Origin of the sequence: Nocardioides deserti (assembly GCF_014266025.1) — a bacterium.
GTDB lineage: Bacteria > Actinomycetota > Actinomycetes > Propionibacteriales > Nocardioidaceae > Nocardioides > Nocardioides deserti.
The window spans coordinates 1-218,993 of the sequence record NZ_JACMYC010000007.1 but is presented as its reverse complement, the minus strand read 5'-3'; the positions used below and the strand labels follow the sequence as shown (position 1 = coordinate 218,993).

The 218,993-nt window shown below is 72.2% G+C and carries 204 protein-coding genes and 7 tRNA genes; 135 read left to right on the top strand and 76 right to left on the bottom strand.

What is annotated here, in order from left to right; all coding sequences use genetic code 11:
- The first annotated feature begins 227 nt into the window (after positions 1–227).
- The 4 genes from H7344_RS14035 (at position 228) to H7344_RS14020 (ending at position 4,099) form a co-directional block, all read left to right on the top strand.
- Positions 228–2,429: an MMPL family transporter gene (locus H7344_RS14035; protein WP_186346614.1), complete on the top strand. Its 2,202-nt coding sequence runs from the start codon at positions 228–230 to the stop codon at positions 2,427–2,429.
- 94 nt (positions 2,430–2,523) lie between these two features.
- On the top strand, positions 2,524–2,688 hold the full coding sequence (locus tag H7344_RS14030) for a hypothetical protein (protein WP_186346613.1): 165 nt from the start codon (positions 2,524–2,526) through the stop codon (positions 2,686–2,688).
- 174 nt (positions 2,689–2,862) lie between these two features.
- Entirely contained in the window at positions 2,863–3,228 is a 366-nt protein-coding gene (locus H7344_RS14025; RefSeq protein ID WP_186346612.1) for a DUF1330 domain-containing protein, read from the top strand.
- Between the two features lie 124 nt (positions 3,229–3,352).
- A complete protein-coding gene (locus tag H7344_RS14020; RefSeq protein WP_186346611.1) occupies positions 3,353–4,099 on the top strand; it encodes a hypothetical protein in 747 nt (248 codons plus the stop codon).
- 46 nt (positions 4,100–4,145) lie between these two features.
- Here the strand turns inward: H7344_RS14020 and H7344_RS14015 are convergent, their stop codons facing one another.
- Genes H7344_RS14015 through H7344_RS14000 form a run of 4 tightly spaced genes read right to left on the bottom strand, consistent with a single transcriptional unit; the run spans position 4,146 to position 7,551 of the window.
- The gene (locus tag H7344_RS14015; RefSeq protein WP_186346610.1) at positions 4,146–5,093 is read right to left on the bottom strand and encodes a metallophosphoesterase; all 948 of its coding nucleotides are present in this window, start codon (positions 5,091–5,093) and stop codon (positions 4,146–4,148) included.
- A 26-nt stretch (positions 5,094–5,119) separates the two neighbouring features.
- Positions 5,120–5,602 (bottom strand): nitroreductase family deazaflavin-dependent oxidoreductase, encoded by a 483-nt coding sequence (locus H7344_RS14010; RefSeq protein ID WP_186346609.1) that lies wholly within the window; start codon positions 5,600–5,602, stop codon positions 5,120–5,122.
- 9 nt (positions 5,603–5,611) lie between these two features.
- Complete coding sequence (locus H7344_RS14005; RefSeq protein ID WP_186346608.1) at positions 5,612–6,727, bottom strand: fumarylacetoacetate hydrolase family protein; 1,116 nt, start codon at positions 6,725–6,727, stop codon at positions 5,612–5,614.
- Entirely contained in the window at positions 6,724–7,551 is an 828-nt protein-coding gene (locus H7344_RS14000; RefSeq protein WP_229706945.1) for a hypothetical protein, read from the bottom strand. The genes H7344_RS14005 and H7344_RS14000 overlap by 4 nt, the downstream gene beginning before the upstream one ends.
- An 82-nt stretch (positions 7,552–7,633) precedes the next feature.
- On the opposite strand from H7344_RS14000, the gene H7344_RS13995 reads away from it, so the two are divergent.
- The 13 genes from H7344_RS13995 (at position 7,634) to H7344_RS13935 (ending at position 16,611) form a co-directional block, all read left to right on the top strand.
- The gene (locus H7344_RS13995) at positions 7,634–8,809 is read left to right on the top strand and encodes a homogentisate 1,2-dioxygenase (protein ID WP_186346606.1); all 1,176 of its coding nucleotides are present in this window, start codon (positions 7,634–7,636) and stop codon (positions 8,807–8,809) included.
- Between the two features lie 40 nt (positions 8,810–8,849).
- Entirely contained in the window at positions 8,850–9,890 is a 1,041-nt protein-coding gene (locus tag H7344_RS13990) for a pirin family protein (RefSeq protein WP_186346605.1), read from the top strand.
- Positions 9,887–10,462, top strand: a complete 576-nt coding sequence (locus H7344_RS13985) for a DNA-3-methyladenine glycosylase I (protein ID WP_186346604.1) — start codon at positions 9,887–9,889, stop codon at positions 10,460–10,462. Before H7344_RS13990 ends, H7344_RS13985 begins: the two co-directional genes overlap by 4 nt.
- A gap of 16 nt (positions 10,463–10,478) precedes the next feature.
- Positions 10,479–10,853 carry a CidA/LrgA family protein gene (locus tag H7344_RS13980; RefSeq protein ID WP_186346603.1) on the top strand — a complete coding sequence of 125 codons (375 nt, stop codon included), beginning with the start codon at positions 10,479–10,481 and terminating at the stop codon, positions 10,851–10,853.
- Positions 10,850–11,545 carry an LrgB family protein gene (locus H7344_RS13975; RefSeq protein ID WP_229706944.1) on the top strand — a complete coding sequence of 232 codons (696 nt, stop codon included), beginning with the start codon at positions 10,850–10,852 and terminating at the stop codon, positions 11,543–11,545. The genes H7344_RS13980 and H7344_RS13975 overlap by 4 nt, the downstream gene beginning before the upstream one ends.
- A gap of 39 nt (positions 11,546–11,584) precedes the next feature.
- Positions 11,585–12,997 (top strand): amidase, encoded by a 1,413-nt coding sequence (locus H7344_RS13970; RefSeq protein ID WP_186346602.1) that lies wholly within the window; start codon positions 11,585–11,587, stop codon positions 12,995–12,997.
- 48 nt (positions 12,998–13,045) lie between these two features.
- Positions 13,046–13,118, top strand: a tRNA-Thr gene (locus H7344_RS13965).
- Between the two features lie 56 nt (positions 13,119–13,174).
- Positions 13,175–13,248: transfer RNA gene (locus H7344_RS13960), tRNA-Met, on the top strand.
- A gap of 71 nt (positions 13,249–13,319) precedes the next feature.
- Positions 13,320–13,490 carry a 50S ribosomal protein L33 gene (gene rpmG / locus H7344_RS13955; RefSeq protein WP_182525673.1) on the top strand — a complete coding sequence of 57 codons (171 nt, stop codon included), beginning with the start codon at positions 13,320–13,322 and terminating at the stop codon, positions 13,488–13,490.
- Positions 13,491–13,605: 115 nt separating this feature from the next.
- A complete protein-coding gene (locus tag H7344_RS13950; RefSeq protein ID WP_186346601.1) occupies positions 13,606–14,745 on the top strand; it encodes a hypothetical protein in 1,140 nt (379 codons plus the stop codon).
- 30 nt (positions 14,746–14,775) lie between these two features.
- On the top strand, positions 14,776–15,174 hold the full coding sequence (locus H7344_RS13945; protein ID WP_186346600.1) for an FAS1-like dehydratase domain-containing protein: 399 nt from the start codon (positions 14,776–14,778) through the stop codon (positions 15,172–15,174).
- A complete protein-coding gene (locus tag H7344_RS13940; protein WP_186346599.1) occupies positions 15,171–15,581 on the top strand; it encodes a MaoC/PaaZ C-terminal domain-containing protein in 411 nt (136 codons plus the stop codon). Before H7344_RS13945 ends, H7344_RS13940 begins: the two co-directional genes overlap by 4 nt.
- Positions 15,574–16,611, top strand: coding sequence for a UDP-N-acetylmuramate dehydrogenase (locus H7344_RS13935; RefSeq protein WP_186346598.1), 1,038 nt, complete (start codon positions 15,574–15,576; stop codon positions 16,609–16,611). The genes H7344_RS13940 and H7344_RS13935 overlap by 8 nt, the downstream gene beginning before the upstream one ends.
- A gap of 10 nt (positions 16,612–16,621) precedes the next feature.
- On the opposite strand, the gene H7344_RS13930 is transcribed toward H7344_RS13935, so the two are convergent.
- Both H7344_RS13930 and H7344_RS13925 read right to left on the bottom strand, forming a co-directional pair.
- Positions 16,622–17,692, bottom strand: a complete 1,071-nt coding sequence (locus H7344_RS13930) for an adenosine deaminase (protein ID WP_186346597.1) — start codon at positions 17,690–17,692, stop codon at positions 16,622–16,624.
- Positions 17,689–18,939, bottom strand: a complete 1,251-nt coding sequence (locus H7344_RS13925; RefSeq protein WP_186346596.1) for a pyridoxal phosphate-dependent aminotransferase — start codon at positions 18,937–18,939, stop codon at positions 17,689–17,691. The genes H7344_RS13930 and H7344_RS13925 overlap by 4 nt, the downstream gene beginning before the upstream one ends.
- 135 nt (positions 18,940–19,074) lie before the next feature.
- Here H7344_RS13925 and H7344_RS13920 point away from each other — a divergent pair.
- The 22 genes from H7344_RS13920 to H7344_RS21235 all read left to right on the top strand — a co-directional run bounded on the left by H7344_RS13920 (position 19,075) and on the right by H7344_RS21235 (position 44,663).
- A tRNA-Trp gene (locus H7344_RS13920) sits at positions 19,075–19,147 on the top strand.
- Between the two features lie 62 nt (positions 19,148–19,209).
- Positions 19,210–19,461 carry a preprotein translocase subunit SecE gene (secE, locus tag H7344_RS13915; RefSeq protein ID WP_166196391.1) on the top strand — a complete coding sequence of 84 codons (252 nt, stop codon included), beginning with the start codon at positions 19,210–19,212 and terminating at the stop codon, positions 19,459–19,461.
- A 46-nt stretch (positions 19,462–19,507) separates the two neighbouring features.
- Positions 19,508–20,413 (top strand): transcription termination/antitermination protein NusG, encoded by a 906-nt coding sequence (nusG, locus tag H7344_RS13910; RefSeq protein WP_186346595.1) that lies wholly within the window; start codon positions 19,508–19,510, stop codon positions 20,411–20,413.
- A 172-nt stretch (positions 20,414–20,585) separates the two neighbouring features.
- Positions 20,586–21,014: a 50S ribosomal protein L11 gene (gene rplK / locus H7344_RS13905; RefSeq protein WP_028637305.1), complete on the top strand. Its 429-nt coding sequence runs from the start codon at positions 20,586–20,588 to the stop codon at positions 21,012–21,014.
- 116 nt (positions 21,015–21,130) lie between these two features.
- Positions 21,131–21,853 carry a 50S ribosomal protein L1 gene (gene rplA / locus H7344_RS13900; protein WP_166196395.1) on the top strand — a complete coding sequence of 241 codons (723 nt, stop codon included), beginning with the start codon at positions 21,131–21,133 and terminating at the stop codon, positions 21,851–21,853.
- 280 nt (positions 21,854–22,133) lie between these two features.
- Positions 22,134–22,775 carry a 50S ribosomal protein L10 gene (rplJ, locus tag H7344_RS13895; RefSeq protein ID WP_186346594.1) on the top strand — a complete coding sequence of 214 codons (642 nt, stop codon included), beginning with the start codon at positions 22,134–22,136 and terminating at the stop codon, positions 22,773–22,775.
- A gap of 84 nt (positions 22,776–22,859) precedes the next feature.
- Positions 22,860–23,252, top strand: coding sequence for a 50S ribosomal protein L7/L12 (rplL, locus tag H7344_RS13890; RefSeq protein ID WP_166196399.1), 393 nt, complete (start codon positions 22,860–22,862; stop codon positions 23,250–23,252).
- A 299-nt stretch (positions 23,253–23,551) separates the two neighbouring features.
- Complete coding sequence (locus H7344_RS13885) at positions 23,552–24,505, top strand: ABC transporter ATP-binding protein (RefSeq protein WP_166196401.1); 954 nt, start codon at positions 23,552–23,554, stop codon at positions 24,503–24,505.
- Between the two features lie 6 nt (positions 24,506–24,511).
- Positions 24,512–25,297: an MlaE family ABC transporter permease gene (locus H7344_RS13880; protein ID WP_186346593.1), complete on the top strand. Its 786-nt coding sequence runs from the start codon at positions 24,512–24,514 to the stop codon at positions 25,295–25,297.
- A 4-nt stretch (positions 25,298–25,301) separates the two neighbouring features.
- A complete protein-coding gene (locus H7344_RS13875; protein ID WP_186346592.1) occupies positions 25,302–26,129 on the top strand; it encodes an MlaE family ABC transporter permease in 828 nt (275 codons plus the stop codon).
- A 4-nt stretch (positions 26,130–26,133) separates the two neighbouring features.
- Positions 26,134–27,414 carry an MCE family protein gene (locus H7344_RS13870; protein ID WP_186346591.1) on the top strand — a complete coding sequence of 427 codons (1,281 nt, stop codon included), beginning with the start codon at positions 26,134–26,136 and terminating at the stop codon, positions 27,412–27,414.
- The gene (locus H7344_RS13865) at positions 27,411–28,445 is read left to right on the top strand and encodes an MCE family protein (RefSeq protein ID WP_186346590.1); all 1,035 of its coding nucleotides are present in this window, start codon (positions 27,411–27,413) and stop codon (positions 28,443–28,445) included. The genes H7344_RS13870 and H7344_RS13865 overlap by 4 nt, the downstream gene beginning before the upstream one ends.
- The gene (locus tag H7344_RS13860) at positions 28,442–29,422 is read left to right on the top strand and encodes an MCE family protein (protein ID WP_186346589.1); all 981 of its coding nucleotides are present in this window, start codon (positions 28,442–28,444) and stop codon (positions 29,420–29,422) included. Before H7344_RS13865 ends, H7344_RS13860 begins: the two co-directional genes overlap by 4 nt.
- Positions 29,419–30,555 carry an MCE family protein gene (locus H7344_RS13855; RefSeq protein ID WP_186346588.1) on the top strand — a complete coding sequence of 379 codons (1,137 nt, stop codon included), beginning with the start codon at positions 29,419–29,421 and terminating at the stop codon, positions 30,553–30,555. Before H7344_RS13860 ends, H7344_RS13855 begins: the two co-directional genes overlap by 4 nt.
- Positions 30,552–32,060, top strand: coding sequence for an MCE family protein (locus tag H7344_RS13850; RefSeq protein ID WP_186346587.1), 1,509 nt, complete (start codon positions 30,552–30,554; stop codon positions 32,058–32,060). Before H7344_RS13855 ends, H7344_RS13850 begins: the two co-directional genes overlap by 4 nt.
- Positions 32,057–33,346: an MCE family protein gene (locus H7344_RS13845; protein ID WP_186346586.1), complete on the top strand. Its 1,290-nt coding sequence runs from the start codon at positions 32,057–32,059 to the stop codon at positions 33,344–33,346. Before H7344_RS13850 ends, H7344_RS13845 begins: the two co-directional genes overlap by 4 nt.
- Positions 33,347–33,387: 41 nt before the next feature.
- Positions 33,388–33,933: a hypothetical protein gene (locus tag H7344_RS13840; RefSeq protein WP_186346585.1), complete on the top strand. Its 546-nt coding sequence runs from the start codon at positions 33,388–33,390 to the stop codon at positions 33,931–33,933.
- Complete coding sequence (locus tag H7344_RS13835) at positions 33,930–34,694, top strand: J domain-containing protein (protein WP_186346584.1); 765 nt, start codon at positions 33,930–33,932, stop codon at positions 34,692–34,694. Before H7344_RS13840 ends, H7344_RS13835 begins: the two co-directional genes overlap by 4 nt.
- Before the next feature lie 234 nt (positions 34,695–34,928).
- The gene (gene rpoB / locus H7344_RS13830; protein WP_186346583.1) at positions 34,929–38,408 is read left to right on the top strand and encodes a DNA-directed RNA polymerase subunit beta; all 3,480 of its coding nucleotides are present in this window, start codon (positions 34,929–34,931) and stop codon (positions 38,406–38,408) included.
- An 84-nt stretch (positions 38,409–38,492) separates the two neighbouring features.
- Positions 38,493–42,320 carry a DNA-directed RNA polymerase subunit beta' gene (locus tag H7344_RS13825; protein ID WP_186346582.1) on the top strand — a complete coding sequence of 1,276 codons (3,828 nt, stop codon included), beginning with the start codon at positions 38,493–38,495 and terminating at the stop codon, positions 42,318–42,320.
- A 180-nt stretch (positions 42,321–42,500) separates the two neighbouring features.
- Complete coding sequence (locus H7344_RS13820; protein ID WP_186346581.1) at positions 42,501–43,739, top strand: geranylgeranyl reductase family protein; 1,239 nt, start codon at positions 42,501–42,503, stop codon at positions 43,737–43,739.
- A gap of 15 nt (positions 43,740–43,754) precedes the next feature.
- The gene (locus H7344_RS21235) at positions 43,755–44,663 is read left to right on the top strand and encodes an NUDIX hydrolase (RefSeq protein ID WP_186346580.1); all 909 of its coding nucleotides are present in this window, start codon (positions 43,755–43,757) and stop codon (positions 44,661–44,663) included.
- 142 nt (positions 44,664–44,805) lie between these two features.
- Here the strand turns inward: H7344_RS21235 and H7344_RS20730 are convergent, their stop codons facing one another.
- The gene (locus H7344_RS20730) at positions 44,806–44,928 is read right to left on the bottom strand and encodes a hypothetical protein (RefSeq protein ID WP_260989538.1); all 123 of its coding nucleotides are present in this window, start codon (positions 44,926–44,928) and stop codon (positions 44,806–44,808) included.
- Positions 44,929–45,522: 594 nt separating this feature from the next.
- On the opposite strand from H7344_RS20730, the gene H7344_RS13810 reads away from it, so the two are divergent.
- The 8 genes from H7344_RS13810 to H7344_RS20270 all read left to right on the top strand — a co-directional run bounded on the left by H7344_RS13810 (position 45,523) and on the right by H7344_RS20270 (position 54,748).
- The gene (locus H7344_RS13810; protein WP_186346579.1) at positions 45,523–46,788 is read left to right on the top strand and encodes a hydroxyacid-oxoacid transhydrogenase; all 1,266 of its coding nucleotides are present in this window, start codon (positions 45,523–45,525) and stop codon (positions 46,786–46,788) included.
- Positions 46,785–47,285, top strand: a complete 501-nt coding sequence (locus H7344_RS13805; RefSeq protein WP_186346578.1) for a DUF1648 domain-containing protein — start codon at positions 46,785–46,787, stop codon at positions 47,283–47,285. Before H7344_RS13810 ends, H7344_RS13805 begins: the two co-directional genes overlap by 4 nt.
- Complete coding sequence (locus tag H7344_RS13800; protein WP_186346577.1) at positions 47,282–50,113, top strand: FAD-binding and (Fe-S)-binding domain-containing protein; 2,832 nt, start codon at positions 47,282–47,284, stop codon at positions 50,111–50,113. Before H7344_RS13805 ends, H7344_RS13800 begins: the two co-directional genes overlap by 4 nt.
- Before the next feature lie 82 nt (positions 50,114–50,195).
- A complete protein-coding gene (locus tag H7344_RS13795; protein WP_229706942.1) occupies positions 50,196–51,401 on the top strand; it encodes a class I SAM-dependent methyltransferase in 1,206 nt (401 codons plus the stop codon).
- A 13-nt stretch (positions 51,402–51,414) separates the two neighbouring features.
- Positions 51,415–52,422 (top strand): hypothetical protein, encoded by a 1,008-nt coding sequence (locus tag H7344_RS13790; protein ID WP_186346576.1) that lies wholly within the window; start codon positions 51,415–51,417, stop codon positions 52,420–52,422.
- 41 nt (positions 52,423–52,463) lie between these two features.
- A complete protein-coding gene (locus tag H7344_RS13785; RefSeq protein ID WP_186346575.1) occupies positions 52,464–53,468 on the top strand; it encodes a DNA topoisomerase IB in 1,005 nt (334 codons plus the stop codon).
- A gap of 16 nt (positions 53,469–53,484) precedes the next feature.
- The gene (locus tag H7344_RS13780) at positions 53,485–54,006 is read left to right on the top strand and encodes a macro domain-containing protein (RefSeq protein WP_186346574.1); all 522 of its coding nucleotides are present in this window, start codon (positions 53,485–53,487) and stop codon (positions 54,004–54,006) included.
- 211 nt (positions 54,007–54,217) lie between these two features.
- Positions 54,218–54,748: a hypothetical protein gene (locus H7344_RS20270; protein WP_222130651.1), complete on the top strand. Its 531-nt coding sequence runs from the start codon at positions 54,218–54,220 to the stop codon at positions 54,746–54,748.
- A gap of 220 nt (positions 54,749–54,968) precedes the next feature.
- Here the strand turns inward: H7344_RS20270 and H7344_RS13770 are convergent, their stop codons facing one another.
- Positions 54,969–56,255, bottom strand: coding sequence for an HNH endonuclease signature motif containing protein (locus H7344_RS13770; protein WP_186346573.1), 1,287 nt, complete (start codon positions 56,253–56,255; stop codon positions 54,969–54,971).
- Positions 56,256–56,428: 173 nt separating this feature from the next.
- Complete coding sequence (gene serC, locus H7344_RS13765; protein ID WP_186346572.1) at positions 56,429–57,574, bottom strand: phosphoserine transaminase; 1,146 nt, start codon at positions 57,572–57,574, stop codon at positions 56,429–56,431.
- Between the two features lie 100 nt (positions 57,575–57,674).
- On the opposite strand from serC, the gene H7344_RS13760 reads away from it, so the two are divergent.
- The 4 genes from H7344_RS13760 (at position 57,675) to H7344_RS13750 (ending at position 59,542) form a co-directional block, all read left to right on the top strand.
- Entirely contained in the window at positions 57,675–58,127 is a 453-nt protein-coding gene (locus H7344_RS13760; protein ID WP_186346571.1) for a zinc ribbon domain-containing protein, read from the top strand.
- On the top strand, positions 58,108–58,641 hold the full coding sequence (locus H7344_RS13755; RefSeq protein ID WP_229706941.1) for a GNAT family N-acetyltransferase: 534 nt from the start codon (positions 58,108–58,110) through the stop codon (positions 58,639–58,641). Before H7344_RS13760 ends, H7344_RS13755 begins: the two co-directional genes overlap by 20 nt.
- Positions 58,642–58,707: 66 nt before the next feature.
- Positions 58,708–58,833, top strand: a complete 126-nt coding sequence (locus H7344_RS20725; RefSeq protein ID WP_260989537.1) for a hypothetical protein — start codon at positions 58,708–58,710, stop codon at positions 58,831–58,833.
- 112 nt (positions 58,834–58,945) lie between these two features.
- Positions 58,946–59,542: a hypothetical protein gene (locus tag H7344_RS13750; protein WP_186346570.1), complete on the top strand. Its 597-nt coding sequence runs from the start codon at positions 58,946–58,948 to the stop codon at positions 59,540–59,542.
- A 15-nt stretch (positions 59,543–59,557) separates the two neighbouring features.
- On the opposite strand, the gene H7344_RS13745 is transcribed toward H7344_RS13750, so the two are convergent.
- Positions 59,558–60,661: a citrate synthase 2 gene (locus tag H7344_RS13745; RefSeq protein WP_186346569.1), complete on the bottom strand. Its 1,104-nt coding sequence runs from the start codon at positions 60,659–60,661 to the stop codon at positions 59,558–59,560.
- Positions 60,662–60,740: 79 nt separating this feature from the next.
- Between H7344_RS13745 and pdxH the strand changes: the two genes are divergently transcribed.
- The 3 genes from pdxH to H7344_RS13730 all read left to right on the top strand — a co-directional run bounded on the left by pdxH (position 60,741) and on the right by H7344_RS13730 (position 63,865).
- Complete coding sequence (gene pdxH / locus H7344_RS13740) at positions 60,741–61,418, top strand: pyridoxamine 5'-phosphate oxidase (RefSeq protein WP_186346568.1); 678 nt, start codon at positions 60,741–60,743, stop codon at positions 61,416–61,418.
- A 387-nt stretch (positions 61,419–61,805) separates the two neighbouring features.
- Positions 61,806–63,401 carry an MDR family MFS transporter gene (locus H7344_RS13735; protein WP_308423327.1) on the top strand — a complete coding sequence of 532 codons (1,596 nt, stop codon included), beginning with the start codon at positions 61,806–61,808 and terminating at the stop codon, positions 63,399–63,401.
- Positions 63,398–63,865: a MarR family winged helix-turn-helix transcriptional regulator gene (locus tag H7344_RS13730; RefSeq protein ID WP_222130650.1), complete on the top strand. Its 468-nt coding sequence runs from the start codon at positions 63,398–63,400 to the stop codon at positions 63,863–63,865. The genes H7344_RS13735 and H7344_RS13730 overlap by 4 nt, the downstream gene beginning before the upstream one ends.
- Positions 63,866–63,940: 75 nt before the next feature.
- Here H7344_RS13730 and H7344_RS13725 read toward each other — a convergent pair whose 3' ends face one another.
- The 3 genes from H7344_RS13725 to H7344_RS13715 are packed head-to-tail and all read right to left on the bottom strand — an operon-like array spanning position 63,941 to position 67,688.
- Complete coding sequence (locus H7344_RS13725; protein ID WP_186346567.1) at positions 63,941–65,566, bottom strand: glycoside hydrolase family 13 protein; 1,626 nt, start codon at positions 65,564–65,566, stop codon at positions 63,941–63,943.
- A 44-nt stretch (positions 65,567–65,610) separates the two neighbouring features.
- Complete coding sequence (locus H7344_RS13720; protein ID WP_222130649.1) at positions 65,611–66,306, bottom strand: hypothetical protein; 696 nt, start codon at positions 66,304–66,306, stop codon at positions 65,611–65,613.
- 11 nt (positions 66,307–66,317) lie between these two features.
- Positions 66,318–67,688: a cryptochrome/photolyase family protein gene (locus H7344_RS13715; protein WP_229706940.1), complete on the bottom strand. Its 1,371-nt coding sequence runs from the start codon at positions 67,686–67,688 to the stop codon at positions 66,318–66,320.
- 57 nt (positions 67,689–67,745) lie between these two features.
- On the opposite strand from H7344_RS13715, the gene H7344_RS13710 reads away from it, so the two are divergent.
- Entirely contained in the window at positions 67,746–68,432 is a 687-nt protein-coding gene (locus H7344_RS13710) for a metal-dependent transcriptional regulator (RefSeq protein ID WP_186346566.1), read from the top strand.
- Positions 68,433–68,660: 228 nt separating this feature from the next.
- Positions 68,661–68,993, top strand: coding sequence for a hypothetical protein (locus tag H7344_RS13705; protein ID WP_186346565.1), 333 nt, complete (start codon positions 68,661–68,663; stop codon positions 68,991–68,993).
- Here the strand turns inward: H7344_RS13705 and H7344_RS13700 are convergent.
- The gene (locus tag H7344_RS13700) at positions 68,944–69,822 is read right to left on the bottom strand and encodes a Sir2 family NAD-dependent protein deacetylase (protein ID WP_186346564.1); all 879 of its coding nucleotides are present in this window, start codon (positions 69,820–69,822) and stop codon (positions 68,944–68,946) included. The two genes, H7344_RS13705 and H7344_RS13700, sit on opposite strands and share 50 nt — an antisense overlap.
- Positions 69,819–70,088: a DUF2277 domain-containing protein gene (locus H7344_RS13695; protein WP_186346563.1), complete on the bottom strand. Its 270-nt coding sequence runs from the start codon at positions 70,086–70,088 to the stop codon at positions 69,819–69,821. The genes H7344_RS13700 and H7344_RS13695 overlap by 4 nt, the downstream gene beginning before the upstream one ends.
- A gap of 23 nt (positions 70,089–70,111) precedes the next feature.
- On the opposite strand from H7344_RS13695, the gene H7344_RS13690 reads away from it, so the two are divergent.
- Positions 70,112–71,317, top strand: coding sequence for a saccharopine dehydrogenase family protein (locus H7344_RS13690; RefSeq protein ID WP_186346562.1), 1,206 nt, complete (start codon positions 70,112–70,114; stop codon positions 71,315–71,317).
- 40 nt (positions 71,318–71,357) lie between these two features.
- On the opposite strand, the gene H7344_RS13685 is transcribed toward H7344_RS13690, so the two are convergent.
- Positions 71,358–71,430: transfer RNA gene (locus H7344_RS13685), tRNA-Arg, on the bottom strand.
- A gap of 117 nt (positions 71,431–71,547) precedes the next feature.
- On the opposite strand from H7344_RS13685, the gene H7344_RS13680 reads away from it, so the two are divergent.
- The 3 genes from H7344_RS13680 to H7344_RS13670 all read left to right on the top strand — a co-directional run bounded on the left by H7344_RS13680 (position 71,548) and on the right by H7344_RS13670 (position 74,669).
- Complete coding sequence (locus H7344_RS13680; protein WP_186346561.1) at positions 71,548–73,113, top strand: sulfatase family protein; 1,566 nt, start codon at positions 71,548–71,550, stop codon at positions 73,111–73,113.
- 92 nt (positions 73,114–73,205) lie between these two features.
- Positions 73,206–74,468, top strand: coding sequence for an LCP family protein (locus tag H7344_RS13675; RefSeq protein WP_186346560.1), 1,263 nt, complete (start codon positions 73,206–73,208; stop codon positions 74,466–74,468).
- Positions 74,469–74,489: 21 nt separating this feature from the next.
- A complete protein-coding gene (locus tag H7344_RS13670) occupies positions 74,490–74,669 on the top strand; it encodes a hypothetical protein (protein WP_186346559.1) in 180 nt (59 codons plus the stop codon).
- Positions 74,670–74,690: 21 nt separating this feature from the next.
- Here the strand turns inward: H7344_RS13670 and H7344_RS13665 are convergent, their stop codons facing one another.
- The 3 genes from H7344_RS13665 to H7344_RS13655 all read right to left on the bottom strand — a co-directional run bounded on the left by H7344_RS13665 (position 74,691) and on the right by H7344_RS13655 (position 76,107).
- The gene (locus H7344_RS13665; RefSeq protein WP_186346558.1) at positions 74,691–75,050 is read right to left on the bottom strand and encodes a large conductance mechanosensitive channel protein MscL; all 360 of its coding nucleotides are present in this window, start codon (positions 75,048–75,050) and stop codon (positions 74,691–74,693) included.
- Between the two features lie 45 nt (positions 75,051–75,095).
- Positions 75,096–75,725 carry an SAF domain-containing protein gene (locus H7344_RS13660; RefSeq protein WP_186346557.1) on the bottom strand — a complete coding sequence of 210 codons (630 nt, stop codon included), beginning with the start codon at positions 75,723–75,725 and terminating at the stop codon, positions 75,096–75,098.
- Between the two features lie 67 nt (positions 75,726–75,792).
- The gene (locus tag H7344_RS13655; RefSeq protein ID WP_186346556.1) at positions 75,793–76,107 is read right to left on the bottom strand and encodes an FmdB family zinc ribbon protein; all 315 of its coding nucleotides are present in this window, start codon (positions 76,105–76,107) and stop codon (positions 75,793–75,795) included.
- Between the two features lie 83 nt (positions 76,108–76,190).
- Between H7344_RS13655 and H7344_RS13650 the strand changes: the two genes are divergently transcribed.
- On the top strand, positions 76,191–78,785 hold the full coding sequence (locus H7344_RS13650) for a penicillin acylase family protein (RefSeq protein WP_186346555.1): 2,595 nt from the start codon (positions 76,191–76,193) through the stop codon (positions 78,783–78,785).
- Here H7344_RS13650 and H7344_RS13645 read toward each other — a convergent pair.
- Positions 78,782–79,372: a 5-formyltetrahydrofolate cyclo-ligase gene (locus H7344_RS13645; RefSeq protein WP_229706939.1), complete on the bottom strand. Its 591-nt coding sequence runs from the start codon at positions 79,370–79,372 to the stop codon at positions 78,782–78,784. The genes H7344_RS13650 and H7344_RS13645 overlap by 4 nt on opposite strands.
- A gap of 23 nt (positions 79,373–79,395) precedes the next feature.
- Here H7344_RS13645 and H7344_RS13640 point away from each other — a divergent pair, with 23 nt between their 5' ends.
- The 9 genes from H7344_RS13640 to H7344_RS13600 all read left to right on the top strand — a co-directional run bounded on the left by H7344_RS13640 (position 79,396) and on the right by H7344_RS13600 (position 86,191).
- Positions 79,396–80,793: a UTP--glucose-1-phosphate uridylyltransferase gene (locus H7344_RS13640; RefSeq protein ID WP_186346554.1), complete on the top strand. Its 1,398-nt coding sequence runs from the start codon at positions 79,396–79,398 to the stop codon at positions 80,791–80,793.
- A complete protein-coding gene (glp, locus tag H7344_RS13635; protein ID WP_186346553.1) occupies positions 80,786–82,021 on the top strand; it encodes a molybdotransferase-like divisome protein Glp in 1,236 nt (411 codons plus the stop codon). The genes H7344_RS13640 and glp overlap by 8 nt, the downstream gene beginning before the upstream one ends.
- Positions 82,021–82,506, top strand: coding sequence for a cyclic pyranopterin monophosphate synthase MoaC (gene moaC, locus H7344_RS13630; RefSeq protein WP_186346552.1), 486 nt, complete (start codon positions 82,021–82,023; stop codon positions 82,504–82,506). The genes glp and moaC overlap by 1 nt, the downstream gene beginning before the upstream one ends.
- Positions 82,503–83,066 carry a MogA/MoaB family molybdenum cofactor biosynthesis protein gene (locus H7344_RS13625; protein WP_229706938.1) on the top strand — a complete coding sequence of 188 codons (564 nt, stop codon included), beginning with the start codon at positions 82,503–82,505 and terminating at the stop codon, positions 83,064–83,066. The genes moaC and H7344_RS13625 overlap by 4 nt, the downstream gene beginning before the upstream one ends.
- Positions 83,063–83,668, top strand: a complete 606-nt coding sequence (locus H7344_RS13620) for a GNAT family N-acetyltransferase (protein WP_186346551.1) — start codon at positions 83,063–83,065, stop codon at positions 83,666–83,668. Before H7344_RS13625 ends, H7344_RS13620 begins: the two co-directional genes overlap by 4 nt.
- A gap of 167 nt (positions 83,669–83,835) precedes the next feature.
- Positions 83,836–84,693: a divisome protein SepX/GlpR gene (gene sepX, locus H7344_RS13615; RefSeq protein WP_186346550.1), complete on the top strand. Its 858-nt coding sequence runs from the start codon at positions 83,836–83,838 to the stop codon at positions 84,691–84,693.
- A gap of 81 nt (positions 84,694–84,774) precedes the next feature.
- Positions 84,775–84,850 (top strand) — tRNA-Ala (locus tag H7344_RS13610).
- Positions 84,851–85,256: 406 nt separating this feature from the next.
- Entirely contained in the window at positions 85,257–85,721 is a 465-nt protein-coding gene (locus tag H7344_RS13605) for a hypothetical protein (protein WP_186346549.1), read from the top strand.
- A 197-nt stretch (positions 85,722–85,918) separates the two neighbouring features.
- Complete coding sequence (locus H7344_RS13600) at positions 85,919–86,191, top strand: hypothetical protein (RefSeq protein ID WP_186346548.1); 273 nt, start codon at positions 85,919–85,921, stop codon at positions 86,189–86,191.
- A 43-nt stretch (positions 86,192–86,234) separates the two neighbouring features.
- Here the strand turns inward: H7344_RS13600 and H7344_RS13595 are convergent.
- A tRNA-Val gene (locus tag H7344_RS13595) sits at positions 86,235–86,308 on the bottom strand.
- A gap of 141 nt (positions 86,309–86,449) precedes the next feature.
- Here H7344_RS13595 and H7344_RS13590 point away from each other — a divergent pair.
- Positions 86,450–87,277, top strand: a complete 828-nt coding sequence (locus H7344_RS13590) for an IS5 family transposase (protein WP_188834869.1) — start codon at positions 86,450–86,452, stop codon at positions 87,275–87,277.
- Positions 87,278–88,226: 949 nt separating this feature from the next.
- On the opposite strand, the gene H7344_RS13585 is transcribed toward H7344_RS13590, so the two are convergent.
- The gene (locus tag H7344_RS13585; RefSeq protein WP_186346546.1) at positions 88,227–88,418 is read right to left on the bottom strand and encodes a hypothetical protein; all 192 of its coding nucleotides are present in this window, start codon (positions 88,416–88,418) and stop codon (positions 88,227–88,229) included.
- A gap of 116 nt (positions 88,419–88,534) precedes the next feature.
- On the opposite strand from H7344_RS13585, the gene H7344_RS13580 reads away from it, so the two are divergent.
- Both H7344_RS13580 and H7344_RS13575 read left to right on the top strand, forming a co-directional pair.
- The gene (locus H7344_RS13580) at positions 88,535–89,086 is read left to right on the top strand and encodes a hypothetical protein (RefSeq protein WP_186346545.1); all 552 of its coding nucleotides are present in this window, start codon (positions 88,535–88,537) and stop codon (positions 89,084–89,086) included.
- A gap of 232 nt (positions 89,087–89,318) precedes the next feature.
- Entirely contained in the window at positions 89,319–89,864 is a 546-nt protein-coding gene (locus tag H7344_RS13575; RefSeq protein WP_186346544.1) for a hypothetical protein, read from the top strand.
- Positions 89,865–90,091: 227 nt separating this feature from the next.
- On the opposite strand, the gene H7344_RS21230 is transcribed toward H7344_RS13575, so the two are convergent.
- The 11 genes from H7344_RS21230 to H7344_RS13520 all read right to left on the bottom strand — a co-directional run bounded on the left by H7344_RS21230 (position 90,092) and on the right by H7344_RS13520 (position 97,813).
- Positions 90,092–91,255, bottom strand: coding sequence for a tyrosine-type recombinase/integrase (locus H7344_RS21230; protein ID WP_186346543.1), 1,164 nt, complete (start codon positions 91,253–91,255; stop codon positions 90,092–90,094).
- Between the two features lie 77 nt (positions 91,256–91,332).
- A complete protein-coding gene (locus tag H7344_RS13565; protein ID WP_186346542.1) occupies positions 91,333–92,004 on the bottom strand; it encodes a recombinase family protein in 672 nt (223 codons plus the stop codon).
- A 503-nt stretch (positions 92,005–92,507) separates the two neighbouring features.
- Positions 92,508–93,020, bottom strand: a complete 513-nt coding sequence (locus tag H7344_RS13560) for a hypothetical protein (RefSeq protein WP_186346541.1) — start codon at positions 93,018–93,020, stop codon at positions 92,508–92,510.
- Positions 93,017–93,268 (bottom strand): hypothetical protein, encoded by a 252-nt coding sequence (locus H7344_RS13555; protein WP_186346540.1) that lies wholly within the window; start codon positions 93,266–93,268, stop codon positions 93,017–93,019. The genes H7344_RS13560 and H7344_RS13555 overlap by 4 nt, the downstream gene beginning before the upstream one ends.
- 214 nt (positions 93,269–93,482) lie before the next feature.
- Positions 93,483–95,495 (bottom strand): bifunctional DNA primase/polymerase, encoded by a 2,013-nt coding sequence (locus H7344_RS13550; protein WP_186346539.1) that lies wholly within the window; start codon positions 95,493–95,495, stop codon positions 93,483–93,485.
- Between the two features lie 346 nt (positions 95,496–95,841).
- The gene (locus H7344_RS13545) at positions 95,842–96,183 is read right to left on the bottom strand and encodes a hypothetical protein (RefSeq protein ID WP_186346538.1); all 342 of its coding nucleotides are present in this window, start codon (positions 96,181–96,183) and stop codon (positions 95,842–95,844) included.
- Positions 96,184–96,299: 116 nt separating this feature from the next.
- On the bottom strand, positions 96,300–96,779 hold the full coding sequence (locus tag H7344_RS13540) for a hypothetical protein (protein WP_186346537.1): 480 nt from the start codon (positions 96,777–96,779) through the stop codon (positions 96,300–96,302).
- A 3-nt stretch (positions 96,780–96,782) separates the two neighbouring features.
- Positions 96,783–96,950 carry a hypothetical protein gene (locus tag H7344_RS13535; protein WP_186346536.1) on the bottom strand — a complete coding sequence of 56 codons (168 nt, stop codon included), beginning with the start codon at positions 96,948–96,950 and terminating at the stop codon, positions 96,783–96,785.
- A complete protein-coding gene (locus tag H7344_RS13530; protein WP_186346535.1) occupies positions 96,943–97,194 on the bottom strand; it encodes a hypothetical protein in 252 nt (83 codons plus the stop codon). Before H7344_RS13530 ends, H7344_RS13535 begins: the two co-directional genes overlap by 8 nt.
- Before the next feature lie 227 nt (positions 97,195–97,421).
- Positions 97,422–97,616: a hypothetical protein gene (locus H7344_RS13525; protein WP_186346534.1), complete on the bottom strand. Its 195-nt coding sequence runs from the start codon at positions 97,614–97,616 to the stop codon at positions 97,422–97,424.
- A complete protein-coding gene (locus H7344_RS13520; RefSeq protein ID WP_186346533.1) occupies positions 97,616–97,813 on the bottom strand; it encodes a helix-turn-helix transcriptional regulator in 198 nt (65 codons plus the stop codon). The genes H7344_RS13525 and H7344_RS13520 overlap by 1 nt, the downstream gene beginning before the upstream one ends.
- A gap of 635 nt (positions 97,814–98,448) precedes the next feature.
- Here H7344_RS13520 and H7344_RS13515 point away from each other — a divergent pair.
- From H7344_RS13515 to H7344_RS13490, 6 genes are all read left to right on the top strand, one after another.
- Positions 98,449–99,450, top strand: a complete 1,002-nt coding sequence (locus tag H7344_RS13515) for a BMP family protein (RefSeq protein WP_260989536.1) — start codon at positions 98,449–98,451, stop codon at positions 99,448–99,450.
- Position 99,451: 1 nt separating this feature from the next.
- Positions 99,452–101,044: an ABC transporter ATP-binding protein gene (locus H7344_RS13510; protein ID WP_186346531.1), complete on the top strand. Its 1,593-nt coding sequence runs from the start codon at positions 99,452–99,454 to the stop codon at positions 101,042–101,044.
- Positions 101,041–102,153 (top strand): ABC transporter permease, encoded by a 1,113-nt coding sequence (locus H7344_RS13505; protein ID WP_186346530.1) that lies wholly within the window; start codon positions 101,041–101,043, stop codon positions 102,151–102,153. The genes H7344_RS13510 and H7344_RS13505 overlap by 4 nt, the downstream gene beginning before the upstream one ends.
- Positions 102,150–103,073 (top strand): ABC transporter permease, encoded by a 924-nt coding sequence (locus tag H7344_RS13500; protein WP_186346529.1) that lies wholly within the window; start codon positions 102,150–102,152, stop codon positions 103,071–103,073. The genes H7344_RS13505 and H7344_RS13500 overlap by 4 nt, the downstream gene beginning before the upstream one ends.
- Before the next feature lie 154 nt (positions 103,074–103,227).
- A complete protein-coding gene (locus tag H7344_RS13495; RefSeq protein WP_186346528.1) occupies positions 103,228–103,929 on the top strand; it encodes a response regulator transcription factor in 702 nt (233 codons plus the stop codon).
- Positions 103,926–106,526 (top strand): DUF4153 domain-containing protein, encoded by a 2,601-nt coding sequence (locus H7344_RS13490; protein ID WP_186346527.1) that lies wholly within the window; start codon positions 103,926–103,928, stop codon positions 106,524–106,526. The genes H7344_RS13495 and H7344_RS13490 overlap by 4 nt, the downstream gene beginning before the upstream one ends.
- Here the strand turns inward: H7344_RS13490 and H7344_RS13485 are convergent.
- Entirely contained in the window at positions 106,483–106,887 is a 405-nt protein-coding gene (locus tag H7344_RS13485; RefSeq protein WP_186346526.1) for a ChaB family protein, read from the bottom strand. The two genes, H7344_RS13490 and H7344_RS13485, sit on opposite strands and share 44 nt — an antisense overlap.
- 294 nt (positions 106,888–107,181) lie before the next feature.
- Between H7344_RS13485 and H7344_RS13480 the strand changes: the two genes are divergently transcribed.
- From H7344_RS13480 to H7344_RS20715, 4 genes are all read left to right on the top strand, one after another.
- The gene (locus H7344_RS13480; protein WP_186346525.1) at positions 107,182–109,329 is read left to right on the top strand and encodes a DEAD/DEAH box helicase; all 2,148 of its coding nucleotides are present in this window, start codon (positions 107,182–107,184) and stop codon (positions 109,327–109,329) included.
- A 271-nt stretch (positions 109,330–109,600) separates the two neighbouring features.
- Positions 109,601–109,804: a hypothetical protein gene (locus H7344_RS13475; protein WP_186346524.1), complete on the top strand. Its 204-nt coding sequence runs from the start codon at positions 109,601–109,603 to the stop codon at positions 109,802–109,804.
- Positions 109,805–109,864: 60 nt separating this feature from the next.
- Entirely contained in the window at positions 109,865–110,980 is a 1,116-nt protein-coding gene (locus H7344_RS13470; RefSeq protein WP_186346523.1) for a carboxylate-amine ligase, read from the top strand.
- Positions 110,981–111,009: 29 nt separating this feature from the next.
- Positions 111,010–111,144, top strand: a complete 135-nt coding sequence (locus tag H7344_RS20715) for a hypothetical protein (protein WP_260989535.1) — start codon at positions 111,010–111,012, stop codon at positions 111,142–111,144.
- Here the strand turns inward: H7344_RS20715 and H7344_RS13465 are convergent.
- The 3 genes from H7344_RS13465 to H7344_RS13455 all read right to left on the bottom strand — a co-directional run bounded on the left by H7344_RS13465 (position 111,141) and on the right by H7344_RS13455 (position 112,476).
- A complete protein-coding gene (locus H7344_RS13465) occupies positions 111,141–111,533 on the bottom strand; it encodes a hypothetical protein (RefSeq protein WP_186346522.1) in 393 nt (130 codons plus the stop codon). The genes H7344_RS20715 and H7344_RS13465 overlap by 4 nt on opposite strands.
- A 140-nt stretch (positions 111,534–111,673) precedes the next feature.
- On the bottom strand, positions 111,674–112,093 hold the full coding sequence (locus H7344_RS13460) for a pyridoxamine 5'-phosphate oxidase family protein (RefSeq protein ID WP_308423324.1): 420 nt from the start codon (positions 112,091–112,093) through the stop codon (positions 111,674–111,676).
- Positions 112,090–112,476 (bottom strand): hypothetical protein, encoded by a 387-nt coding sequence (locus H7344_RS13455; RefSeq protein ID WP_186346521.1) that lies wholly within the window; start codon positions 112,474–112,476, stop codon positions 112,090–112,092. Before H7344_RS13455 ends, H7344_RS13460 begins: the two co-directional genes overlap by 4 nt.
- Before the next feature lie 116 nt (positions 112,477–112,592).
- On the opposite strand from H7344_RS13455, the gene rsmI reads away from it, so the two are divergent.
- The 7 genes from rsmI (at position 112,593) to H7344_RS13420 (ending at position 120,388) form a co-directional block, all read left to right on the top strand.
- Entirely contained in the window at positions 112,593–113,450 is an 858-nt protein-coding gene (gene rsmI, locus H7344_RS13450) for a 16S rRNA (cytidine(1402)-2'-O)-methyltransferase (RefSeq protein ID WP_186346520.1), read from the top strand.
- A complete protein-coding gene (locus H7344_RS13445) occupies positions 113,447–114,289 on the top strand; it encodes an alpha/beta fold hydrolase (RefSeq protein ID WP_186346519.1) in 843 nt (280 codons plus the stop codon). The genes rsmI and H7344_RS13445 overlap by 4 nt, the downstream gene beginning before the upstream one ends.
- On the top strand, positions 114,286–115,134 hold the full coding sequence (locus tag H7344_RS13440) for a TatD family hydrolase (protein WP_186346518.1): 849 nt from the start codon (positions 114,286–114,288) through the stop codon (positions 115,132–115,134). Before H7344_RS13445 ends, H7344_RS13440 begins: the two co-directional genes overlap by 4 nt.
- Before the next feature lie 464 nt (positions 115,135–115,598).
- On the top strand, positions 115,599–116,753 hold the full coding sequence (locus tag H7344_RS13435; RefSeq protein ID WP_308423323.1) for a resuscitation-promoting factor: 1,155 nt from the start codon (positions 115,599–115,601) through the stop codon (positions 116,751–116,753).
- Between the two features lie 10 nt (positions 116,754–116,763).
- A complete protein-coding gene (gene rsmA / locus H7344_RS13430) occupies positions 116,764–117,642 on the top strand; it encodes a 16S rRNA (adenine(1518)-N(6)/adenine(1519)-N(6))-dimethyltransferase RsmA (protein ID WP_186346517.1) in 879 nt (292 codons plus the stop codon).
- A complete protein-coding gene (locus tag H7344_RS13425) occupies positions 117,639–118,565 on the top strand; it encodes a 4-(cytidine 5'-diphospho)-2-C-methyl-D-erythritol kinase (RefSeq protein WP_222130647.1) in 927 nt (308 codons plus the stop codon). Before rsmA ends, H7344_RS13425 begins: the two co-directional genes overlap by 4 nt.
- A 5-nt stretch (positions 118,566–118,570) precedes the next feature.
- Positions 118,571–120,388 carry an ABC-F family ATP-binding cassette domain-containing protein gene (locus H7344_RS13420; protein WP_186346516.1) on the top strand — a complete coding sequence of 606 codons (1,818 nt, stop codon included), beginning with the start codon at positions 118,571–118,573 and terminating at the stop codon, positions 120,386–120,388.
- Between the two features lie 27 nt (positions 120,389–120,415).
- On the opposite strand, the gene H7344_RS13415 is transcribed toward H7344_RS13420, so the two are convergent.
- Positions 120,416–120,901 carry a MarR family winged helix-turn-helix transcriptional regulator gene (locus H7344_RS13415; RefSeq protein ID WP_186346515.1) on the bottom strand — a complete coding sequence of 162 codons (486 nt, stop codon included), beginning with the start codon at positions 120,899–120,901 and terminating at the stop codon, positions 120,416–120,418.
- Positions 120,902–120,968: 67 nt separating this feature from the next.
- Here H7344_RS13415 and H7344_RS13410 point away from each other — a divergent pair, with 67 nt between their 5' ends.
- From H7344_RS13410 to H7344_RS13395, 4 genes are all read left to right on the top strand, one after another.
- The gene (locus tag H7344_RS13410) at positions 120,969–121,760 is read left to right on the top strand and encodes a trans-aconitate 2-methyltransferase (RefSeq protein WP_229706935.1); all 792 of its coding nucleotides are present in this window, start codon (positions 120,969–120,971) and stop codon (positions 121,758–121,760) included.
- Positions 121,760–122,137 carry a VOC family protein gene (locus H7344_RS13405; protein WP_186346513.1) on the top strand — a complete coding sequence of 126 codons (378 nt, stop codon included), beginning with the start codon at positions 121,760–121,762 and terminating at the stop codon, positions 122,135–122,137. The genes H7344_RS13410 and H7344_RS13405 overlap by 1 nt, the downstream gene beginning before the upstream one ends.
- Positions 122,138–122,237: 100 nt before the next feature.
- A complete protein-coding gene (locus H7344_RS13400; protein WP_444544110.1) occupies positions 122,238–122,558 on the top strand; it encodes a metal-sensitive transcriptional regulator in 321 nt (106 codons plus the stop codon).
- Positions 122,559–122,690: 132 nt separating this feature from the next.
- Positions 122,691–123,179, top strand: a complete 489-nt coding sequence (locus H7344_RS13395; RefSeq protein ID WP_186346512.1) for a hotdog fold domain-containing protein — start codon at positions 122,691–122,693, stop codon at positions 123,177–123,179.
- A 13-nt stretch (positions 123,180–123,192) separates the two neighbouring features.
- Here H7344_RS13395 and H7344_RS13390 read toward each other — a convergent pair whose 3' ends face one another.
- The 4 genes from H7344_RS13390 to H7344_RS13375 are packed head-to-tail and all read right to left on the bottom strand — an operon-like array spanning position 123,193 to position 126,444.
- Entirely contained in the window at positions 123,193–124,077 is an 885-nt protein-coding gene (locus H7344_RS13390) for an amino acid ABC transporter permease (protein ID WP_186346511.1), read from the bottom strand.
- Entirely contained in the window at positions 124,074–124,724 is a 651-nt protein-coding gene (locus H7344_RS13385) for an amino acid ABC transporter permease (RefSeq protein WP_186346510.1), read from the bottom strand. Before H7344_RS13385 ends, H7344_RS13390 begins: the two co-directional genes overlap by 4 nt.
- A gap of 53 nt (positions 124,725–124,777) precedes the next feature.
- Positions 124,778–125,659 carry a glutamate ABC transporter substrate-binding protein gene (locus H7344_RS13380; protein WP_186346509.1) on the bottom strand — a complete coding sequence of 294 codons (882 nt, stop codon included), beginning with the start codon at positions 125,657–125,659 and terminating at the stop codon, positions 124,778–124,780.
- An 11-nt stretch (positions 125,660–125,670) separates the two neighbouring features.
- A complete protein-coding gene (locus tag H7344_RS13375) occupies positions 125,671–126,444 on the bottom strand; it encodes an amino acid ABC transporter ATP-binding protein (RefSeq protein ID WP_373286507.1) in 774 nt (257 codons plus the stop codon).
- 141 nt (positions 126,445–126,585) lie between these two features.
- Here H7344_RS13375 and miaB point away from each other — a divergent pair, with 141 nt between their 5' ends.
- On the top strand, positions 126,586–128,064 hold the full coding sequence (gene miaB / locus H7344_RS13370; RefSeq protein WP_186346508.1) for a tRNA (N6-isopentenyl adenosine(37)-C2)-methylthiotransferase MiaB: 1,479 nt from the start codon (positions 126,586–126,588) through the stop codon (positions 128,062–128,064).
- A 19-nt stretch (positions 128,065–128,083) separates the two neighbouring features.
- Here the strand turns inward: miaB and H7344_RS13365 are convergent, their stop codons facing one another.
- The 6 genes from H7344_RS13365 to H7344_RS13340 are packed head-to-tail and all read right to left on the bottom strand — an operon-like array spanning position 128,084 to position 129,823.
- Positions 128,084–128,437 carry a hypothetical protein gene (locus tag H7344_RS13365; RefSeq protein ID WP_186346507.1) on the bottom strand — a complete coding sequence of 118 codons (354 nt, stop codon included), beginning with the start codon at positions 128,435–128,437 and terminating at the stop codon, positions 128,084–128,086.
- Positions 128,434–128,742 carry a hypothetical protein gene (locus tag H7344_RS13360; protein ID WP_186346506.1) on the bottom strand — a complete coding sequence of 103 codons (309 nt, stop codon included), beginning with the start codon at positions 128,740–128,742 and terminating at the stop codon, positions 128,434–128,436. Before H7344_RS13360 ends, H7344_RS13365 begins: the two co-directional genes overlap by 4 nt.
- A complete protein-coding gene (locus H7344_RS13355; protein WP_229706934.1) occupies positions 128,742–129,302 on the bottom strand; it encodes an NUDIX hydrolase in 561 nt (186 codons plus the stop codon). The genes H7344_RS13360 and H7344_RS13355 overlap by 1 nt, the downstream gene beginning before the upstream one ends.
- Positions 129,286–129,462, bottom strand: coding sequence for a hypothetical protein (locus H7344_RS13350; RefSeq protein ID WP_186346505.1), 177 nt, complete (start codon positions 129,460–129,462; stop codon positions 129,286–129,288). The genes H7344_RS13355 and H7344_RS13350 overlap by 17 nt, the downstream gene beginning before the upstream one ends.
- A complete protein-coding gene (locus tag H7344_RS13345) occupies positions 129,459–129,617 on the bottom strand; it encodes a hypothetical protein (RefSeq protein WP_186346504.1) in 159 nt (52 codons plus the stop codon). Before H7344_RS13345 ends, H7344_RS13350 begins: the two co-directional genes overlap by 4 nt.
- A gap of 38 nt (positions 129,618–129,655) precedes the next feature.
- Positions 129,656–129,823: a hypothetical protein gene (locus H7344_RS13340; RefSeq protein ID WP_186346503.1), complete on the bottom strand. Its 168-nt coding sequence runs from the start codon at positions 129,821–129,823 to the stop codon at positions 129,656–129,658.
- 46 nt (positions 129,824–129,869) lie between these two features.
- On the opposite strand from H7344_RS13340, the gene miaA reads away from it, so the two are divergent.
- From miaA to H7344_RS13300, 8 genes are all read left to right on the top strand, one after another.
- Positions 129,870–130,829: a tRNA (adenosine(37)-N6)-dimethylallyltransferase MiaA gene (gene miaA, locus H7344_RS13335; RefSeq protein WP_222130646.1), complete on the top strand. Its 960-nt coding sequence runs from the start codon at positions 129,870–129,872 to the stop codon at positions 130,827–130,829.
- On the top strand, positions 130,826–131,827 hold the full coding sequence (locus tag H7344_RS13330; protein WP_186346501.1) for a serine hydrolase domain-containing protein: 1,002 nt from the start codon (positions 130,826–130,828) through the stop codon (positions 131,825–131,827). The genes miaA and H7344_RS13330 overlap by 4 nt, the downstream gene beginning before the upstream one ends.
- Before the next feature lie 53 nt (positions 131,828–131,880).
- Entirely contained in the window at positions 131,881–132,810 is a 930-nt protein-coding gene (locus H7344_RS13325) for a helix-turn-helix domain-containing protein (RefSeq protein WP_186346500.1), read from the top strand.
- Positions 132,807–133,349 carry a dihydrofolate reductase family protein gene (locus H7344_RS13320; protein WP_186346499.1) on the top strand — a complete coding sequence of 181 codons (543 nt, stop codon included), beginning with the start codon at positions 132,807–132,809 and terminating at the stop codon, positions 133,347–133,349. The genes H7344_RS13325 and H7344_RS13320 overlap by 4 nt, the downstream gene beginning before the upstream one ends.
- 207 nt (positions 133,350–133,556) lie before the next feature.
- Complete coding sequence (ggt, locus tag H7344_RS13315; protein WP_186346498.1) at positions 133,557–135,389, top strand: gamma-glutamyltransferase; 1,833 nt, start codon at positions 133,557–133,559, stop codon at positions 135,387–135,389.
- 44 nt (positions 135,390–135,433) lie between these two features.
- A complete protein-coding gene (locus H7344_RS13310; RefSeq protein ID WP_308423322.1) occupies positions 135,434–136,120 on the top strand; it encodes a pyridoxamine 5'-phosphate oxidase family protein in 687 nt (228 codons plus the stop codon).
- Positions 136,113–136,991, top strand: a complete 879-nt coding sequence (gene dapF / locus H7344_RS13305; RefSeq protein WP_186346497.1) for a diaminopimelate epimerase — start codon at positions 136,113–136,115, stop codon at positions 136,989–136,991. The genes H7344_RS13310 and dapF overlap by 8 nt, the downstream gene beginning before the upstream one ends.
- Before the next feature lie 28 nt (positions 136,992–137,019).
- On the top strand, positions 137,020–137,796 hold the full coding sequence (locus H7344_RS13300; RefSeq protein WP_186346496.1) for an SDR family NAD(P)-dependent oxidoreductase: 777 nt from the start codon (positions 137,020–137,022) through the stop codon (positions 137,794–137,796).
- A 96-nt stretch (positions 137,797–137,892) separates the two neighbouring features.
- Here the strand turns inward: H7344_RS13300 and H7344_RS13295 are convergent, their stop codons facing one another.
- The gene (locus H7344_RS13295; protein WP_186346495.1) at positions 137,893–139,164 is read right to left on the bottom strand and encodes a serine hydrolase; all 1,272 of its coding nucleotides are present in this window, start codon (positions 139,162–139,164) and stop codon (positions 137,893–137,895) included.
- Between the two features lie 185 nt (positions 139,165–139,349).
- On the opposite strand from H7344_RS13295, the gene H7344_RS13290 reads away from it, so the two are divergent.
- The gene (locus tag H7344_RS13290) at positions 139,350–139,559 is read left to right on the top strand and encodes a hypervirulence associated TUDOR domain-containing protein (RefSeq protein WP_166195709.1); all 210 of its coding nucleotides are present in this window, start codon (positions 139,350–139,352) and stop codon (positions 139,557–139,559) included.
- A gap of 76 nt (positions 139,560–139,635) precedes the next feature.
- Here H7344_RS13290 and H7344_RS13285 read toward each other — a convergent pair whose 3' ends face one another.
- Complete coding sequence (locus H7344_RS13285) at positions 139,636–141,264, bottom strand: catalase (RefSeq protein ID WP_186346494.1); 1,629 nt, start codon at positions 141,262–141,264, stop codon at positions 139,636–139,638.
- Positions 141,265–141,346: 82 nt separating this feature from the next.
- Entirely contained in the window at positions 141,347–141,946 is a 600-nt protein-coding gene (locus H7344_RS13280) for a nucleoside/nucleotide kinase family protein (protein ID WP_186346493.1), read from the bottom strand.
- 104 nt (positions 141,947–142,050) lie between these two features.
- Here H7344_RS13280 and hflX point away from each other — a divergent pair, with 104 nt between their 5' ends.
- The 3 genes from hflX (at position 142,051) to H7344_RS13265 (ending at position 144,644) form a co-directional block, all read left to right on the top strand.
- On the top strand, positions 142,051–143,592 hold the full coding sequence (gene hflX, locus H7344_RS13275; RefSeq protein ID WP_186346492.1) for a GTPase HflX: 1,542 nt from the start codon (positions 142,051–142,053) through the stop codon (positions 143,590–143,592).
- 95 nt (positions 143,593–143,687) lie between these two features.
- Complete coding sequence (locus H7344_RS13270; RefSeq protein WP_186346491.1) at positions 143,688–143,834, top strand: hypothetical protein; 147 nt, start codon at positions 143,688–143,690, stop codon at positions 143,832–143,834.
- A 111-nt stretch (positions 143,835–143,945) separates the two neighbouring features.
- Positions 143,946–144,644, top strand: coding sequence for an SGNH/GDSL hydrolase family protein (locus H7344_RS13265; RefSeq protein ID WP_186346490.1), 699 nt, complete (start codon positions 143,946–143,948; stop codon positions 144,642–144,644).
- Between the two features lie 120 nt (positions 144,645–144,764).
- Here the strand turns inward: H7344_RS13265 and H7344_RS13260 are convergent, their stop codons facing one another.
- The 7 genes from H7344_RS13260 to H7344_RS13230 form a co-directional block, all read right to left on the bottom strand.
- The gene (locus tag H7344_RS13260; RefSeq protein ID WP_186346489.1) at positions 144,765–145,763 is read right to left on the bottom strand and encodes a sugar phosphate isomerase/epimerase family protein; all 999 of its coding nucleotides are present in this window, start codon (positions 145,761–145,763) and stop codon (positions 144,765–144,767) included.
- A gap of 1 nt (position 145,764) precedes the next feature.
- Positions 145,765–146,940 (bottom strand): Gfo/Idh/MocA family protein, encoded by a 1,176-nt coding sequence (locus H7344_RS13255; protein ID WP_186346488.1) that lies wholly within the window; start codon positions 146,938–146,940, stop codon positions 145,765–145,767.
- Complete coding sequence (locus tag H7344_RS13250) at positions 146,937–147,833, bottom strand: sugar phosphate isomerase/epimerase family protein (protein WP_222130644.1); 897 nt, start codon at positions 147,831–147,833, stop codon at positions 146,937–146,939. Before H7344_RS13250 ends, H7344_RS13255 begins: the two co-directional genes overlap by 4 nt.
- Positions 147,834–147,958: 125 nt before the next feature.
- A complete protein-coding gene (locus H7344_RS13245; RefSeq protein WP_222130643.1) occupies positions 147,959–149,158 on the bottom strand; it encodes a substrate-binding domain-containing protein in 1,200 nt (399 codons plus the stop codon).
- 38 nt (positions 149,159–149,196) lie between these two features.
- On the bottom strand, positions 149,197–150,303 hold the full coding sequence (locus H7344_RS13240; protein WP_222130642.1) for an ABC transporter permease: 1,107 nt from the start codon (positions 150,301–150,303) through the stop codon (positions 149,197–149,199).
- On the bottom strand, positions 150,300–151,322 hold the full coding sequence (locus H7344_RS13235; RefSeq protein WP_186346486.1) for an ABC transporter permease: 1,023 nt from the start codon (positions 151,320–151,322) through the stop codon (positions 150,300–150,302). The genes H7344_RS13240 and H7344_RS13235 overlap by 4 nt, the downstream gene beginning before the upstream one ends.
- Positions 151,319–152,899 (bottom strand): sugar ABC transporter ATP-binding protein, encoded by a 1,581-nt coding sequence (locus H7344_RS13230; protein ID WP_186346485.1) that lies wholly within the window; start codon positions 152,897–152,899, stop codon positions 151,319–151,321. Before H7344_RS13230 ends, H7344_RS13235 begins: the two co-directional genes overlap by 4 nt.
- A gap of 93 nt (positions 152,900–152,992) precedes the next feature.
- Here H7344_RS13230 and H7344_RS13225 point away from each other — a divergent pair, with 93 nt between their 5' ends.
- Together H7344_RS13225 and H7344_RS13220 are read left to right on the top strand one after the other, a co-directional pair.
- On the top strand, positions 152,993–154,162 hold the full coding sequence (locus tag H7344_RS13225) for an ROK family protein (RefSeq protein WP_229706933.1): 1,170 nt from the start codon (positions 152,993–152,995) through the stop codon (positions 154,160–154,162).
- A gap of 97 nt (positions 154,163–154,259) precedes the next feature.
- Complete coding sequence (locus tag H7344_RS13220) at positions 154,260–156,281, top strand: ATP-dependent DNA helicase (protein ID WP_186346483.1); 2,022 nt, start codon at positions 154,260–154,262, stop codon at positions 156,279–156,281.
- Positions 156,282–156,442: 161 nt separating this feature from the next.
- On the opposite strand, the gene H7344_RS13215 is transcribed toward H7344_RS13220, so the two are convergent.
- The 4 genes from H7344_RS13215 to lexA form a co-directional block, all read right to left on the bottom strand.
- Entirely contained in the window at positions 156,443–157,759 is a 1,317-nt protein-coding gene (locus H7344_RS13215; RefSeq protein WP_186346482.1) for an alkaline phosphatase family protein, read from the bottom strand.
- Positions 157,759–159,486 carry an alkaline phosphatase D family protein gene (locus H7344_RS13210; protein WP_186346481.1) on the bottom strand — a complete coding sequence of 576 codons (1,728 nt, stop codon included), beginning with the start codon at positions 159,484–159,486 and terminating at the stop codon, positions 157,759–157,761. The genes H7344_RS13215 and H7344_RS13210 overlap by 1 nt, the downstream gene beginning before the upstream one ends.
- Positions 159,487–159,568: 82 nt before the next feature.
- Positions 159,569–160,375: a phosphatase PAP2 family protein gene (locus H7344_RS13205; RefSeq protein WP_186346480.1), complete on the bottom strand. Its 807-nt coding sequence runs from the start codon at positions 160,373–160,375 to the stop codon at positions 159,569–159,571.
- A 173-nt stretch (positions 160,376–160,548) separates the two neighbouring features.
- Positions 160,549–161,271, bottom strand: coding sequence for a transcriptional repressor LexA (gene lexA, locus H7344_RS13200; protein ID WP_186346479.1), 723 nt, complete (start codon positions 161,269–161,271; stop codon positions 160,549–160,551).
- A 188-nt stretch (positions 161,272–161,459) separates the two neighbouring features.
- Between lexA and H7344_RS13195 the strand changes: the two genes are divergently transcribed.
- Entirely contained in the window at positions 161,460–162,239 is a 780-nt protein-coding gene (locus H7344_RS13195) for an SDR family NAD(P)-dependent oxidoreductase (RefSeq protein WP_186346478.1), read from the top strand.
- Between the two features lie 239 nt (positions 162,240–162,478).
- Positions 162,479–162,823 carry a LysM peptidoglycan-binding domain-containing protein gene (locus H7344_RS13190; protein WP_186346477.1) on the top strand — a complete coding sequence of 115 codons (345 nt, stop codon included), beginning with the start codon at positions 162,479–162,481 and terminating at the stop codon, positions 162,821–162,823.
- A gap of 266 nt (positions 162,824–163,089) precedes the next feature.
- On the opposite strand, the gene H7344_RS13185 is transcribed toward H7344_RS13190, so the two are convergent.
- Positions 163,090–163,431: a hypothetical protein gene (locus H7344_RS13185; protein WP_186346476.1), complete on the bottom strand. Its 342-nt coding sequence runs from the start codon at positions 163,429–163,431 to the stop codon at positions 163,090–163,092.
- A gap of 146 nt (positions 163,432–163,577) precedes the next feature.
- On the opposite strand from H7344_RS13185, the gene H7344_RS13180 reads away from it, so the two are divergent.
- Positions 163,578–164,606, top strand: a complete 1,029-nt coding sequence (locus tag H7344_RS13180) for an ATP-binding protein (RefSeq protein ID WP_186346475.1) — start codon at positions 163,578–163,580, stop codon at positions 164,604–164,606.
- Here H7344_RS13180 and H7344_RS13175 read toward each other — a convergent pair.
- A complete protein-coding gene (locus H7344_RS13175) occupies positions 164,603–165,871 on the bottom strand; it encodes a NupC/NupG family nucleoside CNT transporter (protein ID WP_186346474.1) in 1,269 nt (422 codons plus the stop codon). The genes H7344_RS13180 and H7344_RS13175 overlap by 4 nt on opposite strands.
- A 37-nt stretch (positions 165,872–165,908) precedes the next feature.
- On the opposite strand from H7344_RS13175, the gene H7344_RS13170 reads away from it, so the two are divergent.
- From H7344_RS13170 to H7344_RS13140, 7 genes are all read left to right on the top strand, one after another.
- Positions 165,909–166,472, top strand: coding sequence for a uracil-DNA glycosylase family protein (locus H7344_RS13170; protein ID WP_186346473.1), 564 nt, complete (start codon positions 165,909–165,911; stop codon positions 166,470–166,472).
- A gap of 301 nt (positions 166,473–166,773) precedes the next feature.
- Entirely contained in the window at positions 166,774–167,253 is a 480-nt protein-coding gene (nrdR, locus tag H7344_RS13165) for a transcriptional regulator NrdR (RefSeq protein ID WP_186346472.1), read from the top strand.
- A 155-nt stretch (positions 167,254–167,408) separates the two neighbouring features.
- Positions 167,409–170,321, top strand: a complete 2,913-nt coding sequence (locus tag H7344_RS13160; protein WP_186346471.1) for a vitamin B12-dependent ribonucleotide reductase — start codon at positions 167,409–167,411, stop codon at positions 170,319–170,321.
- Between the two features lie 106 nt (positions 170,322–170,427).
- Positions 170,428–171,870: a DNA (cytosine-5-)-methyltransferase gene (gene dcm, locus H7344_RS13155; RefSeq protein ID WP_186346470.1), complete on the top strand. Its 1,443-nt coding sequence runs from the start codon at positions 170,428–170,430 to the stop codon at positions 171,868–171,870.
- A gap of 78 nt (positions 171,871–171,948) precedes the next feature.
- Positions 171,949–174,153, top strand: a complete 2,205-nt coding sequence (locus tag H7344_RS13150) for a DUF262 domain-containing protein (protein WP_222130641.1) — start codon at positions 171,949–171,951, stop codon at positions 174,151–174,153.
- A 236-nt stretch (positions 174,154–174,389) separates the two neighbouring features.
- Complete coding sequence (locus H7344_RS13145) at positions 174,390–176,870, top strand: Z1 domain-containing protein (protein WP_186346468.1); 2,481 nt, start codon at positions 174,390–174,392, stop codon at positions 176,868–176,870.
- A gap of 1 nt (position 176,871) precedes the next feature.
- Positions 176,872–177,945, top strand: coding sequence for a PD-(D/E)XK motif protein (locus H7344_RS13140; RefSeq protein WP_186346467.1), 1,074 nt, complete (start codon positions 176,872–176,874; stop codon positions 177,943–177,945).
- 7 nt (positions 177,946–177,952) lie between these two features.
- Here H7344_RS13140 and H7344_RS13135 read toward each other — a convergent pair whose 3' ends face one another.
- From H7344_RS13135 to H7344_RS13125, 3 genes are all read right to left on the bottom strand, one after another.
- Positions 177,953–178,336 carry a very short patch repair endonuclease gene (locus tag H7344_RS13135; protein WP_186346619.1) on the bottom strand — a complete coding sequence of 128 codons (384 nt, stop codon included), beginning with the start codon at positions 178,334–178,336 and terminating at the stop codon, positions 177,953–177,955.
- A 207-nt stretch (positions 178,337–178,543) separates the two neighbouring features.
- Positions 178,544–179,518, bottom strand: coding sequence for a hypothetical protein (locus tag H7344_RS13130; RefSeq protein WP_186346466.1), 975 nt, complete (start codon positions 179,516–179,518; stop codon positions 178,544–178,546).
- Positions 179,515–180,603, bottom strand: a complete 1,089-nt coding sequence (locus H7344_RS13125) for a hypothetical protein (protein ID WP_186346465.1) — start codon at positions 180,601–180,603, stop codon at positions 179,515–179,517. The genes H7344_RS13130 and H7344_RS13125 overlap by 4 nt, the downstream gene beginning before the upstream one ends.
- Positions 180,604–181,087: 484 nt before the next feature.
- On the opposite strand from H7344_RS13125, the gene H7344_RS13120 reads away from it, so the two are divergent.
- The 4 genes from H7344_RS13120 to H7344_RS13105 all read left to right on the top strand — a co-directional run bounded on the left by H7344_RS13120 (position 181,088) and on the right by H7344_RS13105 (position 192,063).
- Complete coding sequence (locus H7344_RS13120; RefSeq protein ID WP_186346464.1) at positions 181,088–182,536, top strand: hypothetical protein; 1,449 nt, start codon at positions 181,088–181,090, stop codon at positions 182,534–182,536.
- Positions 182,537–182,698: 162 nt separating this feature from the next.
- A complete protein-coding gene (locus H7344_RS13115; RefSeq protein ID WP_186346463.1) occupies positions 182,699–185,599 on the top strand; it encodes an amidase family protein in 2,901 nt (966 codons plus the stop codon).
- Between the two features lie 240 nt (positions 185,600–185,839).
- On the top strand, positions 185,840–188,428 hold the full coding sequence (locus H7344_RS13110) for an esterase-like activity of phytase family protein (RefSeq protein ID WP_186346462.1): 2,589 nt from the start codon (positions 185,840–185,842) through the stop codon (positions 188,426–188,428).
- A 203-nt stretch (positions 188,429–188,631) separates the two neighbouring features.
- Positions 188,632–192,063, top strand: coding sequence for a glycosylhydrolase-like jelly roll fold domain-containing protein (locus tag H7344_RS13105; protein WP_186346461.1), 3,432 nt, complete (start codon positions 188,632–188,634; stop codon positions 192,061–192,063).
- Positions 192,064–192,177: 114 nt separating this feature from the next.
- On the opposite strand, the gene H7344_RS13100 is transcribed toward H7344_RS13105, so the two are convergent.
- Positions 192,178–192,810, bottom strand: a complete 633-nt coding sequence (locus H7344_RS13100; protein ID WP_186346460.1) for an HhH-GDP family DNA glycosylase — start codon at positions 192,808–192,810, stop codon at positions 192,178–192,180.
- 37 nt (positions 192,811–192,847) lie between these two features.
- A complete protein-coding gene (locus H7344_RS13095; protein ID WP_186346459.1) occupies positions 192,848–193,648 on the bottom strand; it encodes a hypothetical protein in 801 nt (266 codons plus the stop codon).
- A 345-nt stretch (positions 193,649–193,993) separates the two neighbouring features.
- Between H7344_RS13095 and H7344_RS13090 the strand changes: the two genes are divergently transcribed.
- A complete protein-coding gene (locus H7344_RS13090; RefSeq protein WP_186346458.1) occupies positions 193,994–194,548 on the top strand; it encodes a C40 family peptidase in 555 nt (184 codons plus the stop codon).
- 106 nt (positions 194,549–194,654) lie between these two features.
- Complete coding sequence (locus tag H7344_RS13085; protein ID WP_222130640.1) at positions 194,655–195,431, top strand: SDR family NAD(P)-dependent oxidoreductase; 777 nt, start codon at positions 194,655–194,657, stop codon at positions 195,429–195,431.
- A gap of 31 nt (positions 195,432–195,462) precedes the next feature.
- On the opposite strand, the gene H7344_RS13080 is transcribed toward H7344_RS13085, so the two are convergent.
- Positions 195,463–195,921, bottom strand: a complete 459-nt coding sequence (locus H7344_RS13080; protein WP_186346456.1) for a hypothetical protein — start codon at positions 195,919–195,921, stop codon at positions 195,463–195,465.
- Positions 195,922–196,051: 130 nt separating this feature from the next.
- Between H7344_RS13080 and H7344_RS13075 the strand changes: the two genes are divergently transcribed.
- The 3 genes from H7344_RS13075 to H7344_RS21225 all read left to right on the top strand — a co-directional run bounded on the left by H7344_RS13075 (position 196,052) and on the right by H7344_RS21225 (position 202,829).
- Positions 196,052–196,546: a nuclear transport factor 2 family protein gene (locus tag H7344_RS13075; RefSeq protein ID WP_186346455.1), complete on the top strand. Its 495-nt coding sequence runs from the start codon at positions 196,052–196,054 to the stop codon at positions 196,544–196,546.
- A 224-nt stretch (positions 196,547–196,770) separates the two neighbouring features.
- Complete coding sequence (locus tag H7344_RS13070) at positions 196,771–199,068, top strand: immune inhibitor A domain-containing protein (protein WP_186346454.1); 2,298 nt, start codon at positions 196,771–196,773, stop codon at positions 199,066–199,068.
- Between the two features lie 446 nt (positions 199,069–199,514).
- On the top strand, positions 199,515–202,829 hold the full coding sequence (locus tag H7344_RS21225) for a DEAD/DEAH box helicase (protein ID WP_186346453.1): 3,315 nt from the start codon (positions 199,515–199,517) through the stop codon (positions 202,827–202,829).
- A 20-nt stretch (positions 202,830–202,849) separates the two neighbouring features.
- Here the strand turns inward: H7344_RS21225 and H7344_RS13060 are convergent, their stop codons facing one another.
- Positions 202,850–204,646, bottom strand: coding sequence for a SelB domain-containing protein (locus H7344_RS13060; protein ID WP_222130639.1), 1,797 nt, complete (start codon positions 204,644–204,646; stop codon positions 202,850–202,852).
- Positions 204,643–205,956, bottom strand: coding sequence for an L-seryl-tRNA(Sec) selenium transferase (selA, locus tag H7344_RS13055; protein WP_229706932.1), 1,314 nt, complete (start codon positions 205,954–205,956; stop codon positions 204,643–204,645). The genes H7344_RS13060 and selA overlap by 4 nt, the downstream gene beginning before the upstream one ends.
- Positions 205,957–206,109: 153 nt before the next feature.
- On the opposite strand from selA, the gene H7344_RS13050 reads away from it, so the two are divergent.
- Positions 206,110–208,062: a hypothetical protein gene (locus H7344_RS13050; RefSeq protein ID WP_186346451.1), complete on the top strand. Its 1,953-nt coding sequence runs from the start codon at positions 206,110–206,112 to the stop codon at positions 208,060–208,062.
- Between the two features lie 120 nt (positions 208,063–208,182).
- Here H7344_RS13050 and H7344_RS13045 read toward each other — a convergent pair whose 3' ends face one another.
- Both H7344_RS13045 and H7344_RS13040 read right to left on the bottom strand, forming a co-directional pair.
- Entirely contained in the window at positions 208,183–209,040 is an 858-nt protein-coding gene (locus tag H7344_RS13045) for an Ig-like domain repeat protein (protein WP_186346450.1), read from the bottom strand.
- A 129-nt stretch (positions 209,041–209,169) separates the two neighbouring features.
- Positions 209,170–209,264, bottom strand: a tRNA-Sec gene (locus tag H7344_RS13040).
- Between the two features lie 149 nt (positions 209,265–209,413).
- Between H7344_RS13040 and selD the strand changes: the two genes are divergently transcribed.
- Positions 209,414–210,427 carry a selenide, water dikinase SelD gene (gene selD / locus H7344_RS13035; RefSeq protein WP_186346449.1) on the top strand — a complete coding sequence of 338 codons (1,014 nt, stop codon included), beginning with the start codon at positions 209,414–209,416 and terminating at the stop codon, positions 210,425–210,427.
- Between the two features lie 21 nt (positions 210,428–210,448).
- Here selD and H7344_RS13030 read toward each other — a convergent pair whose 3' ends face one another.
- Entirely contained in the window at positions 210,449–210,742 is a 294-nt protein-coding gene (locus H7344_RS13030; protein WP_229706931.1) for a winged helix-turn-helix domain-containing protein, read from the bottom strand.
- Positions 210,739–211,200, bottom strand: a complete 462-nt coding sequence (locus H7344_RS13025; protein WP_186346448.1) for a hypothetical protein — start codon at positions 211,198–211,200, stop codon at positions 210,739–210,741. Before H7344_RS13025 ends, H7344_RS13030 begins: the two co-directional genes overlap by 4 nt.
- A gap of 110 nt (positions 211,201–211,310) precedes the next feature.
- On the opposite strand from H7344_RS13025, the gene fdh reads away from it, so the two are divergent.
- From fdh to H7344_RS13000, 5 genes are all read left to right on the top strand, one after another.
- Positions 211,311–214,616 (top strand): formate dehydrogenase, encoded by a 3,306-nt coding sequence (gene fdh, locus H7344_RS13020; protein WP_268238529.1) that lies wholly within the window; start codon positions 211,311–211,313, stop codon positions 214,614–214,616.
- Entirely contained in the window at positions 214,613–215,584 is a 972-nt protein-coding gene (locus tag H7344_RS13015; protein ID WP_229706929.1) for a 4Fe-4S dicluster domain-containing protein, read from the top strand. The genes fdh and H7344_RS13015 overlap by 4 nt, the downstream gene beginning before the upstream one ends.
- Positions 215,581–216,825 (top strand): NrfD/PsrC family molybdoenzyme membrane anchor subunit, encoded by a 1,245-nt coding sequence (gene nrfD, locus H7344_RS13010; RefSeq protein ID WP_222130636.1) that lies wholly within the window; start codon positions 215,581–215,583, stop codon positions 216,823–216,825. The genes H7344_RS13015 and nrfD overlap by 4 nt, the downstream gene beginning before the upstream one ends.
- A gap of 104 nt (positions 216,826–216,929) precedes the next feature.
- Positions 216,930–218,189: a fatty acid desaturase family protein gene (locus H7344_RS13005; RefSeq protein ID WP_186346446.1), complete on the top strand. Its 1,260-nt coding sequence runs from the start codon at positions 216,930–216,932 to the stop codon at positions 218,187–218,189.
- A gap of 153 nt (positions 218,190–218,342) precedes the next feature.
- On the top strand, positions 218,343–218,993 hold a 651-nt coding region (locus H7344_RS13000), incomplete at its 3' end, for a hypothetical protein (protein WP_222130635.1).

Sequence of the window (218,993 nt, the reverse complement as noted above, 5' to 3'; positions counted from 1 at the left end):
GGACCGCGGAAGGAAAGACAGGGCCCGAGATCAAGCGATGCCTCAAGCGCTACATCGCCAGAGACCTCTACCGGCTACTCGAACAGAGGCAGCCAGCAACTGCTTGACGAACCATAGGAGCGTCCTCCCCGACCTGACACACCGCAGGACCGGCGCCGGCGACCGCCCGCCCGGCCCGCCCGCACTCACGCAGACAACGAACCCACCCGAACGAGAAACGGATCATCATGAGCAACACGACGGCGCCCTGCCACGCGGGTCCGCCCTCCTCGCCCGGCTCGACCCGGCCGGCCAGCGCCGACCTGGGGCCCCTGGGCCGCCTCGGCGTGTGGGTCACCGACCACGCCAAGCTCGTCACCGTCGTCTGGCTGCTGACCATCGCCGGCCTCGGCGCCTTCGCGCCCCAGGTCGAGCACAACCTGTCCGGCGCCGGCTGGCAGGCAGAAGGCTCGGAGTCCGTGGAGGCCCGCGAGCTCGCCCGCGAGCACTTCGGCGGCAACGCCTCCTCCGCCATCCAGGTCGTCGTCCGCTCCACCGAAGGGCCGGTCACCGAGGGCGAGGGCAAGGACGTCCTGGCCGAGGTCACCGCCGTCCTCGAGGCCGAGCCGCGCATCGCCGAGGTGGTCGCGCCCACGCCGGGAGCGACTCTTTCCCAGGACGGCGACACCGCGATCGTGCTCGCCGGCGCCGGTGCGGACACCAACGAGATGGTCCGCGTCGCCACCGACCTCAAGGCCGAGCTGCAAGAGCTTTCCACCGACGCCGTCGAGGTCAACCCCACCGGATCCTCGCTGCTGTGGAGCGACTTCAACGAGGCCAACCTCGACGCGATGCTGAAGTCCGAGCTCATGTCCTGGCCGGTCACCCTGGCGATCCTGGTGCTCGCCTTCGGCGCGCTCGTCGCCGCCGGCCTCCCGCTGCTCCTCACCCTCGCCGGACTCGTCGCCTCCGCCGGTTCCCTGGTGCTCATCAACGAGCTCGTGCCGGTCTCCATCTGGGCGATGAACTTCGCGATGATGTTCGCCCTCGCCCTGGGCATCGACTACGCCCTGTTCGTGGTGGTCCGCTACCGCGCCGCCCGCGCTGCGCGCGCCGGCAGCGGCCGCACCGACGTCGCCGGCAAGCAGCGGGCGATCGCCCAGACCATGGACACCGCCGGCAAGGCCGTCCTGCTCTCCGGCCTGACCGTGCTGATCTCGCTGTCCGCGGTGATGCTGGTTCCCTCGCCGTCATTCCGCTCGATGGCAGGCGGGATCATGCTCTCGGTCCTCTTCGTCCTCGCCGCCACCCTCACCCTGCTGCCGCTGGTGCTGTTCAAGCTCGACGACCGCATCAACAAGCTCGCGCTGCCGTGGTCGAGGTCCGGCGAGCACCGCTCCCCGCGCTTCGCCGCCTGGGGCGAGCGGCTCTGGAAGCGGCCCCTGGTCTGGGGCCTGGCGTCCCTGGTCGTGCTGCTGGCGCTCGCGGCTCCGATCGCCGGGCTCACGACCGCCATGCCCTCGATCAAGGTGCTCCCCGAGGACGCCTCGGCCCGGGTCGGCTACGACCGGGTCCAGGAGTCCTTCGGCGACGGCGCCCCCGGCACCCTGCAGCTCGTCATGAACGACGCCGACGCCGCTGCGGCCACCGAGGTGCTCAAGAACGACGACGGCATCGCCGCCGCCCTGCCGCCGATGCCCGCAGCCGACGACAGCGGGCTGGTCATGGTCCAGGCGGTCCCGACCGTCGACCCCTCCGACCCGCAGCTCGGAGAGACCGTCGACCGGCTCCGCGCCGACCTCCCGGCCTCCGCCCTCGTCGGCGGCGCCCCGGTGGAGAACCTCGACCTCAAGACCCAGCTCGACGAGTCCACCCCGCTGGTCATCGGCGTCGTCCTCGTCCTCGGCTTCCTGCTCCTCCTCGTCGCCCTCCAGGCGCCGCTGATCTCACTGCTCGGCACCCTGGCCAGCCTGCTGTCCACCGCCGCGGCCTTCGGCGTCGCGCGGCTGGTCTTCCAGGAGGGGTACGGCGCGGACCTGCTCGGCTTCGAGTCCCAGGGCTTCCTCGACGCGTGGGCGCCGGTGTTCTTCTTCGCGATGATCTTCGCCATCGCCATGGACTACACCGTCTTCCTGCTCGCCTCGGCCAAGGAACACTACGAGCGCACCGGCGACCCGAAGGAAGCGATGGTCGGCTCGCTCGCCCACTCCGGCCGGGTGATCTTCGCCGCCGGCGCCGTCATGGTCGCGGTGTTCTTCACCTTCGCCCTGTCCGGCCCCATCCCGCCCAAGGAGATGGGCGTCGTCCTCGGCGTCGCGGTCCTGCTCGACGCGTTCCTCGTCCGCCTGGTCCTGCTGCCGGTCCTGCTCCGCCTCACCGGCAACGCCGCCTGGTACACCCCGGCCTGGCTCAAGCGGATCCTGCCCACCATCACCTTCGCCCACGACTGACGGTCCACGGACCGCCAGCGCCCCACCACCACCACCACCACCACCACCACCGCCACCACCGCCACCACCGCCACCACCAAGGAGAACGACACCCATGTGCCGACCGAAGACCTGCCGCACCTGCCAAAAGACGACCTGGGCCGGCTGCGGCCAGCACGTCGCCCAGGTCAAGGCGTCCGTGCCCGCCGGCCAGTGGTGCCCCGGCCACCCGAAGGCCGAGCGCTCGGGCGGCTTCCTCAGCCGCCTGCTCGGCCGTTGAGCCGGGGTTGCGACGTGATGGACATCGACCGCATCGCCCGCGGCTGCGCGTTCCGCTGACTCCGGTCGGCGCGACGAAGCCCTCCGTGCTCGTGCTGCGTGCCGCGGAAGCCGACACCGACGGATGCCGAGACCCCCGGTCCGTCACCGTGGCGCCGTGCGCCAGGGTGGGGGCGTGGCGATCGATCCCCGTGGCAAGGACCTCAAGGCGTTCCTCCAGGCAGCACCGGACGAGCCGGTGGTGATGCTCAACCTGCTCCGGTTCGTCCCGGGTGGCCGGGGGCAGTACGAGGACTACCTGCGGCACTTCCGTGTGCACGCGGAGTCGCGGGGGGCCCAGGTGCTCTACTACGGCACCGGCGACAGTCCGCTGGTCGCGGAGCCTGGCCAGAGCTGGGACGCGGTGCTGCTCGTGCGCTACCCGACCAGGCGGAGCTTCAGCGAGATGGTGGCGGACCCCGACTACCAGGCCGGGGCGTCGTTGCGCGCCGGCGCGCTCGTGGAGGCAGTGCTGCAACCGACGGTCCCGGCCGACGTCTGAGGCGGCCTCGAGCGCCGATCCCGCCAACGGACCGGGCGCGCCGGCCAATCCGGCGCGCCCGCGGTTCCGAAGGTCAGGTATCCGGCGGGCCGGTGTGGCCTGCCTCACGAGAAGGTGCTCCCTCATGCGTCGACCCACTCCCTCCTTCTACATCTCGGTCGCGGCCCTGGTCGTCGCGACCAGCGGCACGTCGTACGCCGCGATGACCATCACCGGCGCGGACGTCCGCAACGGCTCGCTCACCGGCCAGGACATCGCGCGCGACTCGATCGGCAGCGCGAAGATCACCGACGGCTCGCTGAAGGCGAAGGACTTCAAGGGCGGGCAGCTGCCCGCCGGCGAGCCCGGTCCGGCCGGTCCCGCCGGTCCTGCGGGTGCCGACGGCGCGGGCCGCTGGCTGCTCGTCGACGCCAGCGGTGCGATCGTCGCGCAGTCGGGCGGCTTCGAGGTCGTGACGGCGTACCCCACCCTCGCCAACACGGCGCCGGCCGGGAGCCCCGACAACTCGCTGCGCGCCAACGGCAACGTCTACCTCGACGCGAACGAGGACCTCTCCGACAACGGCATCATCGCCACGGTCGCGCTGCAGAACACCGTCGACCAGAACGGCGACGCCGTCACCAGCGGCCGGGCCCCCGGCGCGGACGCGAACCCGGAGTTCTCCGGCGAGATCAGCGCCAGCCTGTGCAGCTTCACCGGCGCCACCGGCATCCCCACCAACTGCGCGCCGGCCGCGGCCCAGAACAACACCTCGTTCGTCGTCAGCCCCCGCAACAGCGACGGCTCGGTCACCACGACCACCAGCCGCAAGCGGTTCTACGTCGTGATCACCGGCGACTCCACGGACTACGTCGCCCCGACCACGCCCTGACCGGGGACCTGACCACGGCGTGACCAGGGCCCGGCGGCGGGCTCGGCTACCAGCTGCCGAGCTCGTCGGCGAGCTCGCCGCGGTTGAACGCGGAGTCCTTGCGGCTGAGCAGCTCGCGGCGCTCCTCGCCGGTGAGCGCCTCGAGCTGTGCGGTCACGGTTGACTGCACCCCGCTGACCTCCGGGGCATCGGCGAGCGGGACGACGGTCTGGACGACGCGGTCGTCGTACACGTGGACCATCGTCATCGCCTGGTGACCGTCGACGCCGGAGACGAACCGGTCCAGCGGCGCGGGGTCGGAGGTGTAGCAGCTGGCCGAGGCCACCGAGACCGGGATGCCGGCGAAGGTGGAGTAGGTCGAGAAGTGGAAGTGGCCGCCGAGGATCGACCGGACGTCGGTGCCGGCGACGGTCTCGGCGAGCCGGTGCTGGTCGGCCAGCTCGATGGTCTCGGCCGCGCGGAGCATCGGCACCGGGATCGGCGGGTGGTGCAGCGCGAGCAGCGTGCCGTGCGGGGCCGGCTCGGCCAGGACGCCCGCCAGCCAGTGCAGCTGGTCGTCGCTGATCTCGCCGTGGTGGTAGCCGGGGACGCTGGTGTCGAGCGCGACCACGCGCAGCCCGCGCACGTCGTACGTCCGGTCCTGCGGGGCGTCGGACTCCTCGTCGAAGAGCAGGCGGGAGTACGCCGAGCGGTCGTCGTGGTTGCCCATCACCCACACGACCTGCGCGCCCATCGCCTCGGCGGCCGGCTCGACGAGCTCGCGGAGCCGGACGTACGCCGCCGGCTCGGCGACGTCGGCCAGGTCGCCGGTGAAGACGAGCGCGTCGGGGGTGTGCGGCAACCGGGTCAGCCGGTCGAGCGCCGTCCGGAGGCCGGCCTCGGGGTCGACCACGCCGTACTGCCGCGCGCCGTCGGCGAGCAGGTGCGGGTCGCTCAGGTGGGCGATCGTGTGGGTGGGGTCGGGGTGCTGTCCGAGCTGGACGGGGTGGGCCACGGGGACCGAGGTTACGAGGGCCGCGGCTACGCGGCCGGACGCAGGTGGAACACCGGGATGGTCCGGTCGGTGCGCTCCTCGTACGTCGCGTAGTTCGGCCAGGCGCGGAGCATGACCTGCCAGGCCGCCGAGCGGTCCTCGCCCTCCAGCTCGCGCCAGTGGACGGTGTGCGCGCGGCCGCCCATGGCCGCGGTGACCGCGTCGCCCTCCGGATCGGTGGCGCGCAGGTTGCGCACCCACATCGGCATCTTCGGGTCCCCGAAGTAGGAGCCTGCGACGAGCCAGCCGCCGTCGTGCGGGACGCACAGCAGCGGCGTGCTGCGGGGGACGCCGGACTTGCGGCCGGGCACGGTCAGGGCGAGGTTCGGCAGCCCCGCGATGTCGAGGATGCTGACCCGGCCGCGGCTGGCCGACTGCAGCCGCTTGTCGACCCAGACGACCTGGGGGAGCAGCTTGGGCATCCACGAGAGCGCGCCGATCCGCACGGCGAGCGGGGTGAGCAGGCCCATGCCGGCAACCTAGACCAGCGCGGCACGAGCGGGCTCGACCCGTCCACGCACGTCGCCGAGGGTGATCCGGCCGCCGTCGACGCCGGGTGCGGAGTAGCGCAGGACGACCTCCGAGCCGTCCTCGAGGAACCGCTCGGCCTCCCACAGCTCGAGGAACGACCCGCGCTGGTCCGGCTCGGGGCCGCTGATCGTGCCGGACGCGAAGAGGTCGCCGGTCCGCACGGACGCGCCGTTGGAGGTGAGGTGGGCGAGCATCTGCGCGGGGGACCAGTACGTCGTGCGGTACGGCGGCCGGCTGACGACCTCGCCGTCGAGCTCGACCTCGACCTCGATGTCGAGCCCGCGGACCTGGCCGGGGCCGAGGTAGGGCAGCGGCTCGGGGTCCTGCGGCGGCAGGTCGCACCACGCGGCGTCGAGGGCCGCGACCGGGGTGACCCAGTGCGAGATCGACGTCGAGAACGACTTGCCGAGGAACGGCCCGAGCGGGGCGTACTCCCAGGCCTGCACGTCGCGCGCGGACCAGTCGTTGAGGCCGACGACGCCGAAGACGTGCTCCGCGAAGGCTGAGTACGGCACCGGGTCGCCGATCGAGGACGGTGCGCCCACCACGAAGCCGAGCTCGGCCTCGACGTCGAGCCGACGGGTCGGCCCCCAGGTCGGCCCGTCCGGGCCGGGCCGCTGGCCGGTCGGCCGGACGACCGGCGTGCCGCTGGGGACCACCGTGCCGGCCCGGCCGTGGTAGCCGACGGGCAGGTGCTTCCAGTTCGGGAGGAGCGGCGCGGAGTCCGGGCGCAGGATCCGGCCGACGTTCGTGGCATGGTGCTCGGAGGCGTAGAAGTCGACGTAGTCGGCGACCTCGAACGGCAGGTGCAGCTCGACCTCGGCCAGCGGGATCGTCTCCGCGCCGCCCTCGAGCAGCGCGCGAGCCTCCTCGCGGGTCTGGCGCCACACCTCGGGGCCGAGCGCCATGAACGCGTTCAGCGACGGCGTCGCCAGCTCGGGGCGCCCGGTTGCGGCGGCGAGGTCGAGGACCGCGTCGCCGTGCCGCACGCCGACGCGCCGCCGGTCGCCGGCGACGGAGAAGACGCCGTAGGGAAGGTGGTCGAGGTCGAATCCGGTGCTCACGACGGGCCATGTACCCCGAGTGCGCGGATGTCGGCCATCGGCTCGTCGATGCTGCAGGAGCCGAACGACGTGAACCACCGACGGGCGCCGGCGAGCTCGGTGGGGTCGGCCTCGAGGGCGCGGTCCTCGAGTGTCGCGACGACCTCCTCGGCGCTCGCGCCGTCGAAGGCGCGCCTGGTGGCGGCGAGGACGTTGACGAAGCCGTGCCGCTCGGCGCCGTCGTCGGCGGTGTGGCGGCGGGCGCGGTGCAGCCCGGCGGTGCAGCGGAACGGCGTCTCGCGGTCCAGCGCGGCGTCGATCCACGACGCGAGGAGCGGAGCGGCCGGGTGCTGGTGCGGCTCGACGCCGCCGGTGCGGAGCTTGATCCGGAGCTCGGCGGCCGCGACCTCGTCCGCCGCCGCCAGCCATGCGTACGTCGCCTCCGACTGCGGCAGCTCGACGTGGACCGGCGCCTCCTCTCCGAGGACGCCCTCGGCGCGGGCCGCGTCGACGGCCGCCACCACCCGTCGTGCGTTGCCGGCCAGGTCGTCCAGGTCGCGCAGGGCCACGTCGAGCCCGGCGAGCGACAGGCCCCGCTTGGCGCACAGCGCGGCCGGGCCGGCGAGCTGGCCGGCGCCGCCGGTCACCACCACCGACACCGGTCCGGCGAAGCCGGCGGGCAGAGCGGGCAGGTCGGTGTCGCGGACCACGAACGCGCCGACCAGCGCCGCCTCGTCGCCCGACCGCGCGGCGTACGCCTGGACGGCCGAGGCGAGGTCGGCGTCCCCGGGCGGGAAGGTGGCCGCGTCGTCGACGAGCCCGGTCCAGAAGTGTTCCCTGGTCACGAGCGCCACGATAGCCTCGGCCTGCATAGCGGACGACAGCGTCCGGCTATCGGAGACCTGAGACGCACGTACGGAGGCGGCGATGGCGTACTACCGCTCGGTGGGGGACGTCCCCCGCACCCGTCACACCCAGCACCGCGACCCCGAGGGCCGGCTGCGGTTCGAGGAGCTGATGGGCGAGGAGGGGTTCAGCTCGGACTCCTCGCTGCTCTACCACCGCGGCGTACCGTCCGCGATCGTCGCGTCGGAGGTCTGGGAGCCCGCGGACCAGCGGACCGCGCCCAACCACCCCCTCGCACCGCGGCACCTGCGGCTCCACGACCTCCGGACAGGCTCCGACGCGGTCGTCGACCGGCGGCTCGTGCTCGGCAACGCCGACGTCCGGATCTCCTACGTCGTGACCGGCACGGAGCCGTCGGCGTACTACCGCGACGCGGTCGGCGACGAGTGCGTCTTCGTCGAGGCGGGCAGCGGCGTGGTGGAGACCGTCTTCGGCGTGGTGCCCTACCGCGCCGGCGACTACGTCCTGCTGCCGCGCGCGACGACCCACCGGTGGGTTCCGGCCGAGCCGAGCCGCCTCTACTGCGTCGAGGCGAACGGCCACGTCGCGCCGCCCAAGCGCTACCTCTCGCGCTACGGGCAGCTGCTCGAGCACGCGCCGTACTGCGAGCGCGACCTGCACGGACCCACCGAGCCGCTGCTCGTCGACGGCACCGACGTCGAGGTGCTCGTCAAGCACCGCACCTCCGCCGGGGTCGTCGGCACCCGGCTCGTCCACGACATGCACCCCTTCGACGTGGTCGGGTGGGACGGCTGCCTCTACCCCTACACGTTCAACATCGAGGACTTCATGCCGATCACCGGCAAGGTCCACCAGCCGCCGCCGGTCCACCAGGTCTTCGAGGGGCCCCGGTTCGTGGTGTGCAACTTCCTGCCGCGCAAGGTCGACTACCACCCGCTGGCCGTGCCGGTGCCGTACTACCACTCCAACGTCGACAGCGACGAGGTGATGTTCTACGTCGCCGGGGACTACGAGGCGCGCAAGGGCTCGGGCATCGGGCTGGGCTCGATCTCCCTCCACCCGGGCGGGCACGCCCACGGCCCCCAGCCGTCCACGATCGAGGCCTCGCTCGGCGTCGAGCGGTTCGAGGAGTCCGCGGTCATGGTCGACACCTTCGCGCCGCTCGAGCTCGGCGAGGGCGGCCTGGCGTGCGAGGACCCCGACTACGCCTGGTCCTGGGCCGGTCGGCGGCTCTGAGCCGTCGCCCGCTGTCGGCGGCCCGCGCCACAATGGCGGGATGACCGACCTCGAGGTGCTGACCCCGCGCGAGGTGCCGCTCGGCGGACCACGCGCGATGACCGTGCGCCGGACGTTGCCGCAGCGGGCGCGCACCCTGATCGGCGCGTGGTGCTTCCTGGACCACTACGGTCCCGACGACGTGGCGGAGACCGGCGGCATGGTGGTCGCACCGCACCCGCACATCGGGCTGCAGACCGTCAGCTGGTTGTTCACCGGTGAGATCGAGCACCGCGACAGTGCCGGCAACGTCGCGCCGGTCCGACCCGGCGAGCTCAACCTGATGACGGCCGGCCGCGGCATCAGCCACTCCGAGGTCTCGCCGGCCACGACGACGGTGCTGCACGGTGCCCAGCTGTGGGTCGCGCTGCCGTCCGGCTCCCGCGACGTCGACCCCGGCTTCGTGCACCACGCCCCGGACCCGCTGGTCCGCGACGGGCTCGAGGCGCGGGTCTTCCTCGGGTCGCTGCTCGGGGTCACCTCGCCGGTCGCGACGCACACCCCGCTGCTGGGCGCCGAGCTGCTGCTCGAGCCCGGCGCCCGCGTGGAGCTCGAGGTCGACCCGGCCTTCGAGCACGGCGTGCTGGTCGACGCCGGAGCGGTCGCCCTCGAGGAGGCCGACGGCGAGCAACGGCTGGCGAGGGACGAGCTCGGGTACGTCGCGCCGGGCCGCGACCGGCTCGTCCTCGTCGCCGGCGAGGAGCGCGTCCGCCTGCTGCTCATCGGCGGACCGCCGTTCGGCGAGCAGGTCGTCATGTGGTGGAACTTCCTCGGCTCGACCCACGAGGAGGTCGTCGCCGCCCGGGAGGCGTGGCAGGCCCAGGTGGTGGCCGGCGAGGACGACCTCAGCGACCCCGAGCCCCACCCCCGGAGGCATCCCGACGGCGCCGGCGGGCTGCCCGAGCGGCCCGCGGCCCTCGAGCGGGTGGTGCCGACCGGCGCGGACGTCCGGCCCGGTCGGTTCGGCGTCGTGCCCGGCCAGCCGCTCGCGCCGATCCCGGCGCCGCCGCTGCCCAACGCCCGGCTGCGGGCCCGCGGATGACCGGGCCGGTGGTCGGCGAGGACGGCGTCCCGCGCTGCCCGTGGGCGGGCGGGCCCGGGCTGATGCGCGACTACCACGACGTCGAGTGGGGCCGCCGGGTCAGCGGCGAGGCGGCGTGCCTCGAGCGGCTGACCCTCGAGGCGTTCCAGTCCGGCCTGTCGTGGGCGACGATCCTGCGCAAGCGCGAGGCGTTCCGCGCGGCCTTCGCGGGCTTCGACGCCGACACCGTGGCGGCGTACGACGACGCCGACCGCGCCCGGTTGATGGCCGACGCCGGCATCGTGCGCAACCGCTTGAAGATCGACGCAGCGATCGCCAACGCGCGGGCGACCGTCGCCCTCCGCGAGCAGGAGGGCCTGGAGGCGCTGCTGCTGTCCTTCGCGCCCGACGAGCCGCCCGCGCCGGCGACCACCGAGGAGGTCGCCACGACCTCGCCGGGGTCGGTGGCGATGTCGAAGGAGCTCAAGCGGCGCGGGTTCGTCTTCGTCGGCCCCACGACCATGCACGCGCTCATGGAGGCGATCGGGATCTTCGACCCGCACCTGGTCGGATGTCACCGCCGGGGCACCTGACCGGCAGGATGCGCAGGTGCCTGGAGGACTCGTCGTCGGACTCACCTGGCTGGTCGTGTGCCAGCTCGTCGGGGAGGTACTGGTCCACCTGACCGATGCGCCCCTGCCCGGCCCGGTCGTCGGGATGGTGGTGCTGCTCCTCGCCCTGGAGGTACGCCGCCGGCGCGGCCACGACACCGACCGGGACCCCGCCGTGCGGGCCGCCGACGGCTTGCTGCGCCACCTGCAGCTGCTGTTCGTGCCGGCAGGCGTCGGGGTGGTCGCCTACCTCGGCGCGATCCGCGACGACGCGGTGCCGATCGTGGTCGCCGTCGCCGGCTCGTGGGTGCTGGGCATCGTCGTGATCGGCTGGACGACCCGGCTGCTCGAGCGCGGGGAGCGTGCGGCGTGAGGGACGTGGTCGAGTCGCCGGTCTTCCTGATGGCGCTGACGCTGGTGAGCTACCGGGTCGGCCTGTCGGTGCGCGACGCCAGCCGCGGGCACGCCCTGGCCCAGCCGGTGCTGGTCGCGATCGTCCTGACCGGCGGCACGATCCTCGCGCTGGACGTCGACGCGACGACGTACGCCGACGGCGTGCAGGTGCTGTCGTTCTGGCTCGGCGCGGCGACCGTCGCGCTCGCCGTGCCGCTGCACCGGCAGGCGGCGCGGCTGAAGGGCTTCGTGGTCCCGATGCTGGTCGCGGTGCCGCTGGGCGTCGTCGTCTCGGTCTGCTCGGTGGTGCTGCTGGCGCGGTGGACCGGCGCGGGGGAGGAGCTCGTGCGCACGCTCAGCCCGAAGGCCGCCACGACACCGGTCTCGATCCAGCTGTCGGAGACCGCCGGCGGCATCCCGTCGCTGACCGCCGCTCTGGCGATCTGCGTCGGCATCCTGGGAGCGGTCGCGGGGCCGGCCGTGCTGACCCTCGCCCGGGTCACCGACCGCCGGGCGCGCGGCCTCGCCCTGGGGGGCGTCTCCCACGGCATCGGGGCCTCCCGCGCGTTGGCCGAGGACGAGACCGAGGGTGCCTTCGCTGGGCTCTCCATGGGCCTGACGGCGCTCGCGACGAGCCTGCTCCTGCCACTGCTCCTGGCGGTCCTGCTGTAGCCCTGCCCGCAGGTGCGCCGGTGTGGGAGGTTGACGCCCGTGACCCGGCTCCACGCCTTCCGCGACGACGCCCTCGCCGACCACGACGCCGTGGGGCTGGTCGGCGCCCTGCGCTCGGGGGCGGTCGGCACCCGCGAGGTGGTCGACGCCGCGATCGCCCGGGTCGAGGCGGTCGACCCGGCACTCGGGGCCGTCGCGCACCGCGCCTTCGACCGGGCGCGCGCCGAGGGCCGCCACCCCCGCGGCGGCTGGTTCGCCGGTGTCCCCACCCTCGTCAAGGACAACGTCGACGTCGCCGGGATGCCCACCCAGCACGGCGCCGACGCCTTCGTGTCCCGCCCGGCGCGCCGCGACGGGGACCTGGCGCGGATGTACCTCGCCACGGGGCTGGTGCCGCTCGGCAAGACCCGGCTCTCGGAGTTCGGCTTCTCCCCGGCCGCCGAGCACCCCCGCCAGGGGCCGGTGCGCAACCCCTGGTCGACCGACCACACCGCCGGCGCCTCGTCGGCCGGCTCCGCCGCGCTCGTCGCCGCCGGCGCGGTGCCGATCGCCCACGCGAACGACGGCGGCGGCTCGATCCGCATCCCCGCCGCCGCCTGCGGGCTCGTCGGCCTCAAGCCGACCCGCGGCCGGCTCGCGCAGGACGCGATGCACCGCTCGATGCCGCTGCGGATCGTCGCCGACGGCGTCGTCACCCGCTCGGTGCGGGACACCGCCGCCTTCCTGCGCGAGGCCGAGCGCGTCTACCGGGCGCTGCACCTGCCGCCGGTCGGCGACGTCACCCGCCCCGGGCGGCGCCGCCTGCGCGTCGCGGTCGTCACCGAGAACGCCGGCCGCACGGCCGGCCCCGAGGTCGCGGCGCTCACGCGGCGTACCGCCGACCTGCTCGCGGGGCTCGGCCACACCGTCGAGGAGGCGGCGTCGCCTGCGCCCCCGTCGTTCGCGGACGACTTCCTGCTCTACTGGGGCACCCTCGCCACCGCGATCGTCCGCACCGGCCGCCTCACACACGGCCGCAGCTGGGACGTCGAGCGGTGCGACCCGCTCACCCGCGGGCTCGACCGGCTCGCGACCCGCAACCTGCACCGGCTGCCCGGCGCGGTCCGGCGGCTGCGCCGGACGGCGGCGCTCGGTGCCGACTTCCACGAGCGGTACGACGTCGTGCTGAGCCCGACGCTGGCCACGACCACCCCGCTGGTCGGGCACCTCGACCCGACCCCGGGCTACGACCAGGCGATGGCCCGGATCCTCGACTGGGTCGCCTTCACGCCGTGGCAGAACGTCACCGGCGAGCCGGCCGTCTCCCTGCCGCTCGCGACCACCGCGGAGGGGCTGCCGCAGGGGATGATGCTGGGCGCCGGAGCGGGTCGCGAGACGCTCCTCCTGGAGCTCGCGCTGGAGCTGGAGCAGGCCGTTCCGTTCGCCCGGATCGACGCTCCGAACCCCGCCTGACGCCCGATTTTGTGGTGCCCGACGTCGTCTGTATGGTTCTCCGTCGTTGCCCCTTTAGCTCAGTCGGCAGAGCGTCTCCATGGTAAGGAGAAGGTCTACGGTTCGATTCCGTAAAGGGGCTCTGGGAAGCGGGATTGCGTCGGCCGGGTAATCTGGTCGACGCAGCCCTGTCCCGGTGGCGGGGTAGCTCAGGTGGTTAGAGCACACGGCTCATAATCGTGGTGTCGCGGGTTCGAGTCCCGCCCCCGCTACTCAGAACCACCGCTGATCCGCAGTTCAGCACCGCGCAGCACTGCAGCACCCCGACCCAGAAGGACTTCCCGTGGCCTCCAAGAGCTCCGACGTTCGCCCCAAGATCACGCTCGCCTGTGTCGAGTGCAAGGAGCGCAACTACATCACGAAGAAGAACCGCCGCAACGACCCCGACCGGCTCGAGCTGGCGAAGTTCTGCCCCCGCTGCCGCACCCACCAGGCGCACCGCGAGACCCGCTGAGGGCACGCAGCACCCAGCACTCCACGCACGACCCGTCCGGACCTCCGGGCGGGTCGTTCGTCGTTTGCGGGCCGGCCGGCGGTAACCGAGGGCGGGTCCCGCTCGTTGTGTGGCCATGGTCACACGTCGACGCCTCGTCGTTCCGGCCCTGCTGTCCCTGCTCCTCGCCCTGCTGCCCACGAGCGCGCTCGCCCCTCCGGTCTCGGCGGACCCGCAGTCGGTGGGGTCCGGTGACGTCGTCGGCCGCTCGTTCGCGTTCCGCACCCTCGAGGTCGACCGCACGCCCCGACCGGCGGACAGCGCGGCCTGCCGGGAGCACGCCGGCACCCGCGGCGGGTTCGTCCCCATGGAGCTCGACGCCCGCCTGTTCAGCGTCGCCACGAGCGAGCAGGACGGCCGCGTCGTCGACGAGACCCGCCGACGGGTCGGCACCGGCTACCTGTGCGTGCAGCTGCCCGACCCGATGTCGGTGCCAGCCGAGCAGAGCGCCGGCGGCTCGGCGTACGCACGGCTGCGCCTGCCCACCGCCGGGCGGGTGGAGGCCAAGGGCTGGTGCGCCGTCGCGCCGGCGCTGGCCCAGCCGGGCAACGCCCACCTCGCCTGCCGGCTGAGCGTGCTGCGCGACCGCCGCACCGGCGTCGTCCGCGGCGCGCTCGCGACCAACACGATCCTCAACCCGGTCGGCACGCCGCTGCAGCCCGCCGGCTCGCTGTGGACGGCGTACGTCGAGACGCGGGCCGACGTCGAGCCGCGCCCGGCCCCGGCGTCCGCGCCGGTCTCCGGGACGGTCGCCGGCGACGCGCTGGGCGCCCGGGCGGCGTACGTCCTCGCCCGCGGGCGCCGGATCGCCGACCCGCCGTCGTCGCGCTGCTTCGGCTCCCCCCACGAGACCGCGCTGCACCGGGTGACGACGCGCGGGCGCACCGGCGTCGTGCCGTCGGGGAGCGGTCGACGGGTCGGGCTGCTGGTCAGCTGTGTGGCGAGCTTCGAGGTGAACGGGATGCTGACGGCCTTCCTGCGCGTCGTCGGACCGACCGGCGAGCGGGTCGAGCTCGAGACGGAGGGGCGCTGCGTGGACCGCGGTCGGCCGACCGCCGTGCTGCAGCGGGTCTGCGAGCTGCGCGTCCTGCCGGCCCCGCAGGCGGGCGTCCAGGGCGGCCTGGTCACCACGCTCGGGCCCGCCCTCGCCCCGGTCGGCGAGATCGGGCCGGGGGACCGGCCGCTGGTCGCGGTCTCGCTCGTCCCGCTCGGGTAGGCGCTCCCGCGACCGGTTAGGGTCGGCGGCATGCCGGTCGACGCCTCGCTGGTGGGCAGGACGTACCCGCCCACGCGGCCCTACACGGTCTCCGAGGCCAAGGTCCGCGAGCTCGCCGCCACGACCGGCGCCGACTGGGACGGCGGGCCGGTCCCGCCGACGTTCCCCATCGTGCTGGCCTTCGAGGCGATGAACGCGTTCCTCGAGGCCGAGGGCGTGGAGCTCGCGCGGATCGTCCACGGCGACCAGAAGTTCCGCTACGAGCGGCCGTTGCGCGTCGGCGACGTGCTGACCGCGGCGCTGACCGTCGCGAGCGTCCGCTCGATCGGCGGCAACGACGTCATCGGCACGACCAGCGAGGTCCGCGACGCGGACGGCGCGCTGGTGTGCGCCACCAGCGCGACCCTCGTCCACCGGGGCGCGGCATGAGCCCCGTGCCGGACCTCGAGGTCGGCGCCGAGCTCGTCACCCAGCGGTACGTCGTGCGCCGCTCGGACCTGGTGCGGTACGCCGGTGCGTCCGGCGACCTCAACCCGATCCACTGGTCCGACCGGGTCGCCACCGAGGTCGGCCTGCCCGGCGTCATCGCCCACGGGATGTACACCCTGGCGCTGGCCGCCCGCGCCGTCGCCACCTGGACCGGCGACGCCGAGGTGGTCGAGCTCGGCGCTAAGTTCACCGCCCCGGTCGTCGTCCCCGACGACGACACCGGTGTCGAGGTCGAGGTCGCCGGCACCGTCGCCTCGGTGGAGGACGGCCTGGCCACGCTCAAGCTGACCGTGACCTCCGGCGGGCAGAAGGTGCTCGGGATGCCGAAGGCCGTCGTCCGTGCCTGAGGCTGCTCCCGGGGCCTCCGCCCTGCTGCGCGACCACACCACGCTCCGCCTGGGCGGACCGGCCGGCGAGCTCGTCGTCGCGACGACCGAGGAGGAGCTGGTCGCCGCGCTCGACGCCGACGGTCCGGTGCTCGTCCTGGGCGGCGGCAGCAACCTCGTCGTCGCCGACGACGGCTTCGCCGGCCGCGTCGTGAAGATCGCGACCACCGGCATCACCGCCGACACCGAGGACGACGACCCGTCCTGCGGCGGCGTGCTCGTCACGGTCGCGGCGGGGGAGTCGTGGGACCACCTCGTCGAGGTCGCCGTCGAGCGCGGCTGGGTCGGCGTCGAGGCACTCTCCGGCATCCCCGGCTCGGTGGGCGCCACCCCGGTGCAGAACGTCGGCGCCTACGGCCAGGAGGTCTCCCAGACCATCGCGTCGGTCCGCGTCTGGGACCGCGTGCTGCAGGGCGTGCGGACCTTCGCCAACGCCGACTGCCACTTCTCCTACCGGCACTCCCGGTTCAAGGCCGACCCCGGCCGCCACGTCGTCCTGTCGGTCACCTTCCAGCTGCGCCAGGGAACCCTCGGCGCGCCGGTGCAGTACGCCGAGCTGGCCCGCGCGCTCGGCGTCGACCTCGGGCAGCGTGCGCCGCTGCGCGAGGTCCGCGACGCCGTGCTGGCGCTGCGCCGGGGCAAGGGGATGGTCCTCGACGACGCCGACCCCGACACGTGGAGCGCCGGCTCGTTCTTCACCAACCCGATCGTCCCGGCCGAGAAGGTCCCCGAGGGCGCGCCCGTCTGGCCGGCCGGCGACGGGCTGGTCAAGACCTCGGCCGCCTGGCTGATCGACCACGCCGGCTTCGGCAAGGGGTACGCCGCCGGGCGGGTGTCGCTCTCGACCAAGCACGCGCTCGCGCTCACCAACCGCGGCGGCGCCACCACCGAGGAGCTGCTGGCGCTGGCCCGCGAGGTGCGCGACGGTGTCCAGGCGGCGTACGGCATCCGGCTGGTGAACGAGCCGGTCCTCGTCGGCTGCGAGCTCTAGCCGGTCGGTGCTACCGGGCCAGCCCGGTCTGCCCGTCCAGCCAAGCGTCGATCCCGGCCAGGCCGGCCGCGACCACGTCCGAGGGCGCACGCGAGGCCCGGAACGACATCCGCGCGAGCTCGGCGAGCGTCTCGTCGGGCAGGTCGTGGGCGGCGCGCATCGTGGCGTACTGACCCGCGAGCCGGGAGCCGAACAGCAGCGGATCGTCCGCGCCGAGGGCGACGGTCGCGCCTGCGTCGAGGAGCGCGGGCAGGGGGACGGACGTGAGGTCGGAGTAGACGCCGAGCGCGACGTTGGAGACCGGGCACACCTCCAGGGCGACCCCGGCGGCCACGACCCGCTCGAGCACGGCGGGGTCCTCCGCGGAGCGCACGCCGTGGCCGAGCCGGTCGGCGTGGAGCTCGTCCAGGCAGACCCGGACGTGGTCGGGTCCGCGCAGCTCGCCGCCGTGCGGCACCAGGGCGAGGCCGGCCCGCTCGGCGATGGAGAACGCCCGGGCGAAGTCCTCGGTGCGGCCGCGCCGCTCGTCGTTGGAGAGCCCGAAGCCGACGACGCCGCGGCCGGCGTACTGCGCGGCGAGGCGGGCCAGCGTCCGCGCGTCGAGCGGGTGGCGGGTGCGGTTGGCGGCGACGACCAGCGCGATGCCCAGGCCCGTCGCGCGCGCGGCCTCGGCGACGGCGTCGAGCACCAGGTCGGTGAAGGCCGTGACGCCGCCGAACCGTGCGGCGTACCCGCTCGGGTCGACCTGGATCTCCAGCCATCGGCCGCCGTCGGCCACGTCGTCCTCGGCCGCCTCCCGCACCAGCCGGCGTACGTCGCCCTCGGTGCGCAGCACCGACCGGGCCACGTCGTAGAGCCGCTGGAAGCGGAACCAGCCCTTCTCGTCGGCCGCGCTCAGCTGCGGCGGCCACTCCGAGACCAGCTGGTCGGGCAGCCGGATCCCGTCCCGCTCGGCCAGCTCGAGCAGCGTCGCGTGCCGCATCGAGCCGGTGAAGTGCAGGTGCAGGTGCGCCTTGGGCAGCGTGCGGAGGTCGCGCGGGGCGGCCGAGCGGCCGGCGGGCCGCTCGGCGGGAGCGGTCAACCGAAGAGCTTCTGCAGCCGCGAGACGCCCTCGACCAGGTCGTCGTCGCCCAGCGCGTAGGACAGGCGGAGGTAGCCCGGCGACCCGAACGCCTCGCCCGGCACGACCGCGACCTCGGCCTTCTCCAGGATGTACTCCGCGAGGTCGACCGAGGTGTCGATGCGCGTGCCGTCGTAGTCCTTGCCGAGCAGGCCCTTGACCGACGGGTAGGCGTAGAACGCGCCGGTCGGCACCGGGCACAGCACGCCGTCGATCTCGTTGAGCATCGACACGATCGTCTGCCGGCGGCGGTCGAAGGCCCGCTTCATCTCGTCGACCGCCGACAGGTCGCCCTCGATCGCGGCGAGCGCGGCACGCTGGGAGACGTTGGCGACGTTGGAGGTCGCGTGCGACTGGAGGTTGCCGGCCGCCTTGATGATGTCCTTCGGGCCGATGATCCAGCCCACGCGCCAGCCGGTCATCGCGTAGGTCTTCGCGACGCCGTTGACGACGACGGTGTGCTCGGCGAGCTCGGGGCAGAGCACCGGCAGCGAGCCGGTCTCGGTGCGGGTGCCGTCGGCGGCGTCGTACACGAGGTGCTCGTAGATCTCGTCGGTCAGCACCCACAGCCCGTGCTCCTCGACCCAGGCGCCGATCGCGCGGATCTCGTCGGCGGTGTAGACGGCGCCCGTGGGGTTGGAGGGGGAGACGAACAGCAGCACCTTGGTGCGCTCGGTCCGGGCGGCCTCGAGCTGGTCGACGGTGACCTTGTAGTCCTGGGTCTCGTCGGCCAGCACCTCCACCGGTACGCCGCCGGCCAGCTGGATCGACTCGGGGTAGGTGGTCCAGTACGGCGCGGGCACGATGACCTCGTCGCCCGGGTCGAGCATCGCGGCGAACGCCTCGTAGATCGCCTGCTTGCCGCCGTTGGTCACCAGCACCTGCGCCGGGTCGACCTCGTAGCCGCTGTCGCGGCGGGTCTTCTCGGCGATCGCCTTCTTCAGCTCCGGCAGGCCACCGGCCGGGGTGTAGCGGTGGTTGCGCGGGTCGCGGCACGCCTCGACCGCGGCCTCGACGATGTAGTCCGGCGTGGGGAAGTCCGGCTCGCCCGCGCCGAACCCGATGACCGGGCGGCCCTCGGCCTTGAGCGCCTTGGCCTTCGCGTCCACCTTGAGCGTCGCGGACTCGGCGATCGCGCCGATCCGCTGCGAGACACGACGCTCGCGCGGGTTGGAGGAGGGGGCGGGCCGTCCGGGCTGGGAGGTCATGCGCCCATCGTAGGGGCGGGCGGGAGGCCGTCTCGTCGGGGTTTCCGCGACAGTTTGGACTCCGCCTCGGTGGACCCCGTAGACTCCATCCCTGGTGTTCTCGCCCCATGCCTCGGCATGCCCGGAGATCACCGGAGGGCACTAGCTCAACTGGCAGAGCATCGGTCTCCAAAACCGAAGGTTGGGGGTTCAAGTCCCTCGTGCCCTGCAGATCGACTGCAGATCCCAGAGATCGACAGCACCGCACATGATCGAGAAGAGGTGACCGGCGTGTCGGACAGCAACGCCGTCCGCGGGACCCGCGACGACAAGGCCGACAAGCCGCGCACCGGCCCGGCGACGTTCTACCGCCAGGTCGTCGCCGAGCTGCGCAAGGTCGTCTACCCGACCCAGGAGCAGCTGGTCACCTACTTCCTGGTGGTCCTGGTCTTCGTCCTCTTCATGATGGCGCTCGTCTCGCTGCTCGACCTCGGTTTCGGCCAGCTGGCCTTCGAGGTCTTCGCCGGCGGCGGCGACCAGTGACCCGGTCCGGCTCACGCCGGGCCCAGACCAACCTGACGACCAACTGATGGAGCAGCACGTGTCCGAGCAGTACGACGAGACCGAGGCGACCCCGACGGCGGACGAGCCGTCGCTGGAGGACGTCTTCGGCCAGCCCGACGAGGGCTCGGAGGTCGCGCTCGACCCGGCGCTCGACACCGAGGTCACCGACGAGGACACCGACGAGGCCATGGGGGTCGAGACCGACCTGCCCACGGCCGAGGAGGTCGACGCGGACCAGGCGCTCGACGCCGCCGACGGCGAGGAGCCGGCCGACGAGTCCCCCGAGGAGCCCGCTGACGACGACCCGCTCGAGGCGTTCCGCCGCGAGCTGTGGGCCAAGCCGGGCGACTGGTTCGTCGTGCACACCTACTCCGGCATGGAGAACCGGGTGAAGTCGAACCTCGAGAACCGCATCATCTCCTTGAACATGGAGGACTACATCCACGAGATCGTGGTCCCCACCGAGGAGGTCGCGGAGATCAAGAACGGCCAGCGCAAGATGGTCAAGCGGACCGTCCTGCCCGGCTACGTGCTCGTCCGCATGGACCTGACCGACGAGTCGTGGGCCGCCGTGCGGCACACCCCCTCGGTCACCGGCTTCGTCGGCCACAGCCACCAGCCGGTGCCGCTGAGCATGACCGAGGTCGAGAACATGCTGGCCCCCGCCGTCGTCGCCCGCGCCGAGGCCGAGGCCGCTGCCGCCGGCACCGCCGCCCCGGCCGCCGCCGGCGCGACCACCGCGAAGAAGCCCGTCGAGGTCGCCGACTTCGACGTCTCCGACTCGGTCATGGTCGTCGACGGCCCGTTCGCCACGCTGCACGCCACGATCACCGAGATCAACGCCGAGTCCCAGCGCGTCAAGGCGCTGGTCGAGATCTTCGGCCGCGAGACCCCGGTCGAGCTCTCGTTCTCGCAGATCCAGCGCGTCTGAGCCGAGCGAGCGCCGCGGCTGACCAGGCCGGGACACCCGCAGCAGCGCCCAGCACCACGATTTCCACAGACCGAGCAGTCCGCCGCACAATGGTGCGGTTGCTCGCGCAACAGCAGGTGGCAGAGGACGACGTACGTCCTCGTCATGACCACGGAAGAGAAAGAGACAGAGCATGCCTCCCAAGAAGAAGATCGCTGCGCTGGTCAAGGTGCAGCTCCAGGCCGGCGCCGCGACGCCGGCCCCGCCGGTGGGTACCGCCCTCGGTCCGCACGGCGTCAACATCATGGAGTTCTGCAAGGCGTACAACGCCCAGACGGAGTCCATGCGCGGCAACGTGATCCCGGTCGAGATCACGATCTACGAGGACCGCAGCTTCACCTTCATCACGAAGACCCCGCCGGCCGCGGAGCTCATCAAGAAGGCCGCCGGCCTGCAGAAGGGCTCGGGCGTCCCGCACAAGGAGAAGGTCGGCAAGCTGACCAAGGACCAGGTCCGCGAGATCGCGCAGACCAAGCTGCCGGACCTCAACGCCAACGACATCGACGCCGCGATGAAGATCGTCGAGGGCACCGCCCGCTCCATGGGCGTCACCACCGACTGATCCCCTCGGCGTCGTCGCCTCGACGGCACCCCGCCTGCCCGGCAGGCACCCGAACACATCCCGTGGCAGGGCCGCGCTGGCCCACCTGACCACACTGGAAGAGAAGAGACCCAGACATGCAGCGCAGCAAGACCTACCGCGCGGCGGCCGAGTCGTTCGACAAGGACGAGCTCTACGCCCCGCTGAACGCGATCAAGATCGCCAAGTCCGCCTCGAAGAAGAAGTTCGACGAGACCGTCGACGTGGTCATGCGCCTCGGCGTCGACCCGCGCAAGGCCGACCAGATGGTCCGCGGCACCGTCAACCTGCCGCACGGCACCGGCAAGACCGCCAAGGTCCTGGTGTTCGCGAACGGCGACAAGGCCGAGGCCGCCCGTGAGGCCGGCGCCGACGTCGTCGGTGGCGACGAGCTGATCGAGAAGGTCGCCGGCGGCTGGCTCGACTTCGACGCCGTGGTCGCGACCCCGGACATGATGGGCAAGGTCGGCCGCCTCGGCCGCGTGCTCGGCCCCCGCGGCCTCATGCCGAACCCGAAGACCGGCACCGTGACGCCGGACGTGGCCAAGGCCGTGACCGACATCAAGGGCGGCAAGATCGAGTTCCGCGTCGACCGCCACGCCAACCTGCACTTCATCATCGGGAAGGCCTCCTTCTCCGAGGTCCAGCTCGCGGAGAACTACGCCGCGGCGCTGGAGGAGGTCCTCCGCCTCAAGCCGGCCAGCTCCAAGGGCCGGTACGTCAAGAAGGTCACCGTCTCCACGACGATGGGCCCGGGCATCCAGGTGGACCCGAACCGCACCAAGAACGTCGCGCAGGAGGACGAGGGCGCCTCGGCCTGAGCCCCTCCCGCTCCGCATGCCGCCCCGGTCACCAGCAGGTGACCGGGGCGGCGTCGATTTGGTGGCACCCCGGGCCGCCCGTAGAGTTCGGTTCTGAAACCAGAGACCGCCGGTTGCCGTGGTGCATCAGCAGCACGACCGAAGGTTCGCGGACGCGAACGGCCAGCGCAGGTGAGCAGAGCGAGATCCTCCGAGGATCACACCACGCCCTGAGCGCCCGCGCTCAGGGCGTTCGTCGTTCCGGGGCCGGACGCGGTGGTCGACACCCGGAAGGAGACCCATGGCGCGGGCAGACAAGCAGGCAGCCGTCGCGGAGATCGTTGAGTCCTTCAACGACTCCGCCGGTGCTGTGCTGACCGAGTACCGCGGTCTCACCGTGAAGCAGCTGCAGGACCTGCGGCGCTCCCTCGGCGAGAACGCCAACTACGCCGTGGTCAAGAACACGCTGGCCAAGATTGCCGCCACCGAGGTGGGCATCGAAGGCTTCGACGACCTGCTGACCGGCCCGACCGCCATCGCCTTCATCAACGGCGACGTGGTCGAGGCGGCCAAGGGTCTGCGTGACTTTGCCAAGGCCAACCCCACCCTGGTCATCAAGGGTGGCGTCCTGGACGGCAAGCCCCTCGACGCCTCGGAGATCGCCAAGCTGGCGGACCTCGAGTCCCGCGAGGTGCTCCTGGGCAAGCTGGCCGGCGCGATGCTCGCGTCGCTCAGCCAGGCCGTCTACCTCCTCAACGCCCCGCTCGCCCAGGCCGCCCGTCTCGCGGGTGCGCTGCAGGCGAAGGCCGAGGAGGACCCCTCGATCCTCGCAGGTGGTGCCGGCGCGCCGGCCGCCGCCGAGGAGGCCCCGGCTGCCGAGACGGAGGCCGCTCCGGCCGCCGACGAGGCTGCCCCGGCTGACGACTCAGCCACCGAAGCCTGATCCAGGGCTGAGTACCACCACCACCTGAAACCCGGCCCGGCCGCTCACGACGCGGCGGGCCAACCGATCCGAAAGGTTGCCATCATGGCGAAGCTCACCACCGACGAGCTCCTCGACGCGTTCAAGGAGATGACCCTCATCGAGCTCTCCGAGTTCGTGAAGCAGTTCGAGGACACCTTCGGCGTCACCGCGGCCGCCCCGGTCGCCGTGGCCGCTGCCCCGGCTGCCGGCGGTGCCGCCGGCGGCGGCGAGGCCGCTGCCGAGCAGGACGAGTTCGACGTCGTCCTCGAGTCCGCTGGTGACAAGAAGATCAACGTCATCAAGGAGGTCCGCGCCCTGACCTCGCTCGGCCTGAAGGAGGCCAAGGAGCTCGTGGAGTCGGCCCCCAAGGCCATCCTCGAGAAGGTCGCCAAGGACGCCGCGGAGAAGGCCAAGGAGGCCCTCGAGGGCGCCGGCGCCACCGTCACCCTCAAGTGACCTCGTCGGTCCGCGCCGGGTGACCGGCGCGGACCGCAGCACCGGGGCGGCCGCCTCCTTCGGGAGGTGGCCGCCCCGTTGTCATTTGTGCAGGTCAGCACAGTCCGACCGAGGCTACGAGCCGTGACGTCTCGGTTCGGCCTCACGAGACATCCGTCACGTGACGCACGTCGCCTCGTCGCGTAACCTCGCCGCGGACGATCCGTTGTTACCGACGAGTGGGGCTCGGTGACCGCACGGTGCGCCGCACCGTGCCCCGTCGGACGACGGGGCCACTCGGCTTGGGGAGAGGGACTGACATGGGCGTGGAGATCAAGGTCGAGGACCTGAGCAAGTCCTTCGGCAAGCAGCTCATCTGGGGCGACGTCACCCTCACGGTCCCCGCCGGCGAGATCTGCGTGATGCTCGGCCCGTCCGGCACCGGCAAGTCGGTCTTCCTCAAGACGCTCATCGGGCTGCTCAAGCCCGACAAGGGCTCGATCATCATCGAGGGCACCGACATCGCGAGCTGCTCGGAGAAGGAGCTCTACGAGATCCGCAAGCTGTTCGGCGTGCTGTTCCAGGACGGCGCGATGTTCGGCTCGATGAACCTCTACGACAACGTCGCCTTCCCGCTGCGCGAGCACACCAAGAAGTCCGAGTCCGAGATCAGGTCGATCGTCATGGAGAAGATGGACCTCGTCGGCCTCCTCGGCGCCGAGGACAAGCTCCCGGGCGAGATCTCCGGCGGCATGCGCAAGCGCGCCGGCCTGGCGCGCGCGCTCGTGCTCGACCCCGAGATCGTGCTCTTCGACGAGCCCGACTCCGGCCTCGACCCGGTCCGCACGGCGTTCCTCAACCAGCTCATCGTCGACCTGAACGCACAGATCGACGCGACGTTCCTCATCGTCACCCACGACATCAACACCGCCCGGACCGTGCCGGACAACATCGGCCTGCTCTACCACAAGCACCTGGCGATGTTCGGTCCCCGCGAGATGCTGCTGAGCTCCGAGGAGCCGGTGGTCCGCCAGTTCCTCAACGCCCAGCGCGTCGGCCCGATCGGCATGTCCGAGGAGAAGGACGCCGACGAGCTCGCGGCCGAGGCCGACCAGGAGCTGCCGCCGCTGCCGCCGATCCCGATGCAGCTCGAGCCCTCGAACGGCATCCCGCGCCGCAGCCAGCGCGAGCCCGGCTCCTGGTGCCGCGAGCACGGGATCACCCCGCCTCCCGGGTCGTTCGAGGAGAACATGACCATGACGACGGGCGGCTGAGGCACCTTGGCCCCGCTCACCGCGACCCGCGTCCTCCGCCCCGTCGGGACCGCGGGCAAGCTCTTCGCCTTCGGCCTCGACGTCGGCCGTGGGCTGTTCCGGCGCCCGTTCCAGCTGCGTGAGTTCCTCCAGCAGGCCTGGTTCATCGCGTCGGTCACGATCATCCCGACCGCGCTGGTCGCCATCCCCTTCGGCGCGGTCATCGCGCTGCAGGTCGGCGGCCTGATCAAGCAGTTCGGCGCCCAGTCGTTCACCGGCTCGGCCTCGGTGCTCGCGGTCATCCAGCAGGCCGGTCCGATCGCGACCGCGCTGCTCATCGCGGGCGCCGGCGGCTCGGCCATCGCGGCCGACCTCGGCGCACGGCGCATCCGCGAGGAGCTCGACGCGATGATGGTGCTGGGCATCGACCCGATCCAGCGGCTCGTCGTCCCGCGCGTGCTCGCCTGCATGCTCGTCGCGGTCTTCCTCAACGGCATGGTCAGCGTCGTCGGCGTGGCCGGCGGCTACGTCTTCAACGTGGTCCTCCAGGACGGCACCCCGGGTGCCTACCTGGCCAGCTTCACCGCCCTGGCGCAGCTGCCCGACCTGTGGATCGGCATGCTCAAGGCGCTGGTGTTCGGGTTCATCGCGGCCATCGTCGCGTCGTACAAGGGCATGAACGCCGGCGGCGGACCGAAGGGGGTCGGCGACGCGGTCAACGAGTCGGTCGTCATCACCTTCCTGCTCCTCTTCATCGTCAACTTCGTCCTGAGCACGATCTACCTCCAGCTCGTGCCCCCGAAGACAGGCTGATCCCGTGGCCAGCATCAAGTCCGTGGTGCAGCGACCGCTGGGCCAGCTCGACACCCTCGGCGGCCAGCTCGCGTTCTACCTGCGCGTGCTCCAGGCGACGCCCCGCTCGGTCGCGCGCTACCCGCGCGAGATCATGCGGATCCTCGCCGAGGTCACCCTCGGCTCCGGCGCGCTCGCCGTCATCGGCGGCACGGTCGGCGTCATCATCGGCATGACGTTCTTCACCGGCGCCCAGGTCGGCCTGTCGGGGTACGCGGCGCTCAACCAGCTCGGCACGGCGGCGTTCTCCGGCTTCGTCTCCGCGTACTTCAACACCCGCGAGATCGCGCCGCTGGTCGCCGGCATCGCGCTCGCGGCGACCGTCGGGTGCGGGTTCACCGCCCAGCTCGGCGCCATGCGGATCTCCGAGGAGGTCGACGCCCTCGAGGTGATGGCGATCCCCTCGATGCCGTTCCTGGTGGCCACCCGCGTCATCGGCGGACTGATCGCGATCATCCCGCTGTACGTCGTGGGGCTGCTGTCGTCGTACTTCGCCAGCCGGCTCGTGGTCACCCAGTTCTACGGGCAGTCGACCGGCACCTACGACTACTACTTCAACAGGTTCCTGCCACCAGAAGACGTGCTCTGGTCCTTCGGCAAGGTGCTGGTCTTCGCCGTCGTCGTCATCCTCATCCACTGCTACCACGGCTACAACGCCTCCGGCGGCCCGGCCGGGGTGGGCGTGGCCGTGGGCCGCGCGGTCCGCACCAGCATCGTGGCCATCAACGTCATCGACCTGTTCCTGTCGATGGCGATCTGGGGCACCACCACGACCGTGAGATTGGCGGGGTGAGGTCGTGATCCTGCGTCGCACCAAGCTGCTCGGCATCGCCTTCCTGGCGCTGATCGTGCTGTCCGTCTGGCTCGTCTACGGCGTCTTCACCAAGAAGTTCGCCACCTACGACGAGGTGACCCTGCAGACCTCGAGCATCGGCCTGCAGCTCCCGCAGCGCGCGGACGTCAAGATCCGCGGCGTGATCGTCGGCGAGGTCCTCGCCTTCGAGGCCGACTCCGACGGCGCCGAGATCACGCTCGGCCTCCACCAGGGCAAGCGCGACACGATCCCCGCGAACGTGACCGGCTCGATCGTCCCCAAGACCCTCTTCGGCGAGAAGTACGTCTCCCTCGTCGTCCCGGAGGACGCCGACGACGAGCCGATCGAGCCGGGGGCCACGATCGAGCGCACGGAGGTCTCGACCGAGGTCGAGGAGGTCCTCTCGGACCTCTACCCGCTGCTGCGGACGGTGCAGCCGGCCCAGCTCAACCGGACGCTCACCGCGATCGCGACCGCCCTCGAGGGCCGCGGCGAGGCGCTGGGGGAGAACCTCGAGACGCTCGACAGCTACCTCAAGCGGATCAACCCCGAGATCCCGCGCCTGGTCGAGGACCTCCGGCTGACCGCCGAGGTCTCCCAGGTCTACTCCGACGTGCTGCCGGAGGTGGGCTCGATCCTCGAGGACACCGTCCTGACCACCGGCACGCTGGAGGACCGCGAGGACAAGCTGAACGCCCTCTTCGACGACGTCTCGTCGTTCTCCGAGGTCGCCGGGACGTTCCTCGACGACAACGAGCAGAACCTCATCCGCCTCGGGGAGGTGGGCGAGCCGTTCCTGCGCACGCTGTCGAAGTACTCCACGCAGTTCCCGTGCCTGCTGCGCGGCATCGTGAACGCCGGCAAGCTGCAGGCCGAGGCGTTCCGCGGCTTCGAGCTGCACATCGTCATCGAGCTGCTGCCGAACCAGCCGCGCCCGTACACCCCCGCCGACGCCCCGGTCTACGCCGACGACCGCGGACCCAACTGCCTGCACCTGCCCAACCCGCCCTGGAGCCAGGACAACCCCGTGCGCCACCAGCCCGACTTCCGCGACGGCATCGACGAGCCGACCGGCAAGGGGACCTCCCGCGTCGCTCCCGGCTTCCTCGCCGCCGGGCAGGGGTACGCCGGCAGCCCGGCCGAGGCGACCGTGCTGAAGAGCCTGCTGGCACCGGGCCTGGGCACCACGCCCGAGTCGGTCGACGACCTGGGGCCGCTCCTGGTGGCTCCCATGGCCCGCGGGGCGGAGGTGTCGGTGCGATGAGCCTGCTCGACAAGCGCACCGCCGGCGACCTCGTCAAGCTGGTGGTCTTCATGGTGGTCACGGCGCTGGCCACCGGGCTGCTCGTCGTGATCATCGGCAACCTGTCCTTCGGGCCGACCCGGGAGTACAAGGCCGTCTTCGTCGACGCCACCGGCGTGGTGGAGGGCGACGACGTCCGGGTGGCCGGCGTCAAGGTCGGCACCGTCGAGGGCGTGGACATCGTCGACCGGACCCGGGCGCAGGTGACGTTCACCGTCGAGGAGGACGTCGCGCTCAGCGAGGCCACCAACGCCTCGATCCGCTACCGCAACCTCGTCGGCCAGCGCTACATCTCGCTGACCCAGGGCATCGGCGCGACCGACGCGCTGGACGACGGCGCCACGATCCCGGTGGACCGGACCTCGCCGGCGCTGGACCTGACGGTGCTGTTCAACGGCTTCAAGCCGCTGTTCCAGGCGCTGTCGCCCGACGACATCAACAAGCTCTCCTACGAGATCGTCCAGGTCTTCCAGGGCGAGGGCGGCACGCTCGAGGGCCTGCTCGCCAGCACGGCCTCGGTCACCCAGACCCTGGCCGACCGCGACCAGGTCATCGGCGACCTGATCACCAACCTCGACCGCGTCCTGGACCGGCTCGGCGACCGCGACGACCAGCTCTCGGAGCTCATCGTGAACTTCCGCCAGTTCGTCGGCGGCCTCAAGACCGACCGCCAGGCGATCCTCTCCTCGCTCGACCAGATCTCCGAGCTCTCCGACGAGACCGCCGACCTGGTCAAGGGGATCCGCACGCCGTTCATCGAGGACATCAAGCAGCTGCGACGGGTGACCAAGAACATCGACGACAACAAGGCCGAGCTCGACCGGGCGCTGCAGGTGCTGCCCATCAAGCTCGAGAAGATCGGCCGCACCGCGATCTACGGGTCCTTCTTCAACTTCTACCTGTGCCACTTCAAGGGCAACGTGCGCCTGCCGGCGAACATCTCCGTCCCGGTGGCCTACTCCGTCGGCTCGGAGAGGTGTGACCTGGGATGAAACCCTTCCGCGAGCGCAACCCCGTGATCATCGGGCTGGTCAGCATCCTGGTGCTGGTCGCACTGCTGATGGCCGCCTTCCGTGCCCAGGACCTGCCGATCATCGGCGGCGGCGAGACCTACCACGCCCGGTTCGCCGAGGCCGGCGGCCTCAAGGCCGACGACGAGGTCCGCATCGCCGGCGTCCGCGTCGGCAAGGTCGAGAGCGTCACCCTCGAGGACGGCGAGGTCGACGTGGCGTTCAAGATCAAGACCGACTCCGAGTTCGGCGACCTCACCCAGGCCTCGATCCGGGTCAAGACACTGCTCGGCGCGATGTACCTCGCGCTCGAGCCCGCGGGGCAGGGCCAGCTCGAGGCCGGGAGCACGATCCCGCAGGAGCGCACGACCGCGCCGTACGACGTGGTCGAGGCGTTCGAGGGGCTGGCCGAGACCTCCGCCGACATCGACACCGACCAGCTGGCGGCCTCGCTGACCACGCTCGCCGACCTGACCCGCAACACGCCCGAGGAGTTCCGCGAAGCGCTCGACGGCGTCTCGGCGCTCTCGGAGACCATCGCCTCGCGCGACACCGAGCTGAACTCGCTGCTGAAGAACCTGCGCCGGGTCTCCTCGGTGCTCGACGAGCGCGACGGCGACCTCGTCGACCTGATGAACGACGCCGACGTGCTGTTTCGGGCGCTGCTCAAGCGCCGCGACTCGGTGCACCGGCTGCTCGTGGCGACCTCCACGCTGTCGGAGGAGCTGACCGCGCTCGTGAAGGGGACCCGCAAGGACCTCGCTCCCGCGCTGGCGAACCTGGAGAACGTCGTGGGCGTGCTGACCAAGAACGAGGACAACATCGACAACAGCCTGCGGCTGATGGCGCCCTTCTACCGCGTCTTCGCCAACACGCTCGGCAACGGCCCCTGGTTCGACACCTACATCCAGAACCTGCCGCCCGTGCCGGACCTGGCGAACGGAGGTGGGATCGGATGACGCTCCTCAAGCGGGTCCTGGTGCCCCTGCTGCTCGTCGCGCTGGTCGTCGTCTTCGCCCTCACCGTCTTCGGCGGCTCGGGGACCAAGACGCTGGTGGCGCAGTTCCCCCGCGCGGTTTCGCTCTACGAGGGCAGCGACGTGCGGGTGCTCGGCGTGCCGATCGGCCAGGTCGAGAAGGTCGAGCCGGACGGCACGAAGGTCGCGGTCACCATGCGCTACGACGCCGAGGTGAAGCTGCCGACCGACGCCCAGGCCGTCCTGGTCGCCCCGTCGATCGTGGGCGACCGCTACGTCCAGCTGACCCCGGCGTACGAGGGCGGCGACGTCCTCGCCGACGGCACCATCCTCGACGAGGGCCGCACCGAGGTGCCGATCGAGCTCGACGACATCTACTCCAGCATCGACGACCTCACCGTCGCGCTCGGCCCGAACGGGGCGAACAAGGACGGTGCGCTCACCGACCTGCTCGAGGTGACCGCGGAGAACTTCGCCGGCGAGGGCGCGAAGCTGAACCAGACGATCAAGGACTTCGGCCGGTTCTCCGCCACCCTCGACAACAACAAGGAGGAGCTGTTCGGCTCCCTCGCCGAGCTCCAGGGCTTCATCGGGACCCTCGCGGAGAACGACCAGACCGTCCGGGACTTCAACGACTCGCTCGGCTCGGTGTCCTCGCTGCTGGCCGACGAGCGCCAAGAGCTGACCGCCGCGCTGCGCAACCTCTCCGTCGCGCTCGGCCAGGTCGGCGACTTCGTCAAGACCAACCGCGACTCCCTCGGCCGCAACATCACAGGCCTCAACCGGGTCGCCAAGGTGCTGGTCAAGCAGCGCGCGGCGCTCGACGAGACGTTGGCCACCGCGCCGCTGGCACTGAACAACCTGGCCCTGACCTACAACCCGCAGACCGGCACCCTCGACACCAACGCCAACATCGGGAACCTCGAGCAGGAGCTGGTCAGCGATCCGTCCATCGTGCTGTGCAGCATCCTCAACCAGGTCGACGACAGCGAGACGCTGTGCAACCTCGTCGACTCCGTCCTGCCCCGTACCGGTCCGTTCGGGGCCGGCACCGGCTCCTCCTCGGGCAAGCGCTTCGACCTGAGCCTCGGTGGGCTCGTGGAGGTGACCCGATGAGACTGCGTCGTCCAGCCGGCCGCTCCACTGATCGTTCCGCCGGCCTCGGCCGCGTCAGCCGCGCCGCGGCCGCGGTCGCCCTGGGCTCGGTGCTGCTGACCGGCTGCGACTTCGACGTCTACCAGCTGCCGCTCCCGGGCGGGACCAGCACGGGCGACGACCCGATGACGCTGTCGGTGGAGTTCACCGACGTCCTGGACCTGGTGCCGCAGTCGACGGTCAAGGTGAACGACGTCAGCGTCGGCATGGTGACCGACGTGGAGCTGGAGGGGGAGACCGCCGTGGTCACCCTCGAGGTCCGCGGCGACACCGAGCTGCCGGCCGACGCCGTGGCCGAGATCCGCCAGACCAGCCTCCTGGGCGAGAAGTTCGTGTCCCTCGAGGCGCCCGAGGAGAGCCGCACCACCGAGGTGCTCACCGACGGGGACGAGATCCCGTTGGAGCGGACCGGCCGCAACCCGGAGGTCGAGGAGGTGCTCGGCGCGCTGAGCCTGGTGCTCAACGGCGGCGGTGTGGCGCAGCTCAAGACCATCGCGAGCGAGCTCAACCTCGCGCTGGAGGGGCGCGAGGACTCTGCCCGCTCGGTGCTGACCCAAGCCCGTCGGCTGGTGTCTTCCCTCGACGAGAACAAGGCCGACATCGTCGCAGCGATCGAGTCGGTGAACCAGCTCGCGATCGACGTCGACGAGCAGCAGGACACCATCGACCTGGCGCTCGACGAGCTGCCCAGCGCGATCGACTCGCTCGACCAGCAGCGCGGCGACCTCGTCAAGATGCTGCGCGCGCTCGACGACCTCGGCGAGGTCGGTGTGCGGGTCATCAACGCCTCGAAGGACGCAACCATCGAGTCGGTGCGCCAGCTCCAGCCGGTGCTCACCCAGCTCGCGAACTCCGGCGACGCGCTGGTGGACTCCTTCAACGTCTTCCTGACCTACCCGTTCGTCGACGAGGTCGTCGGCCGCGACCCGCAGGTCGCACGCAACCTGCACATGGGCGACTACACCAACCTCTCGGTGCAGCTGGACCTCGACCTGCGGGGAGGCACGACCGGCATCCCGACCTCGCTGCCCACACTGCTGCCGACCGAGCTCGATCCGACCGCCGTGGTCGGCAACGTGCTCAAGTGCCTCCAGTCGCTCAGCCTCACCAGCAAGGCCTGCCAGAAGGTCCTCGGCAACGTCCAGCTGCTGCTCGAGCTGCGCGAGGAGTGCGCCAAGCCCAAGAACAGGAACGTCACGGTCTGCACCGCGCTCAACCAGCTGCCGGGACTGCCGCCCCCTCTCGGCGGCGACACCGACGGCAACGGCGACGGTGGCGGCCTCGGGGTGCTCGGGGACCTCCTCGGGCTGCCCCGCGCAGCCTTCGGACCGACCGCCGGGGGTGGGTCCGCCGGTGCCGCGCAGCCGGGCCGTGGCCCGACGATGGGGCAGCTGATGGACGTCTACGACCCGGCGCTGGTCACCCTGCTCGTGCCGTCGCTCGTCCAGAGGGAGGAGGCGCGGTGATCACGCGTCGTACCAAGATCCAGCTGCTGGTCTTCGTCGTCATCACTCTGGTCGGCGTCAGCTTCGTCGGCGCTCGCTACGCCCGCCTCGACCGGCTCGTCGTCGACGACGCCTACACGGTGGTGGCGCACTTCGAGGAGTCCGGTGGCATCTTTGCCGGCGGCGAGGTGACCTACCGCGGCGTCGGGGTCGGCCGCGTCGACAAGCTGGTGCTCACCGGCTCCGGGGTCGACGTCCACCTCGAGATCGACAACGAGCACGACGACATCCCGGCCGACACCGTCGCCCTGGTCGGCAACCGCTCGGCGGTCGGCGAGCAGTACGTCGAGCTCCAGCCCAAGGTCGACGACGGCCCGGCCCTCGAGGACGGCTCCGAGATCGACCGCGAGGACACCCGCACCCCGATCCGCACCGAGAAGCTGCTGGCCGACATCTCCGACACGGCCTCCTCGGTCGACCAGGAGGCGCTGCGGACGACCATCAACGAGCTCGGCACGGCCTTCGACGGCACCGGCGAGGACCTGCAGAAGATCATCGACACCGGCAACTCCTTCATCGCCGAGGCCGACGCGAACTTCGACCTGACGACCGCGCTCATCCGCGACAGCAACACCGTGCTCAACACCCAGCTCGACACCCAGAGCGCCCTGCGGACCTTCGCCTCGCAGCTCTCGCTGTTCAGCGGCTCGCTCGCCGGGGCGGACAAGGACCTGCGCCGCCTCATCGACGTCGGCTCGGGGACGGCCACCCAGCTGCGCACCTTCCTGGAGCAGAACCAGGTCGAGCTCGGCGACCTGCTCAACAACCTGGTCACCACCGGCGAGATCACCGTCCGCCACCTCGACGGCATCAAGCAGCTGCTCGTGATTTATCCCTACGTGGTCGAGGGCGGCTTCACCGTCGTCTCCAAGACCCCGGAGACGGGCCTCTACGACGCTCACTTCGGCGTCGTCATCACGGACAAGAAGGTCTGCAAGGGCGGCTACGAGACGAGCACCAAGCGGACCCCGCAGGACCGCGACGACATCCCGATGAACGAGGAAGCGCGGTGCACCGAGCCGGCCGCCCTCAGCAACGCCCGCGGCGCGCAGAACCTCCGGAAGTCCGCCGCCGCCAGCTACCGCGCGCCGGTGGTGGCCTCCTACGACCAGGAGACCGGCGAGGTCACCTGGGGTGACCGGGCGGCCTCCGCCCCGCGGACGGCCAGTACCGTGGCGCCGTCGACGCTGGGGAAGGACTCGTGGAAGTGGCTGTACCTCGCACCGCTGATGGCGCCCGGGGAGTGACGGGCGACCGCACGCCTGCCGCCCCGAGCCGCTTCCGGTCCGTGCTGCTGGCCGTCCTGGCCGGCGTGCTCGCCCTCGGCCTGGTGACCTCCCTGGTCCTCGGTGTCGTGCGGTGGTCCGGCGTCCTGGGCGACGCCGACGAGGTCCAGGCCGACCGCGAGGCCGTCATGGCGCAGGCGCGCCAGTTCATGCTGCGGCTCAACACCTACGGCCCCGACCAGCTCGAGGGCGAGCAGATGCCGGAGTACCGCGAGCTGGTCGGCGAGGTGATGACCCCGAAGTTCCGCACCTCCTTCGAGCAGGGCGTCGTCGCCGCCGAGCAGACCGTCGTCGAGGCGCGCGTCGGCCGCACGGCCGAGGTCTTCGCCGCCGGCGTCTCCGACCTGGCCGGGGACAAGGCGACCGCGCTGGTCGCCGGCTCCTTCACCAGCAGCTACCCGCGCCGCGGCGCGAAGCCCGACGGGCCGCGCGTCGAGGACGAGCCGGTGTCCTTCCGGGTCCGGGTCGAGCTGGTGCGCAGCGAGGGCGAGTGGCTGGTCGACGACTTCGACCCGGTCGTCGCCGAGGAGGAGGCGACCACCCCGTGACCCCCAGCTGGTACGACGTCCTCGGTGTCGAGCCGACCGCGTCCGACGCCGAGATCCGCGCCGCGTGGAAGACCGCGATCGCCGACCTCGACCCCACCGACCGTCGCTTCCGCTCGGCCAACCAGGCCGCCGAGGTGCTGCTCGACCCGGCCGGTCGCGCGGCCCACGACGCCGAGCTCGCGGCCGCCGTACCGCCCGAGCAAGCGCCTGAGCCCGAGCCGGCGGAGCCCGGGATCGATGTGGAATCGGCTCCGGCGACCGGTCGCTCCGTCCCGAGCTGGCTGCTCGCGGTGGTCGCCCTCCTGGCCGCCGGCTCGGTGGCGCTCGCGGTGTGGCTCGCCTCCGACCTCGGCACCAGCGAGGACGCCGTCGAGGACGCCGCGCGCACCGCGCAGGCGCGGGCGGAGCAGGCGATCGTGCCGGTGCTGTCGTTCTCCCACGAACGGCTCGAGGAGGACCGCGCCGCCGCGCGCTCCTACCTCACCCCGTCCTACCGCGAGGAGTACGACCGGCTCTTCGACGTCATCAGCGACAACGCGCCGAGCACCGAGACGGCCGTGACCGGCCAGGTGCTGGACTCCGCGCTGGTGCGCACCGACGACGACGGCACCCGCGTCGACGTCCTCGTCTTCCTCGACCGGACCACCGAGCGCAAGGACTACGAGGAGCCGCAGACGAGCTACGACCAGGTCACCGTGACCATGGTCGAGCGCGACGGCGACTGGCTCGTCGACGGCCTGGACACCACCCCGCTCGACTGACCCGCCGGCGGCCGGGCGACGTGCCCGGGAGCGGGGTGCTTGACCCGCGGCCGGGCAGCGCGCATCATCGTCGCGAACGATCGTCCGTGAGGCGCCTGCCGACATTGTCGCGCGCCCCGGATTGGTGTATCGTGGCGCTTTGCGCCTGCCCTCAGATGCATTTCGGCCTGCCCGGTGGCTGATCTAGTGGGGGGCTCGGGCGCCACTCTGGCAGCGATCCTCGAAGGACACCTCTTGGCCGCGCGCACCACCTCTGGCAACCCCCGCCGCATCTCGTTCAACAAGATCCAGGACCCGATCGAGGTCCCGCAGCTCCTCTCCCTCCAGACCGACAGCTTCGACTGGCTGATCGGCAACGACAAGTGGAACGCCACCGTCGAGCGGCGGCGTGCCGAGGGCGAGGACGTCTCGAGCAAGTCCGGTCTGCAGGAGATCTTCGAGGAGATCTCTCCGATCGAGGACTTCTCCGAGACGATGTCGCTCTCGTTCGAGAACCCTGTGTTCTACGACCCGAAGTACACGGTCGACGAGTGCAAGGAGAAGGACTTCACCTACTCCGCCCCGCTCTACGTCTCCGCCGAGTTCACCAACAACGACACCGGTGAGATCAAGGGCCAGACGGTCTTCATGGGCGACTTCCCGCTCATGACCGACAAGGGCACGTTCATCATTAACGGCACCGAGCGTGTCGTCGTCAGCCAGCTCGTCCGCTCGCCGGGCGTCTACTTCGAGCGCTCGGCCGACAAGACGTCCGACAAGGACATCTACACCGCCAAGCTGATCCCGAGCCGCGGCGCGTGGCTGGAGTTCGAGATCGACAAGCGCGACCTGGTCGGAGTCCGCCTCGACCGCAAGCGCAAGCAGAACGTCACCGTGCTGCTCAAGGCGCTCGGCATGACCACCGAGCAGATCCTCGAGGAGTTCCGTCGTCCCGACGGCACCGTCTACGAGTCGATCGAGCTGACCCTGGAGAAGGACAACACCCAGGCGCAGGACGACGCGCTGCTCGACATCTACCGCAAGCTCCGCCCGGGCGAGCCGCCGACGCGCGAGGCCGCGCAGACGCTGCTGAACAACTACTACTTCAACCCCAAGCGCTACGACCTCGCCAAGGTCGGTCGCTACAAGATCAACAAGAAGCTCGGTCTGACCGAGGCCTTCGACCAGCAGACGCTGACCATCGAGGACATCGTCGCGGCGATCAAGTACATCGTCGCCCTGCACGACGGCCAGGAGCAGGTCGAGGCGCCCCAGGGTGCCCTCGACATCAGCGCCGACGACATCGACCACTTCGGCAACCGCCGGATGCGCACGGTCGGCGAGCTCATCCAGAACCAGCTCCGCACGGGCCTGGCCCGCATGGAGCGTGTGGTCCGCGAGCGGATGACGACCCAGGACGTCGAGGCCATCACGCCGCAGTCCCTGATCAACATCCGTCCCGTGGTCGCGGCGCTGAAGGAGTTCTTCGGCACCTCGCAGCTCTCGCAGTTCATGGACCAGACCAACCCGATCGCCGGCCTGACGCACAAGCGTCGCCTCTCGGCGCTCGGCCCCGGTGGTCTGTCCCGTGACCGCGCCGGCATGGAGGTCCGCGACGTCCACCCGTCGCACTACGGCCGCATGTGCCCGATCGAGACGCCGGAAGGCCCGAACATCGGCCTGATCGGCTCGCTCGCGTCGTACGGGCGGATCAACCCGTTCGGCTTCGTCGAGACGCCGTACCGCAAGGTCGAGGACGGTCGGGTCACCGACCACATCGACTACCTGACCGCGGACGACGAGGACCGGTACGTCATCGCCCAGGCCAACGCGGCCATGGACGACGACGGTCGGTTCGTCGAGGAGCGCGTGCTGGTCCGCCAGCGCGACGGTGAGGTCTCCGAGATCCTCGCCGCCGAGGTCGACTACATGGACGTCTCGCCGCGCCAGATGGTGTCGGTCGCGACCGCCCTGATCCCGTTCCTCGAGCACGACGACGCCAACCGCGCGCTCATGGGCGCCAACATGCAGCGCCAGGCCGTCCCGCTCATCACGAGCGACAGCCCGCTGGTCGGCACCGGCATCGAGTACCGCGCCGCCGTCGACGCCGGTGACGTGGTCACGGCCGACAAGGCCGGTGTGGTCAAGCAGGTCTCCGCCGACATCGTCGAGACGATGAACGACGACGGGACCTACTCGACGTACCGCCTGGCGAAGTTCCGCCGCTCCAACCAGGGCACCTGCATCAACCAGCGCCCGCTGGTGAGCGAGGGCGACCGGCTCGAGGCCGGCAGCCCGATCGCGGACGGCCCGTGCACCGACGACGCCGAGATGGCGCTGGGCACCAACCTGCTCGTGGCGTTCATGCCGTGGCAGGGCCACAACTACGAGGACGCGATCATCCTCAGCCAGCGCCTGGTGCAGGAGGACGTCCTCACCTCGATCCACATCGAGGAGCACGAGGTCGACGCCCGCGACACCAAGCTCGGCCCCGAGGAGATCACCCGGGACATCCCGAACGTCTCCGAGGAGATGCTGGCCGACCTCGACGAGCGCGGGATCATCCGCATCGGCGCCGAGGTCACCACCGGTGACATCCTCGTCGGCAAGGTCACGCCCAAGGGCGAGACCGAGCTGACCCCCGAGGAGCGCCTGCTCCGCGCGATCTTCGGCGAGAAGGCGCGCGAGGTGCGCGACACCTCGATGAAGGTTCCCCACGGCGAGTCCGGCACCGTCATCGGCGTCCGGGTCTTCGACCGCGAGGAGGGCGACGAGCTGCCGCCGGGCGTGAACCAGCTGGTCCGCGTCTACGTCGCGCAGAAGCGCAAGATCTCCGTCGGTGACAAGCTCGCCGGCCGCCACGGCAACAAGGGCGTCATCGCGAAGATCCTGCCGATCGAGGACATGCCGTTCATGGAGGACGGCACCCCGGTCGACGTCGTGCTGAACCCGCTGGGTGTCCCGCGACGGATGAACATCGGCCAGATCCTCGAGCTCCACCTCGGCTGGCTCGCCAAGCAGGGTTGGGACCTCAACCTGTCGGGCGACCCGGACAGCTCGGAGTGGAAGCAGCGCCTGATCAAGATCGGCGTGGACAAGGCCGACCCGAACACCAAGGTCGCGACCCCGGTGTTCGACGGTGCCCGCGAGGACGAGATCACCGGCCTGCTCGGCTCGACGATCCCCAACCGCGACGGCGTGCGGATGATCGACGAGTCCGGCAAGGCCAACCTGTTCGACGGCCGCTCCGGCGAGCCGTTCCCGGACCCGGTCTCGGTCGGCTACATGTACATCCTCAAGCTGCACCACCTCGTGGACGACAAGATCCACGCGCGCAGCACCGGCCCCTACTCGATGATCACGCAGCAGCCCCTGGGCGGTAAGGCCCAGTTCGGTGGCCAGCGGTTCGGCGAGATGGAGGTCTGGGCGATGGAGGCGTACGGCGCCGCCTACGCCCTGCAGGAGCTGCTCACGATCAAGTCCGACGACGTGCCCGGTCGCGTCAAGGTCTACGAGGCGATCGTCAAGGGCGAGAACATCCCCGACTCGGGCATCCCGGAGTCGTTCAAGGTGCTCGTCAAGGAGATGCAGTCGCTCTGCCTGAACGTCGAGGTGCTCAGCCAGGACGGCTCGCAGATCGAGCTCCGTGACGCGGAGGAGGACGTCTTCCGCGCCGCCGAGGAGCTCGGCATCGACCTGTCGCGTCGCGAGCCCAGCTCGGTCGAAGAAGTCTGAGGTGCGCGGCCGGCGCGCGCGAGCGCGCCGGCCGCCCTCGGTCCACAGCTTGCTTTCCAGAACTAACGAAGGACAACAGCCATCGTGCTCGATGTGAACTTCTTCGACCAGCTCCAGATCGGCCTGGCCACCGCGGACGACATCCGCACGTGGAGCCACGGCGAGGTCAAGAAGCCGGAGACCATCAACTACCGCACGCTCAAGCCCGAGCGTGACGGCCTCTTCTGCGAGAAGATCTTCGGTCCCACCCGGGACTGGGAGTGCTACTGCGGCAAGTACAAGCGCGTGCGCTTCAAGGGCATCATCTGCGAGCGCTGCGGCGTCGAGGTGACCCGCTCCAAGGTGCGTCGCGAGCGCATGGGCCACATCGAGCTCGCCGCACCCGTGACCCACATCTGGTACTTCAAGGGTGTGCCCAGCCGGCTCGGCTACCTGCTCGACCTGGCGCCGAAGGACCTCGAGAAGGTCATCTACTTCGCGGCGTACATGATCACCTCCGTCGACGAGGACGCGCGTCACCGCGACCTGGCCTCGCTCGAGGGCAAGGTGCAGCTCGAGCGCGAGCGCCTCGAGAAGCGGCGCGACACCTCCATCGAGGACCGCGCCAAGAAGCTCGAGGAGGACCTCGCGGCCCTCGAGGCCGAGGGTGCCAAGGCCGACCAGCGCCGCAAGGTCAAGGACGGCGCCGAGCGCGAGATGAAGCAGCTGCGCGACCGTGCGCAGCGCGAGATCGACCGCCTCGACGAGGTGTGGAGCACCTTCAAGTCGCTCAAGGTCCAGGACCTCATGGGCGACGAGATGCTCTACCGCGAGATGAAGAACTGGTTCGGCAAGTACTTCGAGGGCCACATGGGCGCCACGGCGATCCAGAAGCGCCTCGAGTCCTTCGACATCGCCGCGGAGGTGGAGTCGCTGCGCGACACCATCGCCAACGGCAAGGGCCAGAAGAAGGTCCGTGCGCTCAAGCGGCTCAAGGTCGTCGACGCGTTCCGCAAGACCGGCAACAAGCCGCAGGGCATGGTGCTCGACGCCGTCCCGGTCATCCCGCCGGACCTGCGGCCGATGGTGCAGCTCGACGGTGGCCGCTTCGCGACCTCCGACCTCAACGACCTGTACCGCCGCGTCATCAACCGGAACAACCGCCTCAAGCGGCTGCTCGACCTCGGCGCGCCCGAGATCATCGTCAACAACGAGAAGCGGATGCTCCAGGAGGCCGTCGACTCGCTGTTCGACAACGGCCGTCGTGGTCGCCCCGTCACCGGCCCGGGCAACCGGCCGCTGAAGTCGCTCTCGGACATGCTCAAGGGCAAGCAGGGCCGCTTCCGCCAGAACCTGCTCGGCAAGCGCGTGGACTACTCGGGCCGTTCGGTCATCGTGTCGGGTCCGCAGCTGAAGCTGCACCAGTGCGGTCTGCCCAAGCAGATGGCGCTGGAGCTGTTCAAGCCGTTCGTCATGAAGCGGCTCGTCGACCTCTCGCACGCGCAGAACATCAAGTCCGCCAAGCGGATGGTCGAGCGCGCGCGTCCGGTCGTGTGGGACGTCCTGGAAGAGGTCATCACCGAGCACCCGGTGCTGCTCAACCGTGCGCCCACGCTGCACCGCCTCGGCATCCAGGCCTTCGAGCCGCAGCTGATCGAGGGCAAGGCCATCCAGATCCACCCGCTCGTCTGCTCGGCGTTCAACGCCGACTTCGACGGCGACCAGATGGCCGTCCACCTGCCGCTCTCCGCGGAGGCGCAGGCCGAGGCCCGGATCCTGATGCTGTCGACGAACAACATCCTCAAGCCGTCGGACGGTCGCCCCGTGACCATGCCGACGCAGGACATGATCATCGGCCTGTTCTTCCTCACCACCGACCGTGAGGGCGAGCCGGGCGAGGGCCGTGCCTTCTCGTCCCCGGCCGAGGCGATCATGGCCTTCGACCGCGGCGAGATCTCGGTGCAGTCCAAGATCAAGGTCCGCGTGGACGACGAGGGCACCCTCGACACCACGCTCGGCCGCGTGCTGTTCAACGACACCCTGCCGATCGACTACCCCTTCGTGAACTACGAGGTGGGCAAGAAGCAGCTCGGCGCGATCGTCAACGACCTGGCCGAGCGCTACACCAAGGTCGAGGTCGCCGCGTCGCTGGACGCCCTGAAGGACACCGGCTTCCGCTGGGCCACCTTCTCCGGCGTCACCGTCTCGATCGAGGACGTCGTCACCCCCGCCGACAAGAAGGAGATCCTCTCCTCCTACGAGGCGCAGGCGGCGAAGGTCCAGAAGCAGTTCGAGCGCGGTCTGGTCACCGACGAGGAGCGCCGCCAGGAGCTCATCGAGATCTGGACCGAGGCCTCCAACGAGGTCGGCAAGGCGATGGAGAAGAACTTCGACCGCGCCAACCCGATCTACATGATGGTCGACTCGGGTGCCTCCGGAAACATGAACCAGATCCGGCAGGTGGCCGCCATGCGTGGTCTGGTGGCCAACCCGAAGGGCGAGATCATCCCGCGCCCGATCAAGTCGAACTTCCGCGAGGGCCTGACGGTCCTGGAGTACTTCATCGCGACGCACGGTGCCCGCAAGGGTCTGGCGGACACCGCGCTGCGGACCGCCGACTCGGGCTACCTGACCCGTCGTCTGGTGGACGTCTCCCAGGACGTCATCATCCGCGAGGACGACTGCGGCACCGAGCGCGGTCTGCCCAAGCGGATCGGCGAGCGTCGTGAGGACGGCAGCGTGGTCAAGGCGGAGAACGCCGAGACCGCGGCGTACGCCCGCTCGGCCGCCGTCGAGGTCACCCACCCCGAGACCGGCGACGTGCTGGTCGAGGCCGGTGGCGACCTCGGTGACGTCAAGATCGCCGAGCTGATCGCGGCCGGGATCGAGGAGGTCAAGGTCCGCTCCGTGCTGACCTGCGACGCCCGCACCGGCACCTGTGCCAAGTGCTACGGCCGCTCGCTGGCCACCGGCAAGCTCGTCGACATCGGCGAGGCGGTCGGCATCATCGCCGCCCAGTCGATCGGTGAGCCCGGCACGCAGCTGACCATGCGTACCTTCCACACCGGTGGTGTGGCCTCCGCGGACGACATCACGCAGGGTCTGCCCCGCGTGGTCGAGCTCTTCGAGGCCCGCTCGCCCAAGGGTCGTACGCCGATCGCCGAGGCCGCCGGTCGCGTCGAGATCGAGGAGACCGACAAGGCCCGCAAGGTCCTGGTCACCCCGGACGACGGCTCGGAGGTCCAGGAGTACGCCGTGTCGAAGCGCTCGCGCCTCAACGTGGCGGACGGCGACCACATCGAGGTCGGCCACCACCTCACCTCCGGCACGCCGGACCCGCAGGACGTCCTGCGGATCCTGGGTGTCCGCAAGGCGCAGGAGCACCTGGTGGACGAGGTGCAGAACGTGTACCGCTCGCAGGGCGTGGCGATCCACGACAAGCACATCGAGATCATCGTCCGGCAGATGCTGCGCCGGGTGACGGTCATCGAGTCCGGCGACACGAACCTGCTGCCGTCCGACCTCGTCGACCGCGTGATCTTCGAGGAGGAGAACCGGCGCGTGGTCTCGGAGGGCGGCAAGCCGGCCTCGGGTCGTCCGGTGCTCATGGGCATCACCAAGGCCTCGCTGGCGACCGAGTCGTGGCTCTCGGCGGCCTCCTTCCAGGAGACCACCCGCGTCCTCACCGACGCAGCGATCCACGGCCGCTCGGACTCGCTGCGCGGTCTGAAGGAGAACGTGATCATCGGCAAGCTGATCCCGGCTGGTACCGGCCTCGAGCGGTACCGCAACATCCGGGTGGAGCCCACCGAGGAGGCCCGCGCCGCGGCGTACTCCGTCACCGGTTACGACTCCTACGACTACGAGTTCGGTGCCAACGGCGGCCAGGCCGTCGCCCTGGACGACTTCGACTTCGGGTCGTACCAGAGCTGATGGCCCCTGGCCCGAGCTCGCTCGGGCCAGGACCCAGGCCTGAAGGTTGAGCAAGGCAACGCCCGCCCACGCTTGCGTGGGCGGGCGTTGTCGTGTCGGGACCCGGTCGTTCGCGGGAGCTCCCTTGCGCGCGGCGGGCTGGAATTCCGGGGACGACCGGTCGGCTGAGAGGATCGGGGCGTGAGCACGACACCGACCCGCACCGACGTCCTCGTGGTCGGCGCCGGACCCGCCGGGTCGGCCGCCGCGGCCTGGGCCGCGCGGGGCGGTGCCGACGTGCTGCTGGTCGACGCGGCGACGTTCCCGCGGGACAAGACCTGCGGCGACGGCCTGACGCCGCGGGCGATCGGCGAGCTGTCGCTCCTGGGGCTCGAGGACTGGCTGCGGGCACACACCGTCAACCAGGGGCTGCGCGCGCACGGCTTCGGCCAGACGCTGCTGCTGCCCTGGCCCGGCGGCAGCCTGCCGGACTGGGGCTCCGCGGTCGCGCGGACCGAGCTCGACGACCACCTGCGGACCACGGCGATCAAATCCGGCGCGCTGGCGATCGACGGCGCGCGGGCCGTCGACGTACGCCGTGACGGCGCGCGGGTGGCGGCGGTCGTGCTGGAGCGTGCGGGGGAGCGGTTCGAGGTCGCCTGCGACCGGCTGGTCGTCGCCGACGGCGTGCGCTCGCCGCTCGGCAAGATGCTGGGGCGGGAGTGGCACCGGGAGACCGTCTACGGCGTGGCCGGCCGCTCCTACGTCGCCTCCGACCTGAGCGACGACCCGTGGATCTCCTCCCACCTCGAGCTGCGCGACGCCGAGGGGGAGGTGTTGAGCGGCTACGGCTGGATCTTCCCGCTCGGCAACGGCGAGGTGAACCTCGGCGTCGGCACCCTGGCCACCGCCAAGCGGCCCGCGAACGTCGCGATCAAGCCGCTCATGGACCACTACGCCGCGCAGCGCCGCGACGACTTCGCGCTGACCGGCGAGCTGCGCGCCAAGACCTCCGCGTTGCTGCCTATGGGTGGCGCCGTGTCGGGGGTCGCGGGCGCCAACTGGGCGCTGATCGGCGACGCCGCCGGCTGCGTGAACCCGCTCAACGGCGAGGGCATCGACTACGGCCTCGAGACCGGCCGGATGGTCGCGGAGGTGATGGCCGAGCACCGGGACCTGTCGACGGTGTGGCCGGGGTTGCTGCGCGAGCACTACGGCGAGGCGTTCTCGGTCGCGCGGCGGCTGGCCGGCTTCGTCACCGTGCCGCGGCTGCTGCCGGCCCTCGGGCCGGTCGGGATGCGCTCGGACGCGCTGATGACCCTCGCGCTGCGCTGGATGGGCAACCTGGTCACCGACGAGGACCGCGACCGCGCGGCGCAGGTGTGGCGGTGGGCGGGGCGCCGCTCGATCGCGCTCGACGCGCGCCCGCCGTTCTCCTGACCGGGGCCGGCCGCCGTGCCTGACCGTCGCCGCCTCCAGCGGCTCGCCGCGTACGCCGTCGTCCTGCGCGACGGCGCGGTGCTGCTCACCCGGCTCTCGGCGCGCGTCAGCCGCGAGGAGGTCTGGACGCTGCCCGGCGGCGGCGTGGACCACGGCGAGGAGCCGCGCGACGCGGTCGTGCGCGAGGTCCGTGAGGAGACCGGGCTCGACGTCACGATCGGCAGGACCGCCTGGGTCCACACCGGCCGGCGCCCCAACGCGCGCTGGAACGGGCGCCGCGTCGACGTGCACTCCGTCCGGCTCGTGTACGACGGCCACGTCCCGGTCGACGCGCCGGCGCCGCGGGTGCTCGAGGTGGACGGGACGACCGCCGACGCGCGGTGGTGGCCGGTCGCCGACGTCGCCTCGGGCCGGGTCCCGGTCACGCCGCTGGTCGCCGAGGCCCTCGCCGCGCACCAGCCGGTGCGGGTGCAGCGCACGGCGGCGTACGCGTTGGTGGTGCAGGGCGACGGGCCGGACGCGGCGGTGCTGCTGAGCCGCGTCTCGGCCAGCGGCTTCCACACCGGCCTGTGGACCCTGCCCGGCGGCGGCGTCGAGCACGGTGAGCCGCCCGCTGTCGCCGCGGCGCGGGAGGTGCGCGAGGAGACCGGCCTCGAGGTGGAGGTCGGGCGGGTGCTGCACGTCGCCGACGAGTCGATCCGCGGTACCGCTCCGAGCGGTCGCGACGAGGAGTTCCACGGCATCCAGCTGGTGTACGCCGCGACGCTCGCCGCCGGCTCGGTCGGCGTCGACCCGGTCGCCGAGGCCGACGGCACCTCCGACGCCGTCGCCTGGGTCCTCGTCGCCGACCTGCTCGCCGACGCCGTCCCTGTCCACCCGCTCGTCCGCGCCGCCCTCGCCTCGGCACAGCACCCGGCCGGCTGAGGAGCGCGCGCCGGCTCGCGGGATCCGGGGCGCGGCGACAACCGCGCAATTGCGCCGAATTGTCGATGTGAAAACGCTTCCAGCCCGATGTTCCGGCGCAATTGAACGATCGTTGACGGCGCCGAGGTGAGTCGGGCTGGGCTCAGAACGCCGCGGCGGCGACCTCGCAGAGGTCGAGCTCGGGGCGCTTCTCGTTGTTGACGACGTGGTAGCTGGAGACGATGAAACGGCGTTCGACGCCGCCGGAGGTGAGGAAGAGGCGCATCATCCCGTTGCGAGGGAGGGAGAAGGGGCCGAGGGTGTCGGTCTCGGGGTCGACGCCGACGGTGACCTCGTCGACCTGGTTCTCGACCGGGCCCTCGGCCTGGACGGTCTCGACGTACGCCCAGGCCTCGGGCGGGGCGCTGCGGACGGCGATCGTCTGGTCGCCCCCCCCCCGGCGCCGGTGCCGAGGGCGTCGGGCTCGCAGCGGACCTCGAGGTCGCCGAGGCCGGGGACGGAGGTGACCTGGGTGGAGCCGCGTCCTCGTGCTCGTCGCTGACCGGGGCGCCACGGGTGCCGAGCCAGCAGTCCTGGTTCAGCGGCAGCCGCACGGTGTTGGCGCCCCAGCGGGCGATCGCGGTCGCTTCGGCGGTGTAGGGGTCCTCGCCGAGCATCGAGTCGAGCGCGGAGTAGCCCCAGCCCTGGGCGCAGGCGTACTCGAAGCTGCTCCAGTTCACGCCCTGCGGCACGAAGGTGCGGTCCGAGCGCGTGTCGACGAGGCGGTTGCCGTCCACGCGGACGTGGGCGGCGCCGGACGCGGGGTCCGCGGGGAGGGCACCGGAGCGTCTCGCCGATCAGCGCGGGCTAGATTGGCCCGGTGTCCGAGACCGTGTTCACCTACGCCGCCCCGGCGCTGAAGTTCGGCCCCGGCGCCTCCGACGAGATCGGCCACGACCTCCAGGGGTACGGCGCCCGGCGGGTGCTCGTCGTGACCGACGCTGGCGTCGCGGCCACCGGTCACCCGGCCCGGATCGCCGACCAGCTCGCCGCCCGCGGCCTCGAGGTGACGACGTACGACGGGGCCCGCGTGGAGCCGACCGACGCGTCCCTGGTGGAGGCGATCGACTTCGCGCGCGACGCCGGGCCCTTCGACGCGATCGTGGCGGTCGGCGGCGGCTCGACGATCGACACCGCCAAGGCGGTCAACCTGCTCACCACCAACCCCGGTGAGCTCATGGACTACGTCAACGCCCCGGTCGGGAAGGCGCAGGCGCCGAGCCAGCCGCTGCTGCCGCTGGTGGCCGTGCCCACCACGACCGGCACCGGCTCGGAGAGCACGACGATCTGCGTGCTCGACGTGCTCGCGCTGCACGTCAAGACCGGCATCAGCCACCCCGCGCTGCGGCCGCGACTCGCCGTGGTCGACCCGCGGCTGACCCTGACCCAGCCGGCGATGGTCACCGCCGCGTCCGGCATGGACATCCTCTGCCACGCGCTGGAGAGCTACACCGCGCGGTGGTACGCCGACTTCGACGCCAAGCGGCCCGAGGAGCGGGTGCCCTACTGCGGTGCCAACCCGGTCGCGGACATGTGGTCCGAGCGGTCGCTCACGCTGCTGGCGGGCGCCTTCCGCACGGCCGTCCGCGACGGCTCCGACACCGCCGCCCGCGAGCAGATGGCCCTGGCCGCGACGTTCGCCGGGCTCGGCTTCGGCAACGCCGGCGTCCACGTGCCGCACGCGAACGCCTACCCGATCGCCGGGCGGGTGCGCGACTACCGGCCTGAGGGCTACCCGGCCGACGAGCCGATCGTCCCGCACGGGATGGCGGTCTCGCTGACGGCGCCCGAGGCGTTCCGGTTCACCTTCGAGGCCGACCCCGAGCGGCACCTGCGCGCCGCGCGGCTGCTCGAGCCCGACGCCGACCTGGGCGCCGGCCCGGACGTCCTGCCCGGCGTGCTCACCCGGCTGATGCGCGACATCGGCATCCCCAACGGCCTGGCCGAGGTGGGGTACGGCGATGCCGACGTCGAGCCGCTCGTCGACGGCGCCCTCAAGCAGCAGCGCCTGCTCGCGACCGCGCCCCGCGAGGTGACCGGCGAGGACCTCGCCGCGGTCTTCCGCGGCTCGATGGAGCACTGGTGACCGCGCGCCGCGCCTACCTCGCCACGCTCGTCTGCTTCGCGCTCGTCCTGGTCGGCTCCGCCTTCGCCCTGCCCGCCGACGTCCCGCTGCACTTCGGCGGGTCCGGTGACCCCGACCGGTGGGGGAGCCGGGCCGAGGCGCTGACGACGATGACGGCCGTCGGCGGCCTGCTCGCCGTCATCCTCGGCGGCACGGCCGCGCTCGTCGACCGGATGCCGCTGACGTACCTCAACGTCCCGCACAAGGAGTGGTGGACCGCCACGCCGGAGCGGGAGACCCGGATGCGCTCGATGATGCGCACCGACCTCTACGCGCTGGCCGCGGCCACCATGCTGTTCCTGGCCGTCGTGGTCCTCGCGACCACGCTCGCCGCCCGCTCCGAGGACCCGGCCCTGGGGCCGTTCTTCTTCGCCGGGCTCGCCTGCTACCTCGTCGTCGTGCTCGGTTGGACCGGGTGGGCGCTGAGCACCCGCTACCGCCGGAGGGACGACGCATGACCGTCACCGAGCCCCACGCCAGCCCTGCGCCCGGCGCTGCGAGCAGCGCCGACCTCCTCGCCGAGCTGCGCCGGCGCGGGGTGACCGACGCCGACGACTCGACGCTGACCCGTGCGCTCTACTCCGCCGACGCCTCGCTCTACCGCGTCGTCCCGCAGGCGGTGGTCCGCCCGCGCGACGCCGACGAGCTGACCGCGGTCGTCGACGTCGCCCGCACGGTCGGTGTGCCGCTGACCATGCGCGGCGCCGGCACCTCGATCGCCGGCAACGCGGTCGGCCGCGGGCTGGTCGTCGACACCGTCAAGCACCTGAACCGGGTGCTCGAGATCGACCCGGAGGCCCGCACGGCGCGGGTCCAGCCGGGCGTCGTGCACCAGGTGCTGCAGAAGGCGGCCGCCCCGCACGGGCTGCGGTTCGGCCCGGACCCCTCGACCCACACCCGCTGCACGATCGGCGGGATGATCGGCAACAACGCCTGCGGCTCGAGGGCGCTCGGCTACGGCCGCACCTCCGACAACGTGGTCGCGATCGACCCGGTCTGGGGCACGGCCGCGGGCGACGTACCGGCCCGGCTGGCGGAGCTGGCCGAGGCGAACCTCGGCCACGTGCGCACCACGTTCGGCCGGTTCTCCCGGCAGGTCAGCGGCTACTCGATGGAGCACCTGCTGCCCGAGCGGCGCTCGGTCGACCGGTTCCTCGCCGGCTCCGAGGGCACCCTCGCGGTGGTCCGCGAGGCGACCGTGCGGCTCGTGGCGGAGACGCCGCGGCAGCTGGTCGTCCTGGGCTACCCGTCGATGGTCGACGCGGCCGAGGCGGTGCCGGCGATCCTCGCCGCCGCCGGACGCCCGGTCGACGCCTCGGTCGGGGTCGAGCGTGGCGGGCTGGTCGCCTGCGAGGGCCTCGACGCCCGCATCGTCGACCTGGTCCGCGCCCGTGGTGGCGGGGTGCCCGACCTGCCGCGCGGCGCCGGCTGGCTCTTCGTCGAGGTCAGCGACCCGGCGCTGCTCGCGCCGGTGGTCGCGGTCGCCGGCGCCCTGGAGTCCCGCGTGGTCGACTCCGCGGCCGAGGCGGCCGCGCTGTGGCGGATCCGCGAGGACGGCGCCGGGCTGGCCGCGCGTTCACTCTCGCGTCCGGCCCACGCGGGTTGGGAGGACGCCGCCGTGCCGCCCGAGCACCTCGGCGCGTGGCTGCGCGACTTCGACGACCTGCTGCGCGAGCACGGGCTCGACGGCGTGCCGTACGGCCACTTCGGCGACGGGTGCGTGCACGTGCGCATCGACTTCCCGTTCACCCCGGGCGGGGGCGGGGACTCCCGCTTCCGCGAGTTCCTCGTGGCGAGCGCGACGCGGCTCGCCCACTACGGCGGCTCGCTGTCCGGCGAGCACGGCGACGGGCGGGCCCGCTCGGAGCTGCTGCCGCTGATGTACGACGCGGAGTCGCTGCGGCTCTTCGGCGCGGTCAAGGCGATCTGCGACCCCGACGGGATCCTCAACCCCGGCGTGCTCGTCGACCCCGACCCGCTCGACGCCGACCTGCGCCCCGAGCAGCCCCGCGCGCAGGTGCGCACCGCGCTGCGGTTCCTCCACGACGAGGGCTCGATGGGCAACGCTGTCCACCGCTGCACCGGCGTCGGTAAGTGCGTCGTGCCGTCGCTGCCCGGCCAGGGCGTGATGTGCCCGTCGTACCTCGCGACGCGCGACGAGAAGGACTCCACCCGCGGCCGCTCGCGGGTGCTTCAGGAGGCGCTCGACGGGTCGCTCGTCGGGGGCCTCGCCGACCCGGCGGTCCACGAGGCGCTCGACCTGTGCCTGTCCTGCAAGGGCTGCGCCTCGGACTGCCCGACCGGTGTCGACATGGCGACCTACAAGTCCGAGACGCTGCACCAGACCTACGCCGGCAGGCGCCGCCCGCTGACCCACTACACGCTCGGCCGGCTGCCGCGGTGGGCCGCGCTCGCCGCTCCGGTCGCTCCTGTGGTCAACCGGATGATGCGCTCGAAGACGCTCGCACGGCTGGCGAAGGCGAGCGCCGGCATCGACCGGCGGCGCTCGATCCCGACGTTCCCGGCGCAGACCCTGCGGAAGGCTGCGGGGAAGGCGGCGGGGAAGGTGGGTCCTGAGGCCGCGGCGCCGGACGTGTGGCTGTGGGCGGACTCCTTCACCGACCACTTCCAGCCGGGCAGCGGGCTGGCGGCGATCCGGTTCCTGGGATCGGCCGGGCTGCGGGTGCGCGTGATCCCGGAGTCCGCGTGCTGCGGCCTGACCTGGATCACCACCGGCCAGCTGGACAAGGCGCGGACCATCGCCGCGCGCACGGCGGCCACGCTGGCGCCGTACGTCGAGAGCGGCGTGCCGGTGCTCGGCGTCGAGCCCTCGTGCCTGGCCTCGCTGCGCAGCGACCTCGCCGAGCTCACCGAGGACCCGCGGGCCGCGGTCGTGGCCGGCGGGGTGCTGACCTTCGCCGAGCTGCTCGAGCGGCTCGACGTCAGGTTGCCCGACCTCAGCGGCATCGAGGTCGTCGCGCAGCCGCACTGCCACCAGTCCGCCGTGCTCGGCTGGGCCGCGGACCAGCGGCTGCTGGAGAAGGCGGGCGCGACCGTCACCCGCGTCCCGGGCTGCTGCGGACTGGCCGGCAACTTCGGCGTCGAGAAGGGGCACTACGAGGTCTCGGTCGCCGTCGCCGAGACGCACCTGCTGCCGGCCGTGCGGGCCAACCCCGCCGCGGTCGTGCTGGCCGACGGGATGTCGTGCAAGATCCAGCTCGACGACCTCGCCGGCGTGCCCGCGCTGCACCTGGCCGAGCTGCTCGCCAGTAGGCTCGAGGAGTGAACCCGCGCCACCGCAGACTCGTCATCCCGGTCGCGCTGGCCGCCCTCCTGGTCATCGTCGTCGTCTCGGCGGTGGTGAACCGGTGAGCGAGCCGCTGCTGCGCGTGCTGGCCCGGATGCGCGGCCACCTGCTCGACCCCGACACGCTCGTCAAGGCCGTCGCGTCGGGCAGGCAGAAGGGCCAGCAGCCGCGCTGGCGCCGGGCCGAGCTGCGCTACGTCGACATCAAGGCCGGGCGCCACCTCCAGGTCGTGACGTACGACGCCACCCAGGCCCACACCGCGAACCACTCCGGCGACGCCGCGCGCGACGCCGTCGACGAGCTGCTCGACGAGCCGTTCGGCAACTGGCACGTCGAGACGACCACCGAGTCCCACCAGGTGCGCGTCACCAAGAAGCTCGAGGCCGTCGTGCACACCACCGCGCGGACCGAGGAGGTCGAGCCCGACCGCGGCCACGACCGGGACAAGCAGCGGCTGCTGCCCGAGGACGACCCGGTCTTCAAGGCGCTCGGGCTGGCCGACGCGGAGGGCCGGCTCAAGCCGAGCCGGCACGCGAAGCTGCGCCAGGTAGAGGAGTTCCTCCGCCTGCTCGACTCCTCGGTCACCGACGCGGTGGACAAGGGCCACCTGCGCCGGCCGACCGCCGAGGAGCCGCTGCGGATCGCCGACCTCGGCTGCGGCAACGCCTACCTGACTTTCACCGCCCAGCGCTACCTCGCCGAGGTCCGCGGCCTGCCCGTCGTCGTCACCGGCGTCGACGTCAAGGAGCAGTCGCGCGAGCACAACAGCGCTGTGGCCGCCGAGCTCGGCGTGCACGCGGAGTTCGTCGTCGGCTCGATCGCCGGCGCGCAGCTCGACCCCGTCCCCGAGGTGGTGCTCGCGCTGCACGCCTGCGACACCGCGACCGACGAGGCGCTCGCCCGCGCCGTCGAGTGGGGTGCGCAGCTCGTGCTCGCCGCGCCCTGCTGCCACCACGACATCGCCGCCCAGCTGCGCCGCTCGCCGACCCCGGCGCCCTACGCGCTCCTCACCCGGCACGGCATCCTGCGCGAGCGGCTCGCCGACACGCTCACCGACGGCCTGCGCGCCGCGCTGATGCGGATGCAGGGCTACAAGGTCGACGTCGTCCAGTTCGTGGAGTCCCAGCACACCCCGCGCAACACCATGCTCCGCGCCACCCGCACCGGCTCGCCGGTCAAGGGCGGCGGCGTGCGCAAGGAGTACGACGAGCTGGTCACCACCTGGGGCATCCGCCCGAAGCTCGCCGAGCTGCTCGGGCTGGTCTGATGGGTCCGGCCTGATGCCGGAGCGGGGCCCGCTGCTCGAGCGGGCGCTGCTCGCGGCGACCGCCGTGCCGTTCCTCCTCGCCGCCGCGGCCGCCCCGGCCGGCGCCGACGGGCAGGTGGTCTTCCGGTTCACCGACCGCGAGATCGTCGAGTCCAGCGGGCTGGCCGTCGTCGACGGGCTCTTCGTGACCGTCAACGACTCGGGGGACACCGGCCGCGTGTTCACGGTGGACCCCGCCACCGGGGACACCGTGGGCGTCACCACGTGGGCCGAGGAACCGGTCGACGTCGAGGCGGTGGCGCCGGCCGGCGACGGCTCGGTGTGGGTCGGCGACATCGGCGACAACCCCCGCGCCCGGGACTCGGTCGCGGTCGCCCGCGTGCCGGTGGGGCGTGAGGACCGGGACGTCACCGGCGACGCCGACGTGGCGGCGTACGCGTTGGTGCATCCGGACGGCCCGCAGGACGCCGAGTCGCTCCTGGTCGAGCCGGGGACGGGGCGGCTGGTCGTGGTGAGCAAGACGATCTTCGGCGCCGAGGTGCTGGTGGCCCCCGAGCGGCTGGACCCCGACGCGCCGAACGAGCTCGAGCCGGTGGGCGCGGCGCTGCCGGTCGCGACCGACGGGGCGTTCTTCCCCGACGGGCGGCACCTCGTGCTGCGCGACTACTCGCGGGCGGTCGTCTACACCTGGCCGGACCTGGCCGTCGTCGGCGAGGTGCGCCTGCCCGAGCAGCAGCAGGGGGAGGGGATCGCGGTCGACCGCCGCGGCCGGGTGTTCGTCAGCAGCGAGGGCGTCGAGGCGCCGGTGCTGCGGATCGACCTGCCGGCCGACCTGCGCGCCGCGATGGCCCCGGACGCGCCCACGCCCGACCCGTCCACCAACCCCGACGCCGGCGACGGTCTCGGCGTCGACCTGACCGCCGTCGACGAGGCGGAGCGGCCGGAGTGGCCGTGGTTCCTCGGCGGGTTCCTCGCGCTCGGCGTGCTGCTCGCGCTGCTGCGGTCGCTGCGGCCGCGCTAGACCCGCGTTTGCCGGGGGTTCGCCGGGGACACCGCTGCGGCATGCCCCGCCTGCGTCGTACCTCGCCGGATCAGCCCGGCTGGACGCGCCGCCGAGCGGGCAAGGGCTGGGTCTACCTCGACCAGCACGGCCAGCGGCTGCCCGACGAGGCGGTCGAGCGGATCCGCGACCTGGTGATCCCGCCGGCGTGGAAGGACGTCTGGATCACGCCGTACGACAACGGCCACCTGCAGGCCGTCGGCACCGACGACGCCGGGCGGCGGCAGTACCTCTACCACCAGGCCTGGCGCGAGCGGCGGGACGCGGAGAAGTTCGCACGGATGGAGGAGTTCGGCGCTGCGCTGACCCGCGCCCGCGAGCTCGTGGTCGCCGACCTCGGCCGGGAGGGGATGCCGCTGGAGCGGGCGTGCGCGGCGGCCGTGCGGCTGCTGGACCTGGGCTACTTCCGGATCGGCAACGACGTGTACGCCGACACCAACGGCAGCTTCGGGCTCACCACCCTGGAGCGGCGGCACGTGCGGCGCCAGCAGGACCGGCTGGTGTTCGCGTTCGTCGGCAAGTCCGGCGTGCAGCACCGCATCGAGATCGACGACGCGATCGTCATCGAGACGATCGAGGCGATGCGGCGCCGTCGTGGCGGGCCGGGCCGGCTGCTGTCGTACAAGGAGGGGCGGTCCTGGCGCGACGTGCTGCCCGCGCTGGTCAACGAGTACGTCCGGTCCTCGACCGGCCTCGAGGCGACCGCGAAGGACTTCCGCACCTGGCACGCCACCGTGCTGGCCGCCGCCGCGCTCGCGAAGACCGCCGAGCACGGGGAGAGCAAGGCGTCGCGGAAGCGGGCGGTCTCGGGCGCGATGAAGGAGGTGTCGTCGTTCCTCGGCAACACCCCCACGCTGGCGCGGTCGTCGTACGTCGACCCGCGGGTCGTCGAGGCCTACGAGGGAGGTCGGACCATCCGGGAGACCACCTCGCGGGAGTACGACAGCCCCGACGAGCGGCAGGCCGCGCTCGAGCGCGCCACCCTGGACCTGATCCGGGGAGACTGACGGCAGAGTCGTGCGCATGCGGATCACCGTCGTCGAGGGCGACATCACCAGCCAGGACGTCGACGCGGTCGTCAACGCCGCCAACCGGGGGATGCGCGGCGGCAGCGGTGTCGACGGCGCCATCCACGCAGCCGGCGCGCCGGAAGTCCTCGAGGACTGCCGCCGGCGCTTCCCGCACGGGCTCGCCACCGGGGATGCCGGGTGGACCACCGCCGGCCGGATGGCCGCCCGCTGGGTCATCCACGTCGTCGGCCCGAACCGCCACGCCGGTGAGACCGACCGCTCGCTGCTCACCTCCTGCTACCGCCGGGCCCTGGAGGTCGCCGACGAGCTCGGCGCCCGCTCGGTCGCCTTCCCCCTCGTCTCCGCCGGCGTCTACGGCTGGTCGCGCGAGGAGTCCGTCGACGCCGCTCTCGAGGTCTTCCGCTCCGCCGACACCGCCGACACCGGGGTCGACGAGGCCCGCTTCGTCGCCTTCGGCCGCTCGGCCCACGAGCTGGTCCGGTCGAGGGTGGAGTCCCCGGGCGGCCCTGGCTGAGGTGCACCTCGGCGCGTCCGTCCGCTTGTCGCCTCTTGGCCGCCGGGGCTGCTCCGGCGTTCCGGTGCCGGGCAGCAGAAGAACTGGTGGTCCCGGCACGACACGGGCCGTCCTTCCTCTCGCGCGCCGCGGGCATGGTGCTAGACCATGGCTCGTGGCCCTTGTCCCGTGCAGCGACGTGTCTCCCGCCGCTTGGATCACGGGCAGTGACGTGCCGTGGTACCAGCTCGTGACCCTCGGGCCGCAGGCGTTCCGGGCCTACGCGCGGCTGCGGTTTCTGCCCGACCCGACTGCGCCGGGGCAGAAGGAGCCCGGCGGCGTACTTGGTCCCAATGCCCCCAGCGAGAACGATGTGCTGGCCCTTGCGCTGGCAGCCCTCGGCGAGCACACTCACGCCGCCGGCGACCTGTACTTCTGCATGTGGGACGGCTGGGGCACTCCTCCCGCACTACGCGGCATGCCGATGGTGACGGTGCCGCACCGCTCCTACTTCTTGTACAGCGGCGCGCTGGCGGACTTCGCCGACTGGGACTCGCCACGCATGGCGGGCATCACTCCGGGCAGGGTGCCGCCACCAGCGTTCATCTGGCCGGCGGATCACGCTTGGTGCATCGCACTCGATGTCGATCCGCACTACGCAGGGGTCGGCGCCGCTCCCGAGGCCGTCGCCCAGCTGGTAGCGCATCCGGCCCTCGATGTCGTTCCCGCTGACCCCACCGAGCGACAGCCGGACTACACGTGATCACGCACGATCCCGTCGAAGAGCTCGGGGTCGTGGCCGAGGGCGCAGGCCGCAGCGCCGTGACCCAGCGATCCACCGGAACAGTACGAGGCGGTCCGGCGGCCTGAGCGTGGCAGACCGCCGTGCGGGGCGCAGCGCGACGGGAACGGAAGCACGGTCTCGTCGAGGCGTGCCGGTGGCCCGCCGGCTGGGTGCTTCGGCGGGGTGTGGGGCGGGGTGGCTAGTGCTCGGATGGGTCGGTGTCGTGGTCGACGGTGCCGTGGTGGTCGACGGTGTAGGTGACGCCGGAGGGGCTGGTCCAGTGGTAGCTGCCGGGGCTGGGTGAGGAGTGTCGCCAGCCGCCGTGGGTCTTGGCTCGGTGGTGGCGTCTGCAGAGGGGGCCGATGTTCTCGGTGGCTGTTGGTCCGCCGTTGCGATAGGGCGTGGCGTGGTCGTCGTCGACCTTGGAGTGTTGGAAGGCGGGGCGGGTGCACCAGGGGAAGACGCAGTGGTGGTCGCGGAGCCGGGTCTGCTCGGAGAGGCGGTCGGGGACCTCGTAGGCCTCGACGTGGATGCGTTCGGCCAGGTCGATGACCGGCTTGATCGTCATCTTGGCGGCGCGGGTGCACCACTCGGCGAGCTGGCCGGTGAGGACGAACCCGCGGACGTTCTCGACCCGGACGACCTGGTCCAGCGACCCGTCGGGGTGCTGGTGGACGTGGACGACCATCGGTTTGGGGTCGGTGTCGAACTCCAGGACAAGCTGGCGGCGGGCCATGTCACCGAGCGCGGTGGCCCGTCGCGACCCTTCGACCTCTTTCGAGCCGAGCGCGGCGAGGCGGTCGGCACCCTTCGCGAGGGCGTCCTCGAGGTCGAGGGCATCGGCCAGGTCGAGGGTGGCCCAGACGTCGACGTGGCCGTCGAAGGACACCTGCCGGGTCTGCACGGTGACGTGGCGGGCTTCGGTGCGTTCGAACCGGATCCGCTCAGCCTCGTCGGGGTCGAACCGCACCAGCGCCTCATCGACGAGGCGGCCGAGCGCGGCGGGGCTGATCGACGCGACGAACTGGGCGACGTGGGTGTCGACGAACCGTGCGCCCGCCTTCGGCAGCGGGAGGGTCTTGCGGGCGATCGTCCGGGCCTTCCAGGCGGGGAGGTCGCCGCCGGTGACCTTCGCCCAGACCTTCGGGAGCCGGTAGCGCAGCTCGAGCGCCTCGGACAGGTAGGCGCGGCCGGCGTCGAGGGACTTCCCGAGTGCCGCGGCGAGCTCGACGACCGCGAACTCCGTCACCAGGGGCGCGCCGTCGCCGGCGAGGCCGACGGGCTGGTCGCCGAAGCCCTGCATCGTCGCCCACGACGCCGACTCCGCCAGGGACTCGGCGGGGTGCAGCGCGCACCACTCGACCGCCGCCTGCAGGACGCGGACCTCGGCGGCGTCGGCCTCGCGCTGGCTGGCCCGCGCGGCCGCGAGGACCAGTGCTGGGTCGTCCAGCGGGGTCTCGGGTGTCGCGAGGTGGGCCAGCGTCATGGTCTCATTCTACTCGAATGTGTGTTCGAGTAACAGGTTTGATCGCGGCGTTGTTGATCGGTCCGGCGGGTCTCGAGACGGCCGTGGCCGGCCTCCTTGACCAGCCGTAGGTCGGACGCGGCGAGCGAGCCACGGCGTACCTCGTCCGCATTGCTGCCGGCGGGCCTCGCTGGTCAACCGGCGAGGCGGTCGAGGACCCAGTCGATGGAGGCGGTGAGGGCTTCGACGTCGGCGGGGTCGACGGCGGGGTACATCGCGATGCGGAGCTGGTTGCGGCCGAGCTTGCGGTAGGGCTCGGTGTCGACGATGCCGTTGGCGCGGAGTACCGCGGCGAGGCGGGCGGCGTCGACCTGGGGCTCGAAGTCGATGGTGCCGATGACGAGCGAGCGGTGGGCCGGCTCGGCGACGTACGGGAAGGCGAGCGGGGACGCCTCGGCCCAGGAGTAGAGGGCGGTCGAGGAGGCGGTGGTGCGCTCGACCATGCCGGCGAGGCCGCCGTTGGCGAGCATCCAGTCCAGCTGCTCGGCCATGAGGAAGAGCGTGGCGACCGAGGGGGTGTTGTAGGTCTGGTCCTTGGCAGACTGCTCGATCGCGGTGGGCAGGTCGAAGAACGCCGGCACGTGCCGGTCCGAGGCGCCGATGCGGGCGGCGCGCTCCAGGGCGGCGGGGGAGAGGACGGCGAGCCACAGGCCGCCGTCGGAGGCGAAGCACTTCTGCGGCGCGAAGTAGTAGGCGTCGACCTCCCTCAGGTCGACCGGCAGGCCGCCGGCGCCGGAGGTCGCATCGACGAGCACGAGCGCGTCGTCCGCCGAGGTGCCGGCGGGGCGGACGACGGGAGCCATGACGGCCGTGGAGGTCTCGTTCTGCGCCCAGGCGTAGACGTCGACCCCGTCCTCGGCGACGGCGACGGGCAGCGAGCCCGGCTCCGCGCGGACGATGCTGGGCTCCTCGAGCCACGGGGCGGCGGCCGCCGCGGTGGCGAACTTCTGCGAGAACTCGCCGAAGACCAGGTGCTGGCTGCGCCGCTCGACCAGGCCGTACGTCGCCGCGTCCCAGAACGCCGTGGCGCCTCCGTTGCCGAGCACCACCTGGTGCCCCTCGGGCATCGAGAACAGCTCGGCCAGCCCCTCGCGCACCCGGCGCACGACCGCCCGCACCGGCTCCTGGCGGTGAGAGGTGCCCATCAGCGAGGTGCCGGTGGCCGCCAGCGCGGCGAGGTGCTCAGGCTGGACCTTGGACGGTCCCGCGCCGAAGCGGCCGTCCCGGGGCAGCAGGTCGGCCGGGATCCGGAGCGAGGTCTCGAGGTCCGCGTCGGTCATGAACTGCCTTCCAGGTGGGTAGGAGTGGCTCCCTGACGACGCTGTCAGCGCCCCTCAAGTCTGGCAGCAGCGTCTCGGCAACACGGAATCGGAGGACTCCATGAGCGGACCCACGCCCCAGCCCGGCCTGCGCAACCAGGCGGGCGCCCGCACGTTCTTCCGGGTCGCCGGGGCGGTCCTCGCGCCGGTCGGCATCGCCACCTGCCTCTACGGCTTCGTCTCGTTCGTCCGCTACGACGGCGACGGCGACCCGCTCGGTCAGATGGGCCTGTTCCTGGGCGGCTTCCTGGTCTTCGCGATCGGCGGCATGTTCCTCAACCTGGGCTTCGCCGGGGTGGCCGCGCGCTACGGCGCGGGCGAGACGATGCCGGTCGCGAAGGACTCGGCGTCGTACCTGTCCGACGGGCGCGGGATCATGGGTGCCGGCCGCACCGTCGACGACGGCTCGCACGCCCGCGAGGCCACGGCGGCCGGCCCGTACTGCCGCTCCTGCGGCGTGCGCAACGACGCGGAGGCGAGGTTCTGTGACAACTGTGGAGGTTCGCTCGCCTGAGGCGGGTGGCGGCGGCCTGCAGGTCGTGCGCGTCGACTACGGCCACCCGGACGCCGTCGCGCTGATCGAGCAGGTCCAGGAGGAGTACGTCGCCCGCTACGGCGGCCGCGACGAGTCGCCGGTCGACCCGGCGATGTTCGTGCCGCCGGACGGCAGCTTCTTCGTCGGGTACGTCGGCGGCACCGCCGTCGCGACCGGCGCCTGGCGCCGCTCCGACGTCGAGGCGCTCGGCACCGCGGTGACGGCCGAGGTCAAGCGGATGTACGTCGTGCCCGCCGCGCAGCGCCGGGGTCACGCCCGCCGGATGCTGGCGCACCTGGAGACGACCGCGGCCGCGGCCGGCTACGAGGCGCTCGTGCTCGAGACCGGACTGCGCCAGCCGGAGGCGATGACGCTCTACGCGTCGGCCGGCTACGAGCCCATCCCGGGCTTCGGCTACTACAAGGACGCCCCGCTCTCGCGCTGCTTCGCCAAGCGGCTGGTGCCCGCGGCGGGCCAGACCCCGCCGGGATAGACCACTGCCACCGCGCACCCCGATCCGCGGGCGGCGCGGGCCCGGAGGAGGCACCATCGAGCGGTGATGCTCGACGACCCCCACCAGGTCGTGGTGCGCGTGCTGGTGGCCGACCGCGGGCGGTGGCGCTTCGAGCTGTTCAGCGGCCCCCAGGCCGCGGTGCTGACGCCGCTGCGGCTGGTCGGCGGCTAGGCGCGCGAACGGTCCGGCACCGCATGGCCCGGACCGGTGGTCCCTCCGGACGATCGGCCAGCGTGCGGCCGAACCGGTCCGGCCGGCCCGGCGGCGTACCTAGCCTCGTGCGGTGCTCTCCCTGCTCCGCCGCCTGCTCCTGCCGCTCCTCGCGACCGTCCTGCTCCTCACCGCCCTGCTCACCACCCTGCTCACCACCCTGGCGACGTCACCGGCGTCGGCCGCGATCGAGGACTACGCGTCCTACCAGCCGCAGACGCGGTGCTCGCCGGCCGCGAAGCCGGGCACCGTCGCCCTCGGTCGCTGGCTGGTGAAGAAGTACGGCGGGTCCTACGGCGGCGTCTCGCGCAGCTGCGGCAGCGGGACGTCGGAGCACGCCGAGGGCCGGGCGTTCGACTGGACCCTCGACGCCCGCCGGAAGGCCGACCGCCGCACCGCCCGGGCGTTCCTCCGCGACGTGCGGGCCACCGACGGCAAGGGCCGCGAGGACGCGAAGGCCCGCCGGATGGGGATCATGTACCTCATCTGGGACGACCGGATGTACGCCGCGTGGAACGGCTTCGAGCCTGAGCCCTACCTCAGCTCCTCGTGCCGCAAGCGCGCGAAGTGCTCGGTCACGCTGCGGCACCGCGACCACCTGCACGTCTCGCTGACGCGCAAGGGTGGCCGCGGCGCGACGTCGTGGTACGCGGGGCGCCTCGCCGGCTGAAGGACCGGCAGCGGGCTACTTCGCCCAGTCGGCGTTCCAGCCCTCGATCTCCTCGGGGCCACGCGAGCCGGGGCCTGTGTAGACGGCCGAGGGACGGATCAGCCGGCCGGTGCGCTTCTGCTCGAGGATGTGCGCCGACCAGCCGCCGGTGCGAGCGCAGGTGAACATCGAGGTGAACATGTTCGCCGGCACCTCGGCGAAGTCGAGGACGATCGCGGCCCAGAACTCGACGTTCGTCTCCAGCACGCGGTCCGGGCGGCGCTCGCGCAGCTCGGCCAGCGCGGCCTTCTCGAGCGCCTCGGCGACCTCGTAGCGCGGCGCGTCGAGCTCGCGCGCGGTGCGGCGCAGCACGCGGGCGCGGGGGTCCTCGGCCCGGTAGACGCGGTGGCCGAAGCCCATGAGCCGCTCGCCCTTGTCGAGCAGGCCCTTGACGTACGCTTCTGCGTCGCCGGACTCCTCGACGTCGCTGATCATGCCGAGCACGCGCGAGGGGGCGCCGCCGTGCAGCGGGCCCGACATCGCGCCGATCGCGCCGGAGAACGCCGCCGCCACGTCGGCACCGGTGGAGGTGATGACGCGCGCGGTGAAGGTCGAGGCGTTCATGCCGTGCTCGGCCGCGGAGGACCAGTAGGCGTCGATCGCCTTGACGTGCTTGGGGTCGGCCTCGCCCTTCCAGCGGATGAGGAACTTCTCCGCCAGCGTCGCGCCCTCGTCGACCACCGACTGCGGGACGACCGGCTGGTGCAGCCCACGCGCGGACTGCGCGGCGTACGACAGCACCATGACGGCGACGCGGGAGAGGTCCGCACGCGCCTGCTCGTCGCTGATGTCGTAGGTCTGGCGGAAGCCGAAGGCCGGCGCGAGCATCGCGATCGCGGCCTGGACGTCGACGCGGACGTCGCCGGTGTGCACGGGGATGTTGTAGGCCTCGGCCGGCGGCAGGCCGGGCGTGAAGGCGCCGTCGATGAGCAGGCCCCAGACGTTCTCGAACGGCACGCGGCCGACGATGTCCTCGATGTCGACGCCGCGGTAGCGCAGCGCCGAGCCCTCTTTGTCGGGCTCCGCGATCTCCGTCTCGAAGGCGACGACGCCCTCGAGCCCGTGGTGCACGTCCACCATCGTCCTGACTCCCTCGTCTCACGGCACCCGCCCGGACGGGCGGCCCCGCGCATTCTGTACCCATCCCTAGGCTGGCGGCATGGCCGACCCCGCCCCGGACGGAGCCCGCGACGCGCTGGACCTCCGCAGCCTCCGCCACGAGTACGCCGCCGCCGGGCTCGCCGAGGGCGACCTCGCGCCGGACCCGATCACGATGTTCCGTCGGTGGTTCGCCGAGGTCGAGGACGTCGTGCACGAGCCGAACGCGATGGTCGTCGCGACCGTCTCGGCCGAGGGCCGCCCCTCCTCGCGGATGGTGCTGCTCAAGGGGCTCGACGAGCGCGGCTTCGTGTTCTTCACCAACACCCGCTCGCGCAAGGGCACCGAGCTCGCCGCCAACCCGCACTGCGCGCTGCTCTTCCCGTGGCACCCGCTGGAGCGGCAGGTCCGCGTCGACGGGGTCGCCGAGCCGCTGTCGCGCGAGGCCGTCGCCGACTACTTCGCGGTCCGGCCGCGCGGCTCGCAGCTGGGCGCCTGGGCGTCGCACCAGTCCCGCCCGGTCGCCGGCCGCGACGAGCTCGCCGTGGCGTACGACGAGGTCGAGCGGCGCTTCGCCGACGTGCCCGACGGCGAGCTGCCGGTGCCCGAGGAGTGGGGCGGGTACGTCGTGCGGCCCGACGCCGTGGAGTTCTGGCAGGGTCGCCCGGGGCGGATGCACGACCGGCTGGTCTACGCCCGGTCGGGTGACGCGTGGACGACGCAGCGGCTGGCGCCGTAGCTCGGCCCCTTAATCCCTTGAGCACGCCCCGGCCGCGACCTACCGTGGCAGCACACGGGAAAGGAGGTGGTCCGAAGAATGAGTTCTTCTTGGACGCGTGAGGTGGCTGCCCGCTAGCAGCCCCAGCAGGACGACGGGGCGGCACCGCCCCTGAACGCTGCTGGCGAATCCCAAGCAGCTGCCCGACCCCCAGGTGAACCGGCCCCGTCCGCCGGCTGGGTCCTCGATCCCGAGGGCCGCACCTGGGGGTCGCTGCATTTCTGGGTGCGCCGCTCGGTGGGTACCGCCGGCGAGAAGTTGTCGGGAGCAACCAGCCGGAATAAAGTTGCCTCGGTCAACCTTTCAACCTGCGTGACCACCACCGACGTACCCCCGAAGCGAGAACCCGTGACCCAGGCACCACCCGCGCCGCCCGCCGCCCAGGCCGGCGAGATGACCCACCGCGAGATCCTCGAGGCGCTCTCCGGCCTCCTGCTCGCCATGTTCGTCGCGATGCTCTCCAGCACCGTCGTCAGCAACGCGCTCCCGCGCATCGTCACCGACCTCGAGGGCAGCCAGAGCGGCTACACCTGGGTCGTCGTCGCGACGCTGCTGACCATGACCGCGACGACCCCGATCTGGGGCAAGCTCGCCGACCTGTTCAGCAAGAAGATGCTGGTCCAGGCCGCGCTCGTCATCTTCGCGATCGGGTCGCTGGTCGCCGGCCTCGCGCCGAACATGGAGGTCCTCATCGGCGCCCGCGCCTTCCAGGGCCTCGGCGTCGGTGGCCTCACCGCCCTGGTCCAGGTCGTCATCGCCTCGATGGTCAGCCCCCGCGAGCGTGGGCGGTACGCCGGCTACATCGGCGCCGTCTTCGCGACCGCGACGGTCAGCGGCCCGCTGCTCGGCGGCCTGATCGTGGACTCCCCGCTCGGCTGGCGCGGCTGCTTCTACGTCGGCATCCCGGTCGCCCTGCTCGCCTTCGTCGTGCTCCAGCTCAAGCTGCACCTGCCGGTCGTCAAGCGCGAGGTCAAGATCGACTACGCCGGCGCGACGCTCATCGTCGCGGGTGTCTCGATCCTGCTGGTGTGGGTCTCGCTGGCCGGAGACCAGTTCGCCTGGGCCTCGGGCACCACCGCCGCCATGCTCGCCGCGGCCGCCGCCGTCATCGCGCTGGCGATCTGGGTCGAGGGCCGGGTCGCCACCGAGCCGGTCGTCCCGCTGCGCCTCTTCCGCGACCGCACCACCTCACTGGCCACGCTGGCCTCGGTGATGATCGGCGTCGCGATGTTCGGCTCGACGGTCTACCTCAGCCAGTACTTCCAGATGTCGCGCGGCATGACCCCGACCCACGCCGGCCTGATGTCGATCTGCATGGTCGGCGGGCTGCTCGTCTCGAGCATCGTCTCGGGCCGGGTCATCACCAGGACGGGCGTGTGGAAGCGCTGGCTGGTCGGCGGCTCGGTGCTCGTCGTCCTCGGCTTCGCGCTGCTCTCCACGATCGACGCGGAGACCTCGTTGGTCCGGGTCGGCCTGTTCATGGCCGTCCTCGGCGTCGGCATGGGTGCGACGATGCAGAACCTCGTGCTCGCCGTGCAGAACAACGCCAAGGCCGCCGACCTCGGCGCCGCCAGCTCCGTGGTCGCGTTCTTCCGCTCCATCGGCGGCACCGTCGGCGTCTCGGCGCTCGGCGCGCTGCTGGCCCACCAGGTCTCCGACTCGATGGCCGAGGGCCTGCGTCGCCTGGGTGTCGACCCCTCCGCCGGCGGCGGGAGGGGCAGCATCCCGGACCTCTCGGAGCTGCCGCCCCCGATCCGCGCGCTCTACGAGACGTCGTTCGGGGACGCCACCGGCCACCTGTTCCTGGTCTCGGTACCGTTCGCCCTGGTCGCGCTGCTGTGCGTGCTCTTCATCAAGGAGGTGCCGCTGCGCACCACCACCGCTGACGAGCCCTCGGCGGAGACGGTCGTCCCCGAGGCGGTCGAGGAGCTCGGCCGACGATGATCACGACGGAGGTGTCGGTGGAGCGCGACGAGTCGCTGCGCCTGCTCGAGCAGGAGGTCGGCGTGCTGATCCGCCGCGTGCGCCGCGTCATCGGCGTGCGGGCCCGGTCGGTCCACCCGGACCTGCAGCCGGCGTCGTACCTCATGCTCGGCTACCTCGCCGCGCACGGCCCGGTGCGTGCGTCGGCGATGGCGGAGGTCTTCGGCATCGACAAGGGCGCGATCAGCCGGCAGGTCCAGCACCTGATGGACCTCGGGCTCGTCGACCGGTCCCCGGACCCCGACGACGGCCGCGCGACGCTGCTGTCCGCCAGCGAGGAGGGCGTACGCCGTCTCGAGGAGGTCGCCGACCTCCGCCGCCGCTACCTCGACGAGCGGCTCGGCGACTGGTCCGACGACGAGCTCGCCGACTTCGCGGGGACGCTGGCCCGCTACAACGCCACCCTCGGCGTCGACGAGGAGTAGCCCCGAGCCGGACCTCGCCTCGTGATGCCAGGAGTGCGCCGGGGCGCACGCCCGGCATCACGAGATCAGGTGCGGTCAGGCGGTGGTGATCCAGGCGGTGGCGTCCGCAGGGAGGCCGTCGACGACCGGCGCGCTGGCGAGCAGCAGCTCGCCGTCGGGCAGCGCGACGGTCTCCGTGCCGCAGTTGACGACGACGGTCACCGGGCCGCGGCGGAACACCAAGACGTCGTCCGAGCCGCTGGCGAGCACCTCGACGTCGTCACCGGCGGTCGTGGCGAAGGTGCGCCGGGCGGCCAGCGCGGAGCGGTAGAACGCCAGCGTCGAGTCCGGGTCACCGGCCTGCGCCGCCATGGCCAGCGGCGCCCAGTCCAGCGGCTGCGGCAGCCACGGCTGCTCGCTGCCCGGGCCGAAGCCGTACGGCGGGGCGTCGCCGCTCCACGGCACCGGCACGCGGCAGCCGTCGCGGCCGACCTCGCCGGTGCGGAACCACGACGGGTCCTGGCGGAACTCCGGCTCCACGTCGACCTGCTCGAGGCCGAGCTCCTCGCCCTCGTAGAGGTAGGAGGAGCCGGGCAGGGCGAGCATCGCCAGCGTCGCGGCCTTCGCCCGGGCCAGGCCGACCGGCCCGCCGCCGTACCGCGTGGTGTGGCGGACGACGTCGTGGTTGCTCAGCACCCAGGTCGGCGAGGCGCCCACCGGGGCCATCGCGTCCAGGGTGCCGGTGATGACGTCGGCGAACGCCTTCGCCGACCACGGCGCGAGCAGCCAGGCGAAGTTGAACGACTGCTGCATCTCGTCGGGCCGCACGAACCGGGCCATCGACTCCGGCGTCTGCGTCCAGGCCTCGGCCACCATCATCCGGTCGCCGTCGTACTCCTCGAGCACGGTGTGCCAGCGGCGGTAGACGTCGTGGACCTCCGGCTGGTCCCACATCGGCTCGTCGCGGAGGGTCCGCTCGACCATCGAGTGCTCCTCGTTGATCGGGGCGCCGCTCCCGAGCTCCTCGCCCTCACCGACCTCCTGGTCGCGCAGGCCCTCCTCCTTGACCAGGCCGTGGGCGACGTCGATGCGGAAGCCGTCCACCCCGCGGTCGAGCCAGAAGCGCAGGACGTCGACGAACATGTCGCCGACCTCCGGGTTGCGCCAGTCGAGGTCGGGCTGGGTGGAGTCGAAGAGGTGGAGGTACCACTGGCCGTCCGGCAGCTGGGTCCACGCCGGGCCGCCGAAGACCGAGAGCCAGTTGTTCGGCGGCTCGCCCGGGCGGTCGGCGGGGGAGTCGCGGAAGATGTAGCGCGCCCGCTCGGGGCTGCCCTTCCCCGCGGCCAGCGCGGCCTGGAACCACACGTGCTCGTTCGAGGTGTGGTTGGGCACGAGGTCGACGATCACCTTGAGGCCGAGGTCGTGCGCGGTGGCGACGAGGGTGTCGGCGTCCGCGAGCGTCCCGAACAGCGGGTCGACGTCGCAGTAGTCCGCCACGTCGTAGCCGTGGTCGTGCTGCGGCGAGGTGTAGAAGGGCGTGAGCCACAGGGCGTCGACGCCGAGGTCGCGGAGGTACGGCAGCCTGGAGGTGATGCCGGGCAGGTCGCCCACGCCGTCGCCGTCGCTGTCGGCGAAGCTGCGGACGTAGACCTGGTAGGTGACGGCGTGGCGCCACCACTCCGAACGGCTCTCGGGCGCTGCGGTTTGATCGTTCAAAGCCATGCGGTCCATGGTGGCAGACCGCCGTCGGGTGCTGGCCGGGTGAGTCAGCCGAACGTCGTGGGGTCGATCTCGAACCACACCTGCTCGGCCGCGGCGACCAGGTCGCCGTCCGCCGTGCGGAGCGTGGTCGCGGTGCGGTGGCGGCGGCCCTCGACGGAACGGACCGCGCCCACGACCACGTGCTCGACGCCCGCCGCCGGCAGCCCGAGGACCTGCGCGGTCATCGAGCCGAGCACCATCGCCCGCTCGCCGATCCCGGCCGCCCATGCGCCCGCGCAGTCGATCGCCGCCCACGTCGCCTCGAGGGTCGTGTGGTCGTCGTGCGGCGTCCAGGGCGCGGCCACGGTCCCCGGCTCCACCTGCCCGGGGAAGATCCGCAGCCCGTCGCCCTCGGCCCGCTCCGGGCCGCACGAGAAGCAGTGGCCGAACGGGTGGTCGGCGAAGCCGTCGTACGCCGCCGCGGCGGCGCGCGCCGTCCCGACGGCGACCGGGGCCAGCGGTTCCGGCTCGGCGCCCGGGCGGGCCTGCAGCACCACCTCGCCGGCACGCGTGGCCACGGTCCAGCCGTCCTGCTCGCCGACCTCCATCGCGGTGTCCAGCGGCGGGGGCTTGCGCAGGCGCACCTCGACGGCGCCGGTGGTCCCGACCCGCGCGGCGACCGCCCCGGCGCACCACCCGCCGTTCCCCGACCCCGGCGGGCCGTTGAAGCGAGCAGGCACGGTCAGCGTCGAGGTGGTCACCGGCCCATCCTCTACCGGATGTGCTCCCAGCGGGCGAGGGCCTCGCGGCGCTCCTCGGCGTGGTCGACGACCGGCTCGGGGTAGCCCACCGCCGCGCGGACCTCGCTGGACGGCTCGTGCGGGTCGGGGACCCGGGCGGGGTCGGCGAGCTCGGGGACCCAGCGACGGACGTAGGCGCCGTCGGGGTCGAACCTGCGGCCCTGGCCGGTGGGGTTGAAGACGCGGAAGAACGGCGAGGGGTCGGTGCCCGAGCCGGCGACCCACTGCCAGCCGTGGTTGTTCGAGGCGAGGTCGCCGTCGCACAGCCAGTGCAGGAAGTGCCGGGCGCCGTGCTGCCACTCGACGTGCAGGTCCTTGACGAGGAAGCTCGCGGTGATCATCCGGACCCGGTTGTGCATCCAGCCGACCGACCGCAGCTGGCGCATCCCGGCGTCGACGACGGGGTAGCCGGTGCGGCCCTCCTGCCAAGCCGCGAACAGCTCGCCTGGCTCGTCGTAGGCGAGCGAGGCGTACTGCGTCTTGTAGTACTCCCGGGCCGTCCGCGGCTGGTGCCACAGCACGTCGGCGTAGAACTCCCGCCACCCCAGCTCCTTGCGGTACGTCGCCGCGCCGGCGCTCCGGCGAGCGGCCAGGTCCGCGAGCAGCTGTCGCGGGTGCACCTCGCCGTACTTCAGGTGCACCGACATCCGTGAGGTGCCGTCGGTGCCCGGCTCGTTGCGGGCGGTGTCGTAGTCGTCGACCCCGTGCTCGAGGAACTCCTCCCACCGCTCCCGGGTGGCCCGCTCGCCGGCCTCCGGCAGCTCCAGCCCCGTCGGCAGCCGCGGGTCCGGGACCTCCGTCGTGCCCTCGTCGAGCGCGAGCCAGTCGGCGTGGTCGGGCGCGTCCTGCGGTGCCGGCCGGTCCTGCTGCTCCCAGACCCGGTAGAACGGCGTGAAGACGCGGTAGTGGTCGCTCGAGCCGCTGGTGACGGTCCCCGGCGGCACGACGTAGGGCGAGCCCGTCCGGACCAGCTCCACCCCGGCGGCGGCGAGCGCCTCCTCGACGGCCCGGTCGCGGCGCCGGCCGTAGGGGCCGAAGTCGGCCGCGACGTGGACGCGCTCGGCGCCCACCGCCCGCGCGGCGAGCGGCACGCGGCGTACCGGGTCCCCGCGCACGACCTGCAGGCCGGGCGCCCCCAGCTCGCGCAGCGAGGCGTCCAGCGAGCGCAGCGAGGCCGCGAGGTACGCCCGCCGGCTCGGCCCGGACGGCCCCCACAGGTGGGGGTCCAGCACGAACAGCGGCAGCACCGCTCCCTCCGCGCAGGCCTCCAGCAGCGCCGGGTTGTCACGCAGCCGCAGGTCGCGGCGGAACCACATCACGGTGGGGCGGGTCTCACGGGGCACGGGTGCTCGGTGCCCAGCCGGGTGCCCCCGCAGTGCGCATGGGACACAATGGCGAGCGTGAGCGACCTGATCGACACCACCGAGATGTACCTCCGGACCATCTACGAGCTGGTCGAGGAAGGGATCGTCCCGCTGCGTGCGCGGATCGCCGAGCGCCTGCACCAGAGCGGACCGACGGTCTCGCAGACCGTGGCCCGCATGGAGCGCGACGGCCTCGTCACCGTCGAGGGGGACCGCCACCTGGAGCTGACCGAGGAGGGCCGCCGGCTCGCGGTGCGCGTGATGCGCAAGCACCGGCTCGCCGAGCGGCTGCTCACCGACGTCATCGGCCTGGAGTGGGAGCTGGTCCACGAGGAGGCGTGCCGCTGGGAGCACGTCATGTCCGAGACCGTGGAGCGGCGCCTGCTCGAGCTGCTGGACCACCCGACCGAGTCGCCGTACGGCAACCCGATCCCCGGCCTCGCCGAGCTCGGCCAGGAGTCGCTGCCCGAGGGGTTCATGGAGGGCGTCGAGCCACTGGCGAAGGCGGCCGGGTTCGACGAGGGTCGCGTGCTGGTCCGCCGCATCTCCGAGGAGATGCAGAAGGACGAGGTGCTGATGAGCGCCCTGCGCCGCGTCGGCGCCCTGCCGGACAAGACCGTCACCGTCGTCGCCACCGAGGAGGGCGTGCTCGTGGGCTCCGGCGGCGAGACCGCCGAGATCGTCCCCGAGGCCGCCAACCACATCTTCGTCCGCCGGCTCTGACCCTCCTCCGAGTCGGGCCCGGGCTGCGCTGACCTGGGCTGGGCTGGGCTGCGCTACATCGACCGCCGCCCCGCGCACCTGAGCGGTTCGGCGGTCCCGACCCGCGCAGATGTCCTGGCGGTCTGGACAGGCACCGCCTAGTCTGGCGAACGGCGTCACCGAACCCCCCGCGGTGCCGTTGCACGATCGGTCGACCGCCTGGGTCGGCCGACCGATGGAGGGGAGAGCATGGTGCACCGCTTGTCGACGTCCGAGGCGGTCGGTGGGTCCGACCGCGTGCGGGTCGCGCACTCGACCACCTCGTTGCCGCACGGCCTGGAGCCGCACGAGGGCGTCGTCCTGGTCGACGGCGACGGCGAGCAGCACCTCGCGGTCGTGGCCGACATCGAGTTCGAGCTCGAGGACACCGTCTACGTCCTCGAGGTCGGCGCGCGCGTGCCCGCCGAGACAGCGGACCGGCTGGTCGCGGGCGCCGGTGAGCCCGCCGGCGAGGAAGGCGTCACCGAGGTGATCAGGCTCCTGGGCGAGCTGCGGCGACGCGTCGGCCAGCGAGCTCCCTGAGCAGCTCGCTGCACCCCACCTCGAGCTTGTACGTCGCCAGGTCGTCGCCGCGGGTCGCGCCCCGGTTGACGACGACGACCGGCGTGCCGGCCTTGGCCGCGCGGCGGACGAACCGGAAGCCGCTCATCACGGTGAGGCTGGAGCCCGCGACCAGCAGCGTGCCGCCGGTCGCGGCGAGCCCGTCGACCGCGGCGTAGCAGCGCTCGACCCGGTCGGCCGGGACGTTCTCGCCGAAGAACACCACGTGCGGTTTGAGCACCCCGCCGCACTCCTCGCAGGCGGGCACCACGAACGCCGCGATGACCTCGGGGTCGTCCATCTCCACGTCGCCGTCGGGGTTGACCGCGACCGCGGCGTGCCGCTCGGCGAAGCCGGGGTTGGCCGCCGTCATCCGGTCGTGCAGGGCGGCGCGGCTGGAGACGGCCCGGCAGTCGAGGCAGACCACCTCGGCGATCCGCCCGTGCAGGGCGACCACCGACCGCTGGCCGGCGCGCTCGTGCAGGCCGTCGACGTTCTGGGTGATGAGCAGCTCGGGGTCGAGCGCGACGAGCGCGTGGTGGCCGGCGTTGGGCTCGGCGTGCCGCATCCGGCCCCAGCCGAGGTGGCTGCGCGCCCAGTACCGCTGCTGCGCGGCGAGGCCGGACACGAACTCCCCGTAGAGCATCGGCGTCCGCGGCGGCCGGCCCGGCCCGCGGTAGTCGGGGATGCCCGAGTCGGTCGACAGCCCCGCGCCGGTCAGCACGACGAGCGGCCCGGACGCGAGCAGGTCGAGCGCCGCCTCGAGGGAGTGCGGGTCGAAAGGGGAGGGGTCGAGGGCGGCGTACGTCATCGGGCGTAGCGCAGCGCGGCCCGGGCGCGCGCCTTCTCCGCCTCGACCTCGCGGTCCTTCGGCGGGGCGGTGGTGACCAGGTCCTCGAGCAGGTGCCGGGTGACGTGCGCGATCTCGGCGACGGCGCGGTCGAACGCCTCCTGGTTGGCGCGCGAGGGCTTGGTGGTGCCGCTGACCTTGCGGACGTACTGCAGGGCCGCCGCGGTGACCTCGTCGCCTGTGGCGGGCGGCTCGAAGTTGTGGAGGGGGCGGATGTTGCGGCACATGCCTCCAGCGTACGTTTCCTCGCATGGCCAGCGACCGCTCTTCCGACCGCCCCTACGACGTCGTCCTGCTGGGTGCCACCGGCTTCACCGGCGGCCTCACCGCGGAGTACCTCGCCGAGCACGCACCCGCCGGGCTGCGCTGGGCGATCGCCGGGCGCAACGCCGACAAGCTGGCCCGGGTGCGCGAGCGCCTGGTCCGCATCGACGGCGGCCTGGCCGACCTGCCGCTGGTGACCGCGGACAGCTCGGACCCCGCCTCGCTGGCCGAGCTCGCGCGCAGCGCCCGCGTCGTCGTCACGACCGTCGGGCCCTACCTCACCCACGGCGAACCGCTGGTCGCCGCGTGCGCGGAGGCCGGCACCGACTACCTCGACCTGACCGGTGAGCCGGAGTTCGTCGACCGGATGTTCACCGCCCACCACGAGACCGCGCAGCGCACCGGCGCGCGGATCGTGCACGCGTGCGGCTTCGACTCGATCCCGCACGACCTCGGCGCCTACTTCACCGTCCAGCAGCTCGCCCCGGTCGAGGGCCCGCTCACCCTGCGCGGCGTGGTCCGCGGCGGCGGGACGGTCTCGGGCGGCACGTTCCACTCGGCGATGACGCAGTTCTCCCGCGCCCGGCAGATGCGCTCGGCCTCGGGGGAGCGCCGCGCGCTGGAGAAGCAGCTCGGCCAGCGCCCCGAGGGCCGCTCGTCGCGCGCGGTCGCCGGCAAGCCGGGCAAGGACCCGGTCACCGGCTACTGGCTGCTCCCGCTGCCGACGATCGACCCGTTCATCGTCGCCCGCAGCGGTGACGCGCTCGCGGCGTACGGCCCGAAGTTCCGCTACTCCCACTTCGCCGGCACCAAGACCCTGCGGTACGCCGCGGGCGGTGCCGCCGGCGTCACGGCCCTGACCCTGGCGGCCCAGGTCGGCCCCGTGCGCAACGCCCTGCTCGGCCGGATCAAGCAGGGGGAGGGTCCCGACGCGGCCCGCCGGGCGAAGTCGTGGTTCACCGTCGACTTCGTCGGCGAGAGCGGCGGCCGGACCGTCCACACCCGCGTCTCCGGCGGGGACCCCGGCTACGGCGAGACCGCGAAGATGCTCGCCGAGTCCGCGATGTGCCTGGCCCTCGACGACAACCCGACCACCGCCGGCTCGGTCACGACCGCCGCCGCCATGGGCGACGCCCTGCTCGCCCGCCTGCAGTCGGCGGGCATCCGCTTCGAGGTCCTCGACCGGCCCTGACGGACCCTGGCGGACCTGACGGACCGCTGAGGGAACCGGGTGCCCCAGGCAGGAGTCGAACCTGCGACCTTTCGCTTAGGAGGCGGCTGCTCTATCCGCTGAGCTACTGGGGCGTGGCGACAATCCTGGCAGGCCCGGCACGGGTCCGCGATGCGAGGGTCGCTGGGTCGATTCCTTAACCTTGGGGGCGGCCCGGGGACTCCGGGGCGGACGTGCGGAAAGGGGGACCGGTGCTGCGTCGGGTGCTCGTCCTGCTGGGGATCGTGCTGGTCGTGGCCGTGGTGGTCGCGAGCGCGCTGTCGTCCCCGATGCGCGAGGACGTGCCCCGCACCGAGCGGATCGAGCCGACGGCCGGGCAGCGGTCGGGCATGAACGCCGGCGGCTACGAGTACGAGCGGCCCCGACACCGCCCGGACGCCCGGCGCGAGGGCGACGACCGGCCCAACGTCGTGCTGATCACGACCGACGACCAGGCGCTCAGCGACATGCGCTGGATGCCCAGGACCCGGCGGTGGCTGGGGCGCGGCGGGGTGACGTTCCGCAACATGATCTCGCCGCACCCGCTGTGCTGCCCGGCGCGCGCGGAGATCGTCACGGGTCAGTTCGCGCAGAACAACGGCGTCCACACCAACGGGGGGCCGTACGGCGGCGTCGGCGCGCTCAAGGACCCCGACAACACGCTCGCCGCCTGGCTCCAGGACTCGGGCTACCTGGTCGGGATGAGCGGCAAGTACCTCAACCAGTACGACGCCACCCAGGGCGTCCCGCGGGGCTGGGACTACTGGAACGTCGCCACGACCAACGAGTTCGGCTACCTGCGCTACCCGATGTACGGCAACGGCGACCCGGTCTTCCACGCCAAGGACTACTCCAGCGACGTGGTCCGCGACGACACCGTGCGGCTGGTCGAGGACTGGTCGGCCGCGGACCAGCCGTTCTTCATCTGGGCCTCCTACTACGCCCCGCACGGCATGTGCGTGGACGACGCGGGCTGCGCGCGGCCGCCGATGCCGGCCCCGCGTCACCGCGCGCTCTACCGGAAGGCCGTCCCGCCGTCGGTCCGCAAGCCGTCCTTCGACGAGGCCGACGTGAGCGACAAGAGCCACGAGATCCGCAAGCGCGACAAGATCGGGCGCCGCTCCGCGACGTACCTCCACCGCAACCGGATCCGCGCGCTCGCGGCGGTCGACCAGGGCGTCGACCAGACCTTCAAGGCGCTGCGCCGGGCCGGCGAGCTCGACGACACGGTCGTGCTGTTCACCTCCGACAACGGCTACCTGCTCGGCGAGCACCGCTACCGCGGCAAGATCCTCCCCTACGAGGAGTCCGTGCGGGTGCCGCTGCTGGCCCGCGGCCCCGGGTTCCCGAAGGGCGCGACCCGTCGGCAGACGGTCACGACCGTCGACCTGGCCCCGACGATCCTGGACGTCGCGCAGGTGGAGCCCGGGCGCGTGGTCGACGGCCGCTCGATCATGCCGTTCGTCCGGGACCGCGACCGCCCGCGCCGCGACAGCGACATCCTGGTCCAGGCCGGTGGTCGGGCCGACGACTCGCCGGCACCGTGGTGGTACCGCGGCGTCCGCAACGACCGGTGGACCTTCGTCCGCTGGAGCGAGTCCGGGTTCCTGGAGCTCTACGACAACCGCCGCGACCGCTACCAGCTGGAGAACCTCGCGTACGACGCCCGCCACCGGCCCGTGGTGCGCGAGATGAAGCGGCGGCTGAAGGTCCTGCGCGACTGCGCCGGCGCGGAGTGCCGGGTCGACCTCGGGCCGCCGCCGCGGCCCCGACGCTGAGCACGCCCCGCCTGAGAAGTCGCTGAGGCCGTTTGGGGTTCCTCACCGGTGCCGGTCAGAATGGGACGTTCCTCCTGATGCGAAGGTGATCCATGCCCGACGAGCAGCCCCCGTCACCGGACGCTGCCGGCACGCCGCGCGCCGAGGCCCGCCGCAAGCCCGACACCCGTGGCCGCGCCGGTCGTCGCAAGGCCCGGGCCCGCCGCCGGCACACCGTCGCCCGGGTGCTCGTCGTCACCACCGTCGTGCTCGCGATGGTCACCGGCCTCTCGGTGGTCTTCCTCTACCGCTCGCTCAACGGCGACCTGACCGTCGAGGACCTCAGCGAGCAGCTCGGCGACGACCGGCCGAGCGCGGTCGCGGTCGATGGGCCGCAGGACCCGCTCAACATCCTGGTGATGGGTGACGACACCCGCGAGGGCGTCGGCAACGCGATCGACCAGGAGGCCGGGGGCGGCTCGGACACCACGATCCTGTTCCACCTCTCCGCGGACCGGGAGAACGCGTACGGCGTCAGCATCCCGCGCGACTCCCTGGTCGACCGGCCCGAGTGCTTCACCGAGGACGGCGACGTCATCCCCGCCGAGGACGGCGTCATGTGGAACGCGGCCTACTCCATCGGCGGGCCGGCCTGCACGATGCGCCAGTTCGAGCAGCTCACCGGCGTCAAGCTCGACAACTACGTGGTCGTCGACTTCCAGGGGTTCCAGGACATGGTCGACGCGATCGACGGCGTCGAGGTGTGCATCCCCGAGGACATCTCCGACCCGGCCCACGGCATCAACATCCCGGCCGGCACCCGCGAGATCGAGGGCAAGGAGGCGCTCAACTACGTGCGCGCCCGCTACACCCTGGGCGACGGCTCCGACATCGGCCGGATCAAGCGGCAGCAGGCGTTCATCGCGGCGATGGCCAAGAAGGTCGTCTCCGGCAACGTGCTCGCCCGCCCCGACCGGGTCGTGAACTTCCTCGACGCCGCGGTCGACTCGCTCACCACCGACTTCGACAACCTCTTCGCGCTCGGCAAGGTCGGCTACAGCTTCCAGCACATCGGGCTGGACAACATCAAGTTCATCACCGTGCCGTTCGAGTACAGCGAGGTCGACCCCGGCCGGGTCGAGTGGTTGCCGGAGGCCGAGCAGGTGTGGCGGCGCGTCGCGAACGACGAGCCGCTCAGCCGCCGGCTCCAGGACGGCGTCATCGACGCCGGCAACGTGCCGGGTCTCGGCGGTGACTCCTCCGACGGCCCGAGCGGGTCGCCCTCGGGCAGCCCTTCCACCAGCCCGTCAGGCACCCCGCGCCCCGACGACGAGGAGCGCGCCCGGGAGCTCGAGGCCGCAGGCCTGTGTGCGTGAGCGCGGCATGAGGACCTGCGGATGACCGGCCCCGACGAGCGGCTGCCCAGCGACTGGGAGAAGGCGCGGCGCCGCGCCGAGGTCTTCGGCGAGGTGCTTCCCGAGACGACCCGCGACGAGCGCGAGGACCCGGAAGCCCGGGACCGCCGGGACGGCGACACCTGGCTGAAGGAGCAGGTGCCGCCGCACCACGGCGGCTGATCCGCGGGCTCCGGGTGAGCCTCAGGCCTGCGGGCGCTGCTGGCTCGCGAGCAGGTCGCGGATCTCCTTGAGCAGCGTGATGTCCTCGGGCGTGCCCGGAGGGGCGCTCGGGAAGTAGCGCTCCTTGGCCTTGGTGTACGGCATGACGATGAAGAAGTAGACGACCGCCGCCAGGATCACGAACGAGATGACGGCGTTGAGGAACGCGCCGAACGAGTTCGGTGCGTTGGTGAAGTACTCGTCCGCCGACTCGGGCAGCTGCGCCGTGAGCCAGTTGGTGAACGTCGTGACGACGGCTCCGAACGCCGTGCCGATGATGACCGCGACCGCGAGGTCGATGAGGTTGCCGCGGAGCAGGAAGTTCTTGAAGCCGCCGAGCATGCTGCCTCCAGGGGAATGGGTCCGAGACCGGGGATCCCCGGCACGCTAGCGGCTCCACGCGTAGGTCAGGAAGGAGCGCGTGGCGGCATCGGCGACGGCCGTGACCTCGGTGACGGCGGCGCCGACGACGACCAGGCGCCCGGTCAGCCCGTTGCCGCCGACGGCTGCGTCGTCGTCGACCGGCAGGGCGAGCACGGGCACGCCGCTCGCCACCACGTCCGCGCCGCCCGAGCGCGGGTCGGCCGCGAGCAGGTCGATCTCGTCGCCCACCTCAAGCAGCGCGGCCATCCCGGCGTCGGGCAGGCGCACCGGCACCGCGACCAGGTCGGGTCGCCCCTCGGTCAGCCCCGGCCCGACCAGCCGGACGTCCGTGACCGGCTCACCGGCCCGCACGGGCGCCGCCAGCACGCGCCCGACCGGGTCGGGCAGGTCCACCGGCGCGCTGCCCGGCGCCCAGGCGGCCGTCGCCAGGTCCTCGGGCCCCACGACCGCGCCGACCGGCAGGTCCCGCGCTGCCACGGTCACCGCGACCGTCGCCGGCGCCGGCCGGGCGGTCGCCTGCAGGGCGGCCGCCACCGCGACGGCGGCGAGCACCGCGGCCAGCAGCCGGCGGCGCGCCAGCACCGCACGGCGTACCGCTCGGGCGGGGCGGGTCAGGCGGTCGGGCAGGCGCATGCCCCGACGGTAGGAGGATCCGCGCCCGTGTGCGTCGGCCTCTCCACAGGCCCGCCCGCGGGACGGGTCAGGAGGCGGCGGCGGGGGTGCTGCTCGTGGAGGTCGAGGTCGTCGAGCTCGAGGAGCTGGACGAGGAGGAGCTGTCCGAGGTGGTGGAGCCGGAGCTGCTCGAGGAGCTGGATCCGCCGTCGGTGGAGGAGGAGCCGGAGCGGCTGTCGGTGCGGTAGAAGCCCGAGCCCTTGAAGACGACGCCGACCGCGTTGAACAGCTTGCGCAGGCGGCCCGAGCACTCGGGGCACTCGGTCAGGGCGTCGTCGGAGAAGCTCTGGAACTGCTCGAAGGCGTGACCGCACTCGGTGCAGGCGTACTGGTAGGTCGGCAACGTTCACTCCGGGGGTCTGAGCAGAGGTGTTGGCACTCTCGTCGTGCGACTGCCAATTCTACGACACGGCAGAATGGCGCACCATGCCCGACCAGCAGACGTCCCCCCGACGGCGCCGGCCGCTGGCCGTGCTCCGGTCGTGGCCGCGCTGGGCGAGGGTGTCGTCGTACGTCGCCGCCGGGCTGGTCCTGGTGCTGGTCGCCGGTGTCGTCACCGTCGGCGTGCTGCTGCGCCGGCCGCTGCCGGAGTGGTCGGGCACCGCCGAGCTGCCGGGTCTCGAGGCCGAGGTCGAGGTGGTGCGCGACGAGCACGGCGTGCCGCAGGTCTACGCCGACTCGCTGACCGACCTGGTGAAGGCGCAGGGCTACGTGCACGCGCAGGAGCGGTTCTTCGAGATGGACGTGCGGCGGCACGCGACGGCGGGCCGGCTGGCGGAGATGTTCGGCGAGGCGGCGCTGGAGAGCGACAAGGCGGTCCGCACGATGGGCTGGCGGCGCGTCGCGGAGCGCGAGCTCGCGATCGTGGCGCCGCGGACGCGGCAGGTGCTCGAGGCGTACGCCGACGGGGTCAACGCCTACCTGCGCCAGCGGTCGCCGTCCCAGCTGGCGGTGGAGTACACCGTCCTCAACGGGTCCGGCCTCGGCTACCGGCCCGAGGACTGGTCGCCGGTGGACTCGCTGGCCTGGCTCAAGGCGATGGCGTGGGACCTGCGCGGCAACATGGGCGACGAGGTCGACCGGGCACTGACCGCGGCGGCGGTGGGGGAGCGGCGCGCGGAGCAGCTGTGGCCGGCGTACCCCTTCGACGAGCACGCGCCGATCGTCGACGGCGGCGCCGTCGTGGACGGGGTCTTCGAGCCGGAGGCCACCACCGGCGGGACCCGCCTGCCGCAGCGGCCCGCGTGGCGCGCGGAGCCGGGCTGGAGCGAGGCGCTGCGCAGCGTCCGCGACGCGCTCGACGCGGTGCCGTCGTGGCTGGGTCGCGGCGACGGGATCGGCTCCAACAGCTGGGTCGTCGACGGCGAGCACTCCGCGACCGGCGCGCCGCTGCTGGCCAACGACCCGCACCTGGGCGTGTCGATGCCGGGGGTCTGGATGCAGATGGGCCTGCACTGCCGGACGGTGTCGGAGGCCTGCCCGATGGAGGTCGCCGGGTTCACGTTCTCCGGCGTGCCGGGCGTGGTGATCGGCCACAACGCGCAAATCGCGTGGGGATTCACCAACCTCGGCCCGGACGTGGCCGACCTCTACCTCGAGCGGGTCGTCGGCGACGACGGCTACCGGTACGACGGCGCGGTGCTCCCGCTGCGTACGCGCACCGAGACCATCGAGGTCCGCGGCGGCGACCCGGTGACGATCGAGGTCCGGGCGACCCGGCACGGACCGCTGCTCTCCGACGTCGACGACGGTCTCGCGACGGTCGGCGCCTCCTCGGAGCAGGAGCACGCGGTCGCCCTCGCGTGGACGGCGCTGCAGCCGAGCGCGACCGCCGACGCGATCCTCGCGATGAACACCGCCACCGACTGGGACTCCTTCCGCGAGGCGGCGGCGTCGTTCGCGGTGCCGGCGCAGAACCTCGTGTACGCCGACCGCGCCGGCCACATCGGCTACCAGGCGCCGGGCGTGGTGCCGATCCGCAAGTCCGGCAACGACGGCCGGTGGCCGGCCGAGGGCTGGCGGCCCGAGGACGACTGGAGCGGGGAGACGGTCCCGTTCGCGGGGCTGCCGCACGTGCTCGACCCCGAGGAGGGGTTCGTCGTGACGGCCAACCAGGCGGTCGTCGGCCCCGACTACCCCTACCCGCTCACCCAGGACTGGGACCGCGGCTACCGCTCCCAGCGGATCCGCGACCTGCTCGTCGAGGAGGGCGAGCTGTCGGTCGCGGAGATGGCCGAGCTGCAGCTCGACGACCGCAACCCGATGGCCGCGACCCTCGTGCCGTACCTCCTCGACGTCGACCTCCCGCGCGGCTACGCCTCGGCCGGCCAGCGGCTGCTCGACGGCTGGGACGGCTCGCAGTCGGCCGACAGCGCGGCCGCGGCGTCCTACAACGTTGTCTGGCGCACGCTGCTCGAGCAGACCTTCCACGACGAGCTGCCCGAGGACGTGTGGCCCGACGGCGGCCAGCGCTGGTTCGCCGTGGTCAGCGGCCTGCTGCGCGAGCCGGCCGACCCGTGGTGGGACGACGTGACCACCGAGGACGTCGTGGAGCGCCGCGACGACGTGCTGCGCACCGCGCTGCTCGAGGCGCGCGACGAGCTGACCCGGCTCCAGTCGCTGCACCCCGAGGACTGGTCGTGGGGCGCGCTGCACACCCTCGAGCTGCGCTCGCCGTCGCTCGGTGAGTCGGGGATCCGGCCGGTCGAGGAGCTGGTGAACCGCGGGCCCTGGGAGGTCGGCGGCGGGTCGTCGACGGTGGACGCGACCGCCTGGGACGCGGCGGAGGGGTACGCCGTCACCTCGGCGCCGTCGATGCGGATGGTCGTGTCGCTGGCCGACCTCGACGACTCGCGCTGGATCAACCTGAGCGGCGTCTCCGGCCACCCGGCCAGCGGGCACTACACCGACCAGACCGACCTGTGGGCGCGTGGCGAGACGATCGCCTGGCCGTTCAGCCGCGAGGCCGTCGAGGCCGCGGGCGAGGACGTGCTCAGGCTGGTCCCGGCCGAGGCGGACTAGAAGCGAGTGATGCCGGACGGGGTCGCCGCCGCCAGCACCGCCCGGTCGTGCGGCTCGGAGGGCACGTCCAGCCCGACCTCGTCGTCCCCGAGCAGCACGCACGTCCACGTGCCGACCGGGACCCGCGCGAGCGCCCGGTCGTAGGAGCCGCCGCCGCGGCCCAGCCGCATCCCGGTCGCGGAGACCGCGAGCCCCGGCACCAGCACCACGTCGGCCGTCGCGATCGCGTCCACGCCGAGCGAGTCGACCGGCTCCAGCAGGCCCATCCGGGCCCGGACCAGGGACCCGTCACCGCGCCAGGTGCCCCAGTCGAGGTCGCCGTCGGCCAGCAGCCGTGGCAGCAGGACGCGCCTGCCGGTCGCCGCGAGCGCGTCGAGGAGGAAGGAGGTGCCGGGCTCCCCGCCGATCGAGACGTACGCCGCGACGGTCGCCGCGCGGCGTACCTCCGGGGTCGCGAGGAGGTGCTCGGCGGTGGCGCGCGCGTCCTCCCCGAGGGCGAGCAGCGAGCGCCGTCGGCGACCGGCCAGGACCTGGTCGCGCAGGGCGGTCTTGGCCGCGCTGCTGGCGGGCAGTTGCCGGTCGCTCACCCCCCGAGCCTACGATCGGCAGCATGGGTAGTCCTGGCCTGCAGAAGGCACGCGAGAAGATGCTCGCCGCGGGTGTCGACGAGGTCGCGATCGAGACCTTCGCGCACTACTACCGGCTCCTCGAGCACGGCGAGACGGGGATGATCCCGGAGTCGACGATCGACCCGGTCGACATGGAGTCCCTGGCCGACGTCGAGGTGCCCGACGGGATCGGCGCGGCGGCGCTGCGCACGACGGCGGTCATCAAGCTCAACGGCGGGCTCGGCACGTCGATGGGGATGGACCGGGCGAAGTCGCTGCTGTGCGTGCGGCGCGGGCTGTCCTTCCTCGACATCATCGCCCGCCAGGTGCTGCACCTGCGCAAGGCCCACGGCGCGACGCTGCCGCTGATCTTCATGAACAGCTTCCGCACGTCCGCCGACACCATGGCCGCGCTCGCGCGCTACGCGGACCTGCCGGTCGAGGGCCTGCCGCTGGAGTTCCTGCAGAACAAGGAACCCAAGCTCCTCACCTCCGACCTCAGCCCGGTGTCCTGGCCCAAGGACCCCGACCTGGAGTGGTGCCCGCCGGGCCACGGCGACCTGTACACCGCGCTGCGCGGCACCGGCCTGCTCGCCCGCCTGCTCGAGGCCGGCTACGAGCGGGTCTTCGTCTCCAACTCCGACAACCTCGGGGCCGTGCCCGACCCGGTCGTGGCCGGCTGGTTCGCCCGCTCCGGTGCGCCGTTCGCGATCGAGGCCGTGCGGCGCACCCCCTCGGACCGCAAGGGCGGCCACTTCGCGCGGCGGAAGTCCGACGGCCGGATCGTGCTGCGCGAGACCGCGCAGACCCTCGACGAGGACAAGCAGGCGCTCGCCGACCTCGACCGCCACCGGTACTGCTCGACCAACAACCTGTGGTTCGACCTGCGCGCGATGCAGGAGGCGCTCGACGTGCGCGAGGGCATCCTTGGGCTGCCGATGATCCGCAACGTCAAGAACGTCGACCCCGGCGACAAGTCCTCCCCCGAGGTCGTCCAGGTCGAGACCGCGATGGGCGCGGCGATCGAGGTCTTCGAGGGCTCGCAGCTCATCGAGGTCGGCCGCGACCGGTTCGTGCCGGTCAAGACGACCAACGACCTGCTGGTGCTGCGCTCGGACGTCTACGAGATCGGGCAGGACTTCGTGCTCGACCAGGTCGCCGGCGACATCCCGTTCGTCGACCTCGACCCCGACCACTACAAGCTGGTCGGCGAGTTCGACAAGCGCTTCCCCGAGGGCGCGCCGTCGATGCGCGAGGCGTCCTCGCTGCGGGTCAACGGCGACTGGACCTTCTGCAAGGGCGTCTCCGTCGTCGGCGACGTCGCGCTCGACGGTGCCAGCAACGGCCGGATCGACGCCGGCACCGTGCTCGGTGAGCCGGCCGCGGCCTCGGATGGCTGACCCGGCTCCCCGCTCGGTCGACCAGCACCTCGCGGAGGTGCTGGCGGCGCTCGAGCCGCTGTCGCCGTCCCCGCAGCCGCTGATGGAGGCGCTGGGGCTCGCGGCCGCCGAGGACGTCGTCGCGACCGTGCAGCTGCCGGGCTTCGACAACTCCGCCATGGACGGGTACGCCGTGCGGCTGGCCGACGTGGCCACCGCGACCGACGAGTCCCCGGTCCACCTGCCGGTCGTCGGGGAGATCGGCGCCGGCCAGTCGACCGGCCTGCTGGCGCTCGCGCCCGGGACCGCCGCGAAGATCATGACCGGCGCACCGGTGCCGACCGGCGCGGACTGCGTGGTGCCCTACGAGTGGACCGACCGCGGCGCCAGCCAGGTCCGCGTGGAGCGCGCACCCGCCTCCGGGCAGCACGTCCGCCGGGCGGGCGAGGACGTGGCGATCGGCGACCTGCTCGTCGAGGCCGGCACCGTGCTCGGCCCGCGCCACCTCGGTCTGCTCGCCTCCGTCGGCCGCCCGACGGTGCTCGCCCGTCCGCGTCCCCGCGTCGTGATCCTCTCGACCGGCTCGGAGCTGCGCGAGCCCGGCCAGCCGCTGGGCACCGACTCGATCTACGACGGCAACTCGTTCCTGCTCGCCGCCTCCGCCCGCCGCGCCGGGGCGATCGCCTACCGCGTCGGGATCGTCCCCGACGAGCCGCGGGCCTTCCTCGACGCGCTGGAGGACCAGCTGGTCCGCGCCGACGTCGTGGTGACCTCGGGTGGCGTCTCCCAGGGCGACTTCGACGTCGTCAAGGAGGCGCTGCGTCCGCACGGCGTGTGGTTCGGGCCGGTGGCGATGCAGCCGGGCAAGCCGCAGGGCTTCGGCTTCGTCGGTGAGGACCGCGTCCCGATCTTCACGCTGCCGGGCAACCCGGTCTCCTCCTACATCTCCTTCGAGACCTTCGTGCTGCCGGCGCTGCGCAAGCTGATGGGCCTGCTCCCGCACGCCCGCCCGCAGGTCCGCGCACGGCTGACCCACGCGATCGCCTCGCCGGCCGGCAAGCGGCAGTTCCTGCGCGGCGAGCTCGACGTCAGCGGCGCCGGCGCGCAGGTCGCCCCCGTGGGCGGTCCGGGCTCGCACCTGGTCGGCGACCTCGCCGCGTCCGACTGCCTGATCGTCGTCCCCGAGGACGTCACCGCCCTGGCCGCCGGCGACACCGTCTCGGTGGTCCGGCTCGACGAGGAGTTCTGATGAGCGAGCAGCCCGGCCCCCGGCTCACCCACGTCGACGAGGCGGGCGCCGCCCGGATGGTCGACGTGTCCGCCAAGGACGTCACCGCCCGCACGGCCACCGCCTCGGGCCGCGTGCTCGTCTCGGCCGACGTCGTCGCGCTGCTGCGCGGGGCCGGCGTGCCCAAGGGCGACACGCTCGCGGTCGCCCGGCTCGCCGGGATCATGGGCGCCAAGCAGACCTCGACGCTCATCCCGCTGTGCCACCCGCTCGCGCTGTCCGGGGTGGTGGTCGACCTCGTGGTCGCCGACGACGCGGTCGACATCACCGCAACCGTGCGCACCACCGACCGGACCGGCGTCGAGATGGAGGCGCTCACCGCCGTCGCCGTCGCCGGGCTCACCGTGATCGACATGGTCAAGGCCGTCGACAAGGCCGCGGTGATCACCGACGTCCGGGTGGAGACGAAGACGGGCGGCAAGTCCGGCGACTGGGCCCGGCCGTGACCTCGCCCGAGGCGGGTGCCGGCTCGGTGCCCGGGCTGCCGGCCGCGGTCGTCGTGGCGTCCAACCGCGCGGCCGCCGGGGTGTACGACGACACGACCGGCCCGCTCATCGTCTCCTGGTTGGCCGGGCTCGGCTTCGCGGTCGGCGCACCCGCCGTCGTACCCGACGGCGAGCCGGTGGGCGAGGCGATCCGCGCCGCGGTCGACGCCGGTGCACGCGTCGTGCTCACGACCGGCGGCACCGGCCTGACCCCGACCGACCGCACCCCCGACGTCACCCGGCCGCTGCTCGACCGCGAGGTGCCCGGCATCGCCGAGGCGATCCGCGCGCACGGCGTCGCGAAGGGCGTGCCGACCGCGGCGCTGTCGCGAGGTCTGGCGGGCGTGGTGGGTACCTGCCTGGTCGTGAACCTCCCCGGCTCGCGAGGCGGCGTGAAGGACGGCCTCGCCGTGCTCGAGCCGATGCTCGTCCACGCCGTGGAGCAGGTCGTCGGCAGCGACCATGAGCGCAGTGTGGGCAGCGACCACGACCGGCCGGGGGGCTCGGGGAGCGCGGGGTGACCAAGCCCTGGCCGGTCCGGCTGACCTCGCGCGGCGTGACGCTGCGCCCGCTGTCGTACGCCGACGCCGGGCCGTGGCGCTCGGCCCGCAGCCGGAACGCCGCCTGGCTGGTGCCATGGGACGCGACCGTGCCGCCGGGCGGCGACGCCCGCCCCACGTCGTACCGCGCCCTCGTCCGGCGCCTGCACTCGCAGGCCCGCCAGGGAACGACGTACCCCTTCGCGGTCGAGGTCGACGGCAGCTTCGCCGGCCAGCTCACCGTCAACAACGTCGTGCGCGGGTCGGCGCTGTTCGCGTCGATCGGCTACTGGCTCGACCGTGACTTCGCCGGCCGCGGGGTCATGCCGCGCGCGGTCGCGATGGCCGTCGACCACTGCTTCGGGCCGCTCGGCCTGCACCGGATCGAGATCGCCATCCGCCCGGAGAACTCCAACTCGCTCCGCGTCGTCGAGAAGCTGGGCATCCCCGAGTACGGCTACGCCCCCCGCTACCTCCACATCGACGGCGCCTGGCGCGACCACCGGCTCTACGCGATCACCGCCGAGGAGTGCCCCGGCGGGCTGCTGGCCCGGCTCGACGCGGCGGCCGGCCCGGGGATGTAACGCGACGTTCCCTGCTCTATCTGCACGCTGCAACGGGCGGGTAGAGCGGCGGACGTCGCGTTACAAGCCGACGGCGCGAACCACGAATCACACCAGTCACAGGGGCCATTTGCGACACACCCCTTGACATCCGCCCCATCTGCCGCCTGCGTACCTACGCTCGGCCCGTGGACCTGAGCGCACTCATCTTCGTCGCCCTTGCGGTGGCCTGGGCCGTCTACCTGATCCCGAAGGCGCTCAAGCACCACGACGACGTGCAGCGCAGCCGGTCGGTCGACCGGTTCTCCGACACCATGCGGGTGCTGGCCCGGCGCGAGCCGGTCGACTCGCGCGGCGGTCGGCTCGTCGTGACGCCGGGCCGCCCGGCGGACGCCGCCGTCGTGGTCACCAAGCCGTCGGTGCGGGTGCCCGCGGGGTCGCCGACCGTACGCCGCGCCGCGGCCGCGCAGGCCGCTCGCCGTCGGCGTCGCGTGCTCGGCGGCGTGCTGGTGCTCAACGCCGGCGTCGTCGGTCTCGCCGCGACGTCGGTCGTCTCGTGGTGGTGGGTCACCGCGCCGGTCGCCCTGCTCGTCGCGTGGCTGGTCGCCTGCCGGCTCATGGTCCGCCAGGAGCGGTCGGCCCGCCGGCCCTCTGCCCGCGTCCCCGTCATCCAGGACCCGGTCGAGGAGGCGCCGGTCGAGGAGCCCGCCGCGGAGGCCCCGGCCGAGCCGGTCGCCGAGGAGCGCGTCGACGACACCCAGGGCTTCGAGGCGGTCCGCGTCGAGGACCAGCCGCAGGTCCAGCAGGCCGACGTCGACCCGTCGCTGTGGGAGCCGGTGCCGGTCACCCTGCCGACGTACGTCACCAAGCCGGCCGCCCCGCGGCGCACCGTCCGCACGATCGACCTCGACGCCACCGGCGTCTGGACCTCGGGCCGCACCGACGCCGACGCCGCCCTGGCGCGCGAGGCCGACCAGGCCGCCCGGGCTGCGAAGAAGTCCTCCGCGGCGTCCTCCGCCGACGACGCCCGCGCCGTCGGGTCCTGATCCAGGGCTGATTCGGCGGCCGCGGGAGCGGGTGCTAACGTCTTCCCTCGCGTCCCGGGTGCAACGCCCAGGGGTCGCACTGGGGCTGTGGCGCAGTTGGTAGCGCGTCTCGTTCGCAATGAGAAGGTCAGGGGTTCGAATCCCCTCAGCTCCACCACCAGGAATCGGCCCGCAACCAGCAGAAACGCTGGCTGCGGGCCTTTCTTGTGCCTAGGTCGAACGAACCCGGATGCAGTTGGGGTGCAGTTCACTGGTGTTGGTAGGCGTACGCATGCGCTTGGCCCGCCCCGTCCTGTACCTCTCCCGCGCACTTCCCCACGAGCATCGGCCGCAAGCGCGCAGCATTGCGGAACGAAGTGAGCTGGCACCGGCAGGCAGGCCGCACCTGCTGTTCTGGTCCGCTGACCGACGTCGCCCGAGAGTTTCTAGAAACCGTCTCCGCAGGTGGTCGCCGAAATGGGCGACGAGGTCCCAGATTCGCTCTGAACTTCTCGGCGACGGGTCTGCATTGTGCTCTCACCGGGAGGCCAGAAGCGGTCTCCGCGACCGGCCAGGAGGCCAGCATGTCCACCACGACCACCCGCAAGCCCGCCACCCGCAAGCCCGCCGCGACCAAGCCGCAGCCCGCTGCTCCGAAGGAGCAGAGGCCCGCTGCCGCGAAGGCCACGCCCACGAAGGGTAAGCCCGAGCCGAAGCCGGAGCCCAAGACGCTGGTGGAGGCGTTGACCACTGGGCAGGCCACGCTCCTCAAGGTGCGGGCCAACGGCACCCGCCGCTCGCTGCCCTACCTCGTCATGGGAACGGAGGCACGGGCGCAGGCCGAAGCAGTCGCCAGGATGCGCGAGGCCGGGCAGACCGTGGACGCGATCGCCGAGACGCTGAAGGTGTCCACCGCGACGGCTCGTCGGTTCATCACGAACCTGGCGCTGGCGCAAGCGGTGGAGGCTGGCAGCCACGACGCGGGCTGGAAGCCCGGCACCCGCGAGGTCGTCGTCCACACGGTGACCGCGAAGCAGCCGAAGGCGTGATCGACGTACGGCTCATCGTTCGGCAGCGGGGCCGCGACGCCTACGTCTGACGGCTCACCGTGAACGATGTGCTGATCCAAGTCGTCACTCGGCCCAGGGGCCGACCAAGGGCGCTACCGCGCCGCAACTGAACAGCAGGACTCTGAGAGGGGCTGGCCTACGGGCTGGCCCCTCTAGACCTGCGTACCGTGAGGGCCATGGTTGATTACGTGCGCTGGATGGTGTCCTACTACGACGCCGCTACGAATGAGTACCTCTGGCAGGACGAGGAGGTTCCTCCTCGTCTGGCGGTTGGCGACGGTGTGCTGCTGCCCATAGCGGACTACCGCCGCTTTCGCGTTGAGGACGTCTGGCACTCCTACGACAGCCACGGTGACCTGGACCGTGGTACGCATGTGTTCCTTCGTGACGTGTCCAACTCGGAGGAGGACCGGGCGAAGCAGAAGAACCCCGGCTACTACACGTCCTGACAGGGAAAGAGGCGCGGGGTCTATGACCGCACCGCGCCTCTCCCAATCCTAGGAGGGATTCGAACCCCCGACCAACCCTTCGTTAGGGGGCTGCTCTATCCGCTGAGCTACTAGGCCAAGAACGTCAGGATAGCGGAAGCGGCGCTCTAAGGCGCGAAGATCGGTGGGTAGGCCCGAGGGGCCGGCGGGCGGCCGGTCCGCGTTCTAACTGGGTGTGTCCCTATTGCAGGAACGGTTTCCGTGGGCACTGTGCGAGGCATGCCGTACCCCAGTGACCTGACCGACGAGCAGTGGAACCTGCTGGAGCCGGTGTTCAACGCGCCGGGCAAGCGCGGCCGCAAGCACGCTGGTGACCTGCGAACCGTGGTAGACGCGATGCTCTACATCGCCCAGACAGGCTGCCAGTGGCGCTACCTCCCGGCGTCGTTCGGGCCGTGGACTCGGGTCTGGTCGCAGTTCCGGCGCTGGTCACGCAACGGCACGTGGGCGCAGGCCCTGACGGTGCTGCACGCGGCCGCGCGGCAAGCGGATGGGCGGGCCGATGAGGCGCCCTCGATGGTCGTCATCGACACCCACCTGGCGCGCGGCGCGTCGAATGGCGGGCTCACCTTCCACGACCGGGGCGGCCCCTACGGGCGCACCAAGGGCGCCAAGCGCGTCGTCGCCGTCGACGTGACCGGCCTCCCGGTCGGCGCCCTTGTCGTGCCCGCCTCCACCCACGAGAACCGGGCCAGCGAGCTGATGCTGGAGCACCTGACCCAGCAAGGCGTCACCGGCCGGCTCGAGCTGGTCCTGGTGGACCGCGGGGTCACGACCGCTGCGGCCCGCACCCTCGGCCGCGACCACGACCTAGATGTCCGCCGGGTCGGATGGGACGACAAGCAACCGGTCTTCCGCCCCATCCGGCACGCCTGGCGCGTAGAAGTCGCCCACGGCCGCCTCGGCCGCTCCCGCCGGCTGGCGAAGTCATTCGAGAACACCACCACCTCGGCGACCGGCTGGCTCCAGGTCGCCTGTATCGCCACCACGCTGCGCCATCTGTCCCGTGGGCCTAGCCGCCGACGCCCGGTCGCGCTCGCAGCTTGACCAAAGGAACCGTTCAATCGGACGTAGCGTCCTACTGACGACCAGGAACCACGCAGATGGGATGGCTAGTGATGAGACGCGTCGCCTTGACTGGAGCCTGCTTTGGACTTCTAGCCGTCGTGAGCGCTTGTGCCGGCGAGGAGACAGCCAGCGACACTGGGGCAGCCAGTCAGGAACGCGACGTTCGCGTCCTCGGCGGCTCTAGCCGTGACGGATCGCAGAATCCCACAGCGGATCGTCGCGGACCGCTCCCCGATGGAGGGGCAGCCTCGTGTGTTGAGTCATACGACCCGAAAGCCGTCACGGGACGCGCGTTCGCGTTCGATGGAGTAGTGGTGGCCGTAGGTGATTCGGTCTCCGACCGCGGTGACGAGGCTGACCTGGGACTGCCAGGAGTCACCTTTGAGGTTCGGGAGTGGTTCTCCGGCGGCCAGGGCGACACGGTCACGGTTGACGTGCAACCCCCGACCACAGGTTCCACGGACCCGTCTGACCCGGGGTACGCCTACGGAGTCGGTTCACGGCTACTCGTGAGCGGTGAGGCTAGGTGGGGCGGTTCCCCGCTCAAGTCGCCCATCGCCTGGGGCTGCGGGTTCAGCCGCTATTTCGACCCTGAAACCGCCACGGCTTGGCGTGACGTCCTCGCGCGCTGAACTGCGACCTGGGAACGTCTTCTAGTTGGCAGTTCGCGTGTTGCCGGGCGCCAACAGCGTGCCGCAATAGGGACACACCCAGTAAGGCCCGGTTGCGTCGGCGGCGTCGGGCGACTGCCTGCTGGTCAGCCGTGCCCCCGCACCGACGGGCTACGCGCCGAGCGCTCCGGCGTACGGCCAGGCCTGATGTCACCGGGCGGGATCGGAGCGGGTAGGTCTCGGGTCCTGGCCGCTACGACGACCCCGCCCGTCCTCGCCGTGGGGGAAGGAAGGAGGCCACGGCGAGGAACTCGGGGTCAGTCCAACTCGGTCGCGTGGTTGTGCATGAACTCGTGCAGCGCGAGGTTGGTGATGAGGCCGCGCTCGTCCACGGCGATCTTGTCCTCGCTGATCATGCGCCGGACGAAGTCGTGTGACTTGCCCAGTCGCTTGGCGAGCTGGCCCACGCTGTAGGCGTCACCGTGGGAAACGGTCGGAGTGCTCGGCATGCTGGTGTCCCTTCCTTCGGTCTTGGGCCACCAGTACACAGAGGATCGGCGCGGCTCTGGGGCGCTGTCTGCGGTCCGCTCTACGTTGAGGGCGTGGACCGCAAGCGGGACGAGACATGAAACGCAGCGAGGAGCTTCGAACGCAGGCCCAGCACGTCGTCTCGTTCCGAGACGGCTACATGCAACTCATTGGGCTCTCCCGCATTGTGCATGACGAGGTGTTCTACTCGCATCGACTACGTGTCCCGAAGCAAGGACACGAAGCCGAGTACTTCAAGTTGATGGCAACCGTCGCGCGGGCCGCTGGTCACGCGCAGGTTGGTCCTGGCGGGGTGCTCCACGGGATCGCCAACTGGAAGCAATCACTTGACGACATTGAAGCGCTGAGTGCAGCCGATGTGATCGAGACCTGCGAGTCGGTCATCGGCATGTTGGAGGGACAAGCCACGGTCCTCGAGAGACGAGATCGAACGCTGGCTGGTCGAGTAGCGGCGTTCGTTGGCTTCCCGTCTCGAGTGCGGGCCATCGCCGCGCAGGACTATCCAGGGTTGCAGAAGGCCGCGTTCGGCGTCGGTATCGCGGGCCAAGTCCTGGTCGGCGTGATGGTGGCTGTGCTCGCTGCAGGCGTCATCGCCGTGATTGCTGCACTATGGCGAGTTATCGCTTGAGGAGGTTCGCGCTCACGACCGACCCCGAAACCCACGGTTCGCGTCTGGCGGGCGCAACATGGCTGTGTGTCGCTGATAGAGCGGACTATGGCCGCGCGACAACTCTCCCGCTTTGAGTTACAGCGGTGTGCTTCGATGAGGGAGCGGGGTCGACAGAGCGGCCAGCCAACACGGACGCGATGCCCCCGCAAGTCCCGCATCATGAGGTATCCTCAGATGAGGAGGTACCAACATGCCCATCAATCCGGTTGTCGAGAAGCACCTGAACGAGGCGCTCGACGAGTTGCGCACCCAGCGCGAGGACCTCGACGCGGCGATTGCGGAGGTGGAGGCCACCCTGCGGCGGCTAGGCGGCGAGGTGACGGTCAGCAGCCCTGCGCCACCTCAGATGGTGGAGATCGGGACGGCTGAGGAGAAGTCGACCGCTGGCGTTGTCACCCCGTTGATCGCGCCGCCGATGAAGGACGCCATCGTGGAGTACGTGGGCGGCGTCGACCACGATGTGACCACCGCGCAGGTCGTCAACGCACTCGCGCCGAAGTGGGACTGGCAGCCCAGCAGCATCCGCTCGCTGATGTCGAAGCTCGCGAAGGAGCGCGTCCTGGGGAATCCGAGGCGGGGCGTCTACAACGCCGACCCCTCGACGACCCCATACAAGACGTCCGAAGCCCCCGAGGATGAGTCAGGGGCTTCGGATGACGTTGCAACTACTAGTGAGGAAGGAGGAGGTCACCATCACTCGACGCCTTGGGTTTCGGGTGACCGTCCAGATTTCTGACGACGGAACGGTCACCGTCACGATCGAGCCCTTGTAGGTGCTCCATCTGACAGGCCGGGTGGGCGTCGCGCCAACGACGTCCACCTGGTCGACCACCAGGCTTCTTCACATTCAGTTGTACCAAACCGCAGGTTAGCCGCCGTACGGCGTACGCGCACCGGTTTGTGCGTGTGACGTACGGCGGCGTGTCGTACCGGTGGGCACGAACCGCCCCGATCGCAGACGGCTCAGAACGGCTTCCTGGGCTTCTTCGCCTTCTTGGGCTTTCCGCCGCTAGCGGCATCGCGGAGCGCATCGATACGCGCACCGTCATCGGACTCCCGTAGTCGGAACAGGTGGGCGTATCTCTTCAAGGTGATGGACGAGTCAGCGTGACCGAGCCTGCGGGACACCGCGACGACGTCCATGCCGCTCGCGATGAGAACGCTGGCGTGGAAGTGCCGCAGGTCATGGAAAGTGACCGTCAGCCCGAGAGCATCTGCCGCGGGTCGAAAGACGCGGCCTTGGAACTGGTTGTGCCGCAGCGGCTTGTCGCCCTGGCCAAACACGTAGTCGGTGCGCTTCATCCCCTTCGTGTGCTTCTTGAGCAGGGCCGTGACCTGGCGCCCCAAGTCGACAACCCGACGGCTGCGCAGGCTCTTGGGGGTGTCCTCTCGTAGACCGCCCTTGGTGTCGATGACCGTCCGGCGAACCGCGAGCGTCCCGGCGTCGAGGTCGAGGTCTGCGACCTTGAGGCCCGCCAGCTCGCCGGCCCGCAGCCCTGTCCAGGCAGCGACTTCAACGAGCACGGCCCAGCGACGATCAGCAGGCTGCTCCTTGTACCTGCGGCCCAACGCGTCAATACGTTCCGGCGTTGGCTCAGCCATACGGCGCACGAGCGCCTCGACCTCCTTGAGGGTCGGAGGGACGATCTCGCGACTTCCTCCCTTGACAGCCTTCAAGTCAGCGCAGGGATTCACCGACAGGTGCCGCTTCAATCGTGCGTGTTCGCAGATCGCGTAGAGAACAGTCATCGTGCGGTTCACGCTGGATGCGGCGGGTAGCCCTCCTCGTTCAGACACGGTGTTCATGAGGTCGACCCGGAACGAGTAGACGGTTTCGGTCGTGATCTGCTTCATGCGCTTGTCGTGCAGCGGCGCGAGCTTCTTGTCGACGGTCCACCCGTTGGCCCGCCGAGTCCGCTCCTTCCAATCGGGGTGCGCCGCAACCCAATCGTCGGCGACCTTCTTGAACTTGGCATCCGCTGATCTCGGGTCGATGTGGTCACCGTCCATGACCTGCGTCCTCCGGCGGGCCAGTGCGGACCGAGCCTTGCTCTCGGTCGTGAACTTTGAGTCGCTAACCATCCTGCCGCTGCCGTTGGCGTAGCGGATCTTGAAGCGCACCTCCACGTGCCCGTCGTCGTACGTACGGGTCACCTCATAGAGACCCCGGTCAATTCGTCGCTCCGACACCTCTGGCCTGGCCATCAGAGGGCCTCCGCCGTCTGCGAAGCCAGCGCTTCGAGGTCGAGCCGGTGTCCGGTGAGGATGCGACGCACGGTGGACGGTCGCCACTCGACCGCCCCTCGTGTCGTAGGGACGGAAGCGTCGGTCAGGGTCCGGGCGATGGCGCGCAGGCTGAGCCCGTCGTCGTGAAGCGCAACCACCTGCGCTACGACCTCGTCAGGCGTGCAGCGCGGGCGTCCGAGTCGCTGACCGCGTGCCTTCGCCGCTGCCAGGGCCTCGCGGGTGCGCTGGCCAATGAGTTCGCGCTCCCACTCCGCGATCTGAGCCATGAGGCCGGCGACCAACTTCCCATTCGGAGTCGCGGTGTCCACGCCGAGGTCGAGCAGAACCACAGCCCAGCCCTGCTTCTTCGCGGTGGCGAGCGTGTTGGAGAAGTCGACGACGCTCCGGCTTAAACGGTCCAACTTCGCGACGACGAGTGCGTCGGCCTCGCCAGCGGCTAGGAGGTGAAGCGCCTCCGTCAACGCCGGGCGGTGGAGGTTCTTGGCGCTGTAGCCCTCATCAGGGAGCCAGCGCACCGTCCAGCCGCGATGTGCGGCCTCGGAGGTGATGCGGGCGCGTTGGGCGTCCAGTCCGAGGCCGCTGCTGGCCTGCTCCTCGGTCGACACCCGGAGGTATCCGATGACGTTCATGTGTCCTGCTTCCTCGTGTGTACGAACCCCGATTCGGGGTCGGGCACGAGCAAGGTGCAGAAGCGCGGCGAGGAAGTTCAGGGCTCCGACGAGTCCAGTCAGAAGTGGACGCTTGGTCATGACGAGGGCCTCTCAGCAAGGAGGCGAGAGGCCTGCGTAGTGGCAAGGCGCGTCACTGACAGGTCTCTCACCGAAGGGTGATGGAGACCCGTCCTGCGCCACCTGATCTCGCTGCCATATCCCCCGCGAGAGGCGACTCAGTTCGGCCGCAGTGTGTGGGGGAGGGGACCAGCCGCTCAGCGGCTGCCCTCGTCCTATTGGCCTAACGAGTGGTTCAAGTCTAGATGATCAGCGAGGTGCTGTGGGGTGCCGAACGCGAGAGGGTGGAATCGGGTACGCCGGGTGCTGCCAGCGCCCCGCAGAGCGGCGAAGAACGCCGGTTCGGCCCGTGTGCCCGACGCAGGGCTGGTCCCGCGTTCTAGCCGTGCTGGCGTCGGCCACGGCTAGGGAGACCGGTACTGCACGTCGCCACGCGTGTAGGTCGGCGGCACGTTGTCAGCGGTCCGACCGTCCCAATCTCGCGGAGCCGGGAGGAATCGGGGTTCCTCGTCCGCGACCAGCTCGGCGTCGGCGATCTCCGAATGATCGTCAGGGGCGTCAACCAAGACACCTTCGATATCCTTCTCCCAAGGCTTGAGGAGTACCTCGACGGTCTGCGAGTTGCCGATCCCGTTGCGGTCCAGGATGTCGCGGGCAGCCGCGAGCTGGATGTTGTGCGGTGTGTGCCCGTCCAAGTTGAGCGCCAACTTCACCAGCACCGCAGCAGCCGGGTCAGCGGCCTCAAGGATGCGCATGCGGGACGCTTCCCGCGAGTCAGCGACGGACTTACCGGCGTGCATCCGGCACTTGGTGTCCCCGACGAGCGCCCAGTTGCCGCAAGCCTTTCCTGTCCGTTTCGTCATGGCGGTGCATGGGGTGGAAGCACCCATGGGGTTGCGGACTCGCTTCTCGGTCACGGCGCGCCACCATCCCTGCCGAGCATGGCGATAGAGAGACCGCGCCCTTCCCGGCCTTCCCTCTCGGTCAGCGACACGACGCCGTCCATCTCCAGGTCGGCCAAGATGGAGCGCAGCTCGCTCCTCGCCTCATGCGACCTCGCCCGCTGCTTCTTGTTGTTCGTGATGAGTGCTCGGCTGACGTCGCTGAACAACAGCGGCGTCGAGTCGTGACGGCGCAGCCACGCCAGCACCTTGTCTTCCTTCATGACATTCCTTTCTGTCGGTCGCCCACCCGGCACCAACGGACACCGCGCCCCATTAGGGGGGCGCAGGTTTGTCCGTTGCTTGGCACCGGACACCGTGTCTGTTGCCCTGTCTGTTGCCCTGGCCTGGGGAAACGCTGAATGTGTCCGTTGCTGTCCGGTGCTTGTCTGTTGCCCCGGCCAAAGGACGCGTGTCTGTTGCCCTGTCTGTTGCTATTCACGGCGCGCCCTCGTCCTCGACCGGGAAGAATCGGGTGGGCTCTGTGCCGCCCTCGCCGCCCTTCCGACCCGCGCGCTTGACTGCCTCCTCACTCTTGACCAGCCGAGCCAGCAGCCGGTCAGCCTTCTTCTTCTCAGCACCCGTGACCTCGCTCTTGTCCTTCGCGTACATCGCGGCTGCGACGTCGAGCGCGGTCGCGCCTGCCTCTCCCGCTGCTCGGAGAATCTGCTCAGGGTCCTGACTGGCCTCTACGACCCGAGTGCGGCCACGGCTGCGGTCGTGTTCCAGCAGCAAGGCGGGCACCCGGTCTGACGGCTCCTTGAGCTGCCGCATCTCGACCTGGTCCTTGTCGAACTCGCCGGCCTTGACGAGCATCAGCACGCTCCCTTGGCCCGCCGTGAGCCAACGGCTGCCGTAGACGTCGCTGAGGGAGTCCGGCCTGCGGTTCTCGCCGCTCGCCTTCCGCTGGTGGTGGAGGCCAACCCAGTTAATGCCTCGACTCACGACCTCCTGAATGGCGCTGTTGATGCCGCTACCAACGGCGTCGTCGCTGAGCTTCGACGCGACGTCCTTGAGGCTGTCCGCGTGAACCTCCGCGACCGGGCCGAACTCGGAGTGAATCCAGTCGGCCAGCACCTCCGGCCCAGCCAGCACGTCAACGGGCAAGGGGCCACGCCAGACCGCGAGGTTTGCCGCGAGGTTGCTGCGGAAGTCGATATCAACCGAGTCCGGATAGAGCCGGTTGCCTGCACGACGAGCCTGCTCGGGGCGGTCCATCGCGAGGTAGAGCACGATGCCTTCGGCGGGCGTGACCGAGTAGCCCAGCAGCTCGTCTCGGAAGCCGAGGCGGGCGGCCATTAACTGATGGTCGATCGTGGACTTGCCGGTGCCGTCGTCACCGCAGATCAACAGCGGCTCGCCGTCAATCCAGAGGATGCGCTTGCCGTCGCCCCACAGCGTCGGCGTCTCGGCTGGGAGGTCCAGGAAGAACTCGCTACCGCTCATCTTGCGGGCGTTGCGGGAACGGGCGTGCCTCTCAGCGATCTTCTCAGCCTGGAAGGCACGCGCGGCCGCGTCTCGGATGCGCAATTTGCGGACCGCGTCCTCGATGTCTCGTTCCATAGCGGTGGCGCTCGACTCCTGCAGGAGGATGAGAGCCTCTTGGCTGCCCGCATCCAGCCCGCTGGCGACAGTCGCTCCGGCCTCGCCCGCCGCAAGACCCTTCATCTCGGCAACGCGCACGAGTGCGTCCGTGACCTCATCGACCGTGAGGTAGCCGCCTCCGACGAATCGGCCGAGGTAGTACGCCGCCGAGTTGAGAGCGTCGTTCCGCTCGCCGGGATGCGCCTGACGGACGTTGTCTAGCTCGTCCTCGAGAACCGCGAGGGCGTAGGCGCCGGGCGTAGTGCTGATGCGCCGGGTGACCGACCCTAGCCCCGTGCCAGCGCCGCGCCCCTTGGCCGCTAGGAGCGCAGAAGCCCACGGGTCGGGCAGTGGGGCCAACCCTGCGTTCTTGTCCGCCCAGCGGTACTTGACGCCGGTGTACTGGTTCAAGGAAGGCGGAGCAACGACATAGCCTCCGACGCCCCGGGTGTCGACGCCTTCGCCGAGTGACCCAGCCGAAGTCGGCAGGTCCTCGGACGTCTTGAAGTACAGGTGTCGACCGCGACTCGTGAGCACCGTGCGCGTAGTCGGCAGAGGCCCGAGAGTCTCCTCAAGGCGGGCCAGGGAAGCAGCGCCGTAGTCGCCGTCCACGTCGATGACCAGCAACTCACTCGGCCCGCAGGCGATGCCGACGCCCGCGTGAGGCCAGCGTCTCCACCACCGACGGATGACGGCTGGGTCCGTGGTCGCGCGCTGACTGTCGTCACCTTTCGCCCACTTCGTCAGCGGCATCTTCACAACGTCGCCGGCCTGCTTGTTGAAGTGCATTGGGAAGACATGCCAGCCACGCTCCGCGTATTGCAGGGCTTTCTTCAACCCGACTTCCGGGTTGTTTGTCTTTGCCATGTGTTCGCTTCCTTGCAGCTTTTTTATGCGGTGACCAGCCGCGTTACCTATTGTCCCAGAAATGCGCCTCGATCTGGGCGTCTGGCTTTCTCATTCATTTCGAGCCATTGAGACGAGCTTCTTTTGTGACACAATTGCTATCGGTCACTTATCGCTTCCTTTCGCTGACCAACCTGCGGCCTGACTAGCCGCGAACTCCGGCCCCCGTCGTTGCCTCGAACCAACGGCGGGGGCCGGGAGCTCCGTAGGCTGGTTAGGTCCCCTTGGCGACTGAGTCGCCGTCTTCGGTGAAGACCGAGCGGGCGGGGCTGGCGCGCTAGGGCAGAGCACCCCGCCTGCTCGGAGTTCAGGCCGCCTTGCGGTGGTACGGCCGGAGTTCGATCTCCAAGCCGCTGGCGGGGTCGTTGAGCGCGTTGACGATGAGCGCTCGCAGGCTGCCGGTGTCGAGGACTCGGCCTTCGGCACGCAGGTGCTGACGAACGTGACCGGTCAACAGATGCACCGGCATCAGATTGCCACGACCCGGCGCGACGCCCTCCGCTGCCTCCCACGCGGCGTAGACGGCGTGCAGGACGCGAGCGGGCTTGGCGGGGTCGGTGCCGGTGGGTCGGATGCCGTGGGTGGCTTGGATGTGGACCAGGTCGGCCCAGGTGACGGGTGCCGGACGGCTAGGGTTGGGCATTGCCACACACTCCTTCGGTGTGTTGTGGTGCCCCGCGAGATTCGTTGGCGCGCGCCTCGCGGGGACACCCGGTACGTGGATGGAGGCAGCCGTCCCGCCTAGCCTCGGAACGACGGCATAGTTCACATCAGGGACTCGACGCCCCGCTTGCGCTGGTCCTCGGCGAGGTCGACAGCGAGGTTCGGCCGGCGATCCTTGAGTGCCGGGAACCGCTGGTAGAAGTCGCTCAAGTAGGCAGTGGGGTCGGCCTCCATGCGCGCGATCCCAGCCTCGCTGGACTGCAGAGACTCGAGCACCTTCTCCAGCGTGATGCGCTCCCGGACGAGCCGCCGCTGCGCCTTCGCCAGGTCGGTCCAGGACACCTCGTTCCGCTCCGCCTTACGGCGAAGATCAACGAACGCCTCCTGCAACCCGTCGATGCGCCGCAGGACGTCTGCGGCCTTGGCCCTGTCGCGCTCCCTACGCTCGGCGGCCTGCTTCTTCACGTAGTGCCGATCGTCCGACCTGGCGCGCTCCTCCCAGTGATCCATGAACTGGTTATCGGCGATGCTCAGGTTCGGCACGTTGCGCATCTGGAACACCTGCTGTGCGTAGTAGTCCATGACTCAGCCCCGCAGGTGGTGGGGGAGCGCGTTGTTGCTGGCTCGCTCCTCGTTGTAGACGGCCTCTAGCTCCTTGGTGCGCCGACGTTGTGCGAGCACCGCGTCCTCGGCCTTGAGCTGGTAGTCGTAGGTCCGGTCGAGCTCCTCGCGGAGCTTCTTGAGGTCAGTCATCGCTGCCCCCTTCCGTGCTGGCGCCGACGACCTCTCGGGCGCGGGCCATGGCGGTGTCGTCATCTGCACCGGCCACCCCGAGAGTGGCCTTGGCTTCCGCTGCCAGCGCGGCGTCGAGCAGTGCTCGCAGGTAGTCGCTCGGGGTGACGTCGTGCATGGACGCCACGTCGTTGAGGTAGTCCCGCTGCGCGACGGAAATCCGGAATGTCAGGTTGATCGGGTAATCCGAATGGCTCTTGGGCATATCTCGCACTCCTTCCATATTGTTATTGCAACGCGGCACGAGGTTTGTTGCCGTGCAATAAGCCTAGGGAATGCTCGGGCCGATCTGGGGTTGTCCGACAGGAACGCTCCCTCGAGTATCTGCGAGAGCAAGTTTCGCTACTGGGTTGTCAATATCCAGACGCTCGCTGAAGGTGCTCGCAACCCCGCCTCTCGTGAGTGAGAGGCGGAGAAGCGGACAACCGCAGGTCAGAGGCCGCCAGACAGCAGGCCGTTCATCAGACGCCCCGCTACCCGATCCGCCTTGCGGAGTGCTTTGAGATCGTCGGAGTGCCGAACGATCACGGCGATAAGGTCCAAAACGCTCACGGCACCGTGCTCCCGGGCGAAGTTTGCTAGGGGCGAGACGTCCTCTGCTGGTAGTGAGAGGATGATGCTGTCCATCACTCATCGCCTCCGACCTCGTGACTGCCGAGCCAAGCGTCAAGGTGGCTACGGCGATGTCGGATGAGTCGGTCCTTGACGATGGCTCGGAGCTCGCCGGCCTTCCTGGCGCGATCCACCGTCGCGACGTGAACGCCGCAGTAGGCGGCTGCCTCGTGCCGGGTAAGCACGGGGTCATCGACCGTGTGGGTCTTCATGGTGATTCCTCTCTCGGAGTGATGAGGAAGCCACCGCGCCGAACATGAGGAAGACCAAGAGGGCACCCCGCTGTCGCGGACGGTGGCCTCCTGGCCTGTCAATGATCAACGCTACGCCGATCCGAGCCAGCCGCGTTTCGCCGTCGCGGATCGCTGCCCGGGGTGCAGTTGGGGTGCAGTAGCCCAGCGCTCAGCAGCCAACTCCAGCCAACTCCAGCAAGATGCCAATCTCGTGCTTGACCTGGAGTTTCGCTGAGTACGCGGTCAGCGGCGGGAGCCACGAGGGGCCCGATTTCACATTCGCAATGAGAAGGTCAGGGGTTCGAATCCCCTCAGCTCCACCACCACCCGAAGGGCCCGGCAGCAGCGCTGCCGGGCCCTTCGTCGTTCGGGCGCTCTGTGTCCCTCTGCGGGGCGCCCGAACGGACTGTTACCGGATGGTCATCCACTGGTGATCCGCCTGCTCGCCACCTCCGGACCTCACAACAACCCGGTGGACCCTTTGGCACCTTCGGCCCACTTCAGAGGGGTCCTTTTCTCCTTATGTTGTGGATCACACCGCAGGGCCCGGAGCAGATCCTGAGCTGCTCGTCTGTGGGGACGGCTGCCCTGCCGATGATCTGAAGGAGACGCCGATGCGTCCTGTTCGCCGACTTGCTGCCGTCGCAGCAGCCCTGAGCCTGGGCCTGGCACTGACCGCCTGTGGAGGATCCGACGAGAGTGCGGGCGGAGGCGGCGACAAGGTCGCCGGCATCTTCTCCGGTCCCGTGACCGACGCCGACCTGAACGCGCTGGGCCTCGACGCCCTCAAGGCCGCGGAGAAGGACGGTGCGGAGATCTCCTACGCCGAGAGCGTCGCGGTCCCCGACATCGAGGGCAAGCTCCGGCAGTACGTGTCGGGCGGCTACTCGGTCGTCTGGACGCACGGCTCGCAGTTCTACGACGCCACCGCGAAGGTTGCCGCCGAGAACCCCGACGTGAACTTCATCGCGGAGTTCGACGGGGTGCCGGAGGACCAGCCGGAGAACCTGTGGGTGATCGACCGCAACTTCCACACCGTCTTCTACCCGCTCGGCGTGCTTGCGGCGAACCTGTCGAGCTCCGGCAAGGTCGGCTACCTGGGTGGGCTGTCGCTGCCGTTCTCCTACGCCGAGGTCCACGCGCTCGAGCAGGGCATCGAGGACTCGGGCAAGGACGCTGACCTCAAGCCGGTGTGGACGGGCGACTTCAACGACACCGTCAAGGCCACCCAGTTCACCTCGCAGCTCCTCAGCGGCGGCAACGACGTCATCGTGACGTCGCTCAACCTCGGCGTCGTCGGCGCGTTCGAGGCGATGAAGGGCACCCCGGCCGGCAAGAACTGGATCACGGTGAAGTACACCGACAAGTCCGCCAACGACCCGGAGCACTACGCGGCCACCGTCCTCTACGACTTCGCGAAGCCGCTCCAGGCGATCCTGGACGAGATCGAGGCCGGCACCCGGACCGGCGTCTACGTCATGGGCTTCGGCAAGGGCGCGGACGTCTCCATCGGCGACAACGTGCCGGCCGAGGCCAAGAAGGCCGCGGAGCAGGCCGTCGCGGACGTCGAGAGCGGTGCCACCGAGGTCGAGCTCGACCAGTCCGAGGTGAAGTGACGTGACCACCGCACCTCGCCTCGAGATGACCGAGGTGGTGAAGACGTTCGGTCCGGTGCGGGCGCTCGACGCGGTCTCGCTCCAGGTCGGCGCGCGGGAGGTGCACGGGCTGCTCGGTGGCAACGGCGCCGGCAAGACGACCCTGATGAACGTGCTGTTCGGGCTCTACCGGGCCGACTCCGGGGCCGTGCGCATCGACGGCCGTGAGGTCACGATCACGTCCCCGCGGGACGCCATCGAGCTCGGCGTCGGCATGGTGCACCAGACCTTCCTCCAGGTCGACACCTACACCGTGGTCGAGAACGTCGTGCTCGGCACGACCCTCGAGGGCGGCTCGCACGGCGCGGGCCTCAGCGCAGCGCGGGCGCGCATCGCGGACATCAGCGAGCGCTTCGGTCTCCACGTCGACCCCGACGCCGTGATGGAGGAGCTCCCGGTCGGCATCCGCCAGCGCGTGGAGATCATCAAGGCGCTCTACCGCGGCGCCAGCGTGCTCATCCTCGACGAGCCGACCACCAACCTGACGCCCCAGGAGGTCGACGCGCTCTTCACGTCCCTACGCACGATGGTGGCGGAGGGGATGAGCGTCATCCTGATCACCCACAAGATCCGGGAGACGCTGGCCGTCTGCGACAAGATGACGGTCATGCGGGACGGCGCCCGCGTCCAGACCCTCGACCGGGCCGAGACCGACGCCGACCACCTCGCCGCGATCATGGTCGGCGAGAGCCACGGCACCTACCAGGCCCCGACCGTGACGGAGGCCGTCGCCCTCGGGACCGCACCGCAGGGCACCGTGGTCGGGGACGTGCCGGAGACCACCTTCGAGCCCGGCGTCTCGGTCCGGGGGATGACCGTCCGCAACGACCACGACGTCGAGCTGATCTCCGGCTTCGACCTCGAGGTCGGGAAGGGCGAGATCGTCGGGTTCGCCGGCGTGGCCGGCAACGGCCAGGTCGAGCTGGCCGAGGCGCTCGCGGGCGTGCGCCCGCTGCAGAGCGGCTCCATCACCATCGACGACCTCGTGCTGTCCGACCGGGCGACCGCACAGTGGCTCGACGCGGGCGTCGCCTACGTGCCCGAGGACCGGCACCGCGACGGCATCCTGCCCACCTCCGGGATCACCGAGAACCTCCTGCTCGGCTCCCACCGCAGCGCGCGGGTCCGCAAGAACGGGCTGATCGACTGGCGTGCGGCCCGGCAGCGGGCGCAAGAGGCGATCGAGAAGTTCGCCATCCGGGCAGACTCCCCGGCGACCCGCGCCGGCGACCTGTCCGGCGGCAACATCCAGCGCGTCATCCTCGCGCGCGCCTTCGCGCACCGGCCCCGGCTGCTGGTCCTGCACAACCCCACCCGGGGTCTGGACATCGGGTCGACCCGGTTCGTCTACGAGCAGATCCGCGAGGTCACGGCCGCCGGCTGCTCGGTGGTGGTGATCTCCGAGGACCTCGACGAGGTCATCGCCATCGCCGACCGGGTCATCGCGCTCTACCAGGGCTCGCACGCCGGCGAGTGGCGCAGCGACCGAGTCGACCCCTACGAGATCGGGCGCCGGATGACCGGCCTCGGCACGAGCGTCGGAGGCGCCGCATGAGCACCGTCGAGCAGACTCCTCCGACCCCGGGGAGCGGCGGTCCGCCGTCCGCCCCGGCCCCGCGCGAACACGGGTCGGGAGCGGTCACCGGCGTCGCGTGGACGGTCCTGCCGTACGTCGCGTCGGTCGTGCTGGCGTTCCTCGTCGGCGGCCTGCTGATCCAGGCCATGGGCTACTCCGCCGTGGACGCCCTCGAGGCGGTCCTGACCAGCTCCTTCGACTCCCGCTTCGGCATGGTCGAGACGCTCCACAAGTGGGTGCCGATCGTGCTGTGTGCCTACGCCTTCGCCATCCCGCTGGCCACCGGCAAGTTCAACATCGGAGCGGAGGGGCAGCTGCTCCTCGGGGCGACGGGCGGAGCGGCCATCGGCATCACGTTCTCCGACCTGCCGGCGATCCTGCTCCTCCCGGCGATGCTCGTCGCCGGTGTCCTCGCGGGTGCACTGTGGGCCGGCATCGCGGCGGTGCTGCTGGTGCGCTTCCGGGTCAACGAGGTCCTCAGCACCGTGCTGCTGAACTTCGTCTCCTTCCGGCTCATCGACTGGGTCGCGACGTCGGTCTGGCCCGACGCGGGTGCCGGCCACCCCGCGACCACCCCGGTCGGGGACGGCGCGCGGCTCCCACTCATCGGCGAGGCGCCGGGCCTGCACAGCGGCGTCCTCCTCGTGCTCGCGCTCGCCGTCTTCATCGCCGTCGGGATGCGCTTCACCCCGACCGGCTTCGAGATGCGGGCGGTCGGCGACAACCCGCGCGCCTCGCTCATCAACGGCGTGAAGACGTCCCGGCTGGCGGGTGCCGGTCTCGTGATCGGTGGCGGTGCCGCTGGTCTCGCTGGCGCGATCGACGTCGCCGGGGTCCAGGGCCGGATGCTCGAGGGGATGCAGTCGAACTTCCTGATCCTCGGCATCATCGTCGGCCTCATGGCGCGCGGCTCGATGCTCGCCCTGCCGTTCATCGCCTTCGGCATCGCGGTGCTGGAGTTCGGCGCCGGGACCATGCAGCTGGTCGCGTCGGTCCCGGTGGAGATGGTCCTCGTGATCGAGGCGCTCATCCTGCTCTTCTTGCTGCTCAGTGACATCGTCCGCAACCGCCTGAGGGGTGCAGCATGAGCGAGTTCCTGACCCTCGTGGTCCCGATGTGGGTGGTCTTCACCCTCGCCGCCCAGGGCACGATCCTCAGCGGTCGCACCGGCGTCTTCAACGTGACGCAGGAGGGCGTGATGGCCCTCGGCGCGTCCGTGGGCTTCGTGGTCGCCTACAAGATGGGGTCCAACCTCGGCGGCCTGCTCATCGCCTTCGCCGTCGGTGCGCTCGTCGGCCTGATCCTCACGGTCATGACGACCCAGCTCCGGCTGGACCAGTTCGTGGTCGGCCTGGCCCTCTTCTTCGCCGCCACCGGCGCGGCGGGCCTGCTCTACCGCGAGGTCATCGGCGTCACGATGACGCCGCCGAAGATCGACACGCTCACCAAGCACGAGATCCCACTGCTCTCCGACATCCCAGTGATCGGCGAGCCGCTCTTCCGGCAGGACTACGTGTTCTTCTTCGTGGTGCTGCTCTCGGTCGGGTTGTACTGGTTCATGCAGCGCACCGGGGCCGGGCTGAACTTCCGCTCGGTGGGCGAGAATCCCAAGGCCGCCGACAGCCTCGGCATCAACGTCAACCTGGCGCGCACGTGGTCGACGATCGTCGGCTCCGGCCTGGTGGCCGTGGCCGGTGCCTACTTCCCGCTGCACTTCACCGGGATCTACACCGACGGCATGATCGCCGGCCGCGGGTGGCTGGTCATCGCGCTGGCGTTCCTCGGCGGCTGGCGCCCGCTGTACGTCGTCGCCGGTGCTGCCTTCTTCGCTGGCATGGACGTGCTCGGCCAGAAGGCGCAGGTCATCGGGCTCGGTGTCCCGCACCAGTTCATCGAGATGCTGCCGTACGTCGCGACGCTGCTGGTGATGGTGTTCGCGTTCCGGTGGGCCCGTCAGCCCGCCCACCTGGGCTCCAACTACGACCGCGAGTCGCGACTCGCGGGCTGAACGTCGGCGGTCCTGCGGACCGGCGCCGAGAGCACGAGGCCGTTCGCCCTCTGGGGCGGGCGGTCTCGTGCCGTTGCAGGCCCGGGAGCGACCTGCACAGGATCTCCACACCTCATCCGCGGCTCCTGCTGCCCCGCGCTCCTACGCTCGCGGCATGAGCAGCGCGCGTCGCACGGTCCTCGTCGTCGAGGACGACCCGGTCATCAACCAGGCGGTGTCCGACCGGCTGGTGGCGGAGGGGTACGACGTCGTGCGGGCCGTCGACGGGCCGGCCGCGGTCGCGGCGCACGCCGAGCACCGGCCGGACGTGGTGGTGCTCGACCTGATGCTGCCCGGGTACGACGGGCACGAGGTGTGCCGGCGCATCCAGGCCGACCGGCCGGTGCCCGTGCTGATGCTGACCGCGCGTGCGGACGAGGCCGACGTGCTGGTGGGGCTCGCCGTGGGGGCCGACGACTACCTGACCAAGCCGTTCCGGATGAAGGAGCTCGTGGCTCGGGTCGCCGCGCTGCTGCGCCGGGTCGACCGGGCCGCCGAGATGGCCGGCCGGCGGGCCCTCGAGCTGGGCGACCTCCGGGTCGACCCGCCCGCGCGGCGGGTCTGGCGCGGGGAGGAGGAGGTGCGGCTGACGCCGACCGAGTTCGACCTGCTGCTGTGCCTGGCGTCCTCGCCCGGCGCGGTGGTGACCCGCGAGCGGCTGATGGCCGAGGTGTGGGGGTGGGCCGGCGCGTCCGGCACGCGCACGGTCGACAGCCACGTCAAGGGGCTGCGCGCGAAGATCGGTGCCGAGCTGGTGCGGACCGTGCACGGGGTCGGCTACGCGCTCGAGGTGCCGACGGCCGGGGGCGCCTCGTGACCCCGCAGCCGCTCGCGGCGGTCCGCTCGATCAAGGTCAAGCTCGGGCTGCTGGTCGCCGCGAGCGTCCTGGTCGCGACCGCGGTCGCCACGCTCGGCCGGGCCGGCGGCGTACCTCCCTGGCTCGGGGTGCCCGTCACCGTCGCCCTCGCGCTCGCCGTCACGCAGCTGCTCGCGGCCGGGATGACCTCGCCGCTGCGCCAGATGACCGCGGCCGCGCGACGGATGGCGACCGGCGACCACGGCGTGCGCGTGCCGGAGACGTCCCGCGACGAGGTCGGCGAGCTGGCCCGCGCCTTCAACACGATGGCCGCGGACCTCGCCGCCGTCGACCGCCAGCGGCGCGAGCTCGTCGCGAACGTCAGCCACGAGCTGCGCACCCCCCTCACCGGCATGCGCGCGCTGCTGGAGAACCTCGCCGACGGCGTCGGCCCTGCCGACCCCGCCGCGCTCCAGGTGGCACTCGGCCAGGCGGAGCGGACCAGCCGGCTCGTCGAGGACCTGCTCGACCTGGCCCGCGTCGACGCCGGCCGCGCACCGCTGGTCCCCGAGCCCGTCCGGCTCGCGGCGCTGCTCGCCGACGCGGTCGCCGAGGCCGAGGTGCTCGGCCGCCCGGTGACGTACGACGTGCGCGTCTCGCCGCCGGACCTCGTCGTCGCCGCCGACCCCGCCCGCCTGCACCAGCTCGTCGCGAACCTGCTCGACAACGCCTCGCGGCACAGCCCCGCCGGCAGCACGGTGCGGGTGGAGGCGGGGCAGGAGGGAGAGCGGTACGTCGTCGAGGTCCACGACGCCGGGCCGGGGATCGCCCCGGCCGATCGGGAGAGGGTCTTCGAGCCGTTCGGCACGCTGGCCGCCGGCGACGCCACCGGCGGCGGGACCGGTCTCGGGCTCGCCATCGCCCGCTGGGTCAGCGACCTGCACGGCGGGACGATCGGCTTCGTCGAGCCCGAGGGCGGGCCGGACGGTCCGGGCGGGGCGCGGGTGCGCGTCGTGCTGCCGTTGTCGCCGCCGGAGCGGGTGGCCGATGAGCCGGTCGGGTCGGCGGGTTCGGAGACGGTTGCTGCCCAACCTCCTCGACCAGCCGACGTGCGAGCAGCCGGCGTGGCTGCGCCCGGCGTGCTGGACGACCTCTTCGGCGGGTTCTGGCCGGCGCGGCCGGTGCCGCCGCGGCTGGGCCTGCTGGGCGGGGCGCTCGCGACCGGGGCGCTCGCGGCGACGCTCCTGGTGGAGCGGGACCTGGGGCTCGGGACGCTGCTCGTCCTGCTCGCGGCCGGCGGGGTGCTGCTCGCGGCGACACCGCGCCGCCGGGACCCGTGGACGCTGGGCTGCGCGGGACTCTGCGTGCTGCTGGCCGTGACGACGGTCGTCCGGGACGCGGAGTGGCTCGTCGTGCTGTGCCTGCTGGCCGGGGTCGCGACCGCGCTGTGCGGGGTGACCCGGCCGCGGACGGCAGCGGGGATCGTGCTGACCGGGCTGGCCTGGCCGCTGGCGGGCCTGCGCGGGCTGCCGTGGCTGGGCCGGACCGTCGCGAGGCTGACGGGTCGGGGCCAGGGGGCGGCGGTGCTGCGCACGCTGGTGTGGTCGGTGCTCGGGCTGGTCGTCTTCGGGGCGCTGCTCGTCTCCGCGGACGCGCTGCTCGCCGAGTGGGTCGACGCGGCGGTCCCGGACCTGACGACCGACCTGCTGGTGGCGCGGGTGTTCGTGACCGTCGCGGTCGGCGGGGTGGTGCTGGCGGCGGCGTACCTCGCCCTCGACGCGCCGCGCGTCGACCGCGGGACCGGCGACCCGCGCCCGGTGGGACGCCGGTTCGAGTGGCTGGCGCCGGTGCTGGTCGTGGTCGGGGTGTTCGCGGTGTTCCTGGTCGCGCAGGCCACGGTGGTGCTCGCGGGCCACGACCACCTGCGGCGGACGACGGGGCTGACCTACGCGGAGTACGTCCACCAAGGCTTCGGCCAGCTCACCGTCGCCACCGCGCTCACGCTGCTCGTCGTGTGGGCGGCGGCCCGCAAGGCGCCGCGGGCGACCGCCGCCGACCGGGCCTGGCTGCGCGGCGCGCTCGGGGTGCTGTGCCTCGAGACGCTCGTCGTCGTCGGCTCGGCGCTGCACCGGATGCACCTCTACCAGGAGGCCTACGGGTTCACGACGCTGCGGCTGCTCGTCGACGTGGTGGAGGGCTGGCTCGGGCTGCTGGTGCTGGCCTCCTTCGCAGCCGTGGTCGTGCTGCGGTCGACGTGGTTCCCGCGGTTCGCGCTCGTCAGCGGTGTCGTCGCGCTGCTCGGGCTGGCCGCGGTGAACCCCGAGGCGTGGGTGGCCGACCACAACCTGGAGCGGTACGCCGACACCGGCCGCGTCGACTGGACCTACCTGCAGGGGCTCTCCGACGACGCGGTCCCCACGCTGGTCGACGGCTCCGCGGACCTCACTCCCGACGAGCGGTCGTGTGTGCTCGCCGGCCGCACGGGGACCGGAGCCGGGAGCGATCTCTGGGAGTGGAACCTCGCCCGGTCGCGCGCGGCCGACGCGCTCGCCGGCGTACGCCTCGAGGACGCGGCTACGACCGGCTCTTCCGCGTCTCCTTGCGGTTCTCCTTCTTGATCGCCTCGACCAGCTCGTCCTTCCTCATCGTCGAGCGGCCGGAGATGTCGAGCTTGCGGGCGACCTCCATCAGGTGCTTCTTGCTCGCGTTGGCGTCGACGCCCTCGGCGGTCTTCCCGCCCTTGCGGGCCGCCGCGCCGGTCTTCTCGGCCTGCTGGTCCGAGGGGCCCTTCTCGCCCTTGGCCTCCCAGTGGTCGCCGACCTTCTCGAAGGAGTGCTTGAGGGCGGAGAACGCCGTGCGGTGGGCGCGCTCGCCCTCGCCGTACTCGTCGACGGCGTTGTCGTGCGCCTTGGACCAGGTGCGCTGGGCCTTCTTCGGGGAGCGCTGGATGGTCGAGGGCAGTTCTTCCTTGGCGGGCATGGTCGCCTCCTACGTGCGTCGAGAAGCGGTCAGCCGACCCGGTACCCAACGTGGGGCACGTCGTCCACCGATCCCACGCACGGCGGCGCGGCGCGGTACAGTGGACGGGCCGGACCGCGACGTACGTCTCGTCGTCGCGACCGGCCTCGCGGCCACCGACCGGTGGTCGCCCGATCCACACCGCGTGCGGACGTCTGCCTCGCCAGGCGTCGCCTCGCCCCCGCAGCAGCGGCCGGCAGCGCGTGCGGTGTCGGTGTCCCGCCGTGCGCTGCACGGCACCGGGAGGAGAAGGCTTTGGCTCGAGGAGGCCAGCGCCGGACCGGCGCGCCCCGCAACGCCCCGCGCCGTCGTGCGCGCGAGCTCGACAACGAGGGACTGATCCCGGTCCTCGCCCGCGCGGTGCGCGAGGTCGAGGCGAGCGCCCAGCGCGGCACGGTGAGCCCGTCGGCGCGCACGAAGTTCCAGGTCGTCGCCCTCCTGGCGCGCGAGGAGCGCGCCCGGGTCAAGACCGACACCGAGGCGACCGAGGCGCAGCGCGCCGAGCAGCTCAAGCGGCTCGACGGCATCGGCACGATCCTCGCCAAGACCACCGCCCGCGACACCTCGTTGCTCTCGCTGCTGGCCGAGGACGCCCACGTCTCGGAGTCCGCCCAGGAGCTGAAGCTGCGGATGCTCCGCGCCGCCGGCCTGGAGCCCGAGCCGGAGCCCGAGCCCGAGGAGGACCCCCTGGCGCCCGCCCCGGTCCCCGAGCGCCGGGTCCCGCAGTCGGTCATCGCCCGCCAGCTGGCCAACCCCTTCCTGCCGCCGGACTTCAGCGTCGCCGAGGCCCGGGTCTCCCGCCCGCGCCGCCTGGCGACGTGGGAGCTGCTCGGCCCGCTCTTCCGGTCCTTCGAGTACGCCGGCGGCGGCGCCGTCTCCTGCATGCCGCTGCCCGACGTCGAGGACGCCGCGGCCGACGTGAAGGTCCCCGGCGACCGCGAGCTGATGCCGCACCAGGCGCAGCTCGTCGCGTCCGCCGCCCGCGGCCACCGCACGTTCCTGCTGGCCGACGAGCCGGGCCTGGGCAAGACCGCGCAGGCGCTGCTCGCCGCGCAGGCCGCCGAGGCGTTCCCGCTGCTCGTCGTCGTGCCGAACGTCGTCAAGACCAACTGGGCGCGCGAGGCCGGCCTGTGGGTGCCGAACCGCCCGGTCACGGTCATCCACGGCGACGGCGAGAACGTCGACGGCTTCGCCGACATCGTGGTCGTCAACTACGAGGTGCTCGACCGCCACGTCGGCTGGCTCGGCGACTTCGGCTTCCGCGGGATGGTCGTCGACGAGGCGCACTTCATCAAGAACAAGACCTCCCAGCGCTCCCAGCACGTCCTCCAGCTCTCCGACCGGATCCGCCAGCGCATCGGCCGCCCGCTGATGATGGCGCTGACCGGCACCCCGCTCATCAACGACATCGAGGACTTCCGCGCGATCTGGCAGTTCCTCGGCTGGATCGACGACAAGCGGCCGCTCGGGAAGCTCATGGACGCGCTCGAGGACACCGGCCTCACCCCGGCCGACCCGCCGTTCTACCCCGCCGCCCGCCGCTGCGTCATCGACATGGGCATCGTGCGCCGCCGCAAGGTCGACGTCGCCGCCGACATCCCCGCCCGCCGGGTCGCCGACCTGCCGGTCGAGCTGGACGACGAGGCCGGCCGCTCGATCCGCGCCGCCGAGCGCGAGCTCGCGCGCCGCCTGGTCGAGCGGTACGACACCGCGCTGGCCACCCGCACGTCGGGTCAGACGGTCGAGGGCATCGACCACGAGCTCGTCCGCCGGGTGGCGACGTGGGAGCGCGAGGACACCACCGACAACACCTCGGGCGAGAACGTCTTCGGCATGATGCGCCGCATCGGCCAGGCCAAGGCCGGGCTCGCCGCCGACTACGCCGCCCAGCTGGCGCGCAACGTCGGCAAGGTCGTGTTCTTCGCCAAGCACGTCGACGTCATGGACGTCGCGGAGGAGACCTTCGCGCGGCGCGGCATCCGCTACTCCTCGATCCGTGGGGACCAGACGTCGAAGGCGCGCCAGCGCAACATCGACGAGTTCGTCAACGACCCCGAGGTCGCGGTCGTCGTCTGCTCGCTCACCGCGGCGGGCGTCGGCCTCAACCTGCAGGTCGCCTCGAACCTCGTCCTCGCCGAGCTCTCCTGGACCGACGCCGAGCAGACCCAGGCGATCGACCGCATCCACCGCATCGGCCAGGAGGAGCCGGTCACCGCGTGGCGGATCATCGCCGCGCAGACCCTCGACACCCGGATCGCCGAGCTCATCGACAGCAAGGCCGGCCTCGCCGCCCGGGCGCTCGACGGGTCCGACGAGGAGCTGCCCAACAGCGCCGACGTGCAGCTCGAGGCGCTCGTCTCGATGCTCACCGACGCGCTGGTACGCCGCGGGGACGCCGCCTGATGCGGGCCCGCACGCGACGTGCCCTCCCGGCGCTGTTCGCCGTCGTCGGCGCGCTCGCGCTCAGCGGCTGCTCCTCGGAGGAGCCGGTCGTGCAGGGCGCGGACGGCTCGGGCGTCTTCGACCGCGAGACCAGGGTGACCGCCACGCTGCGGGGGTCGACCCCGCGGACGGTCCCGGCGGTCCGGCCGTCGGCTCCGCTCGCGCGCAGGCGGCCGGGGACGGCGTACGCCTCGAGGTCCGGCTGCTCGACGCCGAGCCGGGCAGCTGGGCGGTGCGCGTCTCGCCGGGCAGCACCTGCGAGGACGGCACCGAGGGTGCCGATGTCTCCGACGTTCCCGACCTGACCGTCGAGGACGACGGCCGCGGGCTGCTCGACACGACCGTCGACGTGCCGCTCGCCGACCTCGCCGACGGTGCCGCGCTGCTGCTGGCCGGCCCGACCGGTCCCGTGTGCGGGGTGCTGGCCGACTACTGAGCCGGGCCCGCACGGGTATCGGTCGGCCACTGACGTCGACCGGACAGCGAGGTGGCCCCCTTGGAGCCGCGGACCGTGGGGGTGGAGGAGGAGCTGCTCCTCGTCGACCCCGAGACCCGTGAGCCCGCGCCGCGCGCCCAGCAGGTGCTGGCGCACGGCTCCGACGAGCTCGACCGCGAGCTCTTCCGCCACCAGGTGGAGGTGCAGACCCCGCCGGTCACCGACCTCGGCGAGCTGCGCGAGCACCTGGTGCGCGCCCGGCGGCTGGCCGGCGAGGCGGCGGAGCGGGCGGGGCTGCGCACGGCTGCGACGGGCACCAGCCCGCTGCGCGGCGGCGAGCCGGAGGTCACCCGCGACGACCGCTACCTCGACATGCGCGAGCGGTACGGCGAGGTGGCGCGGCCCGAGGGCACGTGCGGCATGCACGTCCACGTCGCGATCGACTCGCCCGAGCAGGGCGTCGCGGTCCTCGACCAGCTGGTGCCGTGGCTACCCGCGCTGCTGGCGATCAGCACGAACTCGCCGTACCACTCCGGCCGCGACACCCGCCACGCCTCGTGGCGCTCGCAGCTCTGGTCGCACTGGCCGAGCGCCGGCCCGACGGAGCGCTTCGGCACCGTCGAGCGCTACCGCGAGGTCGGCCGGATGCTCGTCGCGTCCGGCGCCGCCCGCGACGACGCGATGCTGTACTTCGACGCCCGGCTCTCCGCCGACCACCCGACCGTCGAGGTCCGCGTCGCCGATGTGTGCACCGACCCCGACGACGCGGTGCTGCTCGCGGCGCTCGCGCGGGCGCTCGTCACCCACGTGGCCGCCTGGCACGACGCCGGCGCCGAGGGCCGGCTGCCCGGCTGGCCGGCCGACGACCTGTGGCGCGTCGAGCTGGTGCGGGCGGCTCAGTGGCGCGCAGCGCGCTACGGCCTGGCCGACCGGCTGCTCGACCCGTGCAGCGCCGAGCCGGTGCCCGCCGGCGAGGTGCTGGGGACACTGGTGGCGACCGTGCGGGAGCAGCTGGAGGCCGCCGGCGACCTCGGACTCGTGCGCGACGGCGTCGAGCGGGTGCTGGCCGCCGGCGGCGCGCCGCGGCAGCGGGCGGCGTACGAGCGCAACGGCGGGGAGTTCGCCGCCGTCGTCGACGACCTGGTCGACCGCACCAACGCCTGCTGGCGGGAGTGACCCGCCCGTCGGCGGTTACCGGACCTGCCATGACCACCGAGCCGCTGATCCCCGAACCGCTCACCGACCCCGATCCCGACATCGTGCCGAGCACCGATCCCGCGACGAACCCGGTGCCGACCCCGGACGCCCCGCCGACCGAACCGGCCCCCGCGGGCGTCTAGGCCTGCCACCATGCGGGCGTGACCCGCCGCCCGCCCGAGCACCCGCGCCTGGTGCGCGCCCTCCTCTGGTCGCTGGTCGTGGCCGTCTCGCTGGTGGTGCTCGGCGCGCCGGTGTGGTTCTTCATGCACGGGACCGCGTCGGCGTGGACCGACGAGCGGGTCGTGACGGTCCGGGTGCCGGCCGACGCCGAGTGCCGCACCGGACCGCCGCCGGGCCGGCCGCAGACCTGCGACGGGACGTGGGCCGACCCCGACCTCAGCAGCGCCACCGACTCCTCGACGCTGACGGTCGAGATGGAGGGCGAGGTGAGCGACCGGTACGGCGGTCCGGCGCCCGAGCCCGGTGCCGCCGTCGAGGCGCGCGTGGTCGAGGAGGGGCTGGCGTTCACCGGCTACCAGGGCGTGCTGCTGCGGTGGGCGCTCGTGTCGCCGTACGTCTCCGTCGCCGGGCTGCTGCTCGGGGCGCTGGCGGTGGTGGGGCTGGTCCGGTTCGACCCGCGCTGGTCGAGCACGGGCACCGACCTGCCGGTCAGAACAGCCCGCGTGACCCCAGGAACCGGTCGACGGAGATCCGCAGCGCCACGCGCTCGGGGTTCTCGCGCGGCTGGCGGTAGCGGGCGGCATACCGCTCGACGGCGCGCACCACGTCGTCGGGGCGGTCGGTGACCTCGGCGGTCCCCTCCAGCGTCGACCACCGGGCGCCGTCGACCTGGCAGACGGCGACCGGGCCGGGCGCGGCGAGCAGGTTGCGCGCCTTGCGGGAGTCCGGCCCGGTGATGACCCAGGCGCAGTCCTGCTCGAGATCGAGCGCGCAGCCGACCGGCACGACGTGCGGGCGCCCGTCGGGGCGCAGCGTGGTCAGCGAGCACAGGTGGCGCTCGGCCCACATCGCGGCGAGCGCCTCGGGCATCTCCGCCAGGCCGGACGAGACCGGCGACCAGCTGGTCACCGCGTGCCTGCCGCAGACGTGCCGGACAGGGGGCCGGACGACGCGGCAGGGGAGCGACGGTGCAGCGCGACAGCGGCGAGGACGACGACCACGGCCACGACGGTAGCCACGACGGCCACGGTCGTGGAGTCCGGCTCCTCCGCCACGCGGCCGTAGGCCAGCCAGCCCAGGCCCCACGCGATCGCGGCCGCCACGGCCCACCGGCCGCCGAACGCCCAGGACATGCCCACACCGGCGGCCGCCACCAGCACGACGACCAGCGCCGACGGCACCGTGGACAGCGTGATGTCGTCGGAGGCGAGCGCCGCGGCGACGTTCGCGCAGGTCGCGACGGCGACCCAGCCGAGGTAGAGCCCGAAGGTCCCGTCGACGGCCACGGTCACGCGGCGGACCAGGTCGGGTCCGGGTGGGTGCGGTGCGGGTGGGGGCGGAGGTCGAGGTGTCCGAGGTGGTGACGCCTGGCCGGTACCCCGCCGCACCGTCCTGCCATGATCAGCGCATGACCGGCCCCTCGACCGGCGTGCTCGTCCTCGCCGCCACCCCGATCGGACGCGTGGCGGACGCGCCGCCTCGGCTCGCCGACGAGCTGGCCACCGCCGACGTGGTCGCCGCCGAGGACACTCGGCGGCTCAAGCGGCTCACCACCGACCTCGGCGTGACCGTCGGCGGCCGCGTCGTGTCGTACTTCGAGGGCAACGAGACCGCCCGCACCCCGCAGCTGCTCGACGCGCTGCTGGCCGGCGAGCGGGTGCTGCTGGTGACCGACGCCGGCATGCCGAGCGTCTCCGACCCCGGCTACCGCCTGGTCGTCGCCGCGGTCGAGCACGACGTCCACGTCACCGCCGTGCCAGGGCCGTCGGCGGTGCTGACCGCGCTCGCGGTGTCGGGGCTGCCGGTCGACCGGTTCTGCTTCGAGGGCTTCCTGCCGCGCAAGGCCGGCGAGCGCGCGCGCCGGCTGGCGGGGCTCGCGGCCGAGGAGCGGACGATGGTGTTCTTCGAGGCGCCGCACCGCACCGAGGCGGCGCTGGCCGCGATGGCTGAGGCGTTCGGCGACGACCGCCCCGCCGCGGTGTGCCGCGAGCTGACCAAGACCCACGAGGAGGTGCGTCGCGGCCCGCTCGCCGACCTCGTCGCGTGGGCGGCCGAGGGCGTGCGCGGCGAGGTGACCGTCGTGGTCGCAGGGGCGGTGCCGGTGGCGCTCGTCGGCGACGACCCGGCGAGCCTGCGGGCGGCGGTCGCGGATCGGGAGGCGGCGGGCACGAGTCGCAAGGAGGCGATCGTGGAGGTGGCCCGGCTGGCCGGGGTGCCGAAGCGGGAGGTGTACGACCTGGTCCACCGGGGAGAGGGGAAGGCATGAGCACGCGCCTGGAGCGGTTCCACCACGACGGTCTGGTCTTCGACGTCCACGACAGCGGCCCGGAGGACGGCGACCCGGTCGTCCTCCTGCACGGCTTCCCCGAGCGCGCCACGTCGTGGCGGCACGTCGAGCCGCTGCTGCACGCGGCCGGCCTGCGCACCTACGCCCTCGACCAGCGCGGCTACTCGCCGGGCGCGCGGCCGGAGGGCCGCACGCACTACAAGACCGAGCTGCTCGCCGGCGACGTCGCCGCGCTGATCCGGACGATCGGGCGGCCCGTCCACCTCGTCGGGCACGACTGGGGGGCGATCGTCGCGTGGACCGTCGCCGGCGTCCACGCCGACCTGGTCCGCACGCTGACCGCCGTCTCCGTCCCGCACCCGGTCGCGTTCAAGCGCGCGATGACGTCGTCGAAGCAGGCGCTGCGCTCGTGGTACATCGGCCTCTTCCAGCTGCCCCGCCTGCCCGAGCTGCTGCTCGCCTCCACCGGCGGCCGCTTCCTCGACAGGATGATGATTGCCGCCGGCATGACGGCCGAGGACGTCGCGCGCGTCCAACGCGAGGTCGTCGACGACGGCGCGCTGCCGCACGCGATCGGCTACTACCGGGCGCTGCCGCTCTCGGACCGCTCGGTCATGGGGCGCACCGTCCGGGTGCCCACCACGATGGTGTGGAGCACCGGCGACACGGCGCTGGACCGGCGCGGCGCCGAGCTGACCGGCGACCACGTGGACGCGCCGTACGAGCTGGTCGTCCTGGACGGCGTCTCCCACTGGATCCCCACCCACGCGCCCGAGGCGCTCGCCGAGGCGATCCTCGAGCGGGTGGCCGGCACGTGAGCCGCCCGCCCGTCCCCGACCCGCTGCCGGCGCCCGTCGTCGACAACCACTGCCACCTCGACATCACCCGCGACGCCGGCCCCGGGGGCGCCGACCCGGTGGACCCGGCCGGCGCGATCGCGGAGGCGGCCGCGGTGGGCGTGCCGCGGATCGTCCAGATCGGCTGCGACCTGCGCGGCGCGCGGTGGGCGGTCGAGGCGGCGGCGACGTACGACGCGCTCGTCGCCGGCGTCGCGCTGCACCCCAACGAGGCGCCGCGGCTGGCCGAGCAGGGCACCGACCTGGACGCAGCGATGGCCGAGATCGAGGCGCTCGCCGGCGCGCACGACAAGGTCCGCGCGGTCGGGGAGACCGGTCTCGACCACTTCCGCACCGGCGAGGAGGGCCGCGCGGTGCAGGTCGAGTCGTTCCGCCGGCACATCGACCTCGCCAAGCGGCTGGACAAGACGCTGGTCATCCACGACCGCGACGCCCACGACGACGTCCTGCGCGTGCTCGACGAGGAGGGCGCGCCCGAGCGCTGGGTGATGCACTGCTTCTCCGGCGACGCGGACTTCGCGAAGGCGTGTCTCGACCGCGGCGCGTACCTCTCCTTCGCCGGCACGGTGACGTTCAAGAACGCCCAGCCCCTGCGCGACGCGCTGCTCGTCGCGCCCCGCGACCGGCTGCTGGTCGAGACCGACGCGCCGTACCTCACCCCCCACCCGCACCGCGGCCAGGTGAACGCCCCCTACCTCGTCCCGCTCACCGTCCGCGCGATGGCCGAGGTCCGCGACGACGACCTGGAGACCCTCTGCCTCGCCCTCGACGCCACCACCGAGGAGGCCTTCGGCGGCCCCTGGTGACCCTCCTGGTGGCGCGCCGCATGGCGTTCTCGGGCGCCGCCTGCTGGGGCTGGTCGACGATCGTTCAATTGCGCCGAAATGTCGGGGATCGGTCCTCGGAAAGCGCTACAACCGTTCAATTGCGCGGAAGCAGCGCCGGCCCGCCACAGGTACGACCCCGCCCTTCTCGCCCAGCCGACGCTACGGGCCCGCGGCCCCCTGAGAGCCCACCTCAACCCGGTGAGAGCCTGCCCACAGACCGTCCACAACCGCGTCCGAGGGTTTGCGCTCACCTCCCGGGCCTGTTGTCCTGGATGACTGATGGCCGGGATCGGGAACGATCACGCCAGTGCGCGAGGAGCGGACGACCACGGGTGGGGAAGCCCTCGGTACGCCGTCCTCGAGCCCGCCGAGGGGCCGCTCCGTGCGGCCCGGAGGGTGCGCCCTGGTGCCCGAGACCCGGGAAGTACGACGTTCGGAGAATCGTGCGCAGCACGCTCGCTCAATGGCTCACCCGGTCCAGCCGCAGCCGACCCGTCATGGTGGCGCTCGCCGCCGTGGTCGCGCTGGCCGTGGCCGGCAGCACCCTGGGTTACTCGGCCCTCAGCAAGTCCGTGACCCTCAGCCTCGACGGGGAGTCCTCGGACGTCAGTTCGCTGGCCTCGACCGTCGGCGACGTCCTGGAGGACCAGGGTGTCGAGGTCTCGGGCCGCGACCAGGTCGCGCCGGGCGTCGAGGAGGAGGTGAGCGACGGGATGGAGATCTCGGTCCGCTTCGCCCGCCCGGTCGAGCTGACCGTCGACGGGGACACCTCCACGCACTGGGTGACCGCCACCGAGGTGGCCGGCGCGCTCGGCCAGATCGGTGACGACTACCGCGGCGCGGACCTCTCGGTCAGCCGTGGTGGCTCGATCGACCGCGAGGGCATGGCCCTCGAGGTGGTCACGCCGAAGACGCTGCGGGTCAAGCTGGCCGACAAGCCCTGGAAGAAGCGCACGGTCACCGCGCTCACCGTCTCCGACGCGCTCGACGAGCTCGGTGTGGACGTCGAGGAGCGCGACGAGACCGAGCCGGGCCTGGACGCCGAGATCACCGACGGCGACGAGATCGTCTTCACCGACGTGCGCGTCGTGACGAAGAAGGTCCGCGGCGAGGCGATCGGCTTCACCACGACCGAGCGCGAGGACGACTCGATGCTCGAGGGCGAGACCAGCACCGAGCGGGCCGGTCGCGAGGGCGCGCGCAACGTGACGTACCGCCTGACCTACCGCAACGGCGAGCTCGTCCGTCGCGTCGTCAAGAAGGCCGAGGTCACCCGCCGCCCGGTCGACGCGGTCGTCCGCGTCGGCACCAAGGAGGCCGCTCCCGAGCCCGCGGCGCCGAACTACGCGGGTGGTGGCACCGTCTGGGACGCGCTCGCCAAGTGCGAGTCCGGCGGCAACTGGGCGATCAACACCGGCAACGGCTACTACGGCGGCCTGCAGTTCAACCTGGGCACCTGGCGTGCCTACGGCGGCCCCGGCTACCCCCACCAGCAGTCGCGGGAGACCCAGATCGCGATCGCCGAGAAGCTTCGTGCGGCGACGGGCGGGTACGGCTCCTGGCCCCACTGCTCACAGTCGCTCGGGCTGCCTCAGTAACCTGAGGTCCATGTCTGACACCTCCGCCGGTCCGAGGCTCCTCGGGCCGGCGGAGGTGCGTTCGCTCGCGGCAGCGCTCGACCTCCGTCCGACCAAGCAGCGCGGGCAGAACTTCGTCATCGACGCCAACACCGTGCGCCGCATCGTCCGCGAGTCCCGCGTCTCCGCCGACGACGTCGTGGTCGAGGTCGGCCCGGGGCTCGGGTCGCTCACGCTCGCCCTGCTCGAGGTGGCCGGCCGGGTCGTGGCGATCGAGCTCGACGAGCGGCTGGCCGCCGCCCTGCCGGCCACGATCGCCGAGCACGCGCCGGCACAGGCCGCCCGGTTCGAGGTGGTCCTCGGCGACGCGATGCGCGTGACCGAGGTGCCGGGCCCCCCGCCGACCGCGCTGGTGGCGAACCTGCCGTACAACGTCTCCGTGCCCGTCCTCCTCCACCTCCTCCAGCTGCTGCCCTCGCTCGAGCGCGGCCTGGTGATGGTGCAGGCCGAGGTCGCCGACCGGCTCGCTGCGACCCCCGGCTCCAAGGTGTACGGCGTGCCGTCGGTCAAGGCCGCCTGGTACGCCGACGTCCGCCGCGCGGGGTCGATCGGCCGCAACGTCTTCTGGCCCGCGCCGAACGTCGACTCCGGGCTGGTCGCCTGGGACCGCCGCGAGCCGCCGGCCACGACCGCGACCCGCGAGCAGGTCTTCGCGGTCGTCGACGCCGCCTTCGCCCAGCGCCGCAAGGCGCTCCGCGGGGTGCTGCGCGGGCTGGCCGGCTCGGCCGAGGCGGTCGACGCCGCGCTCACCCACGCCGGGGTCGACCCGCTGGCGCGCGGGGAGTCGCTGCGGGTCGAGGACTTCGCGCGGATCGCCGAGGGCCTGGCCGCCACGGGAGCACCCGCATGAGCCCGCTGGCGCCCGTGACCGGCGCGGTGACCGTGCGCGCGCCCGCGAAGATCAACCTCCACCTCGGGGTCGGCGCACCGCGTGCCGACGGCCTCCACCCGTTGACGACCGTCTACCACGCGGTCGGGCTGTGCGACGACGTCACCGCGACGCCGGCCGACGCCTGGGGCGTCACGATGGCGGTGCCCGACTGGATCGACGCCGACGTGCTGCCCGCCGACGGCGACAACCTCGTCGACCGCGCTGCGACGCTCCTGGCCGGGCACCACGGCGTACCGGTCACCGGCCTGGTCTCGGTCGCGAAGGCGATCCCGGTCGCCGGCGGCATGGCCGGTGGGTCGGCGGACGCCGCGGCCGCGCTGGTCGCGCTCGACCGGGTCTGGGACCTCGGCACCACCGACGAGGACCTGCTGGCGATCGCGGCGCAGCTGGGCAGCGACGTGCCGTTCGCGCTGGTCGGCGGCACCGCCGTCGGCACCGGCCACGGCGAGGTCGTCGAGCCGGTGGCCGACCACGGCACCTGGTGGTGGGTGGTCGTCCCGTCCACCGAGGGGCTGTCCACGCCGGCGGTCTACCGCCACTTCGACGAGATGTTCCCCGACGCCGCGCTCGAGCCGTGCGGGGCCGAGTCGCTGCTCGCGGCGCTCGCCACGCGCGACCCGCACCGGCTCGCCGACGTCCTCCACAACGACCTCCAGCTGCCCGCGATCGACCTGCGTCCCGACCTCGGCGAGCTCATCGACCGCGGGCAGGGCGTCGGAGCGCTGCGCGGTCTCGTGTCGGGGTCCGGCCCGACGTGCGTGTTCCTCTGCGAGTCGGCCGACCACGCCCGGTCGGTGGCCGCCGCCCTCGAGCAGGACCACCCCCTGGTCCTGGTCGCCAACGGACCGGTGGCCGGCGCCCACCTGGTGGAGTACGCGTAGCCCTCATGAGCAACCTCCTCAACCTCGAGCGCGTCTCGAAGTCCTACGGCGTGCGCCCGCTGCTCGCCGACGTCTCCCTCGGCATCGGCGCGGGCGACCGGATCGGCATCGTCGGCCGCAACGGCGACGGCAAGACCACCCTGCTCGAGGTGATGACCGGCATCGAGGAGCCCGACACCGGCCGGGTCTCGCGGCAGCGCGGGCTGCTCGTCGGCTACCTCCACCAGGGCGACGAGCTCGACGACACCCACACCGTCCGCGAGGCCGTCCTCGGCGGTCGCTCCGACCACGAGTGGGCGGCCGACAGCCGCACCCGCGAGATCGTGGAGGTGCTGCTCGCCGGCGTCTCGCTCGACCGCGCGGTCGTCGGGCTGTCCGGCGGCGAGCGCCGCCGCTGCTCGCTGGCCGCGCTGCTGCTGGGCGACCACGACCTCGTCGTCCTCGACGAGCCCACCAACCACCTCGACGTCGAGGCGGTCGCCTGGCTGGCCCAGCACCTCGCCGCCCGGCCCTCCGCGCTGGTCGTCGTCACCCACGACCGGTGGTTCCTCGACGCGGTCTGCCAGTGGACGTGGGAGGTCCACAACGGGCAGGTCGACGCCTACGAGGGCGGGTACGCCGCGTTCGTGCTGGCCAAGGCCGAGCGGCAGCGCCAGCTGGCGGCCTCCGAGATCCGCCGGCAGAACCTCGTCCGCAAGGAGCTGGCCTGGCTGCGGCGCGGCCCGCCGGCGCGCACCTCGAAGCCGAAGTTCCGCATCGACGCCGCCAACCAGCTCATCGAGGACGTCCCGCCTCCGCGGGACCGGCTCGAGCTCGAGCGGTTCGCGACCCAGCGGCTCGGCAAGGACGTCATCGACGTCGAGGACGTTGACCTCGTCCGCGGCGACCGCAAGCTGCTGTCCCACGCCACCTGGCGGATCGGCCCGGGCGACCGGATCGGCCTGGTCGGGGTCAACGGCGCGGGCAAGACCTCGGTGCTCGCCCTGCTCTCCGGCGAGCTGCCGCCCGCCGCGGGCAAGGTCAAGCACGGCCGCACCATCGCGCTGCAGCACCTCACCCAGCAGCTCGACGACCTCGACCCCGACGGCCGCGTGCTGCCCACGGTCGAGTCGATCCGTCGCGTCACGAAGACCTTGGAGGGCCAGGAGCTGACCGCGACGTCGCTGCTGGAGCGCTTCGGCTTCACCGGCGACCGGCTGACCGCGCGCATCGGCGACCTCTCCGGTGGCGAGCGGCGCCGCTTCCAGCTGCTCCGCCTGCTGCTCACCGAGCCGAACGTGCTGCTGCTCGACGAGCCCACCAACGACCTCGACATCGAGACCCTCAACGTGCTCGAGGACTTCCTCGACGGCTGGCCCGGCACGCTCGTCGTCGTCAGCCACGACCGGTACTTCCTGGAGCGGGTCACCGACTCCGTCTGGGCCCTCCTCGGCGACGGGCAGGTCTCGATGCTGCCGCGAGGGGTGGACGAGTACCTCGAGCGGCGCGCCGCCGACCTGCACCTGCAGGGCGTCGAGGTGCCGACGGGACCCGACCCGGTGGCGGGCTCGTCGTCGTCGTCCTCGTCGTCGACATCGTCGTCGGAGCCGGCCAAGGCCAAGGTCGGCGGTGCCGAGGAGCGGGCCGCCCGCAAGACGGTCAACCGGATCGACAAGCGGCTGGCACGCATCGCCGAGCGCGAGGCCGAGCTCAACGCGGCCGTGCTCGAGCACGCCCAGGACTACACGGCGCTGGCCCGGCTCAGCGCCGAGCTGCAGGAGCTCGCCGCCGAGAAGGAGCAGCTCGAGATGGAGTGGCTCGAGGCGGCCGAGCTGCTGGAGTGACCGGCCCGGCGGCGTACGTCCGCGGGGTCAGGAGAACGGCACGAGCAGCCGGCGCAGCAGGTCGGCCAGCTCGTGGCGCTCGGTCGGCGGCAGGTCGGCGATGAGCTCCTGCTCGGCGCGCAGCAGCGCGGTGAACGCCCCGTCGACGGCGCTCTTGCCCTCGGCGGTCAGCCGCACGATCACGCCCCGGCGGTCGTCGGGGTCGGGGTAGCGCTCGACGAGGCCGCGCGCCGCCAACCGGTCGACCCGGTTGGTCATCGTCCCGCTCGTCACGAGCGTCTCGCGCAGCAGCCGGCCGGGGGAGAGCTCGTACGGCGCGCCGGCTCGCCGCAGTGCGGCCAGGACGTCGAACTCCCACGTCTCGATGCCGTGCTCGGTGAACGCCTGCCGCCGGGCGAGGTCGAGGTGGCGGGCCAGCCGCGAGATCCGGCTGAAGACCGAGACCGCGTCGAAGTCGAGGTCGGGGCGTTCGCGCGCCCACGCCTCGACCAGCTCGTCGACCTCGTCCCGCATGACGCCGCACTCTAGCGGACCGGTCGAGAATCTTGACATCAAGATAGTTCGGGCGCACCCTGGAGAGGTGACGCGCAGCCAGCACACCTGGGACCCGGACCGGTACCTCGCCTACGCCGACGAGCGCGGCCGGCCGTTCGTGGAGCTCCTCGGCCGGGTGGGCGCCACCGCCCCGCGCACGGTCGTCGACCTCGGCTGCGGCCCGGGAAACCTCACCGCGCTGCTGCGCGAGCGGTGGCCGGACGCACACGTGCACGGACTGGACTCCAGTCCCGAGATGATCGCGGCGGCGCGCGACCGCGGCGACGGGGTGCGGTACGACGTCGCCGACCTGCGCGACTGGCGGCCCGGCGCGCCCGTGGACGTGCTCGTCTCCAACGCCACGCTCCAGTGGGTGCCCGACCACCTCGACCTGCTGCCGCAGCTCCTCGGCCACGTCGCCCCGGGCGGCTGGCTGGCTCTCCAGGTCCCGGGCAACTTCGGGGAGCCGAGCCACACCATCCGGCGCGACCTCGCCGCCGAGGAGCCCTACGCCGCGCACACCCGCCACGTCGCGGTGCCCAGCAGCCACGACCCGGGGCTGTACCTCGACGTGCTGGCGGGTCTCGGGTGCTCGGTCGACGCCTGGGAGACGACCTACCTCCACGTGCTCACCGGACCGGATCCGGTGTTCACGTGGGTGTCGGCCACCGGGGCCCGGCCGACGCTGCAGGCGCTGCCACCGGACCTGGGGACGAGGTTCGAGGAGGAGTTCCGCGCGCGGCTGCGGGCGGCGTACCCCGAAGGGCGGCACGGCGTGGTGCTGCCCTTCCGGCGGATCTTCGTGGTGGCCCGCAAGGCTGAGGGGGAGGGCGAGTGATGCGGCTCCACCACGTGCAGGTCGCCTGCCCGCCCGGCGGCGAGGACGAGGCCCGGCGCTTCTGGCGCGACGGGCTCGGCATGACCGAGGTGCCCAAGCCGGCCGGCCTGGCCGGCCGCGGCGGCTGCTGGTTCCGGACGGCGGGGGAGGGCGGCGCGGAGATCCACGTCGGCGTCGAGGACCCGTTCGTCCCGGCGCGCAAGGCCCACCCCGCGCTGCTGGTCGGCGACGCGGCGGAGCTGGAGCGGCTCGCCGCTTCGCTGGAGGCGGCCGGCTTCACCGCGGACTGGTCCGAGCGGCACACGTTCGCGGCGTACCAGCGTTTCCACACCCGCGACGCCCACGGCAACCGCGTCGAGGTGCTCGCCCCGGCGTAACGCGGAGCGGGGTGCCGCGTTGTCACCTCGTCCGGCCGGGCCCCCGCCTGCCGGCGGGCGGGCTCGGGACCCGCGACAGGCCGCACCAGAAGGGCTCCCCGTGACCGACCTCGACTCCCGTCCCGACGCACCCGCGCCAGCCGCCGCGGTGCACGCGGCCGGGGTGCAGGCGGTGGACATGTCCGCCGTCGTCAACCGCGTCAAGCGTGCCCAGGGCCAGCTCGGCGGCGTGCTGCGGATGATCGAGGAGGGTCGCGACCTCGAGGCGGTCGTCCACCAGCTCAAGGCCGTCTCCCGGGCCCTCGACCGGGCCGGCTTCGCGTTGATCGCCGCCGAGCTGCGCCAGACCGTCGCCGACGGCGCCGACGTCGGCGAGGCGGAGCTGGCCAAGCTGGAGAAGTTCTTCCTCTCGCTCGCCTGACCGGCGCGTCCGGGGCATGTAACGCGACGTCCGCTGCTCTGCCTGCACGCTGCAACGTGCAGATAGAGCAGCGAACCTGTCGTTACAAGCGACCGCGCGCGCGGGGGTTACCGTCGGGTAACGTCAGCTGGCATGAGCCGAGTCCTGCAGATGTGGCGTACGACGACGGGCCTGCCGGTGGTGGGTCCGCGACTGGGAGCGACGGCGTTCTCGCTGCTGTTCAGCCGCCAGGCGCCGTACTTCGCGACGATCAAGCCGCGGTTCACCGAGATCCGGCCGAACCGCGCCGCGCTGGTGATCCCCAAGCGCCGCAAGGTGCACAACCACCTCGGCACCGTGCACGCGATCGCGCTGTGCAACGGGCTCGAGGCAGCGATGGGCGCGCTGGCGGAGGCGACCGTGCCGGCGGACAAGCGGTGGATCCCGAAGGGGATGGACGTCAGCTACACCGCGAAGGCGACCAGCGACATCACCTGCGTCGCCGAGACGGACCCCGAGCAGTGGACCGGGCTGCCCGACGAGGGCGCCGACCTGCACGTGCGCGTCAGCGGCACCCGCGACGACGGCACGGTCGTCGTCGAGGGCGTCATCCGGCTCTGGGTGACGCCGAAGAAGCGCTGAGCGGTCAGGCGCCTCAGGTGGCCGGCACGGCGGCCTCGGCCGCCGCGGCGCTGCCGGTCGACCGGCTGAGCCGCCGCTCGACGTAGGTCGCCAGCCGGGACAGGGCGAAGTTGATGACGATGAACATCGCCCCGACCATGAACAGGCTCTGGATCGGGTTGTCGAGCACCTGCGAGATTTGGTTGCCCCGGCGCAGCAGCTCGAGGTAGCCGAGCCCGATGACCGCGGCCAGCGAGGTGTCCTTGAGGATCACGATCAGCTGGCTGATCAGCGCCGGCAGCATGATGCGGAAGGCCTGGGGCAGCAGGATCGTCGACATCACCTGCCGCTCCCGCATGCCGATCGCGCGGGCGGCCTCGCCCTGGCCGCGGGGGAGCGAGAGGACGCCGGCGCGGAGGATCTCGGCGATGATCACCGAGTTGTAGAGCGTGAGGCCGATGACGAGGTACCACAGCGCGGCCTCGCCGGGGAGGAACCCGAGGTCGACCTTCAGCTCGACCATCGCGCGCCAGACGAAGACGATCGTGATGACGACCGGCAGCCCGCGGAAGAGCTCGATGAACAGCACGACCGGCACGCGCAGGACCCGGCCGAGCATCAACCGGGCGACACCGAGCAGCACGCCGACCACGAGCGAGCACCCGATGGCGAGCCCCGCCGCGATCAGCGTCGCCACCACCCCCTGGCGGACCAGGCCCCAGACGGCGCCGAACTGCTCGTCCGACGGGTCGATCCACGGCGCCCAGAGCTCGGCGTCGAACTGGCCGCGGTCGGCGAGGCGCTGGACGACGACGGCAACGAGGGCCGCGATCAGGACCAGACCGATGACGGTGGCGATGCGGGCGCGGCGGCGCGCCCGGGGACCGGGCAGGTCGTAGAGGACGGAGTCGGCGCTCATCGCGCGATCGCCACCTTCCGCTCGATGACGCCGAGCAGAACGCCGGCGGTGAGGGTGATGACGAGGTAGCCGATCGCGACGCCGGTGAGCACCGGGATGTACTCGAGGCCGCGCGCGCTGGTGAGGGTCTCGCCGACGCTGAAGAGGTCGGCGCCCACGCCGAAGGCGCCGACAACCGCGGAGTTCTTGAACATCGCGATCTGGACGCTGCCCAGGGGCGGGACCGCCGAGCGGAAGGCCTGGGGGAGCACGACCTGCCTCATCGTCTGGGTGAAGGTGAGCCCGATGGCCCGGGCCGCCTCGGCCTGCCCGCGGTCGACCGCGTTGATGCCCGACCGCAGCGCCTCGCAGACGAACGCCGAGGTGTAGATGACCAGCCCGGAGATGCCGAACACGTAGTAGCTGGTGTTGACGCCGACCTCCGGCAGCCCGAAGGCCATGAAGAACAGCACGATGGTCAGCGGGCAGTTGCGCACCAGCGTGACCCAGGCGGCGCCGAACGCCCGCAGCGACGCGACGGGGGAGACGCGAAACGCCGCCAGGACGGTGCCGAGCAGCATGGAGCCGAGCAGGCTCCAGCCGATGATGCTCAGCGACCTCAGGAATCCCGACCAGTACAGGTCGAGGTTGTCCAGGACGGGGTCCACGTCTCCCTCTCGTCAGGGGGTCAGCAGCGGGCGGTCAGGAACGGAGCGTGCGGTCAGGCGCAGGGAGCCGGCTCGGGGAGCTCGGGGGTCTCGGTGCCCTCGACCTCGCCCGCGGTGCGCTCCCAGGCCTCGGTGTAGGCGTCCTCGTTCTCGGCGAGCGTCTCGTTGATGAACTCGCAGAACTCGGTGTCGCCCTTCTCGATGCCGATCCCGTAGGGCTCCTCGGTGAACTGCTCGCCCACCAGCTTGAACTCGCCCTCGCTCTCCGAGACGAAGCCGAGCAGGATCACGTTGTCGGTGGTGACCACGTCGACCTGGCCGTTGCCGAGCGCGTTGGCGCACTTGTCGTAGACGTCGAAGAGGACGAGCTGGTTGTTGTTCGCGAGGTACTCGCGGATGTTCTCCGACGGCGTCGACCCGGTGACCGTGCAGACCTTCATGTCCGGGTTGTCCGCCAGGTCCTCGGGGCCGGAGATCGTGTCGTTGTCCGCGGCGACCATCAGCTGCTGGCCGGCGACGTAGTAGGGACCCGCGAAGCTGATCCGCTGGGCGCGCTCCTCGTTGATCGTGTACGTCGCGGCGACCAGGTCGACGTCGCCGTCCTCGATCACCTGCTCACGGACCTCGGAGGGCGTCTCCTTCCACTCGATGTCCTCCTCGGCGATGCCCATTGCGCCGGCGATGATCTTGGCGACCTCGACGTCGAAGCCCTCGGGCACGTCGTCCAGACCGAGCAGGCCGAAACCGGGCTGGTCGAACTTGGTGCCGATGGTCATCGTGCCCCGCTCGGCGATCTCGGCCATGGTGGTCCCGGCCTCGAACTCGACGTCCTCGGTGACCTCCACCTGCTCTCCGCCGTCGTCACCGCCGCAGGCGGCGAGGGAGAGGGTGAGCCCGGCCGCAGCGATGGCGGCCTTCGTGCGGGTGAATCGCATGGTGATCTCCTTCAGTGCTGGAGGATCTTGCCGAGGAAGTCCTTGGCCCGATCGCTCTGCGGGTTGGTGAAGAACTGCTCAGGGGTGGCTTCCTCGACGATCGCCCCGTCGGCCATGAAGACCACCCGGTCGGCGGCGGTGCGGGCGAAGCCCATCTCGTGGGTGACGACGACCATCGTCATGCCCTGCTCGGCCAGCGAGACCATGACGTCGAGGACCTCCGAGATCATCTCGGGGTCCAGCGCGGACGTCGGCTCGTCGAAGAGCATCACCTTCGGCTCCATCGCCAGCGCCCGCGCGATGGCGACGCGCTGCTGCTGGCCGCCGGAGAGCTGGGCGGGGTACTTCGCGGCCTGGTGCCCGACGCCGACGCGGTCGAGAAGCTCGCCGGCGCGCTTCTCCGCGTCGGCCTTCTTCATGCCCCGGACCTTGACCGGCCCGAGGGTGACGTTCTCGAGGATCGTCTTGTGGGCGAAGAGGTTGAAGGACTGGAAGACCATCCCGACCTCGGCGCGGAGCGCGGCGAGCGCCTTGCCCTCCTCGGGCAGGGGCTCGCCGTCGAGGGTGATCGTGCCCTTGTCGATCGGCTCGAGCCGGTTGATCGCGCGGCACAGCGTCGACTTGCCGGACCCCGACGGGCCGATCACGACGACGACCTCGCCGCGGTGGATCGTCAGGTCGATGTCGCGCAGCACGTGCAGCTCGCCGAACCACTTGTCCACGTGGTCGAGCACGACCAGGGGCTCGTCGGACCCCCCGCCCTCGGCCGTCCGGTGCGTCGTCATGCCGCCGGACACTATCCACATCCGGCCCGCGCGGGCCACGTCCGAGCCTGGGGTCGCGCGGACCGCGGCCGGATCGTGACCAAAGCGCGGCCCCGCACGATTCCGCGGCGTCGCGCGCCGCGCCGTACCCTCGGAGGCGCTATGTCGACGCCCCGCACCTACGAGGTCCGCACCTACGGGTGCCAGATGAACGTCCACGACTCCGAGCGGCTCACGGGCCTGCTGGAGGGTGCGGGGTACGCCGCCGTGCCGAACGGCGAGCAGGCCGACGTCGTCGTGTTCAACACCTGCGCGGTGCGCGAGAACGCCGACAACAAGCTCTACGGCAACCTCGGCCACCTCGCGCCGGTCAAGGCCGCGAAGCCCGGCATGCAGATCGCCGTCGGCGGCTGCCTGGCGCAGAAGGACCGCACCACGATCACCGAGCGCGCGCCGTGGGTCGACGTCGTCTTCGGCACGCACAACATCGGCTCGCTGCCGGTGCTGCTGGAGCGGGCGAGGGTGCAGCAGGAGGCGCAGGTCGAGATCCTCGAGAGCCTCGACGTCTTCCCGAGCACGCTGCCGACCAAGCGGGAGTCGGCGTACGCCGCGTGGGTCTCGGTGTCGGTCGGGTGCAACAACACGTGCACCTTCTGCATCGTCCCCGCGCTGCGCGGCAAGGAGAAGGACCGCCGCCCCGGCGACATCCTGGCCGAGGTCCGCGCGCTCGTCGCGGAGGGCGTCACCGAGGTGACGCTGCTGGGGCAGAACGTCAACGCCTACGGCGTGGAGTTCGGCGACCGGCAGGCGTTCTCCAAGCTGCTGCGCGCCTGCGGCGACATCGAGGGCCTCGAGCGGGTGCGGTTCACCAGCCCGCACCCGGCGGAGTTCACCGACGACGTCATCGAGGCGATGGCCGAGACGCCGAACGTCATGCCGAGCCTGCACATGCCGCTGCAGTCCGGCTCGGACCGGGTGCTGCGGGCGATGCGCCGCTCCTACCGGTCCAGCAAGTTCCTCGGGATCATCGACCGGGTCCGCGCCGCGATCCCGGACGCCGCGATCACCACCGACATCATCGTCGGCTTCCCCGGCGAGACCGAGGAGGACTTCCTCGAGACGCTGCGCGTGGTGCGGGAGTCGCGGTTCGCGAGCGCGTTCACCTTCCAGTACTCCAAGCGCCCCGGCACCCCGGCCGCCGTCCTCGACGAGCAGGTCCCGCCCGAGGTGGTCAAGGACCGGTACGGCCGCCTGGCCGACCTGGTCAACGAGATCGCCTGGGAGGAGAACACGTTGATCGTCGGGCGCACCGTCGAGCTGATGGTCGCCGAGGGCGAGGGGCGCAAGGACGCCGAGACGCTGCGGCTCTCGGGTCGCGCGCCGGACAACCGGCTCGTGCACTTCGCCGCGCCGGACGCCTCGCTGGGCACCCCGCGGCCGGGCGACATGGTCACCGCCGAGGTCACCTACGCCGCCCCGCACCACCTGGTCGCCGACCGCGTGCTGGCGGTGCGGCGCACCCGCTCCGGCGACGCCTGGGAGGCGCGTACGTCGGCGCCGGTCGCGCCGTCGGGCGTCTCGCTCGGCATGCCGGCCGTCGGGGTGCCCGCGCCGCTGCCGGCTGCGCCGGCCTGCGGCTGAACGAGCCGCCGCGCGCGGGTCAGAGGTCGGGCTTGGCGTCGAAGGGGTGCTCCTTCGACCGCGGGTCCTTGCTGGGGTAGCCCGCCCTCGGCGCCACGCCGTCCGGGTTGTCCTCGGGCCCGCCGACCGACTGCTCCGGCACGGCGTCCGCGTCCCCGTGGTCGCCCGCCTCGGCGAGCGAGTTGTCGCGCACGCCGTCGGTGCTCGTCTGGGCCGGGCCGGCGTGGCCGACCCGCTCGGAGCTGACGCCCATGCCGCCGGCGGCGCCGTCGGGTCCGTTGGCGTTGGGGTTCGACGCGCGCAGCGGCTCGGAGAGGTCCTCGTCGACCGGCACCTCCTCGGGGAAGCCGGGCTTCCCGCCCTCGCCGCTCACTCCGCCTTGCCCTGCTCGGCCGCGCCCTCGTCCTGCTCGCCGGCCTCGTCGGGGGAGGCCTCGGTCGCCTCGGTCGAGGTGTCCTCGGAGCCGGACATCTGCTCCTGGAGCGTGTCGGGGGTGCTGTCGTCGATGGCGGGGTTCTCGTCCGGCGTGAGGTCGGGGATGGTCCGCTGCTCGCCGACCGGGACGTCGTCCTCGATCGCGTCGGCCCCGCCGGGGTTCGGTTCCCCGGGGTCGATCTGCGGCTCGGGCATCGCTGCGAGCTCGCCCGTGCCGGTGTCGGTGCGGGTCTCCTCGGACATCAGTCCTCCTCGTCGCGCTGGTCGACCGCGGCGTCGAAGCCGAAGGTCGAGTACGGCGTGCTGGTACCCGACCGGATGCCGGCCAACACGGCCGCCTCGTGCGGGACGACCGGGTCGGGGAGCGCGTCGAGCGGCCACCACCGCAGGTCAGCGGCCTTGTCGGGCTCGACGATGCGGGGCTCGCCGGACCACGCGCGGGCGGTGAAGAAGAAGTCGATCCGCTCGTCGATCGGCTCCCCGCCGCGGGTGCGCTGCATCGCGGTCACGAACGCCAGGTCGAGCCCGTCGACCGCGAGCTCCTCGCGGGCCTCGCGCCGCGCCGCGTCGTACGCCGTCTCGCCGCGCTCGACGTGGCCGGCGGCCGCAGCGGCCCAGTGGTCGTCCATGTAGCCGGTCCCGCTCCGCAGCTGGAGGAGCACCTCGGTGTCACCGGTGCTGCCTGTGTCACCTGGGCTGCCCGGGCGCTGGGCGTCGCGGAGCAGGAAGACGTACGCCGCGGGCACGACCACGAACCGGCCGTGTAGCGGGTCGCCGGTGACGTCCTCACTCAGGGCGGTCACCGTGCCGGTGGTCGGCCTCGGACCCGGCGACCGGCTCCTCGAGGTGGGACTCGTCGACCTCGCCGCGCGGCACGCGGTCGGCGCCCGTCGGGGCGGCCGGCTCGTCCTCGCGCATCGGGGTCCCGGGTGCCTGCGGCTGCTCGGTCGGCTGGTCCGTCATGGCTGCTCCTCCTCGTCGTCAGTGGTGTCGTTCGGGGTGACGGCCGGCTCGCCGGTCGCCCCCTCGTAGACGGTGCCGGTGTCGGGGGACTCCGGCTCGTCGGGGGCGTACTCGTCGGCCTCGTTCTCGACCTGCTCGGGCCTGTGCTCGCTCATGCGGTCTCCTCTCCCGGCTGGGCTCTACTGACTGGGCTCTACTGACTGGGTTCGGGGAACGACGTCTCGGCGTTCTCCTCGCGGACGGCCTCCTCGGCGGCCGACGGGTCGTGGCCGTCGGGCAGCTCGCTGCCGTGCTCGTCGGGGACCTGCTGGTCGACGTCGAGCGGCTGCTCGTCGCGTCCCTCGGGAATCGGCGCGGTCATGGTGCCCTCCGGTCGTTCGGCGTCGGTTCCTTGGAACACTAGCCAGATGCCACCGACATCAATCCCCGGCCAGGGACGGGCAGAGCCACCGGCGGCAGTGCCGGTGGTGGCGGTGGTCGGGGCGACCGCCAGCGGCAAGACCGCGCTGTCGCTGGACCTGGCCGAGCGGCTCGGCGGCGAGGTGGTCAACACCGACGCGATGCAGCTCTACCGCGGCATGGACATCGGCACCGCGAAGCTCCCCGTCGCCGAACGCCGCGGCATCCCGCACCACCTGCTCGACCGGCTGTCGGTGCGCGAGCCGGCCACCGTGGCGGAGTTCCAGGGTTGGGCGCGCGCGACGATCGCCGACCTCCGCGACGCCGGCCGGGTGCCGGTGCTCGTGGGCGGGTCGGCGCTCTACACCCGGGCGGTGCTGGACCGCTTCGAGTTCCCCGGCACCGACGAGGCCGTCCGCGCCCGGCTGGAGGCGGAGCTCGCCGAGGTCGGCCCGGCCGCGATGCACGCGCGGCTGGCCGAGGTCGACCCCGAGGCGGCCGCCCGGATCCTGGTCGAGAACGGCCGGCGCACCGTCCGCGCGCTCGAGGTCGTCGAGATCACCGGCCGCCCGTTCAGCGCGTCGCTGCCGCGGCCGGAGTACGTCGACCCCGCCACGATCCAGGTCGGCGTCGACATCGACCGGCCCACCCTGGACGCGCGGATCGAGCTGCGCGTGGACGCGATGTTCGCCGACGGACTGGTCGAGGAGGTCGCGCGGCTGCTCGACGAGGGGCTGGCGGACGGTCGGACGGCCGGCCGCGCGATCGGGTACGTCGAGGTGATGGCCCACCTCGACGGCGAGCTGTCGCTCGACGAGGCGCGCGAGCGGACCGTGGTGGCCACCCGCCGCTTCGCGCGGCGGCAGGACGCGTGGTTCCGCAAGGACCCGCGCGTGGTGTGGGTCCGCCACGACGACCCGGACCGGGTGGAGCAGGCGCTGGCGGCGGTCGGCAGGGTGGGGACATGAGCCGCAGGCGTCCGACCCCGAGCGTCGAGGAGGTGCTGGACCGCCGGACCGACGACGGCACCGGCCTCGTCGTCGCCGTCCGCACGCCGGCGGGCACGGCGTACCACTCCCGTGGCGAGCTGCCCGACGGTCCCGCGTCGATCCTCGAGATCGGCTCGGTCACCAAGACGATGACCGCGCTGCTGCTCGCCGACCTGGCGCGGGACGGCGTGGTCGGGCTCGACGACCCCGTCGCCGCCCACCTGCCGGTCGCGCCGCCGGTGAAGGGCCGGCCGATCACGCTGCGCGACCTCGCCACCCACCACTCCGGCCTGCCCCGGCTGCCGAAGGGGTCGCTGTGGCCCGGGCTGACGAGCGAGCGGCACGACCCCTACGCGCGCTACGACGAGGCGACGCTGTCCGCGGCGGTGCTCGCGACCCGGCCCCGCGTCGAGCCCGGCCGTCGGTTCGGCTACTCCAACCTCGGCGGCGGCCTGCTGGGCTGGGCGCTCGCCCGCGCGGCCGGCACCGACTACGCCACGCTCCTCGCCGACCGCCTCGCCGGACCGCTCGGCCTCGCCGACACCGGCGTCGCACTGCCGGCCGGGCAGGAGCACCGGCTCGCGCCCGGGCACGGCTGGCGCGGCCGCCCCGCCGGGCGGTGGGACCTCGCGCTGCTCGCCGGCGCCGGCGGCGTCGTCTCGACCGCCGCGGACCTGACGCGCTACGTCGGCGCGTTCGACACGGCGTACGACGGGCCGCTCGCGGCGGCCGCCGCCGACGCGCGCGCCCCGCAGCACCGCGCCGGGCGCGTCGGCCCGGCGACGGTCGGGCTCGGCTGGCTGCTCGCGCCGGACGGGATGCTGTTCCACGACGGCGGCACCGGCGGCTACCGGTCCTTCGTCGGCTCCCGCCCCGACCGCGGCGTCTCCGTGGTCGTGCTGTCCGCCCGGGCCCGCGGGGTGACCGGGTTCGGGATCCTGCTGCTCCGGGCGGCCGTCGACGCCGCCCAGCCGTAGGTGCGCAAGAACGGTCGGGCGGAGGACGGCCGCGCGCGGCCAGACTGGTCGGCATGGTGGAGAACCTGAGCGGACGCGACCGGTTGCGCGAGGTCCTCGACGCGGTGCTCGACGAGGACAACCGGACGCTCGGCGAGATGGCCGAGGACGCCTACGCCTCGCCGTACCACTTCGCCCACCGGCTGCGCCGCGACGCCGGCGAGCCGCCGGTGGCGATGCGCCGACGGGTCGAGCTGGAGCGCGCGGCCTGGCGGCTGCGACGTGGGACGAGCGTGACGGAGGCGGCGTTCGCGGCGGGCTACGAGAGCGTCGAGGGGTTCAGCCGGGCCTTCGCCAAGGCGTACGGCGAGCCGCCGTCGGCCGTGCGCGCGGGCGGGCCGCGCGACCACTGGCTGCCGGCCCCGAACGGCATCCACTTCCACCCGCCGACGTCGTTGTGGGTCGACGCCGGCGAGGCGGGCGGTCCCGCCGGTGACCCGGTCACCGAGCAGCTGGTGCGGCACGACCTCGACGACACCCGCGCGTTGCTCGACGTGGCGAAGGGACGGGCGCGCGAGGAGCGCGAGCGCGTGCTGCTGCCCGGCAACCGGGTGCTCGCGTGGGACGGCGAGGAGGCGTCGCTGGCGGCGGTGCTGGAGAACCACGTCCACGCCAAGGAGGTCTGGCTCGCCGCGATCGAGGGCCTCGACAGCCCCGCCCGCGGCGACGGCGACCTGCCGCGGCTGCTGGAGCGGCACGACGCGGTCGCGCCGCGGTGGCTGGCGATGGTGCGCGACGTGGACCGCCGTGGTGCGTGGGGCGACCGACTGGTCGACGCGCTCTGCGAGCCGCCCGAGAGCTTCCTGCTGGGCGAGGTCGTCGGGCACGTGCTGACGTACGCCGCGCACCGCCGCCAGCTCGCCCGGATGCTGCTGCGGACGCTCGGCGCCGCGGTGGACCACGGCGACCCGATCATGTGGAGCAGGACGAGGAGCGACCGATGACGAGGACCGTCTACTACACCGCCACCACGCTCGACGGTTTCCTGGCCGACGAGCACGACTCGCTCGACTGGCTGCTGAGCCAGCCGCTCGAGGAGGGCGGGATGCTCGACTACGGCGCGTTCATCGGCGGCATCGGTGCCCTGCTCATGGGCGCGACGACGTACCAGTGGTTGCTCGACCACAACGCCGCGACCGGCGAGCGGTGGTCCTACACGCAGCCGACCTGGGTGATGACGCACCGCGACCTCGCCCCGGTCGCCGACACCGTCACCATCGCCTCGGGCGACGTGCGCGAGGTGCACGCCGCGATGGTCGAGGCGGCCGCCGGCAAGGACGTGTGGGTCGTCGGCGGCGGCGACCTCGCCGGCCAGCTGGCCGACGCCGGGCTGCTCGACGAGGTGCTGGTGTCGATCGCGCCCGTGACCCTCGGCGCGGGCCGGCCGCTGCTCCCGCGACGGCTCGACCTGCGGCTCACCTCGCACGGGCGCAACGGTGCGTTCCTCTGCGCGACGTACGACGTCGTGGGTGCTCGCTCGTAGCCGGCCGGGGTAGTAACGGTCAGGAACGTCCGTCCCGACCTCGTGGAGGTCAAGAACGTCCGTTACTACCCCGACGACGGCCTGCCTGAGGACGGCTGCCGGGGATCGCCTGCCTGGGACGAGCTGGAGCGGGCACCTCGACAACTGTCGGCGGCCGGGTCCACAGTGATCGGACCGCCTCGTCCGCGGATCTCTCGGGAGGAACCCATGCGCCGTCTCTCCATCGTCCGAGCCGTCCCCGTCCTCGCCCTGGTCGCGCCGGCCCTCGTCGCGCTGCCGGGCGCCCCGCCCGCCGCAGCCGCGCCGGTGCCCCCGAAGGTGCCGGTGGCGACGGGCACCGGTGGGGCGGTCAGCTCGGTCGACCCGGACGCCACCCGGATCGGGCTCGCGGTGCTCCGCTCCGGCGGCAACGCCGTCGACGCGGCGGTCGCCACGGCGGCCGCGCTCGGCGTCACCGAGCCCTACAGCGCCGGCATCGGCGGGGGCGGCTACTTCGTCCACTACGACGCCTCGACCGGGAAGGTCGCGACCATCGACGGCCGCGAGACCGCCCCGCGCGGCATCCCGGCCGACGCGTTCCTTGACCCGGCGACCGGCGAGCCCTACCCGTTCACCCCTGACCTGGTCACCAGCGGCGTCAGCGTCGGCACGCCGGGCACGCTCGCCACCTGGAAGCGTGCGCTCGACCGGTGGGGTAGCCGATCGCTGAGGCAGGTGCTCGGCCGGCCCGCCGCGCTGGCGCGCAGGGGCTTCGTCGTCGACGAGACGTTCCGCCAGCAGACGAAGGACAACCGGGAACGGTTCCGCACCTTCACCTCGTCCAAGCGGCTGTTCCTGCGCGGCGGGAAGCTGCCCACCGTCGGCACGCGGTTCCGCAACCCCGACCTCGCCCGCACCTACGACCTCGTCCGCAAGGACGGCCTGAAGCCGTTCTACCGCGGCGCGATCGGCGCGGAGATCGTCAAGGCGGTCCGCAAGCCGCCGCTCAGCGGCCGGACCGACCTGCCCGTGCCGACCGGCTACCTGACCAAGAAGGACCTGCGCGGCTACCGCGTCAAGAACCAGGCCGCGACCCGCACGAGCTACCGCGGGCTGGACGTCCACGGCATGGCGCCGTCCTCCAGCGGCGGCTCGACCGTCGGCGAGGCGCTGGAGATCCTCGAGCGCCACGACCTCGCCGCGATGGACGACGCCCAGGCGCTGCACCTCTACCTCGAGGCGAGCGCGCGGGCTTTCGCCGACCGAGGGGTGTACGTCGGGGACCCGGCGTACGTCGACGTCCCGCTCGCCGACCTGCTCTCGCCGACCTTCGCCGCCGAGCGCGACTGCACGATCGACCCGACCCGGGCCGCCACCAAGCCGGTCGAGCCCGGCGACGTGACGTCCTACGACGGGGAGTGTGCCACCGGCGACGAGGCCGAGCCGGTCGAGGCGCCCGACACCGAGAACGTCGAGACCACCCATCTGAGCGTCGTCGACCGCTGGGGCGACGTCGTGTCGTACACGCTGACCATCGAGCAGACCGGTGGCTCGGGGATCGTCGTGCCGGGTCGCGGCTTCCTGCTCAACAACGAGCTGACCGACTTCACCGCCGTGCCCGACCCCGAGGACCCGAACCGGATCCAGCCGGGCAAGCGGCCGCGCAGCTCGATGTCGCCGACGATCGTGCTCCGCGACGGGAAGCCTGTGCTCGCGGTCGGTTCGCCCGGCGGCTCGACGATCATCACGACCGTGCTGCAGATCCTGGTCGAGCGCTTCGACCGGGGCCGGAGCATCGCCGAGGCGGTGGCCGCGCCGCGCGCCTCGCAGCGCAACACCGCCGCGGTGACGGCCGAGCCGGAGTTCATCGACGCCTACGGGCCACTGCTCGAGGCGTACGGCCACGAGCTCGCGCCGGCCGGCGACGCGCTGACCAGTGCCGCGGAGATCGGTGCGGCGGCCGCGATCGAGATCGGCCCCGGCGGGCTGCTGACCGCCGCAGCCGAGCCGGCGCGCCGGGGAGGGGGCTCCGCCGGCGTGGTCCGGCCGCGGACGCCCTGAAAACGCGGGCGCCCGGCCTCGGTCGCGGGCACTACCGTGGGCACGTGACCGAGACCGTCGCCGCACGCGCCCCCGAGACGCCAGTCGAGACCACCGCTGAGATCACCACCGCTGAGATCACCACCGTCGAGCAGCTCGTCGCGCTGCTGGGCGAGCCGAACGATCGGGCGGTCAACAAGGCGCGACCCTCTCTGCTGCCGGTCGACCGGGCCTGGCTGGCGGCGACGCCGTTCTGCGTGATGGCGACCAGCGACGCCGACGGCCGCTGCGACGCCTCGCCCAAGGGCGACCCGGCCGGCCAGCTGGTCCACGTCATCGACGACCGGACGATCGCCCTTGCGGAGCGGCCGGGCAACCGACGGGCGGACGGCTACCGCAACATCCTCACCAACCCGCACGTCGGGCTGAACTTCTTCATCCCCGGCCGCGGCGACACGCTGCGCATCAACGGCCGCGCACGGCTGGTCAGCGACGCGCCGTGGTTCGACGAGCTGGTCGTCAAGGGGCACCGGCCGCTGCTCGCGGTCGTGGTGGACATCGAGGACCTGTTCTTCCACTGCGCGAAGGCGTTCCTGCGCAGCGGCCTGTGGCAGCCTGAGACCTGGGACCCCGAGGCGACGGTGCCGCGCCGGGCGCTCATCGCCAAGGAGGTCGAGGCCAACGGCATGGACGTCGCGCAGCTCGACGACTACTACAAGCCCGAGAACTACGGGAAGTCGCTCTATGAGTGAGTACCCGTTCCTCAAGGGGCACGGCACCGAGAACGACTTCGTGCTCCTGCCCGACCACGACGGCACGGTCCACGGCGACCTCGACCCGGCCCGCGTCGCCCGGCTGTGCGACCGGCGGGCCGGCATCGGTGGCGACGGGGTCCTGCGCGTCGTGCGGACCGAGGCGTACGCCGCGGCGCGCGAGCACGCGGACCCGCGCGAGGCCGAGTGGTTCATGGACTACCGCAACAGCGACGGCTCGCTCTCGGAGATGTGCGGCAACGGCGTGCGCGTCTTCGCCCGGCACCTGCTCGAGGAGGGCCTGGTCGAGCCCGGCCGGCCGATCCCGGTCGGCACCCGCGCCGGCGTCAAGGTGATCGAGGTCGACGGCGACCGGATCACCGTCGACATGGGCCGCCCGCGGCTGCTCGGGGACACTGAGGTGGCCGTCGGGCCGGCCCGCTGGGCGGCGACCCACGTCGACATGGGCAACCCGCACGCGGTGGCGTTCCTCGGCGACGGCGAGTCGCTCGCGGCCGACGGACCGGTGGGGGCGCTGGCGGAGGAGCCGGCGTACGACCGGGCGGTCTACCCGCACGGGGTCAACGTGGAGTTCGTCCAGCGGCGCGGCGCCGGCCACGTCGCGATGCGGGTCCACGAGCGCGGGTCCGGCGAGACCCGGTCGTGCGGCACGGGTGCGTGCGCGGTCGCGGTCGCCACCGCGCTGGCCGACGGACGCCGCCCGGACGCGAGCGACACCGGCGAGGCCGGCGACGCGACGTACCGCATCGACCTCCCCGGCGGCACGCTGGAGATCAGCTGGACCGCCGACGACCGGGTGCTGATGACCGGTCCGGCGGTCGTGGTCGCCCGCGGAACCACCGCCCTGTGAGGGACGGCGGGCCACTACAGTCCGCTGCATGGAACTCAACGGAGCCAGTGCCATCGTCACGGGCGGAGCGTCGGGCATCGGCGCTGCCTGCGCCCGCCAGCTCGCCGCCCGCGGTGCCGTCGTGGTCGTCGCCGACCTCCAGGCCGACAAGGGCGAGGCCCTCGCCCAGGAGATCGGCGGGGTCTTCGCCCGCGTCGACGTGACCGACACCGAGCAGATCGCCGGCGCCGTGCGCGCCGCCGCCGAGATCGCCCCGCTGCGCGCGGTCGTGAACTCCGCCGGCATCGGCTGGGCCTCGCGCACCATCGGCCGTGACGGCACGCTCGAGTCGGCCCACGACCTCGACGCGTTCAAGAAGGTCGTCGCGATCAACCTGGTCGGCACCTTCGACGTGGTCCGCCAGGCCGCGACGGTGATGAGCACCCAGGACCCGACCGAGACCGGCGAGCGCGGCGCGATCGTCAACCTCGCGTCGGTCGCAGCGTTCGACGGCCAGATCGGCCAGGCGTCGTACTCCGCCTCCAAGGGCGGCGTCGTCGGCATGACCCTCCCGGTCGCCCGCGACCTCTCCGCCGCCGCGATCCGCCTCAACACCGTCGCCCCGGGCCTCATCGAGACCCCGATCTACGGCGAGGGCGAGGGTGCGGAGGCGTTCAAGGCCAAGCTGGGCGAGAGCGTGCTGTTCCCCAAGCGCCTCGGCACCCCCGACGAGCTGGCCTCCATGGTCATGGAGTGCCTGACCAACTCCTACATGAACGCCGAGACCATCCGCGTCGACGGCGGCATCCGGATGCCTCCCAAGTGACCTGACGCCTCGCGGACGACGCCTCGTGCTGCCCAGCGTGCGCTCCGGCGCACTCCTGGCAGCACGAGGCGTCTTGCATGTCCGGGGGCGTCCAGCTCAGCGGACCCGGAGCACCACCACGGCGGACGTCGAGGGCGTGTACGCCGCCGGGTCGGCCGGCACGTAGCGGGCCCGCAGCCGGTGCGGTCCGCGCACCAGCGTGCTGGGCAGGCGGTACGTCGCCCGGCCGGCCACCAGCCGCTTCGTGGCGAGCACGCGTCCGCCGTCGCGGATGACGACCGCCCCGCGCGGGGTCGCCGCGGCGCGCACCCGCACGGTCAGCCGCACGTCGCTGTGGCCGTGGGCGACCCGCGTCCTCGGAAGGTGGAGCGACGCCGTCGTGGGCAGGGCGGCCTCCGGTGCGGCCGGGGTCTCGGCGTGCAGCACGTGGTCGTAGACGACCGCGGCGACCTGGTGGACGAACGGGTCCGCGGCGTCGTACCACGCGTCCCCGACGTACCCGCCGTCGTTCTGAGTGAAGACGCCGATGCCCACCTCGCGGCCGGACAGCATGAGGAACCCGAGGTCGTGGCTGACGGTCGCGTTCTCGCCGGTCTTGTGGGCGAGGAGCCGGCCGGGGACCACCGCGCCGAGCTTGGTCTTGACCTGCTGCTTGCGCATCAGCCCCAGGATGTGGCGGGCGCTGCCACGGTCGACGAAACCGGCCGCCGGGCGGCCCTGGTAGGAGCTCCAGTAGAGGTCGAGCAGCTGCTGGTAGCCGTACGGCGTGGCCCACAGGTCGCCGTCGGGGAGGACGACGGCGCCGAACATCTTGCGGCCGAAGTGCAGGTCCTCCTTCGCGATCCCGGCGCCCTCGGCGAGCGCGTTGATGGGGTCGAACCCGCCGACCACGTCGACCAGCTTGTTGGTCGCGGTGTTGTCGCTGACGGTGATCATCAGGTCGAGCATCTCGCCGACGGTCGTGGTGATCGGCCGCGGCCGGTCCTTCAGCACGCCGGACCCGCCGACGACCTCCGGCTCGGTGATGGTGGCCTCGTCGTCCAGGGTCAGCGCCCCGGACTCGACCTGGCTCATCACCGTCGCGGCGAGCGAGAGCTTGATCGTGCTAGCGGTGGTGTAGCGGTCCTGCTTGCCGAGGTAGAGCGTCTGCCCGCCGAGCGCCCCGCCGCTGAGGTCGGAGACGAACAGGCCGAGGGCCACGCCCTCGTCCTTCGCGTCGTCGATGATCGGCTGGAGCCGCTGCGCCAGGGCGGGCCAGGCGCCGGGGTTCTCCGGGGCTGGCGCCGCGGTGCCGGGCGCGGTGGGGGCGATGGTGAGGACGCTGGTGGCGAGCAGGAGGCCGAGAGATCGACCGAGGCGCCGATTCATGAGAGGTGGTGGTCCTTTCGTAGGGGCGCCGCCGCACGTCCGTGCGTCGGCGGGACCCGAGACGGAAGGACGCTAGGGACCGCGTGGTGGCCGGCTGTTTCGACGTGGTTACGCCCGGATTGCCCGTCCGCCGGGAGGCGGCTCGCCAGTCGGCTCGGGTCGACGCGTCGGGGTACCGGCCGCCCATGACGGAGTTCAAGAAGGGCGACAAGGTCGAGTGGAAGTCCCACGGCGGCACCGCCGAGGGCGTGGTGGAGAAGAAGATCACCTCCGACACCCACGCCGCGAAGCGTGACGTCAAGGCGAGCAAGGACGACCCGCAGTACCTCGTGAAGAGCGAGAAGTCCGGCGGGGAAGCCGTGCACAAGCCGAGCGCACTGAAGAAGAAGAGCTAGCACCCGCACGGCACGAGGCCCGCTCCCCGGTCAGGGGAGCGGGCCTCGTCGCGTGTGCGGGGCCGGTGGCCGCGCGTCAGCGCTCGACGACCACCCGCTCGTTCGGGACGCAGTGGGTCATCGTGTGGCCCTCGACGTCGCGAGGGCCGTTCTTGCCGAGGTTGCGGGCCCGCTCGAGCTCCTCCTCCGACAGCGTCTGCGTCGCGAGCGGCTCGAGCCCCCGGACGTCGTCGGCGGTGATGCCGAGACCCTCGCCGACCCGCTGGCCGAGCTCGTCCTCGCACATGAAGAAGTGCCAGACCATCCGCTCCTGGACCTCACGGGTGGCCTCGGAGATGTTGGCGACGAGGTTCTTCACCAGGTCGTCGCGCTCCCAGTCCTCCATCAGCCGGAACCGCTCGCCGGCCTGCGCGTAGTCGTTCGTGCGCGGGATCCGCGCGGTGGTCAGCCGGCCGTTGATCTCCGGGCCGACCTCGCCGTGGCCGGGCTTGGCCGACTCGGCCAGGCCGCCCATCGTCGAGGGCTCGTAGTTGACGTGCGGGTTCTGCCCATCGGCGAGGTCCACGCCGTACGACATCTGGCCACCGCGCTGGTTGGTGTGGACGTCGACCTTGGCGGCGTTGACCGGCAGCTGGAGGTAGTTCGGGCCGACCCGGTAGCGCTGGGTGTCGCTGTAGGAGAAGGTCCGCCCGACCAGCATCTTGTCGTCGGAGAACTCCAGGCCGTCGACGAGCACGCCGGTGCCGAAGGCGATCTGCTCGTTCTCGTTGTGGTGGTCACTGACGTTGCGGTTGAGCGTCATCGTCCCGACCAGCTTGGGCTCGAAGAGCTCCTCCGGCCACACCTTGGTGTCGTCGAGCGGGTCGAAGTCGAGCTCGGGATGGTCGTGGTCCTCCATCATCTGCACGTAGAGGTCCCACTTCGGGAAGTCGCCGCGCTCGATCGCCTCGTAGAGGTCCTTCGAGGCGTGCCCGAGGTCGCCGGCCTGGATGTTGGCGGCGTCCTCCTCGGTCAGCGACTTCACGCCCTCGTGCGGGTAGAAGTGGTACTTCACCAGGTGGGAGACGCCCTCGGCGTTGACCCAGCGGTAGGTGTTGACGCCGAAGCCCTGCTGGGTCCGGTAGCTGGCCGGGATGCCGCGCGGGCTGAACAGGTTGACCAGCATGTGCATCGACTCCGGGGTCTGCGACATGAAGTCGAAGATCCGCGCCGGCTCCTGGCGGAAGGTCACCGGGTCGGGCTTGAGGGAGTGGATGACGTCGGGGAACTTGATGGCGTCGCGGATGAAGAAGACGCCGAGGTTGTTGCCGACGAGGTCCCAGTTGCCGTCCTCGGTGTAGAACTTCACCGCGAAGCCGCGCGGGTCGCGCGCCGCCTCGGAGGAGTCCCGGCCACCGATGACGGTGGAGAACCGGATCGCGAGCGGCGTCCTCTTGCCGGCTTCGGAGAAGATCTTGGCCCGCGTGTACGCCGCGATCGGCTCGTCGCCCCACGTGCCGGTCGCCTCGAACTCGCCGAACGCGACCGCGCCGCGGGCGTGGACGACCCGCTCGGGGATGCGCTCGCGGTCGAAGTGGCTGATCTTCTCGAGGAAGTGGTAGTTCTCCAGCGTCGCCGGTCCGCGGGCGCCGATCGTCCGGGTGTTCTGGTTGTCGGGGACAGGGTGGCCCTGCCGCGTGGTCAGCGAGCGGGTGCCGTCGGCCATGCTCGTGCCTCCAAAGCGTGGTGGGTGAGTGGGCGGACGTCGTCAGGTACCCGACGCGGTCGGGCGCGATCCAGCGGGTCGGTCAGGCCCGGGCGGTGAGGTCCAGCACCCGGTCGGCCCGGGCCGCGACCGTCTCGACGAGCCGGGCGTTCGGCTCGTCCACGTGGGCCACCCAGGCCCGCGCCTCCGCAGGCGACTTGCCGTGCCGCACGTGCCGGGCGACCAACCGCTCGCGGCGCAGGTCGTCGTCGACGTGGAGGTGCCAGACCTCGTCGACCTCCGCGCGCACCGCCCGCCAGCGCGGCTCGTCGAGCAGCAGGTAGTTGCCCTCGGTCACCACCGTCCCGGTCGCCGGCACCGCGATCGCCCCGGCCAGGGCCTGCTCGAGGTCGCGGTCGAACGCGGGGGCGACCACCGCCGGCTCGCACCGGCGCACCCGCCGCAGCAGCACGGCGTACCCCTCGGCGTCGAAGGTGTCCGGCGCGCCCTTGCGGTCGAGCAGCCCGCGGCGAGCGAGCTCGACGTCGGCGTAGTGGAAGCCGTCCATCGGGACCACCGCGAGGCCGTGCTCGGCGGCCAGCGCCGCGGCGTACGTGCTCTTGCCGACGCCGGGCGCGCCGGTGAGGCCGAGCAGGCGGATGCCGGCGGAGGAGCCGGGCACCGGGGGAAAGGGGTTGTCCACAGCCCCAGTCAAGCGGGCATAGTGGAGGGCTCGGAGGCGTTGTGCTCTCCGAGATGACGCTCAGCACGACACCTGGCACGACACCTGGCAAGACACGGAGGCACATGACCAACGCGAACGCACGGGACTTCTCGCTCGACTCCGAGCTGGAGGAGACCCGCGCCTGGGACGACGAGGACCTCGAGGTCACCGTCGAGGACGACACCGACGACATCCAGGACGACACCGACGACGACTTCGAGTCCGGCTACGTCGACGAGCCCGACCCCGAGGAGGAGCTCACCACCGGTGAGCTCGACCTCGCCGAGCGCCACGAGCTGCGCCGCGTCGCCGCGCTGCGGACCGACCTCGAGGACATCACCGAGGTCGAGTACCGCCAGCTGCGCCTCGAGCGCGTGGTCCTGGTGGGCGTGTGGACCGAGGGCAGCGTCGAGGACGCCGAGAACTCCATGGCCGAGCTCGCGCTCCTCGCGGAGACCGCCGGCTCCGAGGTGCTCGACGCGATCTACCAGCGCCGGCAGCGGCCCGACCCGGCGACGTACATCGGCCGCGGCAAGGTCGAGGGGCTCAAGGAGATCGTCGCCGCCACCGGCGCCGACACGGTGATCTGCGACGGCGAGCTCGCACCCAGCCAGCTGAGGAACCTCGAGGACCGGCTCAAGGTCAAGGTCGTCGACCGGACCGCGCTGATCCTCGACATCTTCGCCCAGCACGCGAAGTCCAAGGAGGGCCAGGCGCAGGTCGAGCTCGCGCAGCTGACCTACCTCAAGCAGCGCCTGCGTGGTTGGGGTGGCAACCTGTCGCGCCAGGTCGGCGGCCGTGCCGCCGGCGGTGTCGGCATCGGTGGCCGTGGTCCCGGTGAGACCAAGATCGAGACCGACCGGCGCCGGATCAACACCCGGATCGCCAAGCTCCGCCGCGAGCTGCGCGAGATGAAGGGGACCCGCGACACCAAGCGCCAGGAGCGCCGTCGCCACCAGATCCCCGCGGTCGCGATCGCCGGCTACACCAACGCCGGCAAGTCCTCGCTGCTCAACCGGCTCACCGACGCCGGGGTGCTGGTCGAGGACGCGCTGTTCGCGACGCTGGACCCGACGACACGGCGCACGACGACCTCCGACGGCCGCGTCTACACGATGTCGGACACGGTCGGCTTCGTGCGGCACCTGCCGCACCAGCTGGTCGAGGCGTTCCGCTCCACCCTGGAGGAGGTGGCCGACGCCGACCTCGTGCTGCACGTCGTCGACGGCTCCCACCCCGACCCGGAGGGACAGATCGCCGCAGTGCGCGAGGTGTTCGCCGAGATCGGTGCCGACCAGGTGCCCGAGCTCGTCGTCATCAACAAGGCCGACGCCGCCGACCCGATGGTCATCGCCCGCCTGCGCCAGCGCGAGCCGCACTGCGTGGTCGTCAGCGCCAAGACCGGTGAAGGCATCGCCGACGCGCTCGCCGTCGTGGAGGGCGAGCTGCCCCGACCCGGCGTGGAGTTCGCCGCGCTGCTGCCCTACGAGCGCGGAGACCTGATCAACCGGCTGCACCAGCACGGCGAGATCGACTCCGTCGAGCACACCGCCGACGGCACGATCGTCCACGGCCGCGCCAACGAGGACCTCGCCGGCGAGCTGGCGGCGTACGCGTTGGTCTGACCCGCCGGGGTCGGGCCGCGTCTCCACCCGGGTCGGCTCCCACGCGGGGCGGCTCGCGAGCGGCTCGTGGGGCGCCGTCCGGGTACCGAGCCGCCATGGCCACCGCACCGTTCGAGCCCGACCCGACCGACCCGAGCACCGCCCCGCCCGGCAGCGACCCCGAGCAGTCGCCGAACCCCGTCGCGCCGGGCGAGGACCCCGGCGTGGCGGAGCCCCCGGAGCCTCGGCCGACGGAGTCCTGAGGCGGACCGCCCGAGGAATCGCGCCGACCGGCTCGACCGGAGTTCCTTGCGGTCGGCAACGATCCTGCAACAACCCTCGGTGGGCGGGCGGGAACGGCGCACCATCGTCAGGTGCTCCTCGCCCGTCGCCGTTCGGTGCTCCTCGCCGTGGTCGTGCTGGTGGTCGTCGGCGTCCTCGTCGTCCAGCTGGCCGACCGGGCGCGCGGCACCGGCAGCACCCGCTGCGAGCGGTTCGCCGCGAGCTCGGCCGAGCGGGCGGGGATCGTCACCGGCGAGGGCCGCGACGTCGTGGTCATCGGCGACTCGTGGGCGGCCGGGCTCGGTCTGGACGAGGTGGGTACGTCGTGGCCGTCGCGGCTCGCGGGCCGGGTGCGCGTGGCGGGCTTCTCCGGGTCGGGCTTCAGCGCCGGCGCGAGCGGCTGCGGGCCCGAGGTCTCCTTCGCCGCCCGCGCCGCCGATGCGGTCCTCGGCGGCGCCGACCTCGTGGTCGTCGAGGGCGGGTTGAACGACGTCGACCAGAGCGACGCCGCCGTGCGGGCCGGGTTCGAGCGCCTGGTGGCCGGCCTCGAGCGCCGGGTCGGCGACGCGGCCGTCGTCGTGGTCGGACCGGCGAGCGCGCCCGCGCGCGGGGACGGGGTCGCCCGCATCGACCGGCTGCTGGCCCGGCTCGCGGAGCGGCACGCGGCGACGTACGTCCCCACCAGCGGGCTGGACCTGCCCTACCTCGACGACCGGCTGCACCTCACCCTCGAGGGCCACCGGGCCTTCGGCGACGCCGTCGCGGACGCGATCGCCGCCGCCGGGGTCTGAGCGGTCCCGGCTGTCGCATGTAACGCGGCGTTCGCCACTGTGTCTGCACGCTGCAGCGTACAGGTAGAGCAGCGAACGTTCCGTTACAAGGGCGGCGGGCCGGCCCCGGAGCGGACGCGGCTAGGAGCTGAACGCGGCGTCGAAGGCGGCGGCGGGAGGGTCGTAGTCGAACTGCTTGAGGAAGGCGAGGGCCTCGGGGGCGCCGTGCAGGCGGTCCATGCCGGCGTCCTCCCACTCCACGGAGATCGGTCCGGCGTAGCCGATGGCGGCGAGCGCGCGGAAGCAGTCCTCCCACGGGACCTGGCCGCGGCCGGTGGAGACGAAGTCCCAGCCGCGGCGCGGGTCGCCCCAGGGCAGGTGCGAGGAGAGCCGGCCGTTGCGGCCGCCGCCGAGGCGCAGGCGGGTGTCCTTGCAGTCGACGTGGTAGATCCGGTCGGCGAAGTCGGTGATGAACGCGACCGGGTCGAGGTCCTGCCACATCATGTGGCTGGGGTCCCAGTTCAGGCCGAAGGCCTCGCGGTGGCCGACCGCCTCGAGCGCGCGCACCGTCGACCAGTAGTCGTAGGCGATCTCCGAGGGGTGCACCTCGTGGGCGAAGCGGACGCCGCACTCGTCGAAGACGTCGAGGATCGGGTTCCAGCGGTCGGCGAAGTCGGTGAAGCCCGCCTCGATCCGGGAGGCCGGCACCGGCGGGAACATCGCGACGTACGGCCAGATCGAGGAGCCGGTGAAGCCGACGACGGTGGAGACGCCCATCCGCTGAGCGAGCCGCGCGGTCAGCGCCAGCTCCTCCGCGGCACGGGTGCGCACGCCCTCGGGGTCGCCGTCGCCCCACACGCGGTCCCGGACGATCGCGCGGTGCCGCTCGTCGATCGGGTCGTCGCAGACGGCCTGGCCGGTGAGGTGGTTGGAGATCGCCCAGCAGCCGAGGCCGTGCCGCTCGAGGATCTCCAGCCGCCCCTCGACGTAGCCGGGCTCGTCCCAGCGCCACGCGTCGAGGTGCTCGCCGGAGACGGCGATCTCGAGTCCGTCGTACCCCCAGCCGGCGGCGAGCCGGGCGACCTCCTCGAGCGGCAGGTCGGCCCACTGGCCGGTGAACAGGGTGAAGCGCTTGCCCATCTCAGTCCTCCTGCTGGGTGGTGACGGTCGGTACGGCGACGCGGGCGCCCGAGCGTCCCGCACTCTCCTCGATGGCCGCCAGCACCCGCTGGACGGCCAGGCCGTCGGCGAACGACGGCGCCGGCTTGGTCCCGTTGGCGACCGCGGCCAGGAAGTCGGCGGCCTGCGAGGTGAACGTGCTGTCCCAGCCGAGCACGTGGCCGGGCGGCCACCAGGCGTCGAGGTAGGGGTGGTCGGTCTCGGTGACGAGCACCCGGCGTACGCCGCCGGCGGGGTCGAGCCCGTGGTCGTCGACGCCGAGCTCGTTGAGCCGCTCGAGGTCGAACGACAGCGAACCGGCCGTGCCGTAGACCTCGATCTGCAGCGCGTTCTTGCGGCTGGTGGCCATCCGGCTGACCTCGAGGCTGGCGACCACGCCGGAGGCGGTCTCGAGCGTCGCCCAGGCCGCGTCGTCGACGGTGACCTCCTCGGGCCCGTGGTCGCCGGGCCGCTGCGGCACGAAGGTGCGCAGGTGGCCGCTCGCGGAGACGACCGGCTCGCCGAGCAGGTGGTGCAGCTGGTCGACCACGTGCGAGCCGAGGTCGCCGAGGACGCCGGACCCGGCCGACTCGCGGCGCAGCCGCCACGTCATCGGCGCGGACTCGTCGACGAGCCAGTCCTGGAGGTAGCTGGCCCGGACCTGGCGGACGGTGCCGATCCGGCCCTCGGCGATCATCCGCCGCGCGAGCGCGAGCGCCGGCACCCGGCGGTAGTTGAAGCCGGTCATCGTGACCACACCGCGCTCGGCGGCGGCCGCGGCGGCGGCGACCAGGGCCTCGGACTCGGCCACGGTGTTGGCGAGCGGCTTCTCGACCAGGACGTGCTTGCCGGCCTCGAGCGCCGCGAGCGCGACCTCCGCGTGCAGGTGCCCGGGGGTGCAGACGTCGACGACGTCGACGTCGTCGCGGGTCACGACGTCGCGCCAGTCGGTGGCGGTGTCGGCCCACCCGTAGCGGTCCGCGGCGGTCTTCAGCGCCGCCGGGTCCCGCCCGACCAGCACCTGCTGCCGCACCCGCGGGGCGTCGGGGAAGAACGCGGAGACGTTGCGCCAGGCGTTGGAGTGCGCCTTGCCCATGAAGGAGTAGCCGATCACGGCCACCCCCAGGCCGGGCGCGCCGGTGGGGTTCGCTTCGGTCATGCGGCGCCTCCTGGGGCGTGGGAGCCGGTCAGCGACCGGAGGAAGGTGAGGCCGTCGCGCGCCAGGTCGTCCGGCGAGGCGGCGAGCGGCCGCCAGATCGAGGCGGCCACCGCGATCGAGGCGTTGTCGGGGGTGAAGCTCTCGATGTTCAGTGCGCCGGCATAGCCGACGTCGTCGAGCGCATCGAGCAGCGCCGGCCAGTCGGTCTGGTCGTGGCCGGGTGCGCCGCGGTCGTTGCCGCAGACCTGCACGTGCACCAGGTGGCGGCCGGCCCGCCGGACGGCGTCGGCGCTGGAGCGCTCCTCGATGCCGAGGTGGTAGGTGTCGAGCGCGAGGCCGATGCCCGGGTCGGCCGCGTCGAGGAGCGGTGCCAGCGCGGCCAGCGCCTGGTCGACGGTGTTGACCAGGGAGGTCTCGTAGCGGTTCAGCGGCTCGATGCCGATCGCCACGCCGGCGGCGCGGGCGTGGTCGAGCACCGGCGCGAGGTTCGTGCACCACTCGTCGTACGCCGCGGTGCGCTCGGCGGTCGTCATCCGCCACACGCGGCCGGTGGCGGCGTAGAACGGGCCGCAGACGCTGGGCGCGCCGATCGCGGCGGCGAGGTCGACGCAGCTGCGCAGGTAGTCCTGGGTGCGGGCGACGCTCGCGGCGTCGGTGGCGACGAGGTCGCGGCCGGGGGCCATCGCGCCGACGACGTACGGCGCCAGGCCGGCGTCGCGGACGGCGGCGGCGGTCCGGGCCGGGTCGAGGTGGCCCGGCTCCTCGAGGGGCAGCTCGACCGCGTCGAAGCCGAGCTCCGCGACGAGCGCGAGCATCCGGCGGAGGTCGTCGTCGGTCAGCGGGGAGGTCCAGACCCAGGTGTTGACGCCCAGGGGGCGGGGTTGCGCGCGCACGGGCACACCTTCCGGTCGAAAGGAGTCGGGGAGGCGGGGCGGGGTCGTTCGTCGAGAGGGGACCGGGGTGTCGGCCGGGGGTGGGTCCGTCCACCCCCGGCCGGGCCGGGGTCAGGGGCGCGGGGTCACGGGATCTGGCGCTCCTGCCAGACCTGCGGGTAGCCGGGCAGGTCCTCGCCACCGAACTTCGCGTAGTGGCCGTCGGGCATGCCCTCGTTGGCCTCGAGGAAGTCGGCGCGCTCGTCCTCGGTGATCGGGGTCTGCGGGAGCACCCACTCCTTCGGGACCTCCTCGCCGGCGACGATCTTCTGAACCGCCAGCAGCGGGGTGCGCCACTGGAAGTTGGAGTAGACCGGCGCGAGCCCGGTCAGCCCCGTCTCCTCCCACTTGCGCAGGAAGCTCATCTCGTCCTCGCCGGTCATGACCGGGTAGTCGACGCCCTGGTCCTCGAAGGCCTCGATGGCGGCGACGGCGCCGTCACCGGCGTCCATCCACACGCCTGCGACGTCGCCCTTGGTGAGCTCGTCGGTGATGATGCCCTTGATCTTGGTGGGGTCGGCGCCGGTGAAGTAGTCGACCGCCTCGATGCCGTTCTCCTCGAAGATCTTCTTGGCCGCGCCCCAGCGGGTCTCGAGCACGTCGACGCCCGGCAGGATCCGCAGCGCGACGACCTTGTCGCCCTCCTCGAGGTTCTCGACGAGGAAGTTGGCGGTGTCGATGCCCCAGGCGTAGCCGCCGATGGGGTGGATGAACGTCGTGTAGCAGTCGGTCTCGACGCCGCGGTCGAAGACGATGACCGGCTTGCCGGTCTCGCAGGCGCGCTCGACGGCGGGGGTCATCGCGGCCGTGGAGTTCGGGGAGATGACGAAGACGTCGCAGTTCCCCTCGCTGATGAAGTAGTCGATGTCAGCGATCTGGGTGTTGTCGTCGTCCTGGGCGTCGCGGGTCTCCATCTCGGAGATGACGCCCTCGTCCTGGAGCACCTTCAGCTGCTGGTTCATCGTGATCCAGCCGGTCTGGCGCCAGGGGTTGGAGATCGAGGCGTTCGCGAAGCAGACCTTCTGCGCCTTGTTCGACGTGTAGTCGGCGGTGTCGGTCATCTCGCCGTCGATGTACTGCAGCCACGGCTGCTCGGGGTCGCCCTCGAACGTCGCCGACCGCTGCTCGTCCTGCTCGTCGAAGTCGGCCTGGACGAACCACTCCTCCCCGCCGCCGGACTCCTCGGTCTCCGAGGCCGACTCCTCGCCCGCCTGCGGGGCGGGATCGTCGATGGACTCGTCGGTGCTGCACGCGGCCAGGACGGCCAGGGCAGCGACGGACGCCACGGCGCCCCTGAGCGACCTGCTTCGCAACGGTGTGCGCATCAGTTGTCTCCTGTGGTTGTGCCCGGGGTGGGCTGGTGGTGGGTGAGGTGCCGAGACGAGGGAGAGGTACGTCGGGGGCGGCGGCCGCGCTGCCAGGCGCGGCCGGCCACCGCGACGGCGGCGATGATGATCAGGCCCTGCACGGTGGCGCGCCACGTGGACTCCACCCCGAGGGCCGTCAGCAGGACGAACAGCAGCTCCAGCGCGACGGCTCCGGCGGCGGCCGAGAGCACCCAGCCGCGGCCACCGCCGAGGAGCACGCCGCCGAGGACGACCGCGGTGATGGCGGTGAACTCGTAGCCCTGGCCGACCGAGGGGTGCACGCCGGCGTACCCGACGAGCAGGATCCCGGCGACGGTCGCCGACAGCGAGGAGATGATGAACGCGCGGGTCTTCAGCCACCACAGCGAGCTGCCCGAGACGCGGGCGGCGTCGGCGTTGTCGCCGGCGGCGACGAGGCTGCGGCCGAAGGGGCGGCGCATCGACCACGAGGCGAGCGCGCCGAGCACGAGCAGGATCAGCAGCGGGTAGGGGATGACGTCGACGACCGGCACGTCCTGGATGCCGCCGCGGCCGATCTCGCGGAACGTGTCAGCGGGGTTGCCGGTGGCCGCGCCGCCGGTGAGGTGGTCGACCAGGCCGCCGAGCGCCAGCATCATCCCCAGCGTCACGATGAAGCTGGGGACGCCCAGCAAGGTGGTGCCCAGGCCGTTCAGCACGCCGATGAGCACGCCGACGGCGAGCATCAGCACCATGACCGGCAGGATCCGGCTGTCGTCCTGCCCGATCAGGTTGCCGGCCATCACCACCTGCGCGGCGACGACCGCGCCCATGGAGAGGTCGAACTCGCCGGAGACGATCACGTAGTACTGCCCGATCGCCGCGATCGCGATCGGCGCGGTGCGACCGAGGAAGCGGATGACCACGCCGGGGTCGCCGAAGTTCGGGTTCGCCGCGATGGTGGCCACCAGCAGGAGCAGGACCAGGACGTAGACCGCGCCGCCGGGGGTGGCGAGCGCCGCTGCGGCCCGCCCGCCCAGGCTGCGGTGGTGGTCGGCCAGCGGGGCGCGACCGGCCCGGTCGAGGAGCTGGGTCGAGGTGGTCACTTCGCCTCCTGGAGGGCGGCGTCGAGGCCGGTGGGCCGTTCGAACCGGGCGGGGCGGCGGTCGATCTCGCGGCGGGCGTAGACCGCGACCGCGACGACGATGACGAGCCCGCGGACGACGTCCTGGAGGAAGGCGCTCACGCCCATCACGCCCATGACGTTGTCGAGGACCGAGAAGATCGCGACGCCGGCGAGGGTGCCGACGACGTTGCCCTTGCCGCCGGCGAGCACCGTGCCGCCGAGCACGACGGCCGCGATCGACATCAGGTCGTAGTCGCCCTGGCTGCCGATCGTGGGGCTGCCGACGCTGAGCCGGGCCAGCAGGAGCAGGCCGGCGAGCGCGGCCAGCACCGAGGAGAGGGTGTGGGCGACCAGGACCGGCACCGACGTGCGGATGCCGGACAGGCGGGCGACCTCGCGGTTGCCGCCGACGGCGTACAGGTGGTGACCGGTGCGGGTGCGCCGGAGCATGAGCACGACGAGCACCGCGCAGCCCAGCAGGATCAGCGTGGAGACCGGCACCGGGCCGACCTGCGTGGCGCCGACCAGGCGGAAGGAGCGCGGCGCGGAGCCGTGGCTGCCCTGGTAGTTGGTGGCGAGGTAGCCGCTGATGACCAGGCCGGTGCCGAGCGTCGCGATGAACCCGTGCACGCCGAGGTAGGCCACGATCGCCCCGTTGACCAGCCCGATCGCCGCGGCGACCGCGAGGGCGAGCAGGACCGCGGGGAGCACGTTGCCGTCCTCGCCGGCCATGGTGCCGGCGGCCAGCACGCTGACCAGGCTGACGACGTACGGCACCGACAGGTCGAGGCTGCCGACCAGGATCACCAGCGTCTGCCCGATCGCGATGAAGCCCAGGATGCTGATGCCGGTCAGCAGCGCGGAGATGTTGCCGGAGCTGAGGAAGTTGCGGCCCTCGACCGCGGTGAGCACGAAGCCGACGACCAGGCTGAGGACCAGCAGCACCAGCACGATGCCGGTGGAGGTCAGCGGCGTCCCGCGCCGGAGGAGCGTGCTCATGCGCCCGCCTCCCCAGTGACGCCGGTGACGCCGGTCGCGACCTGGAGCACCTGCTCCTCGGTCGAACCGGCAGGCAGCTCGCCGGCCACCCGGCCGTCACGCATGACGACGATGCGGTCGGACATGCCGATCACCTCCGGCAGCTCGCTGGAGACCATGAGGACGGCGACGCCCCGGGCCGCGAGCGCGCGCATCAGCTCGTAGATGGAGTGCTTCGCGCCGACGTCGATGCCGCGGGTGGGCTCGTCCATCAGCACGACGCGGGGCTCGGTGGTCAGCCAGCGGGCCAGCACGACCTTCTGCTGGTTGCCGCCGGACAGGTACTGGACCTCCTGGTCCATCGCCCGGGCCGAGACCTCGAGCGAGGACAGCAGGCCGGGCAGCTCGCGCCGGGCGGCGCCCGTGCGGCGGGGGAAGACGGCGCGGACGACGCCGAGCGCGTTGTCGAGGATCGTCTGGTTGAGCGCCAGGCCCGTGGCCTTGCGGTCCTCGGTGATCATGGCGAGGCCGGCCCGGATCGCCGCGCGCGGGGAGCGGGGACGTACGTCGCGCCCCCCGTCGCGCCCGCCGATGCGCATGGTGCCGCGGGTCAGCGGCCGGACGCCGAAGACCGCTTCGAGCAGCTCGGTGCGGCCCGAGCCCTGGAGGCCGGCGATGCCGACGACCTCGCCCGCCCGCAGGGTCAGGTCGACCCCGTCGACGTACCCGTTGCCGGCGCCGCGCAGCTCCAGCAGCGGCTCGCCGACCTCGGTGCCGGGCAGCGGGTCGGGGAAGAAGGAGGAGATCGAGCGGCCCACCATGAGGCGGACGAGCTCGGCGTCGTCGAGGTCGGTCGCCGGTTGCGTCGTGACCTGGCGGCCGTCCTTGAGGACGGTGATGGTGTCGCAGAGGTCGAAGATCTCCTTGAGCCGGTGGGAGACGTAGACGATCGCGACGCCGCGGGCGGTGAGCCGGGCGATGACGGAGTAGAGCAGCTCGACCTCGTGCTCGGCGAGGGCGGCGGTGGGCTCGTCCATCTGGATGACGCGGGCGTCGTAGCTGACGGCCTTGGCGATCTCGACGAGCTGCTGCTCGGCGACCGAGAGGGTGCGGACCCGCTGCCCGGCCCGGAGCCCGGTCACGCCGAGCCCGGCGAGCAGCTCGTCGGTGTCGCGGTGCATCCGCTCGACGTCGACGAGGCCGCGGCGGCGGGGCTCCCGGCCGAGGTAGACGTTCTCGGCGACCGTGCGCTCGGGCAGGAGGTTGAACTCCTGGAAGACCGTCGAGAGGCCGGCCTGCTGGGCCTGCACGGGGTGGCTGAAGGTCACCGTCTCGCCGCCGATCTCGACGGTCCCGGCGTCGGGGGAGTGCACGCCGGCGAGGATCTTCATCAGCGTCGACTTGCCCGCGCCGTTCTCGCCGACGAGGCCGAGGACCTGGCCCTCGCGGAGCTCGAGGTCGACGTCGGCGAGCACGGTGTGGCCCGCGAAGGACTTCGTCAGCCCCGACGCGCGCAGCACGACGGCGCCGGCGGACGCGGCCGGGGCGCCGGGGGTCCCGGGGGTCCCGTCGGTCGAGGTGTGCGACGTGGTGGTCACGGACGCACTGTGGCACGCGTCACCCACTTATGTCGAGAGTCCGTCAAAAGTCGACTGCTGGACGTCATGAAGGGTGCGTGGAACACTGCGGCCGTGCGGACCAGCGACGTCTTCGAGCTCCTTCGGGACGGTCGGCCCCGCACCCGCGCGCAGCTCGCCGACCTCTCCGGGCTCGCCCGCTCGACCATCGCGTCGCGGATCGACACGCTCATGCGGCTGGGGCTCGTGGCGCCGTACGGCGGCGGCGTCTCGACCGGCGGCCGCCCGCCCTCGCTGCTGGCGCTCAACCCGATGGCCTGGGTCGTGGCCGGGGTCGACATCGGCGCGAGCCACGCCACCGCGGCGCTGTCGGACCTCAGCGGCACGATCCTCGTGGAGCGCCGGGCCGACCTCGACGTCGCGCTCGGCCCCGACCACGTGCTCGGCTGGGTCGAGCACGTGGTCGCCGACCTGCTCGCCGACCAGCGCCGCGAGGTCCGGGAGCTGGCCGCGATCGGCATGGGGCTGCCCGGGCCCGTCGAGCACTCGAGCGGCCGGGCGATCAACCCGCCGATCATGCCGGGGTGGGACGGGTACGACGTGCCCGGCCACGTGCAGCGCGCGTTCGACGTGCCGGTGCTCGTCGACAACGACGTCAACATCATGGCGCTCGGCGAGCAGCACGCGCACCTGCCCGACGTCGACGACCTGGTGTTCATCAAGGTCAGCACCGGCATCGGCGCGGGCCTGATCTCCGGGGGCCAGCTCCAGCGCGGCGCCCAGGGGACCGCCGGCGACCTCGGCCACGTCGCGGTCGCGCGGGCCGCGGACGTGCTGTGCCGGTGCGGCAACCAGGGGTGCCTCGAGGCGGTGGCGGCCGGTTCGGCCGTCGCTCGAGCCCTCCGCGAGGCCGGCGTCGAGGCGGCCGGCTCCGCGGACGTCGTGACGCTGGTCCGCAGCGGTGACCCGCGTGCCGTCCAGGCGGTGCGCCAGGCGGGGCGCGACATCGGGGAGGTGCTCGCGACGCTGGTCAACATGATCAACCCCTCCGCGATCGTCATCGGCGGCTCGCTCGCCGACGCCGGGGAGAGCCTCCTGGCGGGGATCCGCGAGGTCGTCTACCAGCGCTCGCTGCCGCTGGCCACGCAGCACCTCGCGGTGACCACCTCCCGCGCCGGGGAGCGGGCCGGCGTCATCGGTGCCGCCGCCCTCGCCATCGGCCACGTGCTCTCGCCCGAGCACATCGACCGCGCGGGCGAGCGGCTCGCCGCGGCGGGCGCCTGAGGTCGTCGGACCGCCCCTGGCGTGGTGCTCGTCTCCTCGTCCACAGCCGCGCCGCACGGCGGCCGGAGGTGTCGGCGGGCGCGGTTAGGGTGCTCGGGTGCCACCGACCTCCGCCTCGCCGACCGCGCCGACGACCCGCGTGAGCGAGGTGCTGGCCGGCGCGGTGAAGGCGCTCGGAGGTGCCGAGCGGGCCGGTCAGGTGCGGATGGCCGAGGCGGTCTCGCGGGCGCTCGCCGACGAGGAGCACCTGCTCGTCCAGGCCGGCACCGGCACCGGCAAGTCGCTGGCCTACCTGGTGCCCGCGCTGCTCCACCCCGACCGGGTGGTGGTCGCCACGGCCACGCTCGCGCTCCAGCACCAGCTGGTCGAGCGGGACCTCCCGCGGCTCGTCGAGGCGGTCGCGAAGGACGAGTCCGCCCGCGACGTCGACACGTCGTACGCCGTGCTCAAGGGGCGCTCGAACTACGCCTGCCTCCACCGCGTCCGCGAGGGCGTGCCCGACGACCAGGGCGCGCTGGTGCAGATGCCCGAGGGCTCGATGGGCCAGAAGGTGCTCGAGCTGCGCGCCTGGGCCGAGGAGCAGGCCGAGGAGAGCGGCAGCGGCGAGCGCGACAACGCCCCGCGGCACACCGACCGCGAGTGGCGCCAGGTCTCGGTCAGCCACCGGGAGTGCCTTGGGGCGAGCAAGTGCCCCTTCGGGCAGGAGTGCTTCGCGGAGCTGGCCAAGGAGAAGGCGCAGCGCTCGCACCTGGTCATCACCAACCACAGCCTGCTCGCCATCGACGCAATCGAGGGCGTGCCGATGATCCCGGAGTACGACGCGGTCGTCATCGACGAGGCCCACGAGCTCACCGCGCGGGTCACCCAGGCCGCGACCGACGAGCTGTGGGCGGCCGAGGTCGAGCGGGCCGCCCGGCGCAGCCAGCGCCACGTCGAGGGCTCGCAGGCCGACGACCTGGCCGACGCCGCGGAGGCGCTGCGCTCGGCGATGACCGACGCCCGGCCGGGCCGCTTCGAGCGGATCCCCCAGGAGCTCGGCGACGCCCTCGTGCTGGTCCGCGACGCGGCGCGCGCCTGCCTGTCGGCGTACCCCAAGGGCGACGACAAGAGCGACAAGTCCGCCGACGCCGGGCTGACCCAGGCCAAGGGGTCGGTGCAGGACGTCTTCGCGACCGCCGAGCGGATGGCCGCCGACCTCGACTCCGACGTGCTGTGGATGACCGAGGGCAGCGACCGGATGCCGCCGCGACTGTGCGTCGCGCCGCTGCAGGTGTGGGGCCCGATGCGCGACAAGCTGCTGCGCGAGAAGAGCGTCGTGTTCACCTCGGCGACGCTGATGCTCGGCGGCGACTTCGGGTCGGTGGCGACCAGCGTCGGGCTCAAGCCGTCCGAGCGCGTCGTCGACGAGAGCGCCGACGCGCAGCGCACCGACACCGTGCTGCCGTGGCGGGGGATCGACGTCGGGTCGCCGTTCGACTACGGCCAGCAGGGGATCCTGTACGTCGCCCGCCACCTGCCCCCGCCGGGCCGCGACGGCCTCGTGGCCGCCCAGCTCGACGAGATCGTCGAGCTCATCGACGCCGCCGACGGGCGGGCGCTCGGGCTGTTCTCCTCGCGCCGCGCCGCCGAGACCGCGGCCGAGGCGGTCCGAGAACGCCTCCCGCACCTGACCACGCTCGCCCAGGGCGACGCGCAGCTGCCGGAGCTGGCCAAGCAGTTCGTCGAGGACCCGCACACGGTGCTCTTCGGGACGCTGTCGCTGTGGCAGGGGCTCGACGTCCCCGGTGACACCTGCCAGCTGGTGCTGATCGACCGCATCCCGTTCCCGCGGCCCGACGACCCGCTGATGTCGGCGCGGCAGAAGGCCGCCGACCAGGCCGGCGGCAACGGGTTCATGCAGGTCGCCGCCACCCACGCCGCGCTGCTGATGGCCCAGGGCGCGGGCCGGCTGATCCGGACCACCACCGACCGCGGCGTCGTCGCCGTGCTCGACCCGCGGCTGGCCACGGCGCGGTACGGCGGCTTCCTCAAGGCCAGCCTCCCGCCGATGTGGACCACCACCGACCCCGGCATCGTCCGCAAGGCGCTCGCCCGGCTCTCCGCCTCCGCCAAGGCCTGATCCGCGCGGTCTCCGCCCGCCGGTGGTCCGCGCGGGTCGCTCGGGCGCGGTCGACAATCGCGCAATTGCTGGGAAGTTGCGGTGTGCAAGCGCTTGCGCAGGGACATTTCCGCGCAATTGAACGATCGTCGACGCCCCCTGCCCGCGGCCAGCGGCGGAGCTCAGATCCGCGAGCGGCCGTCCCACCCGCCCCGCGGCGCACCACGGAGCCCGAAGAACGCGGCGATCGTCGGCGCGACGTCGACGGTCGTGGCGAGGGTCGACGAGACCGCCTTCGCCGCGGCCGGGTGGCCGCCGCCGATGAAGAACGGGATCGCGCGGGTGGCGGGGTGGCCGTGGTTGCCGGGGATGGGATTCGCGACGACGTTCGGGTCGCTGAACCGCCACCCGGCGCGGCAGTACGCCACGACGTCGCCGGCGTTCGGCCCGAGCCGCAGCCGCGGGGAGCGCGCCCGGTCGTGGGCGGACAGGACGCCGGGAGTCGCCCGCGCGACGGCCAGCATCCGCTCGACGCCGCGCTCGCGCTGCTTCGCAGGTCCGGTCCAGTAGAGGAGGTCGGCGCCCCCGTTCTGCGCGACGGCGACCTTCCCCGCGAGGAACGGGTCGTCGGCGAGCGGCGCGGTCAGCGAGACCACGCGGTCCGGTCGCGACCAGTCCATCGAGTGGTCGGCGAGCACCACGACGATCGAGCGCTTCCACCGGCCGGTCGACTTCAGCATCGACACGAACCGCCCCACCTGCAGGTCGGTCGAGACCAGCGCGGCCCGGCGCAGCACCTGCAGCGAGCCGCCGGTCAGGTCACTGTGCCCGACCCGGTCGACGTCGCCGAGGTTGACGAAGACCAGGTGCGGGTCGAACTCCTCGACCATCCCCAGCGCGGCCTCCATCGTGAAGAGGTCCGGTGCGTGGTCGGTGACCGGCAGCAGCGGGAACGGCTCCCACCGGTGGGTGGCCCGCTCGCCGAAGATCGTGAACAGGTAGTCCTTGCTCAGCACGGTGCCGGTGCGGAAGCCGTGGCGGTTCAGCCGCTCGATCACCGTGGTGGTGCGGATGTCGCGCGGCCGGTCCATCGTGCGGGTCTCGCCGAGCGCGCGGTCGTAGATCTCGTTCGCGGGCACGCCGCTGCGGTCGGGCCGCACGCCGGCCATCATCATCACGTGGTTCGGCAGTGTCTCCATGACGGGCAGCGAGTGCGCCCGCGGGAAGTGCCGGCCGCCGGCCCGCAGCGCCGCGAGGTTGGGCATCAGCCCGCTGTCGATCTCGTCGGGGCGGCAGCCGTCGACGACGAGCACGTAGGCACGGCGACGGTCACGGTTCCCGGCGGCGTACGCCGGTGAACCGGCGCCCTGCGCGGTCGAGAAGGTCAGCGCGAGCCCGCCGGCGCCCGCGACCTTGAGGACGGTACGCCGGTCGGTCGCGGGGGGCGGGCCGGTCCGGGCGGTCCGGGCGGACGCGGGGTGCTGCTGCGGCGTGCACATCAGCGCACCGGCCGATCGACCGCGACGACCTTGTTGGTGCCGGCCCGGGTGGCGAACGAGCGCGACCAGGTAGCGGGGGTGTTCCGCTCGGTGCGGGACCCGATGACGTACCAGTCCATCTGCACGCGGGCGGGGGTCACGTCGAGCACGGAGTAGCCGTGGGAGTCGAAGTCGAGGTACCTGATGTGTGGGTTGGCGGCCCGGATCACCCGCTCGACCGCGACGCTCGCGGTGCGCGGCGGCACGCCGAGGATGTCCTTGAGGTTGTCAGAGGTGACCGAGGAGCAGACGAACTCCACGCCGGCGGTCTCCGAGGCGAGCGGGTAGAGACCGCGGTCGAAGGGCAGGTCGCACGCCCAGCCGGAGTGGATGTCGCCGGTGAGGAAGACGGTGTCCTTGATGCCGCGGTCGCGGATGTGGGCGAACAGCTCGCGCCGGTCGTCGGTGTAGCCGTCCCACTGGTCGACGTTGTAGGGCAGGCCGTCCTGGGGCAGCAGCCCGGTGACGTCGTTGACCGGGCTGACGAGGTCGGCCGGCAGCGCCGCGAAGGTGACCGGCGCGATCATCACCGGGTTGCCGACGAGCTTCCACTGGGCGGTGTCGCGGCTCAGCGAGTTCTTGAGCCAACGCATCTGCTCGCGTCCGGTGATGGTCCGGTCGGGGTCGCTGACGGCGGGGTCGAGGACCGGGACTGAGACCTGCTCGCTGCGGTAGGTGCGCAGGTCGAGCATGCTCAGCTCCGCCAGCGTGCCGAACCGCAGGCGACGGTAGAGCCGGGTGCCGTCGCCGAGCCGGGCGGTGCCGTCGAGGCGGATCGGCATCCACTCGTCGTACGCCCGGTGCGCGCGGGCCCGGCGACGCCGCCAGCTGCCCTCGCCACCCTTCCCGCCGCCCGGGGTGTGGTTCTCGGCCCCGTCGCGCCAGGCGTCGTTGGCGGACTCGTGGTCGTCCCAGACGGTGATGAACGGCGCGGAGGCGTGGAGGTCCTGCAGGTCGGGGTCGGTCTTGTACTGCGCGTGCCGCTGCCGGTAGTCGTCGAGCGACACCATCTCCCCGGCCGGCTCGTGGCGGCGGACGATGACGTCGCCGGCGCCGTAGTAGCCGGCCTCGTACTCGTAGAGGTAGTCGCCCAGGTGCAGCACCGCGTGCAGGTCGTCGCGGCGGGCGAGGTGGCGGTAGGCGGCGAAGTACCCGGCCTGGTAGTTCGAGCAGGAGACCACCCCGAAGCGCAGGTTGCGCGGGGTGGCGTCGGGCGCGGGGGCCGTGCGGGTGCGACCGACGCGGCTGCGCTGGCCGGCGGCGGTGAAGCGGTAGTGGTACCAGGTCGCGGGCCGCAGGCCGGTCACGTCGAGCTTGACGGTGTGGTCGCGGCCGGCGCTGGTGACGAAGGTGCCGCGGCGCACCACGTCCCGGAAGGCGCGGTCGGTCGCGACCTCCCACCGGACTTCCGTGCGCGGCCCCTTGCCCAAGCCGGGCGTCGCCGACCGCGTGGGCGTCACGCGGGTCCAGATCACCACCGCACGCGGCAGCGGGTCGCCGGAGGCCACGCCGTGCTGGAAGACCCGGTGGCGGGGCTTGGCGCCCGGCCGGTCGGGGGAGGCGGCCGACGGGGACAGGGCGGCGGAGCCGGCGAGCGTCGCGGTGCCGAGGCCGGCGGCCCCGGTGGCGACGACGGTGCGGCGGCCGAGGCCGGCGGGCGCCGGTCGGCCGGGCTGGGTCGTGGTCACGACCCCACAACGACACCGGTCACCGGACGTGATGCGTCGGGCGGTGTGAGCACCGCCTGTTCAGCTGCCGGTCGGGCGCCGGTCAGGCCGAGGACGTCGCCGGTTCGTCCTGCGCAGCCGGCGCCCTAGCGGGGGCCGGTGCGTCCTTCCGCCCGTCGGAGCGCCCGCCGGTGCGCCGGTCGAGCCGCCGGCCGAGCCGCGCTGCGACGAGGAACCCGACGCCGATGACCAGCCAGCCCGCGACCGCGTCGAGGACCCAGTGGTTGCCGGTGCCCACGATCACGACGGCGGTGATGAGCGCGTGCGCCCAGCCCAGCGCGCGGGCCCACGGCGTACGCGCGTTCAGCTGCACCACGACCGCCACCCACAGCGCCCAGCCGGCGTGGAGGGAGGGGAAGGCGGCGAGCTGGTTGGTGAGCCCGCCCAGGCCCTTGGGCGCCGACGCGTCGGCCCCCCACCAGCCGTCGGCCGCGTGCAGGGACAGGACGTCGACGTACCCGTCCACGAACCGCGGCGGTGCCGTCGGCAGCAGGAGGTAGAGCGCGAGGCCGACCAGGGTCGCGGCCACCAGCGCCCGCCGCGCCGGCACGTAGCAGTGCGCGCCGCGGCGGTAGAGCCACAGCAGGACGGCCGCGGTGACGACGTAGTGGGCGGTGGCGTACCAGTAGCTCGAGAGCAGGCCGAGGACCTTCATCTCGACGAAGACCTGGTTGAGCGAGGCCTCCCAGTGCAGCCCGACGAGCCGCTCGACGTCGAGCAGCTCCTGGGCGCGGGCCAGGGCCGGCGCGAGGGCGTCGTCGGCGAAGAGCCGCGAGGCGCTGTAGAGGACGTAGAGGGTCAGGACCAGCACCAGCTCGGCCACCCCACGCCGCAGGCGTGGGGAACTCACGAGGCTGGTGGGACTACGCACGAGTCTTAGAGTGCCGCATCCGGACCCCGATAAGCATCCGGCTTCTCCCGGATTCTCCCCTCGGACCCGGGTCCGGCGACCCGGACGACGACGCTTCGACCGCGCCACGACGGCGATCGGGGCGCAGGCTTGCACCCGCACCCCGGCCGAGATCACATGCGGCGCAGGACCGCGGTGACCTTCCCGAGGATGGTGGCGTGCGTGCCGTCGATCGGGTCGTACGCCGCGTTGTGCGGCAGCAGCCAGACCTGGCCGTCCTTGCGCTGGAAGGTCTTGACCGTGGCCTCCCCGTCGATCATCGCGGCCACGATCTCGCCGTTGTTCGCCGTCGGCTGCTGGCGGATGACGACGTAGTCGCCGTTGCAGATCGCCGCGTCGACCATCGAGTCGCCGGAGACCTCGAGCAGGAACAGCTGGCCGTCGCCGACCAGCTGCTTGGGCAGCGGGAAGACATCCTCGACCCGCTCCTCGGCGAGGATCGGGCCACCGGCGGCGATCCGGCCCACCATCGGCACGTACTGCGCCTCCGGCACCAGGTCGCCCACGCCGGTCTCGTCGGCCGAGCTGTCGTCGGCGCTCGACATCGCCCGCCGCGCGGCCATCACCTCGGGCAGGAACACCTCGAGGGCGCGCGGACGGTGCGGGTCGCGCTTGAGGAACCCCTTCTCCTCCAGCACCTTCAGCTGGTGCGCCACGCTCGAGGAGCTGGTGAGTCCGACCGCGTCGCCGATCTCGCGCATGCTCGGCGGGTAGCCGCGTCCCTCGATGCTGTCGCGGATGTGGGCGAGGATCCGGGTCTGGCGCGGCGTCAGGCCGGTGACGTCGGGCGCGCCGTCGGGCATCTCGGTGACCTTCGGGCCGGGGTTCTTCGCCATGAGGGAGTGCCTCTCGGGGTAGCGGGGTGGCGGGCTGCGGGTGCTGCGCTGGGGCTGTGCTGAAGCCGTGTTCGAGCTGGACAGCACCGTAGGGCTTCCTGCGTCCGTGTTCAAACACCTGTTCGAAGGCGTGTCGCGAACTGTGGACAGCGCGGTCCGGCGGGGGAGCCGCTGGTTGGATCGACCGCATGGACACCACCAGCTGCGTCGTCACCGGAGCGGCCCGCGGCATCGGCCGCGGGATCGCCGAGCTCATGGTCGCCCGCGGCCACCGGGTCGTCGTCACCGACGTCGACGCAGAGGGTGCGGAACGCACGGCACGGGAGATCGGTGCGGCCGCGGGCCTCGGTCAGGACGTCCGCGACGCCGGCTCGCACACCGAGGTCGCCGAGGTCGCCGCCCGGCACGGTGACCTGGTGGCGTGGTTCGCCAACGCCGGTGTCGGCGACGACGGCGCGCTGGCGGACCTCACCGACGACCAGGTTCGCCGCCTCGTCGAGGTCAACCTGCTCGGCACGGTGTGGAGCACCCGCGCCGCGCTCGCGGCGTTCGGGCCGCGCGGCGGCGACGTCGTGCTCACGGCGTCGCTGTCGGGCCTGGGTCCGGTCCCCGGCCTGTCCCTGTACGCCGCGACGAAGGCCGCGGTCGTCTCGCTCGCCTCCTCGGTGTCCCTCGAGGCGCCGCGCGGGGTGCGCGTGCACGCGTTGTGCCCCGACGGCGTCGACACGGCGATGGTCGCCGAGATGCGCCAGGACGGCACCGCCAAGCGGCTGGTCACCTCCGGCGGCCGGATGCTGACCGTCGAGGAGACCGCGCAGGCGGCGGTCGACCTGGTCGGCTCCCGCCGGGTGCTGCGCACGCTGCCCGGCTGGCGCGGCGCCGCGATGCGCATCGGCCAGCTCGCGCCGTCCGCCTCCAAACCGGCGCTCGCCGCCTTCGCGCTGCAGGGGAAGCGACGCCTGCGCTGATCGTCGGTTGATCCTCTGCTGATCCTCGCCGAGGACTGGGGCCCTCGCGACACGGTCGAACATCTGTTCGTCCTGACCCTTGATTCGTTCGAACACGTGCTCTACGGTCGTACACATGTTCGATCGAACGTCTGCTCGATCGTCGTCCGCACCGCCCACTGTCGGTGGCTGCGGTTAGACATCGCTCAGACCGAGATCGACACGACCAGGCTGACCGCCCCTTCCCCAGGAGGTCCCTCATGAGCACCATCACCGCCACCCGCATCCCGTACGCCGCGACCCCCGCCCGCTCCTCGGTGCGGCTCACCCGCCGCGGCCGCCTGACGGTGTTCGTCCTGGCGCTGATCGCCGTGCTCGCGGCCGGCATCTTCATCGCCGCCGGCTCCGTGGCGACCGAGGAGGCCGGCACGCCCGAGCCGACCCGGGTGGTCATGGTCGGCACCGGCGAGACTCTCTGGGGCATCGCGGCCGAGCTGGCCGACGACGGCGACGTCCGCTCGACCATGCGCGAGATCGAGCGGCTCAACGCCCTCGACTCGGCCGTCCTCGACGCCGGCCAGCGCCTGGTCGTCCCGCTCGACTGAGGGGCCGAGCACCACACCACACACGTCGCCAGCCGCTTCGACCCCGGCTGGCGAACCGGGGAAGACAGGGGCGGGGCCGTTCGCGGCCCCGCCCCTGCGGCCATTTCGGGGCCGGCCCGGCTCGCCTCGGTGCGGGCTTGGTGCCGGCTCGGGTCGTGAGGTTCATCGGGGCCCCGACAGACCTCACGGATCCCCGATGAAGTTTCGTCGGGGGACCGGCAGGTTCATCGGCGCCCCGATGAACCTCGCGGCTGACGGGAGAGACCTCAGCGAGCGGCCCGCCGACCACCGGGAGCGGCCGGCCGGTCGGGCTCGGTCTCCTTCGGCGGGGGCGGGGAGGTGATGCCGAGCTCGCGGAGCAACCGGGCGACGAGCATCAGGCCGACGAAGAGGCAGGCGACCGCGCCGACGGAGGCCAGCGCGAGGAACGCCCAGGCCGCGGACTCGCCGCCGCGGGCGGTCGCGCCGAAGTCGATGGCGGCGTACACGAGGTAGCCCCAGGCGACCACGAGCAGCGTGATGCCGAGCGCCAGGAGGGCCAGCCGCGGGGAGAAACCGGTCCGTCGCTTGGCCCCTCGCCTCGACCCCGCCCGCTTGCCCGTCGCCACGGGCCTCATCATCCCTGATCGGCGGCCGCGCCGCGCGCCCGACCCGCAGGCCACGGAGGACGCTCCCCGAGGACCGCGACCGCCTGGAGCCGGATGCGGAGCGATCGGGCCGCCCCGGAACGCCGCGAAGGCTTTACGCTGTCACCGTGCAGGGCGATGTGGGGACCTCGTCGGTGCCGGGCGTGGGCCTCGGCGCGGCGACCGGACCCATGCCGATGCTCGACCCGTTCCTGCAGGACGCCCACGACGTCGACCAGGTGACCCGCGCCGTGCTGGCCGTGGTGGCCGGCGGTCCGTCGGTGCTGCGGGCCGCGCTGGCGCTGAGCGAGGGCGGCGGCCGGCGGCTGCGCTTCGTCGACAGCGCCCGGGCCGCGGACCAGGCGGACCTGGACTGGTGCCACATCGACGCCTACGACGACGTCCCGCTCACGGCCGTGGTCCGCACCGGCGAGGCGGTGTGCGGCGGCGTCGACGGCTTCTCCGGGCGCTACGCCGACTTCCTGCAGGACCTGCGCGACCGGGGGGTCGCTGCGCTGGCGGCGCTGCCGCTGCCGGGGACGGGTTCGCCGATCGGCGGGCTGCTGGTCTACCTCGACGACCGGTCCGCGCTCGACGACCGCCGGATCGCGACCCTCACCTCGATCGCCCGCCGCGCGTCGGACGCCGTACGCCGCGTGCGACTCGTGTCGGGCCGCCAGGGGTCCGACGCGGTGCCCCAGGAGCCGGCCGTGCCGGAGGGGGCGCTGACGACGAGCGTGCTGCTCGAGGGCAACCCGCGGGCGACGGGCGCGGCGCGCCGGTTCCTTCGCGAGCACCTCCGCGCTTGGGGGATCGACGACGAGGCGGTCGACGACGCCCAGCTGTGCCTGTCGGAGATCGTCACCAACGCCGTCGTCCACGCCGGCACGGCCTCGGAGCTGCGGGTGGTGCTCGACCACGGCGTGCTCACGGTGACGGTCCGCGACCTCGGCGGCATGGGCAAGCCCAGCGCGGGGGAGGCGCACCCCTCGGAGGACCTCGACCCGCTGCGCGTCTACGGCCGCGGGCTCCAGCTGGTCGACGCGCTCGCGGACCGCTGGGGCTCCGAGCGTGACGCGATCGGGACGACGGTGTGGTTCGCCCTGGAGCGCGCGGGCCAGCCGGCAGAAGCCACCGAGGCGGTCACCGCCGGCTAGGTGCCGATCCCGATCACCAGCCCGGCGATCGCGGCGTTGGAGAGGTTGGCCAGGCTGCCCGCGAGCAGCGCCCGGAGGCCGAGCTCGGCGACGACGGCGCGCCGCTCGGGCAGCAGTGAGCCGAGGGTGCCGATCTGGATCGCGATGGAGGAGAAGTTCGCGAATCCGGCCAGCGCGAAGGTCACCACCGCGACGGTCATCGGCGAGAGCGAGTCGACCTCTGGCCCGAAGTCGGCGTACGCCACGAACTCGTTGAGGATCGTCTTCTGCCCGATCCACGACCCCGCGTCGACCGCCTCGGACCACGGCACGCCGAGCAGCCAGGCCAGCGGGGCGAGCGCCCAGCCCAGGATCTTCTCGAAGGTCAGCCCGTCCGCACCGAACCAGCCGCCCACCGCGCCGAGGATCGCGTTGGCCAGCGCGATGAGCGCGATGAACGCAATGAGCAGCGCGCCGACGGTGACCGCGATCTTCCCGCCGGCCAGGGCGCCGCGGCCGAGGGCGTCGATGACGTTGCGCGACTCGGTGTCGCGGACGCTGCGGACGTCGAGCTCGCCCTCGCCCTCCTCCGGCTCGTCGAGCGGCCCGTCGTCCGGCCCCTCCGGCGTGGAGTCCGGCCACATGATCTTCGCCATCAGCAGGGCGGCGGGCGCGTTCATGACGGTCGCGGCCAGCAGGTACTCCAGCGGCGCGCCCAGCAGCGAGTAGCCCACCAGCGTCGAGCCCGCCGCCGCCGCGAACCCGGCCGCCATGATCGTGAAGAGCTGGCCCTTGCGCAGCGAGCGGAGGTACGGCGAGATCATCAGCGGCGCCTCGGACTGGCCGAGGAAGACCACCGTGCCGGCGTACAGCGACTCGACCTTGCTCACCCGCAGCAGCCACGACAGCGCGCCGCCGACGACGTACGTCGTCCACTGGACCACGCGCAGGTAGTACAGGACACCCACCAGCGCGCCGAGGAACACGATGACCGGCAGCACCGACAGCGCGAAGACCGTCTCGCCCTCCTCGCCGACCTCGGTCAGCGGCCCGAAGACGAAGACCGTGCCCTCCTCGGCGTACCCGATCAGCGCCGCCACCCGGTCCGAGAGCCACTCCAGCGCGCGCTCGCCCGGCCCCCACCGCAGCACCAGCGCCGCGAACGCAACCTGGAGTGTCAGCGCCGCCCCGACCGTGCGCCAGGAGATGCCGCGCCGGTGCCGGGAGAACGCGACGGCCACGAGCACCAGCACGGCCAGGCCGAGGAGGCCACGCAGAGCGTCCATGCCGGGCCGGTGCCCGCACGACGCCGCCCTGGAACATGTGCCGGAACGTGTGCCGGTACGCCGCCGCGGTCACCGGCCGCGGGTGGTGATGGTCCTGCCGCCGATCGTGGCGCCCGAGCCGGTCGTCGTGTTCTGCGGTCTGGCGGGTGCGGCGAGCACCAAGCACCGCGACCACTACTACGAGGGGCCGGGCAACAGCTTCTGGTCCTCCCTGCACCTGTCGGGCTTCACCGCCCGCGAGCTCGCCCCGCACGAGGACCGGCTGCTCGCCGAGCCGGTCGACGGGACGCCGATGGGGCTGACCGACCTGGTCGGCCACTGGGACCCCCGCTGGGTCGAGATCGACCGGCTCGTCGAGCAGATGGAGACTTGGCAGCCGGAGTGGCTCGCGATCACCGGCAAGGGCGCCGCCGCCGAGGCCGCCAGGGCGCTGGGCCGCCGGGGGAGGCCGCACCTGGGCGTGCAGGACTGGTACGTCGGCCCCGCCCAGGTCTTCGTTCTGCCGGGACCCTCGGGCGCCAACCAGCGCCGCGACTACGACGGCCGCCCCAACCGCCTCTCCTGGTGGCGCGACCTCGCGATGATCTGCGGCGTCGGCTGATCCGCCCGGGGTCTCGCAGGCCCCTGACCTGCGCGTTCTCCGACTGGTCCGGACCGGTCCGCCCGGACTTCGGGCGAGACACGCCGATCGGGTTGCGCCCTGCTCCGGCCCGGCGTACGGTTCCCCCACATCTAGTACTTACACGGATGTAGTTATCCACATCTAGTGCACAGCACGAGGGTGGAAGCCACACAGAAGGCCCGTTGTTCTACACAGTGACGGGCCGGATATCCCCAGTTCGTCCACAGGTAACGACGCCCTCGCGAGGGTGTCTCGAGCGCGCCCGGAAGGAGGCTCCGAGATGCACTGCCCCTACTGCCGCGGCACCGACACCCGGGTCCTCGACTCCCGGGTCGCCGACGACGGCGGCTCGATCCGCCGGCGGCGTACCTGCTCCTCGTGCGCGAAGCGGTTCACGACCATCGAGCAGATGCAGCTGACCGTGCTCAAGCGCAGCGGGGCGACCGAGCCGTTCACCCGCGAGAAGGCCGTCGCCGGCGTCCGGAAGGCCTGCAAGGGCCGCCCGGTCTCCGAGGACGACCTGGCCTGCCTTGGACAGGCCGTCGAGGACGCGCTGCGCCTCTCCGGCGCCGCAGAGATCCCGGCCCACGAGGTCGGCCTGGCCATCCTCGGCCCGCTCCGGGCGCTCGACGAGGTCGCCTACCTGCGGTTCGCGAGCGTCTACCGGGCCTTCGCCAGCGCCGACGACTTCGAGCGTGAGATCGCCGCGCTCCGAGCGGACCGGGTCATCTCGGAGCCCACCCCTCAGCCCACGGGCTGACCACAGACCGCCCGGCACGTAGTGGGGAAGCTGCGTGCCGGGCGCACCACCTCAGCAGGACCCACGCCAGCCAGGCACAGCAGGACCTGTCCCACCGCACTGTCGGTGGTGGCAGCAAGGATCGAAGAAACCACCTCGAGAGACGGGACCAGAGGATGACGGAGACGGTGAGCGGCGCTGCCACCAGCGGCGCAGCAGCAGGCGGCAAGGGACTCACGCTCGAGCGCGTGTTCAGCACGCCGGGTGTCCACCCCTACGACGAGATCACCTGGGAGCGTCGCGACGTCGTCCAGACGAACTGGAAGACCGGCGAGGCCGTCTTCGAGCAGCGCGGCGTGGAGTTCCCCGACTTCTGGTCGGTCAACGCCTCCACCATCGTCACCACCAAGTACTTCCGCGGCGCCGTCGGCACCGACGCGCGTGAGTGGAGCCTCAAGCAGCTCGTCGACCGGGTCGTGAAGACCTACACCAAGGCCGGCCTCGAGCACGGCTACTTCGCCGCCGAGGCCGACGCCGAGGTCTTCGAGCACGAGCTGACCTGGCTCCTGGTCCACCAGTACTTCTCGTTCAACAGCCCCGTCTGGTTCAACGTCGGCACCCCGTCGCCGCAGCAGGTCTCGGCCTGCTTCATCCTCTCCGTCGACGACTCGATGGACTCGATCCTGAACTGGTACAAGGAGGAGGGCTTCATCTTCAAGGGCGGCTCCGGCGCCGGCCTGAACCTCTCCCGCATCCGCTCCTCCAAGGAGCTGCTCTCCTCCGGCGGCACCGCCTCGGGCCCCGTCTCCTTCATGCGCGGCGCCGACGCCTCCGCGGGCACCATCAAGTCCGGTGGCGCCACCCGCCGCGCGGCGAAGATGGTCGTCCTCGACGTCGACCACCCCGACATCGAGGAGTTCGTGCAGACGAAGGCGCGCGAGGAGGACAAGATCCGCGCCCTGCGCGACGCCGGCTTCGACATGGACCTCGGCGGCGCCGACATCACCTCGGTGCAGTACCAGAACGCCAACAACTCCGTCCGCGTCTCCGACGAGTTCATGCGTGCGGTCGAGGACGGCACCGAGTTCGGCCTGCGCGCCCGGATGACCGGCGAGGTCATCGAGAAGGTCGACGCCCGCGGCCTGTTCCGCAAGATCGCCACTGCCGCGTGGGAGTGCGCCGACCCGGGTCTGCAGTACGACGACACGATCAACGACTGGCACACCAACCCCGAGACCGGGCGGATCACCGCGTCCAACCCGTGCTCGGAGTACATGTCGCTCGACAACTCCTCGTGCAACCTCGCGTCGCTGAACCTGCTGAAGTTCCTCAAGGACGACGACACCTTCGACGCCGAGCTGTTCGCGAAGGCGGTGGAGTTCATCATCACCGCGATGGACATCTCCATCTGCTTCGCCGACTTCCCGACCGAGTCGATCGGCCAGACCACCGTCGACTACCGCCAGCTCGGCATCGGCTACGCCAACCTCGGCGCCCTGCTGATGGCGATGGGCCTCGGCTACGACTCCGAGGGTGGCCGTTCGATGGCCGCGACCATCACCTCGCTGATGACCGGCACCTCCTACAAGCGCTCCGCCGAGCTCGCCGCGATCGTCGGCCCCTACAACGGCTACGCCCGCAACGCCGACGCCCACAAGCGGGTCATGCGCAAGCACCAGGCGGCCAACGACACCGTGCGCACGCTGCACACCAACGACCAGGCCGTCCACCGCCTGGCCACCAAGGCGTGGGCCGACGTCATCGCCCTGGGTGAGACCAACGGCTTCCGCAACGCGCAGGCCTCGGTGCTCGCGCCCACCGGCACCATCGGCTTCATGATGGACTGCGACACCACCGGCATCGAGCCCGACTTCTCCCTGGTGAAGTTCAAGAAGCTCGTCGGCGGCGGCTCGATGCAGATCGTCAACCAGACCGTGCCGCGTGCGCTGAAGAAGATGGGCTACCAGCCCGAGCAGGTCGAGGCGATCGTCGCCTACATCGCCGAGCACGGCCACGTGATCGACGCCCCGGGCCTCAAGCAGGAGCACTACGAGGTCTTCGACACCGCGATGGGCGCCCGCGCGCTCAAGCCGATGGGTCACGTGCGGATGATGGCCGCGGCCCAGCCGTTCCTCTCCGGCGCGATCTCCAAGACCGTCAACCTGCCGGAGACGGCCACGGTCGAGGAGATCGAGGAGGTCTACCTCCAGTCGTGGAAGCTCGGCCTGAAGGCGACCGCGATCTACCGCGACAACTGCAAGGTCGGCCAGCCGCTGGCCGACGGCGGCGGCAAGGCCAAGAAGGACGCCGCCGACGCGGCCGCTGCTTCTGAGGCCGCGGCGACCAAGGTCGTGGAGAAGGTCGTCTACGCCCCGACCCGCAAGCGCCTGCCGAAGTCCCGCGTCTCGCGCACCACCTCCTTCACCGTGGGTGGCGCCGAGGGCTACATGACCTCGGGTGCGCACGACGACGGCGAGCTCGGCGAGATCTTCCTCAAGCTCGGCAAGCAGGGCTCGACCCTGGCCGGCGTGATGGACGCGTTCTCGATCGCGGTCTCGATCGGCCTGCAGTACGGCGTCCCGCTGGAGACCTACGTCTCGAAGTTCACCAACCTGCGCTTCGAGCCGGCCGGCCTCACCGACGACGCGGACGTGCGGATGGCGCAGTCGATCATGGACTACATCTTCCGTCGCCTCGCCCTGGACTACCTGCCCTTCGAGCAGCGCTCCGCTCTCGGCATCTACTCCGCCCAGGAGCGCCAGCGCCACCTCGAGACCGGCTCCTACGAGCCGGTGGAGGAGACCGGCGGCGCCGCCGAGCTGATCGAGTCCGGCCCGACCTCCCAGGCCGTCGTCGAGGCCGAGGTCGCCGACGACACCGAGGTCGAGACCAAGGACACCCGCGGCGCCGAGGCCCGCGAGGTCCCGGCGAAGTCCGCGAGCGAGGCCCACACCACGGCCGAGCTCCTGGAGAAGATCAGCGGCACCGCCATCGACTCCCCGCTCTGCTTCACCTGCGGCACCAAGATGCGCCCCGCCGGCTCCTGCTACGTCTGCGAGGGCTGCGGCAGCACCTCCGGCTGCAGTTGACCGGAAGCGTCAGACGAGGGCGGGGCCGCTTTGCGGTCCCGCCCTCGTCCACAACACGCCGCTCCACCGTCACTTCCCCCTGACCCGGATTGGCTAGACTTCGAACATGAGCTCGAGCTCAGGCGCGTCGTTCACGTTCTCGGACCTCTTTGCAGGCATCGGGGGCTTCCACGCCGCGCTCCACGCATCCGGCGGGCGCTGGGCCTTCGCCAGCGAGATCGACCCCGACGCGGCACGCGTGTACGACTACAACTGGCTCCGTCCCCTGCGAGAGAGTGGAGCTGTCGCGCCTGACGGCGTGGACGAGTTCCGGGTGAGCGGCGACATCATCCCGCTGACGGATCCCGTCGTCAGGGTGCCGCACGCGGACGTCCTGGCCGCGGGCTTCCCGTGCCAGCCCTTCTCGAAGAGCGGGTTCCAGCGAGGCATGGCTGAGACCCGCGGCACCCTGTTCTGGAACATTGCTCGGATCCTGCAGGACGAGCGGACCCGTCCCGCCGTCGTCATGCTCGAGAACGTCCGCAATCTCGCAGGTCCCCGGCACGTAGACACCTTCGCGACGATCGTCACCACCCTGCGACAGCTCGGCTACCGGACAGCGAGCAGACCGGCCGTCTTCTCGCCTCACCTGTTGGCACCTGAGCAGGGAGGGCGCCCGCAGGCTCGTGACCGGGTGTTCATCCTGGCTCACTACGTAGGGCGCGAAATTGCCGAGGACCCGGCCTCCTTCGACGATCCCGTCGTCACGCCGAGGTCCGAGGAAGATGGGTGGAGCAAGCACGACTGGGACCTCGCGCGTGACCTGCCTCTCGAGCCGGACGAGGCAGTCGAGGACAAGTACTTCCTGGAGTCGGCCGAGCGAAAGTGGCTCGACACGTGGGACCGCTTGTTGGCGGCAGTGGCCGAGCGGCTCGACCCTGGTGAGCGGATGCCGGGGTTTCCCCTCTGGGCCGACGAGTTCCGGTCACTCGAGCAGGCCGAGGACCTCATCGAGCTGGGGCGTGCCAGCGGTCGTCCGCTGCCCCAGTGGAAGAGCGACTTCCTTCTCAAGAACGCACGCTTCTACGAGCGTCACGCGGAGGTGCTGGACGCCTTCAGGTTCGAGCTTGACGCCTTTCCGCCTTCCCGACGGAAGTTCGAATGGCAAGCCGGCCCCCACCGTCCTCTGCGCGAGACCGTCCTGCAGTTCCGACCGTCGGGCATCCGATGCAAGCTCCCGACCTACGTCCCTGCGCTGGTGGCCATCAACCAGACATCCATCGTCGGGGGACGACGCCGGCTCACCCCCCGGGAGGCGGCTCGGCTGCAGGGGCTTCCGGAGGTGTTCCAGTTCCGACAGTCGTCTCCGGGTCCGGGTCCGGGTCCCGCTGTCGCGCAGCGCGATGCAGCCTCGTACAAGCAGATGGGCAACGGCGTAAACGTCGGCGTGGCCCGCCACGTGTTCACCAAGTACGTCGAGGCGCATGCGGACGAGATCAGCCTTCGTGCCGACCACCTGGTGTCCGCAGTCCAGGCGGCCGCAGCCGCCGGATTCCGTCGGTCGAGGTGACCATCCCTGGCACTTCCAGCGCTCGCCCGTTTCTTTGCCTAGGGTTGGGGAGGACGACAGCCAACAGGTGGGAGCGAAGTGTCCAAGGCGCAGGTCGTAGCACGCATGTACGAGCTTGCGGGCGAGGAGCCGGAGCCCCTCGGACCCGGTAGCAAGGAGAAGAAGTCCGCACTCGAGGCGCTGGGTCGAGCGCTGGGCGTCGACCTGACCGCGACGGCTGGCAAGCACGAGTGCGGGCGCCGGCTGGCCGCTCGCGTCGACATCGTGTGGGACCAGGCTTGCGTCTCTGGGGGGGACACCGTCACGGCCGAGGGACTGCGCAGGCTGCTGGACGGCGCCGAGAGGGTCCTCGGACGGCGGACGGCGGACCGCCCGCACCCGGATGGACCGAGGAACGAAACGACGTCAGCACGAAGGGACACCATCATGGACGAGCAGCAGCGCGCCGACCTCGAGGGATCCATCGCTGAGAACGTCGCCGCGCTGACCCAACCGGGGGAGTCGCCCGACGTCATCGTGCCGGCTCCAGAGGTGGTCGAGACCGCGGAGGTCGGCTTCACCGACGGCAGCTGGCGGACGCACGTCCTCGCCGTTCAAGGTTGGCTCCGCTTGCCGCACGACCTCGCTGCCGACGACGCGGACACATTCCTCGGCTCGCTAGCGGACGCGCTTGGAGTTGACACGGCCGACGCCGACGCTGTGCTGCCTCGGCTTGCCGAGCGCCTGGAGCGGGCGGTCGACCTGCGCGAGCGGTTCCTCCAGAGGCTCGAAGCATCGGCCGAGGGCGACTCCACCCTGCTGACCGCCAGCCGGCAGTGGGTGGCGGACTGGGACGAGGTGGACGAAGAAGCGTCTGCCGAGCGGGGCGGTCCCATCCACGCGGAGGCGGACACGTGGCCGATCACGCAGTTCGTCCAGTACGCCAACTACGAGGAGCTGGAGCTGAGCCCCTCCTACCAGCGAGCGGAGGTGTGGCCCAACAGCGACTCGCAGATGCTGATCGAGTCGGTCCTGCGTGGCATCCCGCTCCCGTCGGTGATCCTGCTGCAGCGATCCGACGCGCGCGGGACGTCGTACGAGGTGGTCGACGGAAAGCAGCGGTTGACCGCGATCCTCCGCTTCATGGGCAGGCACCCCCGGGCTGTCGGCGAGGTGCGCCGCCGGGCTCAGGCTTGGGGTGAGGGGCCAGATGACGTCGTGCGGCTCTTCCAGGAGGACTACCCGGGCTTCAAGAAGAAGTGGAAGCAGCACGAGCAGTCGACGCTCACCGCCAAGCTCGAGAAGGAGCTCCACTTCCCTTACCCGCTGAGATCTGGCGACGTGCCGGCGCTGTCCGGCGATCTGCAGGCGATGCGCGGCAAGTACTACTGCCAGATCCGGGACCACTCCGTCGACGTGCTCGGCGACAAGCGCCGCGTCAGGTCCATCTTCGAGGAGCAGTCGAAGTACAAGGTGCCGGTGATCACGTACACGCAGGTGACCAGCGAGCAGATCCACGAGGTCTTCAGCCTCTACAACAAGCAGGGCAAGCACCTCAACGCTGAAGAGATCCGCAATGCCCTGTTCCACCACCTCGCGCTGATGCGGGCACTGCTGGTAGCAGCGGGTGACTCGACGGACGTCGACGCCGTCGCGCCGTTCCTGCGCGACGAATGGGACGACCTGTCCTCGACCGCGCGGACCCTGGACCGCTACGGCTTCGCGGCGGCCGGCTACAAGCGCACGAAGATCTTGTCGTGGGTGGCGTCGATCCTCGTGCACGGCGACGGACGGCTCGACTCGCGTTCCACGGCGACCCACATCAACAACCTCCTCGAGCGGCTCGCGGAGGACCGAGCGGACCGGCTCCGTAGCGACGATGTGGTGCGGGACCTCATGCTGCTGCTCGACCACGGGCTCGACGTGCACGCGTTGATCCCCCGCGAGGTGTGGACCGACCGCTTCGTGAACGCGCAGTCACGGGGCAAGTGGCAGGAGCTCCAGCTCGTCGCAAGCGTCACCGGGCTGGCGGCAGCCCACGAGTACCACGGCGATGCGCTGCTGGATCTCGTCGAGACGCGCTTCGAGGACATCAAGGCCCTCGCCACCTCCCGCGAGTGGCAACGCCCGGAGAAGACCCAGTCCCGAGAGCAATGGCAGTACATCGCGGACGTCGTTGGGGGCCTGATGAGGCTCTTCGACGTTCCCGACGAGGAGGTGGAGGCGCGGCTGCGTTCGAGGTTCGGAGGCACCGGCCTCACCAACCTCCGCGAGCTGCGCGGGCAAAGGTCCGCCCCCCGCTGATGGCAGCGGAGCAACCGCCGTTCGGTCACAGCCGCGTGTCTCGGGTCCCTCCTCGGGCCGCAGAGGCCAGCTGGTGGAACGGTTACTCGAGAGCGCTGGAGGGGGCAGGACTGCCGCCCGAAAGCCGTCAAGCGATCAGCGACGACTCTGCATACATCGTCGAGCGCTGCCTCTTCCCGCCTGGGGACGACCGGTGGACGGCGAGCCGCGAACGTCGTGGTGCCGTCATGGGAGCTGTGCAGTCCGGCAAGACGGCTTCCATGATGGCGGTCATCGCCAAGGCGCTCGATGCGGGTGCCAACGCAGTCGTGGTGCTGGCCGGGACCCGGACTGCCCTGTGGCTGCAGACCTTGGAGCGTATCGACGAGCAGCTCGACCGCCTCGCCAACCCGACCTCCGTCCGCATCAGGCTCCCCCCGCCAGGTCAGGGGGAGCTGGTGGGTGGCGAGCTGGGGGCGCTGTACTCGTTGACGGAGCAGCAGGCACGTCGCGCGCTCGACCGGGGCCGTCCCCTCCTAGCCGTCGTGATGAAGAACGTGGCGCACCTCGAGCGGCTGTCGCGCACGCTGCACGAGACGGTGTACCCGGAGGTCGAGAGGCGCGGCGAACCCTTCCACCTGGTCGTCCTCGACGACGAGGCCGATGACTCGTCGATCGACGACCCCGGTGCCGGGCCGGCGGAGCTGCGCCAGGTCCCGCGTCGCATCCTTGACCTGTGGGAGTCTCGGCGAACCGCAGGCGTGACGGCTGTCGAGGGTCTCTACGCGACCTACGTCGCCTACACCGCCACGCCCCAAGCGAACTTCCTCCAGGATCCTGCCAATCCGCTCGCGCCGACGGACTTCGTGGTGGCCCTGCGCACGCCCGGTCCTGAGGGTGACGTGGACGTGCGCACCCCCTCCTTCCGCACCGCGCGCGGGTACCGCTCCTGGTACACCGGCGGCGAGGTCTTCTACCACCGCTTCCGCGACGCCCCCCTGTGCGTGGAACCTCGGGTCGATCCGTCTGAGGCGCTGGTCGACGGTGTGCGCGCGTTCCTCCTGGCCTCGGCCGTGCGGCTGATGAGAGGGGGCGCTCAGGTGACGCCCGCCGACGCACGAGGTCGGGTCTTCGCCAGCCAGGACGAGGCCAAGGCGCTGCTGCCGGACGTAGCCAGCATGCTGGTCCACCCGTCGTCGGCGCTCGATGCCCACTTCGCCGTCGCTGACGACCTGGTGGCGTGGTCAGGGGGAACGGCTGCCGCTGGAGGGCACGAGCGTCGGCTGGGTGTGCCGGGAGTCCGCAAGGACCTCGAGGAGCAGCCGGACCGGTGGCTCCGCTGGCTGCAGGGGTACAGAGCTTCCGCGGCACTCTGCGCGTCCGAGCTGGGAGGCGAGGTGCCCTGGGTCCCTCCGGACGATCGTTGGGCGCAGGTGAAGAAGGTCGTGCTGGAGGACGTGGTTCCTGGGACCAGCGTCGCCGTCATCAACTCGGACGAGCGGGCCGACGACCGGCCGGAGTTCTCAGTGCAGAGGTCAGGGAAGGGCTGGCGCGCGCCCCGCAACCTCTCGACCATCTTCGTCTCGGGCAACGTCATGGCCAGAGGCATCACCCTCGAAGGCTTGTCCACCACGGTGTTCACCCGCGAGGCGCACGACCCGCTCGCCGACACGCAGATGCAGATGCAGCGCTGGTTCGGCTACCGGGGCTCGTACATCGAGCTCTGCCGCGTCATCGCCAGCTCCTCGCAGCTCGGGTTGTTCGCTCGCTACCACGACAACGACGAGGCCTTGCGACGGCAGGTCATCGCCGCGATGGAGGAGCCGGCTGGGGCGGCGCCGCGGCTCTCAGTCCTCCAGGGCCTCGACCACCGCGCCACTGGCAAGGTCGCCGACCTCCGGGGCAAGCGGCTGTGGCCCGGGGCCCGGCCATTCGTGCAGCATATGAACGCGCCAGGGGCAGACGACCACAACCAGCAGGTGCTGGCGCGCCTCTTCGCCCAGGGCTTGCAGGGCGTTCCTGACCCGGACGCGAGGCAGGGCGTCCTGGCGGATCGGTTGCTGGACCTGGACCAAGCCGCGGACCTGCTGGACGAGCTGCACTACGTAGGGCTGCAACCGGGCGCGGTGGAGCGGTGGGCTCTGGTCGAGGCCCAGCTTGACCTCCCTCCCGCAGACGCTCGTCACCCGCTCTACAGGGGACCGCAGCACCTGGCCCGTCCGTGGCATGGTGTGTCCACCTACGATCTCGCCGCCTACCTGCGGACGTGGGCTGCGTTGCTCGAGCAGCGGACACCCGGTTTCTTCACGACCGATGAGCCGTCCCTGCAGTGGAGCTTGCTGGACCTTGCACAGCGACGAAAGAACGCGCCCGTGTTCCGCGTGGGAATGAGGTTCGGCTCAGGGCCTGAGGTTGCGGATGGACCTCTGGCGGTGCTCCCGGCCGCCGCCAGGCCGATGAAGCGGCAGGTGCGACCGGGCACTGACGTCCTCGACTCCACCTGGGGCTCCCGTGGTGAGTCCGACGCCGGCATCATGGGAGACGAGTTCTTCGACTTCTACGGCCGCGAGGAAGGGCCACGGCTGACCAGGAACGGCGCTCGCCATGCATCGGAGCCAGGCCTGCTGCTCTTCCACCTGGTGGCTCGTGAGGGCGGTCCACCCACGATCGCGCTCGGTGTGAGCCTCCCGGCTGGGGGTCCCGACCAGGTCATGGCGCTGCGCAGGTCAGGAGGCTGAGGTGACGCCACGAGGTGACGGCTCGTTCGAGTGGCTCCGCGAACGACTGCCGACGTTGCAAGCGGCAGCCAGCGCCGATGACCGGGACCTCGTGTGGGTCGACGAGTCCCGCACAGTGGCGGTCAGTCGGGACACAGAGGGTCGCCTTGAGCTGTTCCTGCCAGGACCCCCGTTGGCATCGGCATTGAAGCCGGTCGCCGACAGCCTGAGCCATCACCAGTGGTGGTTCGACGACGGTGGGACGCTGGATGCCAGCCGGCTGCAGTTCGCCGAAGCCCCCCACTTCGATGGCGTGGTGTCCTTCCTCTGCGCAGAGCTCATGAGGAACGGTGCCGCCACCGACCTGCCTCAGGCGTTTTCCCGGACAGAGCCGGCGATCGCTCTCGCGCTGGCTCGAGCGGCGCTCGGCAGCGAGGTCCTCGTGGGACTCGCGGGAGAACTCCTGCTGATCGACGGCTTGACGAGGGTCGCCGCTGGCGGTGAGGAACGCAGGGCCGTCATCAGCGGTTGGGCCGGTAGCGTGCCCAGTTCTCGCGACTTCAGGCTGGGGACGACGGGGATCGAGGTCAAGACCACCAGTGGCACGTCCTCCAAGCACCACGTCCAGGGCCTCCACCAGGTCGAGGTGGGGCACGCTGACGGCGGCGAGGTCGAGACTGGGCTCTACTTGCTGAGCATCGGTCTCCGGTGGACGGACGCAGCGGAGGGCGGCACCACCATCCCGTCGCTCGTCGAGGCCATCTCCAACCGGCTGGAGGCGGACGACAGGGAGGCGTTTCACCAGCGCCTGACGCAGTACGGCGGCGATGCCGGAAGCGGCTACCGGCACGACCGGGACAAGTTCGTGGCGACCTACGCGCGCCCGTTCACGACGCGCTTCGAGAGGTTGTACGACATGGGGGATCCCAGGATCCGGCTGCCGCGGCGCGGGGACCTCGAGACGTTCTCGGACCTCGACATCGATTCGCTGTCCTTCCGCGTCGACCTTCCTGGTCGTGTCCGGGGCGACCTCAACCCAGTCGTTGGTTGGCAGGCCATCCTGGCTCGACTGCACGGCTCGGTGGACCCCGCCTGATCCGACCTCACCCCCTGCTCAACCGCTCCTGGTACCGCTGCTGCACCCGATCGGCGGCAGCCGAGGGCTCCTCGTGCTCCCAGAAGCGCAGCACCGACCAGCCCGCGCTCGCCAGCTGCTCGTCGGTGGACCGGTCTCGTTCCTGGTTCCGAGCGATCTTCCAGTCCCACCAGTCGGCATTAGCCGTCGGGCGCTGGTGGTGCGTCGAGCACCCGTGCCAGAAGCACCCGTCGACATAGACCGCCAGCCGGGCTCGCGTGAAGGCGATGTCCATGGTCCGACGGTTGTTGCCGGGGACCTTCATCTGCACGCGGTAGCGCATGCCTCGTCGGTGCAGCTCACGTCGCAGCGCCAATTCAGGAGCAGTGTCGCGGCGGGCGAGCGCGGCCATCTTTGCGGAGAGCCGCCCGCCGGGTCTGACCCGGGCGGGTTCAGGAGCCGTCACCACGAAGTCCAAGTCCATTGCAACTGACGTCGTCCGTCCGCTGGGCGGCGCAGTCGCCGCTGCCACACGCAGTGCATCGTCGCCAGTGCAGTGTGAACTCCCAGCACGGCCCGAGCCGGCCACATCGTTCCTGGCGCCAGCCCGTCCGTCTCGTCACGCGATGGATCGCCCGTCATCTACGGGGAAACTTAGTACTTCGGTCAGGAACTGGCGTTCGGACTCATTGATGTGAGTCAAGTCCTGACACAATCGCAACCTGTCCACCAAGACCCCCGTCGACGCGCCGACTAGGTAGTTGACGTGCGGTCGCTCGACGTGGTGCGGCACGGCTAGAAATCGAACCGGGTGCACATTCTGAAGGAAGTAGGCGGCCCAGTGATCGGGGCGAGGCTCGAGCAACTTGATCTGCCATCGCTCACTCTTGGCGATAGTGACCTGGCCGACCGATAGCCACTGTCCAGCGAGTCTCTTATCGGGCCAACCTACGAATGTCAGTGTGTCTACTCCGGCGTCCTTGGCATACCGCTTGGCCGGGAACGCGGGATCCTGGACCGGGAGCCCCAAAGCATCGCCGACGTTGGCCAGATTCTCCTGGAAAGAGTCTCCGTTGCGGTCGCTCGTTCCCATCGAGGTCACCAGCCAGCCCTTGTTGCTTAACGCTCGCGCGACGGTGCCCTCGACTAGGGCCGTAGGTTCTTCACTGGTGCGCAAGCCGCGAGAGTGAGCGACCGCAAGTGCCAGCAGCAGCAGATACGGAGTTGGTTGCGGCCTTCGGCTCGCAACTATCTCCCAGTTTCCCCTGAGTGTGAAGGGCCATGCGTCCCCTAGGGCATCGGCGCGTTCCAGCAGAATGCTGTGTATAGACTCCGACCAGAGTTCGGGCACATCGCTGTAGTAATCAGCTCCGCTGGACCCGTTGGAATCTTCCTCGTCGAAGTCGTCTTCAACCGTTATGAATTGCTGCGGCTTCTTCGTTGTCCAACCGTAGTCATGAAAGAGATCTTCGAGCTGGGCTCGCGTCACCCGTCGGCCTTTAAGTGCGGCTAATTCCAACCAGTCTGCGATGGCGGACGACCGAGCGTAGCGGCCATAAGCCTCGAGGTCTGGCGTTATCGCGCTGGTGGTCACTTATGAACGACCTTGCCCTCGATCACTGATTCGAGGCTCGTCGCGAGTTCACGTAGTCGCGACGCCTGGGACAGTGCCTCATGGTCAACTTGGCCGCCACTTGCCTCAAGCACCAACGGCTCCAACCTCCGTATGAGACTCTGAATGCTCGTGGATATCGTTGCGCCCCTAACGAGCGAGGCGGCGAGGTCCAGGTCTTTGTAGCGCTTCAGTGTTTCTCGGGCACGCTCATCCTCGAGAATCTGTGCATAAGTCGACACGGAGCGACTGTCTGATAGTACCGGCTTTGTGTTCTCAGGACCTGGTACGAGGTCGTCCAGTACGAAGCGAAGGTTGTCCTCGTTGATACGCGACACGGCTTCTCGGACCGCTGCTAGAGACCGCGGTCTACCGGTGTAGCCGATAAAGTCTCGTATGCCGCTGTTGCTGACCAAAAGGCCCCATACGGTGAATCGTCGCTCCCGCACCAGGGCTGTGTTGAAATCGAGTTCTTGTTGCGCGAAACGCAATATCTCTAGTGTCTCGTAGGAGGCGCGGACTCCGCGGGCGTTGCTTCCAATTACTCTGCCGACGTGGTAGAAGGGATCGGAGATTCCTTCCCTCTCGGCATCCAACACTTCGGTGGCAATGAATCTCGCTTTGGCCTCTGCGGGCCATTGGCGCAACCCGCCAATGTGGCGGTACCCCAAGTAGGCACTGATCTCCTGGCGCTCTGCGATCTCGAAACAGGGTACGAGTCGAAGCTGATCGATCGCGTGCTCTGTCGGTGGCGCGTCGAAGAAGTCGAACCGCAGGTCGGACTCAGCGGCTCGCCGTTCCTGAGTCAGGACTATTAGCGTTGCAACCCGCCGGTTTCCTTCGACGACGATCCGACGCCCCGACTCGTCGGGCGGCAAGACCAGAACGGGCTCGTTCTCGAAGTAGCCGTTCTCCAGAAACGAACTAGCAAGTTCGTCCAGGACGTCGTTGTCAAAAAGGTGCTGGAGAATCACCTCCTGCTCTTGATTTTGTAATGCTTCCGGTATGCGAGGATTCATGGGGTCGAGAAGTAGCAAGTCGAGAGGGACAACGCCTATGTCTCGCATGGCGTGAGCGTATCGCCTCGCGCCGGCACGCGCGCTCTTGCGCGCAGAATGGCTGGTAGCAGGTGGGAGATTCCTGACGGGAACGACGCGACCTGCTGCTGACCGCCGCCTAGTCGCGGTGGTCGAACTGGGACTTGCCCGAACGCACCAGGGAGGAGTTCCGTCTGTAGACGCCGGATTGGATGACCGCGACAACGCGACTCGGCCAGTGATGTTCGGCTAACGGCCATCGTGGCCGCGTGGGCATCTGTCGGCTGGTGCTCACCGATGGTCCTGGCCCAGTCGCTCGCGCGCGGAACTGCCTACGTACGGGGACGTTGGCTTCAGCGCACCAGAGGCGGCGGGGCGGTCCCCGGAACTTGGGCCTCGAAGCGGCTCCCGGAGGTAGTTCTTGTTCCGCGCCGGGCGCACGCTAGACATCGCCGTCCCCGCACAGTTAAGGATTAGGACGAGGTCACCAACGCGCCAGGGCAGGATGGCGAACATGGCGGACGAGCAGCACGGACTGGTGTTCCCGAGCGACGACGAAGGTCGTCGCAGCACGACCGCGGTGGGGCGGGCGGTGGTGGCGGATGCGTTGCGCGCCGTCGACGAGGTGGGGGCGCGGGCGGCGGAGCGGGAGACGGCGTGGCGCGGTGAGTACCTGTTGTACTTCCGCCGGCTCGTCGAGGCCGGGCTCGGGGCGCCCGAGGACGCGGTCGGCATCGCGCGGGCGGGGCTGAATTCGCTGCACGAGCGGATGCGGGTGCTCGGTGACGGCGACGAGGTGCCGCTGGCCGAGTGGCCGACCGGCAGCGGAGGGACGACGTACTTCGACCAGGTCGAGGTGGAGGGCACGGGCGAGCGGGTCGACGAGCTGGTGCTGCCGTACCGGGGCGACCGGCTCCGCGGCGACGAGATCAGGCGCCAGGTCGACCGGTGGGTCGAGGCGGGTGTGGTCGAGCCGTCGGTGGCCGAGGCGGTCGGGGCGGTGCTGGACAACCCTAAGTGGCTGCGGCTCGAGGGGCACACGGTCGCGGTCATCGGCGCCGCGTCGGAGATGGGGCCACTCCAGGCGCTGACCCGCTGGGGCGCGCGGGTCGCGGCCGTCGACCTGCCCAAGGCGAACCTGTGGGACCGCGTCGCCGACACGGCGCGGGCCGGCGCGGGCACCGTGGTGGCGCCCCAGGTAGGAGCGACACCGGGGGCCGACCTGCTCGCCGACGTACCGGCTCTGTCCCAGTGGCTGGCCGAGCAGCCGGGCACGCTGGTGGTCGGCAACTACGTCTACGCCGACGGCGCGACCAACGTCCGGGTCAGCACCGCCGTCGACGAGCTCAGCCGCCGCCTCCTGACCGACAGGGACGACGTGGCGCTGGCGTTCCTCGCCACGCCGACGGACGTCTTCGCGGTGCCCGGGGAGGCGGTGGCGCAGGCGACGGAGCGGTACGAGACGCGGTCGCGCACCGCCAAGACGGTCGGTCGTCCACTCCGGGCGGCGTCGGGCGGGCGGCTGCTGCGCCGCCCCTACGCACCCGGCACGGCACCGGGCGTCAACGACTCGCTCGTGCCGCAGCAGGGCCCCAACTACGCGCTCGCCAAGCGGCTGCAGCGCTGGCGCGCGACCGTCGCCCGCCACGAGGGCGCGACCGTGTCGATGAACGTCGCCCCGCCGACCCGCACGCGCTCGGTGGTCAAGAACCGCGCCCTCGCCGCGGCGTACGCCGGCGCCCACCGCTTCGGCGTCGAGGTCTTCGACCCGTCGACCTCGAACGTCCTGATGGCCGCGCTGCTCGTCCACGACCTGCACACCGGCGGCGGCCCGCGGCACGAGCACCCCTGGCAGGACGAGGCGTACGCCGCCGCGCACGGCGGCCTGTGGCGCACGGCGTACGCCCCGCGCAGCGCGCTCGGGCTGGCCGCGCTCCTGGGGATGGGCGCCGCCCGGGGCTGACCCCTGGACCGGAACGTTCACACGAAAGGGTCGCCCCGCCACGGCGCCGTAACAGGCGGGCAACACCCGCGTCCCTCCTCCTCGCTTGGCTCCTGCCCGACCGGCGACACCGCTGGTCAGGAGACCGGCCGATCCCCTCCGGCCGGTGCGAAGGAGCGACGAATGACGAACACCCAGAAGGCGAGGACCGCGCGGCGCCGGACGGCGCGCCGCGCGGTTCCGTCCCTGGCCGCGGCCGCCCTGGCCGCCGGCGCGCTGACCGTCGGGACGCTGGCGGCGACGACCGCGCCGGCGGCTGCGTACAACTACGTGCCCGCCGGCACCGGCGACCGGTGGGGCGTCCACGACGCCGCCAACCCCGGCCTCGACACCGGCAGCGTCCGTGACACCACCGGCGGCGCCCTCCAGGGGTACGGCGGCCTGCGCGTGGAGGTCGAGGGCGGCACCAGCCGGCTCAACGGCATCCTGCTGCGCGGCTTCGGCCTGACCTACGACGGCCGCGAGACCTTCACCTCCACCCGCGGCGTCGACGTCGACGGCGTCGTGGTCCGCCGCGAGCTGGTGGTGCCGGCGGGGCAGTCCTACGGCCGGTTCCTCGACTCGTTCACCAACACCACCCGCAAGCCGGTCACGATCCAGGTCGCCTTCGGCGGCCAGGTCGGGTACGACACCGGCGAGAACCAGTCCGAGCTCAGCGCCACCGGCGACGGCGACGCCGCGATCACCGCCGCGGACGGCTGGGCGTCGTGGCACACCCCGACGACCGCGGCCGGAAGCCCGAGCCAGAACGGCCCGTCCGCCACCGTCTTCGGCACCCCCGGCGACGCCGACGCGCTCACCCGGATGGGCACCTTCCTGCACGACCCGTTCGACACCCCGCTGCCGACCGACGGCGACGACGCGAACCACCCCGGCTTCGTCACGACGCTGACGATCGCGCCGGGCGATACCGCGTCGCTGCTGCGGTACGTCGTCACCGGGATGCCCGAGGGACGTGCCGTGGCCGGCGCGACCCGCCCCGCGGGCAGCGAGGTCGCGAAGGTCGAGGGCCTCGCCGCGACCCTCGCGGGCCTACCGGCCGTGGCCGGGTTGACCCTCTCCGAGCTGTGCTCGGTCGCCAACTTCGACCCCGCCGCGCTCGGGGTCGACGCGGCCGACTGCGCCCAGGCGCCGCAGGTGCCGTTCGCGGGCGGGGCCACCGGCGCGGTGAGCGCGCAGACCGCCGCGACCACATCGTCGTACGACGTGGTGGGCAAGACCATCACCGAGCTCGCCGCCGACCTGAAGGCCGGGCGGACCAGCTCCCAGCAGATCGTGCGCGCCTACCTCGACCGGATCGCGGCGTACGACCAAGGCCCCTTCGGCCTGCACTCGGTCATCACCGTCGCTCCCGACGCGATGGCGCAGGCGCGTGCGGCCGACAAGGCGCGCAAGGCCGGTGACAAGCGGCCGTTCCTCGGCATCCCGGTGCTGGCGAAGGACATCATCGACACCAAGGACATGCCGACCACCGGCGGCTCGCTGGTCTTCGACGGCTACCAGCCGGAGGAGGACGCCTTCCAGGTCGCGAGGATGCGGGAGGCCGGGGCGATCATCCTCGCCAAGGCCAACCTCGCGGAGTTCGCCAACGACGGGCACTACAGCCCCAACGCCTTCGGCATGGTCTGGAACGCCTTCGACCCCTCGCGCAGCTCCATCGGCTCCAGCGGTGGCTCGGCCGTCGCGGTCGCCTCGAGCTTCGCCGCCGCCGCCTGGGGCACCCAGACCGGTGACTCGCTGTGGGGCCCGGCCGGCGCGGCCAGCCTCTACTCGCTGCGCGGCACCGACGGCATGCAGTCCAGCGCCGGCACCATGCCGCTGACGCTGATCCAGGACTACGTCGGCTGGATCGCGCAGTCCATCGAGGACCTCGCGATGCTGCTCGACGTCACGGCCGTCGACAACCCCGACGACGTGCTCGACGACGTCGCCAACGGCCACCGGCCGACGGACTGGGGCAAGGCGCTGAAGCCCGGAGCGCTGAAGGGCAAAGTCATCGGCGTCCCCGAGACCGCGTTCGACGACCCGTTCGGCACGACCGCGGTGAGCGACGTGCTGGAGGCGCAGTTCGCGAACTTCGAGAAGGCCGGCGCCACGATCAAGGTGGTCCCGGACTTCGACGACGCGCCGGAGCGCGGCAACTACGGGGACCTCGGCTACGAGGGCTGGGCGCAGTGGATCGACGCGCACCCGGACAACCCGTACACGCTGCCCGAGCAGATCACGCACAACCCGCTGCGGGTGCCCTACCAGCGGCGGGCGGGGGAGTACACCGGCACCGGCCGGATGACCGACCAGCAGCAGCGTGACTTCGAGGCCTACCGGGCGACGTACCGCGACAACATCGCTGCCTGGATGGACGAGAACGGTGCCGACGCGATCCTCTACCCGGCCGAGCTGAGCGAGATCCACCTCAACGACTCGATCAACCCCAGCTTCGGCCGCAAGGACCCGCAGTCCTCGGCCGCCGGCGTGCCGACGGTCATCTTCCCGGCCGGCACCACCGAGAACGGCAGCCCGGTCGGCTTCCAGCTCCAGGGCAAGGCCTTCCAGGACGCCGAGCTGATGGGCATGGCGTACGCCTTCGACCAGGTCGCGCAGGGCCGGGTGCTGCCGGCGTGGACGCCGCCGCTGCGGTACGACGCCGACGCGGTGCCCGCCCCGATCGAGGAGGTCGACCCCTCACCGCAGCCGCAGCCCGCGAAGCCGCGCCTGACGGTGCTCGACCGCACGGTGAGCGCCGTGCTGCCGAAGGCCGGGAAGGCCCGCGTGAAGCTGGCTGTCGGCTGCGCCAGCGTGGAGGCCGCCTGCACCGGCAAGGTGAAGGTGGTGTTCGGGGGCACGAAGATCGCGCAGCCGACGGTGCGGGTGCCGGCGGGTGCCCGTCGCACCGTCACCGTGTCCCTGCCGATCGGCGCTTCGAAGAAGCTGCGCCAGGGCGGGAAGGTGACGCTCAAGGTCGCCTTCGTCGGCAAGGGCGAGACCATCAGCAGCGGCCCGGTGAAGGTCGTGGTGCGCCGCTGACCTGCTTCTCACCTCCAGCCGAACGGCGCCGTCTCCTCAGGGGCGGCGCCGTTCGCCGGTGCCCTGCGATTCGAGCGCAGGCGCCAACCCGCGGGTCTGAGGGACGGGACTGACGGCAGCGACCGACGAGCAGGGCGTGCCGCCGCCGGATGTTCACCTCCGGCTCGCCCACGGCTCACCGAGCGGACCGCCGAGGAGCGGATGCTGCGGGGTCTCGTCACGCCGAACGAAAGGCCCCCCATGCCTGCACGCCGTGGACTGGCTCTCGCTGCCGTCAGCGCGCTCCCGCTCGCCCTCCTCGCGCCGACGCTCCCAGCGTCGACAGCAGCGCCCGCGGCGGGAGCCCCGGCCGCAGCCGCGGCCGGACCGTGGTTCGAGCGGGCGGCGACGTACCCGGTCTTCCAGAACGTCCCGGCCGGGGTCGACCCCGTCGAGGAGACCGTCGCTGAGATCTCCGACGTCACCGAGGACGGTCGGACGGTTGTCTACACCGACGCCGCAGGCAAGCGCATCGGCTTCGTCGACATCACCGACCCGGCGCAGCCGGTCGGGAAGGGCTCGCTCGACCTGAGCGAGCTCGGGGACGCCGACGACCAGCCGACGTCGGTGGCGGTCGTGGGCGACCACGTGTTGGTCGTCGTCGACACCAGCGCGTCCTTCACCGAGCCGTCGGGCCGCCTCGACGTCGTCCGGATCTCCGACCTCACCACGGTCGCCTCCCTCGACCTCGGCGGCCAGCCGGACTCGATCGCGATCAGTCCCGACCAGGGGTTCGCCGCGATCGCGATGGAGAACCAGCGCGACGAGGAGGCCACGCCCACCGGCGGCGAGGAGGGCGACCTGCCGCAGCTGCCGGCCGGGTTCGTCCAGGTCGTGGAGCTCGACGGCGCGCCGGAGACCTGGATCGCCGAGCCGGTTGCGCTCGTCGGCGACGACGGCGCGGCGCTGCCCGCGCTGGCCGGGATGAACACGCCCGAGGACCCCGAGCCGGAGTACGTCGACATCAACGCCGACAACCAGCTCGTCGTGACCCTGCAGGAGAACAACGGCCTCGTCGTCATCGACCTGCCGAGCCGCTCCATCCGCCACGCCTTCAGCGCGGGCAACGCGAAGGTGGAGGGGGTGGACGTCGACGACGACGGCATCTTCGACTTCACCGGGTCCCTCGACGTGCCGCGTGAGCCCGACGCCGTCCAGTGGGTCGGCGACGGGCTCGTCGCGACCGCCAACGAGGGCGACTGGCTCGGTGGCTCCCGGGGCTGGACCGTCTTCGACGCCGCCACCGGCGAGGTCGTCTGGGACGCGGGCCGCTCGTTCGAGGACCTCGCCGTCGCGCACGGCCTGTTCAACAACGACCGCGCCGACAACAAGGGCGCCGAGCCCGAGGGCCTGGCCTTCGCCGAGATGCGGGGCACGCCGTACGCGTTCGTGGGCTCCGAGCGCAGCAACTTCGTCGCGGTCTACGACATGACCGACCCGCGGAAGCCGGTCTTCCGGCAGGTGCTGCCCACCACCAACGGGCCCGAGGGCCTGCTGCCCGTGCCCGAGCGGGACCTCCTGGTCGTCTCCTCCGAGGAGGACGACGCCTCGGCCGGCGTCCGCGCCACGGTCGGCGTCTACCAGCTGGGCGACGCGAAGCCGCGGTTCCCGTCGATCGTCTCCGTGCCCGCTCCGGGAGAGCCGGCCGGCGCCACGCCGATCGGCTGGGGTGCGCTCGGGGCACTCAGCGGCGTGCCGGGCAGCCCGCGCCGGCTGTACGCCGCCAGCGACGCGGCGTACGCCACCGGTCGGATCTACTCCGTCGACGCGAGCGCCTCGCCGGCCGTCATCGACGACGTGCTCGAGGTGAGCACGCCGTCCGGCGAGAAGCCCGCGATCGACATCGAGGGCCTCGCCGCCCGGCGCCAGGGCGGGTTCTGGCTGGCGGTCGAGGGAGCCACCGGCGCCGAGAACGCGCTCGTCCGCACCGACGCCGCGGGCGTCGTGCGCCAGCGGGTCGCGCTCCCCGCGGACGTCGTGGCCGGCCTGGGCAAGTGGGGCCTCGAGGGCGTCACCATCCGCCGGGGCAAGGGCGGGGAGCAGGTCTTCGTCGCCCTCCAGCGGCCGGTGGCCGGTGAGTCGACCGCCCGGATCGGACGGTACGACGTGCGGCGCGGGACGTGGACCTGGTACGGCTACCCGCTGGAGACCACGGAGGTCGCCGGCGACTGGATCGGCCTCTCGGAGCTGACCTTCGTCGACCGCGACACGTTGGCCGTCATCGAGCGGGACAAGCTCAACGGCCCCAGCGCGGCGGTCAAGCGGATCTACACCATCGACGTGCCGGGCCGGACCTCCGGCGAGGTGACCCCGCTGCGCAAGCGGCTCGCCGTCGACCTGCTCCCCGCGATGCAGGACCAGCGCGGATGGACCCAGGAGAAGCTCGAGGGGCTCGGCATCACCGGCGCCGGCCGGGTCTTCGCCGTCACCGACAACGACGGGGTGAGCGACGCCACGGGGGAGATCCAGCTGTACTCCCTCGGGACGGTGCGCTCGACCTTCGGGCGCTCGGTCGCCACGCGGACCCGGCTCTCGGCCTCCCGCGAGCGCGGTCGGCGCGGTCAGCGCGTCCGGCTGACCGCCGTGGTCGGGCCGGGCACCGACCAGGGCCGCGTCGTCTTCACCCGGGGCGGACGGACCGTCGGCACGGTCCCCGTCGCCGACGGCCGCGCCCGGCTCACCGTGCGGCTCACGAGGACCGGCGTCGAGCGGTTCCGCGCGACGTACCGCGGGGGAGCGCACGCGGCGTCCTCGCGCTCCGGCTGGGTGCGGGTCGCCGTGACCCGCTGAACGCCGTCGTACCCGCTCCCGGGCCCGGACGCCACGGCGTCCGGGCCCGGTGCCGTGCGGGCGGTGTGGTGCGCCGGGTGGGGACTCGGTGACCGCATCGTGGGATGGATCGTTTCAATATGGCCGCGAGGACCGCCATAGTGGCGCGCGTCACAGCACCCCCCTAGCGCTGATGGCGTCCCCTCAACCGAAGGAACTCACCTGTGAGTCGATTCAACAAGCGCGGCCGCGCCGCCTCGGTCGGAGCGGCCGCCTCGGCCGCTGCGCTCGCCCTGTCCCTCGCCGCCGTCCCGACCGTCAGCGCCGTCGCCGGCCCCGACCGGCCCGCCCCGGCGCCCCACCGCGAGCAGGGCTTCGACCCCGCCGCCTTCGCCGACCCGCCGAAGGACAGCCGACCCTCGGTCTACTGGTACTGGACCGGCACCGTCACCCCCGAGGTCGTCGACACCCAGATGGCCGAGCTGCGCGACAAGGGCATCTACGAGGCCGTGCTCTTCCCGTACGGCGGCCCCGGGATGAAGCCGGCGTACTTCACCGAGGCGTGGTTCGACATCGTCGAGCACGTCCTGCGCGAGGCGCAGCGCACCGGCATGCGGATCTGGCTGTTCAACGACAGCAACTTCCCCAGCGGCAAGGCCGGCGGGATCATCGCCAACGGCGGCACCGTCGGCGACACGACCTACGAGCCGAGCCCCGAGCTGCGGCTCAAGGCGCTCCAGCGCTCGACCCGCGTCGTCGAGGGGCCCACGACCATCGACCCGCACGAGACCAGCGGCCTCAGCGTCGCCGAGGGCCGCCTCGTGGTCGACGGCGCGCTCCGGGAGGGTGCGCACCCGCTCGTCGACGGCGCCGACTGGACCGACTACACCGTCACCGGCCGGATCCGCCTGACCGCGGCCGGCGCCCAGCTCGTCGTGCGGTCCTCCGCCGACGGCACCCGTGGCTACCTGGTCGACATCGACGTCAAGGGCCGCGCGAGCGTGTGGCGCCTCGACGGCGAGGAGCGCACCAAGCTCACCACCGGCGTCCCGACGCCGGGCTTCCACCCGCGCAGCGAGCAGACGGTCACCGTCACGGTCACCGGCGACGAGATCGCCCCGGTCATCAACCGCACCGTGCAGCCGGTCGCGGTCGACGCGACGTACGCCACCGGCGCCCCCGCGGTCAGCGCGGAGTACGGCGGCGTCGGCGTGCAGGACGCCGTCGAGGGCCTCCAGCGCGTCACCTGGGGCAACCTCGCCGTCACCGACCCCGCCGGCGCCGAGCTGTGGTCGAGCACCTTCGACGACGTCGTCGACATCGAGGACTTCGGCGGACCCACCGTGCGCGTCGAGGACGCCGTCGCGGCCGCCGCCCGCCCGGCCGGCTCCACCGACGCCGCCGACCTCGTCGAGCTGACCCCCGACCTCGAGACCGGGACGTGGACCGTGCCCGAGGGCCGGTGGGTCGTCGACACCTACGGCAAGGCGGTCCTCACCGACGACTCCAGCGGCTACCACCGCGGCTACCTCGACCTGCTCGACCCGGTCGCCACCGACCGCCTCTTCGAGGTGGCCCAGGGCGAGTACGTCCGCCGGTTCGGCTGGGCGATGGGCACGGTCGTCCCCGGCTTCTGGGACGACGAGCCGTTCATCTCCTCCGCCGAGCCGTGGCCGTTCAAGCGGCTGCCGTGGTCGGCCAGCCTGGACGCACTGGTCAAGGAGGCCGGGTCCACGCCGGGCGTCGCCTACACCGCGGCGTTCGAGGAGCTCGAGCGGACGGGCGAGCAGTACTCCGGCGCCTACTGGCGCGCGGTCAACAACGCGTTCGCGACCAACTACTACCAGCGCCAGGCCGAGTGGATGGGTGACCGCGGCCTGCAGCTGATCACCAACCCGCTGCTGGACGAGGAGAGCCCGCAGGAGCGGATGCACAGCACCGGCGACCTCAGCAAGAACAACCAGTACGCGCAGGTCCCCGGCACCGACATGATCACCGGCGACTACACCGCCGGCGAGCAGACCACCCTCGGCCGCAACGCGGCCGCTGCGCGCAACCTCAGCGGCGGCGACCGGGCGCTCTCGGAGGTGTTCGGCAACTCCGGGTGGGGCGTCGCGCCGGACTTCATGCGTGCCACCATCGGCGCCCTCGCCACCCGCGGCATCAACCACTTCTCGCTGCACGCGATGTGGACCGACGAGCAGCAGATCTACTTCGCGCCGCCCTTCGGCCCGGCCAGCACCTACTGGGACGCGATGGGTGACGTCGACGCGTGGATCGGTCGCGTCAGCGAGATCGGCCGCGGCGAGTCGCTGGCCGAGACCGTGCTCCTGCAGCCGCAGCGCGCCGCGGAGCAGACCCGGACCTCCGACCCCGACCACCGGCTCGACGCCGACCTCAGCGACACGGCGTACGCCCTCGAGCGGGCGCAGGTCGACTTCGACATGGTCAGCGACGGGTCGTTCTCCGGCGACCCGCGGACCCGCTTCCACGCGGAGGTCGGTCGCGGCGAGCTCGAGATCGGTGCCGCGTCGTACCGCATGGTCGTGGTCCCGACCACGCCCGTGCTCGACCTGGAGACCGTCAAGACCCTGCAGGACTTCGTCGTCTCCGGCGGTCGGGTCGCGTTCGTCGGTCCGCTGCCCGAGCACGAGGCCCGCGGACGGGACGCCGCGATGACCGCCGCGCTCGACGCACTGGTCGCAGGCGCCTCCGGCGGCTGGACGGCACGGGGCGCCGGCCAGGTGGCGGTCGTCCGCGACATCGAGGCACTCGACGCGCTCGCCCTGGGGGCGGGGGTCGTCGCGGCCGAGCTGACGCCGGCGGCGCCTGCTGTGCGCGTGCTGCGCACCGGCCGCGACGGCGACGTGGCGTTTCTCCTCAACAACGAGAGCGGCGAGAGCGTCCGCACCTCGGCGACCCTCCCGATCGACGGCGTGCCCGAGCTGTGGGACCCCCGCACCGGCACCACGGACGCGTTCACGACGTACGACGAGGCGGGGCGCGGCGAGACGGTGATCCCGCTCGAGCTCGACCCCTACGAGACCGTCGCGGTCGTCTTCGAGCAGGGCACCAAGGTGCAGCCGCACCTGGTCGGTGACCTGCTGGCGACGTCGGCGGAGAAGGTGCGCAGCACGATCGCGGCGAGCCTGCTCCTCGACGCGCCGGGGACCTACGACCTGCAGGGCCAGTTCCACGGCAAGACCTACCAGGGCCAGGTCACCGTCACCGACCCCCTCGAGCCGATCGCGCTCGAGGGCCCGTGGACGCTGCGCCTGGAGCGCGAGGGTGACACGGCCAGGCCGACTGAGCTCGGCTCGTGGACCACGACGGACCCGACCTTCTCCGGCAGCGGGGTCTACCGCACCACGGTGGACCTGACCGCGGACGAGCTCGCGGACCGGCGGATGCGCCTCGACCTCGGCGAGGTGCGCGACATCGCGCAGGTCACGGTCAACGGCGAGGTGCTGCCCCGCGCGTTGTGGGCTCCGTACGTCGTCGACGTCACCGACGCCCTCCGGGCCGGCACGAACACCATCGAGGTGCGGGTGACCAACACGCTGCTCAACCGGCGCAGCAAGACCCCGCCGCCCTCCGGGCTGCTCGGCCCGGTCGTGCTCCGTCCGCAGGCCGTGGTGGAGGCCAGCCTGCGCTGACCTGGGCGCGACTCGGCCCGACTGACCCCGACCCGACCACGAGCGGCGTCGTCTCCTTCGCGGGGCGGCGCCGCTCGTGCGTCCGGCGGGCCCGTCCCGACCGGTCCGGGCCGGTCAGCCGCGGACGCCGTCGACGACGGTCCGGTCCCGGGCGGCACGGACGCAGGCCGCGACGAGGCGGGGAAGGTCCTTCGCCGGCACGAGGTCGGCCAAGCTTTCCGGCACGGTGGGGAGGCCGAGCCGGTCGGCGCCCTTGGCGGCCAGCCCGTCGACGTACGGCGTGACGTCGGGCCACACGCCCTGCACCTCGCGCAGGAAGATCGCTGCGCCGGCGGGGCCGATGCCCGTGAACTCCTGCAGCGCCTCCTCGAGCGCAGGCACGTCGTCACAGTCCTCGTGCAAGCGCCGCAGGTCGCCGGAGAAGTCGTCGAGCACCTTGTCGGCGAGCCCGTGGAGCTGGGTGGAGGTGCGCTCGTCGTAGCGGCGGTAGCCGCTGCGGCCGAAGGCGGCGATGAGCGACCGGCGCTGGGTGTCCCGCGTGCGCTCGGGCGTGGTGCAGCCGGCGTCGAACAGCTCGCGCGCGGCCGCCACGGCGATGTCGGAGCTGATCCGGGCCGAGAGCAGCAGGCTCAGCACGAGCAGCTGCCACAGCGCCGCCGGCTTGTCGTCGAGCCGAATGCCGGCGTCCTCGGCATACGTCGTGCCGTGCTGCTCGATGAGCGCGCGGGCGGTGTCGCGGTGGCTCATGCCGGTGGGGTACCCGACCCCTCCGGCCGTGACCCGGTCAGGGCGTGGCGGTCGGGCTCGGCAGGGGAGCGCTCGGCTCGGCGGTGGGTGTCGGCGCCTCGAGGGTCGGCTCGACCGACGGCTCCTCGGACGGCACGTCGGTAGGCGCCCCGGGTGAAGGGTCGACGGACGGCGCGGTGCCGTCGGACGGCTCGGTGCTGCTCGACGGGTCGGCCGGCGGGGGCTGCCGGTCGCCGTCGCGGCCGCCGTCGTCGTCGGACGAGGACGAGCCGCCGGTGATCCGGGTGATGGTGGTGCCGCCGTCGGAGTCGGAGCCACCGGTGTAGGACGAGACCGGCTTGCCGGTGAGCGCCTCGAAGACGCTGATGACGACCACGACGAGCAGGAAGAGCCCGCCGGCGACCAGCGCGATCCGCTTCCACGGCAGGACGGCGAGCCGCTCGCGCCAGGACGGAGTCGCCCCGTCGCCGTCACCGTCGGGGTCGGTGGCCGCGGCATCGAGCTCGTCGGCGGCCTCGGCGAGCCGGCGCTCGGCCCGCGGCAGCTGGGCGGCGTCCCCGTGCCGCGCAGCACGGCGTACCTCCGTCTGCGCCTGGCCCACCTTCTGCAGCGCGCGCTCCTGCGCCGCAGCCAGCTTCGCCTTCGAGCGGGCCAGGCCCTGGCTGTAGACGGCCGTGCCCACGGTGGCCGCGATGCTGCCGAGCGCGGCGCCGATGAGCGTGCCGGCGGCGCCGAGAGTCGAGAGCAGGACCGCGGTCGTGATCGCGGCGAGCGCGCCCGCGATCGTGCGGACCCAGTCGATGTCCAGCCCGGGGCTGGGGGTGTCGTCGGCAGCCATCCCTGTCGACGGTACCGACGTCCGAGCGCACCTCCGCCACGGCCGCGGGTGACGAGCCTCACGGGCGCGTCGACTGGGTGAGAGGGCTCTCGGATGTGACCGTGGAACGTCGCCCGCGCCGATGCGCGGGCATGACCATGCCGAACCTGGACCGCGCCGAGGCCCGTCACGTCGCCAGGTGGACACCGATCACAGGAAGCAGAGACGGGCACGGGAGACCCAGGCAGCACGCCCACCACCGCTCCGGCGGAGGCGGGCTCGGGGTGGAGCCGAGCAGCGCTCGGCCGGGCACGGCGCCCGAACCCGACAGGACCACTTCCGCAGGCGATCGCCGAGGAACGACCCTTGAACCACGCCCTCACCGGCGCGCTGCTGCGCGCCCGTCTGCTGTTCGTCGCGCTGACCGCGGCCCTCACGCTGAGCCTCGCAGTCGGTATCAGCCCCCTCTCGCCGACCGCCACCGCAGCCCCCGCCGGTGCGTCCGCCGGCGCCGAGAAGCTACACGAGCAGAGCAGCGCCAAGAAGAAGACCCGCAAGAAGCGGCCCTCGCGCGGCGAGCGCCTCCTGCGCGTCGCGCGCCGCCAGAACGGCGACGCCTACGCCTGGGGCGCCTCCGGTCCGCACCGCTTCGACTGCTCCGGGCTGACCCAGTTCGTCTACCGCGTCGCCCTCGGCGAGCGGCTCCCGCACTCCTCCCGCGCGCAGGTCGGCCGCACCAGGCGGATCAGCCGCGCGGCCGCCCGCCCCGGCGACCTGGTGTTCTTCCACGACCGCGGCGGCGTCTACCACGTCGCGGTGTACGCCGGCGGCAACCGCATCTGGCACGCCCCCGGCAGCGGCAAGCGCGTCACCCGCGCTCAGATCTGGACCCGCAGCCACTTCTTCGGGCGCGTGCGCTGACCACCTGAGCGATACCGCTCACCGGGACCACCCGGCGTACCCCCTCCTCGGGCCTCGGATGATCCGAGGCCCGAGGTCGTCTCGGGCGCGGGACGGAGGAGACGGGATGGTGGCGAGCGGCGGACCGCTGCAGGGACGGGTGGCGCTGGTCACCGGCGCGGGGCAGGGGGTCGGGCAGGGCATCGCGCTCGCTCTCGCCTCCGAGGGGGTGTCGGTCGCGGTCGTCGGCCGCACCCTGGAGAAGCTCGAGGAGACCTGCCGGCTGGTGCGCGAGCGCGGCGCCGAGGCGCATGCGATCGCGTGCGACGTCGCGGAGCTGGAGCGGCTGCCGGGCGTCGTCGAGGAGGTCGTGGAGCGGTTCGGCCGCCTCGACGTGCTGGTCAACAACGCCTACGCGGGTGCGGTCGGCACGAAGCTGCTCGAGACCGACGACAAGCTGTTCCAGAAAGGCTTCCGCACCGGCCCCTTCGCGGCGTTCGCGCTGATGCGGGCCGCCCACCCGCACCTCAAGGCGACCGGCGACGGCTCGATCGTCAACCTCGTCACCTCGGCGATGGTGCGGTGGGACCCGACGACCTACGGCCCGTACGCCGCGGCGAAGACCGCGCTGCGCTCGCTGACCCGCACCGCGGCCGTGGAGTGGGCGGCCGACGGGATCCGGGTCAACGCGATCGCGCCGCACGCGCTGTCGCCCGGCCTGAAGTGGTGGACCGAGAACCACCCCGAGGAGGCCGCGGAGTTCATCGCCTCCATCCCGATGCGCCGCATCGGCGACCCCGAGCAGGACATCGGCCGCGCGGTCGTGGCGCTCCTGGGACCGGACCTGCGGTACCTGACCGGGGCGACGCTGCCGCTCGACGGTGGGCAGGCGTTCTTCGGCTGAGCCGGCCCGATCGGTCGACCTCGGGACGCCGTCACGCGAAGCCGATCGGCTCCCGCTGGGCGAACCAGGTGAGGACGTGCTCGCCGGCCTCGGTCCAGTGCTCGACGACGGCGTACCGGTCCTCCCCGCGTGGCACCCGCACCGACTGCTTCAGCTCGGCGCCGCTGTCGCTGGTGGCGGTCACCCGGTGCGCGCCGGGCGGCAGGGCGAGCGGGAAGGAGATCCAGGTGTGCTGGCCCTCCACCGCGAAGTCGTCGTCGACCACGAGCACGCCGTCCACCTCGACGGTGATCCGCACGTCGGGGTCGTCGAAGGACTGGTTGCTGACGTAGAGGTGCAGGTCCGCGTCCTCGGCGGCGACGAGCCGGATCGGGCCGGTCGTGGGCGGGGCAGCGTCGGGGGAGCCGCCGGCCGGCTCCTCCTGGCCGCAGCCGGCGACGAGCGGGAGGAGGCCGGCCACGAGGGCGACCAGGGCGAGGGGAGCGCGCACGGTCGTACGACGCGCGGGCGCGGTGGTCGGTTCCCTCACGGTCGGGTGGCCGCGGCCGCCGGCCGCAGGACCGGTCCCGCTGATCGGCACGGCCCGCGCGGCGGCGTACCGCCGTTCCTAGGGTCGCGGCATGTCGACGACCGAGAGCGTGACCGGGACGAGCGCGCTGCTGGACATCGCGGCGATCCTGCGGCTGAAGTATCGCTACCTGCGCTGCCTGGACACCAAGAGCTGGGCGGAGTTCGCGGACTGCTTCGCGCCCGACGCGACCGCGGACTACAACGGGTTGGTCTTCGACGAGCCGACGTCGCTGGTCGACTTCATGCGTCGCAGCATGGGTGAGGGCGTGCTGACCATGCACCAGGCGCACCACCCCGAGATCGACCTGGACCCCGACGACCCGGACCGGGCGAGCGGCACGTGGTACCTCCACGACAAGGTCCTCGTCGACGCCTACCGCTTCTCCCTCGAGGGCGGCGCGATCTACTCCGACCGCTACGTGCGCACCGCCGACGGGTGGCGGATCCAGCACACCGGCTACCGGCGGACCTTCGAGGTCGAGACGAACCTCGACGACCCGACGAGGACCAAGGTCCTCGGCCCCGAGGCGCGCGCCCGCGGCTGACCCGCACTGCACCCGCGCCGCACCCGCACCTCACCCGAAGGGACAGGTGCGCGCTGCGCTGAGTCGCGGTAGTGCGGGTTGTGACGCCCGGGCGCGCTTGGTCTCGAGTTCGTAACGAAGCGGCGAAGGAGCTGCTGTGCCCCTTCCGTGCACCACCTCCGCAATGGTCGGGTGACGCCGGCCGCGCCCCCGCGCGGCCTCTCGGAACCATCTCGGAGGAACACGTGAACAGACGCACCACCAGCGTCCTCGGCGTGGCCGCAGCCCTCGGGCTCGCCGCCGGCGCCGTCGCAGCACCGGCCACGGCGACCCCTGCCGCCGACCCGGACGCCACCACCCACCAGACGGCCGGCCAGGCGAAGGCCGACGACCGTCCCGACCCGCTCGAGACCAAGCGCCGCGCCGGCAAGGCCCGCGCGACCGAGCTCGTCGTCACCGGCCAGGCGAAGCCGCAGGACCGCGGCGGCTCGAAGGCCGTCAAGGTCGCGCCCGGCCAGTGGGTCGAGTACGGCACCCAGGAGACCGCGCAGCTGCTCTCCTTCCTCGTCGACTTCGGCGACCAGGTCGACCCGCGGTTCCCGGCCGAGGGCGCCGGCCCGCGGCACGGCCAGATCGAGGAGCCGGGGGAGGACGACAACAGCACCTACTGGCGCGAGACCTTCGACCGCTCGCACTTCATGGACATGTTCTTCCACGGCATGCCGGAGGAGGACGGCGCGTCGTTCCGCCAGGTCTACGACGAGATGTCGTCGGGCCGCTTCGACGTCGAGGGCGACGTCAGCGACTGGGTGACCGTGCCGTACAACTCGGCCAGCTACGGCATGACCGAGTCCAACCAGGACATGTCCCGCTTCATCTCCGACACCGCCACCGCGTGGGTGGAGTCCCAGCGGGCGGAGGGCAAGTCCGACGCCGAGATCGAGGACTACCTGAAGCGGTTCGACGTCTGGGACCGCTTCGACCACGACCAGGACGGCGACTTCGCCGAGCCCGACGGCTACGTCGACCACTTCCAGGCCATCCACGCCGGCGAGGGCGAGGAGGCCGGCGCGCCCGAGTCGGCCATCTGGTCGCACCGCTGGGCGGTCCGGCCGACCGCGCCGGTCGGCCCCGAGGGCGCCAAGCTCGGCGGCGTCGAGATCGGTGACACCGGGATCTGGATCCGCGACTACACCACCGAGCCGGAGAACGGCGGCCTGGGCGTCTTCGCCCACGAGTTCGCCCACGACCTCGGCCTGCCGGACTACTACGACACCAACGGCGGCGAGAACGGCACGGCCTTCTGGACGCTCATGAGCTCCGGCTCCTGGCTCAGCCACGCCGACGACGACGCCATCGGCACCCGGCCCAACTCGATGGGCCCGCACGAGAAGCTGCTCCTCGGCTGGCTCGACCACGCCACCGTCCGCGCCGGGCAGTCCGCGCAGGTGAAGCTCGGCCCGGCCCACCACGCGACCAAGTCGCCGCAGGCCGTCCTCGTCAACCTGCCCAACGGCACCACCGAGACCGAGGTCGGCCCCGCCGCGTCCGGCAGTCGCTACCTCTACTCCGGCAACGGGGACGACCGGACCGCGACGGCCACCAGCCCCACGTTCACGGTCCCCGAGGGCGCCACGTTGACCGCGAAGGTGGACTACCAGATCGAGGTTGACTGGGACTACGCCTACGCCGAGATCTCCACCGACGGCGGGTCGACCTTCACCCCGCTGGCGACCAACCTCTCCACCGACACCGACCCCAACGGCCAGAACGACGGCCACGGGATCACCGGCTCCTCGCAGGGCCAGTGGGTCGACCTGAGCGCCGACCTGGCGGCGTACGCCGGCGAGCAGGCGCAGGTCCGGTTCCGGATGTTCAACGACGCGGCGTACCACGAGCTCGGCCTGAAGGTCGACGACGTGGCCGTCGGCTCGGCGCTGACCACCGGCTTCGAGGACGGCGACGAGGCGTGGACGCGCGACGGCTTCGTGGCGGTCGAGGACGGTTCGTACACCGAGGAGTACACCCACTACTACCTCGCCGAGAATCGCCAGTACGCCGGCTACGACACCACCCTCGCCGAGGGCCCGTACAACTTCGGCTGGGGCGTCTCCGCGCCGGACCGGGTCGAGCGGTTCCCGTACCAGAACGGCATGCTCGTCTGGTACGTCAACGGCCTCTTCGCCGACAACAACACCAGCCAGCACCCCGGCGCCGGTGAGGCCCTCCCGGTCGACGCCGACGCGACCGCGCTGCGCTGGTCCGACGGGACGCTCGCGCGGAACCGGATCGGCTCGTTCGACGCCACCTTCGGCCTCGGCCGCACCGACCCGATCAGCCTCCACCGCGAGACCGCCGGCGGGATGACCACGCTCGACGTGCCGTCGCGGCAGCAGTCGCCGGTCTTCGACGACAGCGACCCGGACCGCTACTACGACCCCGCCAACCCGCAGGGCAGCGTCCGCGTCGCCGGCAGCGGCACCACCATCCGCGTGGTGAACAGCAACGAGAAGCAGGGGGTCATGACCGTCCGGGTCAACTGACCTTCCGCACGACCTCTGCACGACCTCCCTGGGCGGGGCCCGGCGCGACGCGCGCCGGGCCCCGTCCGTTTCTGGTCCAGACCAGTCGGAGGTCGGTGTAACGGGCCGGGGCGGCCGCGACAGGTGTCGGTCGAAGCACCTTCCGGAGCGCGGCCCGGCCTCGGTCCCCCTGTGGGGCCGGGCAGCGATCCACCAGGAGCGCACACGGTCGCCCGCCCTCGGTCCCCCCTGGAGGGCGGGCGTCCGTGTTCCCGGACTCCTTCGTCCCGCCCTCGCCGTCCGGTCCCGGCTGCGCAGGGAACACGGCGGCCGTGGCCGCTTGTTGCACCCAAGCGACGCCCGCCGCAGGGTCATCCACAGCCGCGCCCGGCCGGCCGCGTCGATGTCGGCGGCGCGGGGGATGATCGTCGCGGACGAGACCGATGGACGACGAGACAGGAGGGGCCGTGTCCCAGTCGCCACTGCCGGACCTGGACGAGTCGATGGTGCAGCGCTCCTTCGACGCCGGCACGCTCGACCGGGCGCAGGAGTACGTCGGCCGCTTCGTCGACGACATCCGGCTGGTCGGCGCCGACGTGGACGAGGTCGTGCTGGCCGCGACCGTGGAGGGCTCGTCGCCGCAGCCCTACGAGGTCGAGCTGTGCGCGGTGCGGACCCCGAACCGGTGGGAGCTCTACAGCGACTGCACCTGCCCCGTCGGGGTGGGCTGCAAGCACGGCGCCGCGCTGGCGCTGACCGTCAGCCGGCAGAAGGCAGCGCAGGCCGAGCAGGCCGGCGGGGGCCCGGCGTGGACCGAGCGCCTCGGCCGGGTGCTCGACGAGCTCGACGCCGGCCCGGCCGACGGGCGCACCCAGGCCCTCGCGCTCGAGCTCTCGCTCGACCGGCCCGACCAGCGACGTGACTCCTCCGCGCACCGACGCGCCCCGTCCTGGCAGGTCCGGGCGAGCCGGCCCTCGCTGCGGATGCGGCCCCTCGGGGCCGGCGCGCGGGGCAAGTGGGTCAAACGCGGGGTCGGGTGGGACGAGCTGACCCGCGTGTCGTACTCCCGCACCCACGACCCCGACCAGCTCGCCCCGCTGCTCGAGCTGGCCGGCGCCCGGCGCTCGCCGTACTACTACGGCTCGGGCGAGTCACCGCTCGACGACTTCGGGCCCGGTCTCTGGGCGATGCTCGAGCGGGCCCGCGCCGCGGGCGTGCAGCTCCGCGGCGGGGGCGGCCTGACCTCGGTGACCCTCGCCCCGCGACCGCTCTCGCTCAGTGCCGAGCTCCGGGCTGACGGGCCTGACGACGCCGACACCGGCGCCGCGCGGCTCGTGGTCGGCGTGTGGCACGACGAGCGCTTCTGGACCGGTGACGAGCTGCTCGTGGTCGGCCAGCGCGGCCACGGCGTCGGCCTGCTCGACGAAGCCGCCGGGACGCTGGTCCTGGCGCCGCTGGACCGGCTGGTCCCCGAGCCGGTGCGGCGCCTGGTCGAGAACCCCGACCCGCTGCGCATCCCCGCCGACCAGGGCGAGCTCTTCGTCAGCACCCACCTGCCGCGGTTGCGCCGCCACCTGCCGGTCGCCTCGCGCGACGGCTCGGTGCCGGTGCCCGAGGAGCAGCCGCCGGTCCTGGTGCTCACCATCGCCTGGAAGGGCCCCGGCACGGCCGAGGTCACCTGGGGCTGGTCCTACCGCACGGGTGATCACGAGGTCCGTGCGCCGCTCGACGCGGGCGCGACGTCGAGGGCGGCGCGGCGCCACGACCGCGAGCGCGCCCACCTCGACCGGCTGGACCTCGGCGCGACCGGAGACGAGCTGCTCCGCGGCGAGGACGGCGCGCTGGTCGCGAGCCAGCTGCTGCGCGGAAGCCGGCTGCTGACCCTCGTCGGCGAGGTGCTGCCCGACCTGCGCGAGGACCCGCTCGTCGAGGTCGAGGACGTCGGCATCCAGCCCGACCACCGCGCCGTCGAGGGCGAGCCGGAGATCCGGTTCGAGCTCGACGACCAGTCCGGCGAGGGCCGGGTCGACTGGCTGAACCTCCGGGTGGTCATCGACGTCGACGGCGAGCAGGTGCCGCTGTCCTCGCTCATCGAGGCGATCACCGAGGCGCTGCGCCACGACGAGGAGATGGTGTTCCTCCCCAGCGGCCGGCACCTGCCGACGGCCCACCCCGCTCTCACCCGCCTCGCCGAGGCGGTGCGGGCGGCCGAGGAGCTGTCCGGGCAGCAGGACCCCGACTCGATCGGGGTCGGCGCCGGCGACCTCGGCACGTGGGGCGAGCTGGCGGAGATCGGCGTCGTCGACGAGCAGGCCCGCCAGTGGGTCGAGGCGGCGCGGGCGCTGCGCGGGCTCACCACCCTGCCCGAGGTGGACCCGCCGGGCATGGTGAGCACGCTGCGGGAGTACCAGCTCCAGGGGTTCCGCTGGCTGGCCTTCCTCCACGACGCCGGGCTCGGCGGGATCCTCGCCGACGACATGGGCCTCGGCAAGACGCTGCAGACCCTCGCGCTGATCAGCCACGCCCGCTCCCAGGGTGCGGGGCCGTTCCTCGTGGTCGCGCCCACGAGCGTCGTGCCGGGCTGGGTCCGCGAGGCCGCGACCCACGCCCCCGGGCTGGACGTCCGGGCGGTGACGGCCGGCCGGCGTCGCCGCGGCGAGGAGCTCAAGGACGTCATCGCCGGTGCGGACGTCGTCGTGACGACGTACACGCTGCTCCGCCTGGAGTCCGACGACTACGCCGCGATGCCGTGGGGCGGGCTGGTGCTCGACGAGGCGCAGCAGGTCAAGAACCACCAGGGCAAGACCTACCAGGCCGTGCGGCTCATCGACGCGCCGTTCCGCCTGGCGCTGACGGGCACGCCGTTCGAGAACCGGCTGATGGAGCTGTGGTCGCTGCTCTCGATCGTCGCCCCGGGGCTCTACCCGCACCCGAAGAAGTTCGGCGAGATCGTCGCCAAGCCGGTGGAGAAGCAGGGCGACGAGGCCGCGCTGCGCCGCTTCCGGACCCGGATCCGACCGTTCCTGCTGCGCCGCACCAAGGAGCTGGTCGCCGCCGACCTGCCGCCCAAGCAGGAGCAGGTGCTCGACGTGGCGCTGGGAGCCAAGCACCGCAAGGTGTACGACGCGCACCTGCAGCGCGAGCGCCAGCACATCCTCGGCCTGATCCAGGAGGACTTCGCCGCCAACCGGGTCGCGATCTTCAGCTCGCTGACCAAGCTCCGCCAGCTCAGCCTCGACCCGTACCTCGTCGACCCGGAGCTCGACGCGGTCGGCTCGGCCAAGATCGACCTGCTCGCCGACCACCTGCGCGAGCTGGCCGAGGAGGGCCACCGGGCGCTGGTGTTCAGCCAGTTCACCGGCTTCCTCGCGCGGGTCCGCGAGCGGCTCGACGTCGAAGGGCTGTCCTACTCCTACCTCGACGGCCGCACGCGGGACCGGGACGCGGCGATCGAGGGGTTCCGCAACGGCGACGCCTCCGCGTTCCTCATCAGCCTCAAGGCCGGTGGCGTCGGGCTGACGCTGACCGAGGCGACCTACGTCTTCGTCCTCGACCCGTGGTGGAACCCCGCCACCGAGGCCCAGGCCGTCGACCGCGCCCACCGGATCGGGCAGCACTCGCCCGTCACCGTCTACCGCCTGGTCGCCACCGACACCATCGAGGAGAAGGTGATGGAGCTCAAGGCCCGCAAGGCCGCGCTCTTCGCCCAGGTCGTCGACGGCGACGGGGCCATGTCGGCCGCGGTCACCGCCGACGACGTGCGGGCGCTGCTGGAGGACTGAGGCCGCCCCGGGGCACGCCCTCAGCGGTCGGCGACCTGCCGACGGTCGTCGGGGAGCCGGCGGGTGCGGCCGGCGCGGTCGAGGTGCTCGAGCAGCGGGAGCACGACCCGGCGCGACGTGCCGAGCGCCTGCCGGGCCTCGCTGGTGGTGAACGGCTGCGGCAGCCCGCGCAGCCGCTCGACCGCGAGGGCGTCCGCGCCGGGCAGCAGCACGACCGCCGGTGCGAGGCGGAGGAGGCGGCCGGCCTTGGCGGCGGCAGCGGTACGCCGTGGGTCGAGGCCGAGGGCGGCGAGCCGGTCGGCGGGGGGCGCCGCGAACGGCTGGTCCGCGAGATCCGTCGCGAGCTCGGCCAGCGCCCGCTCGAGGTCTGCGGGCAGGGCCGGTCCGGCGTCCCCGACGACGACCCGCCCGCGCTCGACCCGCCCGCCGTCCATGCGAGGGGCGACCGCCGCGACGACCGCGGCCGGCACGCCGAGCCGGTCGGCGAGCGCAGCCGTGGGGATGCCACGGTCGAGCGGGTGGGCCGCGTCGTGCTCGCGGACCGCCGCGGCGACCTCGCGGGCGAGGGCGGCGACCCGGGCCGCGGAGACGAGGGTGCCGTCGGCGTCGACCGCGTCGTCGGGCAGGGGAGTGGTCGGGACCCCGAGGCGCTCGAGGAGGGCGGCCGCGACCAGGCCGCGGCGGTCCAGCTCGCCGGCCAGGTCCGGCTCGTCGCCGACGGTCGCCAGCACCCGGGCGCGGGCGGCGGCGGCCCCGCGCCGGTCCAGCGGGGGTGGCTCGGGGTCGAGCACGCGCACGCCCCAGACCCGGCGCGACCCCGGGTCGCGGAGCAGCGCCCGGTCACCGACGCGCACCGGCACCGCCCGCGGCAGCGCGAGCCGCACCGCCGCGCCCTCGTCACCGGCGAGCGGTCGCGCCCGGACCGCGAACGACGCGGCCCCGACGTGCAGCACCGGCCGCTCCGGCATCCGTCCTCCGCCGGTCACCCGGACGTCGACCGTCGTCGCGGGGTGGAACGCGCCCGGCGTCACCAGCACGCTGTCGCGGTCGACCCGGTCGAGGTCGTCACCGGTGAGGTTGAGGGCCACCCGGGCCACCCCGGCGGCCGCGTCGACCCCGGCGCCGAGCGACTGGACGCCGCGCACGCGGACGGGCGCGGCCGGACCCCCGGCCCACAGCTCGAGCGCGTCGCCGCGGCGTACCGTCCCCGCCGGCAGCGTGCCCGTCACCACCGTCCCGGCGCCGGTGATCGTGAACCGGCGGTCGACCCACAGCCGCACGGCCGCGGCGGGGTCGGGCTGCGGCAGGCGGGCGACGAGGGTCGCGAGGTGCTCGCGCAGCTCGTCGAGGCCGGCCCCGGTGCGGGCGCTGACCGGGACCACGGGCGCACCGGCCAGCGAGGTGCGGTCGACCTCGGCCCGCGCGCGATCGACCATCAGTGCGGGGTCGGCCAGGTCCGCGCGGGTGACCGCCACGACGCCGTGCGCGACGCCGAGCGCGCTGAGGGCGGCGAGGTGCTCGGCGGCCTGGGGCATCCACGGGTCGTCGGCGGCGACGACGAGCAGCGCCGCGGGGACGGGCCCGATGCCGGCGAGCATGGTGGTGACGAACCGTTCGTGGCCCGGCACGTCGACGAACGCGACCTGCTCGGTGCCGGTGTCGGTGGGCAGCTCGGTCCAGGCGTAGCCGAGCTGGATCGACAGCCCGCGGGCGCGCTCCTCGGCGAGCCGGTCGGGCTCCATGCCGGTGAGGGCGTGGACGAGCGTGGACTTCCCGTGGTCGACGTGACCGGCGGTGGCGACGACGTGCACGCTCATGCCCCCGCGCCGGCCACACGGCGTACGACGGCGGCGACGCGTGCGTCGTCGGCCGGGTCGACCGCGACCAGGTCGAGGAGCAGCCGGCCGCGCTCGACCCGGCCGACCACCGGCAGCTCGGGGTCGAGGCGCAGCGGCTCGGCCAGCGCAGCGGGCAGCGCGACTGCCGCCGAGGGCAGGTCGACCCCGGGAGCGCCGCCGCCGCCGACGGCCGCGGTCGAGTCGACCGCCTCGGCGACCCCGCCGGGCACCTCGCCGATCGCCGCAGCCAGCGCCTCGGCCCGGGCCCGCAGGGCGACCGGGTCCGCGGCCAGCGCCGCGGCGACCGGCGGCACGGGTCCGGTCAGCGTCGCCTCGAGCGCGGCCAGGGTCAGCTTGTCGACACGCAGCGCCCGGGCGAACGGGTGCCGCCGCAGCGACTCCACCAGTTCCGCGCGCCCCAGCAGCAGCCCGCACTGCGGGCCGCCGAGCAGCTTGTCGCCCGAGGCGGTCACCAGGTCAGCGCCCTCCTTCAACGCAGCCGCCGCGCTCGGCTCGTCCGGCAGCCGCGGGTGCGGCGCGAGCAGCCCCGACCCGATGTCGGCGACGACCGGCACCGGCAGCGTCGCGAGCTCGCGGACCGGGACGGAGGAGGTGAAGCCGGAGACGAGGAAGTTCGAGGGGTGCACCTTGAGCACGAACGCGACGTCGTCGTCGATCGCGGCCTCGTAGTCCGCCAGCCGCACCCGGTTGGTCGTGCCGACCTCGCGCAGCCGCGCGCCGACGGACTCGAGCAGCTCGGGGATGCGGAACCCGTCGCCGATCTCCACCAGCTCCCCGCGCGCGATCACCACGACGCGGCCTGCGGCCAGCGCGCAGGTGACCAGCGCCAGGGCGGCCGCCCCGTTGTTGACGACGTGCACCCCGCCGGCGTCCGGGACGGCCGCGGCGAGGGCGGCGACGGTGTCCCGGCCGCGTCGCCCGCGACGCCCGGTCGCGAGGTCGAGCTCGACGTCGGTCGCGCCGGCCGCGACGGTCAGCGCCTCGACGGCCGCCGCGGAGAGCGGCGCGCGACCGAGGTTGGTGTGGACGACGACGCCCGTGGCGTTGAAGACCCGCCGCAACGAGACGGCGTACGTCGGCAGCGCGGCGTACGCCGTCGCCGCCACGTCCTCCGGGGCCACCTCGCCCGCGCGGCACCGGTCGAGCGTGTCGGCCACCACCCGCTTGACGATCCCTTCGCCCAGCCGGGTCCGAGGCTCGGCAAGGAGCGGGTCGGCGAGGACGGCGTCGGTGCGCGGCGTCCGTCGTCTCGGGTCGTCGCTGTGCACGGAGTCAGCATGCCCGAGAGCCGGGCACGACCCGCGCCGGTGCCGTTCCCCCATATCGATGAACCGATTTCGGGGACGCGGACGGAGAGGGGATCGCGAGGCCCGCGGCCGAGCGCACGCTGGCAGATCCCCCACTCGGAAAGCAGGTTCGCCATGAAGCGTGGCATCCTCGCCGCCGGCGCCGCACTGTCCCTTGCGTGCGGCCTCCTCGGCGCCTCCCACCTCGCCACCGCCGACGTCCCCGGCGGGACCGTGGTGCGCACGACCCCCGTCGCCGGCACGCCCCACGTCCTCGACGGCCGCGTCAACGCGGTCACCCGCGTCGGCAGCACGATCATCCTGGGCGGCACGTTCACCCGCGTCCGCAACGAGGGCAGCAACACCGAGGTCGTCCGCCGCGGCCTGGTCGCCCTCGATGCCGACACCGGCCAGATCCGCACGGCGTTCAACCCCAGCCCGGGCACGAACGTCACCTCCCTGCTGCCCGCGGCCGACGGCACGAGCGTGTACGTCGGCGGCGGCTTCACCACCATCAGCGGCGCCACCCGCGCGCGGGTCGCGCGGATCCGCGTCTCCGACGGCTCGGTCGTGACGTCGTTCAACGCCGGCACGGTCAACGGCAACGTCCGCGACCTGGCGCTGCGCGGCGGCCGGCTGTGGATGGCCGGCGCGTTCACCCACGTCGCCGGGCGGCCGCAGCCGGCGCTCGCGACGCTCGACCCGGAGACCGGCGCCTTCTCGCCGTACATGGGCCTCCGCGTCGCCGGCACCCACCGCGGCAGCGGGGTCACCCAGGTGCTGAAGATCGACACCACGGCCGACGGCTCGCGCCTGGTCGCCGTCGGCAACTTCGACACCCTCCAGGGCGTGCAGAACCACCAGCTGCTCATGCTCGACACGTCCGGGCCCAGCGCCCAGCCGGCCACGTTCCGCACCGGCTACTACCTGACGCCGTGCTCGTCGGCGTTCGACACCTACATGCGCGACGTCGCGTTCTCCGACGACGACTCGTTCTTCGTCGTCACCACCACCGGTGCCTACGGCGGGGCGACGGTCGCCTGCGACACGACCGCCCGCTTCGAGACCCGGACGGTGTCCACCGACGCCCGCCCGTCGTGGGTCAACCACACCGGCGGCGACACGTTGTACGGCGCGGAGGTCACGCCGGCGGCGGTGTACGTCGGCGGGCACCAGCGCTGGCACAACAACCCGTTCGCCGGCGACCGGGCCGGCCCCGGCGCCGTCGCCCGCGAGGGCATCGCCGCGCTCGACCCGGTCAACGGCCTGCCGCTCAGCTGGAACCCCGGCCGCGACAAGGGCGTCGGCGTCTTCGACTTCCTCTTCGACGACCGCGGCCTCTGGGTCGCCTCCGACACCACCCGCATCGCCGGCCAGCTGCGCAGCCGGATCGCGCTCCTGCTCAAGGACGGCGCGACCCGGCCGGCCATCCGGACGCCCCTGCTGCCCAACGACGTCTACGTCGGCGGGTCGGCCGTGGCACCGACCGGTCTGCTGCGGTGGCGCTACGACGGCACGGTCGCCGGTGCCGTGCAGGACCCGCCCGACGGCCGCATCAACTGGTCGACCGTGCGCGGTGCCTTCATGGTCAACGGGTCGCTCTACCTCGGTCAGTCCGACGGGTCGTTCACCCGGCGCACCTTCAACGGCTCGACCTACGGCGGCGTGCAGCAGGTGAACACCTCCGACCTCATCGTGCGGCTGGCCGCCTGGCACGACGAGATCGCCGTCATGACCGGGATGTTCCTCGACGACAACCGGGTCTACTTCACCCTCACCGGGGACCCGAACCTCTACTACCGGTACTTCACGCCGGAGAGCGGTGTCGTGGGGGCGCAGCGGTACGTCGCCGGCACCGGTGTCACCGGGCTCGACCTGCGCCAGACGCGCGGGATGTTCCTCGCCGGCTCCCAGGTGTACGTCGCCACCGCGACCGGTGACCTGGTCCGCGTCGGGTGGGCCCGCGGTGGTCCCTCCGGCCGCTTCACCGGCTCCGCCACCACGGTGTCCGGCCCGACCCGGGACGGCCGGGTCTGGGGCGGGCGCGCGATGTTCCTGTTCCAGGACACCTCGGGCGGTGGAGCCTGACCGCTTCCGCGATCCGCTGCTGTGCCGCGGAAGCCGAACGCCCGGCCGGGGGACCCGGCCGGGCGTTCGTGGTGCTGCGGTGGTGCTGTGGTGGTGCTGGGGTGCCCCGGAGGGCTCGCGTCACTTCTTCTTGACGGTGACGGTGATCGTCTTGGACGAGCCCTTGACGCTCTGGTTGCCGGTGAACTTCACGACGACCTTGTGCTTGCCGACGGGGAGCTTGGCGAGCTTCAGCGTGGCCTTGCCGTTCTTGACCTTGGCGGAGCCGAGGTTCTTCTTGCCCTTGGTCGCGACGACCTTGCCGGACTTCGTGACGGAGTCGGTGCCGACGGTCACCTTGACGGTGGCCTTCTTGCCCTTCTTGACGGTCACGTTCTTCGCGGCGACGGTGCTGGCCTGCTTGGTCAGCGTGATCGAGCCGAGGCTGCCCGCGGTCTCGCCCTCGGCGAGGGTGCACGGGACGTCGGCGACCTTGGTGTCGCCGTTCTTGCCGGTCAGGGTGAACGACTGGGGCAGCGAGACCTCGTAGGTGCCGGCGCCCGGCGTGGTGAAGGCCTTGACGGTGCCGCTCGGCTTCCACTCGCCGCCGGTCTCGGTCTCGGTGATCGGGCCGGTGACCGGGGCCGGCACCGATGCCGAGCCGAGCGTGAAGGCGAAGTCGTCGGCGCTGGCGGCGTTGATCTGGAAGAGCTCGAGCGTGCCGTACGTCGCCTGGTCGATCTGGGCGACCGCCTGGACGGCGAGGTTGGACGCGAGGGCGTCCGGGACGGCGGCGCCGGCCAGGAAGGACTCCGGCAGGCCACCCAGGACGGTGATGTCGAAGGTGCCGGTGAAGACGCCGGGGATGGAGCAGGTGTAGGCGTTGGTCGCCTCGGCGGCGTTCGCCGAGGTGGCGGTCGCGCCGACGAGGGCGGTGCCGGCGACGGCGACGGACGTGGTGGCCACGGCGAGGCGGCGGGCGAAGCGGTTGATCTGCATGAAGAAGGGTCCCTCCCAGGACGATCCAAGGCTGCTACGCAGCAGCGCCCGCTGAGAGTAGACCGCCGGCGTGAGCCCCGTCACCGAAGTGCCGGAACTCGCGCGGAGGAAGTCGGATCGGGGAGAAGTTGGCGGAGGCGGACGGGAATCGAACCCGCCTGACCGAGATGCTCGGCCACTACGGTTTTGAGGACCGCGCCCGTCACCAGACGAGGAACGCCTCCGCCGCGATCCTAGGCCCCACCTCCCGGACATCTCGGGGCAGTCCTGCACATATCGGGGTAGATCTGCCCCGATATGTGCAGGAGTCACCGGTTAACCGGTGACCCCTGCACACCCACACCCGCACCCCACCCCGGGCTAGGTTCGGAGCATGACGACCTCGGTGGCGGCAGGGATCCGGCTGACGCAGTTCGCCTCGGGTGGCGGGTGTGCGTGCAAGGTGCCGCCGGGGGAGCTCGAGCGGGTGCTGGGCGACCTGTCGAGCGGGCGGACCGACCAGGACGCGACCGGCGACCTGCTCGTCGGGCTCGACTCCGGCGACGACGCGGCGGCGGTGCGGATCGACGGCGAGCGGGCGGTCATCGCGACGACGGACTTCTTCACGCCGGTCGTCGACGACGCCTACGACTTCGGGCGGATCGCCGCGACCAACGCGCTGTCCGACGTCTACGCGATGGGCGGCGAGCCGCTGGTGGCGCTCAACCTGCTGGCGTGGCCGCGCGACAGGATCCCGTTCGAGGTCGCGGCCGAGGTGCTGCGCGGTGGCGCCGACGTGTGCCGCGCGGCCGGCGCGCACCTCGCGGGCGGGCACAGCATCGACGACCCCGAGCCGAAGTACGGCCTCGCCGTCACCGGCCTCGCCCACCCCGACCGGCTGCTGCGCAACGACGCCGCGCGCCCCGGCGTACCCCTCACGCTCACCAAGCCGATCGGTCTCGGCGTGCTCAACAACCGGCACAAGTCGACCGGTGAGGTCTTCGAGCAGGCGGTCGCGGTCATGACGACGCTCAACCGCGACGCCTCCCGTGCGGCCGTCGCCGCCGGACTGACGGCGGCCACCGACGTGACCGGCTTCGGCCTGCTCGGCCACCTGCACAAGATGGCGCGCGCGAGCGGGGTGACCGCGGTGGTCGACGCGAGCGCGGTGCCGTACGTCGAGGGGGCGCGCGAGGCGCTGCGCGACGGGTTCGTCCCCGGGGGCAGCCGCCGCAACCTCGACTGGGTCCGCCCGTTCCTCGAAGCGAGCGTCGACGAGGACGAGCTGGTCCTGCTCGCCGACGCCCAGACCTCCGGGGGCCTGCTCGTCGCCGGCGAGCTGCCCGGCCACCCCGTCATCGGCGAGCTCGTGCCCGCCCGCGACGGCGTGACCGTGCAGGTGCGCTAGCCGCTGGATCGGCCACGGGGGTCAGCCGCCGAGGATCGCGGTCAGCGCCTTGCGGTGCTTGGTGTACGCCGCGCGGCCCGCGCGAGTGATGCGGTACGACGTCGTGCCCCCACGGCCGCGACCGTCCTTGCTGACCGAGACGTAGCCGGCCTTCTCCAGCGCCGACATCTGCTTGGACAGGTCGGAGTCGCTGACCTGCAGGTGCTCGCGCAGGAACGGGAACGTCACCGACGTCGCCGTGGACAGCACCGCCATCGCCGCGAGCCGCTTGGGCGCGTGGATGACCGGGTCGAGCTCCTCGAGCCCGCTGGTCACGAGAGCCGTTCCCGCACGCGCGCCGCGGCCGCGGCGTACGACTGCTCGTGCAACCACAGCCCTGTTGTCGCCAGCACGAACATCAGCGCCGAGGCCCAGCCCCAGCCGGCCTCCGTGCCGGTCCACCAGACGGCGCCGAAGACGAGCGCGACGCCGACGAAGTAGATCGCGAACATCCGGCCCATCCCGCGCGGGGCACGTCGCAGCACCGACGGCATGGCGCCGCGGTAGCGGGCGTACCAGCCGGAGAACGCGCCGAGCGCCACCAGCAGCACGACGAGCAGGGCGATCGCGACGGCGAGGTTGACGTCGGTCAGGCCCTGCAGGCCGGTCATGCCGGCGAACCAGGCGCCGGCGGCGGGGTAGTACCACCACGGGGTGGGCGGGTAGTCGACGTACGGCGCGGCCTCGGCGCGCTCCAGCTCGCGGAGGAGCTCGGCATCCTGGTTGCTTTCCATGTTGGAAAGTTAACCGATCACTTTCCGGGTTGGCAAGTGTTTCCGACATGCCGGGGCGAAGGGGTGATTGGTTGTCGGTGGGCGGGGGTACTGTCGCGGCACCGAGGGAGGTGGACGTGGCGAAGACGAACCTGGGATGGCCGGTGCTCCGGCAGCTCCTCGGGTCCGACGTGCTCGGCCGCGGCGTCGCCGCCCGGTCGAAGCAGACCGACGCGACCACCGCCCGCACCGAGACCGCGGACCGGGTCGCCAAGAGCGTCTGCCCTTACTGCGCGGTCGGCTGCGCGCAGAAGATCTTCGTCAAGGACGAGCAGGTCATCCAGATCGAGGGCGACCCCGACAGCCCGGTCAACCGCGGCCGCCTGTGCCCCAAGGGCGCGGCCAGCAAGAACCTCGTGACCAGCGAGCTGCGCCAGACCAAGGTCCGCTACCGCCGCCCCTACGGCACCGAGTGGGAGGACCTCGACCTCGACGTCGCGATGGAGATGATCGCCGACCGGGTCGTCAAGGCGCGCAACGACACCTGGCAGGACCTCGACGACCAGGACCGGAAGGTCCGGCGGACGATGGGCATCGCGAGCCTCGGAGGGGCGACCCTCGACAACGAGGAGAACTACCTCATCAAGAAGCTCTTCACCGCCATGGGCGCCATCCAGATCGAGAACCAGGCGCGAATATGACACTCCGCCACGGTCCCCGGTCTGGGGACCTCGTTCGGGCGCGGCGGCGCCACAGGCTTCCTGCAGGACCTGTCCAACGCTGACTGCATCGTCATCCAGGGCTCCAACATGGCCGAGGCCCACCCGGTGGGCTTCCAATGGGTCATGGAGGCGAAGGCCCGCGGGGCGAAGGTCATCCACGTCGACCCGCGGTTCACGCGGACCAGCGCGCTCGCGGACACGTTCGTGCCACTGCGCGTCGGGACGGACATCGCGTTCCTCGGCGGGATCATCAACTACGTCCTGACCAACGAGCTCGACTTCCGCGAGTACGTCGTGGCTTACACCAACGCCGCCACGATCGTCAGCGACGACTACGCCGACACCGACGACCTCGACGGGTTGTTCTCCGGGTTCGACCCCGAGACGCGCACCTACGACCCGTCGTCGTGGCAGTACGCCACCCAGGAGGACGACGGCGGGGACCGCCAGGACCACGAGACGCAGCGGGAGACCGCGTCCGGCATGCAGCACGAGACGCACGGCATGAGCGTCGACGACGACGTGCTGCGCGACGAGACGCTGCAGCACCCCAACTGCGTCTATCAGGTGCTCAAGCGGCACTTCGCCCGCTACACCCCCGAGGTGGTGGCGAGCACGTGCGGCGTGAGCGAGGAGCAGTTCCTCGAGGTCTGCCGGGCCTGGACGCAGAACTCCACCCGCGACCGCACCACCGCGCTGGTCTACAGCGTCGGCTGGACCCAGCACAGCGTCGGCGTGCAGTACATCCGCACCGGCGCGATCCTCCAGCTGCTGCTGGGCAACATGGGCCGCCCCGGCGGCGGGATCATGGCGCTGCGCGGCCACGCCAGCATCCAGGGCTCGACCGACATCCCGACGCTGTTCAACCTGCTGCCCGGCTACCTGCCGATGCCGAACGCCGAGGATCACCAGAGCCTGGAGCAGTGGATCGACGCGACCCGCAACCCCGGCGCGAAGGGCTTCTGGTCCAAGGCCGACGCCTACAGCGTCAGCATGCTCAAGGCCTGGTGGGGCGAGCACGCGACCGCGGACAACGACTACTGCTTCGACTACCTGCCGCGCATCACCGGCGACCACGGCACCTACCGCACCGTGCTCGACATGATCGACGGCAAGGTGAAGGGCTACTTCCTGCTCGGGCAGAACCCCGCCGTCGGCTCGGCGCACGGCAAGGCGCAGCGCCTGGGCATGGCCAACCTCGACTGGCTGGTCGTGCGCGACCTGTTCGAGATCGAGAGCGCGTCGTTCTGGAAGGACTCCCCGGAGGTCGAGACCGGCGAGATCGTGCCCGAGGAGTGCCGCACCGAGGTCTTCCTGATGCCGGCCGCCTCCCACGTGGAGAAGGAGGGCACGTTCACCCAGACCCACCGGATGCTGCAGTGGCGCGAGAAGGCCGTCGAGCCGTCCGGTGACTGCCGCAGCGAGCTGTGGTTCTTCTTCCACCTCGGCCGGATGATCCGCGAGCGGCTCGCCGGCTCCACCGACGAGCGCGACCGGCCGCTGCTGGACCTCACCTGGGACTACCCGCTGCTCGGGGAGACCCAGGACCCGGACGCCGAGGCCGTGCTCAAGGAGATCAACGGCTTCGATGTGGCCACCGGGCGACCGCTGGCGACGTTCACCGAGATGGCCGCCGACGGCTCGACCGCGGGCGGCTGCTGGATCTACACCGGCGTGATGAAGGACGGCGTCAACCAGGCCGCCCGCCGCAAGCCCGGCAACGAGCAGGACTGGGTCGCGGCCGAGTGGGGCTGGACCTGGCCGGCCAACCGGCGCACGCTCTACAACCGCGCGTCGGCCGACCCCGAGGGCCGCCCGTGGAGCGAGCGCAAGGCCTACGTCTGGTGGGACGAGGAGCAGCAGCGCTGGACCGGCCACGACGTGCCGGACTTCGAGGTGACCAAGCCGCCGTCGTACCGACCCGACGAGGGCGTGGACGGCATCGCCGGCATCGCGGGCGACGACCCGTTCATCATGCAGGGCGACGGGAAGGGCGGCCTGTTCGTGCCGCAGGGCCTCATCGACGGTCCGCTGCCGACGCACTACGAGCCGGTCGAGTCGCCGTTCCGCAACCCGATCTACGGCCAGCAGGCCAACCCGACGCGCAAGGAGTACCCGCGTCAGGACAACCGGATGAACCCCAGCCCGCCCGAGGACGGCAGCGAGGTCTTCCCCTACGTCTTCACCACCAGCCGGCTGACCGAGCACCACACGGCCGGCGGGATGAGCCGGTACGTCGCCCGGCTCGCCGAGCTCCAGCCGGAGATGTTCGTGGAGATCAGCCCCGAGCTGGCCGCCGAGCGCGGGCTGGAGAACGGCGGCTGGTGCCACGTGGTGACCGCCCGCGCGGCGGTCGAGGCGCGGGTGCTCGTGACCGAGCGGATGACCCCGCTGCGGGTCGAGGGGCGCACCGTCCACCAGGTGTGGCTGCCCTACCACTGGGGCACGGGTGGCCTGGTGACCGGCGACTCGGCCAACGACCTGCTGGGCATCTCGCTCGACCCCAACGTCCTGATCCAGGAGAGCAAGGTGGGCACCTGTGACGTCCTTCCCGGTCGCCGTCCGACCGGCCGTGCGGCGCTGGACCTCGTGACGGCGTACCAGAAGCGGTCGGGCGTCCACGGCGACCGGACCGTCCCGATCGTCACCACCGGCCCGGGCGCCGCGGGCGACGACGAGGGCGACCCGACCGGCGGGGGAGGAGGAGCCGAGTGAGCTGGACGATCAGCGAGAACTCCTTCTGGGGGCCGCTGGACCCCGCGGCCGACGCCGGCTACGACGAGGACCGCCCCAAGCGCAAGGGTTTCTTCACCGACACCAGCATCTGCATCGGGTGCAAGGCGTGCGAGGTCGCGTGCAAGGAGTGGAACGACGTCCCGGCGGACCACTTCGACATGACCGCGACGTCGTACGACAACAGCCACTCGCTCAACGCCAACCAGTGGCGCCACGTCGCCTTCATCGAGCAGCCCAAGCGGCTGGTCACCGAGGGCGAGGGCCAGGACTCCGGGCTGCGCGGCACCGTCGACCTCGGCATGCCGACCGTGCCGCCGACCGGCGCGGCCGAGCAGCTGGCCAACGGCGCCGACGACCGCCCGGACTTCCGCTGGCTGATGTCCTCCGACGTCTGCAAGCACTGCACGCACGCGGCCTGCCTCGACGTGTGCCCGACCGGCTCGCTGTTCCGCACCGAGTTCGGCACCGTCGTCGTGCAGGACGACATCTGCAACGGCTGCGGCTACTGCGTGCCGGCGTGCCCCTACGGCGTGATCGAGCGGCGCAAGGCACCCGACGGCGCCAAGAACGTCGGCATCGCGCAGAAGTGCACGCTCTGCTACGACCGGCTCGACGCCGGCCAGACGCCCGCGTGCGCGCAGGCCTGCCCGACCCAGTCGATCCAGTACGGTGACGTCGAGGAGCTCCGCGAGCGCGCGAACAAGCGGGTCGAGCAGCTGCACGAGGCCGGGATCATGGACGCCCGGCTCTACGGCAACGACCCCAACGACGGCGTCGGCGGCACGGGCGCGTTCTTCCTGCTGCTCGACGAGCCGGAGGTCTACGGCTTCCCGCCGGACCCGGTCGTGACGACCAAGGACCTCCCGGCGATGTACAAGCACGCCGTGGCCGCCGCGGGAGCGCTGCTCGCCGGCGCGGCGGTCGCGTTCCTCGGGAGGCGCCCGTGACCACCGGACGTTCCACCGGCCCCGAGGGCGCTGGGATCGAGGGCGCCGGGACCGAGGGTGCCGGGACCCAGGACCAGGTCAACGCCGCCAGCGACCCGCTCGGCGCCGACGGGGCGAACGCCGTCGGCCGCGACGGTCCGATCGACGTGCGCTCCCAGACGACCGCGACCGTCGGCACCCGCGGCGGTCGTCGGGGGAGCGGCGAGGGTGGCCGTGGCCGGCGTCGCGGCGGCGGACGGCGCGGCGGGGACCGGTCGATGGTGCCGGAGGCGGAGTTCACCTCCTACTACGGCCGGCCGATCGTCAAGCCCTCCCCGTGGGAGGCCGACATCCCGGCGTACCTCTTCGCCGGCGGGCTCGCCGCCGGCTCCTCGATCCTCGCCGCCGGCGCGGACCTGACCGGCCGACCGGCGATGCGCCGCTCGGGGCGGTTCGTGTCGATGGGCGCGCTCGGCTTCTCGATGGTCGCGCTGGTGCACGACCTCGGCACGCCGAGCCGGTTCTACAACATGCTGCGCGTGGCCAAGCCCACCTCGCCGATGTCGATGGGCACGTGGATCCTGTCCGCGTACGGCGCGTTCGCCGGCGCGGCCACCGCCGCCGAGGTGGGCCGGATGGTGCCGCGCCGGTGGGTGCCTCGCCTGCTGCATCGTCCGCTGGACCTCCTGCCGTACGCCGACCGGCCGGCCGGCGTGCTCGCCGCCGTCGTCGCGCCCGCGGTCGCCTCCTACACCGCCGTGCTGCTCTCCGACACCGCGACGCCGTCGTGGCACTCCGCCTACCGCGAGCTGCCGTTCGTCTTCGTCGGCTCCGCCGCGGCCGCCTCCTCCGGGATGGCGATGGTCACCGCTCCGGTCGCCGAGGCCGGGCCCGCCCGCCGGCTCGCCGTCGCCGGTGCGGCGTTCGAGCTGGTGATGGAGCACCGCATGGAGCAGACGATGGGGATCACCGCCGAGCCGCTGCACGAGGGCAAGGCCGGTCGACTCATGCGGGCGTCCAAGGCGCTCACCGTCGCCGGCGCGGCCGGGACGCTCCTCGCCGGTGCGCGCCGCAGCCGGGCGCTGTCGGTGCTCTCCGGGGCGGCGCTGATGGTGGGCTCCGCGTGCACCCGGTTCGGGGTGTTCGAGGCCGGCCAGGCCTCGGCCATGGACCCCAAGTACACCGTCGTCCCCCAGCGCGAGCGCCTCGAGCGCGAGGGCCCGGTCCGCCACCCCGGCAGCACCACGCCTCCCGTCTCGTGATGCTGAGCGTGCGCCCCGGCGCACGCTCAGCATCACGACGCGACGGTTGGTCAAATCCCGACCCGGTGAGGGTGGCTACCCCCGCGATCGGGCACCGTATGTCCATGACGACCGCGACTCGGGACGACCTCACGACCGCCCCGCCGGCCTCGGCGGATCCCTCGGGCACCAGCGCGGGAGACAGCGCGGGAGACAGCCGCGGCAAGGCGATCGAGAAGGTCTACCCGGGCGGGTTGACCGCGGCGCAGGTCGAGGAGATCGGCCGCGAGCTAGACGCGATCCGCCAGGAGGTCCTCGACGACCGCGGCGAGGTCGACGCGGCGTACATCCGCCGGGTCATCCGCGCCCAGCGCGCCCTCGAGCTCGGCAGCCGCGTGGTGCTCATCGCCGCCAGCCGTAACAAGCTGGCCTGGCTGGTCGGCACCGTCGGTCTGGCGACCGCCAAGGCGCTGGACAACATGGAGATCGGCCACAACGTCCTGCACGGCCAGTGGGACTGGATGCGCGACCCGAAGATCCACTCCTCGACCTGGGACTGGGACCACGCCTCGCCGGCCGAGCAGTGGAAGCGGGCGCACAACGAGGAGCACCACCGCTACACCAACATCCTCGGCCGCGACAACGACCTCGGCTACGGCATCCTCCGCGTCGACGAGGCGCAGGAGTGGCGCCCGCGGCACCTGATCCAGCCGGCGTGGAACTTCGTGACCGCCTGCATCTTCGAGTACGGCATCGCGATGTACGACCTCGACTTCGGCGAGCACCTGCGCGAGAAGCGCAAGATGTCGCCGGAGAAGCGCGAGGAGGTCAAGGCCGCGCTGCACAAGGTGCGCAAGCAGGTCACCAAGGACTTCGTCGTCCACCCGGTCCTCAGCGGCCGGGGCTGGAAGGCGACGCTCACGGCCAACGCGGTCGCGACGCTGGCCCGCAACGTGTGGAGCCACTCGGTCATCATGTGCGGCCACTTCCCGGAGGGCGTCGAGACCTTCGAGGAGGCCGAGCTCGACGAGAGCGAGACCCGGGCGCAGTGGTACCTGCGCCAGATGCTCGGCTCGGCCAACATCTCCGGCTCGAAGCTGATGCACCTGATGACCGGCAACCTGTCCCACCAGATCGAGCACCACTGCTTCCCGGACCTGCCGAGCCGGCGGTACGGCGAGATCGCGCCGCGGATGCGGGAGATCTTCGACCGCTACGGCCTCTCCTACAACGCCCGCCCGCTGCCGCAGCAGGTCGCCAGCGCCTGGCACAAGGTCGTCCGGCTCTCGCTGCCAAACGGCTGGCTCGCCGAGACCAACCGCCGCAACCTCGGTCGCCAGCTGCGCAAGCTCGCCCGCCCCGAGCCCGCCGCCCTCCCCGCCTGAGCAACCCAGCGCAGGGCAGCGCCCGCCGGACCGAGCCGGACTACAGCGGCGCCGGTCGCGAGCTGTGGAGAACGGGACGGCCCACGAGTCGGATGTGACACAGGCCACAGGGGTACGGGACGAGCCTCGCTCCGCTCCTCTCGGAGGTACGCCGTGCTCGCTCGCCTGCTGCCGTTCCCCGTCGCCGCGGCCGTCGCGCTGGGCGCGCTCGCCGTGCCCGTCGCGTCACCGGCGGCGCCACCACCGCCCGACCGGCCCGCCCGCGGCGAGAAGTCCACGTGGACCGAGGCCGACAAGGCCGGCTTCGGGACGGCTCGGACGCGTCGCAGCCGGGTCTGGTTCACCTTGCAACGCGGGCGGGTGAGCGAGGTGTTCGCACCGGACCTGTCGACGCCGAGCGTGCGCAACCTCGAGCTCGTCGTCACCGACGGTCGGACCTTCACCGATCGCGAGAGCACGGACATGACGCACGCGACGTCGAGGCCCGACGAGCTGAGCCTGCGGTTCCGACAGGTCAACACCGACGAGGACGGGCGGTACCGCCTGGTCAAGGACGTCGTGACCGACCCGCGCCGCGACGCGCTGCGGGTGCGGGTCCGGTTGGAGTCGCTCGACGGGGCGGCGTACCAGCTGTGGGTGGTGCACGACCCGGCGCTGGACAACGGCGGCATGGACGACCGCGGCCGCACGGTGGGCGGCGACCGCCGCGGCCGGGCGCTCGTCGCCCACGACGCGGGCGCGGAGCGCGGCGGGGTGGCGACCGCGCTGGTGGCGCGGCCCGGCCTCGGCCCGACCAGCAACGCG

Bases quoted from the DNA above. Each gene is read 5' to 3' on its own strand.
- H7344_RS13120 (WP_186346464.1), top strand. From the start codon at position 181,088: ATGGCGGACGAGCAGCACGGACTGGTGTTCCCGAGCGACGACGAAGGT.
- H7344_RS14030 (WP_186346613.1), top strand. From the start codon at position 2,524: ATGTGCCGACCGAAGACCTGCCGCACCTGCCAAAAGACGACCTGGGCC.
- H7344_RS13260 (WP_186346489.1), bottom strand. From the start codon at position 145,763: ATGGGCAAGCGCTTCACCCTGTTCACCGGCCAGTGGGCCGACCTGCCG.
- H7344_RS13420 (WP_186346516.1), top strand. From the start codon at position 118,571: ATGAGCAACCTCCTCAACCTCGAGCGCGTCTCGAAGTCCTACGGCGTG.
- H7344_RS14010 (WP_186346609.1), bottom strand. From the start codon at position 5,602: ATGGGCCTGCTCACCCCGCTCGCCGTGCGGATCGGCGCGCTCTCGTGG.
- H7344_RS13580 (WP_186346545.1), top strand. From the start codon at position 88,535: ATGAAACGCAGCGAGGAGCTTCGAACGCAGGCCCAGCACGTCGTCTCG.
- H7344_RS13800 (WP_186346577.1), top strand. From the start codon at position 47,282: ATGACCGTCACCGAGCCCCACGCCAGCCCTGCGCCCGGCGCTGCGAGC.
- H7344_RS13675 (WP_186346560.1), top strand. From the start codon at position 73,206: ATGCCCGACGAGCAGCCCCCGTCACCGGACGCTGCCGGCACGCCGCGC.
- H7344_RS13320 (WP_186346499.1), top strand. From the start codon at position 132,807: ATGACGAGGACCGTCTACTACACCGCCACCACGCTCGACGGTTTCCTG.
- dcm (WP_186346470.1), top strand. From the start codon at position 170,428: ATGAGCTCGAGCTCAGGCGCGTCGTTCACGTTCTCGGACCTCTTTGCA.
- H7344_RS13290 (WP_166195709.1), top strand. From the start codon at position 139,350: ATGACGGAGTTCAAGAAGGGCGACAAGGTCGAGTGGAAGTCCCACGGC.
- H7344_RS13985 (WP_186346604.1), top strand. From the start codon at position 9,887: ATGACCGGGCCGGTGGTCGGCGAGGACGGCGTCCCGCGCTGCCCGTGG.
- H7344_RS13670 (WP_186346559.1), top strand. From the start codon at position 74,490: ATGACCGGCCCCGACGAGCGGCTGCCCAGCGACTGGGAGAAGGCGCGG.
- nusG (WP_186346595.1), top strand. From the start codon at position 19,508: ATGGAGCAGCACGTGTCCGAGCAGTACGACGAGACCGAGGCGACCCCG.
- H7344_RS13885 (WP_166196401.1), top strand. From the start codon at position 23,552: ATGGGCGTGGAGATCAAGGTCGAGGACCTGAGCAAGTCCTTCGGCAAG.
- H7344_RS13285 (WP_186346494.1), bottom strand. From the start codon at position 141,264: ATGGCCGACGGCACCCGCTCGCTGACCACGCGGCAGGGCCACCCTGTC.
- H7344_RS13110 (WP_186346462.1), top strand. From the start codon at position 185,840: ATGCCTGCACGCCGTGGACTGGCTCTCGCTGCCGTCAGCGCGCTCCCG.
- H7344_RS13770 (WP_186346573.1), bottom strand. From the start codon at position 56,255: ATGACGCTGGCCCACCTCGCGACACCCGAGACCCCGCTGGACGACCCA.
- nrdR (WP_186346472.1), top strand. From the start codon at position 166,774: ATGCACTGCCCCTACTGCCGCGGCACCGACACCCGGGTCCTCGACTCC.
- H7344_RS13590 (WP_188834869.1), top strand. From the start codon at position 86,450: ATGCCGTACCCCAGTGACCTGACCGACGAGCAGTGGAACCTGCTGGAG.
- H7344_RS13585 (WP_186346546.1), bottom strand. From the start codon at position 88,418: ATGCCGAGCACTCCGACCGTTTCCCACGGTGACGCCTACAGCGTGGGC.
- H7344_RS13005 (WP_186346446.1), top strand. From the start codon at position 216,930: ATGACGACCGCGACTCGGGACGACCTCACGACCGCCCCGCCGGCCTCG.
- H7344_RS13485 (WP_186346526.1), bottom strand. From the start codon at position 106,887: ATGCCCGCCAAGGAAGAACTGCCCTCGACCATCCAGCGCTCCCCGAAG.
- H7344_RS13075 (WP_186346455.1), top strand. From the start codon at position 196,052: ATGTCGACGACCGAGAGCGTGACCGGGACGAGCGCGCTGCTGGACATC.
- H7344_RS13650 (WP_186346555.1), top strand. From the start codon at position 76,191: ATGCCCGACCAGCAGACGTCCCCCCGACGGCGCCGGCCGCTGGCCGTG.
- H7344_RS13125 (WP_186346465.1), bottom strand. From the start codon at position 180,603: ATGCGAGACATAGGCGTTGTCCCTCTCGACTTGCTACTTCTCGACCCC.
- H7344_RS20730 (WP_260989538.1), bottom strand. From the start codon at position 44,928: ATGCGCCTCTTCCTCACCTCCGGCGGCGTCGAACGCCGTTTCATCGTC.
- H7344_RS13500 (WP_186346529.1), top strand. From the start codon at position 102,150: ATGAGCGAGTTCCTGACCCTCGTGGTCCCGATGTGGGTGGTCTTCACC.
- H7344_RS13135 (WP_186346619.1), bottom strand. From the start codon at position 178,336: ATGGCCGCGCTCGCCCGCCGCGACACTGCTCCTGAATTGGCGCTGCGA.
- H7344_RS13705 (WP_186346565.1), top strand. From the start codon at position 68,661: ATGGTGCACCGCTTGTCGACGTCCGAGGCGGTCGGTGGGTCCGACCGC.
- moaC (WP_186346552.1), top strand. From the start codon at position 82,021: ATGAGCGAGCAGCCCGGCCCCCGGCTCACCCACGTCGACGAGGCGGGC.
- H7344_RS13360 (WP_186346506.1), bottom strand. From the start codon at position 128,742: ATGTCCGAGGAGACCCGCACCGACACCGGCACGGGCGAGCTCGCAGCG.
- selD (WP_186346449.1), top strand. From the start codon at position 209,414: ATGACGACCTCGGTGGCGGCAGGGATCCGGCTGACGCAGTTCGCCTCG.
- ggt (WP_186346498.1), top strand. From the start codon at position 133,557: ATGCGCCGTCTCTCCATCGTCCGAGCCGTCCCCGTCCTCGCCCTGGTC.
- H7344_RS20725 (WP_260989537.1), top strand. From the start codon at position 58,708: ATGCTCGACGACCCCCACCAGGTCGTGGTGCGCGTGCTGGTGGCCGAC.
- rplJ (WP_186346594.1), top strand. From the start codon at position 22,134: ATGGCGCGGGCAGACAAGCAGGCAGCCGTCGCGGAGATCGTTGAGTCC.
- H7344_RS13550 (WP_186346539.1), bottom strand. From the start codon at position 95,495: ATGGCAAAGACAAACAACCCGGAAGTCGGGTTGAAGAAAGCCCTGCAA.
- H7344_RS13045 (WP_186346450.1), bottom strand. From the start codon at position 209,040: ATGCAGATCAACCGCTTCGCCCGCCGCCTCGCCGTGGCCACCACGTCC.
- lexA (WP_186346479.1), bottom strand. From the start codon at position 161,271: ATGGCGAAGAACCCCGGCCCGAAGGTCACCGAGATGCCCGACGGCGCG.
- H7344_RS13060 (WP_222130639.1), bottom strand. From the start codon at position 204,646: ATGAGCGTGCACGTCGTCGCCACCGCCGGTCACGTCGACCACGGGAAG.
- H7344_RS13025 (WP_186346448.1), bottom strand. From the start codon at position 211,200: ATGGAAAGCAACCAGGATGCCGAGCTCCTCCGCGAGCTGGAGCGCGCC.
- miaA (WP_222130646.1), top strand. From the start codon at position 129,870: ATGCCACCGACATCAATCCCCGGCCAGGGACGGGCAGAGCCACCGGCG.
- H7344_RS13325 (WP_186346500.1), top strand. From the start codon at position 131,881: ATGGTGGAGAACCTGAGCGGACGCGACCGGTTGCGCGAGGTCCTCGAC.
- H7344_RS13600 (WP_186346548.1), top strand. From the start codon at position 85,919: ATGGTTGATTACGTGCGCTGGATGGTGTCCTACTACGACGCCGCTACG.
- H7344_RS13575 (WP_186346544.1), top strand. From the start codon at position 89,319: ATGCCCATCAATCCGGTTGTCGAGAAGCACCTGAACGAGGCGCTCGAC.
- H7344_RS13195 (WP_186346478.1), top strand. From the start codon at position 161,460: ATGGACACCACCAGCTGCGTCGTCACCGGAGCGGCCCGCGGCATCGGC.
- miaB (WP_186346508.1), top strand. From the start codon at position 126,586: ATGTCGACGCCCCGCACCTACGAGGTCCGCACCTACGGGTGCCAGATG.
- H7344_RS13780 (WP_186346574.1), top strand. From the start codon at position 53,485: ATGCGGATCACCGTCGTCGAGGGCGACATCACCAGCCAGGACGTCGAC.
- H7344_RS13255 (WP_186346488.1), bottom strand. From the start codon at position 146,940: ATGACCGAAGCGAACCCCACCGGCGCGCCCGGCCTGGGGGTGGCCGTG.
- H7344_RS13665 (WP_186346558.1), bottom strand. From the start codon at position 75,050: ATGCTCGGCGGCTTCAAGAACTTCCTGCTCCGCGGCAACCTCATCGAC.
- dapF (WP_186346497.1), top strand. From the start codon at position 136,113: ATGAGTGAGTACCCGTTCCTCAAGGGGCACGGCACCGAGAACGACTTC.
- H7344_RS13425 (WP_222130647.1), top strand. From the start codon at position 117,639: ATGAGCCCGCTGGCGCCCGTGACCGGCGCGGTGACCGTGCGCGCGCCC.
- H7344_RS13390 (WP_186346511.1), bottom strand. From the start codon at position 124,077: ATGAGCGCCGACTCCGTCCTCTACGACCTGCCCGGTCCCCGGGCGCGC.
- H7344_RS13605 (WP_186346549.1), top strand. From the start codon at position 85,257: ATGTCCACCACGACCACCCGCAAGCCCGCCACCCGCAAGCCCGCCGCG.
- H7344_RS13695 (WP_186346563.1), bottom strand. From the start codon at position 70,088: ATGTGCCGCAACATCCGCCCCCTCCACAACTTCGAGCCGCCCGCCACA.
- H7344_RS13535 (WP_186346536.1), bottom strand. From the start codon at position 96,950: ATGACTGACCTCAAGAAGCTCCGCGAGGAGCTCGACCGGACCTACGAC.
- H7344_RS13415 (WP_186346515.1), bottom strand. From the start codon at position 120,901: ATGCGGGACGAGGTCGACGAGCTGGTCGAGGCGTGGGCGCGCGAACGC.
- H7344_RS13990 (WP_186346605.1), top strand. From the start codon at position 8,850: ATGACCGACCTCGAGGTGCTGACCCCGCGCGAGGTGCCGCTCGGCGGA.
- H7344_RS13085 (WP_222130640.1), top strand. From the start codon at position 194,655: ATGGTGGCGAGCGGCGGACCGCTGCAGGGACGGGTGGCGCTGGTCACC.
- H7344_RS13395 (WP_186346512.1), top strand. From the start codon at position 122,691: ATGAGCCGAGTCCTGCAGATGTGGCGTACGACGACGGGCCTGCCGGTG.
- H7344_RS13690 (WP_186346562.1), top strand. From the start codon at position 70,112: ATGGCCAGCGACCGCTCTTCCGACCGCCCCTACGACGTCGTCCTGCTG.
- rsmI (WP_186346520.1), top strand. From the start codon at position 112,593: ATGACCGGCCCCTCGACCGGCGTGCTCGTCCTCGCCGCCACCCCGATC.
- H7344_RS13405 (WP_186346513.1), top strand. From the start codon at position 121,760: ATGCGGCTCCACCACGTGCAGGTCGCCTGCCCGCCCGGCGGCGAGGAC.
- H7344_RS13525 (WP_186346534.1), bottom strand. From the start codon at position 97,616: ATGGACAGCATCATCCTCTCACTACCAGCAGAGGACGTCTCGCCCCTA.
- H7344_RS13995 (WP_186346606.1), top strand. From the start codon at position 7,634: ATGGCGTACTACCGCTCGGTGGGGGACGTCCCCCGCACCCGTCACACC.
- H7344_RS13050 (WP_186346451.1), top strand. From the start codon at position 206,110: ATGAAGCGTGGCATCCTCGCCGCCGGCGCCGCACTGTCCCTTGCGTGC.
- rplL (WP_166196399.1), top strand. From the start codon at position 22,860: ATGGCGAAGCTCACCACCGACGAGCTCCTCGACGCGTTCAAGGAGATG.
- H7344_RS13270 (WP_186346491.1), top strand. From the start codon at position 143,688: ATGGCCACCGCACCGTTCGAGCCCGACCCGACCGACCCGAGCACCGCC.
- H7344_RS13520 (WP_186346533.1), bottom strand. From the start codon at position 97,813: ATGAAGACCCACACGGTCGATGACCCCGTGCTTACCCGGCACGAGGCA.
- H7344_RS13095 (WP_186346459.1), bottom strand. From the start codon at position 193,648: ATGGCTGCCGACGACACCCCCAGCCCCGGGCTGGACATCGACTGGGTC.
- H7344_RS13445 (WP_186346519.1), top strand. From the start codon at position 113,447: ATGAGCACGCGCCTGGAGCGGTTCCACCACGACGGTCTGGTCTTCGAC.
- H7344_RS13640 (WP_186346554.1), top strand. From the start codon at position 79,396: ATGGGTAGTCCTGGCCTGCAGAAGGCACGCGAGAAGATGCTCGCCGCG.
- rsmA (WP_186346517.1), top strand. From the start codon at position 116,764: ATGTCTGACACCTCCGCCGGTCCGAGGCTCCTCGGGCCGGCGGAGGTG.
- glp (WP_186346553.1), top strand. From the start codon at position 80,786: ATGGCTGACCCGGCTCCCCGCTCGGTCGACCAGCACCTCGCGGAGGTG.
- H7344_RS13855 (WP_186346588.1), top strand. From the start codon at position 29,419: ATGACGCTCCTCAAGCGGGTCCTGGTGCCCCTGCTGCTCGTCGCGCTG.
- H7344_RS13340 (WP_186346503.1), bottom strand. From the start codon at position 129,823: ATGACCGCGCCGATTCCCGAGGGACGCGACGAGCAGCCGCTCGACGTC.
- H7344_RS13505 (WP_186346530.1), top strand. From the start codon at position 101,041: ATGAGCACCGTCGAGCAGACTCCTCCGACCCCGGGGAGCGGCGGTCCG.
- H7344_RS13375 (WP_373286507.1), bottom strand. From the start codon at position 126,444: ATGACGACGCACCGGACGGCCGAGGGCGGGGGGTCCGACGAGCCCCTG.
- H7344_RS13555 (WP_186346540.1), bottom strand. From the start codon at position 93,268: ATGAAGGAAGACAAGGTGCTGGCGTGGCTGCGCCGTCACGACTCGACG.
- H7344_RS13725 (WP_186346567.1), bottom strand. From the start codon at position 65,566: ATGGCTTTGAACGATCAAACCGCAGCGCCCGAGAGCCGTTCGGAGTGG.
- H7344_RS13945 (WP_186346600.1), top strand. From the start codon at position 14,776: ATGCCGGTCGACGCCTCGCTGGTGGGCAGGACGTACCCGCCCACGCGG.
- pdxH (WP_186346568.1), top strand. From the start codon at position 60,741: ATGGCCGACCCCGCCCCGGACGGAGCCCGCGACGCGCTGGACCTCCGC.
- H7344_RS13865 (WP_186346590.1), top strand. From the start codon at position 27,411: ATGAGCCTGCTCGACAAGCGCACCGCCGGCGACCTCGTCAAGCTGGTG.
- H7344_RS13215 (WP_186346482.1), bottom strand. From the start codon at position 157,759: ATGTGCACGCCGCAGCAGCACCCCGCGTCCGCCCGGACCGCCCGGACC.
- H7344_RS13790 (WP_186346576.1), top strand. From the start codon at position 51,415: ATGCCGGAGCGGGGCCCGCTGCTCGAGCGGGCGCTGCTCGCGGCGACC.
- H7344_RS20715 (WP_260989535.1), top strand. From the start codon at position 111,010: ATGACCACCGAGCCGCTGATCCCCGAACCGCTCACCGACCCCGATCCC.
- H7344_RS13175 (WP_186346474.1), bottom strand. From the start codon at position 165,871: ATGGACGCTCTGCGTGGCCTCCTCGGCCTGGCCGTGCTGGTGCTCGTG.
- H7344_RS13300 (WP_186346496.1), top strand. From the start codon at position 137,020: ATGGAACTCAACGGAGCCAGTGCCATCGTCACGGGCGGAGCGTCGGGC.
- H7344_RS13540 (WP_186346537.1), bottom strand. From the start codon at position 96,779: ATGGACTACTACGCACAGCAGGTGTTCCAGATGCGCAACGTGCCGAAC.
- hflX (WP_186346492.1), top strand. From the start codon at position 142,051: ATGACCAACGCGAACGCACGGGACTTCTCGCTCGACTCCGAGCTGGAG.
- H7344_RS13760 (WP_186346571.1), top strand. From the start codon at position 57,675: ATGAGCGGACCCACGCCCCAGCCCGGCCTGCGCAACCAGGCGGGCGCC.
- H7344_RS13660 (WP_186346557.1), bottom strand. From the start codon at position 75,725: ATGCGCCTGCCCGACCGCCTGACCCGCCCCGCCCGAGCGGTACGCCGT.
- serC (WP_186346572.1), bottom strand. From the start codon at position 57,574: ATGACCGACGCGGACCTCGAGACCTCGCTCCGGATCCCGGCCGACCTG.
- H7344_RS13925 (WP_186346596.1), bottom strand. From the start codon at position 18,939: ATGACCTCCCAGCCCGGACGGCCCGCCCCCTCCTCCAACCCGCGCGAG.
- H7344_RS13515 (WP_260989536.1), top strand. From the start codon at position 98,449: ATGCGTCCTGTTCGCCGACTTGCTGCCGTCGCAGCAGCCCTGAGCCTG.
- H7344_RS13100 (WP_186346460.1), bottom strand. From the start codon at position 192,810: ATGAGCCACCGCGACACCGCCCGCGCGCTCATCGAGCAGCACGGCACG.
- H7344_RS13745 (WP_186346569.1), bottom strand. From the start codon at position 60,661: ATGGTGGACGTGCACCACGGGCTCGAGGGCGTCGTCGCCTTCGAGACG.
- H7344_RS13785 (WP_186346575.1), top strand. From the start codon at position 52,464: ATGCCCCGCCTGCGTCGTACCTCGCCGGATCAGCCCGGCTGGACGCGC.
- rplK (WP_028637305.1), top strand. From the start codon at position 20,586: ATGCCTCCCAAGAAGAAGATCGCTGCGCTGGTCAAGGTGCAGCTCCAG.
- H7344_RS13700 (WP_186346564.1), bottom strand. From the start codon at position 69,822: ATGACGTACGCCGCCCTCGACCCCTCCCCTTTCGACCCGCACTCCCTC.
- H7344_RS13190 (WP_186346477.1), top strand. From the start codon at position 162,479: ATGAGCACCATCACCGCCACCCGCATCCCGTACGCCGCGACCCCCGCC.
- H7344_RS14020 (WP_186346611.1), top strand. From the start codon at position 3,353: ATGCGTCGACCCACTCCCTCCTTCTACATCTCGGTCGCGGCCCTGGTC.
- H7344_RS13860 (WP_186346589.1), top strand. From the start codon at position 28,442: ATGAAACCCTTCCGCGAGCGCAACCCCGTGATCATCGGGCTGGTCAGC.
- H7344_RS14035 (WP_186346614.1), top strand. From the start codon at position 228: ATGAGCAACACGACGGCGCCCTGCCACGCGGGTCCGCCCTCCTCGCCC.
- H7344_RS13350 (WP_186346505.1), bottom strand. From the start codon at position 129,462: ATGACGGACCAGCCGACCGAGCAGCCGCAGGCACCCGGGACCCCGATG.
- H7344_RS13330 (WP_186346501.1), top strand. From the start codon at position 130,826: ATGAGCCGCAGGCGTCCGACCCCGAGCGTCGAGGAGGTGCTGGACCGC.
- H7344_RS13345 (WP_186346504.1), bottom strand. From the start codon at position 129,617: ATGAGCGAGCACAGGCCCGAGCAGGTCGAGAACGAGGCCGACGAGTAC.
- H7344_RS13495 (WP_186346528.1), top strand. From the start codon at position 103,228: ATGAGCAGCGCGCGTCGCACGGTCCTCGTCGTCGAGGACGACCCGGTC.
- H7344_RS13730 (WP_222130650.1), top strand. From the start codon at position 63,398: ATGATCACGACGGAGGTGTCGGTGGAGCGCGACGAGTCGCTGCGCCTG.
- rplA (WP_166196395.1), top strand. From the start codon at position 21,131: ATGCAGCGCAGCAAGACCTACCGCGCGGCGGCCGAGTCGTTCGACAAG.
- H7344_RS13565 (WP_186346542.1), bottom strand. From the start codon at position 92,004: ATGAACGTCATCGGATACCTCCGGGTGTCGACCGAGGAGCAGGCCAGC.
- H7344_RS13950 (WP_186346601.1), top strand. From the start codon at position 13,606: ATGGTCACACGTCGACGCCTCGTCGTTCCGGCCCTGCTGTCCCTGCTC.
- H7344_RS13530 (WP_186346535.1), bottom strand. From the start codon at position 97,194: ATGCCCAAGAGCCATTCGGATTACCCGATCAACCTGACATTCCGGATT.
- H7344_RS13115 (WP_186346463.1), top strand. From the start codon at position 182,699: ATGACGAACACCCAGAAGGCGAGGACCGCGCGGCGCCGGACGGCGCGC.
- H7344_RS13850 (WP_186346587.1), top strand. From the start codon at position 30,552: ATGAGACTGCGTCGTCCAGCCGGCCGCTCCACTGATCGTTCCGCCGGC.
- H7344_RS13160 (WP_186346471.1), top strand. From the start codon at position 167,409: ATGACGGAGACGGTGAGCGGCGCTGCCACCAGCGGCGCAGCAGCAGGC.
- H7344_RS13235 (WP_186346486.1), bottom strand. From the start codon at position 151,322: ATGAGCACGCTCCTCCGGCGCGGGACGCCGCTGACCTCCACCGGCATC.
- H7344_RS13380 (WP_186346509.1), bottom strand. From the start codon at position 125,659: ATGCGATTCACCCGCACGAAGGCCGCCATCGCTGCGGCCGGGCTCACC.
- H7344_RS13295 (WP_186346495.1), bottom strand. From the start codon at position 139,164: ATGAATCGGCGCCTCGGTCGATCTCTCGGCCTCCTGCTCGCCACCAGC.
- H7344_RS13940 (WP_186346599.1), top strand. From the start codon at position 15,171: ATGAGCCCCGTGCCGGACCTCGAGGTCGGCGCCGAGCTCGTCACCCAG.